Here is a 170592-nt window from a genome sequence, read left to right as displayed (position 1 = left end):
ATCCCGATGGACCTGTATACCGCAGTCGCGGAAGTCCTGGCCTGGGCCTTCCGCCTCAAGCACGTATCACGAGAGGGGGGAGAGGTGCCGCCTACACCTGAGAATTTGCCCATACCGGAAAACCTGGAAGTGCCAGCCGCCGACGTGGTCGCTGGTGTTGCTGACCAGGATGCCGCTGGGCCCGGCGGAGCGCGTCGATGAAGTCACTCAGTCATATCATCGGGCGTCGCGACTGGATGGGCGACGTACGCATGAAGCTGCTGGCCGGCCCGATCCTGATCATCATGATCCTTGGCATGATGATCGTGCCGCTGCCGCCGTTCGCGCTCGACCTGCTGTTCACCTTCAACATCGCGCTGGCCGTCATGGTGCTCCTGGTCAGCATGTTTACCCAGAAACCGCTCGATTTCGCTGCGTTTCCGGCGGTGCTGCTGTTCACCACGCTGCTGCGCCTGTCGCTCAACGTGGCCTCTACCCGTGTCATCCTGATGGAAGGGCATCAGGGCGGCGATGCGGCCGGCAAGGTAATCGAGGCGTTCGGTGAGTTCCTCATCGGCGGCAACTTTGCCGTAGGCCTGGTGGTGTTCCTGATCCTGGTCATCATCAACTTCATGGTCATCACCAAGGGCGCGGGGCGCATCGCCGAGGTGGGTGCGCGCTTCATGCTCGATGCCATGCCGGGCAAGCAGATGGCCATCGATGCCGACCTCAATGCCGGTCTGATCGGGGAGGAGGACGCTCGCCAGCGTCGTTCCGAGGTCGCCCAGGAGGCCGATTTCTACGGCTCCATGGATGGTGCCAGCAAGTTCGTGCGTGGCGATGCCATGGCCGGCCTGGTGATCATGGTGGTCAATGTCATTGGCGGGCTGATGATCGGCATGCTGCAGCACGGCATGGGCTTCGGTGACGCCGCCCACACCTATGTCCTGATGACCATCGGCGACGGCCTGGTGGCGCAGATCCCGGCCTTGGTCATCTCGACCGCCGCCGGCGTAACCGTTTCTCGCGTCAATACCGAGCAGGACGTTGGCCAGCAGATGATCAGCCAACTGTTCGTCAATCCCCAGGTCATGGTGCTGGCGGCCCTGGTCATGGGGCTGCTGGGCCTGGTGCCGGGGATGCCCAACATGGTGTTCCTGCTGTTCACCGGCATTCTGGCCGGCCTGGCCTGGATGCTCACCCGCCAGAAGGAGCAGCTGCAGATAGCGCAGGAGCTCAATACCGAGCCGCCGCCTCAACCGGAAGCGCCGGAGGCCAGTTGGGAAGACGTCCAACTAGTGGATACCCTGGGCCTCGAGGTCGGACATCGCCTGATACCGCTGGTCGATCAGCGCCAGGACGGTGAGCTGCTGGGTCGTATCAAGAGCGTGCGCAAGAAATTCGCCCAGGAGGTCGGCTTCCTGCCTGCCGTGGTGCATATCCGTGACAATCTGGAACTCGGCGCCAATACCTATGTAATCACCCTGAAGGGCGCCGAGATCGGCCGCGCCGAGGCCTTCTCTGGCCAGTGGCTCGCCATCGACCCGGGCCAGGTTACCGGTCAGCTTCAGGGCACGCCGACTACCGACCCTGCCTTCGGCCTGCCGGCTGTCTGGATCGACGGCGGTCAGCGCGAACACGCCCAAGTCTACGGTTACACCGTTGTCGATGCCGGTACCGTGATCGCAACGCACCTCAACCACTTGTTGCATCGCCACGCGGCCGAAATGCTGGGACGCCAGGAGGTCCAGAAGCTGCTCGACAAGCTGGGCGAGGAGCAGAAGTCGTTGGTCGAGGATGTGGTACCCAAGGCGATCAGCTTGACCGTGCTGCAGCGCATCCTGCAAAACCTGCTCGACGAGGACGTCTCCATTCGCGACATGCGCACCATTCTGGATACCCTGGCGGAATACGCACCTCAGCAGCAGGATACCAGCGAGCTGACGGCGCTGGTACGGATCATGCTGGGGCGTGCGATTACCCAGCAGTGGTTCCCCGGACGCGATACGCTGAACGTGATCGGCCTGGATGCCCAGCTCGAACAGGTCCTGATGCAGGCCATGAACGGCAACGGGGCGCTCGAGCCCGGGCTGGCCGAGACCTTGATGAGCCAGACCGAACAAGCCGTTGAGCGCCATGAGGCGAGCGGCGAGCCAGCAGTACTGGTCGTGCAGCATAGCCTGCGCCCGCTGCTGGCTCGTTTTCTGCGTCGGCGCATGCGCCACCTGGTGGTCATGTCGCAGGCGGAAATACCCGATGATCGGACACTGCGCATCGTGACGCTGGTGGGAGGTCGATAACCGATGAGTGTCATGCGTTTCGTAGGTGCCAACAGTCGTGAAGCCATGCGCCAGGTCCGTGCGGCTCTGGGCGACGAGGCCCTGATCCTGGCCAACCGACACACTGAGCAGGGTGTCGAGATCCTGGCCATGGCCGAGTCGGCGGCGACCGATGGCAATGCCGATATCGGCTCTCCGCCGCGGCCAGGTGAACCGAGTTCGCCGCCAGCGGCGGTGCCCGCCACGCCGGCAAGCCCCGACCCTGCCCAGGCTTTCGAAGCCATGAGCGCAAGGCTGCTCGAGGAGATGCGCGATATGCGCGCACTGCTCTCGCGTGAGCGTAGCCAGTCGCAATCGACCGGGACGCTGGGCGAGCAGCTCGTGCTGACGATGCTGGAGGCCGGCTTCGGCCAGGCGTTGGCCGAAGAGGTGGTATCGGCCCTGCCCGAAGAGTTGGCGCTGACGACAGCCATGGATGAGCGCGCCTTGGCGTGGCTGGCGCGCCAGCTGGCCAGGCGGTTGAGCGGCCTGGACGACGAGGCCGCCTTCATGGATCGTACCGGCATCGTAGCGCTGATCGGGCCCACCGGAGTAGGCAAGACCACCACCACGGCCAAGCTGGCGGCACGCTACGTCATGCGCCACGGCACTCGCCCGGTGGCGTTGGTGACGACCGACAGCTTCCGTATCGGGGCCCATGAACAGCTGCGCATCTACTCGCGCCTGCTCGACGTGCCGATGTATGCGCTCAACGCCGATCAGCCGGTATCGGATTTGCTGGGCCGCATGAAGGGCAAGTCCTGGATCATCATCGACACGGTCGGCATGAGCCAGCGCGATCACCGCGTAATCGAGCAGGTCAGCCATCTGCACGGCGGGGATTCACCGGTGCGCCTGGTGCTGCTGCTCAATGCCGCCAGCCAACCCGAGACCCTTGAGGAGGTGGTGGTGCGCTATCGCCAGGCGGCCCAGGCGGCCGGCGGTGAGCTGCACGATTGCATCATCACCAAGCAGGATGAGGCGGGGCGGCTGGCGCCGGTACTCGACATCGTCATGCGACACGGGTTGCGTTTGCTGTTCGTTTCGCATGGTCAGCGTGTGCCGGAGGACATGGCGCTCGCCGAACCCGATGCCTTGATCGAGCGGGCCCTTGCCGATCGTGCACCGTTGGCAAGCCCGGCTGCACGGCAGGCGGCGGAGCCGGCCGCACGCAGTCCCGGCAATCTAATGGGGCAGGGGCGCCGCCTGGCCGCTGTGCTGCAGGCGTTGCGCCAGCGCCTGCCTGGCTTCGAGCACCTCGAAGAGGTGTGGAATCTGCTGGGGCTGCCGTCATCCATCCAGCAGCAGCGTCTCGAACAGCTGCTGGCAGACTACCCTCGTGCCGGCCAGGCGCTGGGCATGATCTGGAGCGACCGCCGCCGTGTCCCGGGCGAGAACTGGTCGATGCCTGACGTGGCGCTCAGCCCCGAGGGCACCTGGTTGGCGCTGCCGCTGTTGCAGCATCGCCAGGTGGCGGGCCAGCAGGCACGCCTGGAGGCCGCACGGGAGCTATACGACATCGATGTGCATCTGTTGAACGGCTTGCCCGATGGCGAGTCGGGAGAATGGCTGGAACGCCAGCAATCGAGCTGGTGCAGCCAGGTACGTGGCAGCCAGCGTATCGAGTACGCCGGTGAGCGCCGTACCCTGGCATCACTCGTTGACGTGGGCGAAGCCGTTGGCGAAGTGCGCTGTCGCTTCCGCGGCGCGCCAGGCCGGCTCGATCTTTCCACGCTACCCATCAGCGTAACCCTCAAGGGCAGCCGGCGCGATCAGCAGTGCCTGGTCGCGCGAGCCTGGCTCGGTGAGGTTCGCGACGAGGAGAGTGGCAAGGTTCTCAGCAAGCGCTACTGGATTACCCCGGCGCGGCTGGGTCGCGAGCCCCAGCCGCTACTGCTTACGCTGCTGCAGGGTGATGTGCTGCCGCAGCTTGCACGCCGCGCCTGGCAGCGCCTGGACCCGGCTGAGCTGGGAGAGCTGCGTGCCGACCAGCGCCTGTTGATGGCCAGTGGCCTGGCGACAGTGGCGGCCCACCTGGACCTTGCCGAGGACGAGGCGGCGATGGATCTGCGAGCGGAGCTGCTGGGGCTCGCCAGTGGGCGTCGGCGGCGTCGCGACGTTGCGCTGCTCGAGTCGTTGGTACAACTTTTCCTGGTGCGCGATGCCATTCGCCACCTGGGTCTCGGTGAAAGGGAGACAGGCTAGATGGGATGGGACCAGGCCGCAGGACTGCGCCAGTGGGCGAACGGTGAGTCGCCGGATTGTCCGACACATGTGGCCGAGATGCTTGTCGAGCTGGCTGCTCCCGGAGGCGATAGGGTGGAAAGGCCCCGGACCGCCCCCCGGACGCCGGCCAGGCCAGCGCAGATGAGTACTGCCGCGACGCCACCGCGTACGGCAGGTAACGCTCAGCAAGTGACGCTGATGGTATTGGGCCTGCCGGGTACCGCAGAACGGCACACCGCCAAGGTGACCGAATTGCTGGAGAGCTGGGCTCGCGAGGGGCGGCGCTGGGTAGGCGACCCGCAGGCCTGGCGTATCGTGGCGTTGCCGGTCAGCAGCCCGCACTTGCCGCTGCTGGTCACACAGCAATCGCACTGGGCGCTGTGGGTGGATGACGATCTGGAAGCATTTCGCCGCGGCTATCGCATGCTCAAGCAGATCGCCGAGCAGGGTGGCCCGAGACGGTTGCTTGCCGTGCATCCGCCGGGAGTGGGAAAGCAAGGTCTATTGGCCAATCTGCAGTATGTGGCGGACGCTTATTTCGGTATCGAGCTGCTGGTATTGGCGAGATGATACGTCGAGCGAGTGCTTGGCTTGCGGGTATCGTCCTCTGTGGCTGGTGGGTGGGTACCGCTCACGCTGCTGGCAGTTGGGTCGCCAGCGCCCCCTCGCTGACGGTGGTCATGGCCGATAGGCCGCTGTCATCCGCAGCCTTGCTGCCGCCCTCGCCCGAGCTGGCGCGTGGTCAAGTGATGGGGCGGGTCGGTTGGCAGTATCAACCGCCGGCCGGCAGCGAGGTGAATGCCTGGCTATGCCATCCGGGAGACTGCGTACGATTGCCGGGGCCGCGCGGCCAGACCGACGTCATGGAGGGCCTGCCGGCCGATACGCCACTGTATTTCCAGTTTTCACTGCAGGATCGCCGGCAACGTGCCGCGACCCTGCAAGGGCTGCAGGTGATCGTCAATCATGAGCACCTGCAACGTCCCTGACCCGTCGAGCCGTTCGATCGAAGCTCGCGGGAATTGTCAGCCGTGAGAGCAAGCGCATGTACACAGCACGAGGCAAGATTGAACAGGCAGAACTGCTGGATGAGTACCTGCCGCTGGTGAGGCGTCAGGCGTTGTCCATGCAGGTTCGGCTACCGGCGAGCATCGAACTCGATGACCTGATCCAGGCCGGCACGGTGGGGCTGCTCGAAGCCATGGGGCGCTTCGACTCGACCCAGGGAGCCAGTTTCGCCACTTTTGCCAGCCAGCGTATCCGCGGTGCCATGCTCGACGAGTTGCGCAGTCGGGATTGGCTGCCGCGCAGCGTCAGGCGCAACGCGCGGGCGGTCGACGAGGCAGTGCGGCGCCTGGAGCAGACGCTGGGCAGGGCGGCCGAGGAGACCGAGATCGCCGCCGAACTCGACATGGGGCTGGAGGAGTATCGGCAGCTGCTCAACGACACCAACAGCGGCCATCTGTTGCCCTTCGAGGCGCTGATGGCCGAGGGGGTCGAACCCGGGATCGAGGACGCCTCGATCGATACTGCCTATCGCCAGCTCATCGACGAAGAGAAGCGTCGGCAACTGGCCGAGGGCATCGAGGCGCTTCCCGAGCGCGAAAAACTGTTGATGGCGCTGTACTATCAGGAAGAGCTCAACCTCAAGGAGATCGGCGTCGTGCTCGGTGTGACCGAGTCGCGGGTCTGTCAGTTGCACAGTCAAGCGGTGAGCCGGCTCCGGGTGCGGCTCACCGCCCAGGATTAAAGGTTGTCCATCAGTGTCTTGGTGCTTGCCAGGGCATTCATGTAGCAGTTGTGGAGGCGGTCGGCCGGCACGTCGTCGATGGCTTCCTCGACCTGACGCTCATGGTTCTCACACAGGGTCAGTACGGCGCCCAGGGGCCCTGCCTGGTGCTTGAGGGCGTCAATGATCGGCTGCCCCAATGGCAGGTGTTCGAGAAGGGATTGGCGGTCCTCCTCCAGCAGGGCGTCCATCATCGAGAACAGGCCGGTGGTGAAGGCATCTTCGGGGTCGAGAGAAGGAAAGGGAGCCGCCAGGTTGCGGCACATGAAGGCACGGATCAGCGCCATGCGCAGCACGATGCGCGACGAGGGTTGCAAGCTGGACAGAGTCAGCGTCAGGATCAGCCGGCGAAGCTCGATGAGCCCCAGCAGCTGTACGGCACGATGCAGATCGACTTCCTTGCCGCCGCGATGGAAATAGCTCGAGTTGGCCCGGCGCAGAATGGCTACATGCAGGTGGGGTACCTGTACCACCAGCTCATGGAGCCGGTTGAGATCGTTGTTGTCTTCGTACAGCGCGCGAATCAGGCGGATCTGGGCGGCACGGTTTCCATGGCGCCCCCGCGGAGCCGATGCGATGAAACTGGGCTTGGCGAGATACTGCCCGTGGTAATAGTCGCAACCCATCGCCTGGTAGCGCTCCAGTTCCTCCCGACTGTCGAGATTCTCGACCAGCAGCTTGACGTTGCTTGCGGGGAGCCGTTCCAGTGTCTCGTCGTCGAGATCCTGAGGCGAGGTGAGCACGATGATGTCGCAGCGACCGAGCATCGCCTCCGGGTCCTGCTTCAGCAGGCGGGTCGATACGATGACCCGGTAGCCGCGCTCGCGAATGTCGTCCAGGCGTACGAGCAGCTCGGCATCGACCGTGTGCACTTCGGCAACTCCCAGCGCCAGGCGCGGTGCCGGCGTAGGCAGCAGCTCGGGGCGGTCGAGCCACTCCAGTGGCAGGTCGACGAACAGGGTCCTGTCACCCAGTAGGCCGCCATCTCCGAGTTCGTAGACGGCGCTGGCCAGTGCCCTGGCCGTGGCGGCCATGACCTCCTCGGTTTCGGTGTCGGTATGCCGGGTGTAGACCAGGCGATCCGCCACATGGTGATGGCTGGCATCGTGAATCGGATGAAGAGCGACGGTGAAAGGATCGTGGTCCCTTTGCTCAGGCATGCTGCTTGGCTCCGTGCTGAGTGCGGTGCACTCGGAATATTCTCAAGTTTCAGGCTGACATGATCGTGATCGAACCGTTTCTCTCAATTGCCCGCTGCCGACGAGGATCTCATGGCTAACGTATCGGCCGTAACCGAGGAAACTTTAGCGCAATACGGAAAGGTTGATCTGGGTCATCCTGATCCAGGCTTTTTCCAGCCATGGCTAAAGTGTCACCCGTCACAGCCGATATTTTTCTTTAGACTCGATGCGCTTTATTTTCAGGAGCTTGCATGAATCCATCTACCATAATCGGCATGTTTGCCAGCATCGTTCTGCTGGTCAGCGTGTTGTTCTTCACCGCCGAGTCGCCGCAGAGCTTCATCAACCTGCCGGGCCTTGCCATCGTGCTGGCTGGAACCATGGCGGCCACCTTCATCAGTTACCCGCTCAAGGAGGTCTTGCGTGTGGTGCGTCTGGTGGGCTTGGTGTTTCGTCGGGAAAACACTTATATGCGTGACGATATCAAGGAGTTAGTGGATATCTCGCGGCTATGGTTCAAGGGCGACGTACGCGCCGTCGAGGCGGCGCTGGAAAAGGCCCGCAATCCATTCCTGCGTACCGGCATCCAACTGGTCATCGCCAATACCAAGGCGGAGGAAATTTTCGACCTGCTGCGCTGGCGCATCGCCAGGCTCAAGGCACGCGAGCACGCCGAGGCACAGATCTTCCGCACCATGGCCACCTATGCCCCGGCCTTCGGCATGATCGGTACCCTGGTCGGACTGGTCAACATGCTCGAAGTCATGGAGTCGGGCGACCTGCATGTCATCGGCCCACGCATGGCGGTGGCGCTATTGACCACTTTCTACGGCATTCTGCTGGCCAACCTGGTGTTCAAGCCCATTGCCGTGAAGCTCGAACGACGTACCGAAGAGCGGCTCATCGCAATGAACATGGTGCTCGAGGGTATCTCGTTGATTACCAAGCGCCGTCTGCCGTCCTTCATCGAAGAAACCCTCAACTCCTTCGTCGCCAACTATCACGACGAGATTCGCGATCCGGAAGTGACCAAGCGCGACGCCTCCGATGGAGAAGCGCAAAATGCTTGATCGCAGCACGCGAGACGTGTTGCATCCCCCCATTATTGACGGTGGGGAGGGGGAAGGCTGGCTGGTAAGTTATCTGGACGTGCTGACACTGCTCATCACGCTGTTCGTCCTGCTGCTCTCGCTGGCCGGCAACGGGGCCGCCATCAAGGGAAGCCGGCATGGCGGTGAAACGAGCGCCCTGGTCACTCCGCAAGCACAAGCTGCGGCGCGCATGGTGGCAGGCACAGGGCTCGAGCCTCGCCATGACGGATTGCAGCCGCGCTTCCCCGGGCTCGACATCGAAGGTGTGAGCGTGACCGAGGGACAGCAGGGCATTACCCTGCGCATCGACGATAACCTATTGTTCGACAGCGGCCAGGCCATACTCACCGGGCAGGGCCGTGAAGTATTGAGCCGCTTGCGCGAAGTGCTTGCGTCATTCGAGGGCGATATCTCGGTGGAGGGGCACACCGACAGCATTCCCATCGCTACCGCCCGTTTCCCGTCCAACTGGGAGCTTTCGTCCGGACGTGCCATCGCCGTGTTGCGCTACCTGTCGGAGCTAGGCCTGTCGGCCGAGCGCTTGCGTGCGGTGGGCTACGCCGAGACGCGTCCATTGAGTAGCAACGAAACCTCCGAAGGGCGCGCCGCCAACCGCCGCGTCGAGCTTCTCCTGCATCAGGAAGCGGCGAGCAACGGCTAGTTCACGACCGAGCTGTGCGGTCTGTGGATAGGAGGCCGATTGGCATCGCCGGGAATTCTCCCGACGATGCAAGTCAGTGGTCGACCCGTCCCAGCAGCAGAAATTCGATCAGTGCCTTCTGGGCATGCAGGCGGTTGCCGGCTTCCTGCCAAACCACCGCCCGCGGGTCGTCCAGCAGGGTCTCGCTGATCTCCTCGCCGCGATGGGCAGGCAGGCAGTGCAGGAACAGTACGTCGGGCCTGGCGCTATCCAGCATGGCCTCATTGACCTGGAAGCCGGCGAAATCCGCCTCACGCTTGGCCTGCTCTTCCTCCTGGCCCATCGAGGCCCAGACATCGGTAGTGACCAGATCGGCTCCGATCGTGGCCTCGGCGGGATCGTGCAGCAGGGTGACTCGGTCGCCGGCGGCCTCGAGGATATCCTGGCGCGGTTCGTAACCCTCGGGGCAGCAGACGCGCAGCTTGAAGTCGAACTGACGCGCGGCATTGATCCATGAATGGCACATATTGTTGCCATCGCCAATCCATACCGCCGTGCGCCCGCGCACGCTACCGCGTAGCTCGGTCCAGGTCATCACGTCGGCCAGCAGCTGGCAGGGGTGATAGTCGTCTGAGAGCGCATTGATCACCGGCACCGAGCTGGCGGCGGCGTATGTCTCCAAGCCGGCATGGCAGAAGGTGCGAATCATCACGATGTCGACCATCTCAGCCAGCACCCTTGCGGTATCCTCGATCGGCTCACCGCGGCCGAGCTGGGTGTCGCGCGGCGAGAGGAACAGCGCATGGCCGCCGAAGTGGGCCATGGCGGTCTCGAAAGAGACCCGGGTGCGCGTGGAGGATTTCTCGAAGATCATCGCCAGCGTGCGGTTGGTGAACGGGGCATAGGTCGGGCCCTGGGCGCGCAGGCGGTTCTTGATCGTAATGGCGCGCTGGATGAGGTAGTGCGATTCTTCGGGGCTCAGGTCCAGCAGGGTCAGGAAATGGCGTGTCGCCATGGCGATCTCTCCGCGCGAAAAAACCACCATCCTAGCCAGCCTGCGGGGGATGCGCAATTCGCTCGTCATCAGTAGAATGGGGACATGAGCAAAAGGCTGAGTGTGACGCTCGGGTATTTTCTTCCCGGCGTCTCCGACAGTCCAGGCACTCAATGATCCAACAGGGAGCACCTATGAGCACCACCATCGAGAACATCCAGCGTCAGATCAGCGAAAACCCCATCCTGATCTACATGAAGGGCACCCCCCAACTGCCGCAGTGCGGCTTTTCCGCCCAGACCGTGCAGGCCCTGATGTCCTGTGGCGAGCGCTTCGCCTTCGTCAACGTGCTGGATAATCCGGACATTCGCGCCGAGCTGCCCAAGTATGCCAACTGGCCCACCTTCCCCCAGCTGTGGGTGGAAGGCGAGCTGGTGGGTGGCTGCGACATCGTCGGCGAGATGCACCAGAGCGGCGAGCTGGAAAAGCTGGTGAAAGAGGCGGCGGCACGTGCCAAGGCCAACGAGGAGGGCGGTGACGCCTGATCCGTTTCCCACCGCGTCCTGACAAGGCCCGTGAGCTTCGGCTCGCGGGCCTTGTGCTTTTCGGGCGGCCTATTCCTGAAGTAGCGACAAGACGCCCAGGTTACGGTAGGACAACAAATGCCTGCGCAAGGGCGATTGAAATAGAGTGTGCTGGCTACCACGCTGACAAATGAACGGCCGGAAATGGATTCAGGCAAAAGCTTCAAGGCAGGGAGGTAGTTTCAGCATGCAAACACCCGTGGAAATCACCTACCAGCATGTATCTCGCTCCGAATGGATCGATGAGTACGTCCGGTCGCGTGTGGCCAAGCTCGAGCAATTCAATCGCGACATCGTCTCCTGTCGCGTGGTCATCGAGCAGACCCAGAACCCTCACAGGACGGGCAACCCCTATCGCGCGCTCGTCGAAGTGAACCTGCCGGCCAAGGGCGAGCTCGTCGCCGAAAAAAGCGACAAGGTGGTCGATCCCCAGGTCCAACTGCGTCCGATCATCCGTAATGCCTTCGAGGCGATGGAGAAGCAGCTCAAGAAGCAGACCGCCAAGCGCGATGGCAAGGTCAAGCACCATAACGACGAGCCGATCCCGCCGGTAGCTACCGTGGTGCGGCTATTCGAGAAGGATGGCTATGGCTTCATCAAGAGCCTGAGCGGCGAGGAGTTCTATTTTCACCGAAATTCGGTGCTGCATGACGACTTCGAGCGGCTGACCGTGGGTACCCGGGTACGCTTCGAACCCGACGAAGGCGAGAAGGGACTGCACGCCAGCACGGTGCAGGTCATCGACAAGCCGGGGGTAGGCGGTGCGGCCGATGGCGAGGACGATCTCGACATGCCCGCCGGCTGGGAGCAGGACACCGGCACCCGCCACTGAGCATGTCCCACCAGGGCCTTGGGGAGTTACAGTTCGTCGAGGCCCTGCTCGCGCTGGGCCAGAGCCCAGCCGCCCAGATCCTTGTAGCGGTTGACGATGGCGCAGAACAACTCCGCGGTCCGCTCGGTGTCGTAGCGCGCCGAGTGGGCCTCCTGATTATCGAACGGTATGCCCGCTGCGCGGCAAGCGCGGGCAAGTACCGTCTGGCCATAAACGAGACCAGCCAGACTGGCGGTGTCGAAGCTCGAGAAGGGGTGGAAGGGGTTGCGCTTGATGCCGCAGCGAGTCACCGCGGCATTGAGGAACCCATGATCGAAGGCGGCATTGTGGCCCACCAGCACGGCGCGGGTGCAGCCATAGGACTTGATCGCTTTGCGCACCGGGCGAAAGATCTCCCCCAGTGCCTCGGCCTCGGAAAGTGCGACACGCTGACGTAGCGGATCATCGAGCTTGATACCGGTGAAATCCAGTGCCGACTGCTCGACGTTGGCTCCCGAGAAGGGCTGTACATGATAGGCGTAGGTCGCGTCCGGCATCAGGTTGCCTTCCGAATCCATGGTCAGCGTCACCGCGGCGATTTCGAGAATGGCGTCGCGCTCCGCGTTGAATCCTCCAGTCTCCAGGTCCACCACCACCGGCAGGAAACTGCGAAACCGCTGCGCCATCATCTCGCGAGTGATCGCCTCGCTCATTCACCTCTCCTCATCACGTGCCTCGTCGTTGTCGGGGACGGCTTCTTGCCGGCGCGCAACTGTTGCGGCCGGGCCGACTCTCATGGGCGAAAAGTCTAACAGCTTGGCCGCGATACGTCCCGCCGCCGGTATTCGCCGGGCGGCAGCCACGCTATACTGAACGACTTGTGACGTTTACCTGAGAGGAGCCCCCGAATGTCCGATGTCAAGAAGGTCGTGCTTGCCTACTCCGGCGGCCTGGACACGTCCGTCATCGTCAAGTGGTTGCAGGAGACCTACAACTGCGAGGTAGTGACCTTTACCGCCGACATCGGTCAGGGCGAGGAAGTGGAGCCGGCGCGTACCAAGGCGCAAGCCCTGGGCGTCAAGGAAATCTACATCGAAGACCTGCGCGAGGAGTTCGTGCGCGACTACGTCTACCCGATGTTCCGCGCCAACACCATCTACGAGGGTGAGTATCTGCTGGGCACCTCCATCGCCCGCCCGCTGATCGCCAAGCGCCTGATCGAGATCGCCAACGAGACCGGTGCCGACGCCATCTCTCACGGCGCCACCGGCAAGGGGAACGACCAGGTACGCTTCGAGATGGGCGCCTATGCGCTCAAGCCCGGCGTCAAGGTGATCGCGCCGTGGCGTGAATGGGACCTGACCTCGCGCGAGAAACTGATGGCCTACTGCGAGCAGCACGATATTCCCGTCGACTTCTCCAAGAGCAAGAAGAAGTCGCCGTACTCGATGGATGCCAACCTGCTGCACATCTCTTATGAAGGCGGCATCCTCGAGGACCCATGGGCCGAGGCCGAGGAGGACATGTGGCGCTGGAGTGTGTCGCCCGAGTCTGCGCCGGATGCCCCCACCTACGTCGAGCTGACCTTTGAACGCGGCGACATCGTCGCCATCGACGGCAAGGCCATGAAGCCCCATGTAGTGCTCGAGACTCTCAACAAGATGGGCGGCGACAACGGCATCGGTCGTCTCGACATCGTCGAGAATCGCTACGTCGGCATGAAGTCCCGCGGCTGCTACGAGACTCCTGGTGGCACCATCATGCTGCGTGCCCATCGCGCCATCGAGTCGATTACCCTGGACCGCGAAGAGGCTCACCTGAAAGACGAGTTGATGCCCAAGTACGCCAAGGTGATCTACAACGGCTACTGGTGGAGCCCTGAGCGACGCATGCTGCAGGCAGCCATCGATGAGACCCAGAAGAACGTCTCCGGCGTGGTGCGCATGAAGCTCTACAAGGGCAGTGCCACCGTAGTGGGCCGCAAGTCCGAGCAGTCGCTGTTCGACGAGTCGATTGCCACTTTCGAAGACGATGCCGGCGCCTACAATCAGAAGGATGCCGAGGGCTTCATCAAGCTCAATGCCCTGCGTCTGCGTATAGCGGCTGGTAAGGGCCGCCAGCAGAGCTGATTGCCTGACGATTCGAACCGAGAGCGCCGGCCCTTGGCCGGCGCTCTCGTTTGAAAGTACGAGGGGAGAACAATGCTGAAGAAACTGTTGGGTGGACTGTTCGGTGGCGGTGACACCAAGCCGGGCAATGCCAAGGCTGCCGAGCCGGTGGAGTACAACGGCTACCAGATCGTTTCGGAGCCGGCCGAGCAGGGCGGCCAGTACCGCGTCAGCGGTTGGATTCGCAAGTCGGGTGCCGACGGGGAAATACTGGAACACCGCTTCGAGCGCTCTGACCTGGTGCCGGGCCGAGAGGCCTGCGATCAGTTGATGGTGAGCAAGGCGCAGCGCTACATCGACCAGGCCGGTGACGATATGTTCAAGCCGCGCTGAGGTCGCAGGCATCCCGGGGCTCCTCTGAGACATTGACCGTCCTGGCCTGGCAGGCGTAATCCCTTGGCCCAAGTGCCCCATGACGTCTCTCTCGTTACACTCGCTTGACGTGGATGCGATGGGAGACGTTATGCGAGTGCTGCATCGGGCTTCACCCTGGCGCGAACTCTTCGCCGGCGACGACCTGCCGGAGCTGGCCACCTTGCTGGAGCCACTACGCGAAGCGTTGGAGGAGCTGGGACCGAGCCCCGACCTGCCCACCGCCCACGCCTGGCAGTTGCAGCTGGTCGAGGCCCTGCAGCGACTCGATCTGTCGGCCTGGCGCATCAGCCAACTGATCAGTGACCATAACGGCCAACTTTACCGTCGTGCGATTCAGCTCTCCCTCGACGAGATGCTGGGGCTCGGCTGGGGCGAACCGCCCGTAGCATTCTGCGTGTTGACGCTTGGCTCCATCGGGCGGCACGAAAGCCTGCTGGGACCGGATCAGGACAACGCCATGATCGTGGCCGACTACCCGGACGCTCGCCATACCGAGATCGACGGTTTCTTCCAGGCACTTGGCGAGCGCTTCACCACGCGACTCGACGAGGCTGGCATTCCGTTGTGCAACGGTCATGTGATGGCGCGCTGGCCAATGTGGCGCAAGCGACTCTCGGAGTGGCGCGAACAGCTTTCGTTATGGGCTGGGGATCGCCGGGTGAAGCGCGTCCAGCAGAGCAATATCCTGCTCGATTTTCATCCGGTATACGGCGATACCGACCTGGCCGAAGCTCTCGCCGAGCAGGTCGCACGGCTCATGCCCCATTCCGGTCTGTTCCTCGACGAAATGGCGAACCTGCTCGACGAAGTACCCGTGGCGCTTGACCGCTTCGGCCGACTCGCCGGAGACGGCGAGTCGGCGCCGCATGAAAACGCTCTCAACCTCAAGCGCCAGGGTTTGCTGCCGCTGGTCAATGCGGTGCGCCTGCTGTCGCTGCGTCATGGTGTAAGCGTATCCGACACGCGTCTCAGGCTGTCGGCACTGGTGTTGAAGGAGGCGCTCACGGCGCGCCAGGCCAGGGCGGGAATTGCAGCAATGGAGCGCCTGCAGGAGCGGCTGCTCGTGGCACAGTTGGCGAGCCTGAAGGCGGGAGGCGCAGCCGATGGCTGGATCGACTTGGCCAAGCTCGAGGACGACCAGCGCCTGCTGCTGCGCCACGACATGCAGTTCATTCGTAGCCTGGTCAGGCTGGCGCAGGGAAGCGCCAGCGGCAGGTAGGGATGGGTGTCGTCAGGTAAGCGAAGGGCGGTTGATGCCTGTCAGACGTTGGCGGCAGATTCTCACTCGAGTGTCGAAGTTAGGGTCAAAAGCTCGAAAGCGGCGTGATGGGCCTGATGATAGAGACTTAGTAGATGGGAGTCTTCACCGCGAAGTTCCCACTGGCACATGGCGTAGCGACGTTCGGTACCTTCTATACGCTGCAGGATACTGCCGTAAGCGCCCTCTCGGAAAAGCAGGGCGTCGGAGGTTGCCGTGTCGAGCTCCAGGCAACTGAGGAATTCTTCACCGGGTACGCCCAGCAGCAGTTCGGCGGTCGATAGTAGCCCGATGAAATAGGCATCCTCAGCACTCAATTGGGCTTGCTGCGCAAGCAGTTCGCAGGCCTTGGCGCGCGTCAAAGCCAATTCGGCATGCTCGGATGATGCATTGCCCAGCAACCCGAAGAGGGCCACCCAACTGGATAGACGCTGAAAACCCAGACGAGCCACGACGTCCTGTATCGAACTGATGGTGGTATGAGATCGATAAAAGGCGTTGTTGGAAATTCGTGTCAGCTTGATGGCAAGTTCCGGGTCGGACTGTATGAGAGCAATGATTTCACTGCTGTCTGGCTCGGGCTGACAAAGTGCTCTGAGGAGTTGAGTTGCCTGCAGGGTAGAGGGAGGAATTTTCTTGCCATAGACAAGGACTGGCTTGGCATAGAAATAGCCTTGGAAAAGCTCGAATCCACTATCCTGGTAGGCGTCACGTTCTTCTCGTGTCTCGACTCGCTCGGCAATCCACTGTATGTCCAGGTGCTCGAGTCTTGTGCGGTGTTTCTTTGCTTCCTCGGGAGACAGCAACGTTGTATCGATCTTGATGAAGGAAGCCAAAGGAAGCAGAGGAGCCCACTCCGGGTCAAAGGAAAAGTCGTCCAATGCGAAGCGAAAGCCTTGGCGATGGAGACGACGCACGGTTTCAACCATTTCGGTCGTAGGTGTTATCCGCTCGACCAGTTCGATGACCACGTGTTCGGGAGGGACCGGCAGGAAGTGGGGGGAAAGCAGCAGATCGGTAGAGACGTTGATGAAGGCGGGTGCCTTGTAGAATCCGGCTCTTTGCGATATGGCCGTACATAGCTGGTAAACCACTTCCGCCGTTGCGATATCCTCGCCAACGTCGAATGCGCTAAGGCCTTGATCGCTGCGGTAAAGCAGCTCGACTCCCCGCACATTGCCTGCAATATCGAAGATTGGCTGTGAGGCCAACAAGAGATTATCCGCACCATCCGATCCCTGTGACATGGCATGACTCTCGGTGTGTTCGTTCCTCCTCCCGTTATCGGCAGAGGCCAAGAGTTCTTTAACCTATGTTATATAAGCATCATATTCGCGGTTGAAATGAGTCGTCTCATGGGGCGCTCGGCAATTCCATGACCAGGCAGGCACCTTGCAGAGTCGGGGCGTCGCCGACCCATAGCCGCCCACCCAGGTGGGCCACGATGCCGCGGCTGATCGGCAGTCCCAGGCCGCTGCCACGCGGGCGTCCGCGGGCCTTTCCGCTGTTGGCGCCGTAGCGCTTGATCTGGTGGAACTTCTCGAACACTCGTTCACGCTCGTCGGGGGCTATGCCCAGGCCGTTGTCCTCGACGCTCAACCTGAAGCTGTGCTTGTGCCGGGCCAGGTGGAGGCGTACGCGCGGGTCGTCGTCGGCGGCGAACTTGCCGGCATTGTCGAGCAGGTTGATGATCACCTGTTCCAGGCGATCGGGGTCGCCGATCACAGGCGCCTCGTCGAGTTCCAGGTCGACCTCGAGCTTAACACCGCGATCCTCCTGCAGCCGGTGCACGGCATCCACACTGTGGCGCACCAGCGCCGCCAGGTCGAGCCGCTGAGGGGAGAGCGTCAGCCGTCCGCTTTCCAGCCGCGCCAGGTCCAGTATCTCTTCTATCAGGCGTGAAAGCCGTTGGCTCTCCAGTACCACGACCTCGAGGAAGTGGATGCGCTTCTCCTCCGGTAGGTCCCTGCCGTCGCGCAGGATCTCGGCGAAGGCGCGGATCGAGGTGAGCGGCGTCCTCAACTCGTGGCTGACCATGGCGACGAATTCGTCCTTGAGACGGTCGAGTTCGCGCAGGCGCTCGTTGGCCGCGCGCAGCTCCTCACCGATTCGCGACAGCTCGTTGGATTTCTGCTCCAGGCGACGATTGTACTCCAGCGTCTGCGAGGTGGTATCGAGAATGCTGAGGATCGACTCCAGGTCCAGCGCCTCGCCGCGTACCACCGAGTTGATCAGAACCCTGGCCGAAGCGCTGCCCAGGGCGCCCGATAGGGCCTGTTCGGCGCGGGCGATCAGTGCCGGCGGGGCGGGAGTCTCGTCGGCCTGGCTGTCCTGCGGGTTGGCCAGTATCCGTGCCGTGGCGGCGGCGCCCAGGTAGCGGCTGAGCAGGCTCTTGAGCTCGCCGCGGGTAGTCTGGCCGCGCCATAGCGAGGTGTGTTCGAGCCCCGGGTTCATGGCCTCGGTGAACAGTGCCGCCTGGGTCTGCTCCACCGGGCTCTGGCGGGTGAACAGCGACACGCCGACCAGCAACCCGACGTTGGCCAGCAGGCTCCACAGCAGGGCGTGGCTATAGATGTCAAAGCCTTCCAGGCCGAACAGGGCATAGGGGCGTAGCCATTCGAGGCCAAATGGCCCTTGGGCCAGGAAGGTGGCATCGAGCCAACCCGACTGGGCGAAGCCCGGTAGCAGCAGGGTGTAGATCCAAGTGATGAAGCCGGCCATCAGGCCCAGAGTTGCGCCGGCCCGGGTTGCGCCGCGCCAGTACATGCCGATCAGCATGGCGGGGGCGAACTGAGCGGCGCCGACGAACGACACCAGGCCGATGGTCACCAGGCTGTAGGAGTCTCCGATCAGGGCGTGATAGAGATAGCCCAGCAACAGGATCAGTACGATCGCCACCCGGCGAATGCCCAGCAGCCAGCCGGCCAGTTCCCCCTGGGAGTTCAGATGGAGCCGCTTGGAGCGCAGCAGTAGCGGCATGATCAGCTGGTTGCTGACCATGGTGGAGAGCGCGATGGTCTCGACGATCACCATGCTGGTGGCCGCCGAAAGCCCGCCGATGAAGACCAGCAGGGGAATGCCGTCGATGCCCGCCGAGAGCGGCAGGGTCAGCACGAAGCTGTCGGGGTCGCTGTTGCCCATCGGCAGCAGCAAGCCGGCCATGGCGATGGGGATCACGAACAGATTGATCGCCACCAGGTAGAGTGGGAACAGCCAGCTGGCACGCTTGAGATGGCGCTCATCGACGTTTTCCACCACCAGCACCTGGAACTGGCGCGGCAGGGTGAGGAAGGCCAGGAAAGCCAGCACCAGGGTGCCGACCCAACCAATGGCCCCGCCGGGAACCGCATCGAGGCTCAGGGCGCCGGTCAGCTCGGGTGTGTCGGCAACCTGGCGAAACAGATCGCCGGGCCCGTTGAACAGCATGAACGTCACGCAGACGCCGACGGTGAGGAACGCCACCAACTTGACCAGCGACTCGAAGGCGATGGCCGCCACCATGCCCTCGTGGCGCTCGCTGGCATCCAGATGCCGGGTGCCGAACAGAATGATGAATACGGCGAGCACCAGCGCCACCCAGAACGACTTATCGGCCCAGAAGCTCTCCTCGACGAGGCGGAATTCGGCGGCTTCGGGGTAGTTGACCAGCACCGCATGGCTGAGGGTGATCGCCTTGAGCTGGAGGGCGATATAAGGGGTGATGCCGATCAGCGCGATCAGTGCCACCAGCGCACCGAGGCTGGAGCTCTTGCCGTAGCGGGCACTGATGAAGTCGGCAATGGAGGTGATGCGCTGCGTGCTGGCGATCCGCACCATCTTGCGGATCAGCAGCGGTGCCATCAGCATGGCCAGCGTCGGCCCCAGATAGATCAGCAGGAAGCTGGGGCCGAATTCCGCTGCCCGTCCCACGCTGCCGTAGAAGGTCCAGGCAGTGCAGTAGACGGCGATCGAAAGCGCATAGACGGTGGGTGAGCCGATCACCGAGCGGCCCTGCTCGGCGCGCCGGTCGCCCCAGGCGGCGATCACGAACAGCAGCGCCAGGTAGCCGAAGGCGACCGTCAGCACTACCGGCTCGGTTCTCATCGTGTCAGCTTTCCTCCTGCCGATGCTCCATCAGCCAGGCGGCCAGGGCGATGACCACCAGCCAGGCCACGAACAGGTAGAGCGGCAGCCATGAAGGCCCGGTGGGCGAAGGGCGATCGAAGATCAATACCAGCGGTGGCGAGAAGAGCAGGGCGGCCAGGCCGATCAATGCAACCAGCCGGGCATGGGGGCCGGAGTTGCTCATGTACAGGCGTCCTCCCGGTCGAAGGCGGTGGCCTGCAGGGCCAGTACCTGCTCCAGGGTTTCGATGCCGCGGGCTTCGAGTCGTGGAAGCAGTGCCAGCCACAGCTCGGCCGTCACCCGTGCATCGCCAAGTGCCGTATGCCGGGTACCCGGAGGGAAGCTCAAGTCGTAGCGTTCGGCGAGTGTGTCCAGGTCATGCCCGTCCAGGCTCTCGTCGAGGGCTCGGGAGAGCAGCAGCGTATCGAGCACCGGCATTTCCAGCGACGTGCCGCTACCGGTGGGCTGCAGGGCCAGCAGGTCGAAAGCGGCATTGTGGGCCAGAATCACGGCGTCGCCGATATAGTCGCGGAAGCGCGGCAGGATCACCGGCAACGGCGGGGCGCCGGCAACATCGGCGTCGGCAATGCCGTGAATCGCGGTACTGGCGGGAGGGATCGGCTTGCCGGGGTCGACCCGTGTATCGAAGACATCATCGGCCAGCAACCGGGCGTTGACGATACGGCAGGCGCCGATGCTGATCACGCTATCGCCCCGGCGCAGCTCGAGCCCGGTGGTTTCGGTATCGAAGGCCACGATCTCCAGTGCTCGCAGCGGACAGCGGGCCAGCTCGGCATCGGGTGGTGGCAAATCGGCGATGCCGAAATCATGAAACTCGGGGCGCGGCGGCAACTGACTGGGCGGCGCACCGACGCGATCCACGGCGGGCAGCGGCAGGCGCAGCCGGGCGTGCTCACCATCGCTGTCCGCCAGGCTCCAGGCATCGCTGGCGTGCTGGCGCAGCAAGTCGCCGATCCGTGGCGAGAGTGGCAGCGCCTCGAGTCGTTGTTCACACCATGCCGCCAGTTCCCGCTGCGGCCACGGTTTGCCGGGCCAGACCAGGTCGAGGTAGACGCGGCGGTTGCCGAGCAGAATCTCGCCTTCGAAATTCGTGGTGCCGGCATGCTTGCTCAGCCGCTGCAGCAGCGCCACGAGCATGACCAGTAGCGCCGGGGCATCGCCCTTGAACCAGGCGGGCATGCCGATGGGCAAAACCTCGATGGGAGTGTCATCGAGTCGTTCATTGAGCGACTGCCACAGGTCGTTGGACCACAGCGGCACCAGCCGCTCGCCCTGCTGCTGCATGTCCTCGATCAGGCGGCCGAGTTTCTCGATTTCGTCGCCCAGGGCGCGGCTCTCCTCGTCGATCACCGCCTCCAGGCGCCGGCGCAGCGTATCGTCGATGTGCCTGGCGAGGCGTACGCTGCCCAGCGCCTCGGCGGCACTGGCCAGGCTGGCACCATGTCGGCGCAGCGGCGCCATGTGCTCAGCCAGGCCGGCGCGTGCGCCCATCTCGCTGGTCCAGGCGGCAGTGGCGTCGGTCAGGGTCAACAGCGTCTCGCCGTTGCTCTGCGGTACCCGGCGCATCACCATGTGCAGCCAGCGCTCATCGCAGGGTATCAGCAGCTCGCGCGGTGAGCCGTCTCTCGGCAGCTGTCCCAGCGCATCCTGCAGGCTGGCTATCGGCAGCAAGACATCGAGGCGCTTGCCGAGCCCGAGCCCGGGGTGCCTCCCGAGCAGCGTCTCGGCGGCCTGGTTGAACAGCAATAGCCGGCGATGGTGATCGCACAGCAGCAGTGGCGTATCGAGCACTTGCAGCAGCGTCTCGAGCTCCTGACGAATGCGCGCCGCGCTGCGAGCGCCTTCGGCGTGGGCCGTGGCCAGGCGTTGACGATCGCTGCGCCAGGCTTCTCGCACACGCAGCAGGTCAGGGCCCAGGCCGCGCAGCCAGCCTTCGGGAGGGTAGTCCTCGCGGGCATCCGGGTTGGCTACCAGGCGTGCCAATTGAACCTGAAGGTGGCGTAGCGGAGTGAACAACATGCGTTCGAGCAGTAGCCCGACCAGGAAGATGGTGCCGCCACCGGAGAAGCAGCCGAGCCACAGCACGAGGCGAGCGAAGCCCTGGGGTTGGAACAGACTATCGAGCCAGGCGGCAAAAATGGCGCCACCCAGCAGGCTGATGCCGCTGAGCAATAGCCACAGGCCGATCAGGCGCTGGCGCTTGGGCAGCTTGCCCCCTTTCATCAGGTGCCCTCGGCCAGCAGGTCTTTGACCTTCGCGACCAGTGCCTGGGTCGAGAAGGGCTTGGTCACGTAATCATCGGCGCCGAGCGCCAGTCCCTTTTCCCGCTCTACCTCGCGTCCATGGGCCGTGAGCATGATGATGGGCAGCCTGGCGTGGCGTTCATCCTGGCGTAGCTGCTCAAGCACGTCGAAGCCGCTGATGCCGGGCAGGCTGATATCAAGCAGGATCAGGTCGGGGGGAGACTGTTCGACCTTGGCCAGGGCGCCTTCGCCATCCTCGGCCGTATCCACGTCGAAACCGGCCTGCTGCATCAGGAACTCCAGCGACAGGACGATGTTGGGCTCATCGTCCACCACCAGCACCTTGGCCATGCATGACTCCTTGAAGGGTATTTATCTCTTGTTGATCATCAGTCTAGTGCGCGCGGCTGGTGCAGCAAAGACGACCTTGGCAGAAGGAGGCTGCCTGCGGCAGGTGGAGAGCTGCTCGGAGAACGGGAAAGGTAAGCCGGGTGATCAGCGCGGCTCGTCGTTGTCCTTCCCGAGCCGCCTCGGCCTGGGCCCCAGCGGGCCGAGCCACAGCCACACCTGCAGCAGGACCAGCAATGGCAGCAGCCAGGCCGGGGCACCGGTAGTGCGGGTAAGAACATAGAAAATCAGGTACGCGGTGATGCCGGCAGCGAGGCCCACCAGCGTGAACCTGAAGGCGCTTGCCTGGCCGGGCTGGCGGGTGACGCGAAACAGCAGGCCGACGAAGGCACCGAAGCTACCGGCCATGGCAAGTTGAAGGAGGATATCTTGCATGAATGTCTCATTATCGGGGCTGGCTTTACTGGCAGCGTAACGTCTTACCCACGCCCGTGACAGTAAGACCTTGGATCGAGTCCTGACGGCGAACCGCAGTTTTAGCCGGGCCTGAGTATGCTGGGCTCAATAGTGCAACGCTGGGCTGATGTAGCGCTGACCCTGCAGCATTTGCCGTATGGCAACCGGTAGCTCGTCCGGGTCGCCCTTGAGGAGATAGCCTTGGGCGCCGGCCGTCATGGCCTGATCGGCATAATGCCGCTCGCTGTGACCTGAAAGGATGGCGCAGGGCAAGGAGGGGTAGCGGTCCTTGACCGAGCTGATCAACTCCAGCCCACTGATACCGGGAAGCGAGAGATCGGCGATCACGAAGTCGGGAACGTTCTCGGCGAGGCTTGCCAGCGCGGCCTCGCCGGAGTCGAATGTGCCGCAGACCTCGAAATCCTCTTCCTGATCGATGTACTCCTGCAGCATGGCCAGCATGAAGGAGTGATCTTCGACGATCAGTATGCGCGCTGTGGTATCCATTCCCTGAGATTCCGATGCCAGTCGAACGTTGCGGCAACGACTCGCGGAGCTACTGCCAAGACGGCGTTGCCGGTACCCATATGAGGATAGTCGTTCCTTCGCCTGGTGCCGAATCGATTTCCATGTCCCCACCCAACAATCGCAGCCGCTCGCGAACGCTCACGAGACCGAATCCGGAGCCATGCCCGTCTTCCATCACCTGCGAGGTAAAACCCTGTCCCGAGTCGCTGACCCTGATCAGAATCCGTTCGTCAGCCTGGTCCAGTTCGACGCGTGCGCGATCGACATTGGCATGCTTCTTGATGTTGAAGAGCAGCTCTCGCACCACCTGGAACAGCAGGACCCGGAGGTTTTCGTTGGGCGTAAAAGGTGGGTTGAGTGTTTCGAGCTCGACCTCCAGGCCGTGCAACTGCTGCATCTGGCGCTTCAGCCAGCCGATGGCGTCGGCCAGGCCTTCGTTCTTGAGTATCGGGGGACTGAGGTCGACTGTCAGCTGTCGGGTCGTCTCGATGGCTTCCTGAAGCCAAGCGCGTGTCCCGATAACGGCCTCGGCCAATTCCCGTTGACCCGCCGCCTCGAGCTGCTCTTCCAGCATGCGGGTCTTCATCTGCAGGCCGTAGAGCAGCTGCTGCAGGTTGTCGTGCAGGATCTGGGAGACGCGGCGGCGTTCCTTCTGCTCCGCCATCGTCAGTTTCGAAGCCAACTGACGGACCTGCAGGGTGCGCTCCTCCACCCGAGCCTCCAGGGTCTCGTTGATCTCCTGAAGCGACTGTTCGGCAATCTTGTGTTCGTGGATGTCGATGTTCATTCCCACCCAGCCGCGAATCGTACCGTCGGGGGCGCGCAGGGCGCCGGCGCGCACCTCCGTCCAACGGTGCTCTCCGCTCTCGGTATGAAAGACACGAAACTCAGTATGCAGGGGCTCGCCCGTGGCAACTGAATGACGCCACTGGGCTTGCACCCACTCGCGATCCTCGGGGGCGACGGCATCGGCCCAGCCGGTGCCTTGGAATTGTTGGAAAGTCTGTCCCGTATAGACTCGCCAGGAAGGTGAATCCTCCATTACTTCGCCGTTGGCAGCGGTACTCCATACGATCTGGGCCGAGGTATCCACGAGCAGGCGAAAGCGCTCCTCGCTTTCACGCAGGCTCAACTCGGAGTTCTTGCGCTCGGTGATGTCGACGAAGGTGATCACCACGCCGCCGATGCGCTCGTCAGCTCTATGGTAGGGGCGGATGCGCGTCTGGTACCAGCGGCCATCAGTAACCTGTAATTCACGGTGCGTAGGCTTCACCCGGTCGAGTACTTGTTGTGCATCCGTAAGTACGCTGTCGTCTCCCAGCCGGTGGGGGAGGTCGTGAAGCGGTCTGCCCCGATCGCCAGGCTGTATGTCGAACAGCGCTCCGACCTGAGGAGTACATAGCTGTACGCATAAGTCATCATCTAGAAAGATGATCGCGATATCAGTGGCGGAAAGCAGATTCAGTACGTCTTGCATGGAAGCTTCCCTTCTGTATCCCATTTCTCAATTTGCCAGATTAGAGCCTAGAGATTCGTTCGTGCGACTTTGGTTGTAAGTTTTTTGAAGGATCGGGAGCCAGATTGGACTTGTCATTCCGCTCTGCTCATCCTTTGCCATGTTGAATGAAGCGTACTATCGGGACCTGATGCTGCTAAAGCATGTCGACAAAATGGAAAGGAACCGATTTTTTTCACAAAGGAGCTGACCAGATGAGTGCTATCGTCCTGCTGGTGCTAGGTCTCGCCGGAATGGCCGCGGGGTATTTCCTCTACTCCCGTTTCATTGCCGCGAAGATCTATCGCCTCGACCCAGAATTCACCACGCCCGCCCATGAATACGAGGATGGGGTCGATTTCGTGCCGACCAATCGATTCATACTCTGGGGACATCACTTCACCTCGGTGGCAGGTGCCGCGCCCATCGTCGGGCCGGCAATCGCGGTCATCTGGGGCTGGCTGCCGGCCTTCCTATGGGTCGTGCTCGGTACCGTGTTCTTTGCCGGCGTACACGACGCCGGGGCCATCTGGGCCAGCGTGCGCAACAAAGCCAAGTCGGTCGGCGCCTTGACCGGGGACGTAGTCGGCGCCCGGGCACGCAGCATCTTCATGATCGTCATCTTTCTCGTGCTGCTGATGGTGAACGCGGTTTTTGCCGTGGTGATCGCCGGGCTGATGATGAACTTCTCCAGTGCCGTGGTGCCGGTGTGGGGCGCCATCCTGGTGGCGCTGGTCATCGGTCAGTTGATCTATCGCCGAATCCTGAGTCTGCCGTTGGTATCGATCCTTGGCGTCATCGCGCTCTATGCCCTGATCTTCATCGGCCCATCGGTGCCGATCCAGATGCCGGCCGAAGTCGGGGGGCTCTCGGGCAATGCCGTGTGGATCCTGATCCTGTTCGGCTATGCCGCCATTGCTTCGATGTTGCCGGTGTGGATGCTGCTGCAACCGCGCGACTACATCAACGGCCTGCAGCTGTTCATCGGCCTGATCGTGCTCTACGGCGCCATCGTTCTGCTCAACCCCAGCGTGGTGGCGCCGATGGTCAACGACGACCTGCCGGCAGGCACGCCATCGATGCTGCCGCTGCTGTTCGTCACCATTGCCTGCGGCGCCATTTCCGGCTTCCACGGGCTGGTTTCCTCCGGCACCACCTCCAAGCAGTTGAACAAGGAGACCGATGCCCGTTTCGTCGGCTACTTCGGTGCCGTGGGTGAGGGCATGCTGGCGCTTGCCGCCATCCTGGCCGCCACCGCCGGCTTTGCCAGCTTCGCCGATTGGCAGGCGGTCTATACCGCCTTCGGTGCCGGCGGCGTCAACGCCTTCGTCGAGGGCGGCGCCTACATGATCCATAACGGCCTGGGCCTGCCCGAAGCCACCGCGGCGACCTTGCTGACCGTGATGGCGGCGCTGTTCGCCGGCACCACCATGGATACCGGCCTGCGCCTGCAGCGCTACATCTTCCAGGAGTGGGGCGCGATCTATCATCAGAAGTGGATGACCCGGAACGTGCCCGCCACGCTGCTCGCCGTGGGCAGCTGCCTGCTGCTGGCTTTCGGTGCCGGTGGCGCCGACGGCACCGGCGGCATGATCATCTGGCCGCTGTTCGGTACCACCAACCAACTGCTGGCGGGCCTGACCCTGCTGGTGGTCACGGTGATGCTGGTGCGCCTGCGTCGGCCGATGTGGTATACCCTGGCGCCGCTGTGCTTCCTGCTGGTGATGACTATTGCCGCACTGCTCATCCAACTGCGCACCTTCTTCAACGAAGGCAACTATTTCCTGCTGTTCGTGGACATCGTGGTGCTGATCGCTGCGATCCTGGTGGCGATGGAGTGCGCCTCGGCGCTGAAGCGTTCGAGGGCGGACATGGCCAGGCAGGAATGAGCGTCGGAGACTGACATGAACGATGATCGTGACAAGCCGCATGATCCTCGTCTCGAACGGATCCGGGCCTGGCTGAGCCAGGCTCGTTTCTTCGCCGAGGAGATGTACAGCGCGCGCTATCGTGGCGCCATCGCCCGGGCGAGGCGAGACGAGGACGGCCTGTTCATGCTGCTGGTGTTTTCCGAAATGATGGGCGTGCCCAATCCGGCCGCCTATTACACGTTGGAGCTGCAGCCGCTGCTGCTCGAGCGCTTCCACGAGTGGCACCGGCGCATGGGCATGGAGCGTTCGCCCCTGGATCATTTCCGATGCTGTTAATGTCAGGGATAAAGTGCAGCGCTCCAGTGTGCTGCGACCGAGAAGCGCCGGGACGGCTCGCAGGGGAGGTCCGACGCCATGGGTGAGGAGCACTGCTCCGAACGGGCGGGCCATGGATGGCCCGCACCGGCCCTGCAAGTGGTGCAGGACGCAAGAGCGCAGCAGGGCGTCGGTAGCGCCCAGGGATGGGTTCACAGCGCCTCCCCGAAGAGCTGTTGCGGCATAGCTGCGAGGGAGCTCTCTTGCGCTGCCACCAACTCTCGATGCCTTGGAAGTAAAATGAAAGAGTTACTCGATAAACGCCTGCTCTGGGTCGGCGGCAAGGGCGGCGTGGGCAAGACCACGGTGGCGGCGGCGCTGGCCGTGCTGGCCGCGGGTCGCGAGCGGCGGGTGCTGGTGGTGTCCACCGACCCGGCCCATAGCCTGGGCGACGTATTCGACCGTGAGCTGGGCGATGCGCCGCGGCGCCTGCTGCCCAACCTGGACGCCATGGAGATCGACCCGGACGCCGAAGTCGAGGCCCACTTGGCTCGCGTTACCGAACAGATGCGCCGCTACGCCGCACCGGAAATGATGCAGGAACTGGAACGCCAGATGCGCCTGACACGCCAGTCGCCGGGTACTCAGGAAGCCGCATTGCTGGAGCGGCTGTCGCGCATCGTCACGGATGATGGCGCAGCCTACGATCTGGTGATCTTCGATACCGCCCCCACCGGGCACACCCTGCGCCTGCTGACCCTGCCCGAAGCCATGGCGGCCTGGACCGACGGCTTGCTGGCGCACAATCGCAAGTCCGAGGAGCTGGGCAAGGTGCTCTCCCATCTAACGCCCAAGCAAGGCCGTGACGTTGCCACGCCCTTCGATGACCCCCAGGAAGACCCGTTCAGCGATCTCGATGAGCGTACCCGCGACGTGGCACGTACCCTGATCGAGCGCCGGCGCCTGTTTCACCGTGCCCGGCGGCGCATCGAGAACGCCGAGGAGAGCGGTTTCTTGTTCGTGATGACACCCGAGCGGCTGCCGATTCTCGAGACGGTGCGTGCCGTGCAGGCGCTGGAGGCGGTCAAGGTCCCGGTGGCCGGCGTGGTGGTCAACCGGGTGATTCCCGACGATGCCGACGGTGATTTCCTGCGTGCGCGGCGTATGCAGGAGTCCAGCTACCTGGCGCGCATCGACGAGCAGCTCGAGCACCTGCCGCGACCGCGCCTGCCGCTGCTACCGAGCGACGTCCATGGCATCCCGGCCCTGGAGGAGCTTGCCAGCCGGCTCGAGAGCCTGGGCTTCTGAGACGAATTCGCCTCGCGGTCATTGCTGTATGGCAATGGTCAAATGCACGTCGGCGGGCTAACGCCACCCGACCTGGACGTTTACACTGGCGCCCCGTGAACCCATCCAGGAGAGCCTACCCATGGCCGAGAGCGTGCAACTGATTCAGCGTTACTACGATGCCTTCAATCGCGGCGACTGGGACGCCATGCTCGACTGTCTCGATGCCGAGGTGGCGCACGACCTGAACCAGGGGCCGCGCGAGACGGGGCGCGACGCCTTTCGTCAGTTCCTGGCCCGCATGGAGCGCAGCTACGTGGAGCGGCTGGAAGACATCGTGGTCATGCCCGGCGTCGACGGCCGGCGCGTAGCCGCCGAGTACGTCGTTCACGGCGAGTACCGTGCTACGGACGAGGGGCTACCGCCGGCCAAGGGGCAACGCTATGTGCTGCCAGGCGGCGCCTTCTTCGAGGTGACGGGGGGCCGGATCACCCGAGTGACCAACTACTACAACCTCGAGGAGTGGCTGCGTCAGGTGGCCGAAGCGTGATGTCGGTTGTCTCAGCGAACGCGAGGGAGGAGTAGCAATGCGCGTGGCCGTGGCCAAGTATCCGATCGGCATGCCGACGAGTTTCGACGAATTCGCTCAGCGCCAGACAGCCTGCCTGAGACAGGCCCGTGAGCTGGGAGCTCGAATCGCGGTGCTGCCCGAGTACCTGAGCCTGGAGCTTGCGGCCAGCTTCTCAGCCGACGTGCGCGGCGACCTCAAGGCCTCGCTGGCCGAGTTGCAGCCGTGGCGTCATGCCTGGTGCGAACTCTATGGGCGACTGGCTCGCGAACTCGACATGTACCTGGCACCCGGCACCTTCCTGATCGACATCGGAGGTGGGCGCTACCGTAACCGGGCCGACTGGTTCGCCCCGGACGGTGTCCACGGCTGGCAGGACAAGCTGCAACTCACCGGGTATGAGAAACAGAGCGGTGTCATCGAGCCCGGCGACCTCCTGCACGGCTTCGATTGCGACGGCCACCGGGTCGGTATCGCGGTCTGCTACGACGTGGAGTTCCCGCTGCCGGTGCGCGCCCAGTACGAAGCCGGAGTACGCCTGCTGCTGGTGCCCAGTTGCACCGACACCGCGGCCGGCGCAACCCGCGTGAGAGTCGGTTGCCTGGCCCGTGCGCTCGAGAATCGCTTCTTCGTGGCCCAGGCGGTCACCGCAGGCGAGGCCCAATGGAGCCCGGCGCTTGACGTCAACACCGGTGAGGCGACCCTCTATGCGCCCATGGACCACGGCTTTCCCGCCGATGGCATACTCGCCACTACCTTGGGCGATGCGCTCTGGGCCTGTCACGATGTCGACGTGGACGCGTTGGAACTCAACCGCGCTAATGCCCAGGTGGACAATGATCGCGACTGGCCGCACCAACTCGTCGCCACGTTGCAGCCTTGGCCCGATGGTTCGGACGCCAAGCCGACGCAGTTTGAAACAGCGCCGGCTTGAGGCCGCGAACGTGCTCCCCGGCCCGCTTCCGGTGAGAGGATTACGGGAGCAATTGGCGTAACGACTGCCCGGCACGCCCCAGCCACTCGTTCAGGGCGCGCGTGCTCTGGTTGAGGTGATAGGCGCGCGGCAGCCAGGCGGCCAGCCCTTCGGGCGGCGGGCTGGTGAATTCGGTGGGGGCGGGCACAACGGTCAGGCCTTGGGCCTCGAATTCCGCCACCGCCCGAGGCAGATGCCAGGCCTGCGATACCAGCGCGACCCGCTCTATGCCGTCGGCGCGCAGCATTTCGGCGCTGAGGCGGGCATTCTCGGCAGTGCTTCGGCTTTCGCCTTCCAGCCAACGCACCGGCACGTCGAAGACGTCGCGCAGGGCGGCTGCCATCAGGCTCGCCTCGGCGGCTTCCTCATCATGTACCCGGCCGCCGCTGACCAGCAATGGCAATTCGGTCTGACGATGCAGGTGGGCACCGTAGGCCAGCCGGCGCCAGGTCGGGTTTGCCGGTGCGTCGCCCCAGCCGAATTCGGGGGCCGTGTAGTCGCGCCCGCCGCCGAGGATGACGATCGCCTCGGCGCCCTCCAGTTGGGTGCGGGCCGGAGTAGGGTAGGGTTCGAGCCCCTGGCGCAGGGCATGGCTGGCCATCGGCGTGGCGAGCAATAGCAGGCCGAACAGTCCCAGCATGATCAGCAGGGCACCGAGGAATCGCCTGGGGCTGAGCAGCAGTCCCAGCAGCACCAGCAGTACGTTGAGGGTGGGTGGCAGCAGCAGGGTCTTGAGCAGCGTCATCGTTGCGTTCCGGTCATGCGTGATCGAGAAGTTCCAGCCTGCGGCTGGGCCAATGAACGACAGCGGTGCGCGATAGCATGCTGGCCGCCAGCCTGGGGTGCTCCCGGGCGATGACCCGGGCGGCGAACTCGGAGAGGAAGCCTGACTTCAGTTCGGCACGGGCGCGATCTACACCGATCGCTTCATACGGGGTCGAGGCCAGCAGCAGGAAGCCGTCGTCGGGGATTCGCCCCGCCTTCATATTGGCCGCGATGATTGCCGCCGCGGTGCCAATGGGTTCGGAAAGGTCGGGGCTGTAGGGCCCTACGATCAGAGCGGTATTGGGAAGATGAAGGAAATCGAAGCCTCGTCCGACGCAGATAACCCATTCGCGATGCTCGATGTCGAATTCTCGGGCGGTGCCTCGCAACGAGTCGACATGCTGCAGGTTGCCTTTCAACAATGGCAGCAGGTCGCGGCGAATGTCGGTTGGCATGTCGGGGCACAGGCTGGCGACGCGGCGCTCGAGATCGCCTTCCTCGGCAGGGGGCAGTTCGCTGATGTCGAGAGTGGCGTCGGTGATGCCGTGCACGATGAGTGCATCAGTATCGGTTTCGAAGCCGCATACCAGCGGGTAGACGTGGCGATTGTCGCGACCGAAGATGCGTTCGGCCTGACGGCGTATTTCATGAGCCTGGGCCAGGGCGGCATCCGCATCGCAAGCGAAACCGGCACAACCGCGCGCCCGCTCTCCGCGGGAGAAATGATAGCTGATGACCAGCAGCACGCCGCTACCGCCATGGATGGCTGCGTCGACGGCATCAGTGAGCATCTCGCCGAGATAGGGCCAGCCCAGGTGGAAGATGCCGCCAAGATTACGAAACGGGGTGATGATACCCAGTGGCGTGCGGGTGGCATGGGGCAGGTGAATGCGCCCGTCCATGCACTTCATGACCAGGATGCGCGTGGGGTGGTTGGCCAGGTAGCGCTCGCGAGCGAGCCATGCCGAGGGGCTGCAAAAATTGTCGGCGTGCTCACGCGAAAGGGCGAGTAGCGCCTCGATACGCTCACCGATAGGGCGGTCGTGCAATGGCATGGTGCGGCTCTGGTTATTATTGTCTACCGCTTATCGTCCCTGACTGTGCAGGACTATGCAAAACCTTCATTAGTCGAAGAAAACACTGCACCAATGTCTGTACGAGCGAATCGCTTCATCTCGCGCCACAATTTGTTCAGCGCTTCCTAACCAAGCTCCACTTTTTCCTTGTATTCGCATAAATCTTCGATTACGCAGCTGCCGCAGCGCGGGCGGCGCGCCACGCAGGTGTAGCGGCCGTGCAGGATCAACCAGTGGTGTGCATCGCGGCGAAATTCCCTGGGCACGTGGCGCAGCAGTTTCTGTTCGACCTCGTTTACGTTTTTGCCGGGGGCAATGCGGGTGCGGTTGGAGACGCGAAAGATGTGCGTATCCACGGCAATGGTGGGGTCGCCGAAAGCTGTGTTGAGGATCACGTTGGCGGTCTTGCGCCCCACCCCCGGCAGCGCTTCGAGCTCGGCACGGGTGCGTGGCACCTCCCCGCCATGCTTCTCGACCAGCATGCGGCAGGTCTTCATCAGATTTTCGGCCTTGGTGTTGTAGAGCCCGATGGTCTTGATGTGCTGCTTGAGGGCATCGAGGCCGAGATCGATGATGGCCTGGGGTGTGTTGGCCACCGGGAACAGCCGGGCGGTGGCCTTGTTGACCCCCACGTCGGTAGCCTGGGCAGAGAGCAGTACGGCAGTAAGAAGCTCGAACGGCGTGCTCCAGTTCAGTTCCGTGGTCGGCTCGGGGTTGTGTTCGCGCAGGCGGGCGAAGATTTCGTAGCGTTTCTGGGCGTTCATGCGGGCTCTCGTTGCGAAGGTGCGCTCATGGCGAACCGGGCGCCAGGGATGCGCGGGCTTCCTCGAGCAGGTCGGTAGCGCGCTGAAGCTGGGTTTCGGCCCGATGACAGGCTTCACTGTCGTGGTGCCGCTGGGCGTGATCGAGCTGTTGGCGAGCTCTTCTTACCGCCTGTTCGGCTGCCTTCACGGCCATCTGACGTTGGCGCTGTGGTGTCGGGCCGCTACGCGAACCGCGAGTTTCCTGCCTAATCACGCGGCGCTGCCGCTCCAGACGTTTCTCCCGCTCGAGGCGTGTCAGGCGCTGCTGGCGTGCCTGATACCGCCGACGGCCCAGTTGCGCCCGCCGCGCCAGGTACTCTTGTCGCTCGGTATCGTCGTTGGCGGCCTGCCATTCGGGGTGCGGCACCAGGTCGATGCAGTCGACGGGGCAGGGCGCAACGCACAGTTCGCAGCCGGTGCACTCGGAGGCGATCACGCTATGCATGCGCTTGCTGGCGCCCAGGATGGCGTCCACCGGGCACGCCTGGATGCACTTGGTGCAGCCGATGCATTCCGCTTCGCGTATGACCGCCAATAGCGGCAGCTGAGCCGGCTGCTCGAGAGGTAGAGGGGGGCGGCCAGTCAGCTCGGCAAGACGTTCTACGGTTTCCTCGCCGCCAGGCGGGCAGCGGTTGATCGGTTCGCCCGCGTCGATGGCCTCGGCGTAGGGTCGGCAGCCCGGGTGGCCGCACTTGCCACACTGGGTTTGCGGCAGCAGCGCGTCGATGGCCTCGATCAAGTTGCTGTGGCCCGTCACGTCGTCTCCTGATGGGGCGCAAGTAGAATGCCAGCCAGAGGCTGGTGGCGGTCGGCTATTATACGCTGCCGTGCCGGGTGGGCATACTGCCCAGGCCGGCTCTCGATATCCTAGCGGTCGACGGGGCTGAGCTGCTTGTCGGTATGATAGGCCTCCACTCGATTGCGTCCGCCCGATTTGGCCAGATACATGGCCTGATCGGCGGCACGCATGATATCGGATGGGGTCGTCACGTCAGTTCGCTGCATGGCAACGCCGATGCTGACCGTCACGTTGGGGGCGGTCGGCGAATACTCGTGTGGCAGCGCCAGCCCGTTTACCGCCTGGAGCAGCTCCTGGGCATGGATGAGGGCGGTCTCGAGTGAAGTGTTCGGAAGCAGGACGCTGAATTCCTCTCCGCCGGTGCGTGCCACCAGGAAACCATGCTTGCTGAGCTGATGCTCCATGCACTGCGCCAAGGTGATCAGGCAGGCATCGCCCGCCTGATGTCCATAGTGATCGTTGTATAGCTTGAAGTGATCGATATCGATCATCATCGCCGCCGTTCGGTGCTGGCCGGGGCGCCTCAGCACTTCGGCGAAGCGATCGTCGAACAAGCGCCGATTGGCCACACCCGTCAGAGGGTCGTGCAGGGTCAATTCAAGCAATTGCTCGGACTGCTGTTGCTGGTGCTTCAGCAGGTTGCGAAACTCTCGGGCCAAGGTGCCGATCTCGTCACGGCGTGTCACCAGACGGCTGGGCATGGGCGGTGGCAGGGCCTCCTGGTGGAGGCCCTGGGTGTAGTGGGTAAACTGGCGCAGTGGCAACAGCACCATACGTTCGAGCAGCCACAGCACGAGCAGCAGCGTGACGATCAGCACGCCCCCGGTCCAGTAGAGGGCGAAGCGAAACGTCTCCAGGCTTGCCTGGTAGCGTTGGCGGGGCAGCAGGGCATCGATACGCACGGCTCGGCTGGCGGGAACGGCGGCAACGCTGCGGCTGGCGGCCATATGGGTGGGAGAGACGCGTTCGAGTTGTTCGCTGGGAATGCTACTCGCAACGACGGTGCCGAGCGCGAGATCGATACCGGTGGTATCGCGTAGCTGCTCGATCCAGGGCTCGGAGAGTGGACGTATCATGGCCAGCCAACCGGCCGGCGGCGATTCTTCCCGGTTCTGGTAGATCGGCGACAGGGCGCCCATGGCCAGCTGCGGTAGCGACAGCAGCCAGGTATGTGTGGTTTCCTCGAGCCCACCATCGATTCGCTCACGAAGGAATTGCACGGAGGGGGCGGCCCAGTCGCAGGGAGGCTCCAAGCCGGGGCAGGAGGTGAACTCACCCTCTTCATCGAAGCCTACTACCCAATAAGGTTCGTAGCTGTTATCGAGAAAGAACATCAGCTGGAGGTCGAGAGTCACCAGCGTGTCTTCATAGAGGTTGGAGTCGATGTATTCGGGTTTCACCCCACTGACGAAATCGTAGGTGTCGTCCCAGTAGGCCCAGTCTTCCACCAGGCGACGCATGTGATTGAGTTCGCTGCCAAGAGCACGCTCGGCCCTATCGAGCTCGGCGCTTGCGAAGGCCTCTTCGTCTTCCAGCAGAATCGGCATGATCTGGTAGCGCGCGATCAACACCAGCGCAAGCAGGGCCAGGCACAGCACGGTGCACAATGACAGCAGGAAACGATTACGCAACGAATTGAGCACTGTCGTCATTGAGGCATGCCTGTTTTATGTTCCGCCACTCAGGTGTCAGTGGTGCCGGCACCGGTGTAGGTAATTGCTTACAAGGTATATCGGCTCAGGACTACAAAACTTTAGTAAAAGTAATTTTTGATCGAAAAGTGCCAGCTTTTGCTCATAGTGCAGCAAAGATTGGCTCTTAGAGCTGATTTTCATAGAAAAAGCGCGACCGAAGCCGCGCTTTTTCTCGTGTCGAGATTATTTACCTGATGCGCTGACCGGGTTCGGCGCCGGAATCCGGCGACAGCAGATAGATGCCGCCATCGTTTCCAGCCGCCAGTACCATGCCCTCGGAGACGCCGAATCGCATCTTGCGCGGTGCCAGGTTGGCCACCATGACGGTCAGGCGGCCTTCCAGAGCTTCCGGGGCATAGGCCGAGCGAATGCCGGCAAAGACGTTGCGTGTCTCACCGCCCAGATCGAGCGTGAGCTGGAGCAGCTTGTCAGCGCCCTCGACGTACTCGGCCTTGGCGATGCGCACGATGCGCAGGTCGACCTTGGCGAAGTCGTCGAAGGCGATCGGCTCGGCGATAGGATCGTCGGCCAGCGGCCCCTTGGCCGCTTCCTTGAGTTTCTGTTCTTCCACCAGATCCTCCTTCGACGCCTCGATCATGGCATCGATCTTCTCCCGCTCGACGCGGGTCATCAACGGTTTGAACTTGGCGACTTCGTGGCCCAGCAGCACCGCGTGTCGGCTTGCCCAGTCGAGCGAGTCCAACTGCAGGAATTGGCGTGCCTGCTCGGCCATGGCCGGTACCACCGGGGCCAGATAGACCATTAACTGCCGGAACAGATTGATGCCTACCGAGCAGATTTCCAGTACTTCCTGCTCGCGACCCTCCTGCTTGGCCAGTACCCACGGCTCCTTGTCGGCGATGTAGGTATTGGCTTCGTCGGCCAGCTCCATGATCTTGCGCACGGCACGCCCGAACTCACGCGCTTCGAAATCTTCGGCGATACCGTCTCCCGCGGCGATGAAGCGCGCGACCAGCTCCGGCTCGGCGCAGTGGGTCGAGAGCCGGCCGTCTCCCAGTTTCTTGACGAACCCGGCGCAGCGGCTGGCAATGTTGACCACTTTACCGACGAGGTCGGCATTCACCCGCGCGGCAAAGTCCTCGAGATTGAGATCGAGATCGTCGACCCGCGAGGTGAGCTTGGCGGCGAAATAATAGCGCAGGTACTCTGGATTCAGGTGCTCGGCGTAGGTCGCCGCCTTGATGAAGGTTCCGCGGGACTTCGACATCTTGGCCCCGTTGACGGTGACGAAACCGTGGCAGTTCACCGCCGTGGGCGTGCGGAACTCGGCGCCGTGCAGCATGGCCGGCCAGAACAGCGCATGGAAGTAGACGATGTCCTTGCCGATGAAGTGGTATACCTCGGCCTCGGAGTCCTTCTTCCAGTAGCTGTCGAAGTCGATGCCGGTGCGCTCGCACAGGCTCTTGAAGCTGGCCAGGTAGCCGATCGGCGCGTCCAGCCAGACGTAGAAGTACTTGCCCGGCGCATCGGGAATCTCGAAGCCGAAGTAGGGCGCGTCGCGCGAAATGTCCCACTCGTTGAGGCCGGACTCGAACCACTCCTGCAGCTTGTTGCCAATCTGGGTCTGCACGTGACCGCCGCGGGTCCACTGCTTGAGGAAGTCGGCGAAATCGGGAAGCTTGAAGAAGTAGTGGGTAGAGCTGCGCACCTCGGGCGTGGCGCCGGAGATCGCCGACACCGGGTCGATCAATTCCGCCGGGGTATAGGTGGCGCCGCAGGCTTCACAGTTGTCGCCGTACTGGTCGGCAGTCTTGCACTTGGGACAGGTGCCCTTGATGAAGCGGTCGGCCAGGAACAGCCCCTTGACGGGATCGTACATCTGCTCGATATCGCGAGTGGCGATATGGCCGCGGTCGCGCAGTCGGGTGTAGATCAGCTCGCTGAAGTAGCGGTTCTCCTCGGAATGGGTCGAGTGATAGTTGTCGAAGGCGACACCGAAAGTGGCGAAGTCGGCCTGGTGCTCCTTGGAAACGCGCTCGATCAGGGCCTCTGAAGTGATCCCTTCTTGCTCGGCGCGCAACATGATCGCGGTGCCGTGGGCGTCGTCGGCACACACGTAGTGACACTCATGGCCGCGGCTCTTCTGGAAGCGCACCCAGATATCGGTCTGGATGTATTCCAGCAGATGGCCAAGGTGGATCGAGCCGTTGGCGTAGGGCAGGGCACTGGTGACCAGGATCTTGCGCGGGGCGCTTGCGTTGTTCGACATATCGGCTCTGATATTCCCAGGAAAAACAGACCCTCGATTGTAGCCGTGTTGGAACATGACTGCACCCGGTGACGGGAGTCGGGGCGTTTCGTCTAATGGGGGCGGTCCGCTATGCAGGCGGGATGCCCATGTCCCGCTACTGCACTAGGCTGACACAGGACCCGTTGAGATGGAGGCTTGCTTGGATCCGATCTTCTTCGACTCTTTTGTTGCCTTGCTGCGCACGGCGGTACTGGGCGTGCTGGGCTATGCCAGTCTGGTGTTCCTGCTGCGGATATCCGGGCGCCGCACCCTGTCGAAAATGAACGCCTTCGACCTCGTCGTGACCGTGGCGCTGGGCTCGGTGCTTGCCACCGTGATGCTCAGCAAGGATGTAACCCTGGCCCAGGGAGCCTTGGCCTTCGCACTACTGGTTGGTATGCAGTTCTCCGTGACCTGGACCAGCGTTCGCTGGCGTTGGGTACGGCGCCTGGTTACCGGTGAGCCGGCGCTGTTGTTCTTTCGGGGGGAATATCTGCCGAGTGCGCTGCTGCAAGCTCGTGTGACCAGGGACGAGGTGCGAGCGGCTGCCCGCGCAGCCGGGATGGCTGATCTGAGCAAAATCGAAGCCGTCGTGCTGGAAACCGACGGTTCCTTCAGCGTGCTGGGGCAGCGGGTCCAGGGCGCTGCATCGAGCCTCGATGGGGTGAAGGCACCGGGAAGTGGTGAAGGTAAAGTCGAGACGAGGGATTGAAGGCAGGTTGGCGGTGCGCCCTGCGCTCCTTTAGAATGCAGCCATGCGATGGATGGCAAATGGATCGGCCCCCCATGGCATGCTCTCTCGCATTGCCCGTTACGCATCATCCGCAAAACGAACGAATGACTGATGACTTTCGTGAGGATGATACGATGAAACTGCGACTCGCTCTGCCCCTGCTTCTGCTTGCTACCCTGCTGGTGGGCTGTGGAACCAATGCCCTGGCGCCGCGCTATACCAGCGAAAACCCCGACATCATGCGCATCAGCGATGAGCCGCCCGCCAACCCGGAAAAGACCATCGAAGACCTCGGCTCCTACTGCGTGGAAGTCACCGAGACCTGGAACGCCCACGGCGAAACGCCGAATGGACAGACCCTGTGGGCCAAGGACACTCAGCGCGCTGTCGTTCCGTGTGACTGAACCCCTGCCAGAGTAAGGTATTAGCGGTACGTTCAGCCGGCCCATGTATCTGCATGGGCCGGTTTCGTTCGGGGTCGCTCGTTTGGGTCGGCGTTACCAGGGCCGGGCCGGAGTCAGACTCAGGCATTTTTCGCGACTGGTCCCTACGCTGGCACCAACGGGGTCCATGACTAGACTGCGAGAGACAACGCTAAGGAACTGTCGCTGTCAGGAGAAAAGCCATGGAACGTAAAGGTGCCACGCCCCCGGATCATCGATTGCTCCATCCCCCGTGTGCGGTTTCAGCCGGTCGATGTCCTTCCAATACCCCGGTTTCCCATGTGCAGATCGACCGCTTGGCATTACTGCTTGTGGTGCTGGTCGTTAGCCATCAGGTCGGTATCGGCGAAGTGCAGGCGCAGGAACCTGGGCCGAACCGCTTGCTCGGCATCGAAGCGCGAGACGAGGCTGAGAAGCCCGAGTTGGAGCATCCCAGCGAGCACCTCGTCGTCACCGAATTCCCAGGATCGCTGATCGATGCCGAACTCTCCGCCTGGCAGGAGTACGTGCCCGAGGTCGAAGACATCAGCATTCCCGCCTCGGCGGATGATTACGAACAGCCGGCCTTGTTCTATGCGCCGGAGGTTGAGGAGGAGCGTCCGCTTCTTCTGGTGCTGCACAGCTGGAGTACCGACTACCTCCAGAACATCGATATTCCTCTCGCACAGTTCGCCGTGTCCAACGAATGGGCCTTCATGCACCCCGATTTTCGCGGGGCCAATGATGGCCGCCCAGAATCGACGGCTTCCGATCTCGTCATCTCCGACATGGAAGATGCCTTGGAGTACGCCCGCGAGAATGCCAACGTGGATGAGTCGCGTATCTACCTGCTGGGCTACTCCGGCGGAGCCATGAACGCACTGCACCTGGCCAGCCGTCATCCCGATACGTTTGCCGGCGTCGCGGCCTGGGTGCCGGTCTACGATCTGGCTAGCTGGTATGAATGGAACGATCGGCTTGGGGAGAAGTATGCCGAGGAAATCGCCGAGGCTTGTGGTGGTGTGCCGGAGGAAGGTAGCGAGGCCCACGATGAGTGCATGCAGCGTAGTCCCAAGGCGCACGTGCCCGATGCGGCCGGTGGGATGCGGGTGTTGATCGCTCACGGTATCGACGATGAGACCGTGCCGGTCGAGCAGGCGCTGCAAGCTTATAACGATCTGATAGAGGAGGAGGGAGGTATTTCGCAGGAGCAGATCGAGGCGATCATGGAGAGCGGGGAGATCCCCGAGGCGCTGCTAGAGCGATCGCTGCATGAAGAACGTGACTACCCGCACTTCGAGGAAGCCGAGGCGCCGGTCCTGCTGCATTTGCAATCGGGGCCGACCGAGCTGGCGCTGTTCGATGGCGAGCACGACATGCTCTATCGCCCCGGCCTCGAGTGGCTTGCCCTGCAAGAGCGCGAATGAGGAAACTCACCGTCTGGCAAGGATGAACCTTCGATGTTGTTACGCTATCTCAATCGTCGCCCACGCTTAGTGGGCGTCATGCTGTCGGCTGCCTTCATGGCCGGTGGCTCGTTGATCGCCAATGCTCAATCCAGCGCCTCGGGGCCCAGCACACCCGTGGACTGGTCCGAGGTCAACGAGCCTCTCAACGGCCCGCCGCGTGTCATCGGCCCCTATGACGGTGGCTGTATCGCCGGTGCGGAAAGACTGCCCGAAGAGGGGGTCGGTTACCAGACAGTGGATCTCGAGCGCAACCGACACTATGGGCATCCTTCGCTTGTCGATTACATCGAGCGTCTGGGCGAGCGTGTCAATCGGGCCGGCTTCGGCCCGATGCTGGTGGGCGACATGGCCCAGCCGCGCGGTGGGCCGATGCCTTCCGGTCATGTCAGCCATCAGACCGGGCTCGACGTCGACATCTGGTTTCGCCTTGACCTTCCGCTTCTCGAACGCAGCGAGCGCGAGGGCCTCGACCAGCCGATTCTGGTCGATCCGCACAGCCAGCGCCTGGATGAGCGTTGGACGTCTCGGCATGCCGAACTCATTCGTCTAGCTGCCGACGACCCGCGAGTGGCACGCATCTTCGTTGATGCCGCGGTGAAGCGAGACCTGTGCGCACGGGAGTGGGACGATCGCTCCTGGCTGCGCGTGGTTCGCCCTTGGCACTCCCACGACGAGCACCTGCACGTACGGTTACGCTGCCCGCCGGGACAGACGGAGTGCATCGACCAACCGCCACCCCCGCCGGGGGAGGGCTGTCAGGCACTGGTACCGACTCCGCGCCCCAAGGCCTATCCTCTGCCGAGCCGTACCTTGCCGCCAGCCTGCCGAGCAGTACTGAATCCATAACGGGCCAAGGCGACAGTCAGGGGCTTGCGGGGTAGAATATCAGCCTGACCAGGTAGGGCGAGAGGCGGCGTTGAAACAGCAGGGGTTCGTGCTGACCCGGCACTGGCGGGAGTCGACGGCCGGCACCGAGGTCGCGTTCTGGCTGGCCACCGATGATGGCCCTCGGCATGTCCACCTGCCGGTGCAGCCCTCGGTGGCGTTTTTGCCTGTCGAGCAGCGTGAGCAGGCCGAGGCGCTGCTGCGCGGCGAGCGTGACGTCGAGCTGCGGCAACTAAATTTGCATGACTTCCAGCATCGTCCCGTACTCGGTCTCTACTGTCGACAGCATCGCCAGTTGATGAACCTGGCCAAGCGTCTGGGCGATGCCGGCATCGATATCTACGAAGCCGACGTGCGTCCGCCGGAACGCTACCTGATGGAGCGGTTCATCACCGCGCCGGTGTGGCTCATGGGTGACGCGGATGGCAATGGCGCGCTGATCGATGCCCAACTGAAGCCAGCGCCAGATTATCGCCCCCGACTCGCACTTGCCTCGCTGGATATCGAGACCAATGCCAGGGGGGAGCTCTACTCCATCGCGCTCGAAGGCTGCGGCGAGCGCCAGGTCTATATGCTGGGGCCCGCCAACGGGCAGGGTGGCGTGGCCGATACTGCCCGTGATTTCTCGCTCGAGTACTGCACCAGCCATGAGGCGCTGCTGAAGAGTCTCAACGGCTGGATTGCCCGGCACGACCCGGATGCGATCATCGGCTGGAATCTGGTGCAGTTTGATTTACGAATCCTGCAGCGGCACGCCGAGCGTCTCGGCATACCGCTGTTGCTCGGACGCGGTGGCGAACCGCTCGGCTGGCGCGCCCATGGGAGTAATCCCAACCACTTCTTCGCCTCGGCCGCCGGGCGCCTGATCGTTGATGGCATCGAAGCCCTGCGCCAGGCCACTTGGCGCTTCGCCTCGTTCAGCCTGGAAAGCGTCGCCCAGGAGCTGCTCGGCGAGGGCAAGGCGATTGACAATCCCTACCAGCGCATGGACGAGATCGACCGTATGTTCGCCGAGGACAAGCCGGCGTTGGCCCGCTACAACCTCAAGGACTGCGAGCTGGTCACGCGTATCTTCGAGAAGACCGAGCTCATTGACTTCCTGCTCGAACGGGCCAGCGTCACCGGGCTACCGGCCGATCGCAGCGGCGGCTCGGTGGCGGCCTTCTCGCATCTCTACCTGCCGCGCATGCACCGGCTGGGCTTCGTAGCCCCGAGTCTTTCTCAAGGGCGGGACGGGAACGAGGACAGTCCAGGCGGATTCGTCATGGACTCCCGCCCGGGGCTCTACGACTCGGTGCTGGTACTCGACTTCAAGAGTCTCTATCCATCGATCATTCGCACCTTTCTGATCGATCCGGTGGGGCTGGTGGTAGGGCTGGAGGAGCCCGAATCGCAGACCGTGCCGGGGTTTCGCGGCGCCCGCTTCTCACGTACCCGGCATGCATTGCCCGACATGGTGGCACGGGTGTGGCAGGGGCGCGAAGCCGCCAAACGCGAGGGCAATGCGCCGCTATCCCAGGCGCTGAAGATCATCATGAACTCCTTCTACGGTGTGCTCGGCTCGCGCGGCTGTCGTTTTTTCGATCCGCGCCTGGCATCGTCGATCACCCTGCGTGGCCACGAGATCATGCGACGTACCCGCGAGCTGATCGAGGCCGAGGGCTACACGGTGATCTACGGCGACACCGATTCCACCTTCGTCTGGTTGGGCAGCGCCCATGAAGAGGCCGATGCCCATGCCATCGGCCAACGGCTGGTGGAGCGGGTCAACGGCTGGTGGGCGCAGCATCTCGAAGCGGAACATGGCCTCGAGAGTGCACTGGAACTTCAGCTCGAGACCCATTTTCGGCGCTTCCTGATGCCTACCATCCGCGGTGCGGAGGAGGGCAGCAAGAAGCGCTATGCGGGGCTGGTACGTGATGCTCATGGAGCCGAGCATGTCGTGTTCAAAGGGCTGGAGACGGTGCGTGCCGACTGGACGCCACTGGCCAAGATTTTCCAACAGGAGCTGTATCGGCGCATCTTCCTCGGCGAGACCTATCGCGACTACGTGCGCGACTACGTGAGCCGCACGCTGTCCGGTGAGTTCGATGAACGCCTGGTCTATCGCAAGCGGCTGCGCCGCCGGCTCGACGAGTATCGCCGTAACGTGCCGCCTCACGTACGTGCCGCGCGCATGGCCGATGAACTCAATGACCAGCTCGGGCGGCCGCGGCAGTACCAGCATGGCGGCTGGATTCGCTACGTGATCACCGTGGCCGGGCCGGAACCGCTCGAGGCGCGTCGCTCCGCCATCGATTATCAGCACTATCTCAGCCGGCAGCTGCAGCCGGTGGCCGATGGCATCCTGCCCTTCCGTGGCGAGGACTTCTCCAGCCTGATCGATCGCCAGCTAGGGTTGTTCTAATCCGAAAGGGCGTTCGCGGCGATGCCGATCGGCTGGCCATTGATGAAACGATGACGCCAGGCCCTGACCTTCTCTTGCGGATAGCTCATGTCGCAAGCCTCGAAGAGTTCTTCGAGGAAGCGCTTGCGCCTGCCCTTGCATCTTCCGGCGAGCACGGTGGCAGCGGTCAGCAGTTCAAGTACCCGGTGCTTTTCCTGTTGCTCCAGGCGATGGAGAACGAAGCGTTGCTGTGGCCAATCCACGTCGACAGCGTGCTCATGTTTGCCGAAGCTATCGAGCAGACGCGAGAGCAGGTAGACATGGTTGGGGTGCGCAACCTGATTGGCCATGATCAGGGCGCCGAGTGCATGCAGTACGACACGACGGGCTCGTTCGCTCAACGGGTCGTGTTCTAGCTGCGCGACCAGCGCTTCGATGACGAAAGGGCCCAGCACCTGCTCGCGGGCCTTGATCAGGATTCGCCAGGTGATGACGGCGTTCCACGCAGCGTAGAGTGGGCCGGTAACCAGTGGCAGCAGAGCGCGCAGTACCACGCGGCCTAGCACGCGACGCAGCAATATGCGTAGGATGAAGCTGCTGATTCCCACCTTCATGCGATACATCAATCCCAGGGCAGTAAGCTTCCACCGGCTCATCTGAGCATAGGGGTCGATGCCATAGATGCGATGCCTTGGGCTGGGAAATTCGAGCGCGACATGGGTCAACCCCAGCACGATCAGTCTGGCTCCGGGGCTATCGTGAAGCGGTAAGGCGGCAAGACGGCTGGTAGTGGCCACGCCGCGCAGCGCATTCCAGTAGAGAAAGGCAATCTCCACAGCGCTGACCACGCCGACCATGGCGAAGAAGCCGGCCCAGTAGAGCCACTGTTCCCCCAGGCTCATCCCCATGTCGTCGAGCATGCTCCGACGCATGTACCACTCCATCCCGCCGATGATGCCACCAGAGATAATGCCGGCCAGGGCGGCACAGGCAACAGTTCGGCGAAACACTTGGCGGATGCCGTCGATCTGCCTGCTGCCATTTGCTGGCCGGAGAATGGCGCTGGCATGGTTGTGATGCTGCAGGTAACGTGCGGCCCAGCATTCGAACGTGCTGGGTTCCGCTGCGTATTCCTGGTCCGGTCTTGCTTCGGCCATGAAACGTCGTTACTTCCTGACTGTGTCTGGTACTTTCAGCGTAGCGTGGCTGTGTGATCAGTACGAATTGCCAACTTCACACGCTATCGTAGCCTCAAAAGCCAGTCTCTTTTTCTCCTCGACCCATTCCGGTCGCTGTCTGCGCTGATCCTATCCGCTTTGAGCCGTGGTGTGTCCTTGCCAGCCAATTATTAGCGCGAGTGGCATGGCTTACATACGTGGCTGTATGGTCTATGGTTACTCGTTCAAGTAGCTGGCTGGGCATATGCCGCTGCTTGGAGCAAGAGTAGGTTCCTACAGGGAGGTTGGTGGATGAAGCCAGCAATGATGCTTTTGGCGCTTGTCGTCCTGGCATTGGCCGGTTGCGACAGGAACCAGGCCGAAGAGGACGAGCCTTCGGCCCGGGTGGTGAAGCTCATCGAGGTGGGCGAGCATTCCCTCGTGCCGAGCCGACGCTTCGTCGGCCGAGTGGAGGCGGTACGCACAGTCGACCTGTCATTTCGTGTAGGTGGGCAACTGGTCGAGATGCCTCCGCGCCAGGGGGAGTTGATACCGGAGGGAGAGACGATCGCCAGGCTGGACCCGACCGATTACGAGCTGGCCGTTCGGCGGGCCGAGGCGGAGTATCAGTTGGCGAGGCGCGAGATGGAGCGCACACGCCAGTTGCTCGAGACCAACTCGATCTCGCAGTCCTCGTTCGACGAAGTGCGCACCCAGTACGAACTTGCCGAAGTTCAGCGCGACAGCGCCCGCCAGGACCTCTCCTATACCATCATCAATGCACCCTTCGATGCACTGGTGACCCGCCGGCTGGTAGAAAATCACAGCAACGTGCCGCCCAACACGGCCATTGTGCGTGTGCAGGACGTGACGGAGCTACGGGTCAAGATCAACGTTCCCGAGACCTTGATTCGCCATGTGACCGATCCCGAGCGCTTCGAGGTCGAGGCCGAGTTGCTGTCTCTGCCGGGCCAGCGTTTCCCGCTCGAGTACCGCGAGCACGTCACGGAGCCCGACGAGGTGGCGCAGACCTATGAGGTGGATTTCGCCATTGTCGACCCGGCCAATGTCGGCGCAATGCCGGGCATGACGGCTTCGGTGGCGGTGTCCCTGGTCGATGCCGTCGAACACGGAGCGCTGAGCATACCCGTCGCCGCGCTCGACAAGGACAACGAAGGCGACTTCCGCGTCTGGGTATATCGCTCCGACGACGAGCGGGTGGAGCCGCGTAGTGTGCTTGTCGGCGAGATCCAGGGCGAGACGGTGCCGGTCCTGGCCGGCCTGCAGCCGGGGGAAAAGATCGTCGCCGCGGGGGCTCACCTGCTGCATGAGGGTGCGTCTGTGCGCCCCATGGAAGCGACCCTCTAGGCCTTACGAAAAGTGCCTGCGCTTGCCCATACGGCGTTAAAAACCGGCTTAAAGGACTCATTTACAATTCGTAAACTCCGTCTTTTCGCCGATTTTTGCCTTGTCTGGCCTACGCTCGACGACTTTTCGCATAAGTCCTAGTCGATTTTTTAAAGGAGCCTAGTCAGGAGCAGGATATGGATATCGCCAAGTCGTCCATCGAACGGCCGGTCGTCACCTGGCTCATCGTCGTCATTTGCCTGTTCGGCGGCATCTGGGGTTTCAACAACCTGGGCAAGCTCGAAGACCCTTCCTTCACCATTCCCAACGCCATCATCAACACGCCGTACCCCGGAGCGACCGCCCAGGAGGTCGAAGAGGAGGTGACCGAGCGCCTTGAGATGGCCATTCAGGAGCTGCAGCAGATCGATGTGATCGAGTCGCTCTCCCTACCGGGGCGCTCGGAGATCGAGGTCGAGGTGTCTTCCAACTACCGCAGTCACGAGTTGCCGCAGATCTGGGACGAGCTGCGGCGCAAGGTCAACGATACCCAGCCCGACCTGCCCGGAGGCGCCTCGCCCTCCCAGGTCAACGACGATTTCGGCGAGGTCTACGGCATTTTCTATGCCGTGACCGCCCCCGGCTACGGTGAAGACGAGATCCGCGACGTTTCGCGCATGCTCCAGCGCGAAATTCTCACGGTCCCCAACGTGGCCCGTGTGGCTACGGCAGGGGAGCGCGAGGAGGCGATCTACATCGAGATCCCCAACGAGCGGCTCACCACCTTGGGCATTCCCATCGACCACGTGATCGACACCATCCAGACCGAGAACCAGGTCACCGATGCCGGGTCGATGCGCATCGATGACGATCATGTGCGTATCGTCGTACGCGCCGGGGTCGACAGCGTGACCAACATCGAATCGATCCGCATCGGCCGCCCCGGTACCACCGAACAGATCTCGCTGGCCGACATCGCGAGCGTCCGCCGCCAGCCCGCGGAGGTACCCGACCACCTGATTCGCCACAATGGCGAGGCAGCCTTCACGCTGGCCGTGGCCGGCGTGGCCGAGGCCAACATCGTCGAAGTGGGCGAGGCCGTGGAACGTCACCTCGAGGCACTGGAAGGGCGCATACCGCTGGGCGTCGAGTTGCATCCCATCTACGAGCAGCACAACGTCGTCGACGACGCGATCAACGATTTCCTGATCAATCTGGCCATGTCGGTATCCATCGTCATCGGCGTGCTGTGCCTGTTCATGGGTTGGCGCGTGGGGATGGTGGTCGGCGCGACCCTACTGCTCACGGTGCTCGGCACGCTGCTCTTCATGTGGGTCTTCGACATCGAGATGGAGCGGGTTTCGCTGGGGGCGTTGATCATCGCCATGGGCATGCTGGTGGACAATGCCATCGTCGTGGCCGAAGGCATGCTCATCAACATGCAGCGCGGCAAAGCGGTGAAAGAGGCCGCCAGCGAGGCTGCCGGCCGCACTCAGGTTCCGCTGCTCGGAGCAACGGTGATCGGCATCCTGGCGTTCTCGGGCATCGGCCTCTCAGACGACGTGACCGGCGAGTTCCTGTTCTCGCTGTTCGCGGTAATTGCGGTTTCCCTGTTGCTGAGCTGGGTGCTGGCCATTACCGTCACGCCGCTGTTCGGTTTTTACTTTTTCCGTAACGCCCAGGTCGGCAGCGACAAGGACCCGCATGGCGGATTGATCTATCGTCTCTACGCTCGCTTCCTGGCATTGGCGCTACGTCTGCGCGTGCTGACCGTGGCACTGCTGATGTGCGTTACTGCGGCCTGCGCCTGGGGTTTCACCTTCGTTTCGCAGTCGTTCTTTCCCGACTCGAATACGCCGATGTTCTACGTCAACTATGAGCTTCCCCAAGGCAGCGATATTCGGGCCACCCGGCGCGATGCCGAACGAGTAGAAGCCTACTTGCAGGACAAGGCTGGGGTCGAGGCGGTGTCGACCTTCATTGGCCGTGGGGCGACACGTTTCATGCTCACCTACGCTCCCGAACAACCCAACCCGGCTTACGCCCAGTTCATCGTACGGGCGCAAAGCCTGGAGCGGATTGCCGAGCTCGACCCCGAGGTCCATGCCGAACTTCAGGCGCTCTTCCCCGAAGCGCGGGTGAGAACGCAGCGTATCCAGTTCGGCCCCGGTGCCGGGGCTCAGGTCGAGGCGCGTCTGCAAGGCAGCGATCCGGCAGTGTTGCGCAGCCTGGCGGAAGAGGCCAAGGCCATCATGCGCAGGAATTCGGCCTTGATCGACGTGCGACAGGACTGGCGCGAGCAGGAGACCATTGTGACGCCGCAGTTCAACGAGGAGCGGGCGCGGATCGCCGGCGTCAGCCGCGACGAGCTGGCCCGCACCCTGCAATTCGCCTCGTCGGGCGTGCGCGCGGGGACCTATCGGGAAGGCGACAACCTGGTTCCTATCATCGCGCGTCCCCCGGCCGACGAACGGCACGACGTCTCGCGGTTGGCCGACCGCATGGTATGGAGCAATGCCGAGCAGCGCTTCATTCCCATCGCCCAGATCGTCGACGGCTTCGAGACCGAAAGCGAGGAGGCGTTGATACACCGCCGCAATCGGGTTCGCACGTTGACGGTACAGGCCGATCCTGCCGAAGGCTACACGGCGGCGGCGGCCTTCTCTGCGGTGCGCGATGAGATCGAGGCTATGACGCTTCCTGCGGGCTATTCACTCTCCTGGGGCGGTGAACACGAGAACTCAAGCGATGCTCAGGAGTCGCTGGGGCAACAGCTGCCGGTGAGTTTCGTTGCCATGCTGCTGGTGTCGGTCCTGCTGTTCGGCAAGCTGCGCCAGCCCCTGATCATCTGGCTGGTGGTGCCGATGTCGATCTGTGGCGTGGTGATCGGGTTGTTGGTCACCGGGCTGCCGTTCTCGTTTACTGCCCTGCTGGGCATGCTCAGCCTCTCGGGCATGCTGATGAAGAATGCCATCGTGCTGGTCGACGAGATCGACGCCCAGATCGCAAGCGGCAAGCTGCGCCTCGAGGCGCTGGTGGATGCCAGCATCAGCCGCCTGCGCCCGGTAGCGTTGGCCGCCGGCACCACCATCCTCGGCATGTTGCCGCTGCTGACCGATGCCTTCTTCAATAGCATGGCGGTAACGATCATGGGTGGCCTGGCCTTTGCCTCGCTGCTGACCCTGATCGCGGTGCCGGTATTGTACTCGCTGTTCTTTGGTATTCCCTATTCCCGGGCCGATCGAAAGGACTCTCTCAACGACTCTCACAACGACTCTCACAACGACTAGCGCAGGGCGATATCCGGGGACGAGGAGGAGTCGTCGCCAGCGTCATCGGGCGGATCCGCTTCGGCATCTTCGGCAAAGTGATACTCGTCGCGGGGCGTGGCCGGACAGTTGCCCGCTCCGGGTTCGAGGTAGGGGCGCAGTATCGGCTCCATGCCCTTGAGCACTTGCACCGGCAGAGCCGAAGTAAAGCTGAAGTCGTCCGAAGCCGTGCCCGCCACATAAGCGGTGAGGGTGCCGAAGTGGTTGTCGCCGAGATAGAAGACGAAAGTGGCGGTGCGGTTGAGCGCGCGTGAACTGGTCACCTGACCGCCGCGACTCACCGTTTCGATACGGTTGTTGCCAGTGCCGGTCTTGCCGCCCAAGACCAGCGGCGTACCGTCCTCCTGTACGAAGCTGCCGTGCAGGCGTCGGGCGGTACCGCCTTCGACCACCTGCGAAAGCGCGTCGCGCAGCACTGCCGCCACTTCAGGGGCCATGACCCGCTGGGCACGTCCGGGGGCCGGCAGGAAGCGAGTCTCGTAAGGCGTGCCGGCGGCGAAGTGCAGCTCATCGATACGCAGGGTAGGTTGCCTTACGCCGTCGTTGAGGATGATACCCATCAGCTCGGCCAGTGCCGCGGGGCGGTCACCCGACGAGCCCACCGCAGTGGCCAGCGAAGGCACCAGGTGTTCGAAGGGATAGCCCAGGCGCTGCCAGCGCTCATGGATGTCGAGGAACGCTTCGACTTCGAGCATGGTGCGTATACGCACGTCGCGAGCGCTGCGATGCCGCGTCCGGAACAGCCAGCCGTAGACCTCCTGGCGCTCGTCGACACTGGCCGAAGCTGCCTCAGCAAAGCTGGCATCCGGGTAATCGAGCAGGTAACCCAGAAGCCACAGCTCGAGTGGATGTACCCGGGCGACATAACCTTGGTCGGTCAGTGAATAGTTGCCGGGTGCGTAGCGTTCAAAGAGCGTATCGACTTCGCGCTCGCTCAGGTGGGAGGCGCTGGGCAGCCAGGAGCCGAGGAATGCGGCGAAGTCGTCACGGCTGGCCTCGGGGTACAGGTAGCGATGCACCGCGGCCAGGCGCGGCGCGGAAACGTTGAGCCCCTCGAGGAAGGTGACGAGGCGCTGATCGTTGTCCAAATGGCGGTACTTGCGCCAGAAGCGCTGCAGGAAGGTACGTCCCTCGCGATCGGCGAACAGGCGCAGGTACTCCAGGCGCCTAGGATCGCTGTCGTCCTCCAGTAATTGGGTCCGGTGTTCGTTGAGGTGCGTGCTGTAGCGCACCAGGTCCCGCATCAGGCGGATGAAAGGCAGGTTGAGCGACTCGCGCATGGCTTCAGTGAGCGTCGGGTTGCGACCGTTGTCCTCGCGGCGGAAATTGCTGAACGTGTGCTGTCCACCCCCGGTGAAGAAAGCTTCCGCTGGGCTTGCCGAATAGCGCCGCTCCATGGCCATGGCCAGCAGCTCGTCGAGCGTCAGCCCAGGAGCTTCGATGAGTCGATCAAGCACCCAGCGGCTGAGCACGTCCTGACGGTCGGTCTCGACTGCACGAAGTGCCTCCATGCTCTTGCCGGCGTGACGTTCATGCAACTCGGCGACCACTTCCAGATAGGTTGCCAATACCCGTAGCTTGGCAGTAGAGCCGAGCTCGAGCTTGCTGCCTTCGTTGATATCGAAAGGCTGGTCGGTATTGTCGGTCTGCACGCGCACCATGAAGCCGTCTTCACTGCGCTCGAACAGGGTGAAGCTGTAGCGCACATCCTGGGTTCGATCGGGCGCAAGCAAGCGCTCTCCCAGCAGGCCGATCTCGGCGGCGAACTCTGGATCCGCCAGGCGATGCAGGTAGGCGGTGACTTCACCCTGAAGGCTGGCGTTGAGGGTAGTACGAGCGCTGAGGTCGAGCCGGTCGAGGTCATACAAGGACATGCCTAGCATGCCGCCCAAGCGTTGGCGTGCCACCCGCACCCCCTTGTCCGGCTCAATGCGCAGGCTGAAAGGCGTCTCGGTGTAGTCGCGGAAGGTCAGGCGCTGCTCCTGCGCCGCCTGGGCAAGGGTGTCCGATATCACACCGTCCTGCCGCAACAGCCGCAGATAGCTGTCAGTCAGTTCCTCCAGCGCCTTGCGTCCGCCCATCAGGTACCAGGAGGGGCGCCGCTGCGCGATCATCAACGCCACGACCTGGCGCAGTGCCAGCCCCTGCTCCATTCGGTTGTCGACCTTGTCGAAGCCGATTGACAGGCGCCGATTGAACGCATCGAAATCGGCACCGAACCAAGCCCACAGGCCGTCGCCAATGCCATGCACCTCGCCGTAGCCGGGGGCGGCCGAAAGCGGCACGGTGTTGAGATAGTCAAGCGCCACATCCTGACGAGCGGTCAGGGTCTGGGGGCCATCCTGATAGCTGCGCACGCTGGCCGAGATCATCTGGCGCAGCTTTTCCCTGGGGGAGTTGGTCAGGCCCCGGGGCGAGTGGCGATACTTCTCGAGCTGAGTGGCCAGTGTGCTACCGCCCGCTGACTGTCCGGGGAGATCGAGGGCTCGCCCGACCTGGGACAAGGCCGCCTTGGTGAAGCGTGGCCAATCGACGGCGGGATTGGCGTAAGGTGTGCTCTCGTCCAGCAGTTGACGATTCTCGATGAACAGCAGTGTTTGCAGCACCACGGGGGGAATGGTGTCGAAACTGGGATATTGGCGCTGGGGGTGTTGGAACTGGTATAGGGTATCGCCCCGGCACTCCTCGATGTACAAACCGGCCTGAGTCTTTTCCGCATAGGGCGGGAAGAAGCCACGGCGAGTGTAATCGAGCAGAGCAGGCGAGAAGCGTGCCTGCTCGGTGATCTCGTAACCGCGCGACAGCAGGCGTGCCTCCAGCTCCGGCAATTTTGAATAACCCAGACGTTGATCGAAGGGGCCATGGCCGGGGAACTGGATTTGGCTGCTGCTCCCCGACTCTAGCGTATAGCGCAGGGTCGCGGCGTAGCGCGAAAGCTCCTGGGCCTGAAAGTGAGATGTCTTGGCCTCAGCCACCAGCAGCGTGGCCAGCGTTACGCCGAACAGTAGCAGCAGTATGCCCAAGCCCAGATAGAGATAGCGATGTGATGGCGCTTCCTGGGGCGCCGGAGCGAGCTTCGGTTCCTGGATGAGAGGCGAGCGCTTCTCGAGCGATTCGCCATTGTCGAGCCACGTCACAGCAGACGAATTCCGGCGTGACGAAGACTTGCGCGCACCCATACGTCACTCCCCACCGACCGCGACCTGTTAATTTCGTTTTAGCGCAGTCCGGCGGGGCGATAAAGAGATTGCTAAAAAAGAATTTGTAACCGTCACCAAGTGTCAAGAAGTGCGATAGACCCCAAAGTGCCGCAACCCACGGTCATGCAAGTGCATGGCCTGCATGCGGCTCATCACGCCCTGGTCGCAATAGAGCAAGTAACGGCGATTGTCGGGCAGCGTCTCGGCACGCGACTGGAGTTCGAAGAAGGGGATCTCCAGGCATTCCACCTGTTCGAGCTCGAGCGGTGCGGCTTCACGCTCCGCCGGAGGGCGAATATCGATCACGCTGACGTTGGACGCGTCAGCCATGGTCTGCAGGTCGGTTACTACCTCCAACTGAGACTCGCTTTCGGGTAGCGGCTCCATGAGCCGGTCGGAGCGAGTCGACACGGCCAGCTCGACGGCGGCATCGAGCACGCCGAAGTCGAAGTTCGCCTCGGCTGCGACAACCTTGTCGTGACGCGCCTGGGTGTTGGGCCGCTGGGAGACGGCACCGCATACCTCCGGCATGCCTTCGGCGAAAGGGGCGGTACCGATCTGGCGAGCGGTATCGATGATCGACTGCTTGTCCTCGGCAATCAGCGGACGCAGGATCGGCACGTCGCTAGCCTCGTCCATGAGCACGAGGTTGGTCAGGCTCTGGCTCGAGACCTGAGCGATGGCATCGCCGGTTACCAGCATTGGAATTCGCGAGCGCGATGCGATGCGGCTGGCCGCGCGTACCATCATGCGCTTGAGCACCACTCCGATGAGGCCGTCGGGTATGCTGCGCTGCAGTTCCCCTACCACGCCTTCGAACGGTACCGCGAAGAACTTTACCCGATGCGAGCGACCGTAGGCTTCCCATAGATGGGACGAGACCTCACGCACGGCAGCCTCGTGGCCGGCACCTCCGAGCTCGAAGAACAGGAAATGTGTCTTGATGCCGCGCCGCATCATTTTCCATACCGCCACTGGCGAATCGTAGCCGCCCGAGATCAGGGCCAGGGCCTGGCCTTGCAGGCCCAAGGGATATCCGCCCAGCCCCGGCCAACGCTGGCGTACCAGGCGCAGGCGGCTTTCGACCACGTCCACCCGCACGTCCACGTCCGGCGCCTTGAGCCGAACACTGGAACCCGGTGCTGCATCGAGCAATTCTCTGCCGAGATGACGCTCGAGATCCTCCGAGGAGAAATCATGTACGCCCCGGCGTTTCACCGTGACGCGAAAGGTTCGCCCTGCGATGACGTCCCGCCAGACCGGCAGCAGTCGCTCGGTCGTGTCGGCAAAGGAGAGGAAAGGGACTTCTTCGACACACTGCACTTCGTGAATGCCGGGAATGCGGCACAGCATCTCTTCCAATCGATTGCGCCACTCCGCCGGGGCGTTGGCAGGTATCCGCACCTTCAAAGCGTCCCAGCCGCCCTGAACGTTTACCTCTTCGCCCAGCGGGCGCAGTACGTTGCGGATGTTGCCGACCAGGCAACGGGTCATCTGGCGGCGTACGGAGCGCGACTTGATGGTGATTTCTGGAAATAACTTCAGCAGGTAGTACATGGCAACGCACTTATGAAAGTTTTGGAAAACAATTGCTTGCCATTATACCAGAGCAACAGTGCTGGCGTGCGCTCGGTTAGCGTAGAGAGGCTCGACGGGCGCCGTGGCGCCCGCTCGGGTCGTCATCGGGCTCAGGGATGCGCAGATATCCATGCAGCGTTTCCCTAATAGAGGGCCTGCTCCTCGTTGATCACTTCCTTGAGCAGTTCCAGGAACAGCTTGTCGGCCTCCGAATGTTCCTGCGGATCCTCGGGGATGTGCACGCTGGTGGTGTCGGAAATCTCGTTGGCGATGCGAGCCTGAGCGCCTTCCGGGTTGCCCTCGCCATAATGGCGGCGTGCGATATCCAGAGAGCGTTCCAGAATCTGGGGTTCCTGTAGCAGTTTCTTGATGAAACCGCGCAGTTCCGTGATAACTCGCGTTTTCTGAATTTCGGATGAGGCAGACATGACGTCTCTCCTTGTGCTGATGGCTCATGTCGGTCATGTGGCTGACGATAGCATGTTTGCAGGCCACCGGGAGAGCCTCGCTGCCTGATACCGGCTTTGAAGAGGGCATGCTTGAGGTTCTCATGCTTGGGATAGGTTCATGCCATGCCAAAGGTTGAAGAACAGGGTGAGAAACTATTGGACTTTTTTACTGCCTCGGTTACGCTAGCTTACAAAAGTGCAACAATTACGCCTGATAATCCCATAAGAGGGTGACGATAGGGCACTTGGGGGTCACTCGAGTGTTACATATGAGTTACATAAAGGGGTGTTGGTCAGGCAAGAATGCGATATCCAAGGGAATCGGGAATGGATGCACCATCCGGCCGCTCCGGATGAGCCCCGTAATAACAAAAACATGTCTTCACAACTCGACGGATTGCCTGTGCAGACGGGGCATCCGAATCATGAAAGGGAACACCCATGACAAATGCGATTGACCTCTCTCGTACCCATCGGTTGGCTAAAGCCATGATGGTGGGTACATCCCTTGCTCTCCTTCCGGTGGCCGCTGCGGTGGCCCAGACCCTGCCGCCAGGCCTGGCAGCGCCGGGTTCTGCCGATATCCAGCAGGTGGTACGTCAAGCCCTGACTACCAACCCCGAAGTCAAGGCGGCCATGAACGGGTTGAGTGCAGCCGGGCATGATGTCGGCGTGGCCCGTGGCAACTATCTTCCGAGTATCGACCTGGCCGCCGGCGTCGGGATCGAGGAGCGGGAGGGTGACGGACGCGGCAGCTACGATACTGATTTCGCCGAACTGCGCCTATCCCAGATGCTCTATGATGGCTTCGCCACTCGCAGCGAAGTCGAGCGTCTCGATCGCGCTGAGCTGGTGCGCTATTACGAGCTGCTTGGCGCCAGCGAGAATGTGGCACTGGAAGCCACGCAGGCCTATCTCGACGTCAGCCGCTATCGCGAGCTGGTCCGCTTGGCCCAGAGCAACTACGCCGATCATCTGCGCGTCTACAATCAGATCGAAGATCGCGTGAGCTCCGGAGCCGGGCGTGGGGTCGACCTCGAGCAGATCAGCGGCCGCCTGGCATTGGCCGAATCGAATCTGATGACCGAAGCCTCCAACCTGCACGACGTCACGGCCCGTTATCAGCGCATCGTCGGCGGCCTGCCGGCCGAGAACCTGGCGCCTGCGCCGCAGCTCGACGATCGCCTGCCCCCTTCGGTGGCCGAGGCGGTCGATCTCGCCTTCCAGGGCAACCCCGATTTCCATGCCGCCATCGAAAACATCGAAGCGGCAAGGGCGGAGCAATCCGGCAGCAAGGCCGGGTTCCAGCCGCGCCTGGACCTGCGTGGTCGTACCGGCACCAATAACAACGAGAACGGCTACGACGGCTTCGGTCGGCGCGATCGCCACAGCATCGAGCTGGTCGCCAGCATGAACCTGTACCGTGGCGGCAGCGATCTGGCCTCGTTCCGGGCGGCCAGCGATCGTGTCGAACAGGCGATCGATCAGCGTGATCTCGCGTGCACCAACGTACGCCAGACCACGCAGATCGCCTTTAACGACACCCAGCGTCTGCGCGAGCAGATTCGCTACCTCAACGACCACCGTCAGTCGATCGACCGTGTTCGTGGTGCCTATCAGCAGCAGTTCGACATCGGTCAGCGCACCTTGCTCGACGTGCTCGACAGCGAAAACGAATACTTCGAGGCAAGCCGGGCCTATACCAATGCCCAGTACGATATTGCTCTGGCCGATGCCCGGACACTTGCCGCTATGGGTCAGCTGATGCAGGCCTTGGGTGTGATGCGCGACGACATGCCGACCTTGGCCGAACTGGGCAGTGATGGCGTTGCCCTCGACCCCAGCATCCTCTGCCCGGTCGAAGGCGCCGGTGGCTACACGCTGGCCGACTTTACCCGCGGCATCAGTGCCCCGGCTCCGAGCCGCGCCCCTGACGTCACGCTCTCTGCCGATGCCCTGTTCGCCGTCAACAGCGCCGAACTGGGCCCCGATGCGCGCCAGGAACTCGACGTGCTGGCGGGCCAGATCCGTGATCGCAGCGACCTGGCGCGGGTATTCATCGCCGGCCATGCCGACAGCACCGGCAGCGACGCCATCAACGATCCGTTGTCCCAGCGGCGCGCCGACAGCGTGGCGGAGTATCTGGCCAGCCAGGGTGTCGATCGCGGCCTGATCCAGACCCGCGGCTACGGCTCGCGGCAGCCTGTCGCCACCAACGACACGGTGGAAGGGCGTCGCCAGAATCGCCGTGTGGAAGTCACCCTCGAGCGAGTGGGCGAAAACCTCGACCTGGGCGCCGTGCAGCAGTGGCCGGGCGCGATGAGCGAGCAGAGCGACGTCTCGGCTCAATCGAGCGTTACCTCTGCCTGGGCCGACACCCAGCCAGTGGCTAGTGTCTATGGCGAGCTGGAAACCGTGGCTCAGATCGAGCGGCAGGCGGAGAGCATTCAGCAGGGGGCTTATCTGCAGGTGGTAGCGCTGAGCAACTCCGAGCGCGCACAGGATGTCGGCCATCAGCTCAGTGACACCTTTGCCCAGCCGATGCGGTTGGTCAGCACTTCCGACCTGCATCGGGTGCAGCTTGGCCCCATCGGCGATCCCGGCGAACTGGCGGCACTGCGTGCCGAACTGAAGCGCTTTGGTTATGCCGACAGCTACGTCGTCCAAGGCTGAACGACCTGGGGTAAATGCTGCCTGTAGCGGGTTCGCTCGGCACAGGCAGCGATCGTTGTATCGCACCATCCCGTCCGGCAGTGCCGGGCGGGCCTCATGCCCGAGGTCCCTGTGACACAGCAAGAAGTACTGGATTCCTCCCTGGGTGCCGTCCGCTCGGCCGTTCACGACGAGCTGCTAGAGTGCCTGCAAACCATCGCCCTTGCCCATGACCATGCGGTAACGTCCGATTCGTTGACCGCCGGCCTGCCGCTGGAAGAGGGCCGCCTGACACCTGGCGTCTTTCCTCGGGCCGCTTCGCGGGCCGGGATGACGGCACGCATCGTCAAGAGTCGTATCGTACAGCTCAACCCCGCACTGTTCCCCGCCGTACTGCTGCTGGAGCCGGGGCGTGCTTGCGTACTCGTGGCGCTCGATCTCAAGGCGCGTCGGGCCAAGGTGATCTTCCCCGAGCTTGGCGATGCCGTGAGTGAGGTCGATCTCGATGGATTGGCGGAGAGCTACGGTGGCCAGGCCATCTACGTACGCCCGCGCTTCCGCTTCGATGCGCGTGGCCCCGAAGTCGACAAGCAGCGCTCGCGCCACTGGTTCTGGGGCGTCATTCGTGAAAACCGGCGGCTCTATCGCGACGTTATCGCCGGCTCCGTGGTCATCAATCTGTTTGCCGTGGCCATGCCGCTGTTCGTCCTGAATGTCTATGACCGCGTGGTACCCAATCACGCCACCGAAACGCTGTGGGTACTGGCAGCCGGTATCTTCATCGTGCTCTGTTTCGACCTGGCGCTGCGCCTGATGCGCAGTGCCTTCGTCGACCTGGCTGCAAGCCGGGCCGACGTCAAGCTATCGTCGAGGATCATGGCGCAGGTGCTGGGCTTGCGCATGGAAGCCCGACCCGCCTCGACCGGGTCGTTCGCCTCGACCCTGCAATCCTTCGAGTCGGTGCGCTCATTCATCGGCTCGGCCACGGTAGTGGCGCTGGTGGATCTTCCCTTCGTACTGTTCTTTGCCGCCATCATCGCGCTGATCGGTGCGCCGCTGGCGCTGCCCGTGCTGGCCGGCATCGTCATCGTGTTGCTCTACGCCATGGCGGCCCAGGGCAAGCTGCATGAACTTTCCGAGACCACCTGGCGAGTCAGCGCCCAGCGCAATGCCAACCTGGTGGAGTCCTTGTCACAGCTGGAAACGGTCAAGACCCTGCGCGCCGAGAGTCGCTTGCAGGGAACCTGGGAGAAGGCCACGGCCTTTCTCTCACGTACCTCGGCGCAACTGCGCCTGGTCAGTACCTCGGTATCCAACGTGGCGATGTGGGCCCAGCATACCGTCGCGGTATGCGTGATCCTGATCGGGGTCTACCTGATCATCGACGGCAACCTCACTCAGGGCGGATTGATTGCCGCCTATATGCTGTCGTCCCGGGCCATGGCGCCGGTGAGTCAGGCTGCTGCGCTGCTCGCCCAGTATCATCAGTCGGCTACCGCCTTGAAGTCCCTCGACGATGTCATGCAGCGACCCGTGGAGCGGCCCGACGGCAAGTCGTTCATCTCGCGGCCGGCGGTCAGTGGTGAGATTCGTTTCGACAAGGCGTCGCTGCGCTATCCGGACGAGGAGCGCGACGCCTTGCGCGACATCTCGCTCAAGATCGAGCCCGGTGAGAAGGTGGCCCTGCTGGGGCGCGTTGGTTGCGGCAAGACCTCGCTCAACAAACTGCTGCTGGGGTTATATGCCCCTACGGCGGGCTCGGTAATGCTCGATGGCGTCGACCTGCGCCAGTTCGATCCCGTGGAACTGCGACGTCATATCGGCTACGTGCCACAGGACGTCAGCCTGTTCTTCGGTTCACTGCGCGACAATATTGTGGCCGGTGGCGGTAGTGATGGCGTAGACGACGAGGCGCTGCTGCGGGCGATCAAGCTCAGCGGCCTGGAAAGCCTGGTCAATGGCCACCCGCAAGGCGTCGAACTCCAGGTGGGCGAGCGCGGCCAGATGCTCTCCGGCGGTCAACGCCAGGCCGTGGCTATCGCTCGGGCTCTGGTTCACGACCCGAAGATTCTGCTGCTCGACGAGCCGACCAGCTCCATGGATCACGCCAGCGAAGAAGCTTTCAAGGCCAATCTCGAGGAATACGGCGAAGGCAAGACGCTGGTGGTGGTGACCCATCGCACCTCGCTGCTTTCGCTGGTCGATCGCATCATCGTCATCGACGCCGGCAAGGTCGTTGCCGACGGCCCGCGCGACAAGGTCGTGGAAGCCTTGCGCAAGGGCCAGATCGGGAGGGCCAGCTAATGACCGCCATGTCTCCCAAAGCGAAGGGCAAGATTGCCGAGCAGCAAGGCTTCGAGGCGATCGGACGTTTCACCGACGTGGGCGGCCGGCCATTTCGTCCCTTCATGGACCGGCTGTTCTCCAAACGGGTGACTTCCGCCCATCTCAATCGCGACTGGGCCAGCGACGCCGACTGGGCGCGCATGCAGCAGGACCCGATTCGGGCAAGGCTCTTCCTCTATACCGTGCTGCTTGCCTTCGGCGCACTGATCGCATGGGCCTATTTTGCCTCGATCGACGAGGTGACGCGTGGCACCGGGCGAGTGATTCCCTCCAGCCAGCTGCAGAAAGTGCAATCCTTCGATGGCGGTGTGGTGCAACAGATCATGGTGCGTGAAGGGGAGATGGTCGAAGTGGGGCAGGTGTTGATGCGCATCGACCCCACTCGCTTCGTTGCCAACTTCCGCGAAAATCGTGCCCAGGCCCTGTCACTTCGTGCCCGTGCCGAGCGGCTGCGTGCTCTGGTGACCGATACACCCTTCAATCCCGACGACGACCTGCGCAGCGAAGCGCCGGATATCGTCGCCCAGGAGCGCGAGGTCTACGAGAGTCGGCGTGAAGAACTGCAAGAACAGGAAAGCATTCTGCGCGACCGGATTCGCCAGCGTGAGGAAGAGCTCAACGAAGCCGAGGCGAGGCGCGACACGGCGCAGCGCGAAGCCAACATGGCCAGCCAGGAGCTGAACCTGACACGGCCACTACTGCAATCGGGCGCGGTATCGGAAGTGGATATCCTGCGTCTCGAACGTGAAGTCTCGCGAGCCAGCGGTGAGCGCAACCAGGCCGCCGCAGCGGTAGCTCGTCTGGAAGCCGCCGTGCAGGAAGCCCACACACAACTACGCGAAGTCAGTGCCGAACGGCGCAGCGAATGGCGCAACGACCTTGCCCAGACCCTGGGCGACCTGAGTGCGCTCGATGAATCCAGTGCCGGATTGCAGGACCGGGTGCGCCTTGCCGAGGTGCGTTCGCCGGTGGACGGCGTCGTGCAGCGCCTGGGCATAAATACCCTCGGCGGTGTGGTGCAGCCTGGGCAGGAGGTGGTGGACATCATTCCCAGCGACGATCAACTGCTGGTCGAGGCACGGATCGCCCCGCAGGATATCGCCTTCCTGCGCCCGGGCCAGTCGGCGACTATCAAGCTGACCGCATACGACTTCGCCATCTACGGTGGTCTCGAAGCCGAGCTGGACCACATCAGTGCCGACACCATTACCGACGACGACGACAACACCTTCTATCTGGTGCGTGTGAGAACGGTCGAAGGGGAGAACCTGGGTAGCGATATTCAGGTCATTCCCGGCATGACGGCCCAGGTCGACATCATGACCGGCAAGCGCACCGTGATGCAGTATCTGCTCAAACCCGTGCTGCGGGCATGGAGCAACTCCATGGGGGAACGATGATGGCAGTCCTGTTCGTTAGTCAGAGGCGTGCAGAGATTCCGCGGCTGCACAGTGCCTTTCCCGATGTTCGGCGAATCAATCCGGATCAGGCGCGCGTCATGGTGGATAGTGGCGATCGTATCTGGTTGATGACGGATCATCCGGATTGGCCGGCGTTGTCAGGGATGCTGGCTGCGCAAGAAGCCATCGTCGTCGTCATGTCCTTGGCCCCGAACGAAGCGGAAGCGCTCAAGGCGCTACAGGCCGGTGCACGTGGCTATGTTCATGCACTTTCGCCCTCCGAACTGTTGGGGCAGGTGGCCTTGGTTACCAGCAATCAGGGGGTATGGGTGCCGGCCGAGCTGCTCAGCAAGGTGGTTGGTGTTGCATTCACCAGCCTGGGAGGTCATGAAAGCCTGCCGCAGGAGAGTCTGTCCGCCCTGACGGAGCGTGAGCGTGCGGTAGCACTGGCGGTAGCGGAAGGTCGCACCAACAAGGAGGCCGCTCGCCAACTCGACATCACCGAGCGCACGGTCAAGGCACATCTCGGGGCGGTATTTCGCAAGCTCGGTGTACGTGACCGCATGCAACTGGTACTCAGGCTAGCGAAGCAGGGCGAGAAGGTCGCTTAGCCACTATTGTCCTTCCTTTGAAAAAATAACGGCTTAGCGAACTCCGCTAAGCCGTTATTCGTATGTACTCGATTCTTTTCCCGGCTTGTCCATCGGTCCAATATTCATGTTTCTAGATGTAACCTAATGTGTGTCGTCATGAGTAATAGTTCCGGCTGTACCCCTTGGAACGCATAACTGAAAAAAACACAGACGACACAGGGAGCCATGTCATGGCCATTGCCACCGTTATCTCGATTACCGGCCAAGCCTGGGCGCGCGACGCCGAAGGCAACCTGCGCGAATTGCGCGTAGGCGATACCCTTCAGGAAGGCGAGGTGCTGATCACCTCCGATAACGGCAGCGCTCAGCTCGACTTCGCCGACGGACTCGATCCGGCCTTGGTCGAAGGCGGTGAGCAAGTGGTCATGACACCGGAACTCGACGCTGATGAAGCGGCCGATGTCTCCGAATTCGCGGCGTTGGACGAAGATCTCGAAGCCCTGCTGACAGCGCTGGACGACGACAGCGTCGACCTGCTCGACGTACTCGATGCTACCGCTGCCGGTGCCGGCCTCGGTGGTGGTGCCGACGGCGGTCATACCTTCGTTCGCCTTGCCCGAATCGCAGAGGACGTTAATCCGCTGGCGTTTGAATATGGCCTGGGGCAGGAGAGCGATCTGCCGGAAGTCGAAGGCGCCTTCTTCGAGATCGTCGAGCCGTCTGCCGGCGTTCTCGCTGCTTCCCTGTTCGACGCAGAGATCCCTGAAGCGGCGGGTTCTGTCGTCACCGGCGTACTGCCGTTCTCCTTTGGTACGGGCGTCAATGGCAGCGTGACCTTCGCTGACATGGACGGCGTGCAGGCCCAGATCGGCCAGGAGAGCATCACCTTTAGCTGGAATGCCTCCAACAATACGCTGACTGCCTTCTCCACTGCGCGTGAACTCAATATCTTCACTATCGAGGTCAATCCCGGCACCGGGGCGTTCACTCTCACGCAGTTGAACAGCCTGCTGCATGAAGAGGGCATGGACGAGGCACTGGCCAGCCTGGTCTACACCGTGACCAGCACCAGCGGCACGGCTACTGGCACGCTGAATATTACGATCCTGGATGATGCTCCGAGCCTCGAGCTGGGCAGCGTCGACCTGAGCGACGTGGCCCTCGAGACCCAGGACAGCGAGACCCTCGGCGGCACGTCCATTGCCACTGGCAGCGTGGCCGCGGCCTTCGACGCCGCCGTCAACGCCCAGTACGGCGCCGATGGTGCCGGCAGCACCTTCATCGATGGCTACGCCCTGACCCTGGGCGACGTCCAGCACAGCCTCACCAGCGGCGGCGAGCCGATCGTCTTTGAACTGGTGGATGGCGTCGTCATCGGCACCGCCGACGGCAACGAAGTCCTGCGCATCGAGCTTGACGCCGCCACCGGCGCGGTCACCGTGACCCAGTCCGGCCCGGTGGATCATGCCGAGCAGGGCGTCGACAGCGTCGGCCTGCCGGCCGGCCTGGTGGGCGTCACCGCCACGGTCACCGTGACTGATGCCGACGGTGACGTGGTCAGCGACAGCCTGAGCGCCGACCTGAGCGGCAGCATCACCGTCGTCGACGACATGCCGAGCGTCGAGCTGGGCAGCGTCGACCTGAGCGACGTGGCCCTCGAGACCCAGGACAGCGAGACCCTCGACGGCACTTCCATTGCCACCGGCAGCGTGGCCGCGGCCTTCAGCGCCGCCGTCAACGCCCAGTACGGCGCCGATGGTGCCGGCAGCACCGTCATCGACGGCTACGCCCTGACCCTGGGCGACGTCCAGCACGGCCTCACCAGCGGTGGCGAGCCGATCGTCTTCGAACTGGTGGACGGCGTCGTCATCGGCACCGCCGACGGCAACGAAGTCCTGCGCATCGAGCTCGACGCCGCCACCGGCGCGGTCACCGTGACCCAGTCCGGCCCGGTGGATCATGCCGAGCAGGGCGTCGACAGCGTCGGCCTGCCGGCCGGCCTGGTGGGCGTCACCGCCACGGTCACCGTGACTGATGCCGACGGTGACGTGGTCAGCGACAGCCTGAGCGCTGACCTGAGCGGCAGCATCACCATCGTCGACGACATCCCAGTCGTGGAAGGCACCGATCCTTCCGGTCATGAAGTCGTCATTACCAACTTGAATAGCCTTGCCGGCTACAACAACAGCTTTGGCTACTACATCAAGGACGAGAACGGCAACCCGACGGTCGGAATGGTCATCTGGGGCAATGTCAAGCATGACAAGGGCGCCAGCTATGTTCTCGAAGGTTACGCGCCTGGCGAGGTCGGCTACTTTATCATTCCCAATGGGGCGAACCTGAACCCGGGGCTGGAGAATGAAACCGACGTCAATTTCGTCCAAGTCAACGGCGTCTGGGTAGCGGTCACCGAGAATGGCGATCAGTTGAACGGGCAGAACGCCAATGCCCCCGTACTGTTCAATGATCCGACGTTGAATCCGGGCGGCGCTTCCCATGTAGAGAACAATGCCGAAGAAGGCGATATCAACTGGGAAGACGTCTATGGGGGCGGCGACAAGGACTACAACGACGTCAACATCAAGGTCGAGTGGACGCCTGCCAACCTGACCGTGGACGAGTCCAATCTCGATATCGACGCTGAATTCGATTTCTCCGGCTACTTCAGCGCCGAGTACGGTGCCGATGGCTTGGAAACTCGTGATTACAGCCTGAGCGTCGTGGCAGATGGCGCCGACTCCGGCCTGGTCGATATACAGACCGGTGAGGCCGTTCTTGTCAAGGAAGTCGACGGGCAAATCATCGGCTACGTGACGATCTATGGTGAGGAAGTCCCTGTCTTCACCCTGGCCGTCGATGGCAACGGTGTGGTCACGCTCGACCAACTCAGGGCCATTGCCCACCAAGGGGCGGGTCAGGTCGGTGCGAGCGATGCCGCCAATATCCTGGCCAATGTCGTCTTCCTGACCAAGACCGTGACCGACAGCGACGGCGATGTGGCCAAGGCCTCGATCGACATCGGCAAGGTCATCTACTTCCTCGATGACGGCCCGACCGCCGTTGATAACGAAGCCGGCCTGGGTGCCGGTGAGTTCGAGCTCGAGCAAGGCAATGTTCTTGCCAACGACCAGTTGGGCGCCGACGGTGGCAAGGTCACCGCAGTCAATGGCATCAACGTACCCGCCGAAGGTACGATCGCAATCCCGGGCCAATACGGGGTATTGACCATTGCCGCCGACGGTACCTACACCTACGTACGCAATGCCGGTACGCCGGGTGGGGTGAGCGACAGCTTCACCTACACCCTGACTGACGGCGATGGTGACAGCGACACCGCCGTCCTGACCATTGCCATTGGCGATGCGCCGGTCACCATCGACAACCCGACAGGCGCCGAGGGCCACCACATCGTGGTCAATGAAGCCTGGCTGGAAGGTGGTACCGCTGCTGGCCAGGGCGAACTCACCCAAACCGGCAGCTTCACCATCAATGCCCCGGATGGCGTGAAGACGCTGACCGTGGGTGGCCAAGCCATCGTCCAGAATGGCCAGGTGGTTGCGGAATTGCCGACCATCACAACGCCGGGCGGTAACGTCCTGCAGATAACCGGCTACAACCCGGAAACGGGGGAAGTCAGCTACAGCTATATCCTCAACAACGCCAAGACCCACGGCGAAGGCGAGGATGATCTCGAGCAGAGCTTTGCCATCCACGTGGAAGACCTGGACGGTAGTGTGGCCAACGGTGAGCTGTCGGTGCAGATTCTCGACGATGCTCCGATTGCCGAAGACGACAGTAACAGCGTGGCGGCAGGCGAGTTCGCGCTGGTCGAAGACGGCAACTTGCTGACCAACGACAAGCAGGGAGCCGACGGCGCTCGGGTCACCGAGGTCAATGAGGTTTCTGTGCCTGCCGAGGGTACGGTCGAGATCGTCGGCGATCACGGTGTGCTGACAGTAGCGGCCGATGGCAGCTACAGCTACGTACGCAACGCCGGCACGCCGGGCGGGGTGAGCGACAGCTTCACCTACACCCTGACTGACGGCGACGGCGATAGCGATACCGCAACGTTGACAATCGACATCAGCGATTCTCCGGTCGATATCGACAATGGCAAGCCCGCCGGCCAGGATGCGCACCTGATCTTCAACGAAGCCTATCTGCCAGGTGGGACACAGGAGGGTGATGGCCCGCTGGTACAGAACGGCAGCTTCACCGTCAGCGCTCCGGATGGCGTACTCAACCTGAGCGTCGGCGGTCAGTTCATCGTCAAGGATGGAGTCGACCAGACGCTGCCGACCATCGTGACCGAGGGTGGTAACACCCTGGCGATCACTGGCTATACCGCCAATGGCAACGGCACCTACACCATCAATTACGAGTACACGCTCAACGCCAACAAGGACCATGAGCAGCCGGCCGATGATGAGTCGCTGACCCAGTCCTTCCAGATCGTGCTCGTCGATACCGACGGCGACACCGCCTCCAACAACCTGCTGGTTCAGATCCTGGACGATGCGCCAGAGTTTGGCACACCTGACGATGCCTCACTCGGCCTGGACAGTGACAGCACAGCGAGTGGCAGCCTGGAACTCACCATCGGTGCGGATGCCGATGGCGCCCATATCTCCCAAGCTAAACTGTTGGCGGACGAGCAGGGTTATCTCCAGGTTCGCTACGAAGAGGATGGGGTGGAGAAAACCACTCACCTCACCTCGGGTGGCCAGAAGCTGGTTTACGTCTTCGACGCCGAGAATCAGCAGCTCATCGCCTACAAGGAAGGTGAGGATTCCAGCAATCCGGTCCTGACCATCGACCTGAGTGTCGGTAGCAATCAGTACGTAGTCAACGTGCTGCAGCCGCTCGATCCGGTGGCAGTGTCGTTCACTACGGAGACCGTTGCCAACCAGGGCGGTGGTATCGATGGGGAGCTGGTCATCAGCAATCCGAACCTGTCTGCCCAATTCACTGGTGTTGGTGGGGCCGTGAACTGGTCGACCAACGGTATCGGCGTAGCAAATAACCTGATTGGCGCCGGGCAGACACTGATCGCCCAGTTCAGCCAGACGCTGACGTCGTTGTCCTTCGAAATGGGCAAGACAGGAGCGTTGAGCTGGGAGGTCTTCAGCAATGGTGAATCAATAGGTACCGGTAACGGGACGACAGCTTCCTTCCCGGGAGGCTTCGATGAAATTCGCTTCTATGGAAGTTCTGGCGGTGACCAGTACAACGTCAACAACTTCCAAGGGGTATTCCTGGATGCTGAGCTTGGCTTCACGCTACCGGTGGAAGTCGTTGCAGTCGATGGTGACGGCGATACCACCGACGCTTCGTTCAATATCGGCTTCGAGCCCGGCGGTGCCGTGGATCTCCCCGAGCTGCCCACGATCCTGGGTCTGACCGACAGCGATGTCACGGTCAACGAGCAATACCTCCAGGGCGGCACTGCCGAAGGTGAAGGGGTACCGGCGGACGATGGCAGCTTCGAACTGTCCGCTCCCGAAGGCATCGAGGCACTGTTGGTAGCAGGTACTCTTCAGTCAGGTGCCGGTGAGCAGCAGGGCGACAAGGTCAAGCTCAACGCAGGCGACCTCGAGTCGCTGGCGGCCGGCAATGACATTGTGATCGGGACGCCGGAAGGCAACACCCTGACCCTGACCGGCTACGATGCCGGAACGGGTGAAGTGAGCTATAGCTTCGAGCTGGGCGGTGCCGTCGAGCACGAAACCGGCGAAGGGCGCAACGAGCAGACGAAGGAAGGCATCCAGGTCGAGTTGGTGGATGGGCTAGGCAACATTGCCTATGGCACCATCGACGTAGTGATCGTCGACGACGTGCCGGAGAGCTTTGCCAACGTCCAGGCGATCCAGGTGCCCGTCAGTGAGCTCGAAGTGGGCGCGCTGAATGCTGGCTGGGGCAACGTGAAGGGAACCTCCGGTTCAGGAAACATCACGACCAGCAGCAATGCCAGTGGTGTCACGATGCAGTGGGGCGGTAGCAGTGGCTCCGGCTACAACTTCGCCTACGCCGATGGCCTGACGGGCTCGACCGGTGTTGCTACCGATTCGCTGTTCTCGCTGGGCAATTTCACCCACAACAACTTCGTGATCAGCAGTGGCCAGAAGACGCTGGATACGGCCGAACTCGAAGTGACGTTCAAGGTGATGATCGACGGTGTGCTGACCGAGGTCACCACCACTATCAAGCTCAAGCATGAGGAGACGCCCAATAACAAGACGCCGGCTACTCACCCGGACAATGACGATATTATCAAGATCGTCAATCCGGAGCAGGAGCAAGTGATCACGGTTGGTGATCGCGAGTATGTACTCAAGATCCGTGGCTTCCTGGATGCCGATGGCAACCTCGTCGATACGGTATATACCACCGAGACGCAGGCGACATCGTTCGAGCTGTTTGCCGAGATCGCTTCGACCGATGACCTGCCCAGCGTGGAAGGTAGGGTCGACACCGACTGGGGTGCCGATGGCCCCGCCGAGGAAGACAGCCTGCTGTGGGCCAACGGTGAAGGCGGTACGCTTGCCAGCGGCACGGTGGAAGGCCAGTTCGGTACGCTGACGGTGAATGCGGACGGCAGCTATACCTACGTGGTCAGCCGTAGCGCACGTGACGGCATGAAGGCGGGCGACTCCTTCCAGGAGGAGTTCACTTACTACCTCACCGATGCCGATGGTGACGTGGTGGCATCGAAGCTGACCATCAATTTGGAAGGTGTGGAGAATCCTGTCGATATCGACAGGATCGGCCAGCCGGAGGTGCAGGTCACCTTGGATGGTCCCGCTGACTTGGTGCTCCGTGTAGACAACGGTAATGCACAAAGTGAGCCGAAAGGCTTTACGTTGGCCGCCTATTACCTACAAGGAAGCAGAAACTGGAAGGAGGCGGATGTCAGCAAGGCCAGCATGGGCTTTGGCGTTGATCGGGACGGGCCGTCTAATTCCGGTGCGGCGGAATCAGAAATCGCCAATGGTCAGCGCTTGGAAGTAAGGTTTGATCAAGAAGTCTCGGAGACTACCTTCCAGCTTGCTTGGCTGAGAAACGATGAGTATGCCAAGTACACCGTTCGCTATGACGATGGGACTTCCTCTTCAACAATTGTGAATGGAAATACAGCCGAGGGAGGGCATGACGGTATAGGTGCAGAGATCAAGGTTTCAGCGCCGGAAGGTAAGAAGATCGTCGGTATCGATTTCGCGACACCTACCTCGGGCGAGACGGGCCACGGCGTCGGCAACGACTACGTCGTACACCAGGTCAGCTACACGACAGCGGAACTCTACGCCATTGAGGTCGATATCACACTGGCTGAGGATAACGTGTCCGATAAGGTTGTCTCGGTGATGCTGTCTGGCGTGCCGGTAGGCGCTACGCTCTCTGTCGGCGATGACAATGGCGATGGTACCTGGACGCTGCCTCTGGAGGGCGAGAGTGGATATAGCGTCGTGCTGGAGAACGGCAAGCTGACTATCTCCGGCCTGACGCTGGAAGTACCGGTTGGTTACCAAGGCCCGGTGGAAGTGGATGCCACGGTGACTGTCCAGGGCGGAGATTCGCTGGCTATCCTCGGCGGTGCGTTCGACGATACCTTGATGGGTGGTGACGGTGACGACCTTCTCATCGGCGGGGCTGGTGACGACACCCTTCTCGGCGGCCTCGGCGCAGACACCTTCGTCTGGAACCTTGGAGACCAGGGTGAAGAGGGCGAAGCCGCTACTGATACGGTCAAGGATTTCTCGCTTGCGGAGGGTGATAGTCTCGACTTGAGCGATTTGCTCAGCGATGGCAGTGGTCCCGAGCACCTGCGCTTCGAAGCCGAAGAGGGCGGTAGCACTACGCTCTACGTCAGCACCGAGGGTAACTTCGGTAGCAACGCGGATAGCTTCGAGAAGTCGCTGGCCGACCAGGTCATCGTGCTGGAGAACTTCAACGGCGACCTCGATGCGTTGAAGGCGAACCTGAACATCGATTGATTTCCTTTAGGAAAACTGACGCCCGGCCTAGGCCGGGCGTTTTTTTATTGATAACCACTCACGTTTATTCATTGACCGACCTCAACTTTTTTCACCACCCTGTACTACGGTCCAATGTCGCGCTGTAAGCCTTGGCCCATACTTCATTGTAAGCACGCCTCTCCAGGCACGGACCGTTTGGCCGTGGCGAGCCTCGTAAAAAGTTCTTTCACTTTGCGGGGTACCCCTCATGTCTATTGCAACCGTTCTGTCTATCTCCGGTCAGGCCTGGGCCCGTGATGCCTCTGGCAACCTGCGTGAACTGCGCGTCGGAGACGCGCTGCAGGAAGGAGAAACCGTCATCACATCCAATGGAGGGGATGTGCAGCTCGACTTTGGCGACAACCTCGCCCCCACCCTGATCGAAGGTGGCGAGCAGGTAGTCATGACACAAGAGCTTGGTGTCGACCAGCCGGTCGAAACGAGCGATTTCGCTGTTCTCGATGAAGATGTCGAAGCGCTGCTGGCGGCGCTGGATGACGAATCGATCGATCTGCTCGACGTGCTCGACGCTACAGCGGCAGGGGCGGGCCCGGGTGGTGCGGCCGATGGCGGACACAGCTTCGTGCGCCTGGTACGCATTGCCGAGAACGTTGACCCCTTGGCGTTCAACTTCGGCTTGAATGACCTGGGCGGTCCGCCGGAAGAACAGGGTGGGGCTTTCCCGTTGGCGGAAGTGGAAGAACCGCAAGAACCGCAAGAACCGCAAGAACCTGGGGGCATTGCACCGACTGCGGAACGCTTCGAGGCCACGCTGCTCGATATGGAGACAATGAACGAGCCTGGCTCGGTGGCCAGCGGCGTGCTTCCGTTTACCTTCGGTTCTGGAAGTGGTGGTAGTGTGACCTTCGCTGCCATGGACGGTGTCGTACACCAGGTGGGCGGCGAGACGCTCACGTTCAGTTGGAACGCCGACACCAATACGCTGCAGGCGGTTTCCGAAGCTCGCGCTGTCACGGTCTTCAGCATTGAAATCAATCCCGCCGCCGGCGTTTTTACCGTTACTCAGGTCAACAGCTTGCTGCATGGCGAGGGGATGGACGAAGCGCTTGCCAGCCTGCTCTACACCGTAACCAGCAGTAGCGGCAGTGCGACGGGCACGCTCCAGCTGACCATCGTCGATGATGTGCCCCAGGCCCTTGAAGACTCCGCCAACACCGGCGAAGACACTCCCATCACCGTCAACGTAATGGGTAACGACACTGCCGGTGCCGATGGCGCCACGCTGACCGCGGCCAGCCTGCGCAACCCGAGCCAGGGCACGCTGAGCTTCGCGGCCAACGGCCAGGTCACATTCACTCCGGCGCCTGGCTTCAAAGGTGACACGGTGATCGACTACACCATCACCGATGCCGACGGTGACACCGCCAGTGCCACTTTGACCGTGACCGTCGCGCCCGACTCCGAGCCTACCATTGCCATCAACGCCGATAGTGCCAGCGTCGACGAAGCCGGCCTGCCGAGTGGCAGTGCGGCGGGCGACGGCTCCCACGCCACCCAGGGCACCTTCGTCGCCAATACAGGCAACGACGGCCTGGCGAGCCTGGTAATCAATGGCGTGAACGTTACTGCTGGCGGCACGGTGCAGGGGGAGCATGGCACCCTGGTCGTCACGCTCGTCGACGGCAGCTACAGCTGGACCTACACCCTGGACGGCGCCACCGACGGCGATACAACCAGCGACAGCTTCAGCCTGGTGGTTACCGATAGCGATGGCAGCACCGCCAGTGACAGCCTGAACATCGACATCGTCGACGACATGCCGCAGGCGGTGAACGATAACGGCGGCACCGTGACCGAAGACAGTGCCGTAACCGTACTCAGCGGCAGCGTTCTCTTCAACGATACCCTGGGTGCAGACGGATTCGGCTCATTGACCTGGGACGTCAGCGCCGCACAGCTGGCCGACATCGGACAGTACGGTAGCCTGGTGCTAAAGACCGACGGCAGTTGGAGCTTTACCCTCGACAATAGCCTGACCGCCGTACAGGCGCTGAACGCCGACGCCGTGCTGGACTTCCACTTCGACTACACCGTGACCGATGCCGACGGCGATACCGCCAGCGCCACGCTGAGCCTAGCCATCCAGGGCGCGAACGATAGCGCCGAGGTGATCGTCAGCGCCCAAGGGGCTGACAGCATCGTGCACGAAGCCGGCTTGACCTCCGAAGCCGACACCCGCGAGAGTGCCAGCGGTAGCTTCCAGGTTTCGGCCACTGACGGCATCGCCAGCGTCACGGTGGGCGGTCAAAGCTTGACCCTGGCCCAGTTGCAGGGCTACAGCGCCGGCACGCCTTCGGTAGCGATCTCTACCAGTATGGGCACGCTATACCTGACCGGCTACAGCGGCACGGCCACAGCAGGTACTATCAGCTACCTCTACGTGCTGACTGAAGCACAAACCCATGGTGCAGCAGACAGCGGCACCGATCACAGCCTGACGGACAGCGTGTCGCTCAGCGTGACCGGGGTGGGCGGCAGCACGGCGGAGGCGACGCTGACGGTCGACATCATCGATGACACACCCAGCCTGACCAGCCTCAACCTGGCCATCGGGAACGTGGCCGGAACGTACGATGGAATTTACGAGTTCGACGTGGGTGCGGATGCTCAAGGCTTCCTCGACAGCTTTGGTGGAGGTTCGCTGATCTGGACAGGTATGCCGGCAGGCTACGAGTTGACCGTTACCGGATCTTCGGACACTTCGATCACCTATACCGCACAGTCGGGCACCTTCGAGTTCTTCAATCTCACGCTCTATGCGAACGGGACTTACAGTTTCGAACTGGTCTCTCCCGCTCCTGTTGTCGAGACGGAAATAGAGAGCTTGTTGAGCGCTTTCGATTCGAACAACTTTTTCAAGGAAGATGGCAAGACGGCTTACCTGTTCACCTCGGATGTCTTCGATGGCAAGTTCGCCATGGCAGTCAAGGCCTACAGGAATGGCAAACTTGAAGACGTGAACATATCCGCGACCGACCTGGGCGTAAAGTCCAACGTAGTCCAGGGGCAGCAGAACGAAGTTCTCAGGTTCGACGTACGGCCGGTCGAGGGCCAAGGGGCGATAGGCGTTACCACTTTCACGTTCAGTGTTTCCGGCACGGCAGGCTCCAGCGCTGGTGACAGGGCGAAGCTCACCGTATACGACGTGAACGGCGCCACGACCATCTACTACGCCACGTTGGCGTCCGGCGATGGTGAGTTCGTCTTCAATATCGATCCAACGTTCAACGTCGACTACATGGAGCTGGCTCCGGCGGGCAGCAACAGCTTCAAGATCGATGGCGTCTCGACCAGCTACGTGACCCAGATCTACCCGGACGATTACCAGCTCGACTTCGAGCTGAGCGGCTCGGATGCAGATGGGGATATGGCCACTGCAGCGTTCACGGTATCCGTCACGACCACCGAAGACGGCACATATGAGATCACTGGCACCGACAGCGATGACGTGGTGCACGGGACAGAGGGGGACGATACTCTCATCGGCGGGGCAGGCCACGACTCCCTTATCGGTGACGACGGCGACGATGTCTTCCAGTGGAACCTGGGCGACCAGGGCGACAATGCTGCACCGGCCATCGATACCATCAAGGACTTCGGCTTCGGCGAGGACGTGCTGGATCTGGCGGACCTGCTGCAAAATGAAGGGGTCGAGACCATCGACAACTTCATCGTCGCGGCTCAGCAGGGCTCGGATACCGTGCTCTACGTCAACCACGAAGGCGGCATCAACTTGGACGGTAGCAACGCCACTCAGGTGATCGTGCTGGAAAACTACAGCATGGGAGAAGTCAGCTCGGCGGACTTTCTTCAGGAAATGCTGGAGAACGGCCAGCTACACATCGACCAGTAACGTGGTGTTGAGTCAGCGCCGGTGCCCTACCGGGAGACAGCGGGCAGGGCATTTGTTACTCTACGTAAAGACCATTCAAGGGCAAAACCATGTACATCAAGCGCAACGAATCGGGGCAGGTCGTGCAGGTCAGCCGTGAGGCGACGGCTGAGTGCCGTGAATTCGTGCCGCCATCTTCACCCGAGTTACAGAGCTTCGTCTCGGAAGAAGGGGACGCTGAAAATCTGGCGCTTTCGAAGTCCGACCTGGCCTTCGTACGGGTACTCGAGGACGTGATCAACGTGCTGATGGACAAGGGCGTGCTCAGCTTCACCGATCTGCCTGAGCCGGCCCAGCAGAAGCTGATGGAGCGTCAGTCGTTGCGCAAGCGCAGGAACAGCGTGGGCCTGATGTCCGATAGTGACGACGATACCATCTGATACTTCTTCCTGAGATAAAAGAGGCCGGCAATTGCCGGCCTCTTTTTCTCATGCTTGCTGCTTGTCATGCATCGCTCGCGCCGCTATCTTCGCGATGCCGCACTCCCGGCCCAGTGACCCCGTCCAGCCCCAGTTCGAAGAGAGTCTTTGCGGCTCCCTGGCTCTCGACGCCTTCCGCAATGGCCATGATGCCAAGAGAGTGGGCCAGCGTGGCCATGCCGCGCAGCAGGCTCTGCTGATCGCCGCGGCTCTCGATCTCCAGGCTCAGCGCACCTTCAATCTTCAAGAAGCTCAGGCCCAGGTCCTGCAACCCTTCGATCTTGCCGAACTGAGTGCCGACGTGCTCCAGGCCGACCCGGCAGCCAAGCCCGAGCAGGGCATGGCAGAGCGTCCTCAGCGCCTGCGGCTGCTGCAAGGCAACGGACTGCGGCAACTCGAACCACAGCTTGTCGGCAATGCTCTGGCGTGCCCGTACGCGAGAGAGCAGCTCGCCGACGAAGTGGCCATCATTGAGCGAATCGGGAGAAAGGTTGATCGCCACCGCTTTGCCGCTAGTCTCCACATCCGAAAGTGCAGCCGCAATCGCGGCCAGGTCGAGCGAGGGTGCCATGGCCAGGCGCGATATCCAGGGCAGGAACACGCCCGCTGGGCGCCATTCCCCCTTCAGGCGCAGGCGCGAGGGCACCTCGTGGTGAATCAACTGGCCCTGCGCGTCGAGCACGGGATAGTGAGCCAGGAATACACCTTGTTCGAGGGCTTCCGTCAGCGCTTCGCGCCACTCGTCACGATTCGTGAAGAGTACGCTGCTGGCAGGCTGGTCGACGAGCTCCTGGCTGTTTCCGCCGCGGGCTTCGGCGGCGGCCAGCGCACCGTCGAGGCTGGCCAACAGTTGGGTGCGGCTCTCGCCCTGATGGTATTGGCACAGGGCGGAGGGCAGCGACACGGTAGCTCCGAACTCTTCGCCCAGGCTGTGCAGGCGCTCCGCCAGGTCGCTGCCGAGTGCTTCAAGATCGTGATGACGTGGTAGGGTCAGGGCGAAATCGCTGCCGTTGAGGCGTCCCACCGTGCCGTAGCCGTATAGGTTGGCCAACTGATCCAGGCGCCGAGCGACCCGAACCAGTAGCGTATCGGTTGCCGCATGTCCTAGCTGCTGGTTGAGTTCGGCCAGACGCGCGACACGCACCATGGCCAGGGTGCCGCTGGCATCGTCCTTCTCGCTTTTCAAATGCGCCTGCAACTGATCCAGGAAAGGCGCGCGGGTAAGTGTGTCCGTTACCGGATCGTGCTGCATGCGCCGCCGCAACTGGTCGAGCTTGTCGCTCTCTTCGCCGAGCATCTGGCGCACAGCATACGAAAGCTGGTTCATGGCCTGCACCACCTCACGCAGCTCCCGCGTGCGCGGCTCGCTTGCCATCATGAAGCGGCGCTGGCCGATGGCCTGGGCCTGGCTGACCACGTTGCGCAGCGGGCGACGAATGGTATTCACGATCCAGCTTGCCAGCAGCAGGCTGACGACACCGGCAAGGGCGAACCAGCCGGCCAACTCCAGGCTGCTGCGCCATAACGAGCGATAGGCAAAGCTGTGCTGGCTTTCCAGTTCCAGGGTGCCGTACTGCTGCCAGCCATCCTGTACCACGGCATGGCCCGCTGGCACGTCGAAACGTACCAGCTCGACGAACCAGGCAGGTACGTCATCGACATATTCGCTGGCGGTGCGCTGCTCGATGATCTCTCCCTCGGCGTCGCGCAGTTCGATGCGCTGGTAATGCCCGGTGTCGAACTGGGCGGCCAGCAGCAGCTCCAGGATGACGGGGTCCTTCTCCATCTGGCTCATCGACAAGGCCAGGGCATTGGCATTGTCGTTGTTCTTGATCTCTATTTCCTGCTCGATGTAATGACGGCTGCTGGTCACGCCGATGAGCAGGCTGCCAACGAAAGCCAGCAGCAGCAGTGTCGTTATGGTCAGCCAGAGCTGCTTGATCAATGACATGTCTTCGTTCCCCCGGGGAATGAACGCCCTGATTCGTTCCGTTGCGTCGATCGTTTCTTGTTGTGTGGCTTTGTCATCAGATGAATCCTTGCTGCTGCATGCGTTCGATCACACTGCGCCAGCGCGACAGGCGTGCCACCGGGTCGGCTCGCGACTGGCTGGAACCGCTGGCCCACAGGCCTTCGCTGTTGAAGCTGAATACCGGGTCGAGGTCGGTACGCTGGGTGGCGGGAGTAATCGAAGGCACGAGGTTGTCGAGTATCTGGGGCACCGCCGTTGGCGTCTCGTAGTAACCCAGCACCATATGGGCCTGGTTGATCTGGCTGCGGCCGATGCGGGCACGAACGTAGATCATGCGCAGCTTCGATCCGGATACGCCGATCTCCTTGAGCGTCACGTACTTGGCGATCGAGTAGTCCTCGCAGTCGCCCTGGCGCTTGCCCATGGTTTCCAGCGGGGTGGCCCAGTAATCCTCGGCGCCCCAGATCTGGACGTCCTCGAGCCAGCGCACCCGACGATTGAAGAAGTCATTGACCTCGCGCAACTGAATGTCGAGGTTGGCTCCCTGCAGCCGGTCGAGTAGCGCGAACCACTCTTCGAGAATGGCGAGGCCCGAGCTGCCATACAGGCGCTGCATGCTGTCGCGCAGCCTGGTGCGGCTGATGCGGGCCTCGAGTGCCGTTGGGGTGATGCCCAACCCGGCGGCCAGCAAAAGCCCCCCCAGGCCGGCCAGAAATCGGCGGCGTTCGGGCTTGAAGCCATGTGGGGGAGGGCGATGCGTCATCAGGCGCGCCGAAAGCATGTTAAGGAATGTAAGTCATGGGGCGAGTATAGAGGAGTGATAACGCCAACACGATAGGCATGGCTTCTTACAGAGGCTGGAGTGTCCTGTCTCAGCAGGAAGTATGTGTCGTTACGGTCGACTTTTGTAAGACATTACCGACATCTTGCGTCAGCCAAAAACGCTTTGTGCCCTGTTCGTCTTGTTCCTGCGCTTCGCTTGCGTAACCTTGCGTATTTCTCCAGCGCATTCAGCAGGTGACTTGAAGGAACATGCCCATGGCCGACGCAACCGGATTGCAATTCACCCTCGAGCTCGCCGGAGCTGACTCGGCCGACCTGGCGATGATCGACTTCACCCTGGAGGAGGCGCTCTCGGCGCCCTTCACCCTCACGGTGCGCTTCGCCAGCCGCGACGGCAGCCTGTCGGCCACGGATATACTCGACCGCCCGGTGACCCTGACGATCTGGCAGGACGGCGAGGTGCTGCGCCGGGTCAACGCCATCGTCAGCGAGTTCGGTCGCGGCGACCGCGGCCACCGGCGCACGATGTACTCGCTGGTGGCTCGCCCGGCGCTGTGGCGCCTCGGCCTGCGCCACAACTCGCGCATCTTCCAGCAGGTCTCGCCGCTCACCGTGCTCAACACCCTGTGCGACGAGCGCAGCCTCACCGACGTCGCCTTCGCCGCCACTCGGGAACCGGCCGAGCGGGAGTACCTGACCCAGTACCGCGAGAGCGACCTCGACTTCATCCAGCGCCTGGCCGCCGAAGAGGGGCTGTTCTACTTTCACGAATTCTTCGAGACGGGCGGCGAGACACCCAGCGCCGCCCATCGCCTGGTGTTCGCCGACGCCCCCCAGGCGCTGGCCCACCTGGGCGAGCGCACCTACCACGGCCGTTCCGGCGGCACGCCGCCCAAGCGTCACGTACGCAAGCTCCAGCAGCTCGCCCGGGTCGCCCCGGCCTCGGTCACGCTCAAGGACTACTCGTTCAAGAACCCGGCCTATGCGCAGCTTCACGAACACGCCGCGGAGGCCCTGGAAGAACATGCGCAAAGAGACGACTACGAGCACTACGACTACCCTGGCCGCTACAAGGCCGACGCCTCCGGCGCGGCCTTCACCCGCATTCGCCTCGAGCACCTGCGCAACGACGCCCTGACCTGTAGCGCCGAAAGCGACCTGCCCGAACTCGCCCCGGGCACGCGCTTCACCCTCACCGACCACGATCTCAGTGAGCTCAACCGCGACTGGCAGGTCATCAAGGTCACCCACACCGGCAGCCAGCCCCAGGCGCTGGAGGAGGACGGTGTCACCCAAGGGGACGCCGCAGGCCTTGGGCAAATGACCAAGTACGACAACACCCTAGTGCTGACCCCCGCCGACCGCGCCTGGCGCCCCGAGCCCAACGCCAAGCCCTGCGTCGACGGCCCGCAGATTGCCTTCGTCGTCGGCCCCGAAGGCGAGGAGATCTACTGCGACGAGCACGGCCGGGTCAAGGTGCAGTTCCCCTGGGACCGCTACGCCGAACCCAATGAAACCGCCAGCGCCTGGGTGCGTGTGTCCCAGGGCTGGGCCGGCGGCGGCTACGGCAGCATCGCCATCCCGCGGATCGGCCATGAGGTGGTGGTCAGCTACCTGGAGGGCGACCCCGATCAGCCGCTGATTACCGGGCGCACCTACCACGCCGTCAACACGCCGCCCTACGAACTGCCGGCGCACAAGACCCGCACCGTCATCCGTACCCAGAGTCACCAGGGCGAAGGGTTCAACGAACTTCGCTTCGAAGACCAGGCCGGCGAAGAGCAGATCTGGCTGCACGCCCAGAAGGACCTGGAGCTTCTAACCAACAACGACCGCACCGAAGAGATCGGCCACGACAGCTTCCTCACCGTGCATCACGACCGCATCGGTGAGATCGACGCCGACGAGCACCACACCGTGCGCGGCAGCCGACATGAGCAGACCGACGGCAACCAGCACCTCACGGTACAGGGCACGCTGCACGTCAAGGCCGGCCAGGCCTGGCTCAGCGAGAGTGGCCGCGAACTGCACATCAAGGCCGGCCACAAGGTAGTACTCGAAGCCGGCAGCGAACTGACGCTGAATGCCGGCGGCAGCTTCCTCAAGCTCGACGGCGGCGGCGTGACCCTGGTCGGGCCCACGGTGAAGGTCAACGCCGGCGGCAGCCCCGGCTCCGGTTCCGGCCAGGCGGTGGAAGCGCCGCTGCTGCCGGGCAGGGCAGTGCCGGAAGTGCATGAGGCGATAGAGCCCACCGCACTGCCCAAGCTCAAGGACTATCAGCTCTCCGAAGCCACGCTGATGCCGCTGTGCGGGAAGCTCAGCGAGACCACCTGTAGTCGCGAGGATTGTCCATGTCTGGCTGGCTGAACCGTATCGCCGAGCGCAGCCAGCGAGTCGACACCCTGGCAAGCGGCTTCGCCGCCCATCGTCCCGCCTACCTGATACTCGACCAGCGCCGTGCACCAGAGTGCTGCGCCGCGCTCGTAGGCCAGCCCGGCTGGCATGACTACCTGACCCTGTTCGCCGGCACGCCTCTGGCACCATTATTGGAAGCGAGCCCTTGGCTGATTGAACTCAGGATAGGTAGCCAGGCCTGGCAGGCCGCCGAGGCCTTGTGCCGCGAGCAGCGTATTGGTTGGCTCTTCCAGCCGGCCCAATCCACCTCCCTGAACGACTTGGCCGATCACCTGCGCCGCCTGTTCGTGCTTGACGACCCCCACGGCGGCCAGTCACTGGTCAATGTGCAGGACCCAACCGCCTGGGCGGCCCTGCTCGCCGCCGGCAGCGACACCGCCTACACCCAACTCATCGGGCCGCTAGGGCAGGTCGCCACACCCACACCGCTGCCGCACTGGCAGGCGTGGCAGCCCGTAGAGGCCGACGCCACTGAAACACCTGCACTGACCCACGAGCTGGAACAGGCCCTCAGGGAGAGCCAGCGCGCCTGGTGGCTGAGCACTGCGACCGATACGCCTTTGCAGGAGCTACCACCGGAATGGCTGGAGCGGCTCGGGCGGCTCGCCGAAGTCGGCATCTCGAGATGGCGGGATAGAAGGCGGCTACTCCCGTTGATCCGCCACGCCGACGAAGCCATCTGGCACTTCGCTCAAGCCACTTTGTCCGACGCGAATCTCACCGTGCAGCAAAAAATCAGCGAACTGGAGCGTCATTCATGAACTCGAACTCACGGCCCGGAAGTCTGGGCTCCCCGCTGTTCCTGCCCGAGTTCCAGTTACCCTCCTACGAGGGGGGGCAGGAAGCTCCGGCGCCGATGGCCTGCGAAGCGCCCCCCTGGGCCGACATCCTCTATCTCACCGGAACCGGCACCTTCTGGCTACTTACTGAGGAGGTCGCTGACGCTCTGCACAAAGCCGCTGAGGAGCTTGCCGGCTGGGTGAAAGTGGAAGACCCCATCCAGCGCCTTGAGCACCTCAATACGGACGCCGGGTTGTTGGAGTGCTTTCTTCCGGCGCGACCGGAAAATTTTTTGAATGAGGCCGAGCGTGAGCAGGCCAAGCAAAAGCTGGAACGGCTGGCCGAATTGATGCGGGAACGCGGTGACGAGGAGACGGATCCAGCTCAGCGCGTCAGCAGTCATACCCCGTTGAATGACAACCCATGGTTCTGGGTTTCACCCCTTATTGTCGGAGCTCCTCGCCTTTGGGATCGAGTTTGGAACGCCGAGGAAGCCCGCCTACTGGAAGAACTTCACGGGCTCTATCGCCTGGGCATGGAGCGTGCCAAGGAAGAGAAGTACGTGATCGAAGGCAGTGGCTACTACGGCCCTTGGGAAGCGGAGATCGAACAGGCGCTGGAAACTTATCGACAGAGCCGGGCTGTTGTCATTCAGAACCACATCTCCGTCGACCAACCGGGAGTCTTGTTGCCGGTGCGGGAAGCGTTGGTGGAGTACCAGGCTTTCCTCGCTGATTGCGAGACGATGTCACCCAAGGATTCCTCGCGCTGCACCGTGATCGGCGATTTCGTTAATCACGAAGCTGAACGGCTCGATGCTGAATTGAGGGCCTACTGCGATAGCATCCTTGCACTCGCCACCCTGGGCGTCGCCACCCCCGAGTGGGCCTTGGCCAATGCGCCGCTAAGTGGATCCCCCGCCGGGCTGGAGCGAGGTGTCGAGGCGTTCGATCATTACAACCGTGTGCTGCAAGAGGCCTCGACGCTGTTCGAGGCAGTAGAGGACAAGCTCAGCCAGTGGGCGACGGCCACTGCACGCCGCTCGGCACTACCTATTCACCTCTTTCAGGAAGAGCGTGAGGCCTTCAACCGGCTGGTAGCGCAACTGGATGCACTTTATCAACTTGCCGAGTCGCAGGTAGCAAGCATGAGCCCCCAGCGGGTGCTGTTCTGGCAGGCGGACATCAACGACCAGCGCCACGCTTTGGGCTATCGCCGCCAAACGATCGACGTATTGGTTCGCAAGGACTTTCCGCTGCGCGAGTTCAGTTCGCCTCGAGCCGAGCAGGCGTTGAGCCATGTCAGTCTTCGCCATCTGCTGCGCGACGTGCGTGAAGCGGACCGCCCAGCGCTGCTGCGCGATCTCGAACAGGATGGCGTGTTGCCCGCCACGCTGTGGGAGGCCAACGAGACAGCAATCTCCAATTGGCTGGCGCGATGCGGCTGCGAACGCATCGAGCGGCGCACCGACTGGTTCGAGGAGCGCCTGGGCTTCTTCATCCCCGACGCTTTCTTCGACTATCTCGATGCGCAAGGATATGAGGTTCAGTCTCTCCAGCAAGAGAGCGCCAAGAACGCCTGGGCTGAGACATTGCAGCGCATTCTGTTCACCGGCCCCGGTCGGGAGCGCCTGCGCCTGTTCGATGCCAGCGCCCAGGCGCAGATGCTGCGCCTGGTGGGCATGTCCCACGCCGCCTTGAACGAGGCGTTGGGTACCCACCTCGACGAGCCGGTCACCCTCGTAGAACGCGAAGCCACTCTGGAATTCTTCGAATGGGAGCATGAGTCCGACGCAGGCGGGCCGGTGACGGCGGAAGTACAATACCGTGGAGAAGCGGTGGGCGAGCGCAACCTGGGCGGCCCTCGACGTGGCCCCTGGCAGGCTGCGGAGGGTGATAACGGCGCGGGCTACGGTGCCGGCGCCAAGTACCAGCTAGAACTGAAAGGCACCTACAGCCTGGCGCGCGGCGAGATCAGCCTGGGTACGCTGCAGTTGGCCAGCGAAAGCGATGCTCTGCCGTTTGAAGCCGTTCTGACGCAGCGCCAAAACGAGATACGTAATCTTGGGCGTTACTCACTGCAAGTATCAGCGGTTGCCAAGGGGTTTGCCGGCGCTTCCTTGGCGCTGACCGCCGAGGCCGGACTGGGTTTCGATCACGATGGGCTCAAGCTCACCGGTCTCGAGTGGGCCCAACGCGAGGCTGAAGGCGCAACCCTCAAAGCCTTTGCCGGCGCCACGGTAGGGGTGAACACGCGCTGCAGCATGCGTTGGGAGCCGCCTACCGACATCTCCCGTCAGTTGCCCCAACTAGCCGACCGAGACTGGCTGACTCTAAGCAGCCAACAAACTGAGCTCAACGCCTGGCGCACCTTGGGCCATGCCGTGCTGGGCCTGGAGGCGGCCGGCGGCATTGGCGGTGAACTCGGCCTGCGTCTGGGCATCCACCAAGGCAAGTTCGTTGCCTACTTCAAAGGCAAGGTCGTGGCAGGCAAGGGGGTGGGCGGGCAGATCGCCATGGAGCTGGACCTCAAGCAGCTGAATTTGTGGTTCATGATGCTCAGCCAGGCGCTGCGCGACAACGACTATGGCTTCGTCGACTGGGTCGATCGCGATGCCTTCGAGGGCATGAGCCGGCTGGCCTACCTGGCGGCAACCACTCTTCTCGACGTCAGCCTGCTCGCCGCCCGGGGGGTGGATGGCATTCAGCGCCTCTACGACCTTATGACACAGAGCGAGCGGGCGGGGATGATTGCGTTCGTCATTGTTCGTCGTCTCGGTGAGGATCGTGAACAGCTAGCCTCATGGGTACGGAACCTGCCCCCCGAAGCGCTTGGGCCGCTACTGAATACGTTGGCGACCCCACCCGGTTGGCGCGGCTATACCATCGATAACGAGCATTTCGACCGCAACCAGGCCACCGACCTGCAGCAGATCGCCATCGCTAACTGCCTGGGCTGGCTGGAGGAGGGGTATATTTCCAGTGGCCACTATGACCGCGCCAAGGCTCAGCATTTGTTTGAGCGCGCGGTGGCAAAAATGTCGGCCGATGGCATCTACGACGAGGCGCGCGGCTGGGGGGTGGCCTACTGTCAGAACCGTTATCGGCTAGACCAGTTTATGGTGAAGGTAGGAACCGCGGATATCCAAGCCGAAACAGCAAAACGTGAATATGAGCGGGCAGCAAATCGCTTGGGTGCGGGAGCTGATATGCATTGCCATCTACGCACATCGTCAAGAGGGACCTATGCCGTCTATGCAGACACGGAAAGTTAATCTCATGCGTCAGTCTATGAAAGCCAGCCTACTGATTGCGGTGTTGAGCTTGCCCATCACCGCCTGGGCACTGGAACCTGAGATCCAGGCGGCCAAGGACGAGGGGATGCGACTTTACGGGCTCGGCATTGCGGCTGAAAGCATTCCCCTTCTGGAACCAGCCGCAGAAGCCGGTGATGCCGATGCCATGTACTATCTGGGCGAAATCCATCGACTACGCCATATGGGCCTGACACAAGCGGCCATGGGCTGGTATCTGCAGGCCGCAGAGCAGAATGACATCTACGCCATGCTGCGGCTATTCCAGGGTGGGGCCTGCATTGCCGGCGAGCATTGCCCGGATGGATATGAGGACTGGCACCATGCCGCTCTGGCCATAGCTCAGCCACAGGCGGAGGCCGGCGATCCCGATGCCATGCTGGCGATGTTTCATATATATCGCATGTTCGATGAATCGCGCCGGGCTGGCGATTGGCTGGAGCGGGCCGCCGAGGCGGGCCAACCCGAGGCCCAGACCCTCCTAGGCAACCAGATCCTCGAAGGGCGCGGCTGGTACTTGACCAACAGCCGCAGGCTCAGCGCCGCCGAAGAATGGTTCCGCAAGGCGGCGGAGCAGGGGTATGTGCCGGCAATGAACCGTTTGTCAGAAGTGCTGGCCGATCTTGACGAACATGAATCAGCTTGGCAATGGCTAATGCATGCATCAGAAGGGGGTCATATCAATGGGCGCTTAGGCGAGGGGTGGTGTAATTTAAATCCTCATGAATGGGGCGATGAAAGGTGCCAGTTAGCTCAAGATGTAATGAAGGGCTGGGCTGTTCTATATGCCATAGTGCAAGAGACCGGTAATCAATCTGCCAAAAGCATCTTGGATTGGAATTCAGATGAACTCTCGGCTGAGCAACGCAAACAAGCTGAAGCCTTGGCAGAAGCGGAGTGGATCGGCCGTGAGCCTCCACTCTCCAACTTCCCTCCTCGCTTTGGCTACTGATCCGCTATGCTGCGGCCCGTGCCACGCTTGCTGACTATCGCTCTGCTGATGCTGCCGACAAGCGCCTGGGCACTGGAGCCCGAGGTGCAAGCCGCCAAGGACGAGGGGATGCGGCTTTATAATATTGGCCACTCGACAGCAGCCCTTCCCTATCTGCAACAGGCAGCAGAAGCGGGCGATGTCGATGCCATGTATTACATGGGAGAGGCGGAGAGGCGACAGCATATGCTGGGCATGACCCGAGAAGCCATGGAATGGTACTTAAAGGCTGCAGCAGAAGGCGATGTTTACTCCATGCTGCAACTGTTTCGAGGTGGGGCTTGCACCGCCGGCGACCGTTGTCCCGATGGCCACGAGGACTGGCACCATGCTGCCCTGGCCGTGGCCCAGCCCCAGGCGGAGGCTGGCGATCTTGATGCCATGCTGGCGATGTTCCATGTGTATCGTATGTTCGATCAACCGCGTCGGGCCGGCAAATGGCTTGAACGCGCCGCCGAGGCGGGCCAGCCCGAGGCACAAACGATCCTGGGCGGCCAGATTCTCGACGGACGTGGTTGGTACCTAACCAACGGCCGACGTTTGCAAGCAGCCAAGCAGTGGTTTAGACGAGCAGCAGAGCAAGATTATGTTCCTGCAATGGAAAGACTGTCACGAGTTTTAGGCGATTTAGAAGCATATGATGAGGCTTGGAGCTGGGTTAAGGAAGGATCAAGTAATGGAAGCTATGACGCCCGTCTCGGAATTGCCATGTGTTACTTGGAGCCTGAGGATGACCTCGTTTATTCATGCGAAGAAGATGTTATAGAAGGATGGGCAGTACTGCATGCCATCGATATTGATACTCAAGGTGCTGGGCAAATACGTGGTGCGAAGCGGTTATTTAGAGACCTGTTGACTGATGAACAAGTCGAACAGGCGGAAGCACTCGCGGAGGAGAAGTGGATCGGCCGCGAGCCGCCGCTCTCACATTTCCCACCGCGCTTTGGCTACTGATCTGCCATGCCACGCTTGCTGACCTTCGCTCTGCTGATGCTGTCGCTAAGCCTAAGCGCCTTGGCCTTGGAGCCCGAGGTGCAAGCCGCCAAGGACGAGGGGATGCGGCTTTACCCCTTACCCGGTCCTTGCCAGACTCGCAGCCTGCCCACCCAGGTCAACTCCTGGGAGGCCTCGCGCAATTCGCGGGCGGCGTCTTCCAGGCTCTGCTGGGGCGGCAGTTCATGCACGTAGACTGAGATATCGATCTGTTCTGCGAGATAGTGCAGGTCGAGGGCAACACGGTCCTGCCACACGGGGCAATCCTGCCATGCGTCGTCGAGCATGTTCTCCACGTCCTGGCGCAGGGGCAGGCCGGGGCGCAGGCTGTGTTCGATCTGTTCGGAGTCGTCTTCCGGGTCGATATGGAAGGTCACGTCGGCCAGATCGGGGTAGGCGTTGCGTAGCTGCCGGCTCACCGCATTGCCGATCTCGTGGGCCTCGGAAACGGTCAGCCGCGGCGGCACCACGATATGCAGGTCGAGTACCACATGGCTGCCCACCGAGCGGGTACGCAGGTCGTGAACGCTGTCCACGCCGGGTACCGCTTCCGCGATGACCTTCATCTGCTCCTGGTCGCTTTCCGGCAGGGCGGTGTCGATCAGTTCTCGGCCCGATTCCCATAGCAGCCGCCAGCCCACCTGGCCGACCATGACGCCAACGAAAATGGCGGCTACGGCGTCGACCCAGCCGGCGCCGAACTGAGCGGCCACCAGGCCGACCAGCACCACGCCGGTAGAGAGCGCATCCGAGCGCGAGTGCCAGGCATTGGCTTCGAGCAGGCGCGAGCGCACGCGCTTCGCCACGGCGAGGGTGTACCGGTAAATCCACTCCTTGGCGATAAGGGAGATCACGGCCACCCCAATGGCCCACAGCCCCGGTGCGGGAATCGGCTCGCCTGCCAGCAGCCGGGTGAGGCTGGCCCAGGCGATGCCGCCGGCGACGAAAATCAACACGCTGCCCAGCCACAGGGTGGCCAACGTCTCGATCCGGCCGTGGCCATAAGGGTGGTCGCTGTCCGGCGCCTGGCGGCCGAAGTGGGTTGCCGCCAGCACGAAGGCATCCGTCACCAGGTCGGAGAAAGAGTGGATGCCGTCTGCGATCAAGGCGGCGGAGCCGACCAGCATGCCGGTGACGAGCTTGAGCAGGCCGACCGCAAGGTCGATCACCGCACCAACCAGAGTGACCCGATGTGCCTCGCGCGTCTGGGCGCCGCGGTCGGGTGGCTGGTGAGTGAGCGTATTCATGGCGATGTCAGGTCACGGCCAGCGAGCCGTGCCGCCTTGTTGCGAACGGGGTTGGCATACTGGGTCAGCCACCAGTCACGCAGTTCCGCAGGCACATCGTTCAGGCGCGCCTGGAACCGTGCCCGGTCGACGTCGCTGACCTCGCTCATGTCCAGCAGCTCGGGGGCATCTCCCAGCGCTTCCAAAGCCAGGTAGTGACTGGGGAAGAGGTGATACCCACCGACCACTTGGCGGTCGATCTCGGCGGCTACCGCCTCGGGGGTGTCGAAACCGGTGCCCAGCGGCTCGCCGAAGCGCAGCTCCACGCGACCCTTGTGGCCGGTGATGCCTGCCACGATGGAGCTAATGTCTTCGAATTCGCTCTTCTCGTAGCGGCCCTGGCTGTGGATGGCGTGTAGTTCACGCGCTTTCTGCAGGTCGCAGGGGTCATACTCGTAGCTGATCGACACCGGTACCATGCGCAGCTCGGCGATGGCATCGCCGATGGGGGCGCTGCGATCCTCCTGGCGCCTGGCCATGGTCAGCATCTTGATGATGGCCGTGTCGGTACGGTCGATGCCGTCCTTGGCGCGCCCCTCGCGCTGAGCCATCCAGATCGAGTGATTGTCCTCGGTGATCGAATGGCGAATGTAGCTCGAGAGGTTCTGATAGGCCGCCAGCATGGCGCGCTTGCCGCGCAGGGCACGCGGCACGATGAAGCTCTTGTTGAGCCGCATCAGGTCGGTCACGTAGGGCTTCTTGAGCAGGTTGTCGCCGATGGCGATGCGCACCGTATCACGCCCCGCCTGGTGCAGAGCGTAATTGACGAAGGCCGGATCCAGCGAGATGTCACGATGGTTGCCGATGAATAGATAGGCAGTATCGGGATTCAGGTGCTCGAGCCCCTCGATGCGAAAATCGTCGGTGGAGGTGCGGATCATGCGTTCCATGTAATACGCCACGCGCATCTGAAAATCGCGCACGCTGTTTACGTCTCGTGTCTCGCGGCGAATGGCGTAGGAGGCCAGGGCCCGTGCCAGCCAAGGCAGCGTACGGCTCAGGCGCGGCAGCCGATAGCGGGTCAGGGCATCGAGCAGCTCACGGTTTGCGGCCAGTTTTGCCAGTACCGCTGCTGCCTCGTCGTCCCGATAGGGGCGGATATCGGCCCAGGGATCCGTTGAAGTCGTGCCTGTCGCGGTGTCGGTCATCGGTGTGTCTTGGTTGCCAGGTTGAATCATTCACTTTCCTGCGGAGCGGCATTGGCCTCGCCGCCCAGCCAAGTGACCAGTTGTTCCACCTCTTCGGCCAGGGCCTGGGCCATCAGCATGAAGTCGGCTTCGAGGCGCACGATGGCATCGCCATCGTCCTCGATCTCGCCCGCTTCGTCGATCAGGGCGTCACTGAATCGCAGGGATTTGAGCGTCAGGTCGTCGTGCAGCACATAGGCGAGCCGTCCCTCGACCTCGACCCCCAGGCGGCTGGCCTGCCTGCCGGCGGAGAGCAGCTGTTGGATCTCGTCGCTGTCCAGATCCACCTGGCGCGCGCGCAGTACGCCGTCGTCGCCCTTGGCCTTGAGTTCGACCTGATCGCCGAGCTGCAGCGAGGCGGGGCGTGAGTCTTCATCGGCAAGCCACTGGGTCATGGCGCGCATCGGCAGGGTCTGGGTCGCCAGCGGCGTGACCTTCAGGCTGCCAAGCGTCTCGCGCAAGAGGTCCAGCGCCTCTTCGGCGCGCTTGCGCGAGCTGGTGTTGACCGCGATCAGGTTGCGCCGCGTATCCCACCACAGGTCGACCTTTTGGCTGCGGATGAAGGCGCGCGGCAACAACTCCTCGTAGATCTGTTCCTTGAGTTCCTGCTTCTCCTGGCGGCGCAGCTTGCGGCCCTCGCGGGCCTCGATATCGGCGCCGCGCTCTTCCAGCTCTTCGCGCACTACGCCGGCGGGCAGCAGCCGCTCATGGCGCAGCATGGTCATCAAGCGTTGCCCCTGCAGCTCGTGCAGCAGTGCGGTACCGGCGCGCCCGGCGGGTGGGCACCAGCCAACGCGCCTGGCTTCCTGACTGCCGGGCGTGCGTGCCGCCTGCTCGGCCAGGGCGGCTTCCAGGTCGGCTGCGGGAATCCCCGCCGACCCGTGCAGGCGGTAAAGATGCAAGTGCTTGAACCACATGGCGCATTTCCTGAGCGTAAAGGACGCATATTATGGCGAAGGGGGAACGTGGGTTCCAGTGGCTCTTGTGGCTTTCTCGCCGGAATCAGGGAGAGAATTCAAACTCTTGTTTGAATCCGGGGCAAGGGCGAGCCTAGAATCGAGCGGAGTCTTGCCTAGTAAATGAAGGAGAGTATTACCCGTGGACAAGCGTATTTCCCGCGTCACCCTGCGCGTACGTGGTTACCACCTGGATGGTTACGGCCACGTCAACAATGCCCGCTACTTGGAGTTTCTGGAGGAGGGGCGCTGGGGCTACTTCGACGACCGTCCCGAGCTTGCCCGGCATTTCGCCTCAGGCAACCCGGCGCTGGTGGCGGTCAATCTCAACATCAACTATCGCCAGGCGGCGGTGGCTGGCGATGATCTCGAAGTGCTCACCCGAGTAGCAGAGCTGGGCAGCCGCAGCGCACGCATGTACCAGGAGATCCGTCGCATCGGAGACGGCCAGCAGATTACCGATGCCGACCTCACCTTCGTGCTGCTCGACGTGCACGCCAAGCAGTCCATGGCCATCGAAGGGGAGATTCGCCAGGCACTGGAGCCGCTGGTGCTGCCCAAGGAAACATAAGTGACAGCAATATCTCGCGGGCCATGTCCAGTGTTCCTTTGCACGCTCCCACACGCTGCCTTTGTGCCGGTTGGAGTGGTATGATGGCAGGCTGTAATGGCGCGCTGTATTAGGAGAAACGCTGCACGAATCAACGAGCGAGACGAAGCGCAAGGCGCCCGGAGCGCAGGAGCCGGAGCATATGGGTATATGTGAGGATTCTGAGCACCGCGTAACGCAGCGATTCGCTCGCGCAGGCATTCGTGGAGTGTTTCTTAGCGCCAAACCGCTGTAGCGTAAAGGACTCGACGACCCATGGGTGACATCGCCAGAGAGATTCTGCCAGTCAACATCGAGGACGAACTGAAGCAGTCGTACCTCGACTACGCGATGAGCGTGATCATCGGCCGGGCGCTGCCGGACGTGCGCGACGGTCTCAAGCCGGTGCACCGGCGCGTGCTGTTTGCCATGCACGAGCTCGGCAACGACTGGAACAAGGCTTACAAGAAGTCGGCCCGCGTTGTGGGCGACGTCATCGGTAAGTACCACCCCCATGGTGATAGTGCCGTCTACGACACCATCGTGCGTATGGCGCAGCATTTCTCCATGCGTCACGTGCTGGTCGACGGCCAAGGCAACTTCGGTTCCATCGATGGCGACAGCGCCGCGGCGATGCGTTACACCGAAGTGCGCATGGCCAAGCTCGCTCACGAGCTGCTCGCCGACCTCGAGAAAGACACCGTCGATTGGGTCGACAACTACGACGGCACCGAACGCATTCCCGACGTGCTGCCGACCAAGGTGCCCAACCTGCTGATCAACGGCTCCTCGGGTATCGCCGTCGGCATGGCCACCAACATCCCGCCTCACAACATGGGCGAGGTGATCGACGGCTGTCTGGCGCTGATCGACGACTATACCCTGACCGTCGACGATCTGATGGAGTACATCTCGGGTCCCGACTTCCCCACGGCCGGCATCATCAACGGCCGCGCCGGCATCCTCGAGGCCTATCGCACCGGCCGCGGCCGCATCTACGTGCGTGCCCGCCACACCATCGAGCATGACGACAAGACCGGCCGCGACCACATCATCATCACCGAGCTTCCCTACCAGGTGAACAAGGCGCGGCTGATCGAAAAGATCGCCGAGCTGGTGAAGGAAAAGAAGATCGAAGGTATCGCCGAACTGCGCGATGAGTCCGACAAGGAAGGCCTGCGCGTGGTGATCGAGATCAAGCGCGGCGAATCCGGCGAGGTGGTGGTCAATAATCTCTTCGCCCAGACCCAGCTGCAGAACGTCTTCGGCATCAACATGGTCGCCATCGAAAACGGCCAGCCGAAGATTCTCAACCTCAAGGAGATCCTTGAGGCCTTCATCCGTCACCGCCGGGAAGTCGTTACCCGGCGCACCCTGTTCGAACTGAAGAAGGCCCGTGAACGCGGCCATATCCTCGAAGGCCTGGCCGTCGCCATCTCCAACATCGACGAGGTGATCGAGCTGATCAAGGCCTCGCCGAGTGCCGCCGAGGCCAAGGAGAAGCTGCTCGACAAGGTGTGGCCGCCCGGCCAGGTCACCGCCATGCTCGAGCGTGCCGGTGCCACCTCGTGCAAGCCCGAGGAGCTGGAAGAGGGCTTCGGCCTCAACACCACCGGTACCGAATACCGCCTCTCGCCTGCCCAGGCCCAGGCCATCCTCGAGTTGCGCCTGCATCGCCTGACCGGGCTCGAGACGGAAAAGCTGCTCGACGAGTACCTCGGCATCCTCGAGAGGATCGCCGAGTTGATGGCCATCCTGGCCTCCAGCGAGCGCCTGCTCGAGGTGATCCGCGAAGAACTCACCGCAGTGCGCGATCAGTTCAGCGATGCGCGGCGCACCGAGATCCAGGCCAGCCACCTCGATCTCTCCATCGAAGACCTGATCGCCGAGGAAGATATGGTGGTCACGGTGTCGCGCACCGGCTATGCCAAGACCCAGCCGCTCTCCGACTACCAGGCCCAGCGCCGTGGCGGGCGTGGCAAGTCGGCCACCTCGATGAAGGACGAGGATGTCATCGAGCACCTGCTGGTGGCTTCCACCCACGACACCGTGCTGCTGTTCTCCAACAAGGGCAAGGTCTACTGGCTCAAGGTCTACGAGATGCCGGCCGCCAGCCGTGGCTCGCGTGGCAAGCCGCTGGTCAACCTGCTGCCATTGGACGAAGGCGAGGCGATCAACGCCATCATGCCGGTGAAGGACTACAGCCCCGACTGCTATATCTTCTTCGCCACCGCCAAGGGCACGGTCAAGCGCACCAGCCTCGACCAGTTTTCGCGCCCGCGCAGCGTCGGCCTGATTGCCATCGACATCGAAGAAGACGACCGCCTGGTGGGCGCCGCGATTACCTCTGGCAACGACCACGTGATGCTGCTGTCGTCCAATGGCAAGGCGATCCGCTTCGAAGAGACCAACGTGCGCGCCATGGGGCGTACCGCCCGCGGCGTACGCGGCATGCGGCTGCTCGGCGGTGCCGAGGTGATCAGCCTGATCATCCCGCAGAGCCAGCAGATCGATGCCGACGCCGACAGCGAGACGGAAGCTGAAGAGGGCGCTGCGCTGGAGAACGGCAATGGCGGACAGATCTACATCCTCACCGCTTCCGAGAACGGCTACGGCAAGCGTACCCGGCTCGAGGAGTTCCCGCTGCGCGGACGCGGCGGCCAGGGCGTGATCGCCATGCAGACCAGCGAGCGCAACGGCTCCCTGGTGGCGGCCATGCAGGTCTACTCGGCCGACGAGATGATGCTGATCACCGACCGCGGCACCCTGGTGCGTACCCGCGTCGATGAAGTCTCGATCACCTCGCGCAACACCCAGGGCGTGATGCTGATCCGCCTGGGCAACGACGAGAAGCTGGTCAAGACCGTGCGCATCGACGAGCCGGAGGAGATCGTGAGCGAAGCCATCGAGGGTGAGTCCGAAGAGGCAGCACCATCCGGTGGAGCGGGTTCGCCGGAGCAGGGTGCGGATGAGAATGGCACCACGGACGAGACCCGGAACGACGAATAAAGGCTTGCCGCACCATGCCGAGCGATGAGCGCCGGGGACCAGTCGAAGCGAGGGTCTTTTGCTATGGGTGAGGCGGAATCAGAAGAACATGTTCTTCCCGCCGAACGGGTTGGCCAAGGATGGCCAACCCAGGCCCTGCAAGCGGTGCAGGATGCAAGAGCGCCGCAGGCAAAAGTAGCGCCCAAGGAGGGGTTCACAGCGCCCTCGCGCAGGCTGGTCGCCGGGATAGCTCATCGTCTGCTAGGGCGCTCACCTCGCCTGACGCATGGCCATGATATGAGTAGAACGGAACCACGACGCTGATGACACGCCACTATAACTTCTGCGCCGGTCCTGCGGCGCTGCCCACCGCGGTGCTGGAGCGCGCGCGGGAAGAGATGCTCGACTACCACGGCCGTGGGCTCTCGGTAATGGAAATGAGCCACCGCTCGCCCGAGTTCGTGGCCATCGCCGAGCAGGCCGAGGCCGACCTGCGCGAGCTGCTCGCCATACCCGAGAACTACAAGGTGCTGTTCCTGCAGGGCGGCGCCAGCCTGCAGTTCTCCATGGTGCCAATGAACCTGTTGGGGCAGGGCGGCACGGCCAACTTCCTCTACACCGGCATCTGGGGCAAGAAGGCGCTGGCGGAAGCGAAGCAGCTTGGCTTTGCCGTGCACATGGCAGGCTCCAGTGAAGCCAGCGGCCACACCGAAGTGCCGACCCAGGCGGAGCTGGCGCTGTCGAGTGACGCGGCCTACCTGCACTACACCGCCAACGAAACCATCGGCGGGCTCGAGTTCGACTACATTCCCGACGTCAGCGTGCCGCTGGTGTGCGACTACTCATCGAGCATTCTGGCCGAGCCGCTCGACGTATCGCGCTTCGGCGTGATCTATGCCGGGGCGCAGAAGAACATCGGCCCCGCCGGTCTGACCCTGGTGCTGGTGCGCGACGACCTGCTCGACCAGCGCTGCCAGCGCATTCCCAGCCTGTTCGACTACCAGGCCGTGGCCGAGGCGGGCTCCATGGTCAACACGCCGCCCACCTACGCTTGGTACCTGGCGGGGCTGGTGTTCCAGTGGCTCAAGCACGACATCGGCGGGCTCGAGGCCATGGCGACCATCAACGCGCGCAAGGCAGCCAAGCTGTATGCAGCGATCGATTCTAGCGGCCTTTACTCCAACCCGATCGCCTTGCGCAATCGTTCGCGCATGAACGTACCCTTCGTGCTGGCCGACGAGCGCCTCGACAAGCCGTTCCTGGCCGAAGCCGAGGAAGCCGGGCTGCTCAACCTCAAGGGCCACCGCAGCGTCGGCGGCATGCGGGCGAGCCTCTACAATGCCGTACCCGAAGCGGCCGTCGATACGCTGATCGACTTCATGGCCGACTTCGAGCAACGCAGGGGATAAGCCATGACCGATACCCCCGTCAATCTCGACTCGCTGCGCGAGCGCATCGACGAGCTCGATAACGAAATCCTGCGCCTGATCAGCGCCCGAGCCGATTGCGCCAAGCAGGTCGCCGAGGTCAAGACCCAGAGCGACCCCGGGGCCGTCTTCTATCGCCCCGAACGCGAAGCCCAGGTACTGCGCCGCATCATGGAACTCAACCCGGGGCCGCTCAACAGCGAGGAGATGGCGCGACTGTTCCGCGAGATCATGTCCGCCTGCCTGGCGCTGGAGCAGCCCACCAAGGTGGCCTACCTCGGCCCCGAGGGCACCTTCACCCAGCAGGCGGCGCTCAAGCACTTCGGCGAGAGCGCGGTGAGCATGCCCATGGCCGCCATCGACGAAGTCTTCCGCGAAGTGGAGGCGGGAGCGGTCAACTACGGTGTGGTGCCGGTAGAGAACTCCACCGAGGGCGTGGTCAGCCACACCCTGGATTCGTTCATGGATTCCTCGATCCATATCTGCGGCGAGGTGGTGCTGCGTATCCATCACCATCTGCTGGTGGCAGACACCACGCTGCGTGACAAGGTCTCTCGGGTCTACTCGCACCCGCAGTCGCTGGCGCAGTGTCGCAAGTGGCTCGATGCTCACTACCCCCGCGCCGAGCGGGTGCCGGTCTCGTCCAACGCCGAGGCGGCGCGCATGATCAAGAGCGAGTGGCACAGCGCCGCCATCGCCGGCGACATGGCGGCCAAGCTCTACGGCCTGGAGAAGGTGGCGGAGAAGATCGAAGACCGCCCCGATAACTCCACGCGGTTCCTGATCATCGGCAGCCAGCACGTGCCGATGTCGGGCGAGGACAAGACCTCGATCGTGGTCGCCATGCGCAACCAGCCCGGCGCTCTGCACGACCTGCTCGAACCGTTCCACCGGCATAGTATCGATCTGACCCGCCTGGAGACGCGTCCCTCGCGCACCGGGGTTTGGAACTACGTGTTCTTCATCGACTTCAAGGGTCACGTCGACGAGCCTCGGGTCGCCGCGGTGCTCGAGGAGGTGCGCCTGCGCGCTTCCGAAGTGAAGGTGCTCGGCTCCTACCCCGTAGGTGTGCTGTAAGCGTGGTGGGCGGTACGACACCCGTGAATGAAACGCGCATCCTCATCGTCGGCCTGGGGCTGATCGGCGGCTCGCTCGCCGCCGCGTTGCGTGCTGCCGGCTTCAGTGGAACCATCCATTCCTGCGACCCGGACCCCGACGAGATCGAACGCGGCATCGAGATGGGCCTGATCGATCACGGCGATACCCGGCTCGCGCCGCTGGTGGAAGGTGCCACGCTGATCGTGCTGGCGGTGCCGGTGCTGGCCATGCGGGGCGTGATGGCCGAACTCGCCACGGCGCTGCCGCCGGAAGCGCTGGAGGGCGGATCCCCGCGCGTGGTCATCACCGATGTGGGCAGCACCAAGGCCGCGGTGCGCGATTGCGCCCTGGCGGCCTTCGGTAAGCTGCCGGCGGGCCTGGTGCTGGGCCACCCCATTGCCGGCTCCGAGAAGAGCGGTGTGGCGGCCTCCAACCCGCGGCTCTACGTCGGGCACAAGGTGATCCTCACCCCGGCCCCCGAAACGGCACCGGCTGCAGTGGCCCGGGTACAAGCGCTGTGGCAGGCTTGCGGCGCCGAGGTGCTGGAGATGGGCGTCGACCGGCACGACCAGGTGTTGGCGCGTACCAGCCACCTGCCGCACCTGCTCGCCTTCTCGCTGGTGGACACCCTGGCACGCCAGGACGAGCGGCTGGAGATCTTCCGCTACGCCGCCGGTGGCTTTCGCGACTTCACCCGCATCGCCGGCAGCGACCCGGTGATGTGGCGCGATATCTTCACCGCCAATCGCGATGCGGTGCTGGCCTCCCTCGACGACTTCGAGGCGGGGCTCGGCAGGCTGCGCCAGGCAGTGGAAGCGGGCGACGGCGATGCTATGCTTGCCATTTTCGACCGTGCCAGCCACGCACGACGCTATTTCGACTCTCTCCTGAACCAGACCAGTTATCAGGCGGAATACCAAATGCAAGAACAAGGCAAACTCACTTTCCGGGCCGCACCCGGTGGCCGTGTAGCCGGCCGCATCCGCGTACCGGGCGACAAGTCGATCTCCCACCGTTCGATCATGCTCGGTGCGCTGGCCGAAGGCGTCACGGAAGTGAAGGGCTTTCTGGAAGGGGAGGACAGCCTGGCCACCCTGCAGGCATTCCGCGAGATGGGCGTGGCCATCGAAGGCCCGCACCAGGGCCGCGTCACCGTTCACGGTGTCGGCATGCACGGACTCAAGGCGCCTTCCGGCCCGCTCTACGTGGGCAATGCCGGTACCGCCATGCGCCTGTTCGCCGGCCTGTTGGCGGGGCAGGCCTTCAGCACCGAGCTGATCGGCGATGCCTCGCTGACCAAGCGCCCCATGGGTCGCGTGGCCGATCCTCTGCGGCTGATGGGGGCCAAGATCGATACCGCCGAAGGTGGGCGCCCGCCGCTGAAGATCCACGGCGGCCAGAAGCTCAAGGGCATCCACTACGACATGCCCATGGCCAGTGCCCAGGTGAAATCCTGCCTGCTGCTCGCCGGGCTCTATGCCGAAGGCGAGACCCGCGTGCGCGAGCCGGCGCCCACCCGCGATCATACCGAGCGCATGCTGACCGGGTTCGGTTATCGCGTCGACCGCGAAGGCGATAACTGCTGGCTGCAGGGCGGCGGCAAGCTGACCGCGGCGCCCATCGACGTACCCTCGGACATCTCCTCCGCCACCTTCTTTCTGGTGGCCGCGGCGATCACGCCGGGCTCCAACCTGATCCTCGAGCACGTCGGCATCAACCCCACGCGTATCGGCGTGATCAACATCCTCAAGCTGATGGGGGCCGACCTGCGCCTGACCAACGAGCATGAAGTGGGCGGCGAGCCGGTGGCCGACCTGCATATCCGTTATGCGCCGCTCAAGGGCATCGACATTCCCGTCGATCAGGTGCCGCTGGCCATCGATGAGTTTCCGGCGCTATTCATCGCCGCCGCCTGTGCCACCGGCACCACCCGCCTGCGCGGTGCCGAGGAGTTGCGCGTCAAGGAGTCCGACCGCATCCAGGCCATGGCCGACGGTCTTGCGACCCTGGGAGTCGAACACACCGTGCAGGAAGACGGCATCGACATCGTCGGTGCCGGCGATCGTGAAGTCGCCTACGGCGGCGGGCGCATCGACAGTCTGGGCGACCATCGCATCGCCATGGCCTTCGTCATCGCTTCCCTGCGGGCCGGCGAGGAGATCGTCATCGATGACTGCGCCAACGTCGCCACCTCCTTCCCCGGTTTCACGGAACTTGCCCGTGTAGTTGGCCTCAGAGTGGGCGAGGAAGCGCAAGGGGTGAAAGCATGAGCGAGGCCAAGGTGTTGACCCTCGATGGGCCCGGCGGTGCCGGCAAGGGCACCATCAGCCGCCTGGTCGCCGAGCGCCTGGGCTGGCACCTGCTGGATAGCGGTGCGCTCTATCGTTTGACGGCACTGGCCGCCATGCGCCACGGCGTGGCACTGGATGACGAGGCCGAGCTGGAGCGACTCGCGGCCAAGCTCGACGTCGTGTTTCTCGCCGAGGACGACAAGACCCGCGTGCTGCTCGAGGGCGACGACGTCAGCCATGAGATCCGCACCGAGCAGGTAGGCGATGCCGCCTCGCAGGTCGCCGCTCTCAATGGCGTGCGCCAGGCATTGCTGCAGCGTCAGCGCGACTTTCGCAAGCCCCCGGGGCTGGTTGCCGACGGTCGCGACATGGGGACCGTGGTGTTCCCCGATGCCGAGCTCAAGGTATTCCTCACGGCGAGCCCCGAAGAGCGGGCGCGCAGGCGCCACCTCCAGTTGCAGGAGGCGGGGGTGGATGCTAGTCTATCGAGTCTTTTGAAGGAAATTCAGGCACGCGATGCACGCGACATGCAGCGCAGCGTGGCTCCACTCAAGCCGGCCGATGATGCCATAACGCTTGATACCACGAGCCTGAAGATACCGGAAGTGGTGGAACGGTTGACGGAGTGGCTCGCAGAACGCGGCCTCGTCCCCGAGACTTGATCTCCCTTGCGGCGCCCTCGAGCGGATGTCATGGCATGGTCGGGCAATAACACTCTTGCAAGCCCGGCCAGGTCCAACCAGCGCTAACGTCCCCGGGGGTTTGGTAAATAAGGCCCGCACTCGCTGGTGGTGCGGAGAAGGCGGCAACGCCTCAACACCGTTGATCACGTAGGAAAATCATGAGCGAAAGCTTTGCTGAACTGTTTGAACAGTCACTGCAGGACATCAACATGGAGCCGGGCGCGATCGTCACGGCTACCGTCGTCGACATCGAAGGTGACTGGGTCACCGTCAATGCCGGCCTGAAGTCTGAAGGGCAGATTCCCGCGGCGCAGTTCCGCGACGATAACGGCGAGCTCACTATCGCCGTCGGCGACGAAGTCAGTGTCGCCCTGGAAGCCGTCGAAGACGGTTTCGGCGAGACCCGTTTGTCTCGCGAGAAGGCCAAGCGCGCCGAAGCCTGGAAGGTCCTGGAAGCGGCCTTCGAGAAAGAAGAAATCGTCAAGGGCGTGATCAACGGCAAGGTCAAGGGCGGCTTCACCGTCGACATCGACTCCATCCGTGCATTCCTCCCGGGTTCCCTGGTCGATGTGCGTCCGGTGCGCGACACCACGCACCTCGAGCACAAGGAACTCGACTTCAAGGTCATCAAGCTCGACCCCAAGCGCAACAACGTGGTCGTTTCGCGCCGCGCCGTGCTCGAAGCCGAGAACAGCGCCGAGCGTGAAGCTCTGCTCGCCACCCTGCAGGAAGGCCAGCAGATCCTCGGTATCGTCAAGAACCTGACCGACTACGGCGCCTTCGTCGACCTGGGCGGCGTCGATGGCCTGCTGCACATCACCGACATGGCTTGGAAGCGCATCAAGCATCCGAGCGAGATCGTTGCCGTGGGCGACGAGATCAACGTCAAGGTGCTCAAGTTCGACCGCGAGCGCAACCGCGTCTCCCTGGGCCTGAAGCAGCTGGGCGAAGATCCGTGGGTCAACATCAAGGACCGCTACCCCGAGGGTACCGTGGTTCCGGCCCGCGTCACCAACCTCACCGACTACGGCTGCTTCGCCGAGCTGGAAGAGGGTGTCGAAGGCCTGGTTCACGTCTCCGAGATGGACTGGACCAACAAGAACATCCACCCGTCGAAGGTCGTCAACATCGGCGACGAAGTGGAAGTCATGATCCTCGACATCGACGAGGAGCGTCGTCGTATCTCCCTGGGTATCAAGCAGTGCACCCCGAACCCGTGGGAAACCTTCAGCGCCCAGTACAACAAGGGCGACCGCGTGTCCGGTTCCATCAAGTCGATCACCGACTTCGGAATCTTCATCGGTCTGGAAGGCGGCATCGACGGCCTGGTTCACCTCTCCGACCTGTCCTGGTCCGAGACTGGCGAAGAAGCCGTGCGCCGTTTCAAGAAGGGCGACGAAGCCGAAGCCGTCATTCTCTCCATCGACCCGGAGCGTGAGCGCATTTCGCTTGGCATCAAGCAGCTCGACTCCGACCCGGTGGCCGAGTACCTGGCCGTCAACGACAAGGGCTCCATCGTCTCCGGCCGTGTGGTCGAGGTCGATGCCAAGGAAGCTCACGTCGAGCTGGCGACTGACGTCGTTGCCGTGCTCAAGGCTTCCGAGATCAGCGCCGACCGCGTCGAAGACGCGCGCAACGTGCTGACCGAGGGCGACACCGTCGAAGCCCGCATCGTCAGCGTCGATCGCAAGAACCGTGCGATCAACCTGTCGATCAAGGCCAAGGATCAGGACGACACTCGTCAGAACCTGAAGAAGCTGCGCGAGCAGGAAGTCGAGACCGGTGGCCCGACCACCATCGGCGACCTCATCAAGCAGCAGATGGGTCAGGACTGATCGTCCTTCGGGCTCCGCTTGCGGAGCCCGAACCCGGCTCTCGTAGCCAACAAAAACGCCACCCTAGGGTGGCGTTTTTGCGTCTGGGCCTTTTATTCAAGCACCATAAAAATCCATGAACTTGACGGGCTGACTCTCTTCGATCACTTCGGCCCACAGGTCGTATTCATCGGCGTTGGTCACGCGCGCTCGCACCACGTCGCCGGGGCGCAGGGTACGCTTGGAATCCAGGAAGACCATGCCGTCGATTTCGGGAGCGTCGGCTTCGCTGCGGCCGATCGGGCCCTCTTCGTCGACCTCGTCCACCAGCACTTCGATCTCGCGGCCGATCTTGCGCTCGAGCCGGGCGGCGGAAATCTGCTGCTGATGCGCCATGAAGCGCTCCCAGCGCTCCTGCTTCACTTCGTCCGGCACCGGTTCCAGGCCCAGCTCGTTGGCCGGCGCCCCATCCACCGGGGAGTACTGGAAGCAGCCTACGCGGTCGAGCTGGGCTTCGCTCAGCCAGTCGAGCAGGTATTGGAAGTCTTCCTCGGTCTCGCCGGGGAAGCCGACGATGAACGTAGAGCGAATGGTCAGCTCGGGGCACAGCTCACGCCAGCGCTTGATGCGCGCCAGGGTCTTGTCCTCGAAGGCGGGTCGCTTCATTGCCTTGAGCACCTTGGGGCTGGCGTGCTGGAATGGGATGTCCAGGTAGGGCAGGATCTTGCCCTCGGCCATCAGCGGAATCAGCTCGTCCACGTGGGGGTAGGGGTAGACGTAGTGCAGCCGTACCCGAATGCCGAGCTCGGAGAGTGCCTCGCACAGCTCGGTGAGGCGCGTCTTGACCTCGCGGCCGCGCCACTCGCTAGTCGCATAGCGCAGGTCCACGCCGTAGGCGCTGGTGTCCTGGGAGATCACCAGGAGCTCCTTCACGCCGGCCTTGGCCAGCCCCTCGGCTTCCTTGAGTACCTCGCCCACTGGACGGCTCACCAGCTTGCCGCGCATGGAGGGAATGATGCAGAAGCTGCAACTATGGTTGCAGCCCTCGGAGATCTTCAGGTAGGCATAGTGGCGCGGGGTGAGCTTCACGCCCTGGGCCGGTACCAGGTCGAGGAGCGGATCGTGCCGGTGGTCGCGCGGGGCCGCCTCGTGCACGGCGCCGACCACCCGCTCGTACTGCTGCGGGCCGGTCACCGCCAGCACGCTGGGGTGTACCTGGCGAATCGCGCTTTCGTCCACGCCCATGCAGCCGGTGACGATCACCTTGCCGTTCTCGGCGATGGCCTCGCCGATGGCATCCAGTGACTCGGCCTTGGCGCTGTCGATGAAGCCGCAGGTATTGACCACCACCACGTCGGCGTCGTCATAGCTGGGCACGATCTCGTAGCCCTCGGTGCGCAGCTGGGTCAGGATACGCTCGGAATCCACCAGCGCCTTGGGGCAGCCCAGTGAGACGAAACCGACCTTGGGTGTGGACATGTACTACCTCAGTGGAAAAATGAAGGGCAAATGCCTGCGCGAGCGAAGATTTAGGACGCGCTGAACAAATCGCCGAGCGAGATGAAGCGCAAGGCGCACGGAGCACAGGAACCGGAGCATATGGGGTATATGTGAGGATTCCGAGCACCGCGCAACGCAGTGATTCGCTCGCGCAGGCATTTGTGCAGTGTTTCCTTAGCTATTCTCGTTAGCTATCGATCGGCAGGATGGGTACCCTGCAGAAAGTGGAGCATTTTAGCGTCGTATAGCAGCATAGGGAACCGCATGGCCACGATCGAACACAGCGCAATTCTCCAGGCTTCGCCGGAACGGGTCTTTGCCCTGCTGGAGCGGGTCGAGGACTTCGTCGACTACTCCGACCTGATCAAGGCGATCGAGCCGCTCGGCGGCGAACGCTATCGCTGGCACGTGCACGCCGTGGGCATGGACTGGACCTTCGACGTGGCCATCACCAAGAACCGGCCGCCCGAAGTCCTGGCCTGGGAGTCGGTGGATGGCGTCCACAACCAGGGCTGCTATCGGCTCCGCCCGGTGGAGGCGGGCACCGAAGTCTCCTTCACGCTGACCTACACCATACGCAACCGGTTGGTCGAAAAGGCCGTGACCAAGGCTGCCAAGCCGCTGGTGAACAAGGTCAGCCGCCAGATTCTGGAGCGGGTGGAGGCGCGGCTCTAGGCTATCAAAAAAGCCACGCCCGCCCTCTATTGCTTTTCTCCGGCCAGGACTACACTCGATTCGACGAGGCCGCGTCGGCCTCTGAGAGGAAAGCTGTCGTGAGCGTGATCGAGGGTCTCATGTTGTGCCTGGCGGTCCTGTTTGCCCTACTTGGTGCGCTGTACTATATCGATGTTCGTGTTGCCGCGATGCCGCGTTTGAAGGAACCGCCCCTGCAGTCCGGGGAAGAGGCAACTCCTGTCGCTACCGCATCTGCCGCTAGCGTACCTGCTGGGAAGGAGGGCAAGCTCAACGCTTAAGCCGAAAGGCCCCGCAAGTGAAAGAAGGCAGGAGGCACTGCAGGGTCAATCCGTGATGATTATCGGCAATGGTACCTTGGCGATCAATTCCGGTTCTTCCTCCAGCAGGCGGGTCAACTCGTGACGGTGCAGCAGCAGGCCACCGGCAGCAGCATGCGTCAATGCGCTTTCCAGGTCGCCGGCATGGCGCAAGGGCAAGGGGGCGGCTCCTTCGAAAAGCGATGCCAGCCATTCTGTCAACGCCGGTGTGGCTGTCTGCTCCGGGCTGCTGGAGCCTGGCGATGCTGCCAACCAGCGTAACGGGCCACGCTTGACCGCTTGGCGTTCATCCCACAGCAATACCGTACAGGTAGCTTCGAATACCAGTCGGCGGCTGGTGGAGCCGAGCCGGGGTCCCCAATGCTCGCTGGTGCCTGTCTTGCCCAGTACCAACACATCGTCTTTTCTGGCCATGTCCAGAGCAGCGGTGGTCACCTGGCCGCGGCTGACTTCAAGCCGATGGCGCAGGCTGCGCCCGGCCACGGCCCCGGAGAGAGCCTGCCGTACCCGCTGCAGCTGCCGGGCGATACAGACCTCGAGCGAGCCGGACGTGAGCGGCCGAGTCAGCCCGGACTGAGCGCCGATCTCGCAGGAAAAGGGGAAGGCGGCGCAGCGCAGCAGGTCGATATCCTCCACATAGAGTGCAACCAGCTCGGCATGACACTCGCTTGCCAGCTCCACCGCCGCGGCAAGGGCGGCCAGGCTGTGGCGCGAGGCGTCAAGCAGGGCCAGCACCCGTGCCGCCTGGAGCTTTTGCGGATCGTCGGGCAAGGTATCGTCATTCGTCATTGCTGCGTTCCTCGTTGCCCGGGTCGTCTCTAACGTCACCGTCACCGTTACCGTCGCCCTTGTCCGGGCCATAGCGTTTCTTTACCGCTCGATGGAAGGCTTCCAATCGTTCAGCCACCCTGGCATTCAAACTCTCTTCCGGGTAGGCCCCGCCGGCGTCTTGCTCGCCGGGTGCCATACCGGTCAGTAGCTCCAGCGCTTGGTCCAGGTGTTCGATGGCATAGATGCTGAAGTCGCCGGCGGCTATGGCTTCGCGCACCTCACGCTTGAGCATCAAGTGCTCGACATTGGTGGCAGGCAGCAGCACGGCATGCCCCTTCACGCCGCCGCGTGCCTGGCAGATATCGAAGAAACCCTCGATCTTCTCGTTGACCCCGCCCACGGCCTGGACGCGACCATGCTGGTCGATGGAGCCGGTTACCGCCAGGCGCTGGTCGATGCCCACCCGGGCAATGGCCGAAATCAAAGCGCAGGCTTCCGCTACCGACGCGCTGTCGCCTTCGACGCCACCGTAGGATTGTTCGAAGGCAAGGCTGGCGGAGAGCGACAGCGGCACTTCCGGGGCATAGCGGCTGGCCAGGCAGCGCGACAGGATCATGACTCCCTTGGAGTGGATGCGTCCGCCCAGGCGCGCCTCGCGTTCGATATCGACCACATGACCGGGGCCGGGGCGGGCGGTCGCCGTGATTCGGGTCGGCTGGCCAAAGGCGTAATCGCCCATGCTGAGCACCGTGAGGCCATTGACCTGAGCGATTCGCCTTCCCTCGATCTCGATCGCCACTATGCCGCGCGAGATCTGCTCATGGTTGAGCTCATGCAGGCGACTGGCGCGCCACAGTTGCTGCTCGACCGCCTTCTCGACGTGTTCGCGTGAGACTACCTTGGCGCCATCTCGATCCGCCCAGTGGTCGGCCTCCCGTAGCAGGTCGCTCAGCACTCGGTGTCGAGCGACGAGCTTGCCCTGATCGTCGGCCAGCCGGCTGGCGCGCTCGATGATCGCCGCCACGCCGCTGCGATCGAAAGGACGCAGCGCTGCTTCGCGGGCCAGGGTGGCGATCATGCGCGCGTAGAGCGGCTGGTTGCCGTGATTGCGATCCAGTTCGTCCTCCAGATCGGCCTGGACCTTGAACAGCTCGAGGAAGTCGGGGTCGCGCTGGCATAAATGGTAATAGAGATGTCGCTCTCCCAGCAGCACCACTTTCACGTCCAGCGGCACCGGTTCGGGCTCCAACGTGGTGGTGCTGATGAGGCCGTAGGCCTGGTCCAACGACTCGGTGCGAATCTCACCGGCATGCAAGACGCGCTTGAGCGACTCCCAGGCGCCGGCTTGCATCATCAAAGTGCGCGCATCCAGGAGCAGGTAGCCGCCATTGGCTCGGTGAAGGCCGCCGGCACGAATCAGCGAGAAGTCGGTCAATAGGGTGCCGTTGTGTACGTTCTGCTCGATGCGTCCCACCAGATGCGGGTGGGTTGGCAGGTCCACGTAGACTACCGGCGCACCCTCGCAGCTCTGGTTGTCGACGATGAGATTGAGCAGGAAACGGTTGAACACCGACTCCGGCGAAATATCCGGCTCCTCCAGCAGAAACGAGTCGGCATGCTGAAGGATCGCCTGGCGAATCGACGCTAGATGGTCCAGGACACCACTGTGATCGTCGTAGCGCTCCTCCAGTTCGCTCAATGGGGCATCGATCACCGATTGGAGTACGTCCTCGTTCAATGCCTTGATCTGCTCGCGCAGTTGCTTGGCCAAGCGTGGCATCTGACGAATCGCCAGGCTCAGCTTCTTCTGCAGTACTTCCACCGTGCGCTCGATGCGCTCGCGCTCGTCCCGCGGAAGCTTCTCGTATTCGTCCGGTGACATCATCGCGTCACCCTTGGCGGGAGCGAAAGTGAAGCCATTGGGAGTGGAAATCAGCAGAATGTCGTGCTCGCGTGCCTCGCGGCGTACCGCCTCGATGGCGTCGCGCTGGCGTTCGCCCATCGCCTGCTTCAGTTCGTGCAAGCGGTTCTGGTACTCGTCGCCCTCGAATAGGGCGGGTATGGCCGTACGCAACTCCTCGACCAGTTGCTCGATATCGGCGCGAAGCACGCGTCCCATGCCTGAAGGCAACAGCAGGTGGCGTGGACGCGAGGGGTCGTCGAAGTTATAGCGATAGGCGATGTCGGGAGGCGAGGGCTCGTCGCGTGAACGCTTGGTGAGGAAGCGTTCCACCATCTGGTGCTTGCCGTGGCCGGGATGGCCGAGCACGTAGAGGTTGAAGCCTTCACTGCGCATCGCAGTGCCGAAGTCCAGCGCATCGCGAGCGCGCTCGTGGCTGGTGAGCATGTCCAATGTTTCCAGCTCGCTGGTAACCTCGAAGTCGAAGGCATCCTCGGGGCAGGCAAGATAGACCTGCGTGGCGGTCAAGGGCTCCAGGGGTTTCACCAAGCGTTCTCCTTATTCGCTAATACAGCCTAGTATGGCGAATAGCGACCCATACTGCATGATGCAGGTCAAAGGGTAGGCCAGGCCGCACGGCGGTGAACGGGAGAGGAATATTGATGTGGATTGCCATAGGTATTGCCCTGGGAAGCGCCATCGGCAGTATGCTGGGTAATCTTCCCCTGGGCATTGGTATTGGCGTAGCGCTCGGCATCGGCTTGCAAGCCGCACAAGGCCCGAAGGAGTAGCGGCAATGTATTTGTCACCATCGGCTTACCAAGAGGAGCCATCATGACCTTTACCTTCTGGTTCGATTTCGCCAGCACTTACTCCTACCCAGCCGCGATGCGGCTCGAGCACGAGGCCGCCGAGCGTGACATCGAGGTGCACTGGCAGCCCTTCCTGCTGGGGCCGATCTTCCAGGCCCAAGGGTTGAACGACACGCCCTTCAATCTCTACCCGGCCAAGGGGCGCTACATGTGGCGGGATGTCGAGCGCCTGTGCGAGCGCGATGGCATCCGCTTCCGCCGCCCTTCGCAATTTCCCCGCAACGGCCTGCTGGCGGCACGTATCGCCAACTGGCACGCCGAGGAGGAGTGGGTGCCTGCATTCGTACGCAGTGTCTACCGCGCCAATTTCGAGCACGACGAGGACATCGCCGACCACCGGGTCATCGCCAACTGCCTGGCGGAACTCAAGCTCGACGCCGCCTTCCTGCTGGAGGAGGGCCAGCGGCCCGAAGCCAAGGAAGCACTGCGCGATGCCACGGCCCAGGCCCAGGCGCTAGGCATCTTCGGTGCGCCGTTCTTCATGGCCGGCGACGAGCCGTTCTGGGGCTACGACCGCATGGAGCAGGCGCTGGAATGGCATGAGTCTTCAAGCCCTGCCTGATATCGTTGCCTGGCCAGGCCCCGTTCCCGCGAAGAACCGGCGTGGTCATGCATGTTGATTCCTAAGGAGAGAAATCGATGAACGCCAGCAAGATATTGCAGCAGCTGATGCAGCAGGCCGGTGGCCAGAGCGGTAACCGGAATAGCGGGGGCGTGGATGTGAAAGGCATGCTCGACGGCCTGACCCGCCAACTGGGAGGCGGCTCGTCGGGCCAGGCGTCGGCCGGCGGCGGTGGCGTGGATGTGAAGAGCCTGCTGGGTGGCGGCGCCATGGGGCTGCTGGTCGGCTCCAAGCGCGGTCGCAAGCTCGGCGGCAAGGCGCTCAAGTATGGCGCGATCGCAGCGGTCGGCATGCTGGCCTGGAAAGCCTGGCAGAACTCTCAAAGCTCTTCCCAGAACGCACAAGGCTCGCAGGACAAGAGCGGCCAGACGGCCGCCAGTGGGGCCGAGGGGGCGCGGGTCGAAGAGTTGGAAGGCGAGTACCAGGAGCGCCGCAGTCTCGAGCTGCTGCAAGCCATGATCATGGCCGCCCGTGCCGATGGGCATATCGATGCGCAGGAGCGCGAGCTGATTACCCAGCAGATCGACGCCCTGGGCGCCGACGACGAGCTGCACCGCTGGGTCGAGCAGCAGCTCAGCGCCCCGCTGGATGCCGAAGCGCTGGCGCGTCAGGCGGATTCACCCCAGGCGGCGCGCGAAATGTACCTGATCAGCGTGGCGGTAATCGACGAGCAGAACCCCATGGAACGGGCCTGGCTCGATCAGTTGGCCAAGGCGCTGAAGCTTCCGGCCGAACTTGCCGGGGAGCTGGAGCATCAGGCGCAGCAGGCCGGTTAGAAACGCGGTTCCGGTTCGCTTCAGCGGTAGCGGAAGATCCGCAGCGAGGGCAGGTAGGGATGTTCTTCCAGCTTCTCGTCGCTGCGCCGTGCCCGGGTGCGGCTCTGTGGCGGGGCGGCCGGAGGCAGGTTGTGGTCGGGCAGGCGTCCACGTGGTGCGGGCAGGAAAAGCGGTAGCGCCACGTTCATGGCGCGGCGGCTACGGCCGTCTTCCAGCGGCTCGCAATAGAACAGGTTGGCGCGCATCAAGGGCGCCTGGCTCTGCACCTGGGCCAACGGCTCGCTCGAAGGCAGGGCGGCCAGCTTGCGTAGCTGAATGCGCACATGGGGCGCATCGCTATCCAGCGCCAGCAGTTTCTTTTCTACCTCGCGTACCGTCAGGCGCTTGATCGAGCGGCCGCTCGAGTACCAGGCCAGGCGGACCCGGGCCACCGGCGCCTCGGCCACGGGAATGGCTCGCCAGCACTGCTTGAGGTGCAGCCGCGCCAGGCCGCTGCCGCGCAGGTGGTCGTGCAGCTGTGGGTGACGGAAAGGCAGCACCGCCTTGGCCTCGGCCAGCAGCGGAGGATCCTCGGCCTTGATGCGTGCCAGCTGTTCGGCGAATTCGGCCTTGGCTGCATTCACCTCGACCACTCTGGCCATCAGCGCTTCATCGGCAGCCACCAATCCGACGTGGCTACGGGTGGCGCGGCCGTCCTGGCCGTCGGTGTACCAGAAATCGAGCAAGGCACGGCGCAGCCACTCGGTGCTGGCTTCGGCCTGGAAGGCCCAGGCCTCGGCGGGCGAAGCGGCATAGGCCTCGAGCAGCCCCTCGGTGCGCTCGATCAGCATATCGAAGGCGACCTCCAGTTCGGCCAGAAGCCGATAGGTCGGGGCCGGCGCCAGGTTCACCGATCTTCGCCCCGGTCGGCGCGGGCCAGCCACTCATCGATGTTGCTCTCGTCGAGTGCCGGCTCACCGGCAATACGGTGCGACTCGTCGGCCCAGGCGCCCAGGTCGATCAGCTTGCAGCGCTCGCTGCAGAAGGGACGGTAGGGGTTCTTCTCGCTCCACTCCACCTTCTTCTGGCATTGCGGGCAGGCGACGGTCAGGGGGCGTTGGTTGTGTTGGCTCATGAATCCGCAGCGGTTGGTGGCTTTCCGCCCATTCTAGCGTTTATGGGCGATCGTGTGGGCTATCGGCTGGCCGCCATTTCACGGTAGCGCCGATCCAGCTCGGCGACCTGGGCAGCAAGATCTTCCTCGCTGCCGCTGTTGTCGATCACGTCGTCAGCTCGGGCCAGGCGCTCGCTGCGTGGCATCTGAGCGGCCACGATGGCGCGGGCCTGGGCTTCGTCGACATCGTCGCGGGTGGCGGTGCGGGCGAACTGCAGGCTCTCCGGCACGTCGATCACCAGGCAACGGTCGACCATCTCGCTCTGGCCCGATTCGAACAGCAGCGGCGAGACCAGTAGCACGTAGGGTGCCCCCTCGGCCTGCAGGCGCTCCAGGTGCGCGACGATGCGCTGGCGAATGCGCGGGTGGGTGACCGACTCGAGCCAGAGGCGCTCACTCGGGGCGGCGAATACGATCTCACGCAGCGCGCGACGATTCAGGCTGCCATCGGCCTGCAAAACATGCCCGCCGAAGCGCTCGGCAATCTCGGCCAGCGCCGGCTCACCCGGCTCCACCACTTCGCGGGCCACGTCATCGGCATCCACCCAGGGTACGCCCAGCACCGCGAAGGCCCGCGCCACGGTGCTCTTGCCGGAAGCGATGCCGCCCGTTACACCGACGATCAAAACAGGTGCTCCCTTGTCAGGTACTTCCTCACATGGCTCTCCCAATTAAAACGCCATGCCGACATAGGCGGCCATCAGCGGCTCGCCCACCAGCAGCGCGATCCAACCGGCGCTGGCCAGGTAGGGCCCGAAGGGCATCGGTGCACCGCGCAGGCGGGGCAGGGCGAGCTGGATGGCGATACCCACGATGGCACCCACGCCGGCGGAAAGAATCAGCACCATCGGCAGGTACTGCCAACCCAGCCAGGCGCCCAGGGCCGCCAGCAGCTTGAAGTCGCCGTAGCCCATGCCTTCTTTGCCGGTTACCAGCTTGAACAGCCAGTAGACGCTCCACAGGGCGAGATAGCCTGCCATGGCGCCAATTACCGCACTGGACAGCATCAATGGATGGAACAATAACTGGTAGAGCAGGCCGGCCCACAGCAGCGGCAGGGTCATCATGTCCGGCAGCAGTTGGGTACGCAGGTCGATCACGGCCAGGGCCAGCAGCGCCAGGCAGGCACCGAAGACGAACAGGCCCTGCCAGGTGGCCCCGTAAAGCGTCAGCACGGCCAGCGCCAGGCCGGCACCGGCCAGCTCCACCAACGGATACTGCGGACTGATGCGCGCTTCACAGGCGGCACAGCGGCCGCGTCGCTTGAACCAGCCGATGACCGGCAGGTTGTCGTGCCAGGTAATCGGCGTCTCGCACTGGGGACAGATCGAGCGCGGCACCAGCAGGTTGAAGCGGGGTGACTCCTCTTCGGGCAGCTCCAGCGCCTCGCGGGCCTCGGCCCGCCAGCCCAGCATCAGCATGACCGGCAGGCGCACGATTACCACGTTGAGGAAGCTGCCCAGGCAAAGACCCAGCACGGCCACAAGTGGCCAGAGGATGGCGGGGGGGAGGTCAATCAATGTCGTTCCTTATCAAGCAGCCTCACTCTTGAGCAAAGGCCATGCACCTTGCTTGGAGGCGTCCAAAATCACTATCTCTACCAAAGTGCCATCCTCGGCATAGCTGACATGTGTATTCCAGTCCTGAGACATTTCCTTCGCTATGGGCTTGTCCGAAAGATGGAGTACAAGGATGTCATCAGCTTCATCGTATGTAGTTCTCATCTGCTACTCCTCCCAGCAGAAGTGATGCATGATCGTTTTGACGACTAGTTTATCCTCAAGCACAACTGCTGCACAGATCAGGTTATCTTGCCTGTCGGCGACGCTCATTGCGATCCAGAGCCGCTCTGAATCTTTATAGCGAGTCTCTCCCTTCTCCAATAGCTCAGTTAATAACGCTCTGTTTATTCTGCGCTCAGCCATGCGCTCGCTGGCATGGCGCGTAACATGAACGTAGCGTGCAAACCGCTGACAATACAGTGCTTTGCTCACAGCACAGTGCCCAACTCGAAGATCGGCAGGTACATCGAGACCACCAGGCCGCCGACCAGTATCCCCAGCACCACGATGATCAGCGGCTCCAGCAGCGAGGTGAGGGCGTCGACCTTGTTGTCGACCTCTTCCTCGTAATAGTCGGCCACGCGGTTGAGCATGGCGTCCAGCGCGCCGGACTCCTCGCCGATGCCCACCATCTGCACCGCCAGCGCGGGGAAGCGCTCGGTCAGGCGCATGGCGAAATGGAGCTGCTGGCCGGTGGCGACGTCCTCGCGGATCTGCCGTGTGGCGCGCTCGTAAACCAGGTTGCCGGTAGCCCCGGCAGCGATGTCCAGCGCTTCCACCATGGGCACGCCGGCACCGTATGTAGTCGCCAGGGTCCGGGAATAGCGTGCCACGGCGGATTTATCGAAGATATCGCCCAGCACCGGTACCTTGAGCAGGAACGCATGCACGCGATAGGCGAAAGCCGGTGAGCGCTTGATGCCCTGGCGCAACAGGTAGACGAAGGCGATCATCCCGCCCAGGCCCCACAACCAGTACTGTTGGGCGAATTCGGAAAGGGCGATGGTCATGCGGGTCATGGCCGGCAGTTCGGCGCCGAAACCGTGGAACAAGCTCTCGAATTGCGGTACCACCTTGATCAGCAGCAGCGCTGTGACGCCGACCCCCACCAGGATCACCGCTATGGGATACCACAGCGCCTTCTTCACCCGGCCCTTGAGCGACTCCACCTTCTCCTTGTATACGGCGATACGATCGAGCATGCGGTCCAACGAGCCGGAACTCTCACCCGCTTCCACCAGGTTGCAGAACAGGCTATCGAACTGCTCGGGGTGATTGCGCAGCGCCTGGGAGAAGCTCGAGCCGGCCGCCACCTCGTTCATCATCTGCTGTACCACGGCGCTCATGGCCGGCTTGCGAATGCTCTCGGCCACTACCTGGAACGCCTGCAGCACCGGTACACCGGCACGAATCATAGTGGCCATCTGGCGGGCGAAAAGCATCACGTCCCTGGGCTTGATGGTGCCCATACCGCCGGTGAGCCCGCCTTTGCGGCGCACGTTCTTGACGATGATGTTCTGGTTGGCCAGCTCGCGTTCCACCTCGAACTTCTCGGCGGCCACTACCTCACCGCTGACCAGGCGCCCGCCAGGACCCTTGCCCGTCCAACGCCAGCGGTACAGTTTCAGCTTCTTTGGCGCTCTTGCCGTTCTGGTTGCCATAGATTCCCTGCTGCTTGGTTAAGTCTCTTATAGCTTTGACGTCTGGCGCATCAAATTGCCGAGCGATTCGCTCGCGCAGGCATTAGTCAATCCTTTGTGATCCGATTCACCTCGGTCAGGCTCGTAACCCCCTGCATCACCTTCAATAGCCCGCTGCGGCGCAGGTCCGGGTGGCCCTCCTGGCGAGCCAGGCTATCAAAGTCCATCGAATTGCCGTTGCGCATGATCAACTGGCTCATGGCCGTGCTGATCGGGACCACTTCATAGATCCCCACCCGGCCCTTGTAGCCATGGGTGCAGTGCTTGCAGCCTACTGCTTCATACACCGTGGCGTCACCCACCTCCTGTTCGGTGAAGCCTTCCTGCAGCAGCACCTCGCGGGGAAGCTCCGCCTCCTGGCGGCAGTGCTTGCACAGCCGGCGGGCCAGGCGCTGGGCAATGATCAGGCTCACGGAGCTGGCAATGTTGAAGGGCGGCACACCCATATTGGCCAGGCGGGTGAGAGTTTCCGCGGCAGAGTTGGTATGTACCGTGGAGAGCACCAGGTGGCCGGTCTGCGATGCCTTCACCGCAATCTCGGCGGTCTCCAGGTCGCGGATCTCACCCACCATCACCACGTCCGGATCCTGGCGCAGGAAGGCGCGCAGGGCGCTGGCGAAATCCAGGCCGATCTTGGGCAGTACGTTGACCTGGTTGACCCCCGGCACCTTGATCTCCACCGGATCTTCGGCGGTACAGATGTTGCGCTGCACCTCGTTGAGGATGTTCAGCCCGGTATAGAGCGTAACCGTCTTGCCGCTACCGGTAGGGCCGGTAACCAGGATCATGCCCTGGGGGTGGTCCAGCACGCCTTCGTACAGGGCGCGCTGCTCCGGGGTGAAGCCCAACGCATCGATGCCGATCTGCGCCGAGGCGGGGTCGAGTATACGCAGCACGATCTTCTCGCCGTACACGGTAGGCAGCGAGTTCACGCGGAAATCGATCGAGCGAGTCTTCGTTACCTTCAGCTTGATCGCGCCATCCTGCGGCAGGCGGCGTTCGGAAATATCCAGCCGCGCCATTACCTTCAGGCGCGCGGCGATGCGCGAACGCATGGCGAAGGGGGGGCGTGCCGATTCCATCAGCATGCCGTCCACGCGCATGCGCACACGGTAGCTGGTCTCGTAGGGTTCGAAATGGATGTCAGAGGCACCGCGACGAATGGCATCCAGCAGAACCTTGTTGACGAACTTGACGATCGGCGCATCGTCGGCACCGCTCAGGGCGGCATCGTTGGCACGCTCATCGCTGAGGTCGACGCCTTCGCCAAATTCCAGCTCGCTTACCGCGTCGTCGACCCCTGCCAGCTCGTCCATCATGCTGGATTCGTGCTGGGCCAGGTAGGCCTCGAGTACCGGCATCAACTGATCCACCGGACACAGCACGGCTTCGATGCTCAGGCCGGTGGCGAACTGCAGCTCGTCGAGCAGGGCCAGGGTGGAAGGGTAAGGCACCGCAACGGTCAGCCGGTGGCCGCGGCGATTGAGCGGCACCACGCACAGCTTGCGCAGCAGCTTTTCGGGATATTCGTTTGCCGGGGGCAGGCTCGCCAGGCGCAGCGCGTCCAGATCGACCAAGGGCAGGCCATACTCCCAGGCAGCGCACAGCGTACCCTGGCGTGCCGTGACCAGACCGGCCTCAACCACATGCTGCAGCAGGCTGGTCTCCGCCTCGCGCGCCTCATGCTCCGCCCGCTCGGCCGCCGCGCGTGAAAGTAGCCCGTACTCCACCAACCTGCGAGCGAAACCGCGAAGGCCCCCGGTATCGGTTGCGCGCTGCTGGCTGGCATCCCCACTGGCTGAACCGTGGGCACCGGCCGGTGCCGTTCGATAGTCGTTCATGGCGCCTCAGGCAAAGCCCGCAAGGGCGGTGAGCGATAAGTTACCCGCATTCTAGACCGTTGGTGGGGGCGTTCACAGCCAGGCTGACAAACGCCATACCAACTGGTATTAATTTAATCATGGCTTATTCTGAGGTTGACTCCTACCTACGTAGGTAGCGCTTGCGGGGTAGAGGCTGAGTCATCTAATGTAGGCTTCAAGGCTCTGGATAGCCGCGAAGAAGGGCGCGAACTCAGGCATTTACGACAAAAAGCTTGAGGAGACCCAGCAAGGGGACGGGCAAGGCCCCATAGGCCGAGCCACGATACACGCGGTGACCGTGCCGCAGGTGCAAACCGCCCAAGGCTGCCGAGAGCGGCCAACGGGCACCAAAGAGCAGGGGACGACTGCGATGAGTATGAGAGAAATGATGCAAAAACGAGCAGCCGCCAAGCAGGGACAGGGCGGTTTCACCTTGATCGAGCTGCTGATCGTGGTAGCGATCATCGGCATTCTGGCGGCGATTGCGATTCCGCAGTATCAGAGTTATACAGAAAGATCGGCTAATAACGCTTGTGATATTGAGTCAAAAGCGTTTGCTAATTCGGTCCTGGCGGCTCTCTATAGTAATGACACCCCACCTGCGGCACCTACTGGAGCAGCATGCACCTACTCTGGATATGACCCCACGACTGTAGCTATTGGTGACTCATTCACTGCCAGCCCTGTTGCACCTGGAGACACAACTATAACTTTCACATTACAGCTTGGTACCTGATAACCCGAATTTTTTAGGCCGGCTTGTGCCGGCCTTTTTTTATTGGAAGTTAATGACGGACGCTTAGTGTAAATATTATCTTATTTTATGTGATAAATAATTAAGTCAAAGGGTGACCTTCGTCTAAGCTTCGTGTAAAGTTGTGTATCCAATGCGTAGCCAAATGTCACTGGGGGTGGCGATGGCAGGTACACAACAGCAGCAACAGGGGGCCGCGCTTGTCGTAGTGCTGTCCATGCTGAGCATATCGTTGATGCTGGGCCTGTCAGGTATCAGCGGTAGTCTGGTCAATGAGCGGCTGGCTGGTAACTACCGCGCATCGGTCATGGCACAGAACGAAGCGGAAGCCGGGCTATACGCCTTCAACGGTGAGCTTCGCAGCGCGATAGATGCGCTCAATACCGGCCAGCCTCCCAACCCTCCCGTGTTCAATGCCAATCCCACCACTTTCGTTGCGGACCTGCGTAGTGCCGCCGTACAAGCGCGGAATGCGGCTACCCCTGAGCAGGCACAGGCTGCCCTGAATGGTGCCCTTCCCGGCACTTGGTCGGCAGAAGGCTCGATTTCAACCAATGGCCGCTATCGTTGGCGCCTCATGCCGGCTCTGCCGGAAGACGATGTTCTACTGGCGGGGCAGGCTGGCATACGCATCGAAAGCGAGGGGTATTTTGGCAATGCCGCCGATGAGGCCATACGCACGGCGACTGCGCTTGTCGCCATACCGATGCCGCCACCGCCGGGTTCGCGTGGATTGATGAGCTGCGAGGGCGTTCAGGTGAAAGGCAGCGGTATCATCGATAGCTATGACTCGCGCGAGGGAGCCTATGGCGGCAGCAATGCCCAGCGCAGCAATGTCGTGGTCGGTACCCAGACCGAGGGGGCCGAAGTCAGAGTGACCGGTGCCTCGCCGATTTACGGTGAGGTAGCAGCGAGCGGAACTTTCTCGACGAATGGTTCAGGCGCCGTGCATGGAAACGTCAAGGCAAACGACACGATAAGCATCAGCGGTGGCGGCTCCAACATATACGGTAATGTGACGGGCCTCGGCGACGTGGCGATTACCAGTAGCGGCACCGTGCATGGCGACGTGCAGGCGGCCGGCACGCTGACGCTGGGCAACTGGAGTTCGCGCATCGAAGGCGATGCCCTGGTTTCAGCGGTGAATTCGGTGCGTACCGCTGCCGATCAGGTGGGTGGGGTGCTCGACGCCGATAGTGGCGGCCCGCAGGGGCTGACGCCTGTGTTCTCGGTGTCGTCGCCGGAGGAGTGTGACGTACCGGTACAGGTTGGTTGGTACGCCGAGTATCTGGCCCAGGTTGCGACCTCTTCGGGGGAGCTCGACATGAAAGGGGCAGGTCGCAATATCGTTCTTGATGCCAGTGGGCTGCATGATCCCAGCGGCAAGGTGTCGGACATAGGTACTCCGCAGCAGTACCAGGGCAAATCCATCGTAAGGTTCGATTCCCTCAAGCTAGCAGGCAGTGCCAACTTCCATATCGGCAGTGCCGGCAACCCGGTCGATATGGTCATGGTGGTTACCGGGAATATCGATATCGGCGGAGGCGGTTCGTTTCGAATCGCCGAAGGAAGTAGCCTTACTATCGTAACGGCCGGTGAGTTCAAGCTGGCCAGCGCTATCGAGGTGGGCGATGGCAAGCCTACCCGAGTCGATATGAATGGCAACGTAAGCCCGATTCTCTCAGTGATCTCCGTCCACGACGATACTTCACATGGTGGGTCCGGCGTGTTTCTCGGTGGTGCTTCGAACTTCTACGGCCAGATCATCGCGCCCCATTCTCATGTCGAGGTTGCTGGAAGCGGGCAGTTCTATGGCGAAGTCGTCGGCAGAAGTATCGAGGTAAAGGGTGCCGGCGGGTTTCACTACGATGAAGCATTCGACGATACCGAAGGCGGTGTTGGCGGCGGAGGGCCGACGGCAATGCCGCGTATAGAAGGAATCTGGGTAGGGTAAGGCTGCCTCAAGCTATATTCTGTGACGCTGCACAAAGCACCTGAAAGTGCCGTTTCGTTGCACGCTCGCTGCGCATTTCCTGTCTAGGCTGGAAGCAAGTCGGGTACAGGAGGTCAGGACGATGCTGCATGCCAAACGTGAACTGCTCGTAGTCGCTACGGCGCTTGGGTTGACGCTCGGAAGTGCCGGGCTTCAAGCCCAGCCGACCGAGAATCCCGGCAAGGGCCAGGGCCATGGGCAAGGCCAGAATCAAGGCAAATGGCAGAACCATGGCGACGGCCAGGGAAGAGGGCAAGGGCAGGGCGCAGCGCCGGCTCAGCCTGGCCGTGGCCAGCCGGGTGAACCCGAGCGCTCGTTCCGAGAAAGCAATCATGGGCATGGCGAGGGGCGAGTGGAACGGTACGATGTTTCCCACGGCCCGCGTATCGACGAACGCGAGATCCGCCGCCTGCTGGTCGAGCGCCGCGACTGGATCGAGATCGACCGCCGCCATGAGAACCTGCCGCCCGGCATTCGCATGAACCTGGAGCGCGGCAAACCGCTACCACCCGGCATTGCAATGCAACTGGACGAACGAGTCCTGCGCGACTTGCCGCGCTACGACGGCTATGAATGGCGCCGAGTCGGTCCCGATGTCATTTTGGTGGATGCCGCCAACGCCATCATTTACGAGATCCTGCGCGATATCTTCTATTGAGCGTGCAATGAGGAAAAGCTGACTCTGGTCAATCAATAGGCATGTTCTTATAAAAAAACTTGCCTTCACTTTTGCGGTGCGCTTTGCGAGACTCCTGCACCTATTTTGTGCAAGAGACGGACATGAAGACCTATCTCGGCAAGATGCGCGCCGAACGAACGCGAGCTCCCAGCCCCGATTGGCAGGATGCCCTGTGGTCGTGGTTCGGTGCATTCATCGGCATGGGGGCCATCTGCTGGCTAAGCGCGCACTGGCTTTCCCACCACCTCTTGATCGTGGCCTCCTTCGGCGCCACTTCGGTGCTGATCTATGCCGCGCCCGACAGCCCATTCGCCCAGCCTCGCAATGTCCTGTTCGGTAGCATGCTCTCTGCTCTGGTAGGGGTGGCCTGCTTCCAGCTGCTGGGCAGCACCGCGCTGGCGGTAACGCTTGCCGTGTCGTTGTCGATACTCGTCATGCAGCTCACCCACACCGTGCACCCGCCCGGTGCCGCGGCGGCACTGGGTGCCGTGATAGGTGGCGAAGCGATTGCGGCCCTGGGTTGGTGGTATCCCCTGATGCCGATCGGCATCGGCTGCGGTGTCATGCTCGTGGTGGCGATCCTGGTCAATAACCTGGCCCGCCATCGGCGCTACCCGCGCTACTGGTAGGGTTTGTGCTTCTGATGGCGCGCCATGTGAGGACGTCAGCGCTCGCCACGCCGAAGTCAGATATTTGCTCAGGAGGCTGTAGGAAATCGGCCATAGCGCGGCTCTTTACAATCCGGATACCCTAATAAACATTGCCAATCTGAAGCCAGGGACAGGAGACAAGGCAGTGTTCTGGAAGCTCAAACCTCGCCATGACGTCAGGGACGTCGATCTTCCCTTCATCGAGTCGCCCACCTTCGCCTCGAGCAAGGTCAAAGACAAATTGTCGAGGGAGTCCGGCCGGGAAGGTCTCTCACAGCTATATGCCAAGGCAGGCGGTTGCGGAGTGCTGCCGGACAAGGAAGTGGCAATCCGGACGATCGTCAAGGCGGTCAAGCAGGGCGACCTGCTGCTGGTCCTCAACGACGGTTTCGACCGCCCCTTCCTTCCTCTGGTCGAGTGGAACGGCAAGCAGTGGCGCTCGAACGCCCATTGGGCATTCAGTGGCAGTAGTCTGGTCGACTCCTTGCTTCCGCGGCTTAATTCCCGTGGCCTGGGGCCACAAGCCATGGCCATGCTACAGCGTCACGGTGACTGGGGCGTCACGCGCCCTGTGCCGGCTCCCGAGCCGCGGCCTTCCACAGCGCCGCCGGTGGCGGAAACGCCTCCCACTCGGCCGCGTACTCTGCACATCGGCGTGTTCTTCGATGGCACCGGCAACAATATGTACAACGATCGCCACCTGCCCGATCGCGATATCACCAACGTGGCAAAGTTACGTAATCTCTACCCCGACGACGCTGAGAGTGGTTATTACCCAATCTATATACATGGCGTGGGGACCATAACCGGCGGCGAGAGCGAGGATGGCTTCGTGGCTTCCGAGGATCTGGTCGGGCTAGGCACCGGCGTCGGTCCGGAGGGCGCACATGCACGTATCGAGCTGGTTCTAAATTTACTCCGCCCAATTTTAGAAGCCAACCCCGATGCGCTGATTTCCTTCGACGTGTTCGGATTCAGCCGTGGAGCGGCCCTGGCCCGGCATTTCGTCAACCTTGTCCATCGTTGGCCGGAGCACTTGTTGGTGCCGGACTTCCGCCTTATCAGACCAGGTTACCAACCACCGATGCGCCGTATCCCGGCCTTTCCGCCCACGCCGATTCCTTTCCCGCAGGTGCGCTTCGTGGGGCTGTTCGATACCGTGGGGAGTTTTTACTGGCCCGGCAATGCCGAAAACCTCGATTTCGATCTCTACCTTGCTTCAGGCAGCGCCGCACGTGTGGTGCAGCTCACCGCTCATCACGAGATCCGCCGCAATTTTCCGCTCAGCAGCATTGTCGATGCCCAGGGCAACCATCCCGGCAACTTCGCCGAGATCGCCCTGCCGGGGGCGCACTCCGATGTGGGCGGCGGCTACGAGAACCCTCGGCACGAGGCGGATTTCGCCAATATTGAAGAACTGATCGTGCGCCGCCGCGGCGGGCTTGGCGCCAATGGGGAGACGATTCGCCTGGCACAGGCGGAAGCGCAGGCACGAGGGCTCTCCATTCGAGTGGATGGGATGGACGTGCTCGAAGTCGAGCGGCGCGCCACACGCAAGGAACTGGCTATCTACGCCCTGCGCCAAATGTACGAAGAGGCGAGGCGAGCCTGGGTGCCCTTTGATGAGCTACGGGATGATGCGGACCATACTATCCCCGCCGAGTTACGAGAAAAGCTGGACGCCTGGCGGGCTGCCGGAGGTCAGCTGGACGATTCCCACCGATTCCTCAATGGCTATATTCACACCTCGCACCGCCAGGAGAGCCTCGCCTATGCGCCGGAGGCAACCGGCGTGCGCCGGGTATTCCCCAACCGCCACGATGTGCCAGTAGCGACCCCTCAGGAGCCTCAGGATGCCTAGGTCATGGAAGAGCCGTTTGCGCCCTGTGCTGCTGCTGGGCTTGCTGTTATTAACCGCTGCCTGTGAGGCGGAGCCTGCGTCGCGACGTTATGACTTTGCCGTCCAGCCCGTCGGCGGCCCCCGGGGATGGCCAATCTGGATACAAGAACTGAGCTTTGACCATTCTTGGAGCACCCCTGCAGGAAATTCCAGCGCAGGATTCGAGCACAGGCCCCCTCGGCTGGGTGCCGTCAACGCACTGGCCCACCCTATGCCCGCGCCTTCATCGGTTCAGGCACGCTGGTTTTCCTACCGCACCCAGACCTTCTACGAGATCGATCTGGAGCTACCGGATACCGATGCTCTGCTACAACAGTGGTACCGGGATTATCCTCCGTCCCAATACCTCCACTACTTGGTAACTGGCTTCTCCGGCAAGGGCGAAGTCATTGTGTGGTGGCGGGCATACTGCAAAGCCTGCGGAAATGATCGCAGCCAGGATTTCCATGCGCCGATTGTGGAATCTGCGTGGGCCGAGGAAGTGGAGGGCGACCCATCTACCTTCCGCAGCCAAACCCAACGGCGCGTTGACGAAGGAGTTATTCCCTCGCCTTGGTAAGAGTGGGGTGGTGAGTGGTTCGGCTGTTGTGCTTGTTTTGCGGTAGTGAGCTTAGACGATCAAGGGGCGATCTCGAGGTGTGCATGCTTGAAATCGCCCAGGGCGGCCAGGCCGTGCCAGTTCTTGATCTGAATCTGCTTGTTGTCGCAGTTCTCTATCAGCCCCTTGCGCTTGATCTTGCCGATCGAGCGGCTTACATGAACGCTGGAAAGGCCCAGTACATCGGATATTTCCGTCTGCGTAAGCGGGAAGAAGTATCGGCCACGATAGGTCAGCCCGGCAGCATGAGAACGGGCGTAGCATTCACACAGCAAGTTGGCGATACGCCCCTCGGCGTTGCGCGCCGAGACATTGATGATCCAATTCAAGGCCATGCTATGGCTGATATGGCCCGATGCCCGGAACAGGCGAAGTATTCTGGGGCGCTCGAACAATCGCTCGGCACTGGTTGAGTCGATAGTGGTGAAGCGAAGCGGTGTAATGGCCCTGATGGAAAATTCCAGCCTGTTATGTAGGCCCTGGCCATTGTCGCTGATATCCCCAGGCAGCAGTAGCGAAGTGATGGGCTCGCTGCCATCGCGCAGCATCCTGTAGCGGCAGGCCCAGCCGTCCTCGATGAGGTGCAGGCATTCCAGCCTGTCTCCCTCGCGGGCCAGGTGGCTTCCTTTCTTCACCTCCCGCACCGGGCCGACATGGCTACTGAAAATTCGCTTGTCTTCGGGGCATAAATCGTTGCGTGACTTGAAGTTATGGAACAAGTACATGACATCCCTTTCGTCGTGTCCTCGATCGCATCCGGATCGTTCCTGGGTAGAAGTGTAACAAAAGCTCTGTAAGGTACAAATTTCTCAATTAGATAAAACTAATTTAAATGGCCTTTGTGGCCGCTGGTCTGTATCGCTTTTGAAAGTGGTCGCAATACTTCAGTGGCTCACTTTGGCCCGCCGCCGAGCGGTTTCTTGACCTCGGTTAGGTGATTCAGCGCAACAGCGCGAACAAAGGTTCAGCGGCGATTCAACCTGGTGAGTTTCTACTCACAAAAGTTCCAAGATTGACAAGGCGTACGTTTTCAGTTCGAGTGTGTTGCGGTTACGTTGAGTGCCGCTTACTCATCGTACTAATTGGCAGGCTTGCCTATTTGACTCAGCCGATGCAAATCGACTAAAACTACATTGAAGTATTGTCATTTGGTTCGCGTTGTTGTATTTATAGGCGGCATCCCAAAATATCCCAATTGCAAGGAACGTGTATATGTCTCTTCTCAGCGAATTCATGCAGAAAGAACAGCAGCTCAAGCAGCTTCAGGCTGAAATGGAGCGGCTGCAGAACGACGATCGTTTGAAGGCGGAACTGGAGTTCAAGGACAAGCTCGAAGCCTTGATGCGCGAGTTCAACAAAAGCTCAACCGACGTTATCGGCCTGCTCGAGCCGCAGGGCAGCAAATCCGCACCGGCCAAGGCAGCAGCCTCTTCCAGCACCGGTCGCCGCAAGCGCAAGCTGAAGATCTACAAGAACCCGAAGACCGGCGAAGTGGTGGAGACCCGCGGCGGTAACCAGAAGACACTCAAGGCATGGAAAGACGAGTTCGGTTCCGACACCGTTGAAGGCTGGCTGGTTCGCGTCGAGTCCTGAGTAAAGAGTTGAGTCGAGAGGTCTGGAGTTGAATACCGAACTTCAGGCCGGGCTGTGAGGGCGCGCGCCGATTGCGCGGGCCCTCTGGTGGTTAGTTATCAGGCGTGCTGGACAGGAAGCCTGATGAGTACGCTATCCGCGCTCCATTCCACCTGAACCGCTTCGCCGCTGGCATGAAGGCTCTCTTTTGGAAGGCCTTCGCACACCAAGTAGAGAATCACGTCGGGAATCATTTCCATCGATTCCAGCTCCACGCAAGCGTGCTTCTGGGCCGGCAGGTTCAGCAAGCGAAAGGACGCTGGAATGGCAATGCCCGGTGCCTCGTCGCCGTTGATGAGCGGGCCTACATCGATGCGCTCCACGTCGCTGGGCAGTGGAATGTTGTGCATCAAGGCAATGGTTTTCCCTTGACGCACGCGATCCGGCAGGCTCTCCACGCCCTTGGCATGATTGGCCCATTTACGCAGCACTCCGAGGGGGTGGCTACGTTCCTTTCGGTACAGGCGTGTTACCAGGGCTTGGCGTGAAGGAGCCTTACGAATTTCATACTTGGGTGGGTCACCGCCATGCCCCTGGCAGTAGGGGTTGTGATGGAGTTTCAATCGCAACGCCTGACGGTATTGGCGAGGCGTTTGATTGTGGTATCGTTGGAAAGCTCGACTGAAGGCGGAATGATTCCGATAGCCGCAGCGGGATGCGATAGTCTGGATGGAGAAAGGGGTGAACGCCAGCAAGCGTGCCGCTTTTTCCAATCGCAGGGTGTCGCGATAAGCGCTAGGGGACAGACCGAAGCACTGCTTGAACCTGCGCCGAACCTGTGAGGTCGAATAACCGAGTCGGCTGGCGAGGTCTTCTATTCCCTGCTGGCTATCCAAGTGATCCTGCAGCCAGATCTCCGCCCGCATCATCTCGTTAAACATAACTGTCCCTTGCTTGAACCCGCAGCAAAATGAAGGTTGCTGCATCCATATCAACGCTGGCGCTCTCTGAAGTGCCCTGGCTATGCCAGGTAGGCATATCGCCTGCTGTTTTTATGGTTTTTATGCACCTCTTTATGCGCTTTCGCGGGAGGCAAAGGCAAGTTTGGGTAACGGATTTGACCGTTTGTGCATAATTGTGGCCGGAGTCGATATGAGCTCCTTGATTGCAGGCTGTGTATCTTCAGGGTAGCGCAAGGGCCAGCCTTCGCTACCACACGGTTTGGCGGTATACTCGGGGCGGTCACCCGCGAGTGCCGCCTGGTACAAATTACGGATAGAAATGAGAAACCAGAAACCCAACCGTTCCATGGACGAGCGCGAAAAGCTACGCAAGTTTCGCGAGCTCGACGACGCATTCGCTCAGGCGCTGCGCGAGCTGGAAAAGCCCAATTCCCGCCTCGATATACCCACCGGACCGCCTGTGCGCAGCCTGGCGGAGCTGGAGGCGGAAGAGCGGCAGCAGCGCCAACAGGCGTTCGAAACGCGGCTCCAGTCGCTGATGAAGGAATACGCCCAGCCCAAGGAGAGCGTGGCCGTTTTGCTGCGTACCCTGCAAATGCTCGGCCATATCGCCTGAATCGCCAATGATCGATATTTCTGCGCCGATGACCTATCTCCTGGTGATGGGCAGCGTCGCGCTGTCCGTGCTGTTCACACTTGGCTGGGCGCTTTCCCGCCTGCTTCGCTGGGTCGCCTCCGGCTTCCCCCTGGGAAGCGACAAGCGTGCCGGCAAGGCCCGGGGAGCTACCTCCAGGCGCGGCGGTAAAACGCAGAGAACCGCTGCGGCCAAGCGCGCGCCTAAAAGCAGTGCGAAGCCCAAGGCCACCGCTGCCAAGTCTGTTGCCAAGCCTCCCGGCGAGCCGTGGCGCATCACCCGGCGCCTGGCCGCATGGCACTCCAGTACCGCGCTGGCGCTGGTGGCGGCCCCAACTTATCTCGTGGCACGTCTTGCCGAACACGGCATCAGCTTTCGTCCACCGCATAGCCTACCCAGCGGCTTCAATGCCTTGGTCAGCGGCCTTGGCTGGCTTGCCGCCGGCTTGATTCTGCTCGCCCTCGTTCATCGCCTGGCCGTTTGGCGTTGCCGTTGATGAAGCGTTGCTTAGAGTGCGTCTCAGTAAACAGTGCTATGCGCTGTCATAGTTTCGTAAAAAGTGAAACAACCATTTGAAGGCGCAGAATATTTGCTCTCACTCCACGGTAGAGCATCGCGCCGCAGTGCCGTAGAATTGCGTCATTCAAATAACGATACCGGCAGGGAAGGGCAGTCGAGCCTCAGCTCGGCGACGGACCGTGAGCAGTGGCGCCAAGGGTTGAACCTTGCCTGAGGTTCGCCGTGCGCATTCTCAAGAAGTTCCGTCCCGCTCGTCCTGGTATCGCTTCGCAACAGGGCCAGGGAACCGCCCGGAACAATCCCCGGGCGGTAGCGTGTCTGAAAGGCGTGCTCGGCAGAATCATACCCACGACATGAGATGAATCATCTCGCGGCGCTCTGCGCTTCCGTTAAGATGGGTAGCGAAACACGTCTTTTGTGTAACGACACGTTGCGAAGAGAAGCGTAGGCTCAATGTGAAACTGCTTATTACCGGTATCGCTGGGTTTATCGGCCACGCGGTGGCCAAGCGCTTGAGTGGGCAAGGCCATGAGATCGTCGGTATCGACAACCTCAATACCTATTACGACGTCTCACTCAAGCAGGCGCGTCTTTACGATCTGGCCGAGTGCCATGACATTCGCTTCATCCATCTGGATCTCGGCGACCGCGAAGCCATGGCCGCGCTGTTCCGCGAGAACGAGTTCGATCGGGTGATCCACCTGGCCGCCCAGGCCGGTGTGCGCTATTCGCTGGAAAACCCTCACGTTTACGCCGACTCCAACCTGATCGGCCACCTCAACGTGCTGGAAGGGTGCCGGCTGCACAAGGTGGGACATCTGGTGTACGCCTCCTCGAGCTCGGTGTACGGCATGAACGCCAAGACGCCGTTCGATACCGGCGACAACGTGGATCATCCCGTCAGCCTTTACGCGGCCACGAAGAAGGCCAACGAGCTGATGAGCCACACGTACGCCCACCTCTACGGCGTGCCGATGACGGGGCTACGCTTCTTCACCGTCTACGGCCCCTGGGGCCGGCCCGACATGGCTATCTTCAAGTTCGTCAAGGCGATGTTCGAAGACAAGCCGATCCAGGTGTACAACCACGGCGACATGTCACGGGATTTCACCTACATCGATGACATCGTGGAAGGTATCGTGCGCATCCAGGACGTGATCCCTCAATCCACACCCGATCGCGTCGCCGCCAGCGCCCGGCCCGACCGCAGCACCGCCCCTTACGCGCTGTACAACATCGGCTATGGCGCGCCGGTCTCGCTGATGTCGTTCATCCGTGCTTTGGAAGCCGCCACCGGGCGTGAGGCCAACTGCGAATACCTGCCCATGCAGCCCGGCGACGTGCAGCGAACCTGGGCCGACACCGAAGCGCTGCTGGAAGCCACCGGCTACCGCCCACAGGTGCAAGTGGAAGAGGGGGTGAAGCGTTTCGTGGCGTGGTACCGCAATTTCTACGGCGTCTGATTCGCAGGGCAAGATCCAAAAGCAAAGGTTCACAGAACAAGAAGTAAAGGACGACGACTTGAACATACTCCATCACGGCGGCGGGGCGGGCGTAACCGGCAGCTGCCACCGCTTGCAGATCGCGCCGGACCGGGCGCTGCTGATCGACTGCGGCCTGTTCCAGGGGCAGGATGCCGAGCATCTAGACAGCCTCGAACAGCACAAAGTGCGCTTTCCGGTGGATGACGTGCTGGCGCTGGTGGTCACCCACGTGCACATCGACCACATCGGCCGGCTGCCCTATTTGCTGGCGGCGGGCTACAAGGGGCCGATTCTCTGCTCGGTGCCCTCGGCCCGGCTACTGCCATTGGTCATTGAAGACGCCCTGAAGATCGGCTTCACCCGCGACCGCGCACTGATCGAACGCTTCCTGGCCGAAGTGCAGGGGCGCTTGGTGGCGCTGGACTACCAGAGCTGGCATACCGTGCTCGACGACGAGCGCCACCGCGTACGGGTCAAGCTGCAGCGCGCCGGGCACATACTCGGCTCCGCCTACGTGGAAGTGGACACCCAGGACAAGGCCAGCGGCCAACTCCAGGGAAAAGGCCAGCGAACCGTCTTCTCCGGCGACCTGGGTGCGCCCTACGCGCCGCTGCTGCCCGCGCCCAAGCCGCCGTATCGCGCCGACGTGCTGGTGCTGGAAAGCACCTACGGCGACCGCCTGCACGAAGACCGGCGCCACCGCCGCGAAAGGCTCAAGGCCGCCATCGACAGCTCGCTCGAAAACGGCGGCACCGTGGTGATCCCCGCCTTCAGTGTGGGCCGCACTCAGGAACTGCTCTACGAACTGGAAGGGCTGATATACAACGGCCGCAGCGAGCGCTGGCGCGAGCTCGAGATCATCGTCGACTCGCCCCTGGCCGCCCGCTTCACCGAGGTGTACCGCGAACTCAAGCCGTGGTGGGATGCCGAAGCGCACAAGACGCTGCGCAGCGGCCGCCACCCGCTCAGCTTCGAGAACCTCTACACCGTGGACAGCCACGAAGAACACGAGCGCACGGTCGAATACCTGGCAGTAAGCGGCAGGCCCGCAGTGGTAATCGCCGCCAGTGGCATGGTCAGCGGCGGCAGGGTGGTGAACTACCTCAAGCGCATGCTCGGCGACGAACGCCACTGCGTGCTTTTTACCGGCTACCAGGCGGCCGGCACACCGGGGCGGGACATTCAGCGCTACGGCCCCAAGGGCGGCTGGGTAATGCTGGATGGCCAGCGCATCGACATTCGCGCGCGGGTGGAAACCGTCAGCGGCTACTCGGCCCACGCCGACCGGCACGACCTGCTCAACTTCGTGCGCCGCATGCGCCAGCCGCCCAGTGAAGTGCGCCTGGTACACGGCGACCCCCACGCCCAGGCCGCGCTCAAGGCCAAGTTGCTGGAGTGGGCCGAGGGGGCAGGGCATGAGTTGAGAGTAACGCTGGGCGGCGATTACCTCGTCTCAAGCGCTGAAAAAGCTGCTGCGAAAGACGAAGCTCAGGCCTTGGTTTGAGCTTCGTCATGTTCCGCACCACGGCACGTTAAATTCGACATCAGCTATACCTTCTTTAAAGAACTTACATAAAGGGACGGCAATGAACGTTACCGTATTCGGAACTGGTTACGTAGGCCTGGTGCAAGGGGCCGTGCTGGCCGACGTGGGTCATCACGTGGTGTGCGTTGACGTGGACGCCGCCAAGGTGGAGTGCCTGAGCAAGGGCGATATCCCCATCTACGAACCGGGGCTCGAGCCGCTGGTCAAGGATAACTTCGCTTCCGGGCGGCTCAAGTTCACCACCGATGCTGCCGAAGGCGTCAAGCACGGCCAGGTGCAGTTCATCGCCGTGGGCACCCCGCCGGACGAAGACGGCAGCGCCGATCTCAAGTACGTGCTGGCCGTGGCCGAGACCATCGCCCAGCACATGGAGCGCGACCAGGTCATCATCAACAAGTCCACCGTGCCGGTAGGCACCGCCGACAAGGTGCGCGACAAGGTGGACGGCGTGCTGGAAGCCCGTGGCCGCAAGGACCTGCGCTTCGACGTGGTCTCCAACCCCGAATTCCTGAAGGAGGGCAGCGCCGTGGGCGACTGCCAGCGGCCGGATCGCATCATCATCGGCACCTCCAGCCGGGTGGCGGAAGACATGCTGCGTGAACTTTACGCCCCCTTCAGCCGCCAGCAGGACAAGATGATCGTGATGGACGTACGCAGCGCCGAGCTGACCAAGTACGCCGCCAACTGCATGCTGGCCACCAAGATCAGCTTCATGAACGAAATGGCCAACCTGGCCGAACGCCTGGGGGCGGATATCGAGATGGTGCGCCAGGGCATCGGCTCCGACCCGCGCATCGGCTACCACTTCATCTACCCCGGTGTCGGCTATGGCGGCTCCTGCTTCCCCAAGGACGTGCAGGCGCTGATTCGCACCGCGGGCGACATCGACTTCGACGCCAAGGTGCTCAAGGCCGTGGAAGCACGCAACGAGGAACAGAAGACCACCCTGTTCCAGAAGATTCACAAGCACTACCAGGGCAACCTGGCCGGCAAGACCTTCGCCCTCTGGGGTCTGGCCTTCAAGCCCAATACCGACGACATGCGCGAAGCCCCCAGCCGCGTGCTGATGGAAGCGCTGTGGGAAGCCGGCGCCAAGGTGCAAGCCTTTGACCCGGAAGCCATGGAAGAAGCTCAACGCCTCTACGGCAACCGCGATGACTTCTCTCTGTGCGGCACCAAGGAAGCCACCCTGCGCGGTGCCGATGCCCTGGTGATCGTGACCGAGTGGCAAAGCTTCCGCGCCCCGGATTTCGAACAGATCAAGCAGCAGCTCACCGAGCCGCTGATCTTCGACGGGCGCAACATGTTCGAGCCGAAGAGAATGGCAATCAAGGGGTTCACCTATCTTTCCGTAGGACGATAAGCCGTTCTCTTGATGCCAGTTGAAGCGCTGTTCACGTTGGGAATCGTCGTATCGGTACTGTTCGCCCTGGCCCTGAGCCGGGCGGCACCGGATACGATTCTCATGGCAGCGCTTGCCGTACTCATCATCTCGGGAATCCTGACCCCCGGCGAAGCCCTCGCCGGGTTCGGTAACCCTGGCGTCATGACCATTGCGGTGCTCTATGTCGTCGCCGCAGGGTTGAAGGAAACCGGCGCCATCCAATGGCTGGCGCATCGGCTGCTGGGCCAGCCGCAACGCCTGCGACAGGCACAGCTGCGCGTTTTGCTTCCGGCATCGGGCCTGAGTGCCTTCATGAACAACACCACCGTGGTGGCCATGTTCATCCCGGCCATCCAGGAGTGGGCGGGCCGCCTCCGGTTGCCACCCTCCAAGCTGCTGCTGCCGCTCAGCTATGCCGCCATCCTCGGCGGCACCTGCACGCTGATCGGCACCAGTACCAACCTGGTGGTGGACGGCCTCCTGCAAACCGAGATGGGTATCGGGCTTACCATGTTCTCGCTTGCCTGGATCGGTATCCCGGTCGTGCTGGTAGGCGGCACTTTTCTTTATCTCTTCGCCGACCGCCTGCTGCCGAACCGGCAGGGCGTGTTGGAACAGCTCGAGCAGGCACGCGAATACTCGGTCGAGGTAGTGGTAGACGAGAAAGGCCCGCTGGTAGGCCGGACCATTGCCGACGCGGGGTTGCGCCATCTCAGCTTTGGTTACCTGGCAGATATCGAACGGCATGGCCGCCTGCTCACCGCCGTACCGCCGAGCACCGAATTGCAGGCGGGCGATATTCTCATCTTTATCGGGGCGCCCGAGTGCGCCCGCGAACTGCGCCGCATCCATGGCTTGAAACCGGCCAGTGGTGACGTGCACAAGCTGGATATCGCTCACCATCAACGCTGCCTGGTGGAGGCCGTCATCGGGCCGGACTTCGGCGGGTTGAACCAGACGGTACGGGAATCGCGTTTTCGCTCGCGCTATCAGGCCGTGATCCTCTCGATTTCGCGGCATGGCAGGCGGCTGCCCGGCAAGATGGGAGATATGCGACTGCAGGTGGGTGATACGCTGCTGATCGAAACCGCCCAGGATTTCGTCGACCAGTATCGCTATCGCAAGGATTTTCTGCTGGTCAGTGCCCTGAACGACTCCACCCCGCCGGATTTTCGCAAGGCCCCCGTGGCGATGGGTATCCTCGCGGCCATGGTGGCGGCCAGCGCCACGGGGCTGTTGAGCATTCTCGAAGCGGCGCTGCTGGCGGGTGGCGGCATGCTGGTGACCCGCTGCGTGCCGGCCAGCAAGGCCAGGCGCTATGTGGATCTTTCCGTACTGGTGGTGATAGCGGCTTCGTTCGCGCTAGGCGCAGCCATGACGAAAACCGGTGCCGCCGCACAAGTGGCTCAGTGGTTGCTGCTGATTGACGGCCTGGCGCCCTGGGTAGCGCTGGCGCTGGTTTACCTCATGACGGTGATGTTCACGGAACTGATCACCAACAATGCCGCGGCAGTGCTGATGTTTCCTATCGCCGTGGCCGTCGCCGAACAGTTGGGCGTGAGCTTCATGCCTTTCGTCATCGCCATCATGTTCGCCGCCTCGGCCAGCTTCATGACCCCGCTAGGCTATCAGACCAACTTGATGGTACTGGGGCCCGGCGGTTATCGCTTTACCGACTATCTGAGGCTGGGCGCCCCCTTGAGCCTGATCGTAGGCATCACCGCCGTAGCGCTGGTACCGCTGGCCTGGCCTTTTTAGCTGCGTGTTAGCAGTTAGCCCGAAGCCAGAAGGAAATACTTTTGACCGATTTTGTTACCGCAGAGATGCGCACCCGCCTTATCGAAGGCGTTCAGACCGCGGGCCGTGAAGTCATCTCGATCTACGAGCGTGATTTCAGTGTCGAGACCAAGGATGACAAGAGCCCGCTGACCGAAGCGGATATGGCATCCCACCATGCTCTGGTGGATCTGCTTGAAGGCATTACCCCAGAGGTGCCGATCCTCTCCGAGGAATCCGCAGAAATTCCTTTCGCCACGCGCAAGGTTTGGCAGCGCTACTGGCTGATTGATCCGCTCGACGGCACCAAGGAGTTCATCAAGAAGAATGGTGAGTTCACTCTCAACGTAGCGCTGATCGAGGATGGCGTGCCGGTGTTCGGTATCGTCCATGCGCCTGTGCTGCGCACCACTTGGATTGGGCAACAGGGGCAGGGCGCATGGAAACAGGAGAACGGTGGGGCGCTAGAGCTCATCCGCGTGCGCGCACTGCCCGATCCAGAGCAAGAAAGCTGGCAGGTGGTGGGTAGCCGTATTCATGGTTCGGAGGAATTCGAAGCCTTCTGTCGCATTCTGCCGAATCATGAACGGACCTCCATGGGCAGTTCGTTGAAGCTGTGCCTGGTGGCGGAAGGCAAGGCCGACCTCTATCCGCGCCTGGCACCGACAAGCGAATGGGATACCGCAGCCGCCCAGGCAGTGGTCACCGCGGCGGGCGGCCAGGTTCTGGACGCCCACACCCTGGAGCCCCTGCGCTGCAACCAGCAGGAAAGCATACTCAACCCGTTCTTCATCGTTGCCGGTGAGCGGGACCCACGCTGGGAATCGGCCCTGCGGGCTAGTCTCTAATTTGCCGCTACTGTTCCAAGGTACCTTTGATGTCAGATATTTCTGCTGAGCGGCAGACACACCTCAAACAGCTCGAGGCCGAGTCGATCCATATCATCCGCGAGGTGGCGGCCGAGTTCCGCAACCCGGTGATGCTCTATTCCATCGGCAAGGACTCCTCGGTGATGCTGCACCTGGCGCGCAAGGCCTTCTTCCCCGGGCCGCCGCCGTTCCCGCTGATGCACATCAACACCACCTGGAAGTTCCGCGAGATGATCGCCTTCCGCGACCGCATGGCCGCCGAGGTGGGCATGGAGCTGCTGGTGCATACCAACGAGGAGGGGCGCGCCGCCGGCATCAACCCCTTCGACCACGGCTCCAGTGGCTATACCGACGTGATGAAGACCCAGGCGCTCAAGCAGGCGCTGGACAAGTACGGCTTCGATGCCGCCTTCGGCGGCGCCCGCCGCGACGAGGAGGCCAGCCGCGCCAAGGAGCGGGTGTTCTCGTTCCGCGACAAATTTCACCGCTGGGACCCAAAGAGCCAGCGCCCCGAGCTGTGGAACCTCTACAACGCGCGAGTCAACAAGGGCGAATCGATCCGCGCCTTCCCGCTCTCCAACTGGACCGAGCTGGATATCTGGCAGTACATCTATCTCGAGCAGATTCCCATCGTACCGCTCTACTACGCCGCGCCACGCCCGGTGGTGGAACGCGACGGCATGCTGGTAATGGTCGACGACGAGCGGCTGCCGCTCGCCCCCGGCGAAGTGCCGGAGGAGAAGTGGGTGCGCTTCCGCACCCTGGGCTGCTATCCGCTGACCGGTGCGGTGGAATCGAAGGCCGACACGCTGCCCGAGATCATCCAGGAGATGCTGCTGACCCGCACCAGCGAGCGCAGCGGTCGAGCCATCGACCACGACCAGGCCGGCTCGATGGAGAAGAAGAAGCGCGAGGGGTACTTCTGATGGCACATCAATCGACACTGATCGCCGAGGACATCGAAGCCTACCTCCGCGAGCACGAAAACAAAGACCTGCTCCGCTTCATCACCTGCGGCAGCGTCGACGACGGCAAGTCGACCCTGATCGGCCGTCTGCTGCACGATTCCAAGATGATCTACGAGGACCAACTGGCCGCCATCGCCAGGGACTCGAAAAAAGTCGGCACTACCGGGGAGGAAGTTGACCTGGCGCTGCTGGTCGATGGCCTGCAGTCGGAGCGCGAGCAGGGCATCACCATCGACGTGGCCTACCGCTTCTTCTCCACCGACAAGCGCAAGTTCATCATCGCCGATACGCCGGGGCACGAGCAGTACACGCGCAACATGGCCACCGGCGCCTCCACGGCCAACCTGGCGATCATCCTGATCGATGCCCGCTACGGTGTGCAGACCCAGACCCGGCGCCACAGCTTCATCGCCGACCTGCTGGGCATCCAGCACTTGATCGTGGCGGTGAACAAGATGGATCTGGTCGACTACTCGCAGGCGCGCTTCGACGAGATCGTCGAAGAGTACCAGGCGGTTGCCGACAAGCTGCACGCTCCTGACATCCGCTTCGTGCCGATGTCCGCCCTCAAGGGCGATAACGTCGTCAACAAGAGCGAAACCATGGGCTGGTACACCCAACCGGCCTTGTTGGAGCTGCTGGAAAACGTAGAGATCAGCCACGACCAAAACCTTCGTGACCTGCGCTTCCCGGTACAGTACGTCAACCGCCCCAACCTCGACTTCCGCGGCTACGCCGGGACCCTGGCTGCCGGTATCGTGCACCGCGGCCAGAAAGTTATGGCGCTGCCCTCCGGCAAGGTTTCCAAGGTGGAAAGAATCGTCACCTTCGATGGCGATCTCGAGATCGCCTACCCGGGGCAGGCAGTTACACTCACCCTCGAGGATGAGATCGATATCTCCCGCGGCGACTGGCTCGTGGCGGAAGAGGCCAAGGTGCCGCTTGCCAATGGCTTCGAGGCGGATATCGTCTGGATGCATGAAACGCCGCTGGAGCCCGGCAGGCTCTACGACCTCAAGCTTGCCACCCGGGCCGTGGCCGGCAAGGTCACGGCCATCGACTACCAGGTCGACGTCAACACGCTTGAGCATCGCCACGCCGAGAATCTCGATCTTAACGCCATCGCGCGGTGTCATATCGAACTGACGGCGCCCGTACCCATCGACGATTACCGCACCAGCCCCGGTACCGGCTGCTTCATCGTCATCGACCGTCTCAGCAACGTAACGGTCGGGGCGGGGATGATCCACCAGCCGCTGGATAGTGAACTGCCCTACGAATTCCGAGAGCATGACAGCAAGGCCAACGTGGTGTGGAACCGCACCAGCGTTACCCAGGCCATGCGCGAGCAGCTCAACGGTCACCAGGGCAAGTGCGTCTGGTTCACCGGTCTATCAGGTGCGGGAAAATCTTCACTGGCCAACGCCTTGGAAGTGGAACTGAACCGCCGTGGTTATCACACCATGTTGCTGGACGGCGACAACATCCGCCACGGCCTGTGCAAGGACCTCGGCATGAGCGAGGAAGACCGCGCCGAGAACATCCGCCGCGTGGGCGAAGTGGCACGATTGTTCGCCGAAGCGGGTATTATCGTGATCACTGCCTTCATCTCCCCGTTCCGCGCCGACCGCGATGCTGCGCGGGCCCTGTTTCAGAGCGGTGGCTTCATCGAAGTATATGTCGACACTCCGCTGGATATCTGCGAGCAGCGCGATCCCAAGGGGCTCTACCAGAAGGCCCGCGAAGGCAAGATCAAGGACTTTACCGGCATCAACAGTCCCTACGAGGTACCAAAAGCTGCTGAGGTCACCGTCAATACCGCCGAATTGTGTCAGCAGGAGATCGTCGGGTTGCTGCTCAAGCAACTCAAGTAGATTTAAGACTGCAAGATTATTACCTGGCAAGCTATGTAGGAACGCATTCGCCTAGAGAAAAATTCGTAGTAAAGAAATAGTAGCAAATAAACTTGATTATTAAGATGAAGGAATAACGATGTTTAACGACTCTTCCGTATTGGTTACAGGTGGAACCGGGTCATTTGGCCATACTTTCATTCCCATGCTGCTGGAAAAATATAACCCCAAGCGGGTCATCATCTTTTCCCGTGATGAAATGAAGCAATGGGAAATGGCCAAGAAGTTCCATAACGACCCACGTGTGCGGTTCTTCATCGGCGACGTGCGTGACCGTGAGCGTGTCTATCGTGCCCTGGATGGTGTCGATTACGTGGTTCACGCCGCAGCCACCAAGATTGTACCCACCGCCGAGTACAACCCGTTCGAGTGTGTGAAGACAAACGTCCACGGTGCCATGAACCTTATCGATGCCTGTATCGACAAAGGGGTCAAGAAGGTTGTGGCGCTCTCCACGGACAAGGCCAGCAGCCCGATCAACCTGTATGGGGCTACCAAGCTGACTTCCGACAAGCTATTCGTGGCGGGTAATTCATACGCAGGCGGGCATGATACTCGCTTCGCAGTCGTGCGTTATGGCAATGTTATGGGCTCTCGCGGTTCGGTCATCCCGTTCTTCATGTCCATCAGGGACAAAGGCGTACTGCCGATAACGGATGAGCGCATGACGCGCTTCATGATCAGCCTGGAGCAAGGGGTCGAGCTGGTCTGGCACGCCTTCGAGGATATGGAAGGTGGCGAGATCTACGTCAAGAAAATCCCCTCCATGAAGGTAACGGACCTTGCCCGGGTGGTGGCTCCGGAAGCCAAGCAGGAAGTCGTTGGCATTCGTCCTGGCGAAAAGCTGCATGAGCAAATGATCGGTTCTGAAGACGCCTACTACACATACGAATACCCTGAGCATTTCAAGATTCTTCCAGCAATTAATAGCTGGGACCAGGATGCCAACCGCATCAAGAACGGAAAGAAAGTTCCAGATGGCTTTGTATATGCAAGCGATAATAATGCCGAGTGGATGAGTGACGAAGAGCTCAAGTCCTGGATCGACGCCAATTGGGAAAAAATCGGGAGCATTTAATGATTCCATATGGCCGTCAGGATATACAGCCGCAGGACATCGAGGCGGTGTTGGAGGTCTTGCGCTCCGATTTTCTTACTCAGGGGCCGGTCGTGCCACGCTTCGAGCAGGCCGTGACCGAGAAAGCGGGCGCTCGCCACGCCTTGGCAGTGAACAGCGCGACTTCAGCGTTGCACATTGCGTGCTTGGCACTGGGGCTAGGCGAAGGGGATTGGCTGTGGACCTCTCCCATTACCTTCGTTGCCTCGGCGAACTGCGGCCTTTACTGCGGTGCCAAGGTCGATTTCGTTGATATCGATCCCAGAACGTACAATCTCTGCCCTAACGCTCTTGAGGCCAAACTGGAACAGGCCGAGCGAGAAGGGCACTTGCCCAAGGTCGTGGTGGCAGTTCACCTCTGTGGGCAGCCCTGTGACATGCAGGCTATCCATGCACTTAGCCAGCGTTATGGCTTCCGGATCATAGAGGATGCTTCGCATGCAATCGGCGGCAAGTACAAGGGCGAGTACATCGGGAGCTGCCGCTACAGCGACATCACGATCTTCAGTTTTCATCCAGTAAAGATCATCACTACGGCAGAAGGTGGGATGGCGCTGACGAACGACGATCAGCTGGCGCAGAGAATGGACCTACTGCGTAGTCATGGGGTGACCAGGGATGCCAAGCTGATGACGCATGAAGCGGATGGCCCTTGGTATTACCAACAGGTTGACCTTGGCTTCAACTACCGAATGACCGAGCTGCAGGCTGCATTGGGCGTTTCGCAACTGGAGCGGCTCGACGATTACGTCGCCCGCCGCAACGTGCTCGCCGAACGCTACGATAACCAGCTTGATAAGCTGCCCGTGGTCACCCCTTGGCAGCACCCCGACAGTTACTCCGGCCGTCACCTCTACGTGATTCGCCTCAAGCTGGATGAGACTAGTGTCAGCCATCGCCAGGTTTTCGAATCACTGCGTGAGCAGGGCATAGGCGTAAACCTGCACTATATTCCAGTGCATACTCAGCCCTACTATCAGGCGATGGGGTTTCAGCGGAATGATTTTCCAGAGGCCCAGCGCTACTATGCCGAGGCCATCAGCTTGCCGCTATTCCCCACCATGTCCACCGCCCAGCAGGACGAAGTCGTAAGTGCCGTGCAGCAAGCGCTGGAGGTTGCATGAGCGATAACGCTCGTTCGGCAAGCGTGGCGGTGATTCCCGCCCGTGGAGGCAGCAAACGTATTCCCCGCAAGAACATCAAACCGTTCGCCGGCAAGCCAATGATCGCGTGGTCGATCGAGGCTGCCCTGGCCAGCGGTTGCTTCGATCGTGTTCTCGTCTCAACCGATGACGAAGAGATCGCAACGGTGGCCAGCGAATGGGGCGCCGAGGTGCCGTTTAGACGCCCGGCCGAACTATCCGACGATCACACTGGCACCATTCCCGTCATCGCTCATGCCATCGAGTGGCTCCGCGAGCAGGGCGAAGCCCCAACAGCCGTTTGCTGCCTCTACGCCACGGCGCCCTTCGTACATCCGGTTGACTTGAGGAGTGGCTACGAAAGACTGCAGGGTCACGAAGACGTTGACTATGCTTTCTCAGTGACCAGTTACGCCTTCCCAATACAGCGGGCGCTGCGCCTGACTCCGCATGGAGGCGTGGCCATGTTCCAGCCCGAACATTTTCATACTCGTTCCCAGGACCTGGAAGAAGCCTGGCATGATGCCGGCCAGTTCTATTGGGGGCGAGCCGAGGCATGGCTCAAGGGCTTGCCGATATTCTCGGAACGTGCCGTGCCGGTGACCCTGCCGCGCCATCGTGTGCAGGATATCGATACCCTTGAGGATTGGCAGCGCGCGGAATGGTTGTTCAGAGCCTGGCAGGCGGAACTAGGGAACGAGGAACAGTGAGTTATCGGCCTGATGCAAACCGGGGAAAGGTCGTTGCCATTCGCGCCGATGCCTCGCTCGAGATTGGTACCGGCCACGTGATGCGCTGCCTTACGTTGGCTCGCGCACTACGTGGAGCGGGGACCGAGTGTCACTTCCTTTGTCGTGAGCACCCGGGCAACCTGACCGATATGATCCAGAGCGACGGGTTTGTCGTGCATCGTCTACCGCTCGATGGCCATGACGATCCAGGCCAGTTTTTAGCCCATCCTTATGGGTCGAATGGCATGACGGAGCACTCCCACTGGCTGGGTGTGCACTGGCAAGCCGATGCGGAAGAATGTCGAACTATCCTTGAAGAACTGACCCCGGACTGGCTGATAGTAGACCATTATGCGCTGAACGCCTGCTGGGAAAGGGCCGTGCTCCCCCAGGGTACTCGCCTAATGGTCATCGATGACCTAGCGGATAGATCGCATATTGCGGACATCCTTCTCGACCAGAACCTTGGGCGCAATGAGAAAGACTACGAGAACTTGGTTCCCGCACGCTGCCGCTGCCTGATTGGCCCGCGCTATGCGCTGCTGCGCCCTGAATTCGTTGAGTTGCGTGAGGCGAGCCTGGACCGTCGGCGTGAGCCGTTTGAGCCCAAGCAGCTACTGATCAGCCTGGGGGGTGTCGACAAGGATAATGCGACTGGGGCAGTGCTGGATGCGCTCAAATCCTGCGGCTTGCCTGGCGCCTGCCACATCACAGTCATCATGGGGGCGTCGGCCCCCTGGTTGGATACGGTCAGGACCAAGGCCGGCGAACTGCCCTGGCATTGTGACGTTGTAGTCAACGTGACAGACATGGCCAGGCGCATGACCCAGGCGGATCTTGCCATCGGCGCCGCCGGAAGTACCTCGTGGGAGCGATGCTGCCTCGGTGTGCCAACCTTGATGCTGGAATTGGCAGACAACCAGAAGGGCATCGCCGAGGCCCTTCATCAGGTTGGCGCGGCTTATAACGTGGGCAAACCTGACGCAGTGAATCGCTTACCCGACATCTTGGACAAGCAAATTCGACCAAAAACTCTAGCTCGAATGAGTCGTATTGCCTCTGGTCTCGTTGACGGCAACGGGTTAACACGGTTGGTCAAATTGATGACAACAGAAAGTCATCAAGAGGAAGTACCCAATGGTTGAGGATGAGGATCAACTCCGTCCACTTCTGAAAGCGGAGCTGGAAGTCGTGCGCGAATGGCGTAACCATCCAGACGTTCGTCGCTACATGTATACGCAGCATGAAATCGGAGCAGAGGAGCACCTTGCCTGGTTCAAGAGAGCTCAACAAGATCCAAATCGGCATCTATTGCTCTACCTTCGGCAAGGCACTCCGATGGGCTTTGCCAATGTCTCGATCGTCAACGTGCCAGCGAGACGAGCCGAGTGGGGTTTTTACTTGGCGCCCGACGCACTGCCCGGCAGCGGCCAATGCCTAGGGCGTGCCACACTGGCATATGCATTCGAGACGCTGGGCTTGCACAAACTCTGCGGTGAAGCGTTGGCCTTCAATACGCGTTCGATACGCTTCCACGAACGCCTAGGATTCACACGGGAAGCCACGCTGCGTGATCATCATTTCGATGGCCAGGCGTTTCACGATGTCATCGGATTCGGGCTTCTCGCCAGTGACAGAACAGGAGCAAAAGCATTATGACCATACCGTTTATTGAAATTGACGGGCGCAGAATTGCTGCGGATCAGCCTCCATATATCATCGCTGAACTTTCCGCCAACCATAACGGAAAGCTCGAAACCGCACTACGCATCATCGAAGAAGCCAAGAAAGCGGGTGCAGATGCGGTGAAGCTACAAACCTACCGCCCCGATACGATAACCCTCGACTGTGACAGCGACGATTTTAAAATAAAAGGTGGCTTGTGGGACGGTCGGACATTGTATGAGCTCTATGAAGAAGCTCACATGCCGTGGGAATGGCATGAGCCACTCTTCGCACGCGCCCGTGAGCTTGGCATCACCATCTTCAGTTCCCCCTTCGATACCACGGCTGTCGACCTGCTCGAAAGCTTGGGCGCTCCCGCTTACAAGATCGCATCATTCGAAGCCGTGGACCTGCCCTTGATCGAGTACGTTGCCAAGACTGGCAAGCCGATGATCATCTCGACAGGTATGGCCGATGCGGAAGAAATTCAGGAAGCCATAGACGCTGCCCGCGGTGCCGGCTGCAAACAACTGGCTATCTTACATTGCGTAAGCGGCTATCCGGCTCCCGCCGAAGATTACAATCTGCGCACAATACCCGACATGGTAGAGCGCTTCGGTTTGGTGACGGGGCTGTCGGATCACACCCTGGATAATACTACGGCCATCACCAGCGTCGCCTTGGGTGCAAGCCTTATCGAGAAGCACTTCACTCTTGATCGCAACGGGGGTGGGCCAGACGACAGTTTCTCGCTGGAACCCAAGGAACTCGCTGAATTGTGCCGCGATAGCAAGACGGCATGGAGTGCGATGGGGAAAGTAGATTACGGAAGAAAGTCGAGTGAGACGGGAAATGCTCAGTTTCGGCGCTCGTTATACGTTGTTCAGGGCGTACAAAAGGGAGAGTGTTTTACTCAGAAAAATATTAAAAGCATTCGTCCTGGATTCGGTATGGAGCCTAAATACCTTAAGGATGTGCTGGGGAAAACTGCTGTCAAAGAAATTTCTGCAGGAACACCACTGAATTCATCATTAGTGAAATAAAAGCCAAGGCAATGATAAAAAAATATTTAAGTAACTGCAAGGGTAAAGTTGATATATTGTTAACAACATATCCGGAGAAAAAATCAAGAAACGTAGGGGATAACTTAATAAGCCATTCGGCTTTGAAAATAGCAAAATCTCTCGATAAGAATTATGCGCCGAGCGTTTATTTCAGAAAGAAAAATTTGGATGAAATCCAAGAAAATATAAAAAGCATACTTGCTCCAGGTTTTTCAGTTGCTAATAAAACATATCCGAAGTTTTATAATCTTTATAGCGATCTGAGCCAAATTAAAAACTTTTTTCCCATTGGCTGCTCGTTTCAGTATCCAGGCGTATATTTAAACGTATTTGATAATTTTGAATATAGCAACGAAACACTACATTTTTTGGAGAGAATTACAAAAAAACATGGCGCATTGCATTGTCGTGACGAACTAATTATTGCGTTGTTAAAAAAACACGACATACCTAGTGTTTATAGTGGCGATATGGCTCTTTACGATCCAGAGATGATCGGTGTGCATGGTAAAAGGATTAAAGATATAAAATCTATAGTTTTTACAGTTCAACATAGCCCCATTTATAACAAGCAGGCAATAAGAATACTCAAGAGTTTAAAGGAAGAGTTTGGCTCGGCAGAGCTATATATTTCGCTTCATAGCAGAAAAAACAATAACGATAAGTTGATTATAGAGGCGGCCGAAGCGTTAGGATACAAAACTCTTGAGCTTTCTGGTGAGGTTGAAAATTTAGAAGTGTACAAAAATGTAGATTTGCATGTTGGCTATCGGTTGCATGGGCACATACATTTCCTAAGAAATAGAAAGCCTTCTGTTTTAATAGTTGAAGATGTGAGGTCCTACGGTTTTTTCTTAACAACGGGCACTTCTGTAGGATGCTTTCCTTCCTTGAGAGAGCTCGATTCGACAATTAACATGCAGCTAGATCATAATATTTGTTCATTTTTAAGAAGCCAGATAGATAATCAATTTGAAGCTTACGAAGCCCTCAATGAATTTATCGATCTAAACTACAAAAAAGTAATAAGGCCTTTTTATAAAAATTTCATAAGAAAAAGGTGGTTGGAGAAAATTAAATTAAATTGAAAATATATATGAATTTCGTATATTACAAATTTAATTGAAAAGATTTTTGCTAGTATAGAGATAGGCGCATTTGTGGATGCCAAATCCAAGTTAAACAAAAAGGAAGCTGTTTGGATATGAAGGAGAAAGAAATGAAAGAGTTAAGTCCTAAGGTGGAAGAGATTGGAATGATTCGCCAGATGTATCGATGCTCTTTGCCGGAACAAGTCAGAATTGAGATACGACGAAAAATCAGAAAGTTCAAGAAAGTTTTAGGCCAACCAACTCCAAAAAAGGTGGATCCTATTCCTGGCATGCTAGCAGAAGCCAAGAGGCTTCTAAGTGCTTGGCAGCTTGAAGCTTCATTATCGTTGGTCGAAGGAATACTTGAATTGGATAGTGAGAACCGACGGGCTTTGCAGTTGAAAGGCGTGCTGCTTGGAAATTTAGGAAAACTTAAAGAATCGTTGTCTGTTACTCTTTCTACGCTTGAAAAATATCCACTGGATGTTCCTTCTCTAAAACAGCTTCGTGCTCTAGGTTATAAGCCTAAAGAGGCTTCACGTATCACAGCAATTGCATACGCACGCAACTACAATTACGATCCCGTAATATGCTTAGAATGCGCAGAATATCTTTATGACGCTGAGCTTTTTGCAGAATCGGTAGAGTTGTGTGAAGTAGGTTTGGCTGCAATTTCAGCATTGAAGTATACCGCAAAGTTAGCTTTGGTCGCTGGTCAGTTGAAAATAGAAAAAGCTAAAGCACTTGAAGCGGATGGAAAGCTAAAGGATGCAGAGGATTTATATTGTAGCCTTTTGGTAGAGCCAGCAGTTGGTCGCAGTGCAGTAGTAGGGCTTGCGCGCTGTTTGTTAGAATATGGTAAATCCGATCGAGCTGAGAGCTTGCTGGAAGCTATCGGAAAGAAAGCTACTGTATTTTCTTCCCTTATGCTTGACGTTTTGCAAGCCCAAGGACGGTTAAGAGATTCTTATCTATTATATCGTAAAAGACCTGTAAGCAGAGCGATGGCAAAGGCCTTTAGCATGCCCCATCCTCCTGAAGAATTAAACATATGCGATTCAGCCAATAAGTTTAAAAAAGCCCTTATTTTATTAGAAGGTGGTCCAGGAGATGAAATAAGGTTTTCAACGCTATATAATGACATAGCAGATAAGTTCTTAAAAGTAACCATGACGTGTGACCCGCGTCTTGAAAGTGTAATGAGTAGGAGTTTCCCTCACATATCATTTATTCCCGTGCCGCGCAGGAGACGGGAATTTGTTGAGAATATGCTGGACAGAACAAAAATACCAGATGCAGTTTTATTCCAGTGCGTGACAGATAATGTATTAGAGGAATCAAGTAAATATGAAGTAGTTTGTTCTATTCTTGATACTTTAGCTGATGTCAGACCAAATTTTGACAGCTTTCCGACCTCTAAGAATTCATTGCAGCCATGCGAAGCTTTGGTGAGCTATTGGAGTGAGCAGCTTGAACCCACAAAAAAGGTTAGGATAGGACTGGCTTGGCGTAGTATGCTCCAAACTGTTGCTAGGAATAAGCACTACTTTACTGTAAATCAGCTAGTTTCACTTAAAGACATACCAAATTGCGAATTTTGGCTGCTTCAGCCTGGGGTGACAGAAGGTGAAATTGCTTTTCTACGCCAGCATATTGATATCCATGTTCCCAAAGATCTAGATCTTGTAGACGATTTTGAAAACCAACTTGCGCTAATTTCGTGTCTGGATTATGTGATTAGTCCTTTTACGACTACAGGAGAACTTGCCGCAGCTTGTGGTGTTCCTGTCCTATTAACTTCCACTAGTCGTAATACTACATGGCGGCGACAGAAAAGCGGATATGATATTTGGCATTCAAATGCAACTATTATTTCTATTCCCGAGGAATCTTCTAAACAAAAAGTAGTAGAAGAAACTGTCCATTACTTAAACGAACAAATAGCCGGGTTGGATTGTAGGAAAAGAAAGCCAATAGAAGTTGTTAGTGTCGCTGAAAGAGAATCAGATATGTAAGAAATCCATATGGTCGAACTTGATTTGGGTAATTAGTATTTGTTTCATTAAGTAGAATAGAGCTTAAAAACAATAAATATGAGCTAGTAAAAAAGTGGGATCTCACGAGAGTCTCGCTGATTTTTTCTTGCTTTTTTAAAAATTTAAGCTGCTATGGTGACAGGGACAGCCTTGTAATGGATTTGTTGGGTTTTTTTAAAAGTAGGTTGAGGGTTGCCTACCGCCATTACAAGGCGGTCGCAAACATTTTAAACAGTAAAAGGTCAGTTCGAGTTGCAAAAGCACTTGAAAAAAGCTCCGATCCAGTGCAGCTTTTTTCTTCTCTTCAAAAAAAAGTTTTCATTTCCGAAAATATTTTATGGCAATCTCTTTTATATTTAAGTAATAGGCGAAACCCTATTTACGATCTTATAGCCAAACATAAGGATGAGCTTTCTAGCGCAGAAATAAAATATTTAGTTAGTCTTTGTGAAGGTTTGTCGTCACCATCACCTGTTTCGATTGCTAAGGTGGAGGAATTTATTACTTTCTATAGCAAAAACAGAGGGAAGCTGAAGAATGAGAGTGACTATAGACGCTTGCTGATAACATTTATCGTTAAAAAAGTTCCTTCTTCTCAAGCATATAATGCTTTCTCACGTGCAGGGCTGATGGATAAGATTACTGTTCATCAAGTGCTTAAGGTGTTGCGTAGGGCTTCAGTTGAAAGGGAATGTGCTGTTTTCAATAATTTAAAGAAGCAGTATTTAAATGAAATGACTCCTGCTGCTTTAGTCAAAGTAAAGTATTGGGAGTCCCAGGTTGAAAAAAATTGCAAGTTAAAATACAAAGAGCTTGAGACTGAATTCTGCCAATTGGAAAAAGCTCTTTCAAAAGAATATGAAGAATACTTGTTGCCGCTCTTCAGTGCTATTCCTGTAAAGCAGAATATGCTTGATTTTTATATTGAGGCAAGCAAGTATCATAAGCTAAAAAATGAACTGGAAGAGACAATAAGGCAAGAAGATTCTTACTCTTTTGTTCGGCTGAATGATGGTGAAGGGTATGGATTTCCTGATGCTTTGCCTTGTGCGTTCGATATGGAGCGACAAGAGCTTCATTGGTGGGGAGAGGTTCTGGCCACTGATTTGAGAGAAAAGATCCAAGAAGATTTCAGACGAAGCATGCGCCAACATGATATTGTTGGTATTCCCAGTGTGTTCAGATTTATTGACGAACTTAGCATTAATCGGGACTACAGCATTTTTAATAACGCCCTGCTCTGTAGGTTGTTCACGCTTTGTCATGGTTATTTATCAGAGTATAGAGGCGAATCTTATATAACTGAAGGTCAAATTAATCTCTATTTGTTTGATAAAGGTTTTATTGATCGGTTGTCAAGCCTTGCCCGGCACGTTGTTTTTATTTCAGGGGCGAAGAAAGAATATTTGCAGCGTGTTTTCTCAGATCTGCAGCATGCTTCGTATATCGAATTGCCAACACATCGGCTCCTGAAGGCTGAAAAATTTAGTTATTCGGAAGCTGCGCAGCCTTTGCCATATGTCTACGAAGATTACATTGAGCAGATTAGAGGACTGTCGGGCCCTGGCGTAGTGTTCTTCATTTCCGCTGGATTCATAGGAAAAATTTTCGCTGCAGAAGTCGCAAAAAACGGGGGAGTTGCCTTGGATGTAGGGCAGACGTTGATGAATATAGTCGCGAATCACGGCGATGCTTAAATTTTATCGCTCCGTGCGCCTTTTTTTTAAGGGGCTAGAAAGAAACTTTAAGATTATTCGATTCGGCGATGTTCCGGTATATCATGTCCGAAGCGAGGCGGAAGAAAAGTACAAGCGACTCAGTACATCACGTATACCTCGGGTGGTAGCGGCAATTTATTTATTCAGAGAGTTTTTTTTATCAAGGCATAAACGTTATATTGGGGCTGTGCCAGAGACTTTGTATTGTGGTAGCACAAGGAATAATGAAAGAGAATTTTTATTTCTTCAAGAAATACTGGAAAATAGTGAAGTCTCTGGCTTGTTTGAATATGAGAAAGAAAAAAATATTTCATTTTATCCGACCAAGAAAGGGAAGAATGATTTGCACCATGTTTTAGTCAGATTAGCCTTTTATTTTTGCTGTCTCGTTTATCTCTGTCAAATAAAAATTAATCCCACCTCGCTAAGGTTTCTTATTCGCTTTGCCAATGCTTACTATCGATTGTTTGTTTATTTTGAACGCACAATAGCAAAGCCAAGAATTTCCATTTTTGCTAACGATCATACGGATATCTCCGTCGCACTCTCAATGATAATGAAACTGCATAGTGTTCCCAGAATTTATGTTCAGCATGCTGAGGTGACCCAGGATTTTCCTGGTTTAGATTTTGAATACTCTGTTTTACGAAATGATAAATCTTTAAGGATATATGCTTCGATAGCCGAGATTGACGGAAGTACCTATGTCATTCCGAGGGAGAAGAAAGCCACCTCATTCGAGAAAATAACTCATGTCCCACCGGATAAAGTAGATGTTGTTATTTATCTGAGTTCCACGTTTATCCAGAAAAAAGTGGAGGTGGTCGTAAGCTACTGCCAACTTAATCCCGGCATACGAAGTGTTGCGATAAAAAAGCATCCACGTTCGCAAGATAGAGATTTTGCTTTTCTCAATGGTGTTTCCGTTTATGACATTGTTCCTGAGTTTGATCATATTGCATTGGTTCCGAACTCTTCTGTGGTGATTGGTCTCCTTCATTGCGGAATAAAAACGTATCAGTTGTTCGAACTCGACCATATCAGAGAAGACTACTATGGTTTTGTAAGAGAGATGGTGACACCAAAAATCCATATTGAGGAACTAAAGGCCCGCTTCTGGAAAGGAGGTTTTTATAACGAAAGCTGGCTTGAGAGATTTAAAGCTTATGACCCGAGCGTTTCCGATCATTGGGAAAAAGATCTTATCCAATTAAAAAATGATGTCGCGAAACAGCTCATGATATCGAAGAGTTCTTGCTGACTTTGTTTAAGGTGTGACTGTGCTGAATCATTTGAAAACATTGAAGCGTGTCCTACAGGTTAAATATTTATATAAAGTCGAAGTCACTACTCCCGCAGCAAGGAGAAATCAAAAAAAGAAAACTGTTTGTCCAGCGGGCGACCGAGATCAGACATCTAGCTTTGACCAGCTCAGGAATGAATTTGTTCTTTATCGAATCATAGGCAATGATCTGGTCCCTCGGCATGAGAAAGGGCAGTCACGAAAAAATTTAGATTTTATACTGAAGAATGAGCCTGATCTGGAGGGATGCGAAAAAAGATATATCGTAAATCGCATCGTTGATCCTGATGAGGAAAATTCCATTATAGGCATGCTGGAATCGGCCGGCGTTCAGTATATCCATATCCCGTTCCACCTCGATGAGTATCAAGGCTTACCTTTGGATCATGAGGGTGTTCCAAGAAAATATTTGCCGACAGGAGAGTTGTTCCCTCAATTGAATGCCGCGCAGCAGTGCCGGATATGGATGCGTCTTTATCGTCATAAAAATAACTACGTGATGAACAACAATGGGGCAAGGAATGCTGCCCTCCGAGAGGCAAAAACACATGCCAAATGGGCGCTTCCCTGGGATGGTAATTGCTTTCTTACTGCCGAGGCATGGGAAGTAATCGTTGCGGATGTTAAAAAGCAATCCGAATGCCCTTATTTTGTCGTGCCTATGGCAAGAATACCTAATAATGAGAGCTTGCTGAACAAGGACTATAAACCCAAAGCGGATGAAGAGCCGCAAATGATCTTCCGGTGTGACAGCACCGAAGAATTCGATGAGGCGTGTTACTATGGCCGCCGCCCCAAGGTAGAGATGTTCTGGCGGCTCGGCATACCTGGTAAATGGGATCACTGGCATATCGAACCGTGGGATATTCCATGCCCTGATTACTCAAAAGATGCCGGCGCCTTTGCCAAGGCGGGTTGGGTAGCGCGGCTTTTTTCGGGGCAGGCCCATCTCGAAAAGGGGAGTAGCGGTTTGGTTGATCGCGGCTTGGCTCGCAATGAAGCCATTGCGGCCTTGCTCGACAAGCTCGATGGCGAAGGGTTCCATTTCAGGTACGATGCAACGCGCCTTTGCTATGTGCCTGTTATGGCATCAGGTGGCACTATAAGTGAAACGTTAAAGTGCACCTTGGTAAGCACGGCGGATGAAGCACTTTCCCGTGGGCCCTATTCGGTAGTCGATAAGAAAACGCTGCCTCCCAGCAAGAATCCCCACGACTATTGGCACCCCGCACCATATTTCTGGCCCATTCCGCTTCCCATCCCAGGGCTGCCTTATATACGTAAGGACGGCAAGCGTGTACCCGGTACGCGGCTGTACGAGTCTATGAGTGACAACTATGATCGCACTCGGCTGCAGCGGCTTTACGATGACACCTTCGTCCTAACCCTGGCGGGTAGCGTGAGCAAGGATGAGCGGTACGACGTCCATGCAGCAAACCTCGTTCGTACCTGGTTTCTGAACCCAGAGACTGCGATGGCACCTCATCTCGATTACGCTCAGGTGCGTAAAGGCTGGAACAAGAACCGGGGAAGTAGCTCGGGTATTATCGAGGCTAAGGATTTTTACTACTTTCTCGATGCCGTTAGGTTGCTCGAGCAACGCAGCAAGCTGACGCAGAGCGAATCGAATGCGTTCCGGGAATGGCTTTCGAAGTACTTGCATTGGCTGCGCACCAGCCCGCAGGGAGTGAAGGAGCGCGCATCGCAGAACAACCATGGTACCTACTACGATCTGCAGGTTGGCACCATTGCCGCGTTTCTCGGAGAGGACACGCTGCTGCGCCATACGCTGAGGGATAGTCGTTTCCGCATCGTGCATCAGTTTGCTGCCGACGGTAGTCAAACCGAGGAACTGAAGCGTACGACCACCGCCCACTACTGTTGCTTTAACCTGCAGGGGTGGATCCACTTGGCGCAGCTGGCTGAGTCATGCGGCGAGGACCTGTGGCGTTTCGAGGGGCCGCAGGGGCAGAGCCTACGCAGGGCCATGGAATGGTTGCTTCCATACTTGGAAAAGGAATGGCCCTATCAACAGATCGATAAATTCGATTCTGAACGGCTCTATCCTATCTTTTACGCTTATCTTTCCCATTATGGAGCGATGGATGGCTTTGAGCATTTGGAAATTCCCGGACAGGAAGACGTGAAACCGTTGTTCTGCCCTCATGATGGCATTCGGCCCTTTTGGCAGCTGAGTTGAATGGTAAAGGCTCATGATTCTTAGGTGTGATACCTGATGTGGTTTTATCGTGTTGCGCTACGCCACCTGTATTGGTCGGCAGCGGTGCTTAAGAAATTTTTCAAACTGGTGCCTCTGCCCACGCTTACACTCGTTGCATTGACCTTGGTGAGCCAGTTTTCCCGTATGCTGGCTTTCTTCTTGCCGCTGAAAGTCATTATCTTGATCGGCTCGACAGGCATGCCGCGCTATTTTCCCGATTCCTGGGCTGCCTTCGACCGAGACGTTCTGGTCATCGCACTTAGCCTTGCCACCGTCTTCTTCTATGCCGTGTCACTCTCATCGGAAAAATTGTTGAGCATCATGGCTGAGAAAGGTGCGGCCGGTGTGGTGGCAGGCACGCACAAGCTGGTCCTGTTCACGAATCAGGATGAAGTTGCAAGCCAAGCTTATCAGAAACTGGCTGCTGGCTTGGCTACCGCAGTATTGACGATAGTTATTGCCTTGCTTTTTTCCTTTATTTACCCGGCTTTTCTGTTCGCTGCGCTGACCTATGTGCTGGCCGCTTCAGCCTTCGTGTCGCTAATGGGCCGCAGTGCCGAAGCCCGTAGCGAGCTGCAACAGAAGGCGGCTACCCTGACGGGGCTGCTTTCGGGCATCGGCTTCATGCTTCTTTTCGCCTTCATGGTGGTGGATTTTTTGCTATGGGAAGGCGTTGGTTTCATAGTCGCAATTATCAGTTTGTTGCTCTCAAGGCAGCTTTTGAGCCGAATCGACGGGGTGATCAAGGATGCGATCTGGCTCAGTGATAAACACTTGCAGATCAATGCCATCTTTTTTACGGGCCACCGCCTGGAGCAAGTTCCGGAGCACTCTCGGAATAGGAAGTTCTGGAATTTTCTCTCTTTGAGTGAGAGCAGTGAGCCGTTATTGCCCGTGCTTGAGCAGGTCAGGGGACACGAGCTGCCGGACGGTATCGAGGTAAACTGCCATTGGAAACAAAGCGGCCTAACGGATCTGCTGGCTTTTGGAGTCGAGGTGAAGGGGACTGAAGATGAGCTTGAGCGGTACTTGCTGAAGATATTCGGTAAACGGCATCGTAAAGCGGCGATGAGCGAAGCCGATATCTTGTCGTCCGCTTCCGGCCATCTACTGCCTGTACCGGAGCTTGTGTACATCGGGGGGATGGAGGGCTTTGATGTGCACCTGTTCCGCTTGCCCAAGTGGTGCGTTCCGGGCGGCTATGCTGCGCCGAAGGTGCAGATAGAGTGGCTGGCGAAATATTGGCAGGTGGAGCCTGATAGAACACTGGTCAATCGCTATCAGCGGTCTCATCCACTGCTACAGCACCGTTTAGGTATGAGGATGCTTGAGCGATTGACGGTCGTAGCTAGTGACGGTGACGCTATGTCTGCTCTTAAACAAACCAAGGCTCGCTTCGAAGATATCCTGGAGGAATTGAACCTGCTTCCCTTGGCAGTGTTGAATCCCGGTGTGCCTAGGGATCTCTGTTTTGTATCGGAAACGGGAGAGCTGCTTCAGGCCCACTTGGGTAATTGGACGCTGGAGCCCATCGGTGTGGGATTACCATGCGGTGAGTCATGGCTACCGAAGCTTGATGAACTATTGGCCGAGGCTTCGGAAAAGCGAGAATCCCTACAGAATATTCCTTTGGCGCGCATTCGCCTTTGTGCTTGCTGTAGTACTTTTGAGCAGAACTTCAACAAGCAGCGATACGCCGATGCCATGGCGCTGCTGCCTGACATCCTTGGCTGCCTCTCCGAAATCGATATGGCTCATGAAGGAGAGAGCAAGAACCCGGCTTGCCCTGCGGCGGGTGAGGGCAACGCATGATTGCAGGTGTGCGAGCGCTTGCCGTCTCCATTGTTCTGCCAACCTATCGGGACTGGGATGCCTTGCGCTCTTGCCTCAATGCCTTGGCCGATCAGACCCTGCCGGCGCAAGAGTTCGAGATCCTCGTTGTGGAGAATGCCGGCGAGAGCCAGCCGCGCGATTTGGCGCTGCCCGGGAATGCTCGGCTCCTTCATGAGCCGGGGCCTGGCTCCTACGCAGCGCGCAATCGCGGTATTGCCGAAGCCCGCGGTGAAGTGCTTGCCTTCATTGATGCGGATTGCATAGCCGCTCCCGGCTGGCTGCAAGCCGGGCTTGAGTGCCTGCAAGCCAACCCTGACGCAGGGCTGGTGGCGGGCAATATCGAGCTGAGCTACGCCACATCGCGCTTGACCCCAGCCGAATGCTTCGAGAAGGCGTTTGCTTTTCGGCAGCGGCAGAACGTGGCCGATGGGGTTTCGGTGACGGCGAACCTGTTCGTGCGCCATGAAGTGTTCGATGAGGTGGGAGCGTTCGATTTCGGCTTGATGTCGGGTGGCGATTTCGAATGGACCCGGCGTGCTACCTCACAAGGGCATCGGCTGGTGTATTGCGAAAAAGCGGTGGTGCGCCACCCGGCACGCTCCTCACTCTCGGCACTTGCCGGCAAGGCCAGGCGGGTAACCTCCGGCAGCCAGACGCTGTACCAGGAGCACGGCGTGTTCGGTGGCATACGGCGAGTGGTGGGTAATCTTGTTGGCGATTTGGCCTCGCTTGCTTCCCGATGGGACATGACCTGGCGTGAGCGTGCCTGGGCGCTGCTGGTGCTCGTTTATCTCAAGGCAGTGAAGGTGGTACAGCGATTCCGACTGGTAACGACCAGGCACGGCAGGGCTGGGCCGCCGCGATGAGAGTGTTGTTTGCCGCTTCCTTCGGCGGGCATTGGGCTCAGTTGAAGCGATTGGCCGAGCTGATCGAGTGCGATGAGCGCCTGTTCGTTTCCACGGCCAAGGAGCAGAACCGGTCGGCAAATTTCTACCTGGATGATTTCAACGTTCGAGAATTGTGGCGTGGGGCGCGCCAATTGCCCCGTGCCATGAGCATCGTGCGGAAAAGCCGGCCCGACCTGATCGTCAGCACCGGCGCGGCCCCGGGCCTGCTGATTCTCTTTGCCGGTTTCCTGATGCGGCGCAAGACGATCTGGGTGGACAGCATTGCCAACAGCCGGCGGCTTTCGCTTTCCGGCCGGGCCGCGTGTCTATTCGCTACCCAGGTGCTCACGCAGTGGCCCGAGCTTGCTACATCACGTGTGCGCTACTTGGGCAGCCTGCTATGAAGCTGCTGTTCACTGCCGGCACCCAACTGGCATTCCCCCGCCTGCAGCAGGCAGTGAGGCAGGTGGCCCAGCAACGGCCGCAGTGGCAGCTCACCTTCCAGGCAGGCCCAGGGGCCAGGCTGGAAGCGCTAACCGAATGGCCGAACGTTCATGCCCGCCCACTGTTCACCAACGATGAGTTCCAGGCCCTGTTCGATGCGGCGGACCTAGTGGTGACCCACGCCGGCATGGGTAACATCATTGCCTGCCTGGAGGCGGGCAAGCCGATAATGATGCTGCCACGCCGGGCGAGCCTGGGTGAACACCGCAACGACCACCAAATGGATACCGCCGAAGCCTTCCTACGCATGTACAATGTGCCCGCTTATGAAAGCGTGCCGCCGCTGGTATTGGCCATCGTCGACACCAGCCACTGGCCGCAGGGTGGATCAAGCGCCACAGAGCGTATTCACCGCACGCGCAGCGCATTTGCACGAGAGTTCAATGCGTTGCTCAGTGAATTGTAGGGGACGCGTGACATGCATGAGGGAAGATGGGGGCGGTACCTGGCGCCGTCTCATGGCGACTGTATCACTGTCTCGAGAATGCCGTTTGCCTCGGCTCGATGTCACACTCATGAATGTGACAAGGAGTCGTTTCGATGAAGCATACGGCAGTCAGCTTTGCCGAGCGCTACCCCGCTCAGCTGATCGTACCGGTTGTCGATTTCTTCGCCCTGGTCGGTGCCGGCATCCTCGCCCACTGGGTACGCTTCGGGGGGATGCCCGACCACGACCGATACTGGCTGGCCATGGCGGTGATGGGCCTGCTGGTCATTGTGTTGAACATGGCCCAGGGGGGCTATTCGCGCTGGCGCATCACCCGTATCTCCACGCTGCTGATGCGGTTGTTGTTCGTATGGATGGTGGTGGCGGCGGTGGTGACGTCGCTGATCTACTTCGCCCATACCGCGGAGCGCTATTCGCGGCTGTGGGTGGGCATGACGCTGCTTTTCTCCTTCCTTGGGTGCGCGGGGCTGCGTGTTCTCGTGCAACTGATGCTGCGCCATGTGCGCCGGCGCGGCGGGGCACGTCGTTCGGTGTTTCTCGTCGGGCCTGGCCGCCAGTTGGTGAATGTGGCGCAGGGCATGCGGGCTTCTCCTGCCGAGGGCTATTCCATTGCCGGAGTCGAGCGCATGAGCTGCATGCCCGACGAGTCGTACCTGGAACGGCTGGTAAAGCGAGTGGAGGATTCTGGAGCGCGTGAGGTGTGGATCTGCGTGCCCCTGGAGATGGGGGGGGTGGTACGGTCGATCTTCTTTGCCCTTCGCAATCATACGGCCGAGGTGCGCTTCATACCCGATTTCCCCGACATGCAACTGCTTAACCACCGCATGAGTGAAGTGGCGGGGCACTTGGCGGTGGACCTCAGCGTTACCCCTATCGATGGCATGTCGCGTGTCGTCAAGCGCCTGGAGGACATTCTCTTGGGTACGCTGTTCTCTTTTATCGCCCTGCCGACTGTCATCGTCATCGCTATCCTGATCAAGCTGACTTCTCCTGGGCCGATCGTGTTCAAGCAGTACCGTACCGGGGTGAACGGCAAGCAGTTCAAGGTGTACAAGTTTCGCACGATGAAGGTACATCAGGAGCCGAACGGAAAGGTGACACAGGCTACCAAGGGGGATGCGCGGCTTACGCCTGTCGGGGCTTTCCTGCGCCGCACCTCACTGGACGAGCTGCCGCAGTTCTACAACGTGCTGCAGGGGCGCATGTCGATCGTGGGCCCGCGCCCGCACGCGCTGGCGCATAACGAGCACTACAAGGAACTGGTCGAATCGTACATGCGTCGCCACAAAGTGAAGCCGGGCATTACCGGCTGGGCCCAGGTGAACGGGCTGCGTGGCGAGACCGATACCCTGGAGAAGATGCAGCGGCGGGTGGATTGCGATCTGTGGTACATCGACAACTGGTCGCTGTGGCTGGACCTGCGGATCATCGCGCTGACCATTGCCAAGGGGTTCGTCAACCCCAACGCCTATTGAACTTAATATGCCCTTGGCGCCAAGGCTGTCGCAGCGCTTGCACCAAGTGCGATAGTGTCGAAATAACGGGTGTCGAGCAGCGCCTCATTGGCTTGGTTGAAATGTGGTAGAGTAGCAGCCTTTTTTAGCCAAGCAGCCCACCGTGACCGTGAATGCCCATAGCGTGACGCCCCTCTTGCCCAACACCTCGAATAGATCCGTACTTCTCACTGCCTATACGAGCCTTGCCGTCTTCCTGCTTGGCGCCATCGCCTTGGTGGTGCCCAGTGGCTACTCGGGCGGGGCGGTACTATTGCTGCTGGGGAGCGCCTGGCTGCTCGTCGCACGCCCTTCGCTGGGACTGACGCGACAAGATTGGCTGGTGATCGCCGCGCTGGTCGCCTATGCCGCCGTGGGCATGGTGGAGGCCTGGCTGGACGGGCAGGGTTCGCGCGGGATGGACAAGCCAATACGCTTTCTGTTGGCCGTGCCTGCCATGTTGTTGGTGATGGCCTACCCGCCGCGCCTGGCCTGGATGTGGAGCGGTATTGCCCTTGGCGCCATTGCAGCGGGAAGCTGGGCCTCGTGGCAAAAGATGCATGGCGTCGAGCGTGCCGATAGCTTCACCCATGTCATCCAGTTCGGCAACCTGTGCATGGTACTGGCGGTGTTCTGCATGGCGGGGCTTGGCTGGGCGTGGCAGCAGCGTCAACGATACGGCTGGGTGGCTTTTTTGCTGCTCGGCGCCTTGGGGGGCATTCTCGGCTCGCTCTTTTCCGGCAGCCGCGGAGGATGGATCGGCTTTCCGATCGTATTGTGGGTGCTGTACCGCGGGTATGGCCGCCTGCTGCCTGGCTGGGTGAAAGTTTCCATCCTGGCCTCGGTGGTGTTGGCGGCGGCGGCGGTCTACAGCATCCCCCAGACTGGTGTGCAGTCGCGAATCCAGCAAGGGTTCGAGGATGTGGCCGAGTACCGGGCGGGTGTTCAGAAGGGGAGCTCGGTGGGCGATCGCTTCGAGATGTGGAAAGGCGCCGTTACCTTGATTCAGCAGCGCCCCCTGACCGGCTGGGGGAGCAACGGTTACCATGCTGCTCTGATAGAGCTGGGTAATGAGGGTGCAATCCGAGAAGGGGTCACCCGGTTTGGCCATGCTCATAACGAATATCTTGATGCCATGGCCAAGCGTGGCGTGATCGGGCTTGCTGTATTGCTGATGCTCTATCTGGTGCCGATGCGTCTGTTTTTTAAGCAGTTCCACCATGAGAGCCTGGAAGTCCGTTCCGTGGCCATTGCCGGGGCTCTGCTCAGCGTCACCTATCTCGACTTTGGTCTGACTCAGACCTTTATGGAGCATAACAGCGGCGTGATGATGTATGCATTCTGGTTGGCGGTTCTCTATGGAACAATGAGAGCGCCCTATGGCATGGTTAAACGAAGCCGGTGACATTAGGTGCCCATCTATTTATAAGTGGGCACCTATCATGACCACCCCAAGCACCGATCGTGAGATTCGCCGGCGTCGTCGTTACGCCCCCGAGTTAAGGCCAAAATCGTGGCAGCTTGCCTACAGGGCGATGTCTCGATTCCCAGGTCGCGCTGCACGGGCTGAATACCAATCTTGTTCAGACTTGGGTCCGCCAGGCCAAGCGCCAGAGCCAGTTGCCCGCTGTGCCGGACTTTGTGCCACTTCCGGTGCCGCCAGCGGCGGCGGACCTGTCAACGCCGCCCGCCTCCCCCGCGGGGATATCCGCATCGAGGGGCCTTCAGCGCGAGGTTTGATCACTATCCCATTCGATGATCCGCCCATCCCCTTGCTGTCGGCGGACTGGCATAATCGCCGGATGAACATGCCGCCCGACCTGTCCCAGCTCTCTCCCGATCAGCTCCTCCTTCTGGCGGCAACGATGGCGCAGGTGGAGGAAAAGGATCGAGCGCTGGCACAGAGTCAGAAAACACTGCGACATACCGAGCAGATCAACCACAAGCTGACCTACGAACTGGCGTTGCTCAAGCGCCACGCCTTCGACAAGCGCAGCGAGCAGCTCAACGCCCACACGTAACCGTTCAGGGCGAGAAGCCGCCGATAAAGAAGGCCTGGCTGGATGATTTCAGGCCTGAGGGCGTGGCCAATCGATTTCTGGCATCGGCTCGGCAAGGGAAATTATGAAAAGAATCCTACCTCAGCCGCCCGGCGGGGACCCGGCATTCGCACCGCTGACGGATGCGCGGATGTACTGGCCGGTACAGCGTACGAGACTGCAATGGGCAGTGCGCCAGGGTTTCCAATCGACGGTGGGCGCCCCCATTGAGCGGCTGGCGTTTGGGCTTTGGAAACATCAATTGCCGGGGGGCACCCGGGTGGAGCGGCTCGGCTTGCCGCGGCGAGCGGTCGAGCGGGAGCTGGGAAGCGCGCTGGTTCTGCGTGTAGACCCACGTGAGCTGATTCGATGCCGGGATTGGCGCGGCTATGCCAAGCGGCAGCGCCCCTCCTCCATAACGTTCCTTTGGGATGGGAGCTGGGACCTGCGGCGCGGCGACCTGCGTCATGGTTCACGTTACCGTTTCATCGGTGATCTGGATATGCATCGGAACGACCTGACCCAGAGCGAGGCGTTTCGGTCGTTGCAGGCAAGGCTGGAGGCGGGCAGGCCGTGGCGGTCCCATCAGAAGGGGGTATGGCTGGATAGTGAGGCGCGAATTCTGGCTTACCTCAACATTTACTTGAGCTTTATGGACGATATGGCCAAGCGAGGCTTCGATGATTCGCTCGGCAAGGATGAGTTGGGCGTGGCCGTCACCCGCGAGGGGCGGTTACTCAAGATCAACCGCGGTTTGCATCGCCTGGCCATGGCGCAGCGGGTGGGGTTGGGTACGGTGCCCGTCAGCGTCAAGGCCGTGCACAGGGAGTGGTGGGAGCGAGTCACCGCCGGCGCTAGCGGCCAGGCGGCGCTGGAGCGCCTGACGGCAGCGCTACCGGGGTGCAAGCCGGAAACCGAGCCGGGGCCGCTGGATCCGTCGGCGAGTGATAACCAGGACTGAGGTTGCGGTGAAATCGTAGCCCAGGCACACACGAAAACCGCTTCCATGTCGAGGCGAGAGAACCTCACGAACAGGTGTATGAAACTTAGAACTTATTATTGGCATCATCGCGTCGTTCCCAGCTGGAAGCTCAGAGTGCGTAGCACGCTGTTTCGCGATGCTCACAAATATTTTACGACGGGAAATGCCGGCGATATCCTGGTGCGTGAAATCATTCAACATAAGTATGGCTTGAATCCGGTCAACACCGATAATGGTGGAAACAGATTGCTGCTTGTCGGTTCCATTTCCCATCGGGTACAAGAGGGGGATATTCTCTGCGGGATCGGCACTCAAGGGAAGGCGGAGAAGCTGCCCAAGAGAAGTGGAGTCAGGATCATTGGTCTTCGCGGCCCGATCACCTACGATGAGTTCCGTGCCAAGGGCTTCGATATGTCGCAGGTGCGGTTCTTGCTGGACCCGGGATTATTAGTCAGGTTCATGTATCGAGATGAGACCATCCAACCCGAGGCAGGGACGGTGGCATTCATACCACATTATAAAGAGCGTGCCGGCTATCGAGGGTTGCCGAAACATGTTCGACTGATCGACATTGATAATTTACCTGTGGATGTGTGTCGTCAGATTCAGGCCGCGGAGCATATTTTCAGTTCTTCGCTTCATGGAATCATCTTTGCTCATGCCTTGGGGCGCCCGGCGACGCTGGTCATGCCTAAAACCGAGTCTCTGTTGAAATACAAGGACTACTACGCTTCAGTGGGGCTCGATTTTCCCGTGCCTCGACGTGAATTTGATGGCAGTGACATGTGTGGATTGAAGACAAGCCCTGAGCATATAGTTTATCGTGAAGAGGATTTCGCTTTACCCGATATAGATATGCTGACAGCTCAGGGCGTTGTTAAGTGATGAGTGCTTTTATCTGAGAAAGGACAACAGGTATCGCTTGATCATGCGGGCGTTCAAATGAATCCTTCCTTCCGACACTGCGTCACGCATGGTGGAACGGAACCTTTGATTCTGCTTCATGCGATAAAGAGATTGAAGGACGGATTTAATATCGGCTTCTACAAGCTGTTTGAGTTGATTTGATGTCAGGGACTGGGTGAGGGTTTCATTCGCACGAATAGCTCCGATAAAGCGCTCACCCTGTTCAATGATCCTGGCATGATCATGCCGGGCTCTTTGCGTATCGACTTCACGAACCATACAGCACTGACCGCCGGCATATCGTGCCTCTTGCACAGCGAGTGCGCGAAGGAAGAATTCAACGTCCTCTTTTTTTCTAAGTGCCTCGTTGAACCCTTTCAATTCATTAAAAGCGGATTTCTTCATGAGGAAGCTGTTGGTGTGCAGCCAGCCCATGTTGTCTATGTATTCATCAAGCGTGAGCGGGGAAGAATATTCTTTTTCTGCAGGGAGTAGCGATTCTTCGGTTACGTCGCTGATTTTGTCGCCAAAGATGATGCCGGTGAAGTTGGGCTGTTCCATGGCCAACTGCATTCTGCTGGCCACGGCGGTATCGACGAGAAGGTCGTCGGAGTCCAGGAATCCGATATAATCGGCCTGGCTAAGGGATACGCCACGATTTCTGGCAGCCGATTGCCCCTGGTTGCTCTCCTGTCTATGGATCGCAACCCTTGGCTCTGCCCTATAGTGCTCCTTTAGGCGAGCGTAGCTGTCATCCGTCGAGGCATCGTCAACGACAATGCAACAAGTCTTTTCCCATGTCTGTGCAAGTACGGAGTCGATGGCTTCTTGAACATGAGGCCAACGATTGAAGCAGGGGATAATAATAGCTACTTCGGGCTGATGGGCATGCATGGGTTCGATTAGCACCTTGGACGTCATCGGTTGTAGCGCCAGCTTTCTTGGTGCCACAGGGTTTCGAGCCTATTTTCGGCCTTTTTGCGGTACTCTTCGCCTCGCAATTTCGTTGCCGTCAGCGATCTCTTGAGCGCCGGCCACTGGTCGGCGTTCTTGCTTGGCAGTCGGCGAACATGGGCGTCTATCCAATAGATTTCGCCCTTGGCATCGATGAGCAGATTGTTGTAATGCAAATCCCTGTGTGTGTAGCCCATATGGGCGAGTTGAGCGACTTGCTCACAGAGGCGCTCGAGGAACGCCTCTCGGCCGGCCTCGTCCATCTCGTCGAAGACTTCACCGCCGGGGCGTGTGCCGTGGACACGCTCCATCAGCAAGAGCGAAGCGCTACGGTTATTAGGGTTCAGTGAAATTCCCCAGCCGTAGCAGCGGGGCGTCTTCAGGCCGGCGCGACGCAACACCTGCAGGCTCAAATACTCCATGCGACCATCGGATTGCGCAAGCCAGCGTTTTTCAATGTAATCCTGCAACAGCCACTTGAGCGGCGCTTGGCGGCGGTCGAACTTGTCCGGTACCACTTTGGCCAGGATGCGATGATCGGTAGAAAGAAAGAAGCGACTACTGCCTATCGACTCGAAAGCCTCTGTGGTCGTGGTGCTGAGCAGCGCAAGCTGGTCCGGCAGGTCCCGATTATGGAACACCAGATAGCGCCGGCGGCGATCATTGAAGGGCAGGTCGAGCAGCTTCACGTCATGTCCTGATTACTGGGCCTCAAATTCACAATGCCTCGAATTGGGGCAGCACCGTTTCCTTGAGGAATTGCCGGTAGTGGCCTTCTTCGATCACGACAGGGGCCTGGTCCATGCGCTTGATCGCATCGGCCAGGCCTTTTTCGTCTTCAGGCGCCACCAGAAAGTCGGCAAGGGTTCCGGTCAGTATTTCCCGCGGCCCGCTAGGGCAATCGGTGCTGATCACGGGGGTATGCAGCAGTAGAGCCTCGATGAGCACCCGTGGCAAGCCCTCGGCATCGGATGTCAGAACCACCGCTTTGGCTTGGGCGAGCCAAGGGTAGGGATTGCGATGGTAGCCGGCCATGATGACGCGATTCTCGAGCCCTAGGTCAACGACCTGCTGGCGAATGGCAGCTTCGTGTTCCGGCTTGCCCTTGCCCATGATGATCAATGGCGTGTCGATGCCGCTCTCTGCGTAGGCGCGCAGCAAGCGGTCATGACGCTTGCGAGGCTCCAGCGCCGCCACGCACAGGAAGTATGCGCCCTTCGGCAATTCGGCCGGCTCGGCGGCCATTGCCACGAAGGGCTCGCGCTCGTAGGGGTTGTAGATGGGGATAATCCTCTCGGCCTGGAGAGACACGACGTTCTCGAGGTTCTCTTTGACCCCTTGGGAGACGGCAATGACTTGTCTCCCGTTGTAAAAGCGCCGTGCTTTGTCAAAAGCGCGTTCCCGCTTCCTGGCGTCGTTGAACTTGGCCGTAATGTCGGATTTCACCCAGAAATAGAGGTTCGGATGGTGCAGGTGACGCGTAATCTTGTCGCAGGAGCAGGAGATCACAACGTCGGGCTTCCACTTTCTCAACGCCTTGTCGATCCGCTTCGCCTGCCACTTCTCGGTGAGAACCGTGGAGGTGGCCTTGGTGAACTGCGTGACCACACCCAGGTTCTCGATGTGGAGCCCTTCGGGAATACGATGCTCGATCAGCTCCCGCAGGGTGAAGACGATCACCTCGTGGCCCCGCTGGCGTAACTGGTCGGCAGTATAGAGCAGCGACTTCTGGGCGCCGCCACCGTAGAGATCCTCGATGACGAAGGCGAAGCGTTTATGGGCCACTGACGTTCCTTTGGCTGACGGCTGATACTCAGGCGAGAGGCTATCACAGAGAAAGGGACAATGTTTGAACTGAGCACCCACGATCCTGTCTCAGGTAGGTCCGTCTGGGGTCGACCCGGGTGGGCCTCGTTGCTGTACGACTCGAGAGCGTAGGCCGATTGGCGCAGCGCATCATGTGTGACGTTTCGTTTAGGGGAACCCGATGAGGAAGCTGGTTGTGCTGGCCTTTGCCAGAATCGTCAAACTGCTGGCCAACGTAACCAAGCTAGGCGCCTACGCCTTTCATGCACTCTTCCCCGACAAGCGATTCACCATCCCCGAGCGTGCCGCACCCTGGTGGCGGTCCCGCCAATCGTCCGCAGTGCCCCGCATCATTTGGCAGACCAACTTCACCGACAAGGCGACGCTGCCGGTCTACCTCAATTATCTGTTCAACCGGTTGATGGCACCGAGCTACGAGCATCGCTTCATGATCACCGAGGCAAGGGCGGATTTCATTCGGGAAAATTACACCCCGGAGATCTTCGAGGCCTACTCCCGATTGCAGGTGGGGGCGGCCCAGGCCGATTTCTGGCGTGTGCTGGTGCTGCACACGCATGGCGGGGTCTACCTGGATATCGATGCTCACGTGGTCTGGCCGCTGGGGCGCATTGTCAAGCCGGACATGGAGGAGCTATACGTCACCACTCGGCGGAATGAGCTCAGCAACTACTTTATCGCCAGCAAGCCGAACAACCCGAATATCGAGCGAATCGCCGAAGCCATCTACACGAACATCGAGAGCGACTCCGGCAAGAAGGTTTTCGAGCTGACGGGGCCGGGGGTGTTCAACAAAATGCTATCGATCCACGAGGTTCCCACGGCTTCCTACCGCACCACCTGCAACCAGGGCAATTTCACCAACGAATACTTCCAGTACATCGACAAGCCCCAGGGCAAATGGACGAAGGAACAGCACAAGATCGATGTAGTGCGTAAGCGCGAAGCAGCGGAGTAGGGTGAAAGCCACCTAATGAGCGGTTCTCCGGAGCGGGCTAGGGCCAGGCCGGTTGAGTCAGTGGCCCTCGCCTACATGTTGTTTCCGCTCCTGGCTGCTCACCTTTTCTATGACCACTTCGGGGTGGTGGCGCTTGATTACCGCCTTGAAATCGTTTTCCCGTTCGTCGGGTACGTCGATGATCAGCAGCATGGCGCCACGTTTGATCGCTTTGTCGTACTTGCTGACCTTGATGTCGCGTACGGAGACGCCGACCATCGTGCTGGCCCAGACGCCGAACAGCGCACCGAAGATCGCCACACCGATGGCCATCCAGACGATATTCGTATCGATCAGGACGTAGTGCGCGATCAGGCCCAGCACCAAGCCTAGTACGGCCCCGACGATGGCGCCTCGCTTCGAGGCGTTGACGACATCGCTCGTCTGAACCAGGGTGGCGATCGGTACTCCCTCCTTTTCCAGGGGGATCCAGTCCTTGCCCATGACGTGCAGATTGTCCTTGGCCAACCCCATCATGTTCAGTTCGTTGACGATGTCGGTCGTGGTCTCCTTGTCGGGTATCAGAAAGTACAGGCGTTGCATCGTGTCCTCCCTGGCTCCAGGGCCCCTGCGTATTTTCCCTCTTCGTGTTGCCTATACAGGTAGGTGTAGCAGCCATGCGGCGAGCCTTGCCAGGATCCACTGCCTGGCAGGGGGCTTATTACCCCTGCACCGCGAATTGTCGGGCTTGCTTGCCCTGGCCGCGGTATTTGTCGGTGCAGTCCTTCTCCCACCCGGAACGCTGAGGCAAACTCCAGCGAAGCAGCCTGAAATCAGTGGAGATACCATGAATTTTCGCAGCCTGGAGACGTTCGTCTGGATAGCGCGTCTGGGCAGCTTTCGTGCCGCGGCGCAGCGTCTCTATACGTCGCAGCCCTCCGTTTCCGCCCGGATTTCGGGGCTGGAGGATGAGTTGGGGGTCGAGCTGTTCGAGCGAACCGGCCGCCGCGTGGTGCTGACGGCGAAGGGCCGCGAGCTGCTCGCCTACGCCGAGAGGCTGCTGCATCTACACGGTGAGATGTTGCAGGTCGTGGCCAAGGCGGAATGCCTGCAGGGCAGCATTCGCCTCGGCGTGGCGGAAACCATCGCCTATACGTGGCTGCCGCGTTTGATCGAGCGAGTCAGCGAGGCCTATCCGGCTATCAATCTGGAGCTGGATATCGATATTTCGGTCAATCTGGCCGACAAGTTGGCCAACCATGACATCGACATTGCCTTCCTGATGGGAAAGGTAAATCAGCCTGGTTTCACGAACGAGGACTTGTGTCGCTATTCGCTGGTCTGGGTGGCGAGCCCGAAACTGGCGATACCCACGGGGCCAGTTACCCTCGCGGAGCTGGCCAAGTGGCCGATCATCACCTACCCGCGTCGCAGCGAGCCGTATACCGTGATTCGCTCCCTCGTCGACCCGATGAACCACTCCACACGAATCCATTCCAGTTCTTCGCTCTCGACCATCATCCGCATGGCGTTGGATGGGATTGGGGTGAGTGCGCTGCCCCGTGAAATCGTCTCCCAGGAACTCGAGAGCGGCACGCTTCGACAATTCAGCGTCGAGGCAGCACTGCCCGATCTGGCCTTCAACGTGGCCTACAGTACGGCCCCCGGTGCCAACGTGGTGAGGGCGGTGGCAGAGCTTTCGCTGCAAACCGCTTCTCGTGGAGGGTTTCGGCCCTCTCGCCATTCTGATGTCGCGACTGATCCAAAAACCTGATCAATTGTGATACTTAATTTCGATTTGTATTAATCATCGCTTCTGCCTTAACTGAAGGGAAACGTCAGTGAGGTCGATCGATGACGACTCCCCGCCCGGACGATTCCATTCTTCCTACGGCCCATTCTTCTCCTGCCGAGGTTCGCAGGGCGGCGCGAGAGGGCCGCTTGCAGGCGCCCACTGCTGGGCTGGCCTATGGCTTCGTGCAAGCCAATCTCGTCATCCTTCCCGAGCCGCAGGCAAATGGCTTTTTGCGATTCTGCCAGGCGAACCCGAAACCTTGCCCCTTGCTAGCCGTCAGCGAGCCGGGCGCACGCAGTTGCGCCACGCTCGGTAGCGATCTCGATATCGCTTGCGACGTTCCCGCCTATCGCATCTTCCGCGAGGGCCATCTACAGGCAACTGTCAGCCACGTCGATGCGGAGTGGCGCGACGACCTCGTGACCTTCGCGCTGGGGTGTTCGTTTACCTTCGAGCATGCCCTGCGGCAGGCCGGGGTGCCGGTTCGGCACATCGAGGAGGGGCGCAACGTACCCATGTACCGAACCTCGCTTCCTCTGGTGGCCGCAGGGGGCTTCGCTGGCAACCTGGTGGTGTCGATGCGCCCGATGAAGGCTACTGACGCCATTCGTGCCATCCAGATCACGACACGCTTTCCCCAGGCGCATGGTGCCCCGGTGCACCTGGGCGACCCTTCTCGAATTGGAATTGCGGACATGCGCTCCCCGGACTTCGGGGAAGCGGTATCGGTGGGTGAGGGTGAGTTACCGGTTTTTTGGGCCTGCGGGGTAACGCCTCAGCAGGTTCTGATGAATGCCGGTATCGAATTCGCCATTACCCACAGCCCGGGCCACATGCTGGTGACCGACATTCCCGACAGTGAGCTGGCCCTACTATAACCATCACGACGCAGATAAGTGAGGAAACCATGCTGACTACAAGAACAAGTCTCGTCTCAGCCATCGCGGCTGGTCTATGCGTTTCGGCAGGGCAGGCGGCTGCTCAGGAGCTGGATCAGACTAGCCTTTCCTATGTGGGTAGCTGGAGCAGCCTTTCGCTGTTCCAGAATTTCGAACGTCCCTTTTGGGAGAAACACCTGCCGGAAGCCTCCGAGGGGCGTATTACCACGGAGGTGACGACCTTCGACCAGATGGGGCTCGACGGGGGCGAGGTCTACCGCCTGATGGCCCGCGACGTGGTGGAGGTGGGTTCCACCGTGGCCGATTATGCCGTTCAGGACGCCCCCGAGCTCGAAGGGCTCGACATGCCGATGATTGCGCCGGATGTGGAAACGGCGCGTGAAGTGGCCGAGGCCTACCGTCCGGTATTGGCGGACGCCTTTGCCGAGCGCTTTTCGGGGGCGCAACTCCTCGCGGTGGTGCCCTATCCGTCACAGATGGTGTTCTGTAACGCCGAAATCGATGGGCTGGGCGATCTTGCCGGCAAGAAGGTTCGCGCCAGTGGACGCACCACCGCCGAGTTTCTCGAGGCCCTCGGTGCCGAGGGTATCACCCTCAGCTTCAGTGAGGTGCCCGGCGCCCTGCAGCGGGGCGTGATCGACTGTGCGGTGACCGGTTCGCTTTCCGGCTACAGCTCCGGCTGGCATGAGGTGTCGACGCACCTCTATCCGCTCCCCGTCGGCGGTTGGGACCACGTGGCAACGGCCATGAACGGCAACAAGTGGGACTCGCTCTCCAGCGATACCCAGGAGTGGCTGCTGGAGGAGATTCGCGAGAACTACGAGGTGCCCGTGTGGGAGTCGGCAGTGGAAGAGACCCGCGAAGGCATCGCCTGCCTGACCGGAGATGGCGACTGCTCGCGTGGGGAGCCGGGCGACATGGTGCTGGTGGAAGCGACCGACGAGGACTTCCAGGAGGTCTCGCGCCACCTCGAGGAAACCCTGCTGCCCAACTGGGCCGGCCGTGTCGACCAGGAATGGGTGGACCGCTGGAACGAGACCGTGGGTGAAGTCACTGGCTTGAGCGCGTCTCGCTAGCTAACTGGACTTGACCGTTACCGGCGGGCTGGGCATGACCCGGCCCGCCTCGGAGAACGTTATGTTTCAGCGGGTAAATGATGGGCTCGACCGTGCGCTGGGCATCGTGCGGGTGGGGTCGCTATGGCTGGCGCGTGCCGGTGGCGTACTGATTCTTCTGACGGTGGCCATGGTAACGGTGGAGGTGCTGTCTCGCCGCCTGACGGGGCGGTCGGCGGTGCATGCCACGGAACTCACCGGCTACATCATGGCGATCAGCTCCAGTTGGGCGTTTGCCTACACCCTGATGCAAAAGGCGCACATTCGTATCGATGCCCTCTACGTGAACCTGCCGATTCGCATTCGCGGCGTGCTGGACCTGTTGGCGCTGCTGGCGATGGCGCTCTTCTGCGTCCTGGTGGTCGGAGCGGCATTCGACATCGCCGCAAGTTCCTACGCCGGCGGGGCGCGGGCCAATACCCCTTTGGGAACGCCGATCTGGATACCCCAGGCGCTGTGGCTGCTTGGGCTGGCCTGGTTCGCTCTGGCGGTCGGCCTGGTGTTGCTGCGTGTGTTGCTCGCGCTGCTGAATGGCGACACTGGGCGCGTTCAGCAACTGGCCGGGAGCCCCACGCTGGATGAGCAGCTGGAAGAGAACAAGGAATACGCCTCATGATCCTGATGGCTTTGCTGGTTCTGCTGCTGCTATTGGTGCTGAGCGTGCCGGTGGCCGCCACGCTCATCGCGCTCGGCCTGTTTCTCGACGAATTCTTTTCTCCTTTCCCTCTGGTCAGGGCCCTGGGCGATGTCCTGTGGTCGGCTTCGGACAGCTTTCTGCTGATCGCGATTCCGCTCTTCATCCTGCTGGGGGAGATCCTGGTGCGTACCGGTATCGCCAAGGGGACCTACCGGGCGCTGGAGAGCTGGCTGTCGTGGCTGCCGGGCGGTCTGCTGCATGCCAACATCGGTACTGCCACGCTGTTTTCGGCCACTTCCGGTTCCAGCGTGGCCACTGCGGCGACCATCGGTACCGTGGCGATCCCCCAGGGCAAGGAGATGAAGTACGACCCGCGCCTGTTCACAGGCTCGATCGCTGCCGGCGGCACCCTGGGCATCATGATCCCGCCCTCCATCAACCTGATCGTTTAAGGGTTCCTGACGGAAACCTCCATTCCCCGGCTGTTTGCCGCGGGGCTGCTGCCGGGCTTGTTGCTGGCGCTGCTGTTCATCCTGGGCACGGCGCTGATCTGCCTATGGCGGCCCAGCCTGGGCGGGCCCAGCAGCCGCCATAGCTGGCGGGAGCGTTTCTCGGGGCTGCGCCATCTGGTGCCCGTGTTGCTGCTGTTCGGCGTCGTGGTGGGGTCGATCTATGCCGGCTGGGCGACACCCACCGAGGCCGCTTCGCTCGGGGTCATCGGGGCACTGCTGATCGCCGTGGCCATGCGCAAGTTGTCGCTGGCGATCATTGTCGAAGCCCTGGACGGCACGATGCGAACGACGGGAATGATCATGTTGATCATCATCGCTTCGTACTTCCTCAACTTCGTGCTGGCGTCGGCCGGCATCACGCGGGAGCTGAGGACCTTTCTCGAGACCGCTGGCCTCGGGCCCTATGCCACGCTGCTGATGGTGATCGGCCTCTATATCGTGCTCGGTTTTTTCATCGAGACGCTCTCGCTCATGGTGATCACGATTCCCATCGTGGCGCCGATCATGATCGGGCTGGGGTTCGACCCGGTGTGGTTCGGCATCCTGCTGATTCTGCTGATCGAGATGGCGCTGATCACGCCGCCCGTCGGCCTCAATCTCTATGTGGTGCAGGGCGTGCGCCAGGGGGGATCGTTCAATGACGTGATGGTCGGCGCCATTCCCTATGTCGGCATCATGCTGCTGATGGCCGTGGTGCTCGTGTTGTTCCCGGCCGTCGCCCTCTATCTACCCGGCGTGCTGAATTGAACGATCCAACGACAAGTGTCAACGGAGCCAGAGAATGACGATTTTCCATGTGTCGGAGACCGACAAGGCCCTGAAGGTCGATATTCAGGAGCTGATCATCGCCGGGTGGGCCGGGCGCGAGCAGGCAGCCATCGATGAGCATATCGAAGAACTCAGGGCGATCGGCGTGAGGCCGCCCTCGGCAACGCCGTTGTTCTACCGCGTCGCTGCCAACCAGTTGACGACCGCACGAACGATCCAGGTGCTCGGCGAGGCTACGAGCGGGGAGGTGGAGGTCGTGCTGATCGGTACGCCGCAGGGCACGCTGGTAGGCATCGGTTCCGACCATACCGATCGCGAGGCGGAAGCCTGGTCGGTGGCGCACTCCAAGCAGGTCTGTGCCAAGCCGGTCAGCCGCAAGGTGTGGCGCCTGGGGAGCGTGCTCGACCATTGGGACGATTTGCAGATGGTGTCGTACGCTACGATCGAAGGGCGGGAGGTGGTCTACCAGCAGGGCGGGGTGACGGGCTTGCTCCACCCTGCGGAGCTGCTGCGCCGCTTCGGGCTCGACGAGGCGCGTCTGGCGCCGGGGCAGGCGATGCTCTGCGGTACCTTGCCGGTCAGGGGCGAGGTACGCGCTGCCGATGCGTTTCGCGTGGTGCTGACGGATCCGGTCAGGGGGCGGGAGCTCGTGCACCATTATCACATCAAGACGCTACCGGTGGTCGCATGAAGACACAGGATACTTTGACGCTTGCCACTGAACTCTCCGCTGGGCTCACGCTTCGTCAGCTCATCGATGACCTGGAGGAGGGCAAGTTTCAAGCCAGAACGCTGCTCGAGGCCTGCTGGGTCAACGGCGACGAGAAGGACGATCCCGAGGCACGGGTGTATACGGCTCGTTTCGATCAGACCGCATGCGCCGAGGCCGAGGCGGCGGATGCACTGCGCCGGGCCGGCGTGCCCGTGGGCGAGCTCGCCGGCCTGCCGATAGCGCTCAAGGCGCTGTTCGACGTGGCCGGCGAAGTGTCTCATGCCGGCTCGCGCTGGTGGAGTGAGCCGGCCGTTGGGGATGCCTGCATCGCCACGCGGCTGCGTCGGGCCGGGGCGGTGATCGCCGGGCATACCAACATGACCGAGTTCGCCTATTCCGGCCTGGGGTTGAACCCGCATTTCGGCACGCCGGACAACCCGCTGGCGCCGGGGCGTATCCCCGGCGGCTCCTCGTCAGGTTCCGCGGTGGCCGTGGCCCAAGGGATGGCGGCGGCAGCAATCGGCACCGATACCGGCGGCTCGGTGCGTATTCCCGCGGCCTTCTGCGGCCTGGTGGGGTTCAAGCCTTCGCAGCGTCGCATTCCCCGCGAAGGGGCGTTCCCGCTCTCGGACAGCCTGGATTCGATCGGCCCCATCGCCCGCAGCGTGGCCTGCTGTGCCCGCCTGGACGCTGTGCTGTCGGGGCGCACCTATCGCTCCTTGGCGGCCTACGATCTGCGTGGGCGCCGCTTCGTGGTGCCCGAAACCTACATGCTCGATGGTATGGATGACACGGTGGCGCAGGCCTTCGACCGGAGCCTGCGCCAGCTGCGTGCGGCCGGGGCGGTGATCGTCGAGGCGCCCGTGCCGGTGCTTGGTGCACTGTCGGAGCTGATGGAGGGCGGCGGGTTCACGGCAGCCGAGAGCTATTTTCTGCATCGTGAGTGGTTGGCAGAGCATGCCGGGAGCTACGACCCTCGGGTGCGATCGCGGATCGAGAAGGGCGCTAACATCTCGGCTGCCGATTACCTCGAGCTCCGTAGGCGCCGGCAGGTACGGATGTGCGAGGCGGATGCGTGGCTGCAAGGCTACGATGGCCTGCTTTCGCCCACGGTACCGATCGTGCCGCCTCGCATACAGGAGCTGGAGGGCGATGAAGGGTACGCGCGGCTCAACTTGCTGGTGCTGCGCAACCCGACCGTAGCCAACCTGCTGGATCTGTGTGCAATCACTCTGCCCAGCCATGCCGGGGGCGAGCTGCCCAGCGGCATCATGCTGGTGGGCCGCAATGGCCAGGACGATACGCTGCTGCGCCTGGGACAGGCCATGGAGGACGCACTGCGCCTCTCATGCTGAGCGTACTGCTGACCAAGCTGCTGGCTACCGCGCTGGTGGTAATAGGCGTTTCCGTGACGGTGGCCAGGCTTGGCCCCCGCCTGGGTGGAATTCTTGCCGGGACGCCCATCGTGCTGGGGCCCGGCTACTTCTTTATGTTGCAGGAGCAGAGCGCCGAGTTCGTCCGTTCGGCGGTGCTCTCGACCCTGCATGCGCTGGTGGCGACCCTGCTGTTCAGCAGCTGCTATGTCGTCACCGCCGCCAGGCTTGGGGCGCCGGGCAGCCTTGGCCTGGCGACCCTCTGCTGGATTCCGGCAGCCTTCCTGTTCTCGCTGCTGCCTGGAGGCATCTGGGCCGCGGTGCTGCTGTACGTCGCTGTATTGGCAATGGCCGAGGGAATCCGGCGCGCGCTCGACCTGAAGCAGTCTGTCGTGGTGGCCCGTTCGGGTTGGTTCGATCTGCTGTTGCGCGGCCTGCTGGCGGGGCTCGTGGTGGGCGTGGCGACCACGCTTGCCGCACGCTCGGGGCCGGTGCTGTCCGGTGTGCTGGTGGGCTTTCCCGTGGGGCTGTTCACCATCGGCTGGACGCTGCATCAGCGCTACGGGGCCGAGGTCGCCCGCTGCACGGTATCCGTGGCCCAGCATGGCATGTTGAGCCTGGTCGCCTTCGCTGTCGTCACGGCGCTTATGGTCGGTTCGGCGCCTCCCATGGTCACTTTTCTCTTGGCGCTACTGGCCTCCATCGGCGTCAGTATGGCGCTCTTCATGCTGAGCCGGTGGCGGGCCCGGTCAGTGCTTTCCCCTTGAGCACCTGCGAAGAGCTTTAACTAATTCCACACCATTTTTTAAGAAATATTAGTTAAGCTCCGCAGTAGGTTCCCGATCAGGCTGGGGTAGCCGGGATCTCGTAGAGCATGGCTACTCGCTGGGAGTAGAAGACCGAGTCTCACCATTTTCGAGGGCGATGGCTCTCTCCAGCAGCGCGGGCTGGCGCGGCAGCAGGCCGACCCTCAGCCCCAGTGGCCGAAATACACGGTTCATGACCGCCAGCGAGACGTTTCCCTTGCCTTGTTCCATGTCAGACAGGGTGCGCCGGCTGACATCGACCAGGTCGGCGTAAGCCTGCTGCGAGAGCCCGAGCGCATCGCGGCGCAGCCGCCGCAGTGCTTGGCCTTCGTCAATCTCGCCCTTGATCAATGCTTGAACGATGGCCAGCAGCGCCTGCTCGCGCGCCTCCGGTGACAGTGTGCGCTTCTTCATGTCAGCTTCCCGTTCAAATCAGCCCCCAGCGTGTCAGTCGCGTTTCCAACGAGCCCAGGCCGACGGCGGGCATGTCGAGTATGCGCTTCGGCACACCACGCTCCGCCAGGCGATCCCGTAACCCGATGAGGCGGGTCGCGGTGGCACGGAGGGTTGTTAGTGTGCGCTCCGACGATGCGAGGTGATCCAGTGCTTGGGCGATGGCGATCCAATCGTACTCACCTCCTTCTTCGAAGGGCGAGCCCCAGCGTGTGGTGCGTGTGACCCCTTCGGGGTCGGCCTTCATCGGGGCGAAGTCGTATACCGGAGCATGCCAGATGCCTTCGGGGCGCTTGATCAGTGCCGCGTAAGCTGCATGCGAGATGTGCATGATTATGCCCAATAATAGTCTGTCTCGTTACTTCTGAGTACTTTGTTGCTCATTTTTTTGAGTATGGCCTAAAAATGAGCATTATATTGCTCGTTCATCCGGTGGCCTCCAGGAGTGCAACCTGAGGTTGGCTATGGGAGATAAATGCATCAGAAAAGTTATGGAAGCATTTTCCATGCGCCTGTTCGGTACAAAAGCACGATTCGTGACATACAGCAGCGTATCTTTAGCCTTCGAGGGCAAAGTTTCTTCACCCTAATGAAATGTCGACAAAGCTCCGGCATGATGTTTCTGGATGTCACACAGGAGAAACCTCATGTCTACACAAGTTAACGCGGATCTTGCGTGTGAAGTACTGAACCACTGGGTCTCCCACGCTTTGGCTCAGCAAGCGGCCCACGACGCTATCGCAGCTTATATCCGCTGATAGGCACACGCTGCCAAGGACCAGGGAGGGTCCTGTCTCGTTTTCCTCCTGCTTTATCGTCCTGCTTCATCCTCCTGACTTTCGCTTCACACACCCCATTTCGTGCCAGCCAGCCCTGATCGGTCGGTGCTTCTCGCGAGCCTGTCCGGTTTGAGTGATGCCCGACTCAGGTGCTTTCACCCTCGAGCAGCGTGAAGCCGACATCCTGCCGGCGCGCCTCGACCTCTTCCCCTGCCAGGCAACGCAGGACCTGTTCCGCGGCCAGGCGTCCCATGGTGTGCCGGGAAGACTGTATCGTGGTCAATCGTGGGGTGACGTGTTGCCCCAGTGGCAGGCCATTGAACCCCGCAATGGCGATTTCCTCGGGAACCCGCATGCCGAGGCGCAGGGCGTGGAGCAGGGCGCCCGTGGCCAGGTCGTCGTTGGCGAAGTGGATCGCCTTGGCGTCGGGAAACTGCTCGCGGACCCGCTCCAGGCCCTCGGCGCCGGCCTCGAGGCTTCCCAGCCGGTCGAGCTCGAGCAGGTGCGGCGCCAGGCCTGCCGCTTCGAGCGCCGCCCGATGCCCGGCATAGCGCATGGCGGCGCGGTAGTCCTCCCCCATGCGCGCACCGACGTAGACGATGTCGCGGTAGCCGCGCTGCAGCAAGTGCCGGGCCATGCAGCTTCCCGCTTCTTCGTGGTCCAGGCCCACGTTCAGGTCCAATGCCTCGCCCAGCTCCATTACCTCCATGACCGGGCGGTCGCAGCCGGCGAGCAGCTCGCGGCACGCCGGGGTATGCCTGAGCCCAGCGGTGACCAGGGCCGAGCAGGACCAGCCCAGGAAGGTTCGCACCAGTTGATGTTCGCGCTCGATGTCATAGTCGGTGTTGCCGAGCAGGATCTGGTAGCCGGCGGCCTCGAAAGTGGCCTGCAGGCCCTGGATGACTTCAATGAAGACGGCGTTGGCAAGCGAGGGCACGACGACGGCAATGAAGCGTGAGCGCGCCGAGGCCAGGCTGCCGGCCACCAGGTTGGGCACGTAGCCGATGCGCTCCATGGCGTCGAGGATGCGCTGGCGGGTCGCCGCATTG

General features: G+C 60.9%; 138 protein-coding genes and 2 pseudogenes (1 of these 140 cut by a window edge). 93 read left to right on the top strand and 47 right to left on the bottom strand.

Translation table 11 applies throughout. The annotated features are described in order from the left end of the window. From HBJ55_RS22220 to HBJ55_RS02320, 6 genes and pseudogenes are all read left to right on the top strand, one after another. Window positions 1-201, top strand: a pseudogene (locus tag HBJ55_RS22220) (flagellar biosynthetic protein FlhB); the annotation flags it as partial. Beyond that, the gene (gene flhA / locus HBJ55_RS02340; protein WP_167110632.1) at window positions 198-2279 is read left to right on the top strand and encodes a flagellar biosynthesis protein FlhA; all 2082 of its coding nucleotides are present in this window, start codon (window positions 198-200) and stop codon (window positions 2277-2279) included. The pseudogene HBJ55_RS22220 and the gene flhA, both read left to right, overlap by 4 nt. A gap of 3 nt (window positions 2280-2282) precedes the next feature. Further along, window positions 2283-4502, top strand: coding sequence for a flagellar biosynthesis GTPase FlhF (gene flhF, locus HBJ55_RS02335; protein WP_240935947.1), 2220 nt, complete (start codon window positions 2283-2285; stop codon window positions 4500-4502). Between the two features lie 162 nt (window positions 4503-4664). Then, the gene (locus tag HBJ55_RS02330) at window positions 4665-5093 is read left to right on the top strand and encodes a hypothetical protein (protein WP_240935946.1); all 429 of its coding nucleotides are present in this window, start codon (window positions 4665-4667) and stop codon (window positions 5091-5093) included. Beyond that, the gene (locus tag HBJ55_RS02325) at window positions 5090-5512 is read left to right on the top strand and encodes a flagellar protein FlhE (protein WP_167110629.1); all 423 of its coding nucleotides are present in this window, start codon (window positions 5090-5092) and stop codon (window positions 5510-5512) included. The genes HBJ55_RS02330 and HBJ55_RS02325 overlap by 4 nt, the downstream gene beginning before the upstream one ends. Window positions 5513-5568: 56 nt before the next feature. Beyond that, window positions 5569-6273 carry an RNA polymerase sigma factor FliA gene (locus HBJ55_RS02320; RefSeq protein ID WP_167110627.1) on the top strand — a complete coding sequence of 235 codons (705 nt, stop codon included), beginning with the start codon at window positions 5569-5571 and terminating at the stop codon, window positions 6271-6273. Here HBJ55_RS02320 and HBJ55_RS02315 read toward each other — a convergent pair. Then, window positions 6270-7472 carry an EAL and HDOD domain-containing protein gene (locus HBJ55_RS02315; RefSeq protein ID WP_167110625.1) on the bottom strand — a complete coding sequence of 401 codons (1203 nt, stop codon included), beginning with the start codon at window positions 7470-7472 and terminating at the stop codon, window positions 6270-6272. The genes HBJ55_RS02320 and HBJ55_RS02315 overlap by 4 nt on opposite strands. A gap of 272 nt (window positions 7473-7744) precedes the next feature. Here HBJ55_RS02315 and HBJ55_RS02310 point away from each other — a divergent pair, with 272 nt between their 5' ends. After that, window positions 7745-8563: a motility protein A gene (locus HBJ55_RS02310; RefSeq protein WP_167110623.1), complete on the top strand. Its 819-nt coding sequence runs from the start codon at window positions 7745-7747 to the stop codon at window positions 8561-8563. Then, the gene (locus tag HBJ55_RS02305) at window positions 8556-9245 is read left to right on the top strand and encodes an OmpA/MotB family protein (protein WP_167110621.1); all 690 of its coding nucleotides are present in this window, start codon (window positions 8556-8558) and stop codon (window positions 9243-9245) included. The genes HBJ55_RS02310 and HBJ55_RS02305 overlap by 8 nt, the downstream gene beginning before the upstream one ends. Before the next feature lie 73 nt (window positions 9246-9318). Here HBJ55_RS02305 and argF read toward each other — a convergent pair whose 3' ends face one another. Further along, window positions 9319-10239: an ornithine carbamoyltransferase gene (argF, locus tag HBJ55_RS02300; protein ID WP_167110619.1), complete on the bottom strand. Its 921-nt coding sequence runs from the start codon at window positions 10237-10239 to the stop codon at window positions 9319-9321. 173 nt (window positions 10240-10412) lie between these two features. On the opposite strand from argF, the gene HBJ55_RS02295 reads away from it, so the two are divergent. Next, window positions 10413-10763, top strand: a complete 351-nt coding sequence (locus HBJ55_RS02295) for a Grx4 family monothiol glutaredoxin (protein WP_167110617.1) — start codon at window positions 10413-10415, stop codon at window positions 10761-10763. A gap of 226 nt (window positions 10764-10989) precedes the next feature. Next, window positions 10990-11634, top strand: a complete 645-nt coding sequence (locus tag HBJ55_RS02290; RefSeq protein WP_167110615.1) for an HPF/RaiA family ribosome-associated protein — start codon at window positions 10990-10992, stop codon at window positions 11632-11634. A 26-nt stretch (window positions 11635-11660) separates the two neighbouring features. On the opposite strand, the gene rnt is transcribed toward HBJ55_RS02290, so the two are convergent. After that, the gene (gene rnt, locus HBJ55_RS02285) at window positions 11661-12326 is read right to left on the bottom strand and encodes a ribonuclease T (RefSeq protein WP_167110613.1); all 666 of its coding nucleotides are present in this window, start codon (window positions 12324-12326) and stop codon (window positions 11661-11663) included. A gap of 195 nt (window positions 12327-12521) precedes the next feature. Here rnt and HBJ55_RS02280 point away from each other — a divergent pair, with 195 nt between their 5' ends. From HBJ55_RS02280 to HBJ55_RS02270, 3 genes are all read left to right on the top strand, one after another. Then, window positions 12522-13742 (top strand): argininosuccinate synthase, encoded by a 1221-nt coding sequence (locus HBJ55_RS02280; protein WP_167110611.1) that lies wholly within the window; start codon window positions 12522-12524, stop codon window positions 13740-13742. A 72-nt stretch (window positions 13743-13814) separates the two neighbouring features. Then, the gene (locus tag HBJ55_RS02275) at window positions 13815-14114 is read left to right on the top strand and encodes an HlyU family transcriptional regulator (RefSeq protein WP_167110609.1); all 300 of its coding nucleotides are present in this window, start codon (window positions 13815-13817) and stop codon (window positions 14112-14114) included. 130 nt (window positions 14115-14244) lie between these two features. Continuing rightward, the gene (locus tag HBJ55_RS02270; RefSeq protein ID WP_167110607.1) at window positions 14245-15375 is read left to right on the top strand and encodes a DUF294 nucleotidyltransferase-like domain-containing protein; all 1131 of its coding nucleotides are present in this window, start codon (window positions 14245-14247) and stop codon (window positions 15373-15375) included. Window positions 15376-15437: 62 nt separating this feature from the next. Here the strand turns inward: HBJ55_RS02270 and HBJ55_RS02265 are convergent, their stop codons facing one another. From HBJ55_RS02265 to HBJ55_RS02230, 8 genes are all read right to left on the bottom strand, one after another. Continuing rightward, window positions 15438-16661 (bottom strand): EAL and HDOD domain-containing protein, encoded by a 1224-nt coding sequence (locus HBJ55_RS02265; RefSeq protein WP_167110605.1) that lies wholly within the window; start codon window positions 16659-16661, stop codon window positions 15438-15440. 106 nt (window positions 16662-16767) lie between these two features. After that, the gene (locus HBJ55_RS02260; protein ID WP_167110603.1) at window positions 16768-19497 is read right to left on the bottom strand and encodes a sensor histidine kinase; all 2730 of its coding nucleotides are present in this window, start codon (window positions 19495-19497) and stop codon (window positions 16768-16770) included. A 4-nt stretch (window positions 19498-19501) separates the two neighbouring features. Then, the gene (locus tag HBJ55_RS02255) at window positions 19502-19702 is read right to left on the bottom strand and encodes an Asp23/Gls24 family envelope stress response protein (RefSeq protein ID WP_167110600.1); all 201 of its coding nucleotides are present in this window, start codon (window positions 19700-19702) and stop codon (window positions 19502-19504) included. After that, a complete protein-coding gene (locus HBJ55_RS02250; RefSeq protein ID WP_167110598.1) occupies window positions 19699-21762 on the bottom strand; it encodes a 3'-5' exonuclease in 2064 nt (687 codons plus the stop codon). Before HBJ55_RS02250 ends, HBJ55_RS02255 begins: the two co-directional genes overlap by 4 nt. Then, entirely contained in the window at window positions 21762-22133 is a 372-nt protein-coding gene (locus HBJ55_RS02245) for a response regulator transcription factor (RefSeq protein WP_167110596.1), read from the bottom strand. Before HBJ55_RS02245 ends, HBJ55_RS02250 begins: the two co-directional genes overlap by 1 nt. Before the next feature lie 144 nt (window positions 22134-22277). After that, entirely contained in the window at window positions 22278-22565 is a 288-nt protein-coding gene (locus HBJ55_RS02240) for a hypothetical protein (protein WP_167110594.1), read from the bottom strand. A gap of 126 nt (window positions 22566-22691) precedes the next feature. Then, window positions 22692-23093, bottom strand: a complete 402-nt coding sequence (locus HBJ55_RS02235) for a response regulator transcription factor (protein WP_167110591.1) — start codon at window positions 23091-23093, stop codon at window positions 22692-22694. Window positions 23094-23142: 49 nt separating this feature from the next. After that, a complete protein-coding gene (locus HBJ55_RS02230) occupies window positions 23143-24591 on the bottom strand; it encodes a PAS domain-containing sensor histidine kinase (protein ID WP_167110589.1) in 1449 nt (482 codons plus the stop codon). Window positions 24592-24824: 233 nt separating this feature from the next. On the opposite strand from HBJ55_RS02230, the gene HBJ55_RS02225 reads away from it, so the two are divergent. From HBJ55_RS02225 to HBJ55_RS02205, 5 genes are all read left to right on the top strand, one after another. After that, entirely contained in the window at window positions 24825-26498 is a 1674-nt protein-coding gene (locus HBJ55_RS02225; protein ID WP_167110587.1) for a carbon starvation CstA family protein, read from the top strand. Between the two features lie 15 nt (window positions 26499-26513). Continuing rightward, on the top strand, window positions 26514-26816 hold the full coding sequence (locus HBJ55_RS02220) for a cory-CC-star protein (RefSeq protein WP_167110585.1): 303 nt from the start codon (window positions 26514-26516) through the stop codon (window positions 26814-26816). A gap of 279 nt (window positions 26817-27095) precedes the next feature. Further along, complete coding sequence (locus HBJ55_RS02215) at window positions 27096-28103, top strand: ArsA family ATPase (RefSeq protein WP_167110583.1); 1008 nt, start codon at window positions 27096-27098, stop codon at window positions 28101-28103. 121 nt (window positions 28104-28224) lie between these two features. After that, complete coding sequence (locus HBJ55_RS02210) at window positions 28225-28632, top strand: ketosteroid isomerase-related protein (RefSeq protein ID WP_167110581.1); 408 nt, start codon at window positions 28225-28227, stop codon at window positions 28630-28632. Between the two features lie 37 nt (window positions 28633-28669). Beyond that, on the top strand, window positions 28670-29584 hold the full coding sequence (locus tag HBJ55_RS02205) for a carbon-nitrogen hydrolase family protein (RefSeq protein ID WP_167110579.1): 915 nt from the start codon (window positions 28670-28672) through the stop codon (window positions 29582-29584). A gap of 40 nt (window positions 29585-29624) precedes the next feature. Here HBJ55_RS02205 and HBJ55_RS02200 read toward each other — a convergent pair whose 3' ends face one another. From HBJ55_RS02200 to metG, 6 genes are all read right to left on the bottom strand, one after another. After that, a complete protein-coding gene (locus HBJ55_RS02200; RefSeq protein ID WP_167110577.1) occupies window positions 29625-30368 on the bottom strand; it encodes a YdcF family protein in 744 nt (247 codons plus the stop codon). A gap of 13 nt (window positions 30369-30381) precedes the next feature. Beyond that, the gene (locus HBJ55_RS02195; protein WP_167110575.1) at window positions 30382-31443 is read right to left on the bottom strand and encodes a carboxysome shell carbonic anhydrase; all 1062 of its coding nucleotides are present in this window, start codon (window positions 31441-31443) and stop codon (window positions 30382-30384) included. A 146-nt stretch (window positions 31444-31589) separates the two neighbouring features. Next, complete coding sequence (nth, locus tag HBJ55_RS02190) at window positions 31590-32228, bottom strand: endonuclease III (RefSeq protein WP_167110573.1); 639 nt, start codon at window positions 32226-32228, stop codon at window positions 31590-31592. A gap of 25 nt (window positions 32229-32253) precedes the next feature. After that, window positions 32254-33024, bottom strand: a complete 771-nt coding sequence (locus HBJ55_RS02185; RefSeq protein WP_167110571.1) for an RnfABCDGE type electron transport complex subunit B — start codon at window positions 33022-33024, stop codon at window positions 32254-32256. Between the two features lie 110 nt (window positions 33025-33134). Beyond that, window positions 33135-34718, bottom strand: coding sequence for a diguanylate cyclase domain-containing protein (locus tag HBJ55_RS02180; protein WP_167110569.1), 1584 nt, complete (start codon window positions 34716-34718; stop codon window positions 33135-33137). A 229-nt stretch (window positions 34719-34947) separates the two neighbouring features. Beyond that, a complete protein-coding gene (metG, locus tag HBJ55_RS02175) occupies window positions 34948-36990 on the bottom strand; it encodes a methionine--tRNA ligase (protein WP_167110568.1) in 2043 nt (680 codons plus the stop codon). A 181-nt stretch (window positions 36991-37171) separates the two neighbouring features. Here metG and HBJ55_RS02170 point away from each other — a divergent pair, with 181 nt between their 5' ends. The 5 genes from HBJ55_RS02170 (at window position 37172) to HBJ55_RS02150 (ending at window position 42927) form a co-directional block, all read left to right on the top strand. Beyond that, entirely contained in the window at window positions 37172-37723 is a 552-nt protein-coding gene (locus tag HBJ55_RS02170; protein ID WP_167110566.1) for a DUF421 domain-containing protein, read from the top strand. A 155-nt stretch (window positions 37724-37878) separates the two neighbouring features. Further along, window positions 37879-38148: a hypothetical protein gene (locus HBJ55_RS02165; protein ID WP_167110564.1), complete on the top strand. Its 270-nt coding sequence runs from the start codon at window positions 37879-37881 to the stop codon at window positions 38146-38148. Between the two features lie 221 nt (window positions 38149-38369). Then, on the top strand, window positions 38370-39593 hold the full coding sequence (locus tag HBJ55_RS02160; RefSeq protein WP_167110562.1) for an alpha/beta hydrolase family protein: 1224 nt from the start codon (window positions 38370-38372) through the stop codon (window positions 39591-39593). Between the two features lie 33 nt (window positions 39594-39626). Then, window positions 39627-40481 (top strand): penicillin-insensitive murein endopeptidase, encoded by an 855-nt coding sequence (gene mepA, locus HBJ55_RS02155; protein ID WP_167110559.1) that lies wholly within the window; start codon window positions 39627-39629, stop codon window positions 40479-40481. Between the two features lie 70 nt (window positions 40482-40551). Then, on the top strand, window positions 40552-42927 hold the full coding sequence (locus HBJ55_RS02150; protein ID WP_167110557.1) for a DNA polymerase II: 2376 nt from the start codon (window positions 40552-40554) through the stop codon (window positions 42925-42927). On the opposite strand, the gene HBJ55_RS02145 is transcribed toward HBJ55_RS02150, so the two are convergent. Then, window positions 42924-44063 (bottom strand): LBF_2804 family protein, encoded by a 1140-nt coding sequence (locus HBJ55_RS02145; RefSeq protein WP_167110555.1) that lies wholly within the window; start codon window positions 44061-44063, stop codon window positions 42924-42926. The two genes, HBJ55_RS02150 and HBJ55_RS02145, sit on opposite strands and share 4 nt — an antisense overlap. Window positions 44064-44375: 312 nt before the next feature. On the opposite strand from HBJ55_RS02145, the gene HBJ55_RS02140 reads away from it, so the two are divergent. Both HBJ55_RS02140 and HBJ55_RS02135 read left to right on the top strand, forming a co-directional pair. Continuing rightward, window positions 44376-45431: an efflux RND transporter periplasmic adaptor subunit gene (locus tag HBJ55_RS02140; protein WP_167110553.1), complete on the top strand. Its 1056-nt coding sequence runs from the start codon at window positions 44376-44378 to the stop codon at window positions 45429-45431. A 176-nt stretch (window positions 45432-45607) separates the two neighbouring features. Continuing rightward, window positions 45608-48700, top strand: a complete 3093-nt coding sequence (locus HBJ55_RS02135) for an efflux RND transporter permease subunit (protein WP_167110551.1) — start codon at window positions 45608-45610, stop codon at window positions 48698-48700. Here the strand turns inward: HBJ55_RS02135 and HBJ55_RS02130 are convergent. The 3 genes from HBJ55_RS02130 to HBJ55_RS02120 all read right to left on the bottom strand — a co-directional run bounded on the left by HBJ55_RS02130 (window position 48697) and on the right by HBJ55_RS02120 (window position 53945). Beyond that, window positions 48697-51876: a transglycosylase domain-containing protein gene (locus HBJ55_RS02130; RefSeq protein ID WP_167110549.1), complete on the bottom strand. Its 3180-nt coding sequence runs from the start codon at window positions 51874-51876 to the stop codon at window positions 48697-48699. The genes HBJ55_RS02135 and HBJ55_RS02130 overlap by 4 nt on opposite strands. Window positions 51877-52020: 144 nt before the next feature. Then, complete coding sequence (thiI, locus tag HBJ55_RS02125; protein WP_167110547.1) at window positions 52021-53496, bottom strand: tRNA uracil 4-sulfurtransferase ThiI; 1476 nt, start codon at window positions 53494-53496, stop codon at window positions 52021-52023. Window positions 53497-53660: 164 nt separating this feature from the next. After that, entirely contained in the window at window positions 53661-53945 is a 285-nt protein-coding gene (locus tag HBJ55_RS02120) for a hypothetical protein (protein WP_167110545.1), read from the bottom strand. 462 nt (window positions 53946-54407) lie between these two features. Here HBJ55_RS02120 and HBJ55_RS02115 point away from each other — a divergent pair, with 462 nt between their 5' ends. From HBJ55_RS02115 to HBJ55_RS02085, 7 genes are all read left to right on the top strand, one after another. After that, complete coding sequence (locus HBJ55_RS02115) at window positions 54408-56639, top strand: TolC family outer membrane protein (RefSeq protein WP_167110543.1); 2232 nt, start codon at window positions 54408-54410, stop codon at window positions 56637-56639. A gap of 111 nt (window positions 56640-56750) precedes the next feature. Next, complete coding sequence (locus tag HBJ55_RS02110) at window positions 56751-58922, top strand: type I secretion system permease/ATPase (protein WP_167110541.1); 2172 nt, start codon at window positions 56751-56753, stop codon at window positions 58920-58922. Next, window positions 58922-60364 carry an HlyD family type I secretion periplasmic adaptor subunit gene (locus HBJ55_RS02105; protein WP_206022142.1) on the top strand — a complete coding sequence of 481 codons (1443 nt, stop codon included), beginning with the start codon at window positions 58922-58924 and terminating at the stop codon, window positions 60362-60364. Before HBJ55_RS02110 ends, HBJ55_RS02105 begins: the two co-directional genes overlap by 1 nt. Beyond that, a complete protein-coding gene (locus HBJ55_RS02100; protein ID WP_338071957.1) occupies window positions 60364-60975 on the top strand; it encodes a response regulator transcription factor in 612 nt (203 codons plus the stop codon). Before HBJ55_RS02105 ends, HBJ55_RS02100 begins: the two co-directional genes overlap by 1 nt. Before the next feature lie 212 nt (window positions 60976-61187). After that, window positions 61188-68948: a retention module-containing protein gene (locus tag HBJ55_RS02095; RefSeq protein ID WP_167110537.1), complete on the top strand. Its 7761-nt coding sequence runs from the start codon at window positions 61188-61190 to the stop codon at window positions 68946-68948. Window positions 68949-69177: 229 nt separating this feature from the next. Next, window positions 69178-72843 carry a retention module-containing protein gene (locus tag HBJ55_RS02090; protein ID WP_167110534.1) on the top strand — a complete coding sequence of 1222 codons (3666 nt, stop codon included), beginning with the start codon at window positions 69178-69180 and terminating at the stop codon, window positions 72841-72843. Window positions 72844-72932: 89 nt separating this feature from the next. Beyond that, window positions 72933-73262 carry a tryptophan synthase subunit beta like protein gene (locus HBJ55_RS02085; RefSeq protein ID WP_167110532.1) on the top strand — a complete coding sequence of 110 codons (330 nt, stop codon included), beginning with the start codon at window positions 72933-72935 and terminating at the stop codon, window positions 73260-73262. 64 nt (window positions 73263-73326) lie between these two features. Here HBJ55_RS02085 and HBJ55_RS02080 read toward each other — a convergent pair whose 3' ends face one another. Continuing rightward, the gene (locus tag HBJ55_RS02080) at window positions 73327-75252 is read right to left on the bottom strand and encodes a bifunctional diguanylate cyclase/phosphodiesterase (protein WP_167110530.1); all 1926 of its coding nucleotides are present in this window, start codon (window positions 75250-75252) and stop codon (window positions 73327-73329) included. Window positions 75253-75328: 76 nt separating this feature from the next. Beyond that, window positions 75329-76036 carry a transglutaminase-like cysteine peptidase gene (locus tag HBJ55_RS02075; protein WP_167110529.1) on the bottom strand — a complete coding sequence of 236 codons (708 nt, stop codon included), beginning with the start codon at window positions 76034-76036 and terminating at the stop codon, window positions 75329-75331. 275 nt (window positions 76037-76311) lie between these two features. Between HBJ55_RS02075 and HBJ55_RS02070 the strand changes: the two genes are divergently transcribed. The 5 genes from HBJ55_RS02070 to HBJ55_RS02050 are packed head-to-tail and all read left to right on the top strand — an operon-like array spanning window position 76312 to window position 84509. Beyond that, entirely contained in the window at window positions 76312-78423 is a 2112-nt protein-coding gene (locus HBJ55_RS02070) for a type VI secretion system Vgr family protein (RefSeq protein ID WP_167110526.1), read from the top strand. Next, a complete protein-coding gene (locus tag HBJ55_RS02065; RefSeq protein ID WP_167110524.1) occupies window positions 78408-79232 on the top strand; it encodes a DUF4123 domain-containing protein in 825 nt (274 codons plus the stop codon). The genes HBJ55_RS02070 and HBJ55_RS02065 overlap by 16 nt, the downstream gene beginning before the upstream one ends. Continuing rightward, the gene (locus HBJ55_RS02060) at window positions 79229-82525 is read left to right on the top strand and encodes a hypothetical protein (RefSeq protein WP_167110522.1); all 3297 of its coding nucleotides are present in this window, start codon (window positions 79229-79231) and stop codon (window positions 82523-82525) included. Before HBJ55_RS02065 ends, HBJ55_RS02060 begins: the two co-directional genes overlap by 4 nt. A 4-nt stretch (window positions 82526-82529) precedes the next feature. Next, window positions 82530-83516, top strand: a complete 987-nt coding sequence (locus HBJ55_RS02055) for a tetratricopeptide repeat protein (protein ID WP_240935945.1) — start codon at window positions 82530-82532, stop codon at window positions 83514-83516. An 18-nt stretch (window positions 83517-83534) separates the two neighbouring features. Further along, the gene (locus HBJ55_RS02050; protein ID WP_422674164.1) at window positions 83535-84509 is read left to right on the top strand and encodes a tetratricopeptide repeat protein; all 975 of its coding nucleotides are present in this window, start codon (window positions 83535-83537) and stop codon (window positions 84507-84509) included. 110 nt (window positions 84510-84619) lie between these two features. On the opposite strand, the gene HBJ55_RS02045 is transcribed toward HBJ55_RS02050, so the two are convergent. The 3 genes from HBJ55_RS02045 to HBJ55_RS02035 are packed head-to-tail and all read right to left on the bottom strand — an operon-like array spanning window position 84620 to window position 87938. Further along, entirely contained in the window at window positions 84620-85795 is a 1176-nt protein-coding gene (locus tag HBJ55_RS02045) for a cation diffusion facilitator family transporter (protein ID WP_167110520.1), read from the bottom strand. Further along, entirely contained in the window at window positions 85792-86982 is a 1191-nt protein-coding gene (locus HBJ55_RS02040; RefSeq protein ID WP_167110668.1) for a 1-acyl-sn-glycerol-3-phosphate acyltransferase, read from the bottom strand. The genes HBJ55_RS02045 and HBJ55_RS02040 overlap by 4 nt, the downstream gene beginning before the upstream one ends. A gap of 26 nt (window positions 86983-87008) precedes the next feature. Further along, window positions 87009-87938, bottom strand: a complete 930-nt coding sequence (locus HBJ55_RS02035; RefSeq protein WP_167110518.1) for a recombination-associated protein RdgC — start codon at window positions 87936-87938, stop codon at window positions 87009-87011. Window positions 87939-88119: 181 nt separating this feature from the next. Between HBJ55_RS02035 and HBJ55_RS02030 the strand changes: the two genes are divergently transcribed. The 7 genes from HBJ55_RS02030 (at window position 88120) to rpsA (ending at window position 98888) form a co-directional block, all read left to right on the top strand. Next, entirely contained in the window at window positions 88120-88548 is a 429-nt protein-coding gene (locus HBJ55_RS02030; protein WP_167110516.1) for a thioesterase family protein, read from the top strand. Window positions 88549-88842: 294 nt separating this feature from the next. Further along, window positions 88843-91575 (top strand): DNA gyrase subunit A, encoded by a 2733-nt coding sequence (gyrA, locus tag HBJ55_RS02025; RefSeq protein WP_167110514.1) that lies wholly within the window; start codon window positions 88843-88845, stop codon window positions 91573-91575. Window positions 91576-91877: 302 nt separating this feature from the next. Continuing rightward, window positions 91878-92963 (top strand): 3-phosphoserine/phosphohydroxythreonine transaminase, encoded by a 1086-nt coding sequence (gene serC, locus HBJ55_RS02020; RefSeq protein ID WP_167110512.1) that lies wholly within the window; start codon window positions 91878-91880, stop codon window positions 92961-92963. A 3-nt stretch (window positions 92964-92966) separates the two neighbouring features. Beyond that, a complete protein-coding gene (gene pheA, locus HBJ55_RS02015; protein WP_167110510.1) occupies window positions 92967-94058 on the top strand; it encodes a prephenate dehydratase in 1092 nt (363 codons plus the stop codon). Between the two features lie 23 nt (window positions 94059-94081). Beyond that, window positions 94082-96349, top strand: a complete 2268-nt coding sequence (locus HBJ55_RS02010) for a bifunctional prephenate dehydrogenase/3-phosphoshikimate 1-carboxyvinyltransferase (protein ID WP_338071956.1) — start codon at window positions 94082-94084, stop codon at window positions 96347-96349. After that, the gene (gene cmk, locus HBJ55_RS02005; RefSeq protein ID WP_167110508.1) at window positions 96346-97032 is read left to right on the top strand and encodes a (d)CMP kinase; all 687 of its coding nucleotides are present in this window, start codon (window positions 96346-96348) and stop codon (window positions 97030-97032) included. Before HBJ55_RS02010 ends, cmk begins: the two co-directional genes overlap by 4 nt. A 179-nt stretch (window positions 97033-97211) precedes the next feature. Beyond that, the gene (gene rpsA / locus HBJ55_RS02000) at window positions 97212-98888 is read left to right on the top strand and encodes a 30S ribosomal protein S1 (protein ID WP_167110506.1); all 1677 of its coding nucleotides are present in this window, start codon (window positions 97212-97214) and stop codon (window positions 98886-98888) included. Window positions 98889-98984: 96 nt separating this feature from the next. Here the strand turns inward: rpsA and rimO are convergent, their stop codons facing one another. Continuing rightward, on the bottom strand, window positions 98985-100346 hold the full coding sequence (gene rimO, locus HBJ55_RS01995; protein WP_167110504.1) for a 30S ribosomal protein S12 methylthiotransferase RimO: 1362 nt from the start codon (window positions 100344-100346) through the stop codon (window positions 98985-98987). 285 nt (window positions 100347-100631) lie between these two features. Here rimO and HBJ55_RS01990 point away from each other — a divergent pair, with 285 nt between their 5' ends. Together HBJ55_RS01990 and HBJ55_RS01985 are read left to right on the top strand one after the other, a co-directional pair. Further along, complete coding sequence (locus tag HBJ55_RS01990; protein WP_167110502.1) at window positions 100632-101042, top strand: SRPBCC family protein; 411 nt, start codon at window positions 100632-100634, stop codon at window positions 101040-101042. 98 nt (window positions 101043-101140) lie between these two features. Next, a complete protein-coding gene (locus tag HBJ55_RS01985; RefSeq protein WP_167110500.1) occupies window positions 101141-101341 on the top strand; it encodes a hypothetical protein in 201 nt (66 codons plus the stop codon). A gap of 45 nt (window positions 101342-101386) precedes the next feature. Here HBJ55_RS01985 and HBJ55_RS01980 read toward each other — a convergent pair whose 3' ends face one another. The 3 genes from HBJ55_RS01980 to HBJ55_RS01970 form a co-directional block, all read right to left on the bottom strand. Continuing rightward, on the bottom strand, window positions 101387-102169 hold the full coding sequence (locus HBJ55_RS01980; protein WP_167110498.1) for an adenine nucleotide alpha hydrolase family protein: 783 nt from the start codon (window positions 102167-102169) through the stop codon (window positions 101387-101389). After that, a complete protein-coding gene (locus HBJ55_RS01975; protein ID WP_338071954.1) occupies window positions 102159-104597 on the bottom strand; it encodes a Lon protease family protein in 2439 nt (812 codons plus the stop codon). Before HBJ55_RS01975 ends, HBJ55_RS01980 begins: the two co-directional genes overlap by 11 nt. 68 nt (window positions 104598-104665) lie before the next feature. Beyond that, a complete protein-coding gene (locus HBJ55_RS01970) occupies window positions 104666-104887 on the bottom strand; it encodes a hypothetical protein (RefSeq protein WP_167110494.1) in 222 nt (73 codons plus the stop codon). Here HBJ55_RS01970 and HBJ55_RS01965 point away from each other — a divergent pair. Together HBJ55_RS01965 and HBJ55_RS01960 are read left to right on the top strand one after the other, a co-directional pair. Then, a complete protein-coding gene (locus tag HBJ55_RS01965) occupies window positions 104886-105485 on the top strand; it encodes a 2-hydroxychromene-2-carboxylate isomerase (RefSeq protein ID WP_167110492.1) in 600 nt (199 codons plus the stop codon). The genes HBJ55_RS01970 and HBJ55_RS01965 overlap by 2 nt on opposite strands. 77 nt (window positions 105486-105562) lie before the next feature. Continuing rightward, complete coding sequence (locus tag HBJ55_RS01960; RefSeq protein WP_167110490.1) at window positions 105563-106321, top strand: tellurite resistance TerB family protein; 759 nt, start codon at window positions 105563-105565, stop codon at window positions 106319-106321. 20 nt (window positions 106322-106341) lie between these two features. On the opposite strand, the gene HBJ55_RS01955 is transcribed toward HBJ55_RS01960, so the two are convergent. The 8 genes from HBJ55_RS01955 to pilB all read right to left on the bottom strand — a co-directional run bounded on the left by HBJ55_RS01955 (window position 106342) and on the right by pilB (window position 112577). After that, window positions 106342-107205, bottom strand: a complete 864-nt coding sequence (locus HBJ55_RS01955) for a DNA replication terminus site-binding protein (protein WP_422674163.1) — start codon at window positions 107203-107205, stop codon at window positions 106342-106344. Window positions 107206-107207: 2 nt separating this feature from the next. Further along, complete coding sequence (gene yacG, locus HBJ55_RS01950) at window positions 107208-107435, bottom strand: DNA gyrase inhibitor YacG (RefSeq protein WP_167110488.1); 228 nt, start codon at window positions 107433-107435, stop codon at window positions 107208-107210. A gap of 59 nt (window positions 107436-107494) precedes the next feature. Beyond that, complete coding sequence (gene coaE / locus HBJ55_RS01945; RefSeq protein WP_167110486.1) at window positions 107495-108100, bottom strand: dephospho-CoA kinase; 606 nt, start codon at window positions 108098-108100, stop codon at window positions 107495-107497. A gap of 45 nt (window positions 108101-108145) precedes the next feature. Continuing rightward, window positions 108146-108991: a prepilin peptidase gene (locus tag HBJ55_RS01940; protein WP_167110662.1), complete on the bottom strand. Its 846-nt coding sequence runs from the start codon at window positions 108989-108991 to the stop codon at window positions 108146-108148. Window positions 108992-109006: 15 nt separating this feature from the next. Beyond that, window positions 109007-109198 carry a DUF2283 domain-containing protein gene (locus HBJ55_RS01935; RefSeq protein WP_167110484.1) on the bottom strand — a complete coding sequence of 64 codons (192 nt, stop codon included), beginning with the start codon at window positions 109196-109198 and terminating at the stop codon, window positions 109007-109009. Between the two features lie 3 nt (window positions 109199-109201). After that, on the bottom strand, window positions 109202-109468 hold the full coding sequence (locus tag HBJ55_RS01930) for a DUF4258 domain-containing protein (RefSeq protein ID WP_338071953.1): 267 nt from the start codon (window positions 109466-109468) through the stop codon (window positions 109202-109204). Continuing rightward, window positions 109465-110697: a type II secretion system F family protein gene (locus HBJ55_RS01925; protein ID WP_167110482.1), complete on the bottom strand. Its 1233-nt coding sequence runs from the start codon at window positions 110695-110697 to the stop codon at window positions 109465-109467. The genes HBJ55_RS01930 and HBJ55_RS01925 overlap by 4 nt, the downstream gene beginning before the upstream one ends. Window positions 110698-110783: 86 nt before the next feature. Further along, complete coding sequence (gene pilB / locus HBJ55_RS01920; protein WP_167110479.1) at window positions 110784-112577, bottom strand: type IV-A pilus assembly ATPase PilB; 1794 nt, start codon at window positions 112575-112577, stop codon at window positions 110784-110786. Window positions 112578-112890: 313 nt separating this feature from the next. On the opposite strand from pilB, the gene HBJ55_RS22675 reads away from it, so the two are divergent. The 6 genes from HBJ55_RS22675 to HBJ55_RS01890 all read left to right on the top strand — a co-directional run bounded on the left by HBJ55_RS22675 (window position 112891) and on the right by HBJ55_RS01890 (window position 119133). Continuing rightward, window positions 112891-113334: a type IV pilin protein gene (locus HBJ55_RS22675; protein WP_422674162.1), complete on the top strand. Its 444-nt coding sequence runs from the start codon at window positions 112891-112893 to the stop codon at window positions 113332-113334. 181 nt (window positions 113335-113515) lie between these two features. Further along, window positions 113516-115306 carry a DUF7305 domain-containing protein gene (locus HBJ55_RS01910; RefSeq protein ID WP_167110477.1) on the top strand — a complete coding sequence of 597 codons (1791 nt, stop codon included), beginning with the start codon at window positions 113516-113518 and terminating at the stop codon, window positions 115304-115306. Between the two features lie 121 nt (window positions 115307-115427). Continuing rightward, entirely contained in the window at window positions 115428-116003 is a 576-nt protein-coding gene (locus HBJ55_RS01905) for an anti-virulence regulator CigR family protein (protein WP_206022140.1), read from the top strand. 122 nt (window positions 116004-116125) lie between these two features. Then, window positions 116126-116653 (top strand): HPP family protein, encoded by a 528-nt coding sequence (locus HBJ55_RS01900; protein WP_167110475.1) that lies wholly within the window; start codon window positions 116126-116128, stop codon window positions 116651-116653. Between the two features lie 325 nt (window positions 116654-116978). Then, complete coding sequence (locus tag HBJ55_RS01895; RefSeq protein WP_338071952.1) at window positions 116979-118535, top strand: T6SS phospholipase effector Tle1-like catalytic domain-containing protein; 1557 nt, start codon at window positions 116979-116981, stop codon at window positions 118533-118535. Further along, the gene (locus tag HBJ55_RS01890) at window positions 118528-119133 is read left to right on the top strand and encodes a DUF2931 family protein (protein WP_167110473.1); all 606 of its coding nucleotides are present in this window, start codon (window positions 118528-118530) and stop codon (window positions 119131-119133) included. Before HBJ55_RS01895 ends, HBJ55_RS01890 begins: the two co-directional genes overlap by 8 nt. Before the next feature lie 59 nt (window positions 119134-119192). Here HBJ55_RS01890 and HBJ55_RS01885 read toward each other — a convergent pair whose 3' ends face one another. Further along, the gene (locus HBJ55_RS01885; protein WP_167110471.1) at window positions 119193-119897 is read right to left on the bottom strand and encodes a Crp/Fnr family transcriptional regulator; all 705 of its coding nucleotides are present in this window, start codon (window positions 119895-119897) and stop codon (window positions 119193-119195) included. Between the two features lie 487 nt (window positions 119898-120384). On the opposite strand from HBJ55_RS01885, the gene HBJ55_RS01880 reads away from it, so the two are divergent. Next, entirely contained in the window at window positions 120385-120765 is a 381-nt protein-coding gene (locus HBJ55_RS01880) for a histone-like nucleoid-structuring protein, MvaT/MvaU family (RefSeq protein ID WP_167110469.1), read from the top strand. Window positions 120766-120863: 98 nt separating this feature from the next. Here the strand turns inward: HBJ55_RS01880 and HBJ55_RS01875 are convergent, their stop codons facing one another. After that, on the bottom strand, window positions 120864-121685 hold the full coding sequence (locus tag HBJ55_RS01875; RefSeq protein ID WP_167110467.1) for a helix-turn-helix domain-containing protein: 822 nt from the start codon (window positions 121683-121685) through the stop codon (window positions 120864-120866). Window positions 121686-122025: 340 nt separating this feature from the next. On the opposite strand from HBJ55_RS01875, the gene HBJ55_RS01870 reads away from it, so the two are divergent. The 29 genes from HBJ55_RS01870 to HBJ55_RS22530 all read left to right on the top strand — a co-directional run bounded on the left by HBJ55_RS01870 (window position 122026) and on the right by HBJ55_RS22530 (window position 155958). Continuing rightward, the gene (locus HBJ55_RS01870; RefSeq protein ID WP_240935943.1) at window positions 122026-122322 is read left to right on the top strand and encodes a hypothetical protein; all 297 of its coding nucleotides are present in this window, start codon (window positions 122026-122028) and stop codon (window positions 122320-122322) included. 7 nt (window positions 122323-122329) lie between these two features. Then, entirely contained in the window at window positions 122330-122836 is a 507-nt protein-coding gene (locus tag HBJ55_RS01865) for a hypothetical protein (RefSeq protein ID WP_167110465.1), read from the top strand. A 478-nt stretch (window positions 122837-123314) separates the two neighbouring features. Continuing rightward, window positions 123315-124322, top strand: coding sequence for an NAD-dependent epimerase/dehydratase family protein (locus HBJ55_RS01860; protein WP_167110463.1), 1008 nt, complete (start codon window positions 123315-123317; stop codon window positions 124320-124322). A gap of 58 nt (window positions 124323-124380) precedes the next feature. Further along, on the top strand, window positions 124381-125847 hold the full coding sequence (locus HBJ55_RS01855; protein ID WP_167110461.1) for an MBL fold metallo-hydrolase RNA specificity domain-containing protein: 1467 nt from the start codon (window positions 124381-124383) through the stop codon (window positions 125845-125847). An 82-nt stretch (window positions 125848-125929) separates the two neighbouring features. Continuing rightward, the gene (locus HBJ55_RS01850; protein ID WP_167110459.1) at window positions 125930-127252 is read left to right on the top strand and encodes a UDP-glucose dehydrogenase family protein; all 1323 of its coding nucleotides are present in this window, start codon (window positions 125930-125932) and stop codon (window positions 127250-127252) included. Between the two features lie 12 nt (window positions 127253-127264). After that, window positions 127265-129031 carry an SLC13 family permease gene (locus tag HBJ55_RS01845; RefSeq protein ID WP_167110650.1) on the top strand — a complete coding sequence of 589 codons (1767 nt, stop codon included), beginning with the start codon at window positions 127265-127267 and terminating at the stop codon, window positions 129029-129031. A gap of 65 nt (window positions 129032-129096) precedes the next feature. Next, window positions 129097-129897, top strand: a complete 801-nt coding sequence (gene cysQ / locus HBJ55_RS01840; protein ID WP_167110648.1) for a 3'(2'),5'-bisphosphate nucleotidase CysQ — start codon at window positions 129097-129099, stop codon at window positions 129895-129897. A gap of 29 nt (window positions 129898-129926) precedes the next feature. Next, window positions 129927-130844 carry a sulfate adenylyltransferase subunit CysD gene (gene cysD / locus HBJ55_RS01835; protein ID WP_167110457.1) on the top strand — a complete coding sequence of 306 codons (918 nt, stop codon included), beginning with the start codon at window positions 129927-129929 and terminating at the stop codon, window positions 130842-130844. Then, complete coding sequence (gene cysN, locus HBJ55_RS01830; RefSeq protein ID WP_167110455.1) at window positions 130844-132760, top strand: sulfate adenylyltransferase subunit CysN; 1917 nt, start codon at window positions 130844-130846, stop codon at window positions 132758-132760. Before cysD ends, cysN begins: the two co-directional genes overlap by 1 nt. A 118-nt stretch (window positions 132761-132878) precedes the next feature. Beyond that, the gene (gene pseB, locus HBJ55_RS01825; protein ID WP_167110452.1) at window positions 132879-133877 is read left to right on the top strand and encodes a UDP-N-acetylglucosamine 4,6-dehydratase (inverting); all 999 of its coding nucleotides are present in this window, start codon (window positions 132879-132881) and stop codon (window positions 133875-133877) included. Next, window positions 133877-135040 (top strand): UDP-4-amino-4,6-dideoxy-N-acetyl-beta-L-altrosamine transaminase, encoded by a 1164-nt coding sequence (gene pseC, locus HBJ55_RS01820; RefSeq protein WP_167110450.1) that lies wholly within the window; start codon window positions 133877-133879, stop codon window positions 135038-135040. The genes pseB and pseC overlap by 1 nt, the downstream gene beginning before the upstream one ends. Beyond that, window positions 135037-135768, top strand: a complete 732-nt coding sequence (pseF, locus tag HBJ55_RS01815) for a pseudaminic acid cytidylyltransferase (RefSeq protein ID WP_167110448.1) — start codon at window positions 135037-135039, stop codon at window positions 135766-135768. The genes pseC and pseF overlap by 4 nt, the downstream gene beginning before the upstream one ends. Continuing rightward, window positions 135765-136934, top strand: a complete 1170-nt coding sequence (pseG, locus tag HBJ55_RS01810; RefSeq protein WP_206022139.1) for a UDP-2,4-diacetamido-2,4,6-trideoxy-beta-L-altropyranose hydrolase — start codon at window positions 135765-135767, stop codon at window positions 136932-136934. Before pseF ends, pseG begins: the two co-directional genes overlap by 4 nt. Then, window positions 136927-137448, top strand: coding sequence for a UDP-4-amino-4,6-dideoxy-N-acetyl-beta-L-altrosamine N-acetyltransferase (pseH, locus tag HBJ55_RS01805; protein WP_167110444.1), 522 nt, complete (start codon window positions 136927-136929; stop codon window positions 137446-137448). The genes pseG and pseH overlap by 8 nt, the downstream gene beginning before the upstream one ends. Next, entirely contained in the window at window positions 137445-138497 is a 1053-nt protein-coding gene (pseI, locus tag HBJ55_RS01800; protein WP_167110442.1) for a pseudaminic acid synthase, read from the top strand. The genes pseH and pseI overlap by 4 nt, the downstream gene beginning before the upstream one ends. 11 nt (window positions 138498-138508) lie before the next feature. After that, window positions 138509-139606 (top strand): polysaccharide pyruvyl transferase family protein, encoded by a 1098-nt coding sequence (locus HBJ55_RS01795; RefSeq protein ID WP_167110440.1) that lies wholly within the window; start codon window positions 138509-138511, stop codon window positions 139604-139606. A 116-nt stretch (window positions 139607-139722) separates the two neighbouring features. Continuing rightward, window positions 139723-141624 (top strand): tetratricopeptide repeat protein, encoded by a 1902-nt coding sequence (locus HBJ55_RS01790; RefSeq protein WP_167110438.1) that lies wholly within the window; start codon window positions 139723-139725, stop codon window positions 141622-141624. Between the two features lie 176 nt (window positions 141625-141800). Then, window positions 141801-143342: a hypothetical protein gene (locus tag HBJ55_RS01785; protein ID WP_167110436.1), complete on the top strand. Its 1542-nt coding sequence runs from the start codon at window positions 141801-141803 to the stop codon at window positions 143340-143342. Then, window positions 143335-144624 carry a hypothetical protein gene (locus HBJ55_RS01780; protein WP_167110434.1) on the top strand — a complete coding sequence of 430 codons (1290 nt, stop codon included), beginning with the start codon at window positions 143335-143337 and terminating at the stop codon, window positions 144622-144624. Before HBJ55_RS01785 ends, HBJ55_RS01780 begins: the two co-directional genes overlap by 8 nt. Window positions 144625-144643: 19 nt before the next feature. Next, window positions 144644-146866, top strand: a complete 2223-nt coding sequence (locus HBJ55_RS01775) for an alginate lyase family protein (protein ID WP_206022138.1) — start codon at window positions 144644-144646, stop codon at window positions 146864-146866. Between the two features lie 36 nt (window positions 146867-146902). Next, window positions 146903-148699 carry a hypothetical protein gene (locus tag HBJ55_RS01770; protein WP_167110430.1) on the top strand — a complete coding sequence of 599 codons (1797 nt, stop codon included), beginning with the start codon at window positions 146903-146905 and terminating at the stop codon, window positions 148697-148699. Continuing rightward, the gene (locus tag HBJ55_RS01765) at window positions 148696-149586 is read left to right on the top strand and encodes a glycosyltransferase family 2 protein (protein WP_167110428.1); all 891 of its coding nucleotides are present in this window, start codon (window positions 148696-148698) and stop codon (window positions 149584-149586) included. Before HBJ55_RS01770 ends, HBJ55_RS01765 begins: the two co-directional genes overlap by 4 nt. Further along, complete coding sequence (locus HBJ55_RS01760) at window positions 149583-150011, top strand: UDP-N-acetylglucosamine transferase subunit ALG14 (protein ID WP_240935942.1); 429 nt, start codon at window positions 149583-149585, stop codon at window positions 150009-150011. The genes HBJ55_RS01765 and HBJ55_RS01760 overlap by 4 nt, the downstream gene beginning before the upstream one ends. After that, window positions 150008-150517 carry a glycosyltransferase gene (locus HBJ55_RS01755; RefSeq protein WP_167110426.1) on the top strand — a complete coding sequence of 170 codons (510 nt, stop codon included), beginning with the start codon at window positions 150008-150010 and terminating at the stop codon, window positions 150515-150517. Before HBJ55_RS01760 ends, HBJ55_RS01755 begins: the two co-directional genes overlap by 4 nt. A 134-nt stretch (window positions 150518-150651) precedes the next feature. After that, entirely contained in the window at window positions 150652-152034 is a 1383-nt protein-coding gene (locus HBJ55_RS01750; protein WP_167110424.1) for an undecaprenyl-phosphate glucose phosphotransferase, read from the top strand. A 361-nt stretch (window positions 152035-152395) separates the two neighbouring features. Next, the gene (locus tag HBJ55_RS01745) at window positions 152396-153457 is read left to right on the top strand and encodes an O-antigen ligase family protein (RefSeq protein WP_338071950.1); all 1062 of its coding nucleotides are present in this window, start codon (window positions 152396-152398) and stop codon (window positions 153455-153457) included. 397 nt (window positions 153458-153854) lie between these two features. Then, a complete protein-coding gene (locus HBJ55_RS01740) occupies window positions 153855-154073 on the top strand; it encodes a hypothetical protein (RefSeq protein WP_206022137.1) in 219 nt (72 codons plus the stop codon). A 103-nt stretch (window positions 154074-154176) separates the two neighbouring features. Next, the gene (locus HBJ55_RS01735) at window positions 154177-155052 is read left to right on the top strand and encodes a hypothetical protein (protein WP_206022136.1); all 876 of its coding nucleotides are present in this window, start codon (window positions 154177-154179) and stop codon (window positions 155050-155052) included. 135 nt (window positions 155053-155187) lie between these two features. After that, window positions 155188-155958 (top strand): polysaccharide pyruvyl transferase family protein, encoded by a 771-nt coding sequence (locus HBJ55_RS22530; protein WP_167110422.1) that lies wholly within the window; start codon window positions 155188-155190, stop codon window positions 155956-155958. A gap of 9 nt (window positions 155959-155967) precedes the next feature. On the opposite strand, the gene HBJ55_RS01725 is transcribed toward HBJ55_RS22530, so the two are convergent. Genes HBJ55_RS01725 through HBJ55_RS22630 form a run of 3 tightly spaced genes read right to left on the bottom strand, consistent with a single transcriptional unit; the run spans window position 155968 to window position 158718 of the window. Continuing rightward, entirely contained in the window at window positions 155968-156900 is a 933-nt protein-coding gene (locus HBJ55_RS01725) for a glycosyltransferase family 2 protein (RefSeq protein ID WP_167110420.1), read from the bottom strand. Beyond that, the gene (locus tag HBJ55_RS01720) at window positions 156897-157622 is read right to left on the bottom strand and encodes a lipopolysaccharide kinase InaA family protein (protein WP_167110418.1); all 726 of its coding nucleotides are present in this window, start codon (window positions 157620-157622) and stop codon (window positions 156897-156899) included. The genes HBJ55_RS01725 and HBJ55_RS01720 overlap by 4 nt, the downstream gene beginning before the upstream one ends. 28 nt (window positions 157623-157650) lie before the next feature. Then, window positions 157651-158718 carry a glycosyltransferase gene (locus HBJ55_RS22630; protein ID WP_167110416.1) on the bottom strand — a complete coding sequence of 356 codons (1068 nt, stop codon included), beginning with the start codon at window positions 158716-158718 and terminating at the stop codon, window positions 157651-157653. Between the two features lie 202 nt (window positions 158719-158920). Here HBJ55_RS22630 and HBJ55_RS01710 point away from each other — a divergent pair, with 202 nt between their 5' ends. Further along, window positions 158921-159715, top strand: coding sequence for a glycosyltransferase family 32 protein (locus HBJ55_RS01710; protein ID WP_167110414.1), 795 nt, complete (start codon window positions 158921-158923; stop codon window positions 159713-159715). A gap of 57 nt (window positions 159716-159772) precedes the next feature. Here HBJ55_RS01710 and HBJ55_RS01705 read toward each other — a convergent pair whose 3' ends face one another. Further along, window positions 159773-160297 carry a DUF1269 domain-containing protein gene (locus HBJ55_RS01705; protein WP_167110412.1) on the bottom strand — a complete coding sequence of 175 codons (525 nt, stop codon included), beginning with the start codon at window positions 160295-160297 and terminating at the stop codon, window positions 159773-159775. A gap of 244 nt (window positions 160298-160541) precedes the next feature. On the opposite strand from HBJ55_RS01705, the gene HBJ55_RS01700 reads away from it, so the two are divergent. From HBJ55_RS01700 to HBJ55_RS01665, 8 genes and pseudogenes are all read left to right on the top strand, one after another. Next, window positions 160542-161468, top strand: a complete 927-nt coding sequence (locus HBJ55_RS01700) for a LysR family transcriptional regulator (protein ID WP_167110410.1) — start codon at window positions 160542-160544, stop codon at window positions 161466-161468. A gap of 80 nt (window positions 161469-161548) precedes the next feature. Further along, a complete protein-coding gene (locus HBJ55_RS01695; protein ID WP_167110408.1) occupies window positions 161549-162367 on the top strand; it encodes a putative hydro-lyase in 819 nt (272 codons plus the stop codon). 29 nt (window positions 162368-162396) lie between these two features. Further along, window positions 162397-163464 (top strand): TRAP transporter substrate-binding protein, encoded by a 1068-nt coding sequence (locus HBJ55_RS01690; RefSeq protein WP_167110406.1) that lies wholly within the window; start codon window positions 162397-162399, stop codon window positions 163462-163464. A gap of 61 nt (window positions 163465-163525) precedes the next feature. Further along, a complete protein-coding gene (locus tag HBJ55_RS01685) occupies window positions 163526-164119 on the top strand; it encodes a TRAP transporter small permease subunit (RefSeq protein ID WP_167110404.1) in 594 nt (197 codons plus the stop codon). Beyond that, window positions 164116-165399: pseudogene (locus tag HBJ55_RS01680) on the top strand (TRAP transporter large permease). The gene HBJ55_RS01685 and the pseudogene HBJ55_RS01680 overlap by 4 nt, the downstream one beginning before the upstream one ends. 34 nt (window positions 165400-165433) lie before the next feature. Then, on the top strand, window positions 165434-166111 hold the full coding sequence (locus tag HBJ55_RS01675; RefSeq protein WP_167110402.1) for a DUF2848 domain-containing protein: 678 nt from the start codon (window positions 165434-165436) through the stop codon (window positions 166109-166111). Continuing rightward, window positions 166108-167487 (top strand): amidase, encoded by a 1380-nt coding sequence (locus HBJ55_RS01670; RefSeq protein ID WP_167110400.1) that lies wholly within the window; start codon window positions 166108-166110, stop codon window positions 167485-167487. The genes HBJ55_RS01675 and HBJ55_RS01670 overlap by 4 nt, the downstream gene beginning before the upstream one ends. Further along, the gene (locus tag HBJ55_RS01665; protein ID WP_167110398.1) at window positions 167481-168272 is read left to right on the top strand and encodes a hypothetical protein; all 792 of its coding nucleotides are present in this window, start codon (window positions 167481-167483) and stop codon (window positions 168270-168272) included. The genes HBJ55_RS01670 and HBJ55_RS01665 overlap by 7 nt, the downstream gene beginning before the upstream one ends. Before the next feature lie 111 nt (window positions 168273-168383). Here the strand turns inward: HBJ55_RS01665 and HBJ55_RS01660 are convergent, their stop codons facing one another. From HBJ55_RS01660 to HBJ55_RS01650, 3 genes are all read right to left on the bottom strand, one after another. Beyond that, window positions 168384-168725, bottom strand: a complete 342-nt coding sequence (locus HBJ55_RS01660; protein ID WP_167110396.1) for a helix-turn-helix transcriptional regulator — start codon at window positions 168723-168725, stop codon at window positions 168384-168386. A 13-nt stretch (window positions 168726-168738) separates the two neighbouring features. Beyond that, entirely contained in the window at window positions 168739-169095 is a 357-nt protein-coding gene (locus HBJ55_RS01655) for a hypothetical protein (protein ID WP_240935941.1), read from the bottom strand. 593 nt (window positions 169096-169688) lie between these two features. Continuing rightward, window positions 169689-170592 carry the 3' portion of a LacI family DNA-binding transcriptional regulator gene (locus HBJ55_RS01650; protein WP_167110394.1) on the bottom strand. Its footprint extends 128 nt past the window's final position, so only the last 904 of its 1032 coding nucleotides appear in the window; its start codon lies beyond the right edge, outside the window; its stop codon occupies window positions 169689-169691.

The sequence above is a fragment of the Billgrantia bachuensis genome (assembly GCF_011742165.1).
Classification (GTDB): Bacteria; Pseudomonadota; Gammaproteobacteria; order Pseudomonadales; family Halomonadaceae; genus Halomonas; species Halomonas bachuensis.
Note: the sequence above shows the minus strand (reverse complement) of the source record. Positions and strands in the feature narration are given on the sequence as shown.

Coding starts and splice junctions, on each gene's coding strand:
- argF (WP_167110619.1), bottom strand. CDS start 10,239: ATGGCGACACGCCATTTCCTGACCCTGCTGGACCTGAGCCCCGAAGAA.
- HBJ55_RS01875 (WP_167110467.1), bottom strand. CDS start 121,685: ATGTTTAACGAGATGATGCGGGCGGAGATCTGGCTGCAGGATCACTTG.
- HBJ55_RS02240 (WP_167110594.1), bottom strand. CDS start 22,565: ATGCAAGATATCCTCCTTCAACTTGCCATGGCCGGTAGCTTCGGTGCC.
- pseB (WP_167110452.1), top strand. CDS start 132,879: ATGTTTAACGACTCTTCCGTATTGGTTACAGGTGGAACCGGGTCATTT.
- HBJ55_RS01670 (WP_167110400.1), top strand. CDS start 166,108: ATGAAGACACAGGATACTTTGACGCTTGCCACTGAACTCTCCGCTGGG.
- HBJ55_RS02230 (WP_167110589.1), bottom strand. CDS start 24,591: ATGCAAGACGTACTGAATCTGCTTTCCGCCACTGATATCGCGATCATC.
- HBJ55_RS02070 (WP_167110526.1), top strand. CDS start 76,312: ATGGCCGACGCAACCGGATTGCAATTCACCCTCGAGCTCGCCGGAGCT.
- HBJ55_RS01665 (WP_167110398.1), top strand. CDS start 167,481: ATGCTGAGCGTACTGCTGACCAAGCTGCTGGCTACCGCGCTGGTGGTA.
- metG (WP_167110568.1), bottom strand. CDS start 36,990: ATGTCGAACAACGCAAGCGCCCCGCGCAAGATCCTGGTCACCAGTGCC.
- HBJ55_RS02165 (WP_167110564.1), top strand. CDS start 37,879: ATGAAACTGCGACTCGCTCTGCCCCTGCTTCTGCTTGCTACCCTGCTG.
- rnt (WP_167110613.1), bottom strand. CDS start 12,326: ATGAGCGAGGCGATCACTCGCGAGATGATGGCGCAGCGGTTTCGCAGT.
- cysD (WP_167110457.1), top strand. CDS start 129,927: ATGTCAGATATTTCTGCTGAGCGGCAGACACACCTCAAACAGCTCGAG.
- HBJ55_RS01890 (WP_167110473.1), top strand. CDS start 118,528: ATGCCTAGGTCATGGAAGAGCCGTTTGCGCCCTGTGCTGCTGCTGGGC.
- HBJ55_RS01685 (WP_167110404.1), top strand. CDS start 163,526: ATGTTTCAGCGGGTAAATGATGGGCTCGACCGTGCGCTGGGCATCGTG.
- HBJ55_RS02260 (WP_167110603.1), bottom strand. CDS start 19,497: ATGAGAACCGAGCCGGTAGTGCTGACGGTCGCCTTCGGCTACCTGGCG.
- HBJ55_RS02040 (WP_167110668.1), bottom strand. CDS start 86,982: ATGACCGACACCGCGACAGGCACGACTTCAACGGATCCCTGGGCCGAT.
- HBJ55_RS02060 (WP_167110522.1), top strand. CDS start 79,229: ATGAACTCGAACTCACGGCCCGGAAGTCTGGGCTCCCCGCTGTTCCTG.
- HBJ55_RS01970 (WP_167110494.1), bottom strand. CDS start 104,887: ATGATGGCTCCTCTTGGTAAGCCGATGGTGACAAATACATTGCCGCTA.
- HBJ55_RS02255 (WP_167110600.1), bottom strand. CDS start 19,702: ATGAGCAACTCCGGCCCCCATGCCCGGCTGGTTGCATTGATCGGCCTG.
- HBJ55_RS01885 (WP_167110471.1), bottom strand. CDS start 119,897: ATGTACTTGTTCCATAACTTCAAGTCACGCAACGATTTATGCCCCGAA.
- HBJ55_RS02225 (WP_167110587.1), top strand. CDS start 24,825: ATGAGTGCTATCGTCCTGCTGGTGCTAGGTCTCGCCGGAATGGCCGCG.
- HBJ55_RS02210 (WP_167110581.1), top strand. CDS start 28,225: ATGGCCGAGAGCGTGCAACTGATTCAGCGTTACTACGATGCCTTCAAT.
- HBJ55_RS01880 (WP_167110469.1), top strand. CDS start 120,385: ATGTCTCTTCTCAGCGAATTCATGCAGAAAGAACAGCAGCTCAAGCAG.
- HBJ55_RS01655 (WP_240935941.1), bottom strand. CDS start 169,095: ATGCACATCTCGCATGCAGCTTACGCGGCACTGATCAAGCGCCCCGAA.
- HBJ55_RS01905 (WP_206022140.1), top strand. CDS start 115,428: ATGCTGCATGCCAAACGTGAACTGCTCGTAGTCGCTACGGCGCTTGGG.
- HBJ55_RS02075 (WP_167110529.1), bottom strand. CDS start 76,036: ATGACGCATCGCCCTCCCCCACATGGCTTCAAGCCCGAACGCCGCCGA.
- HBJ55_RS01765 (WP_167110428.1), top strand. CDS start 148,696: ATGATTGCAGGTGTGCGAGCGCTTGCCGTCTCCATTGTTCTGCCAACC.
- serC (WP_167110512.1), top strand. CDS start 91,878: ATGACACGCCACTATAACTTCTGCGCCGGTCCTGCGGCGCTGCCCACC.
- HBJ55_RS01725 (WP_167110420.1), bottom strand. CDS start 156,900: ATGACGTCCAAGGTGCTAATCGAACCCATGCATGCCCATCAGCCCGAA.
- HBJ55_RS02045 (WP_167110520.1), bottom strand. CDS start 85,795: ATGAATACGCTCACTCACCAGCCACCCGACCGCGGCGCCCAGACGCGC.
- HBJ55_RS02140 (WP_167110553.1), top strand. CDS start 44,376: ATGAAGCCAGCAATGATGCTTTTGGCGCTTGTCGTCCTGGCATTGGCC.
- rpsA (WP_167110506.1), top strand. CDS start 97,212: ATGAGCGAAAGCTTTGCTGAACTGTTTGAACAGTCACTGCAGGACATC.
- HBJ55_RS01675 (WP_167110402.1), top strand. CDS start 165,434: ATGACGATTTTCCATGTGTCGGAGACCGACAAGGCCCTGAAGGTCGAT.
- pheA (WP_167110510.1), top strand. CDS start 92,967: ATGACCGATACCCCCGTCAATCTCGACTCGCTGCGCGAGCGCATCGAC.
- HBJ55_RS01740 (WP_206022137.1), top strand. CDS start 153,855: ATGAACATGCCGCCCGACCTGTCCCAGCTCTCTCCCGATCAGCTCCTC.
- gyrA (WP_167110514.1), top strand. CDS start 88,843: ATGGGTGACATCGCCAGAGAGATTCTGCCAGTCAACATCGAGGACGAA.
- HBJ55_RS02135 (WP_167110551.1), top strand. CDS start 45,608: ATGGATATCGCCAAGTCGTCCATCGAACGGCCGGTCGTCACCTGGCTC.
- pseI (WP_167110442.1), top strand. CDS start 137,445: ATGACCATACCGTTTATTGAAATTGACGGGCGCAGAATTGCTGCGGAT.
- cysQ (WP_167110648.1), top strand. CDS start 129,097: ATGCGCACCCGCCTTATCGAAGGCGTTCAGACCGCGGGCCGTGAAGTC.
- HBJ55_RS01710 (WP_167110414.1), top strand. CDS start 158,921: ATGAGGAAGCTGGTTGTGCTGGCCTTTGCCAGAATCGTCAAACTGCTG.
- HBJ55_RS01865 (WP_167110465.1), top strand. CDS start 122,330: ATGATCGATATTTCTGCGCCGATGACCTATCTCCTGGTGATGGGCAGC.
- HBJ55_RS02180 (WP_167110569.1), bottom strand. CDS start 34,718: ATGACGACAGTGCTCAATTCGTTGCGTAATCGTTTCCTGCTGTCATTG.
- cmk (WP_167110508.1), top strand. CDS start 96,346: ATGAGCGAGGCCAAGGTGTTGACCCTCGATGGGCCCGGCGGTGCCGGC.
- HBJ55_RS02290 (WP_167110615.1), top strand. CDS start 10,990: ATGCAAACACCCGTGGAAATCACCTACCAGCATGTATCTCGCTCCGAA.
- cysN (WP_167110455.1), top strand. CDS start 130,844: ATGGCACATCAATCGACACTGATCGCCGAGGACATCGAAGCCTACCTC.
- HBJ55_RS02275 (WP_167110609.1), top strand. CDS start 13,815: ATGCTGAAGAAACTGTTGGGTGGACTGTTCGGTGGCGGTGACACCAAG.
- HBJ55_RS02200 (WP_167110577.1), bottom strand. CDS start 30,368: ATGACGCTGCTCAAGACCCTGCTGCTGCCACCCACCCTCAACGTACTG.
- HBJ55_RS01845 (WP_167110650.1), top strand. CDS start 127,265: ATGCCAGTTGAAGCGCTGTTCACGTTGGGAATCGTCGTATCGGTACTG.
- nth (WP_167110573.1), bottom strand. CDS start 32,228: ATGAACGCCCAGAAACGCTACGAAATCTTCGCCCGCCTGCGCGAACAC.
- HBJ55_RS01690 (WP_167110406.1), top strand. CDS start 162,397: ATGCTGACTACAAGAACAAGTCTCGTCTCAGCCATCGCGGCTGGTCTA.
- HBJ55_RS01935 (WP_167110484.1), bottom strand. CDS start 109,198: ATGAGAACTACATACGATGAAGCTGATGACATCCTTGTACTCCATCTT.
- HBJ55_RS02330 (WP_240935946.1), top strand. CDS start 4,665: ATGAGTACTGCCGCGACGCCACCGCGTACGGCAGGTAACGCTCAGCAA.
- flhF (WP_240935947.1), top strand. CDS start 2,283: ATGAGTGTCATGCGTTTCGTAGGTGCCAACAGTCGTGAAGCCATGCGC.
- HBJ55_RS01770 (WP_167110430.1), top strand. CDS start 146,903: ATGTGGTTTTATCGTGTTGCGCTACGCCACCTGTATTGGTCGGCAGCG.
- HBJ55_RS02085 (WP_167110532.1), top strand. CDS start 72,933: ATGTACATCAAGCGCAACGAATCGGGGCAGGTCGTGCAGGTCAGCCGT.
- HBJ55_RS01735 (WP_206022136.1), top strand. CDS start 154,177: ATGAAAAGAATCCTACCTCAGCCGCCCGGCGGGGACCCGGCATTCGCA.
- HBJ55_RS01870 (WP_240935943.1), top strand. CDS start 122,026: ATGAGAAACCAGAAACCCAACCGTTCCATGGACGAGCGCGAAAAGCTA.
- HBJ55_RS01795 (WP_167110440.1), top strand. CDS start 138,509: ATGATAAAAAAATATTTAAGTAACTGCAAGGGTAAAGTTGATATATTG.
- mepA (WP_167110559.1), top strand. CDS start 39,627: ATGTTGTTACGCTATCTCAATCGTCGCCCACGCTTAGTGGGCGTCATG.
- HBJ55_RS01780 (WP_167110434.1), top strand. CDS start 143,335: ATGCTTAAATTTTATCGCTCCGTGCGCCTTTTTTTTAAGGGGCTAGAA.
- HBJ55_RS01925 (WP_167110482.1), bottom strand. CDS start 110,697: ATGGCAACCAGAACGGCAAGAGCGCCAAAGAAGCTGAAACTGTACCGC.
- HBJ55_RS02280 (WP_167110611.1), top strand. CDS start 12,522: ATGTCCGATGTCAAGAAGGTCGTGCTTGCCTACTCCGGCGGCCTGGAC.
- HBJ55_RS02250 (WP_167110598.1), bottom strand. CDS start 21,762: ATGAAAGGGGGCAAGCTGCCCAAGCGCCAGCGCCTGATCGGCCTGTGG.
- HBJ55_RS02090 (WP_167110534.1), top strand. CDS start 69,178: ATGTCTATTGCAACCGTTCTGTCTATCTCCGGTCAGGCCTGGGCCCGT.
- HBJ55_RS02325 (WP_167110629.1), top strand. CDS start 5,090: ATGATACGTCGAGCGAGTGCTTGGCTTGCGGGTATCGTCCTCTGTGGC.
- HBJ55_RS02160 (WP_167110562.1), top strand. CDS start 38,370: ATGGAACGTAAAGGTGCCACGCCCCCGGATCATCGATTGCTCCATCCC.
- HBJ55_RS01960 (WP_167110490.1), top strand. CDS start 105,563: ATGAACGCCAGCAAGATATTGCAGCAGCTGATGCAGCAGGCCGGTGGC.
- pilB (WP_167110479.1), bottom strand. CDS start 112,577: ATGAACGACTATCGAACGGCACCGGCCGGTGCCCACGGTTCAGCCAGT.
- HBJ55_RS01900 (WP_167110475.1), top strand. CDS start 116,126: ATGAAGACCTATCTCGGCAAGATGCGCGCCGAACGAACGCGAGCTCCC.
- HBJ55_RS02215 (WP_167110583.1), top strand. CDS start 27,096: ATGAAAGAGTTACTCGATAAACGCCTGCTCTGGGTCGGCGGCAAGGGC.
- HBJ55_RS02145 (WP_167110555.1), bottom strand. CDS start 44,063: ATGGCCGAAGCAAGACCGGACCAGGAATACGCAGCGGAACCCAGCACG.
- HBJ55_RS02235 (WP_167110591.1), bottom strand. CDS start 23,093: ATGGATACCACAGCGCGCATACTGATCGTCGAAGATCACTCCTTCATG.
- HBJ55_RS02100 (WP_338071957.1), top strand. CDS start 60,364: ATGGCAGTCCTGTTCGTTAGTCAGAGGCGTGCAGAGATTCCGCGGCTG.
- yacG (WP_167110488.1), bottom strand. CDS start 107,435: ATGAGCCAACACAACCAACGCCCCCTGACCGTCGCCTGCCCGCAATGC.
- HBJ55_RS02270 (WP_167110607.1), top strand. CDS start 14,245: ATGCGAGTGCTGCATCGGGCTTCACCCTGGCGCGAACTCTTCGCCGGC.
- HBJ55_RS02035 (WP_167110518.1), bottom strand. CDS start 87,938: ATGTGGTTCAAGCACTTGCATCTTTACCGCCTGCACGGGTCGGCGGGG.
- HBJ55_RS02080 (WP_167110530.1), bottom strand. CDS start 75,252: ATGTCATTGATCAAGCAGCTCTGGCTGACCATAACGACACTGCTGCTG.
- HBJ55_RS02245 (WP_167110596.1), bottom strand. CDS start 22,133: ATGGCCAAGGTGCTGGTGGTGGACGATGAGCCCAACATCGTCCTGTCG.
- thiI (WP_167110547.1), bottom strand. CDS start 53,496: ATGTACTACCTGCTGAAGTTATTTCCAGAAATCACCATCAAGTCGCGC.
- HBJ55_RS01750 (WP_167110424.1), top strand. CDS start 150,652: ATGAAGCATACGGCAGTCAGCTTTGCCGAGCGCTACCCCGCTCAGCTG.
- HBJ55_RS01755 (WP_167110426.1), top strand. CDS start 150,008: ATGAAGCTGCTGTTCACTGCCGGCACCCAACTGGCATTCCCCCGCCTG.
- HBJ55_RS01965 (WP_167110492.1), top strand. CDS start 104,886: ATGACCTTTACCTTCTGGTTCGATTTCGCCAGCACTTACTCCTACCCA.
- HBJ55_RS02295 (WP_167110617.1), top strand. CDS start 10,413: ATGAGCACCACCATCGAGAACATCCAGCGTCAGATCAGCGAAAACCCC.
- HBJ55_RS01700 (WP_167110410.1), top strand. CDS start 160,542: ATGAATTTTCGCAGCCTGGAGACGTTCGTCTGGATAGCGCGTCTGGGC.
- HBJ55_RS02195 (WP_167110575.1), bottom strand. CDS start 31,443: ATGCCATTGCACGACCGCCCTATCGGTGAGCGTATCGAGGCGCTACTC.
- HBJ55_RS01760 (WP_240935942.1), top strand. CDS start 149,583: ATGAGAGTGTTGTTTGCCGCTTCCTTCGGCGGGCATTGGGCTCAGTTG.
- HBJ55_RS02315 (WP_167110625.1), bottom strand. CDS start 7,472: ATGCCTGAGCAAAGGGACCACGATCCTTTCACCGTCGCTCTTCATCCG.
- HBJ55_RS02220 (WP_167110585.1), top strand. CDS start 26,514: ATGAACGATGATCGTGACAAGCCGCATGATCCTCGTCTCGAACGGATC.
- pseF (WP_167110448.1), top strand. CDS start 135,037: ATGAGCGATAACGCTCGTTCGGCAAGCGTGGCGGTGATTCCCGCCCGT.
- HBJ55_RS01660 (WP_167110396.1), bottom strand. CDS start 168,725: ATGAAGAAGCGCACACTGTCACCGGAGGCGCGCGAGCAGGCGCTGCTG.
- HBJ55_RS01980 (WP_167110498.1), bottom strand. CDS start 102,169: ATGACGAATGACGATACCTTGCCCGACGATCCGCAAAAGCTCCAGGCG.
- HBJ55_RS02055 (WP_240935945.1), top strand. CDS start 82,530: ATGCGTCAGTCTATGAAAGCCAGCCTACTGATTGCGGTGTTGAGCTTG.
- HBJ55_RS02105 (WP_206022142.1), top strand. CDS start 58,922: ATGACCGCCATGTCTCCCAAAGCGAAGGGCAAGATTGCCGAGCAGCAA.
- HBJ55_RS02115 (WP_167110543.1), top strand. CDS start 54,408: ATGACAAATGCGATTGACCTCTCTCGTACCCATCGGTTGGCTAAAGCC.
- HBJ55_RS02320 (WP_167110627.1), top strand. CDS start 5,569: ATGTACACAGCACGAGGCAAGATTGAACAGGCAGAACTGCTGGATGAG.
- HBJ55_RS01705 (WP_167110412.1), bottom strand. CDS start 160,297: ATGCAACGCCTGTACTTTCTGATACCCGACAAGGAGACCACGACCGAC.
- flhA (WP_167110632.1), top strand. CDS start 198: ATGAAGTCACTCAGTCATATCATCGGGCGTCGCGACTGGATGGGCGAC.
- pseC (WP_167110450.1), top strand. CDS start 133,877: ATGATTCCATATGGCCGTCAGGATATACAGCCGCAGGACATCGAGGCG.
- HBJ55_RS01695 (WP_167110408.1), top strand. CDS start 161,549: ATGACGACTCCCCGCCCGGACGATTCCATTCTTCCTACGGCCCATTCT.
- HBJ55_RS02310 (WP_167110623.1), top strand. CDS start 7,745: ATGAATCCATCTACCATAATCGGCATGTTTGCCAGCATCGTTCTGCTG.
- HBJ55_RS02305 (WP_167110621.1), top strand. CDS start 8,556: ATGCTTGATCGCAGCACGCGAGACGTGTTGCATCCCCCCATTATTGAC.
- HBJ55_RS02205 (WP_167110579.1), top strand. CDS start 28,670: ATGCGCGTGGCCGTGGCCAAGTATCCGATCGGCATGCCGACGAGTTTC.
- HBJ55_RS01850 (WP_167110459.1), top strand. CDS start 125,930: ATGAACGTTACCGTATTCGGAACTGGTTACGTAGGCCTGGTGCAAGGG.
- HBJ55_RS02065 (WP_167110524.1), top strand. CDS start 78,408: ATGTCTGGCTGGCTGAACCGTATCGCCGAGCGCAGCCAGCGAGTCGAC.
- HBJ55_RS01990 (WP_167110502.1), top strand. CDS start 100,632: ATGGCCACGATCGAACACAGCGCAATTCTCCAGGCTTCGCCGGAACGG.
- HBJ55_RS01785 (WP_167110436.1), top strand. CDS start 141,801: ATGGATTTGTTGGGTTTTTTTAAAAGTAGGTTGAGGGTTGCCTACCGC.
- HBJ55_RS02120 (WP_167110545.1), bottom strand. CDS start 53,945: ATGTCTGCCTCATCCGAAATTCAGAAAACGCGAGTTATCACGGAACTG.
- HBJ55_RS01910 (WP_167110477.1), top strand. CDS start 113,516: ATGGCAGGTACACAACAGCAGCAACAGGGGGCCGCGCTTGTCGTAGTG.
- pseH (WP_167110444.1), top strand. CDS start 136,927: ATGGTTGAGGATGAGGATCAACTCCGTCCACTTCTGAAAGCGGAGCTG.
- HBJ55_RS02095 (WP_167110537.1), top strand. CDS start 61,188: ATGGCCATTGCCACCGTTATCTCGATTACCGGCCAAGCCTGGGCGCGC.
- HBJ55_RS02265 (WP_167110605.1), bottom strand. CDS start 16,661: ATGTCACAGGGATCGGATGGTGCGGATAATCTCTTGTTGGCCTCACAG.
- HBJ55_RS01790 (WP_167110438.1), top strand. CDS start 139,723: ATGAAGGAGAAAGAAATGAAAGAGTTAAGTCCTAAGGTGGAAGAGATT.
- rimO (WP_167110504.1), bottom strand. CDS start 100,346: ATGTCCACACCCAAGGTCGGTTTCGTCTCACTGGGCTGCCCCAAGGCG.